Origin of the sequence: Rhodococcus sp. 11-3, from assembly GCF_023704055.1 — a bacterium.
GTDB classification, from domain to species: domain Bacteria; phylum Actinomycetota; class Actinomycetes; order Mycobacteriales; family Mycobacteriaceae; genus Rhodococcus; species Rhodococcus aetherivorans.
On sequence record NZ_CP080406.1, the window covers coordinates 5,523,867 to 5,748,299 of the forward strand.

A 224,433-nucleotide genomic window follows, 5' to 3' on the forward strand; every position below is an offset into this window, starting at 1 on the left:
GGAACTCACGCCGGGGCAGTACGTCAATCTCGGCATCGGGCTGCCGACGCTGATTCCGAACTTCCTGCCCGAGGGCGTGCGGGTCACGCTGCATTCGGAGAACGGGATCCTGGGGACGGGCCCCTACCCGACCGAGGACGCCGTCGATCCGGACCTGATCAACGCCGGCAAGGAAACGATCACCGTCCACCCCGGTGCGGCGTTCTTCGACTCGGCCATCTCGTTCGGGATGATCCGCGGCGGGCACATCGACACCGCGGTGCTCGGTGGGATGCAGGTCTCCGCCACCGGGGATCTGGCGAACTGGATGGTGCCGGGCAAGATGGTCAAGGGCATGGGCGGGGCGATGGACCTCGTCCACGGCGCCCGCACGGTCATCGTGCTGATGGAGCACACCGACAAGACCGGCGCATCGAAGATTGTCGAGCGGTGCACCCTGCCGCTCACCGGGGAGGCCGTGGTGCAGCGGATCATCACCGACCTCGCCGTCCTCGACGTCACCGACACCGGACTGGTGCTGGTCGAGTGCGCACCCGGCGTCACCGCCGAGCAGGTCCGCGCCGCCACCGACGCACCCCTGGGCTGACTCCACCGTCTCCCTCGTCACAACGACAGGACACACTCTCGTGCTCAATCTCTCCGTACTACTGGAAGACTCCGTCCGTCGCTACCCCGATCGCGTCGCACTGGTCTTCGGCACGGAACGCCTCACCTACGCCCACCTCGACGCCCTGGCCAACCAGGTGGCGAACCTGCTCGCCGCCCGGGGCATCGGCCCCGGCGACAAGGTCGCGCTCTCGTGCCCGAACATCCCGCAGTTCCCCGCCGTCTACTACGGGATCCTCAAGGCCGGCGCGATCGTCGTGCCGTTGAACATCCTGCTCAAGCCGCGCGAGATCACCTACCATCTCGACGATTCCGGTGCCGCCCTCTACTTCTGCTTCGAGGGCACCGACGACCTGCCCATGGGCGAATACGGCCGTGCCGGATTCGACAACGCCGCCGGATGCCGCGAGATGATTCTCCTCACCGCGGACCCGGACACGTCGTCGCCGATCCCCGGCGTCGGCACCCTCGCCCGGGCCGTCGAGACCCGTCCGGACACATTCGACACCGTCGTTCGCGAGCCCGGCGATACCGCGGTGATCCTCTACACCAGCGGCACCACCGGCCGGCCGAAGGGCGCGGAACTGACGCACGCGAACATGCTGCTCAATGCCCTGACCGCCAACCGGTTGTTCGACAGCACCCCGCTGCGCCCGGACACCTACCTGCTCACCCTGCCACTGTTCCATTCCTTCGGCCAGACCGTGACGATGAATGCCGGCCTGTCGGTCGGCGCCACCCTCGTGCTCCTGCCGCGGTTCGACGCGAAGGCGGCGCTCGAGCTCATGGTCGGCGAGGACATCACCGTCTTCGCCGGGGTGCCGACCATGTACTGGGCTCTGCTCGGCGCGGTCGACGACACCGTCGACGTCGACCGCATCTCCCGCTCCCTGCGGCGCGCGATCTCCGGTGGCGCCGCGCTGCCCGTGGAGATCCACGCCCAGTTCGAACGCCGCTTCGGCGTGCGGATTCTCGAGGGCTACGGTCTGTCCGAAACCTCGCCGCTGGCGGTCTTCAGCGACCCCGAACGCGACCCCCGCCCCGGCTCGATCGGTGTTCCGGTCTGGGGCATCGAGGCCAAGCTCGTCGACGAGCATTGGAACCCCGTTCTCGGCGACGACCAGGTCGGGGAGCTCGCACTCCGCGGCCACAACGTGATGAAGGGCTACCTCGGCCGGCCCGACGCCACCGCCGAGGTGATGCGCGACGGCTGGTTCCGCACAGGCGATCTCGCACGGCGCGACGAGGACGGCTTCTACTACATCGTCGACCGGGCCAAGGATCTCATCGTCCGCGGCGGATTCAACGTCTACCCCCGAGAGATCGAGGAAGTACTGATGACGCACGCCGCGGTCTCGCTCGCAGCCGTCGTGGGCGTCCCGGACGAACGGCACGGCGAAGAAGTCAAGGCATTCGTCATCCTCGAACCGGGTGCACGGATCACCGAGACGGAGCTGATCGACTGGTGCAAGGACCAGATGGCCGGCTACAAGTACCCCCGGTCCGTCGAATTCACCACGGCCCTGCCCATGACCGCCACCGGAAAGATCCTCAAGCGCGAGCTGGTCTCGGCCGTCGTCGACCAGGTTCGCGGCCGATGACCGCCCACACGCCCCGTGCGGCTCCTTCCATCGTCGACCGCATGAAGGCGGAGGGCACCTGGAACCCGCTGTGGGACGGGATCGAGGAACTCGATCCCGAATGGACCGAGCATTACCTGACGGCGACGATGCAGCCGTACCAGAGCGGCGTGCTCTCACCGCAGGTCGTCCAGTTGCTGTGCATCGCCGTCGATGCCTCCTGCACCCACATGTACGCTCCCGGGCTGCGGCGACACATACGAGCCGCACTCGATCTGGGCGTCACCGCCCGCGAGATCGTCGAAGTCCTGAAGCTCGCGACCACCATCGGCATCCACTCGCTGAACATCGGCGTGCCCCTCCTCCTCGAGGAACTGTCCTCCCAGGGTCGGGTGCCCGAATCGGACCGTGCCGGGCACGCCTGACACAACGCCGCTCCCGCACTCCCCGGGCAGAACGCCCCACATCTCGAGGAACAATCATGACGCTTCGACTTCAGCACAAGCCGGCAGGTCTCGAGGTGGTCTTCGAGATCAACAGCGAGATCGACGGTGGGACACGACCGGTGTGTATCGCCGAGATGGTTGTGCTCTACACGTGACCGCCGGAAACGTGCTCGATCACCACACCCGGTTCGAGGAGCGGATCGTCCGCGTCGGCTGCCACCGGATCCGGGTCAGCGTGCGCCACGGGAGCGGAGTTCCCGTGGTGTTGTGCAACGGTCTCGGCGCCGGATTGGAAATCCTCGGTCCGATCGTGGAGTCCTGGAACGCGGGGGCGACGATCGTGCGCTTCGACGTTCCCGGCGCCGGTGGGTCGCCGTCGTCGCTGGTGCCGTACGGCTTCCCGTATCTGGCATGGGTCGTGGGCCGGGTCCTCGACGCCCTCGGTTTCCGGGTCGTCGACGTCGTCGGATACTCGTGGGGCGGCGCGCTGGCTCAGCAGTTCGCCCTGCAGAATCCGCGCCGCTGCCGGCGTCTCGTGCTCGTTGCCACCAGCACCGGGGCAGTGTCCGTCCCGGGCAGTCCGCGCACCTTGGCGAAGATGCTCACCCGCCGGCGATTCGACGACGCCGCCTGGGCCGCGGCGAACGTCGCGGAACTGTACGGCGGTACCGCCCGCCCGAACGCCGGCGCGGTCGCCGGCCTGCTCGGCAGGCAGCCCCGCACGACGTCGCGAACCGGGTATCTGCAGCAACTGCTCGCCGGGGCCCTGTGGACGAGCCTGCCGCTGCTGCCGCTGATCCGGCAACCGGTCCTCGTGGTCGCCGGCACCGACGACCCGATCGTTCCCGCCGTCAATGCCCGCATCATGCACCGGCTGCTTCCCCATGCCACCCTGCATATGCACTCCGGGGGGCACATCGACGTGCTCACCGGAGCCGGCGAGGTCGTGCCGGTCATCGATGCGTTTCTCGCGACCGGATGACGGCTTCTGCGCCGCGACGGTCCGACGAGGAGGCACGTGCCGCACTTCGCTCGTCGGACCGATCCGCGGTACGTCACGAGGTTTCCGGGCCGTCGCCCTCGGGCTGGTCGTCGCCGTGGCGCCGACGCCGTTGCTCGAAGGCGCTCACCGCAGCTTCGATCGTCGGATAGAACCGCGACGTATCGAATCGGTCACCCACACCGAAGCGCACGAGCCGATCCTTGACGGGGCCTTTCATCTCTGCGAAGACGAGCCTGACGTGCTGGCTCTCCAGATACCGGTCGAGGTCGACCACTTCGTCGACGGCTGTGGTATCCAATCCGATGATCGGTTCGGCGGCGACGACGACCCATTCGACGGGCGACGCCGAGGCGTTCACCAATGAACGGACGTAGCTGTCGAACATCTCCCCGTTGGCGAAGAACAACGGAGCATCGAATCGAACGAGGACCAGACCCGGGATGCGCCGGCCCTCGGGGTGCCGGGTGATGTCGTGGAACCCGTCCCGGTCCGGAAGGGCGACCAGCTCCGTCCGATAGGGCTGCCATACTCGCACAACCACTGCCACGAAGGACAATCCGATCGCCACCAGGATGCCCTGCAGGACCCCCACCAAGGCGACGCCGACGAACGCTGCAGCGGCCAGACCCGCTTCGACGCGGCTCATCCGCCACATCCGCACCACACCGGGTACGTCGACCAGCGCCCACGCCGCGACGATCACCACCGCCCCCAGAGTGGCCTGGGGGAGATACGCGGTCACTCCGGGTGCGAGCAGAACGAACAACAGCACCGCTATGGCTCCGACGACTCCGGCCAGCTGGGTGCGGGCTCCGCTCTCCTCTGCCACCGGGGTACGGGAACCGCTGGCCGAGATCGGGAACCCACCGAACACCCCGCTGGCCACGTTCGCGACTCCGATCGCCTTCATCTCCGTACTGCCGTCGACGTTCTCGCCCCGCCGGGCTGCGAAGGTGCGCGACAGCACGCCGGAGTCGGCGAAGGCGATCAACGCGATACCCGCCGCCGGCCCCACGAGCGCGGCCACCTCATCCCAGCTCACCCCGCCGAACGACGGGAGGGGCATACCGCGTGGCAGGGCGCCGACCATGTCGATGTCGTCGGTGAGGTCGATCGCGAAGGCGACGACCATGGCTCCCCCGACCGCGACCAGAACACCCGGAACCTTGGAATGCAGCACCTTGAGCCCGATGATCACCGCCAGCGACACACCGCCCACGAGCGCCGTCGTCGGGTCGACGTCCCCGTCCAGCACCGCCCCGACGATCCCGGCGAGCTCGTCGAGAAGGCCCGAGGCGTCGACCGAGAAGCCCAGCAGCTTCGGCAGCTGCCCGACGATCACGATGAGCGCGATCGCGTTGAGATAGCCCAGGCGCAACGGCTTGGACAACAACTCGGTGACGAACCCGAGCCGCAGCAACCCTCCGAGGATCATGATCACGCCGACCAGCACCGCCAGGACGCCCGCCAGGACCAGTGCGCTTTCCGGGTCCGCGGCCACGGTCAGCGGCAACACCGCCGCAGCGATCAGCGGCGCCAGCGACGAGTCCGGTCCCAGAACGAGAATCTTGGACGGTCCCACGACGGCGTACGCGAGCAACGGCACGATGGTCGCGTACAGGCCCGCGTACGCGGGCAGCCCGGCGGCTTCGGCGTAGCCCATGCCGGCAGGAATGAGCAGTGCAGTCAGAACGAGACCGGCCGTCACATCCGAGCGCAACCATTCGCGGCGGTAACGGCGTACCGTCACGACACCGGGCAGCCCAGCCAGGGCTCGGCTGAAGGACATTCAGAGAGTATGGCACCGCAGGCCCAGTCGGAAACGCCGATTGTGGGCAACACACGCAGCGGTTGCTGCATCGGCCAGAACACCCGCGCCCATCGGTGTTCTCTCGCGCGTGTTCTTACCCGCGCGGACCGCACTTTCGGGCGCGACGCGAGCAACCCACCTACGATCGATTCGAGCCGGGACGCCCGAGGGGGGAGCCATGTCCGAGATCGAGAGGCCCGAGCTGCGGGCCGCCGTCGACGAGATCCTCAACCGCCGGCCCGCCGTCGGCCTGGCGGTCGGCGTGGTCCGCGACGGAACGCTGGAGTTCTTCCACGGGCACGGCGTCGCGGACATCCCGTCGAACAGACCCGTCACCGAGGACACGATCTTCCGGATCGCATCGATCACCAAGACGTTCACGGCGATCGCGGTCATGCAGCTGTGGGAACGGGGACTCGTCGACCTCGATGCGCCCGCCGCCGACTATCTGCGCGCCTTCCGGCTGGTCCCCGCGCGGTCCGGCTGGCGGCCCGCGACGGTGCGCCACCTGCTGACCCACACCGCGGGACTCGGCGAGGTGGCGCCGGCGTCCGGCGCGCTCCGACCGAATTTCGGGGAGAACATCGAGCCCGGACGGCCACGATCCCTGGCCGAGCACTACCGAGGAAGACTGCGCATCGACGCGGAGCCCGGCACCAGGTTCCGGTACGGGAACCACTCGCACGCGACGCTCGGCCAGATGGTCGAGGACATGACCGGGCAGCCGCTGCACCGCTACCTGCGCGAGCACGTCTTCGAACCCCTCGGCATGACGAGCACCAGCCTCGTCCGGGCCGACCTGGACGCCGCACGGATCGCGACCGGCTACACCCTGCGCTCGAGCGGCCCCAGGGCGGTCCCCGAACGGGAACCGGTGACGGCGGGAGCCGGCGCGGCGTACTCGACACCCACGGACATGGCCCGCTACGTCGCGGCGCTGCTGGGCGGCGGCGCCAATGAGCACGGATCGGTGCTCGAACCCGCGACGCTCGCCACCATGTTCGCGCCCCAGTACCAGGCCGATCCGCGGCTGCCCGGCGTCGGCCTGACCTTCTTCCGCGGCGACGTGGGCGGCCACCACGTGGCCGAGCACCAGGGCATTCTGCCCGGCTTCAACTCGCAGATCACCGTCGCCCCGGGCGACGGCGTCGGGATCCTCGCCTTCACCAACGGAGCGCACCGGGCCGTGATGTGGCTGCCGGTGGAAACCGGGACGCTGCTCGGGTCCGTGCTCGGCGTTCCGGGCGAGAAGATCCGCACCGACGTTCCGCAGCGCCCCGAGGTCTGGTCCGAGATCTGCGGGTGGTACCACCTGCCCGGCCGGGTCACCGACGTCCGGGTCAGGGCCATGATCGGTGCCGGCGTCGAGGTCTTCGTCCGTCGCGGCGAACTCCTGCTCCGGTTCCTGACCCCGCTGCCTCCGCTGTACCGGGGCCTGCCGCTGCACCCCGACGACCCGGCCGATCCGTACGCGTTCCGGTTCGACCTCGGCGACGGGCTGGGCTCCAGCCGGGTCGTGTTCGGGCGCGAGCCCGGAACGGACGACATGTCCGTGCACTTCGAGCTGATGCCGCTGTCCGCCCGGAAGCGGACGCCGGCGACGAACCCGAGGTTGTGGACCGAGGGAGCGGGCGCCGTCGCCGCCGCGACGCTGCTCGTCCGCCGGGTTGCCCGGGGGCGGGGCCACTCCCCCGCACCCTGACCGGCACGGCGTCCGCCCGCACCGACCGGAGTGCCCGGCGGCGGGCAGGGGGGACGAACCGAAGCCCTGGGGTGGGTTACCGTCCGGAAGCCCCGGCGGGATGGTGGTAATGCCCCAGCCCCTTCCTCAGGAGTACACATGACCGTCCGACTTCGGGTGCGCGACATCGATGCTGTCCAACACCTCCGAGTGCCCTACATGATCGATGCCGGCACGAATGGTCTGCTGATGATCCATTCCGGATGGCTCATGTTCGATCTGTCGGCCGAGGACAGCGGCCAGCATGTCGACATCCTCTCGTTCGTCCCCTACGCCGACGACACCATCCAGACGTTCGCCCGCCAGGATGTGGCCGTGCCGATGGTGAGCGCCTCGATGACGAGCCTGCACGTTCGAGATACGGGCGCGATCCTCGCGGTCGACTCCGCCGTCGTCGGCCTGGAACAACGCCAGTTCACGGGCATCCAGGGCAGCCCGTTCGTACTGGTGATGCGCGCGAAAGCCTATGTGCGCGAAGGTGGTGTGGGACGGATGGCCTACCAGGTGACATGGCAGCTGCAACGCGACCGAACCGGGCGTGCCACCGGTCTCGGGCAGCCCATCGATCCGGGGAACACACGACCCTGACGGGTCGACGCGGTGATCCGACGGCCTCGCCCCGAGCGGCCACTTCGCCACTGCGGTATTGGCAGGGACGTGGGGGTTCGTGCCCGCATCTGCCTCACGCGAGACGCGTGCACACTCACGCAGCCATCGTCGGCGCGATCGCCTCCATCTGTTCGAGCACCAGCTTGATCGCGCCTGCCTGCCGGTCCGGCGGGTACTTGTACCGCGTGAGCAACCGCTTGATCTGCGAGCGCAACTTGGCCTTGACGTCCGCCCGCACGCGCCAGTCGGTCCTGACGTCGCGACGCATGACAGCGACGAGTTCCCGGGCGATCTGGGCGAGCACGTCGTCGCCCTGCTCGGTGACGGCGGATTCGTTCTGGGCCACGGCGTCGTAGAAGGCGAGTTCGTGCCAGTCCAGCGGCGGATCGAAGCGGCGGCCGCGGTCGCCCTCGGCCTGCACCTCCTGCGCGACCTCGACCAGCGCGGCGATCACCTCCGCGGAGGTGAGCTGCGAGTTGGTGTACTTGTTCATCAGTTCCTGCAGACGTTGTGAGAACGCTCGCTGACGTACCAGATTGTGCCGTGCAACCTTTCGCGCTTCCTCGTTGATGAGCTTGCGGAGCGCCTCGATCGCGAGGTTCGGGTTCTTCGCATGTTCGGCCCGTGCCAGGAATTCCGCATTGAGTTCGGTGAGCGACGGTCGCGGAATGCCGGCGGCGTCGTAGATGTCGAGTACCTCGCCGGATTCGACCGAGGCGGCCATGAGCTGACGCAAGGCACGCCGCACGTCCTCCGGAACAGCGAGCCCCCGCGCCTGCCGATCCTCGGCGTCGAACTTCGCCATGTAGACGCGGACTTCCTCGAAGAACTTCGCGTCGGCGGCCAGCCCTCCCAGATCGGGATGAGTGCCGCAGATCGCCCAGGCGCGGGACAGTTGGGAGGAGAATTTCCGGAAGCGGGCCGCCAGGGTCTCGTCCCCTTCCGGCACCCGGTTCTCCGGAAGCTTCGGGTCGCGCAGGTAGTTCACGGTGGCGAGCACGGCTTCGATATAGCCACGCGGTCCGGTGGCGGACCGGAGGCGCGACCGCCAGTCGAAACCGTGCAGCATGTTCACGAGCACCGTGAGCAGGTTCTTGACGGCGTCGACGGACTCCTCGATCGGCCGGCCCAGCGGTTTGGTCTCCTGATCCGTCGCCGTGTACTCGGCCAGCGCCTCAGCGAGGTTGTCGGCGACGGGCGCGTAGGCCACGAGCAGCCCGTCGCGTTTGCCGCGGAAGGTGCGGTTGACCCGGGCGAGGGCCTGCATGAGCAGCGCACCCTTCAACGGCCGGTCGAGATAGAGAGTGTGCAGCGGCGGCGCATCGAAGCCGGTGAGGAGCATGTCCTTGACGATGACGATTTCGAGCTCGTCGTCGATGTCCTTGAGCCGCTTCTTGATCGCGGCGTTCGCCGAGTCGCGGCGCACATGCCTGTCGATCGGCGGCTGATCGGCCGCGGTTCCCGAGTAGACGACTTTGATTCGCCCGCTGGAGATCTCGCCCGAGTGCCAATCCGGGCGCAGTGCGACGATCTCGTCGTAGAGATTGGCGCAGATCTCGCGGGTCGCGCACACGATCAGGGCCTTGCCGGGCGCGGTGGGGTTGTCGTCGGACCCGACGAATTTGGCCATCTGCTCGCGGCGACTCTCCCAGTGTTCGACGAGGTCGGCGGCGAGCTTGTGCAGCCGGGCCGGCGCGCCGTAGACGGCGTTGACGACCGCGACGGACTTCTCGATGCGGTCGCGGTCGGTGTCGTCGAGTCCGACGGTGAGTTCGTCGGCGGACGCGTCGATCTGCTCCTCGGTCACGTCGCCGGCGAACGCAACCTTGACCAGCCGGCTTTCGAAGTGGACCGGGACGGTGGCGCCGTCCTCGACCGCACGGGTGAGGTCGTAGACGTCGATGTAGTCGCCGAACACCGCCCGGGTGTCCCGGTCCTCGAACGAGACGGGCGTGCCGGTGAAGGCGATGAGGGTCGCGTGCGGCAGCGCGTCGCGCAGGTGACGCGCGTAGCCGTCGAGGTTGTCGTAGTGGCTGCGGTGCGCCTCGTCGACGATGACGATGATGTTGCGCCGGGCCGAGAGGAGGGGGTGGCTGTGGCCGGATTCGCGTTCGTCACGGCTGCGCCCGAATTTCTGCAGGGTCGTGAAGTAGATCCCGCCGGTTGTCCGGCCGGACAGTTCCTGTCGGAGTTCGTCACGGCGCCGGATCTGCCGCGGCTTCTCGGGCAGCAGCTGGGAGCGCAGAAACGTCTCGTAGAGCTGGCCGTCGAGTTCGTTGCGGTCGGTGATGACGACGACGGTCGGGTTGGCGAGCCGGGGGTGGCGGATCACCTGGTTCGCGTACAGCTCCATTTCCATCGACTTGCCGGAGCCCTGGGTATGCCAGACGACGCCCGCTTTGCCCTCGGAGTCGACGGCGTGCACGGTCGACGCGACGGCTTTGGTGACGGCGAAGTACTGGTGCGGTTTGGCGATGCGCTTGATCAGCCCGCCCTCGCTCTGATCGAACGCCGTGAAGTCGCGTACGAGCTGCAGGAACCGTTCGAGGTTGAACAGCCCGTACAGGGCGACGTCGAGGGCGGTGTGGTCGCCGGTGGGTTCGATCGGGCGGCCGTCGTCGTCGACGTTCCAGGGGGAGAAGTGTTCGTACGGGGTGAAGGGCGTCCCGTACTTGGCGGTGATGCCGTCGGAGACGAGCGCGACGACGGCGAAGCGGAACGGGAGCGGGAACTCCCGTAGGTAGGTGTGCAGCTGGGCGTGGGCACCGTTGAGCCCGGCATGCTCGCTGCCGGCGTTCTTCAGTTCGATCACCGCGACAGGCATCCCGTTGAGGTACAGAACCACGTCGAAGCGGCGCTCGTGGTCGCCGCGGATAACGGTCACCTGACGCGCGGCGAGCCAGTCGTTGTCGTCCGGGTCCACGGAAATCAGGCGGATCGTGGGTGTGACCTCCACGCCGCTGTCGTCGACATAGTTGATCTTGCGCAAGCCTTCGGTGAGGTATGCGTGCACGGCGCGATTCTCGGAGATCGCGTCGGTGGATCCGGCGGTGGTGACCACGTCCACGGCCTGCTCGACGTCGCGTTCTGGGACGAGATCAACCCCGGCAACACCGTCACGATGCCGGTCGTGTTCGACATGCCGGTCGATGCGGTTCCCGCCTCGATCGAACTGCACGACTCCATGTTCTCCGGCGGAGTCACCGTCTCCCTGCGGTGACGTCCCCGGGGCCGGTGCGCCCGCGAGGGGTCGGGCGCACCGGAATTTCCCACCTTCGGAGCGAGCGAATGTATCGCTCACCTCCTCAGATCGACGGAACGACACATTCGCTCGTTCCGGCGCTCCCAACTTCCAAGAAGGGCATGACGATGTCGGACGACAAGACGCCCGCACCCGCCGGCTGGTACCCCGATCCGAACGGGGGCCAGCGTTACTGGGACGGCACCCGGTGGCTGGACTTCCCTGGTTCCGGCGCCGTCGACGGCAAGAAGCGCCGAATCAGGAAGAAGCCGCTCCTGATCGTGCTGGCAGTCCTGCTGCTCGCCGTGGGGGGTGGGGCGCTCACCTGGAAGCTCAATCACGACGCCCAGGTTGCGGCACAGGTCGCGGCGGCAGAGGAAGCTGCACAGCGCGAAGCGGAACGCCTGGCCGCCGAGAAGGCGGCGCAGCAGCAGCGCGACGACGCCGAGCGCGCCTCCCGCGCGCGATCCGTCTCGGAGATCGAGTCGAGTGTGGAGCAGATGGCGAACAAGCACATCGACAACGGAATGTTCGACGGGCCGGTGATCGAGGTGACCTGCTCACCCGTCAACGGCGGGTCCACCGACAACCTCACCGAGACGACGACGGTGTTCGAGTGCTTCGTCGCGACCGAGGACAACGGCGACGGCACGATGAGCGGGTACAAGTACCACGCGACGATGAACTGGACGACGGGCAGTTTCACCTACGGGTTCGGGGCGCCGTAGCGACGACGACAGCCGCACGCTTCGGCGTCCTGTCGCGCCTCAGGGCGTTACGCCCGTCCCTCCACACCTGCTCCGGACATCGACAACGAAAGCGACGGTTGTCGATGTCCGGCGTTGTCCAGCCTGCGAGGTGAGCGGAGGAGAACCGAGCTCAGTGCCCCAGCCCCAGCGTGGCGCTCAGTTCGGGGATCCGGGTCGCCAAGGCGGAGTAGACGAGACGGTCGTTCACCTTGTCGTAGTGGTGCGCGATCAGGTTTCGCATCCGTCCGATCGCCACCCAGTCGACGCCGGGGAACTCGGACTTGAACGTCTCCGGCAGCTTCTCGACGACCGTGGCCACCTGGATCAGGATGTGCCGACCGTTGTTCCGCAGCACGCGCCCGTAGGGACTGTCCTCCAGGTAGGCATCCAGACCGAGTCCCACCGTGTAGGCGGCATCCGCCGCGAAGTCGGCAAGGTCCTGTAAACGACGGCGAACACGCTCGTCCGCATTCTCCTCCGACGTCACAGCTTCTCCGATGTCACAGCGCCACGGCTTCCTCCCGGGCCCGGTCCCCCACGCGCCCCCCGGCTCGCCCGTCGACGATCTCGACCCGCACGGTGAGCAGGTCTTCCAATGCTTGCTGCAACCCGAGGAGGTCGACGATGTCGTGGCGATCGCTGAAATCCACGATGAGGTCGATATCCGAGGCGAAGTCGTCGTCGCCGCGCGCCACAGATCCGAACACCCTCGGGTTCGGCAGTCCCGCCTCGGCGAAGAGTTCGCGCACTTCTTCACGTCGGGCTGCCAGAGCCTCGGAGGGGCGAACGGGCAGGGCTGCCGTCAGCGCCGAACGGGCCGGCTCGGACGGCTGCCGTCGTCCGGTCTCGATTGCGGCGATCAGAGGCTGCTTGATGCCGGAGCGCTCGGCGAGCTCCCGCTGCGAGAGACCCAGAATCCCCCGCCGGATGCGAACGAAGTCACCGAAGCCGACGGCCACGACATCACGATAACAGATATTGTTATCGCTTGAAGCGATGTGGGCCGGACGCGGCCCATGCCCCGCGGGGAGTCACGGGTTCGCTCGGATGTGCAGTTCTCGTGACGACACGCCGGGTAGTTTCAGGAAGCCAACGCAACACCCCTAGTCGAAGGGTGTGTTGGTGACGAGGAAGATTCCCTGGGAGACACGAGCAGCGGCATATCGGGGGTTGGCCCGTGGTCGATCCGCGTTGGAGCTCGGCGATACTCTGGGCGTGTCGAGAACGACGGTGAACCGGTGGGCTGAGCGTGCGGGCATGGAGATCTGCCTGGGGCATGTCGGCGGTGTGAAGCCGGTGCCGATGGACGCCGAGCCACCACGGACACCGGGTAGGTCCTACCGTCGGCTCACTGGCGGACAGGTCGTTCATCCAGGCCGCGCTGTCGCTGCCCCAACCGCTGTCGATACGCGCGATCGCTGCGGAACTGGGAAGGGCTCCGTCGACGATCGCGCGGGAGCTCGAGGCACACAGCGTCACGGACTGGGGAGAGAGCCACTACGACGCGGAACTCGCCCACTACCGGGCGTTGACGCAGCGCCCCCGTCCACGACCGGCCAAGCTCGCCGGCCCAGCCCTGCGAGGCCGGGTCGTGGCACTGTTGAATCACCGGTTCTCTCCGCAGCAGGTCGCGGCGGAACTGCAGATCCTGTTCCCCGAGCAGCCGGAGATGCACGTGTCCCACGAGACGATCTACCAAGCCCTCTACGTGCAGGGCAAAGGAACGTTGCGGCACGAGTTGACCGTGGTCAAGGCACTGCGATCCGGGCGCACCACCCGGGTGCCCCGGTCGAAGCTGCCGGCCCGCAGCAAACGGCCGTGGCTCGAGGGGGCGCTGTTGAGCGACCGCCCGGCCGAGGTGGCCGACCGGGCGGTGCCGGGGCATTGGGAAGGCGATCTGGTGGTAGGACCGGACAATTCCGGGATCGTCACCCTGGTCGAACGGTCGACCCGGTACACGCTGCTCGGGCGGCTTCCCGGCACTCGCGACAGCACCACGGTCATCGACGTGCTCACTCGTATGATCGAGGGCCTGCCCGCCGAGCTGACCCGCACGATCACCTGGGACCAAGGCAACGAGATGGCCTCGCACGCGCAGTTCACCGTCGCCACGGGCTGTCGGGTGTTCTTCTGCGATCCGCATTCGCCGTGGCAGCGCGGCACCAACGAGAACACCAACGGTCTGATCCGGGACTTCTATCCCAAGGGCACGAATTTCAACGAGGTCAGCGACGCCGATCTCGCCGAAACTCAACGCCTGCTCAACCTCCGGCCCCGGCAAACCCTCGGGTGGCGAAAGCCGTGTGACAGACTGGCCGAACTGATCGCAGGTGTTGCACTGGCTTCCTGAAACTGCCCCGGGCAACGTCCACGAGAACTGCGCGCTCGGCACAGTGCCGCTCAACCGAAGTTCACCTGACGACGAGCGTTCGCCAGGCACGTGACGGCGCCCGTCCCGAACGGACCGAACCGGTCGAACAGCACCGACGTGCCCACCGCGACGCCGGCGGCGCTGAGGTGGTGATCGGCTTCGACGCCGACCTCGGTGCCGACGGGCAGCCGCGAGAGGGTCAGCGTGAGGTCGCCGTTGATGAAGCCGACGCCCTCGTCGCTCCAGTTGGCCATGAAACTGGTGCCCTCGCCGACGACCGCGGTCCGCACGAACGGCGACATCTCCTCCCCCACGATCACCGGAATCTGCCGGGACCACATGCGTTTCCGGCTCGCGTTCTGATGCTCGGACCGCACCTGCGACCAGCCCTCAGGGTGCGCGTCGCTGCCGAACCAGGTGGGTGCGAATCCCGCCTCCGGGCCGTCGAGTGCTTCGGCGGGCGGCGTCGGGTGCTCGTCACGGGTCCAGACGGTGCCCGGCGGCTGCTCGGATGGACGCAGGTAGACGACGGTCCCGCGGGCGGTGACGTCGTCGCCCTGGATCAGGTAGGCGTCGGCGACGCGGATGCGGTTGCCGTCTCGCACGCGGGTCGTCTCGAACCGGACGGGCGCGTTCTGCACCGGCCTGAACAGGTCGACGGTGAGCCGGGCGGGGACGAACCCGTCGGGACCGTGGTCCTTGTCGAGTTCCCGGGCGAGCAGGCCGGTCACGCACGGTCCGGCCAGCATCGTCGACGACCAGGGGCTGACGGCGTACTTCGTGGGAAGGTACGTGCCGTCCGATTCGGTGAAGTATCCGCGCATGGAGTCAGGCATGCTCGGATTCTCGCAGCACTCGTTTCCTCAGCGAACGTCCCGGTCAGGTTCCGATGTCCTCACTCGTCCCGCGATGCCGTAGCCACACCATCGCCGCACCGCAGGCCAGGATGGCGGCGGTCGACGCGCCCACCGACGTCCACGTCCACGCACCCGGACTCCACCCGGCTGCGTCGTCTGTGAGCGGAGTGTAGGCCGTCCACCCGAACTGGGCGACCAGCGGCAGCGCCAGCACCGCCGGCAGAGCCAGCGAGGTGGCGGTCACGGGCGCCGTCGACGGCAGGGACGCGACGATCGTGTATGCGGCGGCGAACGGCACCACGAGGATCGTCGCCGCGAAGTTCACGTTGTCCCACGGCGGACGATCGACGATCCCGGAAGCCGCGACGAGCGCGAGCAGCCCCACGCCCACCAGGGGCATCGGCCTGCGGCGACCCAGCCATACACCAACGGCCACGAGAACCGGCCCGATCAGCAGTGCCGGCCACGCGGCCGGCGACCACAAGACGGTGCCGCCCACGGCGACGACCACCGCCGTCGCCGCCAGGAGCACCGCCCCCGTTCGTCCCCGCAGCCACAGCGCCGCGGCGACGAGCACAGGCACCGCCACCAGACCCCACAGCCACCGACCCTCCCCGAGGTCGTCCAGGGAGAACAGCGCGTGGTGGAACGACCAGTACAGTCCCGCCCCGAGGATCGGCACACCGATCCCGACGGCCACCTCCCGCCCACGCGCCCGGGCGACCGGCGCCGTGTCGTTTCGGGCGGTCAGCGCCACCACCCCTGCCGCAACGGCGGTGACGATCGCCAGCGACAGCCACACGGCATTGACCGGCTGAACGCTCGCTGCAAGGTAGGACGCGTACCGCTGAGGCGCCGAGTCCAGCTCCCGGAACTGCGCAAGCGGCTCGGCCGTCAGCAGCCCGGCGACCACCACTCCGGGCAGGGCGGCGTGCAGCTTCTCGGCGCCCAGCACGACGAGCGCGCCGAGCAGCAGGCCCGCCCCGATCGTCGCGACGTACATGTCGAACCGCCACCCTCCCGGCAGCGCGACGACGGCCACGACCATCGCGCCGACCAGGGCGGTCGCGAGCACGCGCCGGCGAATCGCTGTCGCCACGGCCAGTGCCGCGAGCCCTCCGGCTCCGGCGGCAGCGACATCGGAGGTGAACACCGGGCCGGGCAGCAACCCGTCGGCCAAGGGATAGGTGTCGACGCTCGGGGCAGCCAGCACCAGCCCCGCAGTGAACCCGCCGACGACAAGAAGGACATATCGGAAAATTGACGCCACGCCCTACCATCGCCGGGCGTCCCACCTCGGGCGTGCTCGACGCGCCGGCCTCTCTTCGGATTTCGCCACGCGCGCCCCAGAATCCGAACGCGCGTTCGAGTTGACGGCACGCGTCGGCCGTGCCACCATCCCTCCATTGGCCTGAAAACAGGTCGACCCCGGCAGGTGTTGCAGCACCGCACCGGGGTCTGGGCACACGACAGAAAGAGCTGTCATGCACCGTAGGGTGGAGTCTATCCACACGCCCGGCAGGGGCGTGTATCCGCAACCGCGCGCACGTTCCGTCGCGCCGATCTCACACCGCCGCGCCCGGTCGACGTCCTGACGCACGAGCCCCTCGGCTTCGAGGGGCTCGTCGTGCATCGCTGTTCCCGGTGTGCGCAACGGTAACCGAGACACACCGGTCCACGTCGCTACTCTCCCGTGGTCCGACGTCAGCGCACGGACGCTGCGAGCGCGACTTCGTCGTGCTCGAAACCGACTGGGCACCAGTACCTTTGTCCCCGTAGCTGGTGGCGGGGCACCTGATCGCGCGGGTCGACACGTTCGTTCGGGTCCAGCACAGCCGCACGTCGCCCGCGACGTGGGGCCGAAAGTGCTGGCCGAGAAGGTCTATCGGGGTATGGCGACCGGGCAGCGTTGGGGAAGGGGCCGAAAGGCTCAGGGACCCGTAGGGTCTCCGCTCGGTCGAGGACAGTCGCCCGCAGGGCGTCCGTCTCCTCGAAGCGTCCTGCGCCGCGGCACGTTCACCTACGCCACAACCGAGGCGCGCGATCTATCCGGCGGAAATGTCGGCACCCAGGAAGTCTTCGAGTGCCCGCACGACCTCGGCCGTCTGCTCGTCGTGCGGGTTGTGCCCGGCCCGGTCGATGATCCGAAGGCGCGCACCGGGAATGCCGGCGGCCAGCTCCCGCTGGCACTCCGGCGGGAACACGAAGTCCTCGCGCCCGGCCACGACGAGCGTGGGCGCGGTGATCCCACCGAGACGATCGGTGACCGTCCAGTCCTTCAGCAGATGCCGGCCGGCGAAGATGAGCGGCGCCGGCCGCAGCCTCGAACGCCACGCTCCGCTGCTCAGCTCGCGAGCCAGTATGTCGAGGCCGGAACGGTAGAAGTATGCGTCCCCGATCTGCGCGAAGATCGGGAAGTACTCGCGGGGAGTGAACTCGCCGGTGAACCACCGCCGCGCCAGCTCCGCCTTCTCCCGGCTGTAGCCGCGTTCGAGGAGCACCTTCGGAACGTTCTGGCGCTCCCAGTGACTGTCGGCGCCGGTGTCGAGCAGCACGAGATGCGAGACCCGCTCGGGGTAGCGCAGAGCGTACTCGAGCGCGACCTGCCCGCCGAACGAATGCCCGAGCACCGCCCACCGCTCGAAACCGAGACTCTCGCGCAGGGCGTCGGCATCCGCGGTGAGGTTCTCCCACGTCATCGTTTCGACGGGTGCACCGATCGAGCGCCCGTTGCAGCGGTGGTCGTAGAACACCAACGTGAACCGGTCCGCGCACTGCCGGAAGGCTTGCATCGTCCACATGTCCGCCGACGGTCCGCCGTGCATGACCACCAACGGAGGTCCCTGCCCGACCACGTCGACGTAGAGGGAGGTGTCCCGGATCGGGACCCGGCCGGGCCGGACGCGGTGCAGGCTGCCGCGCCATTTCACCACCGCCGACGAAGGACCACGCGAGTCGCGTCCTCGCGCCTCTCCTGTCGCCGTGTTCGAATCTGTTGCCCGCGAGTTATTTTCGATTCTTCTTTTGAGGACCACCAGCATGCGCGCCTGCATGATCCACACGACCGGGGGGAAGATTCCGGAGTAGACGAGGCGCGTAATCCATCGCGGTCGGCCCGCCTGATATCCGCTGATGACGAGGCGGGTGCGCCCGCGGGGCAGCTCCTTCAGCTGGAAGCCCCACAGTCCTTCCAGATAGCCGGACGGTCGCGGCTGCCCGGGGTCGAGGGTGCGGCCCCGCAGATCGATCAGCCCGTACAGCCCGAGGAAACGGTTCGGCTCGATCCGCGCGACCTTGTACGCGTCCATCGGTCCCGCGCCGGGCGCCCAGTACTTCAGCTGGTCGCCGGGCCGGATGTCCTGCCATTCCGGATGCACTTCCCGGGCGCTCGGGCGACCGGCATTGTCCAGGTGATCCCAGGAGTACCACCCACCGCGGTCCCAGCCCATCTGCACCAGCCACGGCCAGACCTGCTCGGGCGGCGCGTCGATGGTGACGGCCATCGCCCCCGATCGCTCCCCGTCGGGAACCAGGTCGGCGCCGGGGAACGGCCCGCTGATCTCCTCGTCGGTGGCGCCCCACCGCACGAGCCGGGGGCGCACGAGGCTCCCGTAGACCACGGCCGTCGCCGCGCCCGCCACCGCAATCTTCGGTGCGACTGCCATACGTCCAGCGTGCGCCGGGTTCCGGTGCTTCACAAGAGGCCGGCGACCCTCACATCTACCGCGACACGGTCAGTCGTCACCATCGAGCAGCTCGTGCGGCTGCCTCTCGCCTGAATCCCGCCGTTCCATCGCATCGAGCGTACGCCGGGCGTTCGCTGGTGAGCGCATCAGGTAAACGGTCTCGCGGAGCGACTCGAACACCCCGGGAGACGATCGCCACCGGCTCATCGCCCAAGCGGTGATCACGATTTCCTCTCGGTAGGCGGTGATGCGGCGTCCCGTCGCCGAACCACACGCGATCGGATCGCGGCCTCTCCCGGCGTAGTGTCAATTTCCCTCGGGAATCAGCCTTCTCAGCGCCTCGCGAGTCGGCTCGTCGGTGGAATAGATGACGGTGCCGATCATGCCCCGCGTCAGGAGAACCTTGTACACGTTTCGCACCAGACGATCGAATCGAATATCGCTGATCTTCTTCGCATTTCTGAAGTCGGGATCCTTGTTGGCCGTACGGACCGAAACGAATCCTCCGTCCCGCCACACCAGGTCCGGTCCGAGGATGACGCCGTTCCAGTCGTATTCGAAACCCTGCGCGGTGTAGACACAGCCGACCTGCCCGAAACCCCCGTCCTCGGTGGCCCACAGTGCGGCCGGCGGCGCGTCGCCGGTGCGGCGTTCGCTCTTGCTGTTCCACGGCCGTGCCCACGCGCCGATCTGCACATCCGGGACGAGACGGCCGTCCTTGTCGGGGTTGCTCCACGGCCAGCAGTACCCCGCCGTCATGCGTGCCGAGTATCCGCGGTCGCGCTGCTGCTCGAGCAGGAACTCGAGCTCCTCCGGGGAATCGGCCACGCGCACCGCGAACTGCGGATCCCCCGACCACCGCACCGGGCCACCCTCGACGAGACCGAGCAGACGCTTGACCCACAGCACGTACTCCTCGCTGCCTCCGCAGCGGAACTGCTCCCCGAGGTGCACGTGATGGGTTTCGAGTCCGAGCGTCGCGGCGTAGCGCTCGATCTGTTCGAGCGAGCCGAGTTCACCCGGCCGCACCACCTGGTGCTCGTCGAGCAGGAACACCGGGACGCGCGCCGCCGAGATGAGTTCGTCGATCTGCGGTCGATCGGTGCGCAGCTCGGCGCGGGTGTACCGATCGACGGAGGTCTCACGGATTCGGTGCGCCTCGTCGAGGATCAGCACGTCGAGGCCGTTGCGTTCGGCCGACATGAACTGGTTGAAGTACTTGAACATCTTCTGCACCCGCGGGGCGCGCGCCCCGGCGACCTTGCGCAGGGTCTGGGTGAACGAACGCGACCCGGTGGCATGCAGGACGGTGCGGCCACGGCGGGCCAGCTCGCCGAGCAGGGACAGCGCGATCACGCTCTTGCCACTGCCGGGTCCCCCGGTGACGATGACGACGCGCTTGCGGTCCGCGGCGCGGGACATCTCGACCTCGTGCAGCACCAGGTCCACGGCCAACTGCTGATTGCCGAGCAGATGGAACTGCGGCCGGTCGCGCACCTCGGCGGCGGCGACCTTCAGCAGCTGCTGGGACGGTGCGACCGCGGACTTCAAGAGTGTGTCGCCTGCGGTGTGCCCGGACACCGGGGCGAGCCGGGTGCGGAGAAAGTCGATCATGTCGCCGCGGTCGGCGGCGGTGAACAACCGGCCGGTGATCCCGCCCGGATAGGCGCGCAGCTCCGCCACCGCGGACGGATCGGTGGCGTTGTGCAGATACGCGAGTCCCGCGAGGGCATCGGGCTGATCCGCGACAGCGTGCGCGAAATCGCTCAGGTAGTCGCAGTACCCCTTGACCTGCGCGACGGGATGCAGCCTCGGCCCGCCCGGCATTCCCGCCACCTCGACGAGTTCGGGATTGTCTTCGAAGCGCCGCGCGGCCGACCACTGCTTCAGCTCCACCACGACATACGACACGGCCCCGGTGGCCGGATGAGTGCCGGCGAGCACCACGTCGGCACGCTGCGAGGTGAGCGGCAGATGGTACTCGAGCAGCATCTCGACATCGCCGAGGCCGGCATCGACGAGATCCTGCGCAAGCACCGGCAGGCTTCGGCTCCACGACTTCTGTTCGGCCTGACTGGGACGATGACCGGTGCGAAACAGCATCTGCTCCAACAACTGCTCCGCCAGCGAATCGGGCCGATCCAACTCGGCGATCCGGCGGGCAGATGTACGAAGCAGCGTCACGGTCAGGTCCCCTGGGCAGCACGAATTCAGTCGTGCGGGTGGGGACATGTCCGGGACCGCTCATCGCAGCGGAAGTCCGTCGGGCCGCAGTGGAGAGGCTAGCGGAGGGCTGCTCCCCGATGACACCGGCAGGGTCACCCGTCCGGCAGGATGAGCACATGATGTCGCTTCTCGCCGCGCCCCTCGGAGCCGCCCGCATCGCCCTGGACCGGACCGTGGAGGTCGCCGAGTTCGCGGTGTCAGTTCCCGGGCGGGTCACGAGCCTGTTCGAGGCCACCGAGGCGCTCGTCGCCCGCGTCGACGACGTGGTCACCGACGCCCGCGCGATCGTCGCGCGCATCGATGAGGTCGTCACCGACGCCCGCGCCGCCGTCGGCCGGGTCGACGAGGTCATCGACAGCAGCTCGACGGTGGTCGGCGACGCCGCGGCCGTGGCCCACCGGGCGCAGGATGTGGTGTCGTCCGCCGGCCGCACGTCCGACGCGGCCGGCGAACTGCTCGACACCTACGCGCCGATGGCGACGCGGGCCGCGCCGCTCGCGGGCCAGTTCATCGAGGAACTCAGCGCCGAGGAGGTCCACGCGGCCGTCGTCCTGCTCGATCAGCTGCCGGAGCTCGCGGACCGGATGACGGCCCTGATGCCGATCCTGGGCACGCTCGAGAGCGTCGCCCCGGAGATCCACGAGCTGCTGGGCGTCGCGAAGGACGTGCGGCAAGCGATCGTCGGCGTCCCGGGATTCAACTTCCTGCGCCGTCGCGGCGAGGACAAGGAGAACGGCGACGACGACTGACGATCACGGCTGGACGAGGATCTTGACGTTCTCCTCCTTGTTGGTGATCAGTTCCTCGAAGCCGTCCTTGACGATGTCGTCGAGCCCGATCCGGCCGGTGATGAACTGGTAGGGGTCGACCTTGCCGGAGGCGATCATCTCGATCGTGGCGGGATGATCGTTCGCGTAGGCGAGGCTGCCGAGCAGGTTGACCTCGCGGAAGACGAGGTCGTTCATGGCAACGCTCGCCTCGTGGCCCCAGATCGCGACGTTCACGCACGTGCCGCCCGCCCGGGTGGACTGGATAGCGGTCTTCAGGACCGCGTCGATGCCGGCGCATTCGAAGGAGACGTCGGCGCCACGGCCGCCGGTCAGCTCCAGCACCTGCTCGGTGACGTCGCCGTCGCGCGGGTCGATGATGTGGTCCGCCCCGGCCGGCTCGGCCTTCTTCTTCCGCACCTCGGCCGGTTCGACGACGATGATCTGCTCGACGCCCGCCGCGCGCAGCGCCGAGGTGGTGACGAGCCCGATCGGCCCGGCCCCGAACACGAGCGCCGAGTGGCTCGGCCGCGCACCCGAGAGCCGCACGGCGTGGTACGCGACGGCGAGCGGTTCGACGAGGGCGCCGACGTCGGTGCCGAGTTCGCCGAGCGGATGAATCCAGCGCCGCTCGGCGACGACGTACTGCGAGAAGCCGCCGCCGTATCCGGACAGGCCCACGAATCCCAGTGTGCTGCACACGTTGTAGCGGCCGTTGCGGCAGGCGTCGCAGCGGCCGCAGATGATGTACGGCTCGACGACCACCCGGTCGCCCACCCGCACGTCGTCCACGCCGTCGCCCACTTCCGCGACGACACCGGCGAACTCGTGACCGAGGGTGATCGGCACGGTCTCGCCGGTGATGGGGTGCGGTGCGTCGGCGGGCGGGGCGAAGATCGGGCCCTCGAGGTACTCGTGCAGGTCGGTGCCGCAGATACCGCACCACTCGACCTCGACCTTGACGGTTCCGGGCCGGGTCGCCGGTTCGGGGACATCCTCGACCCGGATGTCCCCGGGGCCGTGGAAGCGGGCTGCCTTCATGGGTCGATCTCCTCGCTGTACGGGCGTCGGACCTGTTCGGCCATGTCCGACGCGGGACCATCCGGGTGCGCCGCTACCGAGGCCGGCGCGTGATCCAGAACACAGCGCCGGCGTCGCCGCAACAAGTGTTGCAGTGCGTTGCGCCGCGGCGCCGCCGCGCGACGGGTGTGGTGCCGGCCACACAATTCGGCATATGCTCACCGCAACCCGACCGACGAGAGACGGAGACAGTGGGCAACTTCAGCGCCATCGAACCCGGCACCGACCTGCATCGATACGCGCGTGAGCTGGCGCGCATGCACGATGCGGTCATCGGCGGCGGCCGGTCGCCGCTGCGGCCGCGGTCGGTGGTGGCCCGGTCCTGGTCCCGGGTGCTCGTCGCGGGGCTGGCTCCGGACGGCAGCAACGCCCGCGCCCTGCTGCCGCTCGCCGAGGTCGAACGGCGCCGGCGGAACTCCCCGCTGTCGGGGGTGATCGGCGACCTCGAGCAGGTGGTGTGCTCCGTGGCCGAGGCGTCGCACATGTTGATGGTCGTGACCGACGCGGACGGGATCGTGCTGTGGCGGGCCGGGTCGGCCAAGGTGCGCAGCCGCGCCGACAGCCTCGGATTCAGCGAGGGCGCCCGGTGGACGGAGGCGACCGTGGGGACCAATGCGATCGGGACGGCCCTCGCCGAGGCCGCCCCTGTACAGCTGTTCTCCGCCGAGCACTTCGAGCAGTCCCAGCACCCCTGGTACTGCACCGCGGCACCGATCCACGATCCGCGCACCGGGGAACTGCTCGGCGTGGTCGACGTGAGCGGCCCCGCCCTGACCATCCATCCCACCATCAGCGCGCTCGTCGAGACGGCGGTGCGGCTCGCCGAGGCGCAGCTGTGGCGGTTGCACGAGAACCGGCTCGAACGGCTGCGCACGGCCGCGGCGCCGGTGCTCGCCTCGATGAGCGGGCCGCTGCTGCTCGTCGACGAGCACGGGTGGGTGGCGCACGCGTCGGGCGTTGCGGCCACCAAGCGCGTGGCGGCGCCGACGTCCGAGCGGACCTTGAGCGTGCCCGGCCTGGGCCTGTGCGTGCCGGAGCAGCTCGCGCACGGCTGGCTGATCCGGCCAGCGGGTGGCCCGGCGCGGATGGCGATCGAACTGGACCTGTCCGGCACGCCGACGGTCGTCGTCAGCGGCGCCGACTCGGCGTGGCGCAGCCCGCTGTCCGCCCGGCACGCCGAGATCCTGCTCCTGCTGCACCTGCGGGGGCCGCAGGGAATGACGGTGACCGAGGTGAGCAACGGCATCTACGGCGACCCGGACCACGCCGTCGCGGTGCGGGCGGAGGTGTCCCGGCTGCGCCGCGTCCTCGGCTCCGTCGTCGAGAGCCGGCCCTACCGGCTCGCCGACTCGGTCGACATGACGCTCACCCTCGGAACGGCCGAACGCCTCGCGGACTGCGCGTTCGTCCGGCACGCGACCAGCCCGGCCGTCCGCGCGCTCGCGGACGGCCGGTGAGAGCTCAGGCCCGGTAGGCGTCCGTCCCGGCCCGGCTGAGCACCAGACGCGGCAGCACCGCACGGGAGGACAGCCGCAGCACCGCATCGACGAGTTCGACGACGTCGTTCACCTCGAGCATCTCCTCGGCGGGGATGCGGTCCTTGATCCAGTCGGACATGTCGGTGTCGACGTAGGCGGGTGCGATCGCGGACGCGCTGACACCGTTGCCGGACTCCTCGGCGTTGAGCGTCTCGACCAGAGAGATCAGCGCCGCCTTCGTCGCACCGTACACGGCCAGGCCGGCCTCGGCGTAGACCCCGGTGATCGACGACAGCGCAACCACTTTCGCACCGCGGCCTGGGGCGGCGGTCGCGGCCTTGCGCAGCAGCGGCAACGATGCCTGGATCAGGGCGAAGGGGGTCTCGAAGTTGACGGACACCGTCTTGCCGAAGCGCCGCATCGGGAACTCGGCGATGGTGCCGGCGGTGCCGACGCCGGCGTTGAGCACGAGCGCCCGCATGCTGCCGAACGTCTCCTCGTGCGCCGCGACGACGCGTGCCGCGGTGTCCGGGTCGCCGAGGTCGGCGGCGACGACCCGGACCTCGGGCGCACCGGCGTCGCGCAGGCCGGCGGCCACCGCGTCGAGCCGCGCCTCGTCGCGCGCGGTGAGGGTCAGACCGTAGCCCTGCTCCGCGAGGCGGGTGGCGACACCGAGCCCGATGCCGCGGGATGCGCCGGTGACCAGGGCGCTGGGGTTCACGAGATCGGTTGTCACGCTGCGCCTCCCCGCAGTGCCTCCAGGCCGGCGGCCGCGAAGACCGGTACGGCCTCCCCTGCCCGGTCGAAGCCGTCGCCGACGGTCGCCCCCACGCGCCAGCGGTGGTTGATGCCCTCGGCGATGACGGCGAGCTTGAAGTTCGCCAGGCCCATGTAGAAGTTCCAGTGGGCGAGTTCGCGGCCCGTCGCCACCGCGTAGCGCTGTGCGAGGTCGTCGGCCGACGGCAGGCGCGGGCTCGTCCACGCGGCGGATTCGCCGAGCACCTGATCGAGCGCGGGGTTGCGGTACACGCACATCAGGGCGACGTCGGTGAGCGGGTCACCGAGCGTGGACAGTTCCCAATCCACCACCGCCGCAATCTTTCCGGCATCGGCAGGATCGAGAATGGTGTTGTCGATCCGGTAGTCGCCGTGCACGATCGACGCCGCCGACGACGCGGGGATCGCGTCGGCGAGGGCGGCGTGGAGCCGATCGAGGTCGTCGAGGTCGCGAGTCTTGACCCGGTCCCACTGGCCGGCCCACAACTTCACCTGCCGGGTGACGTACCCGTCGGGGCGGCCGAGGTTTCCGAGGCCGACGGCCTCGTAGTCCACCGAGTGCAGGGCGGCGAGCACGCGGACGAGCTCGCCGGTGCACGATTCGATCTCGTCGTCGCTCAGGGTGGCGAGGTCCTCGGTCGTGCGGATCACCCGCCCGGTGACGTGCTCGACGACGGTGAACGGAGCGCCCATCACGGAGTCGTCCTCGCACAGGACGACGGTCTGCGCGACGGGCACGCCGCAACCCTGCAGCGCCGACGTGATGCGGAACTCGCGGGCGACGTCGTGTGCGGACGGGGTGAGCCCTGCCGTCGGCGGCCGGCGCAGCACCCACCGCGACGTGTCGTCGAAGATCGCGTACGTCAGATTCGACTTGCCGCCGGAGATGAGTTCGGCGCGCAGTTCGCCGTCGAGGGCGATGCCCGAGTCCTCCAGGTAGCGGTGCAGGGCACTCAGGTCGAGTCCCTCGTGCTGTGCGGTCTTCATGCCCGGCTCTCCTTCGCGGCGGCGGCCTTCTTCGCGGCGCCGACGGCGCGCTTGGCGATGGCCCAGCGGTGCACCTCGGAAGGCCCGTCGTAGATGCGGAACGGGCGGACCTCGCGGGCGAGCCGCGCGACGGGCAGGTCGGCGGAGACGCCGAGGCCGCCGCACATCTGCATCGACCGGTCGACGATGCGGAACACCGCCTCGGCCGCGAAGGTCTTGGCGATGGACGTGGAGTTGGACGCGTGCGAGCCCTGGTCGAGTTCCCAGCACGCCTGCGTCAGCAGGGCACGGGTGGCGGCGATGTCGATCTCGTTGTCGGCGACCATCTTCTGGATCATGCCGAGGTCGCCGAGCTTGCCGCCGAAGCCTTCCCGCTCGGCGACGCGGGCGACGGCGATGTCGTGGCCGCGGCGCGCCGCGCCGAGCCAGCGCATCACGTGCGTCATGCGGGCGGGCCCGAGCCGTACCTGCGCGTAGGCGAAGCCCTGGTCGACCTCACCGAGGACGGCGGAATCCGGCACGAACAGGTCCTCGAAGAACACCTCGCAGTGACCGCCGATCATGGCGCGGTCGATGGTGTCGATGTGCCGGCCGACGGTCAGGCCCGGGGTGTCGGCGGGGGCGAGGAACATCGTGGCGCCGCCGCGCTGTCCGGGTTCGCCGGAGGTGCGGGCCATGATGATGAAGAATCCGGCACCGTCGGCCCCGGTGATGAAGTACTTGCGGCCGTTGATCTTCCAGCCACCGGGGACCTTCTCGGCGCGGGTGGTGAGCGCGTTGGGATCGGACCCGGCGCCGGGTGCCGGTTCGGTCATCGCGAATCCGGACCGCACGTCGCCGTGGGCGAGCGGCGCGAGGAACTGCTCCTTCTGTTCCGGGCTGGCGATGTGCGCGAGCATGTGCACGTTGCCCTCGTCGGGGGCGGCGATGTTGAGTGCGATGGGCCCGAACAGCGAGTAGCCCGCCGCCTCGAACACCGGGGCGCGGTCGACCATGCCGAGTCCGTGGCCGCCGTACTCGACGGGCGCGTGCGGCGCGAAGACGCCGGCGTCCTTGGCCGCCTGCTGCAGCTTCACCCGCAGGTCGTCGCCCCCGGCGGCGGTGATGTCACCGTTGTGGGCGTCCTCGACGGGCAGCACGTGCTCCCGGACGAACTCCTCGGTCCTCGCCACCAGTGCCTGGACGTGTTCCGGGTACGACAGATCGACAGCCATCGCGATTCCTCCTCCTCACCCCGACCGATCGATCGCTCGGTTACGACAACCGTGACACACCCCACCCCGCGCGGTCAACCCGGACGATCTACCGGGCGCCCACGGCGCAGTCCCTACCGGGCGCCCACGGCGCAGTCCCTACCGGGCGCCCACGGCGCAGTCCCTACCGGGCGCCCACGGCGCAGTCCCTACCGGGCGCCCACGGCGCAGTCCCTACCGGGCGCCCACGGCGCAGTCCCTACCGTGCGCCCACGGCGCAGTCCCTACCGTGCGCCCACGGCGCAGTCCCTACCGTGCGCCCACGGCGCAGTCCCTACCGTGCGCCCACGGCGCAGCGCGCGATGGCGAGGTAGCGGTGGACGACCTCGTCGGGAGCAAGCGGCCCGTCCGGTCGGTACCACCCGGCGACGGCGACGCACATGGTGGTCACCGCCCGGCTCGCGTCCTCCGGGAACTCGGTACCGAACTCCCCGCTCGTCACCCCGTCCCGGACGATCTCGTCGAGCATCCGCTGCTGCTCGTCGCGCAACGCGATGTAGGCCTTCCGGCTGTCCGGTTCCATGCTGCGCATCTCGGTGGAGGCGACGAAAGCCTGATTGCGCCGGAACATGTGGAACCGCAAAAGGGACTCGACGACCGCGTCGAACCGCTCGGAGGCCGTGGGGCCGGCCTCCGCCAGAGCCCGCCGGCTGCGGTCGAGCAGATCGCCCATCACCGCCGTCGTCAGCGAGACCAGCAGCGCCTGCTTCGACGGGTAGTGGTGGTACAGGCCCGGCACCGACAGCCCGGCCCGGGCGGCGATCTCCCGGATCGAGGTGCCGTCGTAACCGCGCTCGGCAAACGCCTCGAGTGCGGCCTCGAGCGGCTTGGGCAGGGTCGACGGCCCGTACTGCCGCCACGATCCCGATTCGACGGCTTCCTCACGCGTTTCCATGGCTTCACCGTAGGCGACCCCGAGGGGCCGGCCGAACGTCACCGCCGGCGGGCCGGCCGAACGTCACCGCCGGCCGGCCCGTCACCGGATCGCGGTGCCGGTGCCGGCTCCCGTCAGTAGTCGTCGTCGCCGTAGAGCACCATGCCGCGCAGGTTTCGGCCCTCGTGCATGTCGGCATAGCCGTCGTTGATGTCCTCGAGCCGGTATGTCTTGGTGACCAGCTTGTCGAGCTCGAGCTGTCCACTGCGGTAGAGGTCGAGCAGCTTCGGGATCTGCGAGCGCGGGCCGACACCACCGAAGATCGCGCCCTGCAGGCGCTTCTGCAGCAGGGTCAGCTCGAACAGGCTCAGCGTCACCTGGGTGTCGGCGGCGCTGCCCATGCCCACCACGACCACCTGGCCGCCCTTGCCGGTCAGCGCCATCGACGGGGCGATGATGTCCCCGTGGATCTCACCGACGGTGATGATCGTGACGTCGGCCATCGCACCCCAGGTGATCTCGCCGATCACCGGCAGCGCCTCCTCGATCGAGGCGAACGTGTGGGTCGCCCCGAATTTCTTGGCCTGATCCCGCTTGAACTCCACCGGGTCGATGGCGACGACGTGCCGGGCACCCGCGTGCGCGGCCCCCTGCACCGCGTTGATGCCCACGCCGCCGATGCCGATCACGACGACGGAGTCGCCCACCTTGGTGCCGCCGATCGCCGTCGCGGAGCCCCAGCCCGTGGCAACGCCACAGCCGAGCAGGGCGGCCTTGTCGAGCGGGATGTCGTCCTCGATCTTGATGACCGAGGCCTCGTGCACGGTGACGTAGGGCGCGAACGTGCCGAGCAGGCACATCTGGATGACCGGATCACCATTGAGGGTCACCCGGTGCGTCTTGTCGGCGATGGCCTGCCCGGTGAGGAGGTTCGCCCCCTCGTCGCAGATGTTCTGCAGGCCCTTCGCGCACGAACGGCATCGCCCGCACGCGGGGATGAAGGCGAGCACGACGTGGTCGCCCTCCCGGATGTTGGCCACTCCCGGCCCGACCTTGGTGACCACGCCGGCGCCCTCGTGCCCGCCGAGGACGGGGAAGGACGCCATCGGCGTCGCGCCGGAGCGTAGATGTTCGTCGGAGTGGCACAGTCCGGACGCGGCCAGACGCACCTGCACTTCACCGGCGACCGGGTCTCCGAGGTCGATCTCCTCGATCTCCCATGGCTGATTGAGCCCTTTGATCACCGCAGCCTTGGTCTTCACGAACCCTCCCACCGGATCCACTGTGAACTGTGTCACCATGAGTAGAGCAGGACGAGCGTCCGCATGGACGACTTTGAGGATCTCCCCGGGACGCGAGTTACCTGATACCGTGGGTAACGGAAATGTCCTCATGGAGGTACACGATGATCCACATCCGCCACACCGCCGTTGCGGAGGTTCCCCTCGAGGTGGCGTTCGCCTACCTCGACGATCACCGCACGGTCCCCGAATGGATGTACGGCGTCAACCGCTTCGTGCCGGTGGGACCGCAGGTCAACGGCCTCGGCGCGGTCTTCGACGCGACCATGCAGATCGGACCGAGGGGCCTCGACTCCCGCCTCGCGATCGTCGACTGGGAACTCGACCGCAGGATCGTTCTCGACTCCATCGCGGGGTTCCGCACCGCCTCGTCGTGGGAACTCGCCGACCTCGGCGACGGGCGGATCCGCCTCGACGTCGACTTCGGATACCAACTTCCCGGCGGCCTGGCCGGACGGGCGCTCGGCAAGCTCATCGAACCGGTGGTGGGCACCGCGATCCGCCAGACCGAGCAGGCGCTGCGCTCGAACCTCGGCCGCGTCGCCTGAGCGACGCGCCACCTGCGCAAGGATCCGATCAGCGGGAGGATGCGTACCCTCGCACGGCGATCGGCACGGACACGGCAAGGATCACCGCCGTCCAGGCGAAGGCCGCGACGACCGGATGCTGCATGGGCCAGGCCGCGTCGGCGGCGACCGTCGTCCCGGATCCGAACAACTGCCGCAGGGCCGCGACCACGGCGCTGACGGGGTTCCATTCGGCGATCGTCGCGACCACGGCCGGCATCGTCTCGGTGGGGACGAAGACGTTGGAGAACATGACCGCCCCGAAGATCAGCGGCGCCACCTGCTGCAGCATCTGCTCGTCGCGGATCGAGGCGCCGAGCACAATCCCGAGCCACGCGAGCGCGAACCGGAACGCGAGCAGCAGCAGCACGGCAAGCGCCACGTCGGCGGGGGTGGCCTCGACCCGCCATCCCGCGAGAAATCCCACGGCGGCCATCGTCGCCAACGCCGAGGCGCCGGTCACCGTCTCCGCGAGTGCGAGGCCCGCCGGCACCGCAACCGGCGGGACGGGCAGAGCCCGCAGTCGGTCCGTCAGGCCGCTGCGGAGGTCGGCGTTCACGGTCGACGCGGTGACGACGATCCCCATGGCCGCGACGAGGACGAGGACTCCGGGCGTCAGGTACGACCGGTAGGCGGCAGCGTCGGATCCGCCGGCGAGCGCGCCGCCGAATACGAAGCCGAACAGCAGCATCATTCCCAGCGGTGCCGCGAGGGTCACCGCGAGCAGGCCGGGCGCGTTCCGGTACGTCGCGGCCACCCGCAGGAACAGAATCCAGGCACCCGCCGCCGGCGAGACGGTGCGGGTGGCGGTGGGGGCAGTCATGCGGGAATCCCTTCGGTCGGGCGACCGGTAAGTGCGAGGAAAGCGTCGTCCAAGGTGGCGCGCCGGCGGCCGATGTCCTGCACCGCGATGCCCTCCGCGTCGAGGGCGCGCAGGATCGGCAGCAGGGCGGCCGGCTCACCGTCGAATCCGAACGTCAGCCGCAGCGGCGCATTCTCGTCCCGGGCCGGCGCGTCGACGGGTCTTCCGCCGAATCGCTCGACGATCGCGGCGACGTCGCCCCGCCGGTGCGGATCGAGCACGACGACGTCGAGGCCGCTGCCCACGGTGCGGGCTATCGCGTCCGGCGTCCCGGTGGCGACGACCCGACCGGCGTCGAGGATGGTGACCGTGTCCGCCAGCCGCTCGGCCTCGTCGAGGTACTGGGTCGTGAGCACGACGGTGGTGCCTTCCTCCACGAAAGACCGTACATACCGGTAGATCTCGTTGCGGCTGTGGGGATCGAGGCCGGTGGTGGGCTCGTCGAGGAAGAGCACCGCGGGACGGACGACCATGCCCGCGACGATGTCGAGCCGCCTTCGCATGCCGCCGGAGTACGTGTGCACCTGCCGGGCCGCGGCGTCGGTCAGGTCGAAGCGCTCGAGCAGGTCGTCTGCGTGCCGGCGGGCGCCCCGGGCGCTATACCCGTTCAGGCGGGCAACCATCGTCAGGTTCTGGGTGCCGGTGAGGCGGGGGTCGACCGCGTGGTACTGGCCGACGAAGCCGATGTTGCGCTTGACGTGAGCAGCCTCGCGGACGGTGTCGTGACCGAGGATCCGGGCGCTGCCGGAGGTCGGTCGCAGCAGGGTCGCCAGCATCCGCACGGTCGTGGTCTTGCCGGACCCGTTGGGGCCGAGCAGCGCGTGCACCCGACCAGCGGGCACCTCCAGGTTCAGCCCGTCGAGCACGAGATGGCTGCCGTACCGCCTGGTGAGCGCCTCGGTTTCCAGAACCGTCATTCCGACCTCCACGATTGGGAACATCGTTCGCAATTACACCGTACGCGTCTGCGAACGTCGTTCGCAACTGTCCGGGTAGTGCATGCTGGCACCCATGCCGCATGCCGAACCCCCGACCTCGCTGTGGTTGCGTGCCGACGACCCCAGGCCCGGGCCGCGCCCTGCCCATACGCTCGAGCAGCTCGCCGAGGCGTGCGTCGGCCTCGCCGACGCAGACGGGCTGCGTGCCGTTTCAATGCGGCGCGTCGCGCAGGAACTCGGGACGGCGGCCGCCTCGCTCTACCGCTACGTCGCAGGCAAGGACGATCTCGTCGCTCTCATGGTCGACCGCGTCGCCGCGGAGTACCGGTACCCGCCCCTGACCGGGGACGTGCGGACCGACGTCCTCGCCCTCGCGGAACAGGCCCGGCAGCTGCACCGTCGGCATCCGTGGTTGAGCGTCGCGGGCACGACGACACTGGGTCCGCACTCGATGCGATACCTCGACCACATGGTCGGCGCCCTCGCACCGACCGGCCTCGACGCCACCGCGACCATGATGGGAATCGCCCTGCTCTCAGGCTGGGTCACCACCTTCGCCGCGCAGGAGGCGGCGGGGTTGTCCGCCCCCACCGCCGGTGGCGGCGCCGAGCACATCACCGCCATGCTGGCCCACGGCGACTACCCCCACCTGGCCGGCCTGCTCGCTTCCGCGGGCGGGAACGCCGGCGCCACACCCGTCGACAACGATGCCGCGTTCCGGGCCGGGATCGAGGCACTGCTGTTCGGCATCGCGCCGCACCCGTGAGCGAGCCCGCTCGCTTCGGGCGACAAATTCTTGGAGAACAAGGGAATTCACGCGCCCTTCCGGAATCCGCCCACACAGGTGCGCGGGCGGATCCCGGAGACGCGAGCAAGTCCGCTAGGTTCACCGGCGGAGGTGCCGCCGGATGACTGACGATCGCCGCATGATCCACGTGTGCCACGACGGCGTGGCGCACGTGGACCGCCAGGCCGCCTTCGCCTACGTCGCCGATCACCGCACGGTCCCGGAGTGGATGTTCGGAGTCACCCGCTTCGAGCCCGTGGGTGATCGGGTCCGCGGCGTGGGCGCGCGCTTCGACGCGAGCATGCGGATCGGGCCGGCCACCTTCGACTCCCGGCTCGAGATCGTCGAGTGGGAAGACAACCACCGGATCGTGCTGAGCTCGATCTCCGGCTTCCGCACCCTGTCGTCGTGGCAGTTCGACGATCTGGGCGACGGTCGCATGCGCCTCGCCGTCGACTTCGGCTACCGGCTGCCCGGCGGCGCGGCCGGTCGCGCGGCGGGGCTGCTCATCGAGCCGCTGGTGGGCACGATCGTCCGCCGGACCGAGCACGCGCTGCGGGAGCAGGTCAGCCGGATCTCCTGACCCGCCGCGCGTCCGGTCAGAAGTTGCCGCGCGCCGCCTGCTCGCGCTCGATCGCCTCGAACAGGGCCTTGAAGTTGCCCTTGCCGAAGCCGAGCGAACCGTGCCGCTCGATCAGCTCGAAGAACACCGTCGGGCGATCGGTGATCGGCTTGGTGAAGATCTGCAGGAGGTAACCGTCCTCGTCCCGGTCCACGAGGATGCCACGCTTCTGCAGTTCCTCGATCGGCACCCGCACGTTCCCGATCCGCGCGCGCAGCTCGGGGTCCTCGTAGTAGGCGTCGGGCGTGGCGAGGAACTCCACGCCCTCCTCGCGGAGCCGGTCGACGGCGGTGAGGATGTCGTTGGTGGCCAGCGCCAGGTGCTGCGCGCCGGGACCACGGTAGAAATCGAGGTACTCGTCGATCTGCGAGCGCTTCTTCGCGACGGCCGGCTCGTTGAGCGGGAACTTGACGCGGTGGTTGCCGTTGCAGACCACCTTGCTCATCAGGGCCGAATAGTCGGTGGCGATGTCGTCACCGATGAACTCGGCCATGTTGGTGAAGCCCATGACGCGGTTGTAGAAGCCGACCCACTCGTCCATGTGGCCGAGCTCGACGTTGCCGACCACGTGGTCGAGGGCCTGGAAGATCCGCTTGGGCGCGCCGTCGCGCTTGCGGTAGGTCGACGACTTCTCCACGTAGCCGGGCAGATACGGGCCCGTGTAGCGGGACCGGTCGACGAGCGTGTGGCGCGTCTCGCCGTAGGTGGCGATCGCGGCGAGCCGCACCGTGCCGTACTCGTCGCTGATCTCGTACGGCTCCTCGAGGACCGTCGCGCCCTGGGCCCGGGCGTGCGCGATGCACTTGTCGACGTCGGGCACCTGCAGCGCGATGTCCACGACGCCGTCGCCGTGCCGGCGATGATGCTCGACGAGAGGGCTGTCCGGATCGACCGCACCCTTGACCACGAACCGCACCGCCCCGCTGCGCAGGACGTAGGCGTGGTGGTCGCGGTTGCCGGTGGTGGGACCGGAGTAGGCGATCAGTTCCATCCCGAACGCGGACTGGTAGTAGTGCGCGGCCTGGGTGGCGTTGCCCACCACCCACACCACCGCATCCCAGCCGCTGACGGGGAACGGGTCCCGCTCGGCGTCGTACTCGACGAGGCCGACGAGCTGCCGCAGTTCCTCGGGGTTCAGCTGGGCGAGCTTCTCGCTGTCGGTGAGGGTGAACTCGAGAGTCATGTCAATTCCTCCTGCCGCCGGACGCGGCGCCATCGGTGTGTCGTGTGTCACCAGGAAAAACCCCGTCGCGGCGACGGTGCAATCTCGCCTCTCCCAGCTGATCGACCTGACTGGAAAAGGCGGGATGCCGGGCGAGCCGCTATACAATCGGCACAGTTTCCGCCGCCTCTTCGGAAGGAACGGCCATGCGTGACGCCGTGCAGCTGGACGAGTTGGATTTCGCGCTCCTGGACACGCTGCACACGGATCCGAAGATCGGCGCCCTGGAGCTGTCCCGGAGGTTGCGGGTGGCGCGCGCGACGGTCTCGGCACGGCTGCGCCGGCTCGAGGAGTCCGGGATCATCGCCGGCTACGAACCGCGGCTGGACCTGGCGGCCGCCGGATTCGAGGTCCAGGCCTTCGTGACGATGGAGATCGTCCAGGGCGCGCTCGAAGCGATCACCGATGTCCTCGAAGCGATTCCGGGGGTGCTCGAGGCGTTCGCGACGACCGGCGCCGGCGACATCCTGTGCCGGATCGCCGCGGACTCCCACCTCGGTCTGCAGCAGACGCTGATCGAACTGAACCGGTCGTCGATCGTCGCCCGGTCGACCAGCGTCATGGTGCTGTCGGAGGTGGTGCGGTACCGGGCCATGCCGCTGCTCCGCACGCTGCAGCCGGGCAAAACCGCCAAAGCGCCCGCCTACCGTCGGTAGAGCTGAAGGTCGGCGCGCTCGCCCCCGCCCGCCGAAAACGTCGAAACAGCTCTGCACACTGCACAGAAAAACGACGGGCGGCTGCGCTACAGCTCTTCAGCCTGACCAGTAGTGCAGGCCGCACTTGCGCCCCCTCTGTAACCACGGTCACAGTCTTCTTCATTCGCCCGCTCCCCGGGCATCGCACCGTCCCGACTCCCGAGAGAAGACATGAAGAACCTGCTGACCCGTTTCGAGGACAAGGCCCCCGAGATCGTCTTCGAGTGGCACGACACCGAGACCACCGCCCGCGGCTGGGTCGTCATCAACTCCCTGCGCGGCGGCGCGGCCGGTGGCGGCACGCGGATGCGCCGCGGCCTCGACCGCCGCGAGGTCGAGTCGCTGGCGAAGACGATGGAGGTCAAGTTCACCGTCTCCGGTCCGGCCATCGGCGGCGCCAAGTCCGGCATCGACTTCGACCCCTCCGATCCCCGCAAGGACGGCGTGCTGCGGCGCTGGTTCCGGGCGGTCGCGCCGCTGCTGCGCGCCTACTACGGCACCGGCGGCGACCTGAACGTCGACGAGATGACCGAGGTCGTGCCGCTCACCGAGAGCAACGGGCTGTGGCATCCGCAGGAGGGCGTCGTCAACGGGCACTTCGCGGCGGACGACCGCGAACGCGTCCAGCGGGTCGGGCAGCTGCGGCTCGGTGTCGCGAAGGTCGTCGAGGACACCCGGTTCACCCCGGCACCGGATGCGAAGTACACGGTGGCCGATCTGATCACGGGCTGGGGCGTCGCCGAGTCGGTGCGCCACCACTACCGCATCTACGGCGACCCCGCCGGCAATCACGGACTCGGGGGCAAGCGGGTGATCGTCCAGGGCTGGGGCAACGTCGGCGCGGCCGCGGCCTACTACCTGGCCCAGGCCGGGGCTCGCGTGGTCGGCATCATCGACCGCGACGGCGGCATCCTCGACACGGCCGGTCTCGACTTCGACGAGGTGCGCACGCTGCTGCTGAACAAGGACGGCAACGCGCTCCGCAGCGACCGGATGCGTCCCTTCACCGAGGTGCACGACGCGATCTGGGACCTCGGCGCCGAGATCTTCCTCCCCTGCGCGGCCTCCCGCCTGGTCACCCGCGAACAGGTCGACCGTATGGTCGCGGCCGGCCTCGAGGTGATCGCCAGCGGAGCGAACGTGCCCTTCGCCGACGACGAGATCTTCTACGGCCCCACCTACGAGCACGCGGACAAGTCCGTCTCCGTGATCCCCGACTTCATCGCCAACAGCGGCATGGCCCGCGCCTTCGCCCAGCTCATGGAGGGTGACGTGGAGGTCTCGGACGCGGCGATCTTCGGCGACGTCTCGGACACCGTCGCGGGTGCGCTGCAGCGCTGCCACGACCGCTGCGCCGACCATACGGGCGTCGCGGCCACCGCGTTCGAGATCGCCCTCGACCAGCTGGTGCCGGCCGGGGAGCGCATCGATGACTGACACCTTGGCCACCACGCCGGCCACCACCACCGAGCCGGCGCCGCGGGCGATGCTGCACCAGGCGATGCGGCCGCGACAGCTGGTGATGATGAGTCTCGGCGGCGCGATCGGCGCGGGACTGTTCGTCGGCTCCGGCGCCGGCATCGCCGTCGCGGGCCCGGCCATCCTCGTCTCGTTCCTCGCCGCCGCGGCTCTCGTCGTCCTCATCATGCGGATGATGGGCGAGATGGCGGCCGCGAACCCCGCCAGCGGCGCCTTCTCCGTGCACGCGGAGAACGCCCTCGGCTCCGTCGCCGGCCGCACCATCGGCTGGCTGTACTGGATCCAGGTGGTCATCGTGATCGCGGCGGAGGCGACCGGCGCCGCCGCCATCACCGCCGCCTCGATTCCCGGGATCCCGCAGTGGGCCGCGGCACTGTTCTTCATGGTGGTGCTCACCGGCGTGAACCTCGTCGGCGTACGCCGGTTCGGCGAGGTCGAATTCTGGTTCGCGGCACTGAAGATCGTCGCCATCGTCGCCTTCCTCGCGATCGGCGTCGCGATGATCGCGGGATGGGTGCCCGCCTTCGACAGCACCGGGTTCGCGAACCTCACCGCGCACGGCGGCTTCGCGCCGACCGGTATCGCCGGTATCGCCGCGGGCCTGCTCATCGTGGTGTTCGCGTTCGGCGGCACCGAGATCATCGCCATCGCGGCCGCCGAGACCTCCGATCCGCGCCGCAACGTCGGCCGCGCGGTGCGCACGCTGATCTGGCGCATCCTGGTCTTCTACATCGGCTCGGTGCTGATCATGGTGACGGTGCTGCCGTGGACGTCCGAGGATCTCGTCACGGGCCCGTTCGTCGCGGTGCTGAACGCCGGCGCCGTGCCGGGGGCGGCCGCCGTGATGACCGTGATCGTGGTGGTGGCGCTGCTGTCCTCGCTCAACGCGATGCTCTTCAGCGCCTCACGGATGATCTACTCCCTCTCGCAACGCAGTTCGGCCTACCCCGCGTTCGGCCGGGTGGCCGCCAACGGGGTGCCCCGCAACGCGGTCCTCGCCTCGGTCGCGTTCGGATTCGTCACCGTCGCACTCAACTACGTACGTCCCGACAAGGTGTTGCCGCTGCTGCTCAACGCCGTGGGCTCGACCATCCTCGTACTGTGGACGTTCGTGGCGGTCTCGCACCTCGTGCTGCGCCGGCGGGCCCGGCGCGACGGCACCGAAGACGCCCTGCCGCTGAAGATGTGGGGCTTCCCGTACCTGTCGTACGCGACCCTCGGCCTGCTCGCCGGCATCGCCGTGCTCGCGCTGTTCGACACGGCCGCCCGCACCCAGCTCATCGCGACGGGCGCACTCACCGCCACGATCGCGGGAGCGTGCTGGCTTCTGCACCGCCGGCAGACGTAGCCGACCGCACAGACGACGACGCCGTGCGTCCTCCCGCAGGGGGGAGGGACGCACGGCGTCGTCGTGGATCGGTCCCCGCCGTCAGTCCTTCGGACCACCGGCGACGTAGATGACCTGACCCGACACGAATCCCGCACCCTCGCTCGCGAGGAACGAGGCGGTGTGCGCGATGTCGTCGGGCTTTCCGGTGCGGGCGACGGGGATCTGCGAGGCCGCGGCGGCCTTGAAGTCCTCGAACGACATGCCCACCCGCTCGGCCGTCGCAGCGGTCATCTCGGTCTCGATGAAGCCGGGGGCGATCGCGTTGGCGGTGACGCCGTACTTGCCGAGCTCGATCGCGAGGGTCTTGGTGAAGCCCTGCATGCCGGCCTTGGCGGCGGAGTAGTTGACCTGACCGCGGTTGCCCAGCGCGGAGGTGCTCGACAGGTTGACGATGCGGCCGAACTTGGCCTCCACCATGTACTTCTGCGTCGCCCGGGACATGAGGAACGCGCCCCGCAGGTGCACGTTCATCACGGCGTCCCAGTCGTCGACGGTCATCTTGAACAGCAGGTTGTCGCGGGTGATGCCGGCGTTGTTGATCAGCACCGTGGGATCGCCCAGCTCGTTCGCGACCCTCTCCACAGCCGCGGCGACGGACTGCTCGTCGGCGACGTTCGCGCCCACCGCGAGGGCCTTGCCGCCGGCCGCCTCGATGGCCGAGACGGTGTCGCCGCATGCGGACTCGTCGAGGTCCAGGACCGCGACCTGGAATCCGTCCTGCGCCAGCCGCTTGGCGACTGCGGCGCCGATGCCGCGCGCGGCTCCGGTGACGATGGCGGTGCGGGTGACTGTTTCGCTCACTGCTTACCTCCGTGCTGTTGTGGTTGGAAACTTCAGTTGATGGTCAGGCCGCCGTCGACCGCAATCGTCTGGCCGGTGACGTAGCCGGCGGCCTCCGAGGTGAGCCACACGGCGGTGGCGGCGATCTCCGCGGGATCACCGTTGCGGCCCAGGATGATTCGCGGCTTCATGCTGTCGAGGTAGCCGGGCTGGTACTCGTCGGTCATCTCGGTCTCGAAGAATCCCGGCGCGATGGCATTGACGCGGATGCCCTTGCGTGCCCCCCACTGCTGGGCCAGGTCCCGGGTCAGGCCGATCACGCCGGCCTTGCTGGCGGCGTAGGCGGCCTGCGGCAGTCCCGCGGTGGTGAGGCCGAGGACGGAGGAGATGTTGACGATGGAGCTGCCGGGCTGCATGACGCGCCCGGCGGCCTGCGCGGCCCAATAGGAGCCGTTCAGGTTGATGTCGATGACGCGCCGGAACTGTTCCGGGGTCTCCTTGGTGGCCGGGACGGCAGTGCCGATGCCGGCATTGTTGATGAGGATGTCGACCTTGCCGAAGTGTTCGATCGCGGCATCGACCATCCGTTGCGCCTGCTCAGGCTCGGCGATGTCGGTCTCGACGCTCAGCGCGCGGCGGCCGGCGGCACGGACGAGTTCGGCGGTCCGCTCGAGCCGGTCGGCGCGACGGGCCGCGAGCACGACGTCGGCCCCGGCCTCCGCGAGAGCCTGGGCGAAGGCGACGCCGAGGCCCGAGGAGGCGCCGGTGACGATCGCGACGCGGTCGTCGAGGCGGAACTTGTCGAGCACGGACATGTGTGTAGTCTCCTCCGATAGTCGATACCTATGCGAATTGTATAGTTGAATTTGCGCTCGAGTTCAAGACTTGATATTCGAAAAAGGCGCGGCCACAAGCCCTTTCGGGCCCGCGACCGCGCCTCATCCGACTTCCCGGTCCGAGGGGGACGATCAGCTCAGGCGCTCGAGCACCATCGCCATGCCCTGACCGCCGCCGACGCACATGGTCTCCACGCCGAACTGCTTGTCGTGGGTCTGCAGGTTGTTGAGCAGGGTGGCGGTGATCCGCGCGCCGGTCATGCCGAACGGGTGACCGAGGGCGATCGCACCACCGGAGACGTTCAGCTTGTCCTCGTCGATGCCGAGCTCGCGGGCGGAGCCGAGCACCTGCACGGCGAACGCCTCGTTGATCTCGAACAGGTCGATGTCGGAGATGGTCTTGCCGGCGTGGGCGAGAGCCTTCTTCACGGCCTCGATCGGGCCCAGACCCATGATCTCCGGCGACAGGCCGGACACGCCGGTCGAGACGATCCGCGCCAGCGGGGTCAGCCCGAGCTCCTTGGCCTTGGTGTCGGACATGATCACCAGGGCCGCGGCGCCGTCGTTGAGCGGGCAGGCGTTGCCGGCGGTGATGGTGCCGTCGGGGCGGAACACCGGCCCCAGCTGGCTCACGGCCTCGTAGGTGGTGCCGGGCCGCGGCCCGTCGTCGGTGGTCACGACGGTGCCGTCGGGCAGGGTGACGGGGCTGATCTCACGCTCGAAGAAGCCGGACTTGATGGCTTCCTCGGCCCGGTTCTGCGACCGCACACCCCACCGGTCCTGGTCCTCGCGGGAGATGCCGGTGAGCGAGGCGACGTTCTCCGCGGTCTGGCCCATCGCGATGTAGACGTCGGGCAGCAGGGCCTCGCTGCGCGGGTCGGTCCACGCGGTGCCGCCCTCGGCGAGCGTGGCGGTGCGGGCCTCGGCGTCGGCGAAGAGCGGGTTCTTGGTGTTCGGCAGGCCGTCGGCGTTGCCGGTGACGAAGCTGGAGACGGACTCGACACCGGCGGAGACGAACACGTCCCCCTCGCCGGCCTTGATCGCGTGCAGCGCCATGCGGGTGGTCTGCAGCGACGACGAGCAGTAGCGGTTGACGGTCACGCCGGGCAGGAAGTCGTAACCCAGCTGCACGGCGACGACGCGGGCGATGTTGAACCCGGACTGGCCGGCGGGCTGGCCGCAGCCGAGCATCAGGTCGTCGATCTGGGCCGGGTCCAGCTCCGGCACCTTCGCCAGGGCGGCCGCGACCATCTGGGTGGCCAGGTCGTCCGGACGCACCGTCCTGAGCGACCCCTTCATCGCCCGCCCGATGGGAGAACGGGCGGCGGACACAATCACAGCTTCGGGCATCACGTGCTCCTTGTTTTGTGTTGACGCTTCGAGTCTCTACAGGCCCAGATCGCGGCCGATGAGTTCCTTCATGATCTCGTTGGTGCCGGCCCAGATCTTGGTGACGCGGGCGTCCTTCCATGCACGAGCCACACGGTACTCGTTCATGAAGCCGTAGCCACCGTGGATCTGCACGCACGCGTCCAGGACCTCGGACTGCGTCTGCGCGGTCCACCACTTGGCCTTGGCCGCGTCCACGGCGGTGAGCTTGCCGTCGGCGTGGGCCTCGACGGCCTGGTCGACGTAGGCCTCGGCCACCTCGATCTTGGTGATCAGCTCGGCGAGCAGGAACTTGTTGTACTGCATGGCGCCGATGGCCTGGCCGAACGCCTTGCGCTCCTTCGCGTACTCGATGGTCTCGAGCAGGATGTGCTTGGCGTGGTGCACGTTGTTGACCGCGGACCCGAGCCGCTCCTGCGGCAGCATCTTCATCATCGAGATGAAGCCCATGCCCTCCTCGCCGATGAGGTTGGCGTGCGGGACGCGGACGTCCTTGAAGAACAGCTCCGCGGTGTCGGCCTCGGGCTGGCCGACCTTGTCGAGCTTGCGACCGTTCTCGAAGCCCTCCATGCCGCGCTCGACGGCGAACAGGGAGATGCCCTTCGCGCCCTTCGACGGGTCGGTGCGGGCCGCGACGACGACGAGGTCGCAGTTGTAACCGTTGGTGATGAAGGTCTTGGCGCCGTTGAGGATCCAGTCGTCACCGTCGCGCACGGCGGTGGTCTTCAGGTTGGCGAGGTCGGAACCGCCGGAAGGCTCGGTCATACCGATGGCGCAGATGAGCTCACCGGTGGCGCAGCGCGGCAGCCAGCGCTCACGCTGCTCCTCGTTGCCCAGGTGGACGATGTAGGGAACGGTGATGTCCGAGTGGATGCCCATCGACGACGACAGCGCCATGTTCGCGCGGGCGAACTCCTCGCCGAGGATGGCGTTGAAGCGGTAGTCGTTCGCCTCCATGCCACCGAAGCGCTCCGGGATCTCGAGTCCCAGGAAGCCGGCCTTACCGGCCTCGATCCAGATGTCACGGGGAATCTCGTGACGTTCGATGAGCTCCTCCGCACGGGGCATGACGAACCGGTTCACGAACTCGCGCGCCGACTCGCGGAACGCCTCGTGATCGGGGCCGTACAGGGTGCGTTGCATCAACCGCTCCTCAAATCTGTAAGCATCTGCTTATTTTCTAAGCGTGCGCTTATAGTGAACCGCGGCCGCTATCTTGTCAACCAGGGCCGTAGCAGGAACGGGAGCAGGACGTGAGCACATCGAGGGACGCGGTGATCAGCGGATCGAAGGCCGCGGCCCGCCTACGCGAGGCGGCCGTCGAGGTGTTCGCCGAGAACGGCTACGGCGGCACCACCACCAGGCTGATCGCCGCCCGCCTCGACATGAGCCCGGCCGCGATGTATCCCCACTACAAGTCCAAGGAAGAGCTGCTCTACGCGATCAGCTACGAGGGCCACGACCTGGCCCTCGAGGTCGTGCGCGACGCCGACCTCCCCGGCGAGGACGCCACCACTCGGCTGGCCAACGTCATCGGCCGGTTCGCCGAGTGGCAGGCCGAGCACCATCGCCGCGCCCGCGTCGTCCAGTACGAGCTCACCGCCCTGACGCCCGAGCACTACCGCGTCATCACCGGCTTGCGCCGGCGCACCACCCAGGTCGTCCGCACCATCGTCGACGCCGGCGTCGCCTCGGGTGAGTTCACCGTCCCCGACACCGAGGGCGTCACCCTTGCCCTGATGTCGCTGTGCGTCGACATCTGCCGCTGGTACCCCTCCGGCCGCTACCACGAGCCCCACGCCCTCGCGCACCTCTACTCCGATCTCGCCCTCCGGCTCGTGGGCGCCGTCCGCTAGCATCTGTCCCCACACGACGGATCGGGGGGTCCATGGGTGGGGGGCAATGTTCGCGCGGCTGCCGGTCGTCCGCGCCCGCAATCGACGTCGCGTGCGACCGGGAAGCGAGCGAACGAGAGCGACGACGACACCTGCGCACTCGCGGATGGATCGTCGCCCTCGTCGCGGCGGCGGTCAGCGCGTGCACCGCCGTCACGCCCGCGGCACCCACGGAACCACCCGCCACCACCACGACGACACGCACACCCCGCATCGTCGACGAATCCGACCGCCCCCCAGTCACGTTCGACCCCTGCCTCGACATCCCCGACCGAGTGCTCGTCGAGGCGGGCTACGACCCGAGGTCGGAGGAGATCAGCGACTTCGCCGCGACGCACTACACCTTCCTCACCTGCCGCTACGAGGGCACCCTGCATATCCCCGGCGTTCTGCGCCGGTACGGACTCAACGTCATGTCCGGCAACATCACTTTCGCCGAGGTGCAGGTGAAGGTCGCCGAGTACTCCACTCCCATCGAGATCAACGGTCGGCGTGCATTGCTCGAACGAGACCCGGGCCGGTCATGGTCGTGCGCCGTCAACGTCGAGACCTCCTTCGGTGTCCTCATCGTTTCCCGTGTCTATCACCCCGACCAGTCCGCCGAAGTGCCGCAAGACGAGCTATGCGCCGGAATTGAAGACACGACGTCACGCATCGCCGCTCAACTCGCCAACTGAAGGACCGACGTGAGCAAACCGCTACGACTCGACCCACAAACGATCGAAGAGATCGTCGCCATCTGCGAGACCATGCTCGCCAATCTCCGCCATGCGATAGACCGAACCGACGAGTTGACCACGGTCGGAAGCTTCGGTGGATTCGAGTCCGCGGAACAGCTTCGGCAAGGTTTCCTCACCAAGGCCAGAGGCACCCCCACGTCCGCCTACGAGCGGCTCACCCAATTCCACGAGGCCCTCTCCCGCATGCGCGACACGTTCGCCGCCGGTGGACAGGGCTTCCTCGACGCCGACTACGACTGGGCCCGGCAACTCGGCACCACCGACTCCGCGTGAACCGCCGCCACTGCGCGTCACTCCGAAACCCGGAGAATTCCACGAGTCGTGCTGTATCCGCGCGGGCGCCAGTCGTCCGCGACCACCATTGGGGGAGCGCATGACTGGAAAAGTCGCGGATGGCTGATGCCGTTCGTTCCTCGGCACGACTCGCCACGAGACCGCACGGTCCGCTACGATGCTGCGCACTACCACGGAATCGGGGGGACTCCATGGACACGTCACTTGATGTTTCGCACGGCACCGGAAGACGCACGGCGCAGCACGTCGCGACCGTGAGCGAAAGCACCGAATAGGGTGCCGGAGAACGAGAATCCCGTCGCAGCGATGCTCGAACCGCTGCTCGAGCATCGGGTACCGGAGCGGGTCGGCGCGCTGGCGGACTGGCACACCAGACTGGTGGCACGGCTCGAAGGCAGCTTCGATCCCGACTACGCCACCGCATTCGAGAACTTCCACAGTATGGAGCACGACGCCATCTATCGAGACGTCCAGAGAATGGACCCGGGCGCGATGCGAAGCCTGGCGGAGAGCTGGCGCAAGATCGCGACCGACATGAGCGTCGGTTTCATCTTCGGAACCCAGATGATCTGCAACAAGATTGCCGAGGGGTGGGATGGTGACGCGGCGCGCCGCGCCGTGGCGGCGACCCGCTCCTTCGCGAGGTCGACCGAACAACTCGTGACCGCGCTGCTTGCGGTGTCGACCAAACTCGCTGCGGCATCGGAGGTCGCTTCGGCTGTGCGGAACAACGTGCCACCACCGCCGGCGCAGATTCCGATGCCGTTGGGCGTGGTGGTGCCCCAGGACACGGCCGAGTTCGCGCGGGCGGCGGAGGCGGCGCACGCCGAGGCGGTACGCGTCATGGAATCGCTCTACGTCCCGCACTACCGTGAATCCGGCACGGCGGTTCCGGTCCTGCCGTCGCCGCACGAGGCGACGGCAGGATCCGGTCCGGTCGGGGCAGACCTGTCGCGCCACCCCTCGGGCAGCGCGGAGGGCCGGGGCGGCGGCATCGGCCCCTCGGCCTCGGCGGCCGGCACCGGGCCCTCGGCCTCGGTGGCCGGCGCCGACGACGGGCAGGTCACGGACGCTCCGTCCCGCGGCACCTCCGCGACAGACGGGGAAGCAGACCCGGGCGGCCCGGCGCCGGGCGCCGGCGAGCCTGCAGCCACCACCCCGGCCGCGACGACGACGGCCGGCGCGACGTCGGGCCCGGAGCGGTACCCGGGTTCGGGTGGACCTCCGGGCGGACCCGGTGGTCCAACGTCCGGAGGCGCCGGCGGTGGAAGCGGCGGCTCCGGCGCTGCCGGTCCCGGCGGGCTCGGACCCGTGGGTGGCCTACCGGTCGCGAACGGTACGACGAACCCGGCGACGTCGGGCGCCGGCGCCCGCGCCGGGTCGGCCCGTCCGGGCGGCATGTACCCGGGCATGCTGGGCGCCCCGGCGCGTCCTGCGCGCGACGACGAGGCCGCCCGCACGGTGCCCAGTTATCTGGTGGGCGCCGACAACGGGAACGAGCTCGTCGGTCCGATCCCGCTCACCGCGCCGCCGGTGCTGGGGGTCGATCCGGCGTGAGGTGGCGGCTCACCCCCGACCGGTTCCTGGCCCTGTGGACCGCGACGGGACTCGACGAGATTCCGTTTCCTCTGCGCTACCGCTCCACCGCGCTGTGGGAGGACGAGCACGCCGCGAACCTCGAGGCGGCCCACCGGTGGCGGCGCGCGAATCCCGACGAGCGGCTCACCGCGGCGATAGCGACGATGCGATACGCGGAGGTCGCCGTCGAGGTGTACGGGCAGTTCTCGGAGGGCTCCGAGTTGCGGCTGCGGGGATGCATCAGGCACGACTCCGCCGTTCTGGCGCGGCAGGATCCGGGACGTGCCGGCGATCTCGTCGTGACGGCGACCGCGGCGCACACACTGGCGGAGGCGGTCGTGCAGTGCCTACCCGGCGCGCCCCCGGGTACGGCGCCGGCGCTGTCGGCACCCACCGCGGAAGTGGCGGAGTTCGCGCGCCCGACGCAGGTGCTCCGGACCGCGCAGGCGCCCCCGGCCGTCCGGTTGCGGCGGCTGCTGACCGATCCGCGGTCCGGGACGGGCAGCGTACGGGTGCTGTGCTCACCGGACGGTCTGAACTTCACGCCGGTCACCGATCTCGGCTGGTTCGACGTCGCAGGCGACGGGCGGTACCTGTTCCGGACCGGCCACCACACCCACGTCTGCCCGGCCACCCCGGAGCTGCTGCGCGACGAGCTGGCCTACGCGGTCGACGAGGCGCGCGAGAAGCGGGGTCGCGTCGGCGCTGCCGGTTTACGCTGGGTGCATGGCTGAACGGGATCGAACGGTCGACGGCAAACCGCAGAACGCCCGCCCGCGCGACGCCCTGGGGCGCCCGTTGCCCTACGGCGAGGAGGGAGTCGAACGGGTCCCGGAGGACCTGCAGCTCGAGCCCGACGAGGCGATCACCGAGGCGCAGCGGCTGCTCGACCACGGGTATCCGTTCCATGCGCACGAGGTGCTGGAAGGCACGTGGAAGTCGGCGCCGGCCGACGAGCGGACGCTGTGGCAGGGCTTGGCGCAGCTCACCGTGGGGCTGACGCATCTGCTGCGGGACAATCCGGCCGGGGCCGCGTCGCTGCTACGGCAGGGGGAGGCTCGGATCCGCCATTACGAGGACGAGCCGCCGCACGGGCTGGACATAGACGGCCTCGCGGCATGGGCGGAACACCTGTTGACGGAGATCGCGCGCGGCGAGCCGATCCCGGCGCCGCCGATACCGCGGCTGCGGCTGCCCTGATGCCCGTGCTCCCGATGTTCCCGCTGGGAACCGCGCTGCTTCCGGGCGACGCCCTTCCACTCCACGTGTTCGAACCGAGGTATCGAGAGCTGGTCCGGGACTGCCTCGCAGATCCGGACGGGCCGCGGTTCGGCGTGGTGCTCATCGAGCGAGGCCACGAGGTGGGTGGGGGCGAGACCCGCCACGACGTCGGCACGGTCGCGCGGATCGTGATGGACTCCGAACTCGACGACGGTCGCTACTTCCTGGAATGCATCGGCGAGGAACGCATCCGGGTGATCGACTGGCTACCGGACGACCCGTATCCGCGGGCGGAGGTCGAGCCGTGGCCGGACATGGAGTCCGGTCCGGTGGACTTCTCCGGCCTGAGCGTGGGGCTCGGCCGGCTGTACGGTCTGCTCGACCGCCTGTCGGGCGGCCGGATCGAACCCCCGAGCATCACCGAACTGCCCGACGAGCCGGGTGCCCGGCTGTTCGCGCTGGCACGCTTCGTCCCTATGGGTGAGGCCGACCGGCTGCAGGTACTCACGGCGCACGGACCCACCGAACGATTGGCCGTGCTGACCGAATGCATCTCGAACGCTGTCCAACTCGCGCAGTGGCGCCTCGACAGTACGTAAGGGCGAGGGCGAACCGCCTCGCGGACAGCGCATGACCTCCCTCGACCGCACCCGCGCGTCTGCCGGTCAACCGCTGCCGCACCCCGTCGGTCGCCAGGACGACCGCGCACGTCGCCGACGGTTGCATCCCGACAGCCGGGAACGAACACACGACGATCCGGGTATCTGCGCGGCCCAGAAAAGCTCAATCCCCATGCGGAACACATCAATTGGTATGGTTCTGCCGTCGATGGGGGGGATCGAACAATGTCGAAATGGGGCGTCGTTGTCCTTCAGCTGGCCAAGGTGGCGTTGTGGTATGTGGGGGGCTTGCTGGCCATCGGTGGAATATCCGCAGCAGCGAGCCTGCTGAGGCCGGACCTTCCGGATTCCGGCTGGGCGCCACCACCACCGATCACGACGACACGCACCGAGTCGCCCACTGCCGCAACACCACCGCGCGAACTCCCCCCGGGTTTCCCGTCGATGGAGCGCGCTCCGCTCCCGCCGGAGGTTCCCGAAGGGCAACCGCAACCGGTACCGACACGGTTCGGGCTCACGTACACCACTCCAGCCGGCTGGTTCGGGCAGGGCCAATCGGTCATGGGCTGGAGAAGCCGGGACGGTGCAGCGATGGTGATCGGTTCGGCATCCGCTTTCGGGAAGGAGTACTGCGAGGCGGACGACACGTCGATGCTGGCCGCAGTGGGGATCACGGGGCGCCCAGCGGGCGACCTCCTGACCGTCGCTGCTCACGAAGTCCGGGCGGTCGAATGGATGTACTCCGACGACGGACGACTGCCGACGATCAACTATTCGGACCCCGTCCATTTCGAGATTGCCGGAAACCCGGCAGTCCGGCTCACGGCTCTGGTGTCCGACATCCCGCCCACCGACGAATGTGACCCGCCGGCAGCGCGGTTGGACGTCGTGGCCACCACCGGCCTTGCAACAGCGGAGGTCGCGGTCTTCGTCGTCCGGGCGGATCGCGGTGTGGCCGGACAGCTCGACGACAGCTCTATCGATGATCTCGTCGCGTCGCTGAGGAGATCGTGATGCCCGGGACGCACGAGGAATTCTCCGCCACCACACGCCGGATAGCCGGCGCTGCCGTCGCCGTGCAGGAGATCGGACACGATGTTGTGCGGGCGAACCGGTATCTCGCCGTCCACGGTGAGCCGAACGGCAATTTCGACGGTGTGCTGTTGCAGACGATCCGGGCCGGGTTCCAGGCGGTTCTCCCGTCGGCACAGGCTCGATACTTCCAGGTTGCCGATCTCTGCCTGAAGACCAGCATCGAACTGAACCGGTGCGCGTGGATGTACGACGACACCGAGGCACGGAATTACGAACGGCTCAATGCCAACATGCTCTTCCCGGAGTCGGTCGACGCATTCGATCCCGACACACCGGCGCCCGGTCCGGCGCGGCCGTATCCCGGCACCTTCCCGTATGGCGGTCCGGACCGGATCGAACTCGGTCACCCCGAAACCCTCCCCGAGGACGTCCGTCAGGTCGTCGCGGATGCAGCCGGTTGGCTCGGCGATGTCGACGAGGCGATCGACCTGCTGACCGGGTGGAGCCCGATCGCGCAGGTCGTCGAACCGCTGGGCGGAAACTGGAACGAACTCGAGCGCCTCGGCGACGCCTATCGCATCGCCGGGGAGGCGGTAGAGACCAGCGGCGGGAACCTCGCCGCCGTCGTCCGGACCCTGGATCCCCACTGGGGCGGGCAGGCCGCCCGGGCGTTCACGGACTACGCCGACCGCATCGTCGATGCCCTCCGATGGGAGGGACCGGTCGGACGCGTCATCAAGGAGACGTGCTACCTGGTTGCGGAGAAGATCCGGGAGGGGATCGTCACGGCGGTTCGGTCACTGAAGGAGATGCTCGAAGAAGAAGTGGCATTCGACGACGCGTTGCAGAAGTTGAAGTTCCTGCTGAAGAAGACTCCGTTCGTCGGTACGGCCGCACAGATCGTCACGATCACCAAAATCGTTCAGAACACGATGGAATTCGTCGACGATGTAGTGGACCGGATCCGCGAGCTCGCCGACGCATTGAAGGAATTCCTCGACGCACTGTCGTCGCCGGCGGACGTCCTGAAGGATCGGGTCGAGCAGAAGCTGGCGCCGCTGACCGAGGCGCACGAGCGCACCGAGCACAGGGCGGAGGTGGCCATCGACCTCGCCGGCGTCGCAGACGTGAGCGGCCCCGTGAACAAGCCCTCCAGCGCGTATTCGGTCGGTGAGGACCCGTGGGCGGATGCGATATGAGGGAAGTACCGCCGCACCTCGACAGTCCACTGCGGCGAATCCACCAGGCCGTGACCGACTTCGAAGCCGCCGTGATCCGCGCACGAGGGTTCGCCGGCGCCGACCGGGACCGACGCATCGAGGTCGACGATGCGTTGATGGAACAACTCGCAGCGACCGCGGAAGCGTCCCCCGAGTTGCGGCTGTATGCGTCGAGAGTCGCTGCCGGACAGTGCCGGTGGTCCGAGATCGAGGTGACGGCGCGTCCGGTTCCGCCGGAGGTGGCCGAACTCAAGACGAATCCGCGGCTCCGGTGGTTCCCGGAACCGACGCGTACCTCGACTGCGGAAGGGCAGGAATGGGAGTCCTACCGGATCCCCTGGCAGTAGCTCCCCTACCGTGGTGGCCGCGGCGGTGTGTCCTTCGGGCTGTCCTGGCAGCCCGAAGGACACACCGGCCGTGTCAGCGGCCGATGAGTGCGAGGCGTTCGATCTCGGCGAAGTCGGTGCCGGCGGCCTCCGGCCGGGAGCGGCCGACCAGCGAGCCCACATAGGCCAGCAGGAATCCCGCCGGCACGGACACCAGGGCCGGGATCGTGAGCGGGAAGATCGGGTCGATCCCGTGGATCAGCCCGGTGGGTCCCAGGATGTTGGGACTGATCGCCACCAACCCGAGGCTCACTGCGAGGCCGCCGACCAGGGCCCAGGTCGCGCCGACGCGGTTGAATCCGCGCCAGTAGATGCTCAGCAGCAGCACAGGCAGGCTGGTGCTCGCGGCGACGGCGAACGCGACGTTGGCGAGGAAGCCGAGGTTGAAGCCCTTGGCCCCGAGCGCGAGGAACATGGCGACGATGGCGATGCCGAGCAGTGACAGCCGGGCCACCTTCAATTGCTGTTCACCGGTGGCCTTTCCGCCCTTGACGACGTGAGTGTAGAGGTCGTGCGCGAACGCTCCGGAGGTGGCGATGGCGACGCCGGCGAGGACCGCGAGGATCGTGGCGAGGGTGATGCCGATGATCACGGCCTCGAGGGCAGGACCACCGAGGGCGCCGGCGAGCTGAACCACGGCGAGGTTACCCTGTGGATGCGCGGCGGCGATGGCGTCGGATCCGAGGGCGCGGATCGCGCCGTATCCGACGAACGGCAGCACCACGTAGAAGGCGCTGAAGATCCACAGTGCGACCACACCGGATTTGCGGGCGGCGCGGGCGTCCTTGACGGTGAGGAACCGGACCATCACGTGCGGCAGACCCATCACGCCGAGGGCAAGGGCGAGCTGCTGGGAGATGATGTCGAAGGTCTTGGTGGTGTTCTGCGGGTGCGACGACGCGACCGAGTCCGGCAGCGGCTCGACGACGTGCAGCGGGCTCGGCCCGTACTTCGCGAGCACCAGGAACAGGATGAGAGCGGTGCCGGTCAGCAGCAGCCCGGTCTTGAGCACCTGCACCCAGGTGGTGGCGAGCATGCCGCCGAACATGGTGTAGACGACCATGAGCAGCCCGAGGACGATGACGGCGACCCAGAACTTGATGCCCAGCAGGGCCTGCACGAGCAGTCCCGCGCCGACGAACTGGATCACCATGTACATCGCGGAGATGACGATCGTGGTGACGGCGAGAGCGGCGCGCAGTCCGCGGCCGTCGAACCGGGCGGCGACGGCGTCGGCGAGCGTGAAGCGGCCGAGGTTGCGCAGCGGTTCGGCGATGATGAGCAGCACCAGCAGGTACGCCAGAGGCACCGCGGTAGCGTAGTAGAAGCCACTGAACCCGGCGATCCCGATCATGCCGGTGATACCGAGAAACGAAGCGGCCGAGACGTAGTCGCCGGAGATGGCCAGTCCGTTGCCGACGGGCCCGACCTGCCCCTCGGCGACGTAGTGCGAGTCCGTGGAGGTGTTGCGCTTGGCGGCCAGGTAGGTGATGCCGAGGGTGACACCGATGATGGCGACGACGATCGCGACGCTGAGTCCCATGCCGGTCACCGCCCTTCCAGCGCGGCAAGGTGCGCATCGACGACTGCGTCCATGCGGCGCGCCCAGCGGGTGTAGATCTGCGCGACGACGAGGATCGCGGCGAAGACGGCGAACCCGACCCAGTACGCGATGCCGAGTCCGCCGAGGCGGCCGGACAAGACCGTGGTGGAGGTTGTCAGGACGATGTAGCCCATGAACACCGCGAGCAGGACGGCTGCGGAGCCGAGCGACAGGCGTCGGCGTTGCCGAGCAAGGGCGAGGACGGCGTCGAGACCGGCGTCGTCCGGCCGGGTCGTGCCGCCGCCGGCGGCCGTGGAGATGTCGAGCGACATGATCACCTCAATGGGGTGTGAAGGGATCAATCAATCAATACTTTGATTGATTGGACGCCCTACCGTAAGTGAGGGCCATCACAAAGCGCAAGTACTCCGGCGCCGCGACTCAGTCGCGGGTGTGGATATCGAGGTCGTCGGCCGCGGTGGCGAGCTTCTCCAGCAGGCCGATCAGGATGGTCTGCTCGGGCTTGGTCAGCACGCTCGTCCAGGTCCGTTCGCGCTTGTTGTGCGCCGCGTAGGTGCTGGTGATCGCGTCGACACCGGCCTGGGTCAGACTCAGCTCGACCGAGCGCCGGTCGCGCTCAGAGCGCCGCCGGGTCACGAGGCCGTCCCGTTCCAGCGTGTTGACCAGCGCGGACACGGCGGCGCGGCTCATACCGGAGAGCTGGGCGACCCGCTTGGCATCGCTCGGCCCGGACAACCACAGCATGAACAGCACCCGGAAGCCGGGCCAGCTCCAGCCCTGCGGGCGGTGCACGGTGGACTCGAGGTCGTAGACGAGTGCACTCGCGACCCGGGTCAGTTCGAGCACGAGCCGCATCGACTGGGGATCGACCTCGGGCATGACGCGCGTCGTCTTGCGCACGGCGAAGTCGACAAAGCTCAGAAAGTCCAGGTTGTCCACGTCGTCCGCAGGCTCGCTCACCCCGCCAGCGTAGAGGTGGCGCCGCATGCACCGTGCCGAAGTGGTCAAAGGCTTGCGCATCCGGTATGACGCCACTTACATTGGTCACAGATTCGTTCAAACCTTTTACTAACTGGGGTGGTTCCATATGACCGCACTGTCCTTCGCTTCCTCCGCCGATCTGGGCGAGAAGGAGCAGACCCTCGAGATTCTCGCCGACGGGGTGTACGCGCTGACCGCCGAGGGCGATCCCAACCTCGGGGCTGTCGAGGGCGAGGACTTCCTCGTGTGCTTCGAGGCGCTCGCCACCCCGGTCGCGGCGCGCGACTGGCTGGCCAAGCTGCGTGAGCACACCGACAAGCCCGTGCGCTACCTCGTGCTCTCGCACTACCACGCGGTGCGGGTGCTGGGAGCGTCCGCCTTCGACGCCGACACCATCGTCGCGCACGAGAACACCTACAACCTCATCGCCGAGCGCGGCCGGGAGGACTGGGAGTCCGAGTTCGGCCGCATGCCGCGCCTGGCCAAGGGTGCCGACTCCGTGCCCGGCCTGACCTGGCCGACACTGACGTTCAGCGACCGGCTCACCATCGACCTCGGTGGCGACCGCGGCAACCTGGTACTCCAGCACCTCGGCCGCGGCCACACCGAGGGCGACATCGTCGCGTGGCTGCCGCAGCAGAAGATCCTGTTCGCCGGCGATCTCGTCGAGGCGCAGGCCGCGCTGTACACGGGCGACGCGTTCCACCGCGACTGGTCCACCGGCACACTCGACCGGATCAAGGCGCTCGGCGCCGAGGCGCTCGTCGGCGGGCGCGGCGCGGTCAGCCGCGGCCGCGAGGAGGTCGACGCCGCCATCGAGCAGACCCGGCACTTCCTGAACGTGATGCTCACCGAGGTAGGGGCCGTGCAGCGGCGTGGCGGCACATTGAAGGAGGCGTTCGAGGCGACGCACGCGGCACTGTTCGACCGCTATGGGCACTGGCCGATCTTCGAGCACTGCCTGCCGTTCGACGTCTCCCGGGTGTGGGACGAACTGTCCGGCATCGAACGGCCCGTGATCTGGACCGCCGAGCGCGACCACGAGGTCTGGGCCCAGCTCCAGAGCTGACCCCACCACGGTACGAGAAGGAAATGTGATGACAGTGCGGAACATTCACAACGGCACCGTCGCGGTGCTCGGGAACGGACCCGTCGGGCAGACCACCGCCCTGCTGCTCGCCCGGTGGGGCATTCGCGTGATCGTCCTGGACGCTCGCCCCGAACGCGACCCGATCGGCTCGAAGGCGATCTGCCAGCAACGCGACGTGCTCGAAGTGTGGGCCGCCGTCGGTGTCGGCGAGCAGGTCGCCGCGGAGGGCGTCACGTGGGACACCGCGAGCACCTTCTACCGCGACGAGAAGCTGTTCACCCAACCGTTCGTCGACAACGGCCGCTCCGCGTTCCCGCCGTTCGTCAACATCTCCCAGGCCCGCACGGAGCAGCTGCTCGACGAGCGCATCGCCGAGGAACCGCTCATCGAGGTCCGGTGGGGTCACCATGTCGACGGTATCGACCAGGACGACGCCGGCGTACGCGTGCTGTGCACGACCCCGGACGGTCCCGCCGTCGTGCCCGTCGCCTACGCGGTCGCGACGATGGGGGCGCGGGCCGACGGGTTCCGCACGCACCTCGGGCTGGACTTCGCGGGTCGCACGTTCGACGACAAGTTCCTCATCTGCGACATCAAGGCCGACATCCCCGGCTGGGCACACGAGCGCAGGTTCTACTTCGATCCCGAGTGGAATCCCGGACGCCAGGTGCTCATCCACCCGTGCCCGGATTCGACGTTCCGCATCGACTGGCAGGTCCCCGGCGACTACGACCTCGAGGCCGAAACGGAGAGCGGCGCCCTCGACCGCCGGATCCGCCGGATCATCGGCGCCGAGCTGCCCTACGAGATCGTGTGGAAGTCCGTGTACCGCTTCCATGCTCGTCTCGTCGACCGGATGCGCGTGGGCCGCGTCCTCGTCGCCGGCGACTGCGCTCATCTCGTGTCGCCGTTCGGTGCACGCGGCCTGAACTCCGGGGTCGGCGACGCCGAGAACGCCGCGTGGAAGCTCGCGTTCGTGCTGCGCGGCTGGGCCGACGAGTCGCTCCTGGACACCTACGACCTGGAGCGGCGGGCCGCGGCGCGCGAGAACATCGAGGTCACCTCCGCGACAATGGATTTCCTGGTGCCGCAGACCGACGAGCAGCGCGCACACCGCCTGCGTATCCTCGAGGCGGCGGCCGACGACGCCGACGCCCGCGCCCAGGTCGACTCGGGCCGCCTCGCGGAACCGTTCTGGTATGCCGACTCGCCACTGACCACCGCGGACCCGGCCCGTCCCTTCGCTGGTCGGCCCGCCAGGGGTGTTGCTCCACAGCCCGTTCCGGGCGTTCTGCTGCCGGACATGCCGGTCGCGGTGTGCGGTCGGGCCACGCGCCTGCGTGCGCTGGCCCGGGCGGGAATCCTGCTCCTGCACGGCCGCGACGTCGACGCGACCACGCTGCGCACGCTCGCGCTGGACGCCACGAGCGCGCCGGTTCGGATCCACGCCATCGACGACATCGACGCGACCGGCGCGCTCGCCGAAAGCCTTTCCGCGGCAGCGCACGAGGTGTGGGTTGTCCGGCCCGACGCGCACATCGCCGCGGTCGTCGACACCGCGGACCCGGCCGTGCTGACCGATGCGATCCGCACCGCCACCGGACGGCGGGTCGTGGCCCCGCTGGTGGCCGCGGTGTGACACAGAGGTGGTACGCGCTCCCCGGTCACGGAACCGGGGAGCGCGTCCGCGGTCAGCGCCGGGTGCGGCGTTCCCGCTCCGACAGACCGCCCCACACACCGTGCCGCTCCCTGCTGAGCATCGCGTGGGTTCGGCACTCCGTCAGCACCGGACAGCTCGCGCAGATCCGCTTCGCAGCGGCCTCGCGCCGGCGCCGGACGTGCGATGGTTCGTCGTCCGGGGCGAAGAAGTAGAATTCACCGGCGGATCGGCAGCTACCGCGGAACCGCCAGCCGAGGGCCGGCCGGGTGTGCTCGCTCAGCAGGCTCACCCAACGATCACCACGTCCAGGGTCCGCGGACCGTGCACACCCTCGACTCGTTCGAGTTCGATGTCGGAGGTTGCAGACGGGCCGCTGATCATGGTGGTGGGCCGCTCCGGCACCAGCCGGGCCAGTGCCTCCGGGACCCCGACCTCGACGTCGGCGAGCGGCACCACGCACACGTGCAGGTCCGGCACCAGGGTCAGCGCACGCCGCCCCTGGCCCGGGCTTCCGTCGAGGAAGATCGTGCCGGTCTCGGCGCACGTGACGGCGGAGGCGGTGACGACGCCGTCGAGTGCGCCGAGGTCCGGCGCGGGGATCTCGGCCGAGTCCACCACCACGTCACCGTCGAACCGCGCCAGCCACGAGGGATCCAGTCCGGCGGGAATTCCCACGCGCCGCACACCCCGCTCCGCGAGGACCCGTGCGAGCACGTCGGGCAGGTCGCCGGGCGTGCACTCGTGGACGTGTGCCTTGTAGTCGACGAGCCGGTCCACGAGCAGTTCCCGGCGCTGCGCGTCGGGCAGGGTGCGTCCGGTGCGATAGTCGCGCGGAACCTGCACGGGCTCCGGCGGAGCCAGGGTCAGGGCGTCACGGATCCGGCCGAGGATGACATCCCGGGTGCTCACTGCTGTCGTCCCTTCTCGCGAGCCTGCGCCAGCGCGGCCCGCCCCTCGTCCGAGTTCCACCATTGCCGGAACGTCTGTTTCGGTGGTGCCGGAATGTCACGCGCCTCGGTCCAGCCTCCCAGCGGCCCGGGCAGCGTCGTGATCTTCCCCTTCCTCCCGGCGAGGAGCCGGCCGAGTCCGGCGGCCTTCTGCGCGGCCGTCCACCGGCGCGACGACGACATCGCCAGCGAGGCCGCCTTCATCGCCGCGGCCTCGACCCCGAACGGCGCGTGCTCGACCTTCTGGTGCCGCAGTTCGACCAGCAGCGACGGGATGTCGATCTTGACCGGGCACGCGTCGAAACATGCTCCGCACAGGCTCGACGCGAACGGCAGGGTCGCGTTGGGGTCACCCGGTGTGTCCATGCCGGCGAGTTGCGGGCTGAGCACGGCGCCGATCGGCCCGGGATACGTCGAGCCGTAGGCGTGCCCGCCGGTGCGCTCGTACACCGGGCACACGTTCAGGCAGGCCGAGCACCGGATGCAGTGCAGCGCTTCGCGTCCCACCCCGTCGGCGAGCGCGGCGGTGCGGCCGTTGTCGAGCAGCACGAGGTGGAACTCCTGCGGTCCGTCGCCGGGGGTGACGCCGGTCCACATCGACGTGTACGGGTTCATCCGCTCCCCCGTCGACGACCGCGGCAGCAGTTGCAGGAACACCTCGAGGTCCCGGAAGGTGGGCAGCAGCTTCTCGATGCCCATCACCGTGATGAGGGTCTGCGGCAGGGTCAGGCACATGCGACCGTTGCCCTCGGATTCGACGACGGCGAGCGTGCCGGTCTCGGCGATCCCGAAGTTCGCGCCCGACACCGCGACCGGCACGGTCATGAACTTCCGGCGCAGGAACTTGCGGGCCGCGGCCGCGAGATGTGCCGGGTTGTCGTCGAGACCGGGGTCGACATCGGGCATCTCGCGCAGGAAGATCTCGCGGATCTCGGCGCGGTTGCGGTGGATGGCGGGGACGAGGATGTGCGACGGCTTGTCGTGACCCAGCTGGACGATGAGTTCGGCGAGATCGGTCTCGTAGGCCGTGATCCCCTGGTCCTCGAGATGCTCGTTGAGCCCGATTTCCTGCGTGGCCATCGACTTGACCTTGATGACCTCGTCCGAGCCGGTCTTGCGGACCAGGTCGGTGACGATGGCGTTGGCCTCGGTGGCGTCGGCCGCCCAGTGCACGACGCCACCGCGGGCGACGACCGCCGCCTCGAGTTCGATGAGCAGTTCCGGCAGCCGGCCGAGCACGTCGCGCTTGACGGCGGCGCCGGCGTCGCGGAGCTGCTGCCAGTCGGGCAGTTCGTCGGTCACGTTCAGCCGCTTGGCCCGGATGGTGTGGGTGGCCTTGCCGATGTTGCGGCGCAGCTGGGTGTTCGCGAGTTCGTGATGCGCTGCGGCGGGGAATTTCTCGGTGCCGCGCAGATTGCCGGAGCCGCGCGGGGGGACGGCGGGCATGCCGAGGACGGTCATGCGGGCACTCCCTTCGGCGCGACGGCCGGTTCGACGGAGGCGAGGATCTCCGCGAGGTGGATGGTGCGGGCCCCGGTGCGCAGGCGCGAGAGCCCACCGCCGATGTGCATCAGGCACGACGAGTCGCCGGCGCTGCAGTATTCGGCGCCGGTCGCGGCTATGTTGCACAGCTTGTCCGCGAGCATCGCGGTGGAGGTCTCGGCGTTCTTGATCGCGAACGTGCCGCCGAATCCGCAGCAGGAGTCGGCCTCGGGCAGTTCGACGAGGTCGATCTCGCGGACCGCCCGCAGCAGTTGCAGCGGTCTGTCGCCGACGCGCAGCATGCGCAGCGAATGGCAGGTGGGGTGGTAGGTGACCCGGTGCGGGAAGTAGGCGCCGACGTCGGTGACGCCGAGGACGTCGACGAGGAACTCGGACAGCTCGTACGTCTTCGCCTTCACCGTGTCGACGCGGCCGCACAGCGCCGGCGAGCCGTAGCGGGCGGCGACGATCTCGTGCTGGTGCCGCACGGAACCGACGCAGGACCCGGACGGCGCGACGATCGCGTCGATGTGGGTGTCGCCGAAGGTGTCGGCGTAGTTCTCGACGAGGGGCAGCGCGTCGGGTTGGTAGCCGGTGTTGACGTGCATCTGGCCGCAGCAGGTCTGGCCTTCGGGGAAGACGACGTCGTGGCCGAGCCGGGTGAGGAGCAGGGCGGTGGCCGAGACGGCACCGGGGAACATCGTGTCCCCGAGGCACGTCGCGAACAGGGCGATTCGCATGTGGATCTCCGCATCGGGTCTGTGTGGTCAGACCACAGTAACGCATGGTCGGTGCGGTGCGTCACCCCCTCGGCCGAAATTCTCCCGGATCCCTCCGGCACTCGATTGTGACCGGGGTCATGGTGTACGGTCCTGTGGTCTGACCACAGAACCCGCCGCGGTCCGCGGCGCAAACCGGGAGTTTCATGTGGAAACCGAACTGCTGGCGGTGACGTACACGCCGTCGACCACCGCCGTCGCCGGCAACCTCACCGCGACGGCCCTGCTGGGCCTGGTCCCCCTGCTGACGTTCTTCGTGCTGCTCGCCGGCCTCAAGCTCAAGGCCTGGTACTCCGGGCTCGGCGCGCTCGCCGTCGCACTCGTCGTCGCCGTCGTCGGCTTCGGCATGCCGGCGCCGCTGGCCGGACTGTCCGCGCTGCAGGGCATCACGTTCGGCCTGTTCCCGGTCATGTGGATCGTGGTGACCGCAATCTGGTTCTACGAACTCACCGTTGTCAGTGGACGTTTCGAGGACTTGCGGCACGTGTTCAACTCGGTCGGTCACGGCGACATGCGCATCCAGGCGATGCTCATCGCATTCTGCTTCGGCGGCATGCTCGAGGCCCTCGCCGGATTCGGCGCACCGGTCGCCATCACCGGCGCGATGCTCATCGCGATCGGAATGCCCCCGATCCGCGCCGCCGTCACCGTGCTCGTCGCGAACACCGCACCGGTTGCGTTCGGCGCCATGGCAATTCCGATCACCACCGCCGGCAACCTCACCGGCATCCCGTCGACCGAGATCGCGGCCGTCGTCGGCCGGCAGACGCCGGTCCTGGCGTGGTTCGTGCCGTTGCTGTTACTGCTGCTGGTCGACGGCCGGCGCGGCGTCCGGCAGGTGTGGCCGATCGCGCTGGTCACCGGTTTCGCCTTCGCGGTCGCCCAGTACTGGTGCTCGAGCAACTTCTCGTACGAACTCACCGACGTCGTCGCGTCCCTCGTCGGGCTCGCCGCCGCCGTCCTCATGCTGCGGTTCTGGCGGCCCACCACGCCCGAGGACCAGCATTCGCACGTCACGGCCGAACCGATCGGCGCCGTGCGCACGGCAATGGCCCTGTTCCCGTACCTGCTCGTCATCGTGGTGTTCGGCATCGCCAAGCTGTGGACCCTCGGCCTCGACGTGCCGAAGTGGCTGTCGGGCACCGACATCAAGATCGAGTGGCCCGGGCTGTACGGGAATCTGCTCACCGCGAACGGGGATCCGTCGACCGGGGCGATCTACACGCTGCCGTGGCTGTCGAATCCCGGCACACTCCTGCTGCTCTCGGGGATCATCGTCGGCGTCGTGTACACGGTGCGCAGCGGCGACGGGCGGTTCCCGATGACCGTCCGGCTCACCTTCCGCACCTTCGGCGAAACACTGTGGAAGATGCGGCTTTCCATCGCCACAGTGGCGACGGTGCTCGGACTGGCGTACGTGATGAACCACTCCGGGCAGACCGTCGCGATCGGTACGTGGCTCGCCGGCACCGGCGCGATCTTCGCGTTGCTGTCGCCGATCCTCGGCTGGCTGGGTACCGCCGTCACCGGCTCGGACACCTCGGCGAACGCGCTGTTCGCGCGGCTGCAGCAGACAGCGGGCCAGGCCGCGGGTATCGATCCGACACTGCTGGTCGCGGCGAACACCTCCGGCGGTGTCGTCGGCAAGCTGATCAGCCCGCAGAACCTCACCATCGCGGCGACCGCAGTCGCCCGGCCGGGCAGCGAGCCGCTGCTGCTGCGCAAGGTCGTCGGCTACAGCGTCGGGATGCTCGCGCTGTTGTGTGTGCTGGTGTATCTCCAGTCGACTCCGGTGCTGTCGTGGATGCTGCCGTGAGCCGGCACTACCGGGGCGGGTGCAGCCCGGTCAGCTCGTAGTGCAGTGTGGGCGTGCGCATGACCTTGTGGGCGGCACGCACCAGGTAGCGCTGCAGCACCGGATACTTGCGGTCGATCGCGCGTGCCGCGGCCACCGACTCGGCGCCCGACAGCAGCCGGGCGGTGGCCTCGACCGCGGATCCGGTGACCCGCCCCCGCCACGTGCACGGGCTGATGCGTACCTCGGGAAAGTTCTTCAACCGCTTGTTCTTCGATGCCCGCCCGGGCGTACGGAAATAGGCGCGATCGCCCCGCACCGCGATGTTGACGGGGGTGTCGACCCAGCTGCCGTCCCGTTTCCGGGTCTGCAGCAGCACCACCTTCTCGGCGACGAACGGTTCGAGCTCGGGAGGAATCGGTTCGGTCATGACTGCTCCTCACGAGGATCACTGTCTCCCAGGATCCGCGCGTTCGGTGCGACCGGCAAACGGCATAGGCTCGCACCATGTCGCAGTCCGAGCCCCGCGCATGGGAGACCGTGTTGAACCACCTCGAGCAGCAACTGGTCTCGGGACACCTCGCCCCCGGCCAGCGGTTGCCCGGGGAACGCGTCCTGGCCGCCGAGCTCGGGGTGGGCCGTTCGTCGGTGCGGGAGGCACTGCGCGTGATGGAAGCGCTCGGGTTGCTCACCGCGCAGACCGGCTCCGGGCCCACCGCGGGCGCGATGATCGTCTCGCGGCCCACCGGCGGTATGTCCATGCTCATGCGCCTGCAGGTGGCAGCGCAGAATTTCCCGGTGTCGGACGTGGTGCAGACCCGTCTCGTCCTCGAGACCGAGGTGATGCGCGCGCTGGCCGCGAGCGACCCCACCCCGGACCTGTCGCACGCCGAGCAGCTGCTCGACGCGATGGACGACGCGACGCTCGCCGCACACGAATTCCTGGTGCTCGACGCCCGGTTCCACATCGCGATGGCGGACGCGGCCGGAAACCAGGTGATCGCGGCCATGATGACGGGCCTGCGCGACTCGATCGAAAGCTACGTGCTCGCCGGCGCCCCTCTGACCACCTGGCCCACGACGTGCACCCGGCTGCGCTGCGAGCACCGCGGGCTGCTCGAAGCCGTTCGGGCGGGCGATCCCGAGCTGGCCCGCGCCCGTATCGTCGAGCACATTCGCGGCTACTACGCGGAGAGCCTGGGGCGCCCGGACGCCCCTGAACGCGAGCACCCCCGACCTCGTGTATAGTTGGCGATGCAACGCGGGGTGGAGCAGCTCGGTAGCTCGCTGGGCTCATAACCCAGAGGTCGCAGGTTCAAATCCTGTCCCCGCTACCACCACCGGCCCGGACTCTCACGAGTCCGGGCCGGTTTCGTTGTCCCGTGCGAACCCTGTGGGCCGAGCGAATGTATCGCTCATCTCGACAGCGGTAGCGACCGATACATTCGCTCCGAGCCACGGCGGGCAGGCGAGTACATTCCCGCTGTGTACGGAACAGTCGGGCGACCGCGGAGTGTGCGATGAGCGAGGACGACCCGGGCGGGCGACCGGCGCAGCGTGAGAACGCCGGCCGGCGTGCTCCCCGCTGGCTGCGGCCGGCGATCTTGTACGTGCTGTTCGCCGTCGCCGCCTACCAGCTCTCGGGTTGGCTGTTCCACAACCTGCGCGGGTTCCTGGGCCTGCTGTTCCTGGCGTGGTTGCTGAGCATCACCCTCGAGCCGGTCGTCGACTGGCTCGAACGCGTCGGCATGCGGCGCGGCGCCGCCACCGGCCTGGTGCTCTTCTCTCTGCTGGCCTTCGCGATCGGGTTCGTCGCGCTGTTCGGCACCCTGCTCGTCGAGCAGCTGGGCCAGCTGTTGAAGGCCCTGCCGGACGCCCTCACCGCGGTCACCGAATGGGCCAACCGCGTCTTCGACACGAATTTCGCCACCGGTCCGGAGCTCCTCCGCCTGACCCCGGAGACCGTCCGGGAACTGGTCCAGCGGTTCACCCCCGGGGTCGTGGGGGTGGTGTCGTCTGTGGTGGGAGTGGTCTTCCAGGCCATGACGATGCTGCTGTTCGTGTTCTACATGTCGGCCGAGGGACCGGCGATGCGCCGCACGATCTCGAGCTGGTTCCCGGCCCGGCAGCAGCAGGTGATCTCGACGGTGTGGGAGACCTCCGTCGAGAAGGCCGGCGGATACGTCGTCTCGCGGCTCATCCTGGGTGCGGTCAGCGCCGTGGGCACCGGCATCTTCCTGATGGCGATCGGTGTGCCGTACTGGCTGCCGCTCGCGCTGTGGACCGGGGTCGTGTCGCAGTTCGTGCCCACCCTCGGGACGTATCTCGCGATCGCGCTGCCGGCGATCATCGCCGCGGCCAACCAGCCGATCGACGGGCTGTGGGTGGTGTTGTTCGGCACTGCCTATCAGCAGGTCGAGAACTACGTGCTGCACCCGCGGATCACGTCGAAGACCGTGTCGATCCACCCGGCCGTCGCATTCGGTTCGGTGATCGTCGGCGCGTCGCTGTTCGGTGCGATCGGGGCGCTGGTGTCGGTCCCCGTCGTCGCCGTGCTGCAGGCGTTGGTCGAAACATACGGACGCCGCTACGAACTCGTCGTCGACCCCACCGGCAGGACGAAGCCCGAGCCGGAACCCCGCGACGACGAGGACGGCTGAACGTTACTGCCGCGGCACCCGGCCCATGAGATAGAACTCGGGATTGGGCATCATCCCGGTCACGCTGGCCATCTTGTTGCTCAGGCCGAAGAACGCGGTGATCGCGGCGATGTCCCAGGCGTCCTCGTCGGTGAAGCCGTGGGCGTGCAGGGCCGCGAAGTCGGCGTCGTCGACGTCGTAGGCACGCTCGTTGACCTTGGTGGCGAAGTCGAGCATCGCGCGCTGCCGCGGTTCGATGTCGGCGGTGCGGTAGTTGACCGCCACCTGGTCGGCCACCGTCGGCTTCTTCTCGTAGATCCGCAGGATCGCGCCGTGCGCCACGACGCAGTACAGGCAGTTGTTGGCGGCGGAGATCGTGGTGACGATCATCTCCCGGTCGCCCTTGGTCAGGCCGGAGTCCTCCCGCAACATGATCGCGTCGTGGTACGCGAAGAAGGCCCGCCACTCGGCGGGACGTCGCGCGAAGGTGAGGAACACGTTGGGCACGAACCCCGACTTCTCCTGCACTTCGAGGACGCGCTCTGCGATGTCCCCGGGCAGATCCTTCAGTTCCATGGCGGGAAAGCGCGTGCTCACAAGGTCTCCTGGGCCGGTCGGGACAACGGACCCTGAAGTTAACCGGAATTAACCGAGTTGTCCAGATCGCCGCGCCACGGCGGTCACCGGTCGAACCACGCCTGCGCATCGAGACGGAAGCCCTCGGCGCCGGCGACCGTGCGCAGATCGGCTTCGAGCTGCCGCAGGCGCTCGGAGCCCAACGTCCGGCCCCACCGGCCACGGAGTTCGTCGAAGATCGCCGCGGAGCGCCGGAGGCAGTCGAGGCCTCGGTCGGTGAGGACGACGGTCTTCGCGCGCGCATCGGACGGATCCGCCTCCCGCCGCACGTACCCGAGTTGCCCGAGCCGATCCACCGTCTTGCCCGCCGCCTGTTTGGACACGCCGAGACGGCGGCCGATCTCGCTGGCCGAGGCGCCGGCGGTTCCGATGGCCTGCATCGCGAAGCCGTGCGCGGGGCGCACGTCCGGATGCCCCTCCTCGGCGAGCTGCCGATGCAGAGCGTCGACCAGGGCACGGAATCCCGCGAACAGCAGGAGTGGCAGCTCGTAGCCGGGGCCTTGCGCGGATTCGACAACTTGGTTTACCGTTTCGTCAACCATGTTGTCTAGCTTAACGGAGGACGGTTCGATGCCCACCACCTTCACCCGCCACAGCCCCGAGACCGCGCCGCCCGCAGCCCGGCCGATCATGTCGGCGATCGGACGAGAGTTCGGATTCGTGCCCGACCCCGTCGCGCTCATGGCCGAATCCCCCGAACTGCTGTCGGCCTTCACCCGCGCCAACGCACTGTTCGAGCGCAGCAGCCTCGGCGAGATCGAACGGGAGGTGCTGGTGCTGACGATCGCCACCCGCAACGAATGCCACGTGTGTGTCGCCCTGCACAGCGCGAAGCTCACCAGGATGGGCGCACCCGGGGACCTCGTCGACGCACTGCGCACCGGCCGGGCCCTCGCCGACGAACGACTCGAGGTCCTGCGGAGGTTCACCCTGGCGGTACTCGATTCGGCCGGTGCGGTGCCCGACGACCGGTGGGCCGAGTTCACCGCGGCGGGGTTCACGGCGCGCAACGCCCTCGAGGTGGTCCTCGGCGTCGGCACCTTCACCCTCTCGACGCTCGCCAACCGCCTCACCGCCGCCGAGCTGGACCCGCCGCTCGCGCCGTTCGCGTGGCGACGCGAGGAGGTCGCCCCGTAAACGCAGACGGCCGAATGTCACACGGGTTCAGTCAGATCGAACCCGTGTGACATTCGGCCCGTCAGGGGAGGAAGGGTCAGACGATGAGCTTCGCGGCGGTCGCGGCCAGAACGTCGTCGACACTCACGCCGGGCGCGGTCTCGACGAGCTTCAGGCCCTCGTCGGTGACGTCGATGACCGCCATGTCGGTGATGATCCGCTGGACGCAGTGCTTGCCGGTGAGCGGCAGGGTGCACTCCTCGAAGATCTTGGGCTCGCCCTTCTTGGTGACGTGCTCCATCATCACGATGACGCGCTTGGCGCCGTGGACGAGGTCCATCGCGCCGCCCATGCCCTTGACCATCGCGCCGGGGATCATCCAGTTGGCGATGTCGCCCTTGGCGGAGACCTGCATCGCGCCGAGGACGGCGACGTCGATCTGTCCGCCGCGGATCATGCCGAAGGACTCCGCCGAGTCGAAGAACGAGGCCCCGGGGATGACCGTGATGGTCTCCTTGCCGGCGTTGATGAGCTCGGGGTCGAGCTCGTCCTCGGTCGGATACGGCCCGACACCGAGCACGCCGTTCTCCGAGTGCAGGATCACCTCGACGTCCGGGTCGAGGTAGTTGGGCACCAGGGTCGGCATGCCGATGCCGAGGTTGACGTACTGGCCGTCCGAGAGTTCCGCGGCCACGCGCGCGGCCATCTGCTCACGGGTGAGCTTCTGGATGGTGGTGGCTGCCTGGGTCATGAACGGACCGTCCGATTCTCGATGCCGACAGTGACGGGGCCGACGTGCACGACGCGCTGGACGTGGATGCCGGCGGTATGGATCTCGTTGGGGTCGAGCTCGCCGGGTTCGACGAGGTGCTCGACCTGCGCGATGGTGATGCGGCCCGACGTGGCGGCGGGCGGGTTGAAGTTGCGGGCGCTCGTGCGGTAGACGAGGTTGCCGTGCCGGTCGCCCTTCCAGGCGTGGACCAGGGCGTAGTCGGCGACGATTCCGCGTTCCATGACGTAGGTCTCGCCGTCGAACTCGCGGGTCTCCTTCGGCGGGGACGCGACGGCGATACCGCCCTTGCCGTCGTAGCGCAGCGGCAGGCCACCCTCCTCGACCTGGGTGCCGACACCCGCGGGGGTGAAGAAGGCGGGGATGCCGGCGCCGCCGGCGCGCAGCCGCTCCGCGAGGGTGCCCTGCGGGGTCAGCTCCACCTCGAGCTCACCGGAGAGGTACTGCCGCGCGAACTCCTTGTTGGAGCCGACGTAGGAGGAGATGGTGCGGCGGATGCGGCCCTTCTCCAGCAGCACCCCGAGGCCGAAGCCGTCGGTGCCGCAGTTGTTGCTGACCGTCTCGAGGTCGGTGGCGCCCTGCTCGAGCAGCGCGTTGATCAGGATTTCCGGGACGCCGACCAGACCGAATCCGCCCACGGCGATGGTGACGCCGTTCGGGATGTCGGCTACGGCCTCGGCGGCGGTGGCAACGACTTTGTCCATGCCTCTACGATAGCGGCAGTTGTGCGTAATGTGAACCCCCGTCCGTGATACGAACCATTTCGAGACTGTTTCATTTTGGAATATTGATTCGGCCAGGACGACCCACTAGCCTCGTACGCATAGCGTCCTTCCGTCCATATCGCGAACACGCATCGAACACCGAGGTCCCATGCTTCACCTGCCGCCCCGCTTCGCCCGCCCCGACGGCGTGCACCCGCCGCTCGACTTCCCCGACTACCGGACCACAGCGCTGCGCCGCCCGGCGCAGCCGCTCACGCTCGTCCCACAGCGGCTCGGCGAGCTCACCGGGCCGGTCTTCGGCGAGGACCGCGTGCAGGAGGGGGACGCCGACCTGAGCATCGCCAACGGCGGCGAGGCCGCCGGCCAGCGCATCATCGTGCACGGCCGCGTCCTCGACGGCGACGGCAAGCCCGTGCCCCACGCGCTGCTCGAGGTGTGGCAGGCCAACGCCGCCGGCCGCTACCGGCACGTCGACGACAACTGGCCCGCCCCGCTGGACCCGTTCTTCAACGGCGTCGGCCGCTGCGTCACCGACGCGGCGGGCCGATACCGGTTCACCACCGTCAAGCCCGGGGCCTACCCGTGGCGCAACCACCACAACGCCTGGCGTCCCGCCCACATCCACTTCTCGTTGTTCGGCACGGCGTTCACGCAGCGGCTCGTCACCCAGATGTACTTCCCCGACGACCCGATGTTCTTCCAGGACCCCATCTACAACGCGGTGCCCGCCGAGGCGCGGCACCGGATGGTCAGCGTCTTCGACTACGACGCCACCGTCGACAACTGGGCCCTCGGCTTCCGCTTCGACATCGTCCTGCGCGGACGCGAGGCCACCCCCTTCGAGAACGAGGAGGACGACGATGAGTGAGTTCGCTCCTCGTTACCCCGTCACCCCGGGCGACCAGAGCACCGCCGCCTTCGGTCCCACACCGTCGCAGACCGTCGGTCCGTACTGGAAGATCGGCCTCGAGTGGGACGACGGCGCGGACGTCGTCCCTGCCGACACCCCCGGCCGGATCACCGTGCGCATCAACGTGATCGACGGGAACCGCGAGCCGATCGCCGACGCCATGGTCGAGACCTGGCAGGCCGACGCCGAGGGCCGGTTCGGCGCCGAGGGCTTCCGTGGCTTCGCCCGCAGCGCCGCCGACGGCACCGGCACCGCCGCGATCCACACGGTCAAGCCCGGCGCCCACGAGTCCGACACCGAGGCCGACGAGGCGCCGCACCTGAACGTCGGGATCTTCGCGCGCGGCATGCTCGACCGCCTCTGCACCCGCATGTACTTCCCGGAGGACCTCGCCGCGCACGCCTCCGACCCGGTGCTCACCGCACTGCCGGAGTCGCAGCGGCACAAGCTGATCGCCGACAAGTCCGACGACGGCTACGCCTGGACCGTGTACGTTCAGGACCTCGATCCGAACGGTGTGGAGACGCCGTTCTTCGCGATCTAGACGGGAGCGTGCCTTGACCGTGCCGGCGCAGTCCGACAATACCCGCGGTGCCCTCTTCGACCCTGTGTTCGGGGCCGGCGACCTCGCACCGCTGCTGTCCGACCGGGCGTGGATCGCCGCCCTGCTCGACGTCGAGGTGGCGATCACGCGCGCCGCCGAGAAGCACGGTCGCGCCACCGCCGCCGACGTCACGGCCGTCGCCGCGGCGGCCGGGGAACTCACCCGCGAACTGGACCCGGCCGAACTGGGCCGGCTCTCCGCGGCCGGGGGCAATCCGGTGATCCCCCTGGTGAAGATCCTGCGGGAGCGCTCGCAGGCCCCTGCCGCCGCGGTGCACGTCGGGGCCACGAGCCAGGACGTACTCGACACCGCGCTGATGTTGCTGGCGCACAAGGCCGGCCGGCTCGTCGTCGCCGAGCTGCGCGGCACCGCCGAGGCGACGGCACGCCTGGCCCGCCGGCACCGTGATACCCCGATGGTCGCGCGCACCCTCGGGCAGCAGGCGCTGCCCACCACGTTCGGGGCCCTCGCCGCGACGTGGCTCGTCGCGCTCGACGACGCCACCGCCTCGCTCGACCGCGCCCTCGTCTCGCTGCCCGCCCAATACGGCGGCGCAGCAGGCACTCTCGCCGCAGTGCACCCGGACGGCCTCGCGTTCGCGGACACCCTGGCGGACCTGCTCGGGCTGGCCAGGCCCCTCGTGCCGTGGCACACCGCGCGTACCCCCGTGACCGGGCTCGCGGCCGCCCTGGGGATCGCCGCGGGCGCGGTCGCCAAGCCCGCCACCGACGTCGTCCTCATGGCCGCAACCGAACTCGGCGAGGTCAGCGAGGACGCGCCGGGCGGATCGTCGGCGATGCCGCACAAGCGCAATCCGGTCGCGGCGATCACCGCCCGGGCGGCCGCGCGGCGCGTGCCCGGCCTCGTCGCGACCGCCCTCGCGTCGACGGACCACGAGTTCGCCCGCGCCGCGGGCGCCTGGCATGCCGAGTGGGAGACGCTCACCGACCTGCTCCGGCTGACCGGCGGTGCGGCCCATCAGCTTTCGGTCAGCCTGACCGGGCTGCACGTCCACGCCGACGCGTTGACCCGCAACCTCGAACTCACCGGCGGGGCGATCCTTGCGGAGAAGGTCGCCGCGGCGCTGTCCGAGCACACCGGCTCGGCGCGCGAGATCGTCACCGCGGCGGCCCGCGCCGGCACTCCGCTCGACCGCGATCCCGGCATCGTCGAGCACCTCGGCGCCGACCGGGTCCGCGCCCTGCTCGACCCCACCCGCTACCTCGGCCACGCCGGCGACCTCGTCGACCGCGCCCTGGCCCACCACGACACCACCGCCGACCGGCCCCTTGGAGGACAGGCATGACCGTCACGCTCAACTACGAACAGCACGGCGACCCCACCGCTCCCCCGGTGGTGCTGCTCGGGTCGCTCGGCTCCGACCTGTCGATGTGGGCGCCGCAGATCACCGCGCTGTCCCCGATCGCCAACGTCGTCGCCGTCGACCACCGCGGACACGGCAAGTCCCCCGTCGTCGCCGGCCCCTACACGATGGCCGATCTCGGCGGTGACGTCGTCGCGCTGCTCGACTCGCTCGGCCTCGGCTCGGTGCACTTCGTGGGCCTGTCGCTCGGCGGCGCCGTCGGCCAGTGGCTCGCCGCGCACCACCCCGAACGCGTCCGCACCCTGACCCTGCTGTGCACGTCCGCCGCCTTCGCCCCGGCCCAGCCGTGGCTCGACCGCGCCGCCACGGTCCGCGCCGACGGGCTGGCGTCCATCGCCGAGTCCATCGTCGGCCGCTGGTTCACCCCGGGCCTCGCCGAACGCGACCCCGACCTGGTCGCGCGGCACGTCGAGATGGTGGCGGGCACCAGCGACGAGGGCTACGCCGCGTGCTGTGAGGCGCTGGCCACGTGGGACGGGCGCCCCGACCTCGCCCGCATCGTCGCGCCGACCCTCGTCGTCGCCGGCGAGCAGGATCCGGCCACCCCGCCGGCCGTCATGGAGCAGATCGCCGACGGCATCGCCGGCGCCGCCTTCCACGTCGTCGACCCGGGCGCGCACCTGGCCAACGTCGAACAGGCGGGCCGGATCACCGCCCTGATCCGCGAGCACATCGCCCGCGCCACCCCGGCCGGCGCGCAGCGCACCGCCGCCTTCGAACAGGGCATGCGGGTCCGGCGCTCGGTGCTCGGCGACGCGCACGTCGACCGGGCGATGTCGGCGGCCACCGCGTTCACCGAGCCGTTCCAGGACTTCATCACCCGCACCGCGTGGGGCGACGTCTGGTCCCGGCCCGGACTGGACCATCACACCCGCCGGCTGCTGACGCTGGCGATCCTCACCGCCGTCGGCAACGAGCACGAACTCGACATGCACATCCGGGCGGCCCTGCGCGCCGGTCTCGACCCCGACGAGCTCGTGGAAGTATTCCTGCACACCGCGATCTACGCGGGAGTGCCGAACAGCAACCGGGCGTTCGCGCTCGGCAGGCAGGCGCTCGCAGACGGCGAGGGGAGCACCACACCATGACGATCACCGACGGCGACCCGATCGCGGCGACCGCAGCGTCGCCGGACTACGTGCAGTCGCTCGCGCGCGGACTGTCCGTCATCAAGGCGTTCGACGCCGAACACCCCCGGCGCACCCTCAGCGAGGTGGCCAGGGCCACCGACCTGACCCGGGCCACCGCGCGACGGTTCCTGCTCACGCTGGTCGAGCTCGGATACGTACGTACGGACGGCTCCCAGTTCTGGCTGACCCCGCGCGTGCTCGAGCTCGGCTACAGCTACCTGTCGAGCCTGACGCTGCCGGAGGTGGCACGCCCGCACCTCGAGGCGCTGGCGAAGAACGTCCACGAGTCGACGTCGGTGTCGGTGCTCGACGGTGGCGACGTCGTCTACGTCGCGCGGGTTCCGGTCAGCCGCATCATGACCGTCTCCATCACCATCGGCACGCGCTTTCCCGCGCACGCCACCTCGATGGGGCGCGTCCTGCTCGCCGGGCTCTCCCCCGCCGAACTCGACGCCTACCTCGCCACCGCGACGCTCGAGCCGCTCACCTCCCGCACCCTGATCACGGCCGACGGGTTGCGCGCCGAGCTCGACCGGATCCGGCGCGACGGCTACTGCATCGTCGACCAGGAACTCGAGGAGGGGCTCCGCTCGCTGGCCGCGCCCATCCGCGACGCCTCCGGCGGCGTCGTCGCCGCCGTGAACATCTCCACCCAGGCCGCCCGCTACAGCCTCGACGCCGTGCGGAGCGAACTCGTGCCCGCCGTGATCGAGACGGCAGCGGCGATCTCGGCCGATCTCGCCCGGACCCAGAAGCACTGACCCCGAATATCGACAAGGAAACTGCCATGCGCGACGTAGTGATCTGCGAACCCCTCCGTACCCCCGTCGGCCGCTTCGGTGGCGTCCTGAAGGACGTCGCACCGGAAGACCTCGCCGCCACCGTGATCCGCGAGCTCGTCGCCCGCACCGGTATCTCCGGCTCCGACGTCGACGACGTGATCCTCGGCCAGGCCTCGCCCAACGGGGAAGCTCCCGCCCTCGGCCGCGTCGCCGCCCTCAACGCCGGTCTCGGCGTGGAGGTTCCGGGCCAGCAGGTCGACCGGCGCTGCGGCTCGGGGCTGCAGGCCGTCCTGCAGGCCGTCATGCAGGTCCAGTCCGGCGGCAGCGACCTGATCCTCGCGGGTGGTGCCGAGTCCATGAGCCAGGCCGAGTTCTACGCCACCGGCATGCGCTGGGGTGTCAAGGGTGAGTCCGTGGCCCTGTCCGACCGTCTGGCCCGCGCCCGGGTCACCGCCGGCGGCCGGGACTTCCCCGTGCCGGGCGGCATGATCGAAACGGCCGAGAACCTGCGCGCCGAGTTCGCCATCAGCCGCGCCGACCAGGACGCCCTGGCGGTCCAGTCGCACCAGCGCGCCGTGGCCGCGCAGAAGGACGGCGTGTTCGCGCAGGAGATCGTCCCGGTGGCCGTGCCCCAGCGCAAGGGTGATCCGCTCGTCGTCGACACCGACGAGCATCCGCGCGCCGACACCAGCGTCGAATCCCTCGCCACGCTGCGCCCGATCCGCGGCAGGATCGACCCGGAGTCGACCGTCACCGCCGGCAACGCCAGCGGTCAGAACGACGGTGCCGCGCTGGCGATCGTCACCACCGCCGAGAAGGCCGCGCAGCTGGGCCTGCGCCCGCTGGCCCGGCTGGCGAGCTGGGCGGTGGCCGGGGTGCCGCCGCGCACCATGGGCATCGGCCCGGTCCCGGCCACGGAGAAGGCCCTCGGCCGCCTCGGCCTGAGCCTGGCGGACATGGACGTGATCGAGCTCAACGAGGCGTTCGCCGCGCAGACCCTCGCCGTGACCCGCAGCTGGGGCCTCGAGCCCGACGATGCGCGCCTGAACCCCCACGGGTCGGGCATCTCGCTCGGCCACCCCGTCGGCGCGACCGGCGGCCGCATCCTCGCCACCCTGCTGCGCGAGCTCGACCGCCGCGAGGGCCGCTACGGCCTCGAGACGATGTGCATCGGCGGCGGCCAGGGCCTGGCCGCGGTGTTCGAGAGGGCGTAAACGCCCGTGTGTCCTTCGGGCTGTTCCAGCAGCCCGAAGGACACACCGGCCGCGTCAGCGGCCTGCGGGCACGGCCGCCGGTGCCGACTTCGAGAGCGTCTTCGGAGCGGTGATCCAGCCGAGCACCGCGATGAGGACCAGGGCGGCCAGGACCGGAACGCACGCCACCAGCACGATGGTGCCGGTCGGGACGCCGAGGCCGATGAGCGCGCCGCCCACCACCGGGCCGACGACCGAGCCGAGCCGTCCCATGGACGCGGACCAGCCGACCGCGGTCGTCGCAGTCCCCTGCGGGTACATCGACACCGACAGCGCGGTCTGACCGATCATGCCGGCCTGGATGCCGAGACCCACGCCGCCGAACACGATCAGCAAGAGCACCTTGTCGGGACCGAGGAACGCGGACACGACGAGGAAGACGATCGCCAGCGACGTGGTGACCAGGAGCACCGACGACATCCGGAACCGCAGTGCACCGATCATGAGGACCGCCGCACCGACGATGCTGCCGACCCCGAGCGCGGCCGAGCCCAACGGTGCCAGCCCCGCCGAGAACCCGTAGCTCGTCAGCAGCGTCGGCAACCACGACGAGAAGACGTAGTACACGGTGAACATCAGGAACGAGAAGCCCCACAGCAGCAGCGTGCGGCTCCGCAGCCCCGGGTCGAACAGGCGCGCGACGGACGCCTCGCGCACCGCCGACGCGGTCGCGGCGGCGGCCGGCGCGGGCTCGCCGGCGGCGCGTCCGTCGGGGAGGCCGATCCACAGCAGCGGCAACAGGACGGCCGAGGCCGCGGCGCCGACGAGGAACACCGATTCCCAGCCGAACGCGCCGATCAGGCGCGTGCCCAGCACCCCGGCGATCAGCGCACCGAGGGAGATGCCCATGGTGACGAACACGGCGATCGACTGCCGCAGCCGGGCGGGATTGAGGGCCGTCGCGTGGGAGACGGCCGCCGGCAGGACCGCACCGAGGCCGAGGCCGGTCAGCACGCGCAGGGCGGTGAGTTCGGTGATCGTCGACGCGAACGCGGTCAGCAGCGAGCCGACGGTGAACACCACCACCGCGGCCAGCACGACGCGCCGGGCGCCGAACCGTGCGACGATCCGGCCGCAGGCGAGGTAACCGAGTGCCACGCCGACGCTGGTCAGGGACAGTGCGGGGGTGAAGTGGGACGGGGCGACGTCCCAGTCCTTCGCGAGCGCCGGGACCGACAGGCCCAGGGCGATCGTGTCGTAACCGTCGAGGACGACGGCGACGAAGGTCAGGACGAGGACGGGCCAGTTCGGCGCTGCCTCGTCGGTTCGGGAAGTGGACGATGTGGTGTTGGGTCCGCGCATGGTGGCGTCCTCGGGTCGGTCGATGCCCTGCCAGGGGCGTCGAATCAGAAGGTTACGCGTCCGCCGTCGCGGCCGCCGAGATGATTCCCTGTGCTTCGACCTCGACGCTGAGGCCGTCCTCGACCAGGGCCGACACCGCGACCAGGGTCGAGCACGGGAAGTCGCCGCGGAACACCTCGGCGCGGGCCCGCCCGACGGCGGCCTTGGCTCCGATGTCCGTGACGTAGATGCGCAGCGCGAGGATGTCGTCGACCTGCGCGCCGCAGGCTTCCACCAGCGCGCGGGTGCGTCGGAACGCCTCCCGCGCCTGGCGGTAGACGTCGGCACCGCCGACGGGACCGTCGGGGGTGCCGGCGTGCATGCCGGAGACGAAGAAGTGCCGGCCGACGACGCGGGCGTTGCTGAACATGTCCGGCCGCGGCGGCTCCGGGACGGCCGGGTGTCCCACCCGGGTCATCGGAGCACCGCGCCGCGACGTTCGTCGGATTCGCGGGTCAGCCGCTCCCGCACCGGCACGAAGTCGTAAGTCGGGTAGCACTCGGTGCGGAACACGCCCCACGCGCGGCGCTCGAGTTCGACGTTGACGGCGGCCAGCCGATCGGCGGGCAGCCGCAAGGTCACGATCTGCCCGATCCCCATCGCGACCACCCACGAGACGACCTCGCACCCCTCGGGCGGGAACCCGTGCCACCAGTCCGCGTCGTCGAGCCGGCCCTGCAACTGTTCGAGGTTCCGGCTCTGATCGTGCCGCAGGACCACGGTGAGCATCATGGTCCCGCCGCTCACGCCGGCACTCCCGCGAGCACCGCCGCCTGCTGCTTCGCGTCGGCCCGGTAGATCCGGCGGATCCGGGAGACACCGAGGTCGTGCTGGTAGAGGTGTTCCTCGACGTCGGCATCCGCGGCCAGCGCCTCCAGGACGGCACGGTCCTGTTCGAGCACCTCCCAGTGCCGTTCCTCGAGCCGGGTCCGGTACAGGAAGCGCCACGCCTCCCGTTCCCAGCCCGACACCCGCCGGGTGCGCCAGTGGAAGATGGCGGAGTGGTCCCGGTCGATCGGGGTGCACATGCCCACGATGCCGAACACGCCGCCGGGACCGGCATTGGGGGCGTAGGGGATCTCGAGGTCCACGTAGTCCATGGATCCGCGCACGAACTCGACCCAGTCGAAGTTCACGCCGCGCTGGTCGGTCTTCTCGAAGAAGAACCCGCGGTCGGTCTCGCGGATCCGGAACCGCGCCGAGGTGTCGCCGCCGAACATCGAGTGCGAGTTGCGGTGCAGGAAGGCCCCGTGCATCGGGTCGAGCACGTTGTCCATGTAGAAGCGCCACGGCCCGGCCCACTCCGCGTAGTTGGGGAACCACGACACCTCCTCGTCCGCGAGCCGGTCCGGCAGGACGAACGGCGTCGGCACGGAGTCGTGGGTCAGGGGCACGAACGCGAAGATCGTGTCGGCGGCCTCGACCACCGACAGCGAGGCGGTCGCGCGTTTGCCCTCGAGCGCGCACCCGGGCATGCCGGGCACGGAGACGACGGTGCCGGTTCCGTCGACCTGCACGCCGTGGTACAGGCAGGCGACGCGGTCACCGAGATGCTGCCCCACCGACAGCGGGGCGCTGCGGTGCGGGCACCGGTCCTCGAGCATGTGGACCGCGCCCCGGGCGTCGCGGAACAGCAGCCAGTCCACGCCGAGGCGGGTGACCTTGACCATCGCGCCCGGTTCGACCATGCGCGACGGAAGGATCGGGTACCAGCGGTCGCGCAGGCCGGTCGCCGCGATCTCGTCGGCGTCCATCGGCCGGCGGGTGCCGACGGCGAACCGCGGTCCGGCCGGGCGCGGGGCGCCGCTGGTGGTGGTCTGTGCAGTCTCGAAGGTGGTCATGTCATCTCCCCAGTCGTCGCATTTCGGCGCGGAAGGTGTCCTCGGTCCAGGGCCGGCCGTCGGGGCCGTGCAGGCCCAGGCCGTTGAGTCCCTCGACGACACCGGGCAGGTCGTGGGTGCCGGTCCCGAAGATCTCCATGAGTGACCCGGCGAGCTTGTCCTCGTAGGGGGTCAGCGGATCGGGATGGGTCTGTCGTGGTTCCAGGTACGGTTCTGTGAATCGTGCCGTCGCAGTGCGGTTCACGCGAGAACTCCTTCGATGTGGGGGGTGGGGGCGGCGAGCCCGGACCGGTAGCGGGCGGCGAGTCCCTCGGCGATGGCGGCGAAGGCGCTCGCCCATTCCGTGAAGGACTCGGGCCGGGTGAGGTGGACGGGCGCCGGACATCCGTCGACGACGACGAAGACTCCGTTGTCGATCTCGCCCGCGAGCCGCTGCGGTACGGACAGATCGGTGTCGTCGCCGAGAGCGGAGGCCACCACCAGCGTGGGGACGGTGATCCGGCCGAGGAGGCCGGCGACGGCGTCGACGTCGCACGCGGGATCGGCCAGGATCAGGCTGCGCAGCAGGTCGCCGTGACGATCGGCCGCGCGCAGGGCGGGTTCGGCGTCGGCGCCCGCGGCGTACAGGTGCACCGCGCGGCCGTCGCGCAGCGCGGCGGCGGCCTGCCCGTCGGTCCACCAGGCCGCCTCGGCGCGAATCCGCGGGGTCATCGGGCACCTCCCGTCGGCACGTGCACCGGTGGCACGAACGGTCCGGGCTGCGGGTCGAGGGCGGTCACGTCGACCTCGACCAGCGCGGGCCGGCGCGTCGCGATCGCCTCCCCGAACGCGGACTCGAAGACGCCGGGCCGCTGCACGAGGGTGTACGGCATGCCCATCGAGGCGGCGAGCAGATCGAACCGCGGCGTGTGCAGGTCCACCCCGGACCGACTAAAACCGTTGGCCTCCTGCATGTTCCGGAGAACGCCGTAGCCGCCGTCGTTGAACACCAGCACGACGCACCAGGCGTCGGACCCGGCGAGCGAGGCGAGCTCGCCGAGGTGCACGGCCAGACCCCCGTCCCCGGCCATCACGACCGTCGGAACGTCCCGGCGGGCATGGGCCGCGCCGAGCCCCATGGCGAGGCCCTGCCCGATGCCGCCGCCGAGCGGGAAGATGTTGGTCTCGCGCTCGTAGAACGGCAGCAGGCGGTTGCCCCACTGGCTGGACGGGATCGTCACGTCGCGGGCGACCACCGACCGGCGGGGCAGCACGCGGCGCATGCCCTCGCAGATCTCGGCGTAGCCGCCGATGTATGCGGTGAGCGCGGCCCGGCTGCGCTTCCGCGCCGCCTGAACCCGGGCCGCCCACTCGTCGCGCCGGACGGTGCCGTCGAGCGCGTCGAGGATGCCACGCAGTGCCGTGCGGGCGTCGGCGACGATTCCGACCGTGGCCGGATACACCCGGCCGATCGCGGCGGGATCGATGTCGATCTGCACCTGCGTCGCAGGCAGCGTGAGGTGGTAGCTCTTGGTCTCGTTGGACCGGAAGTGGGTTCCGACGGCGAGCAGGACGTCGGCGTCGGCGAGGAGCCCGGCGACCTCGGGGGACGCCGCGAAGTTCCCGACGACGAGGTCGTCGTCCTCGGACACGATGCCCCGTCCGGAGTTGCTGGTGAGAATCCCCGCCCCGAGCCGGTGGGCGAGGGCGCGCAGTTCGTCGCCGGCGCCGGCGGCGCCCCCACCGAGCCACAGCAGGGGCCGCTCGGCGGAGGCGAGCACCGCGGCGGCGCGCTCCAGCGCAGCAGCATTGGGGGCCGGTGGCTGTGCGATCCGGGCCTCCGCCGCTCGCTGTTCGTCCGGCGACGCCAGATACTGCAGGTCGGTGGGCCATTCGACGCTGGCGGGTCCCTGCGGTGCCGACAGGATGCGGGCGATCGCGGCCTCGAGTTCCGCCTCGGCGTCCTTGGCGTCGGTGATCGTCGCCGCGTACCGGGAGACGGCGTCGAGCATCTGCCGTTGCCGGGGAAATTCGTGGATCACGCCGCGGCTCGACGCGGCCGGTTCGGGCGTGAGGTATTCGCTTTCGATCTGGCCGGTCACGTGCAGGACGCGGCTGCCGGCAGTGAGGGCCTCGATCATTGATCCGGCGGCGTTGCCGGCGCCGGTGCCGGTGCTCGTCAGCGCCACGCCGATGCGGCCCGAGGCGCGGGCGTACCCGTCCGCGGCGTTGACCGCGGCGGCCTCGTGCCGCACCTCGACGAAGTTCAGGTCGCGGGCGACGGCCTCGACGAGGGGAAGGTTGTGGATGCTGACGACGCCGAACGCGGTGTCGATGCCGTGCCGGCGCATGACCGACACGAGGACGTCGCCGCCGGTGGCGCGCCGACCCGGCGCGGATGAGGGGGTGTCCATGTTTCCTCCGATGCAGATGACCACTGGCGGGTCAGACGTAGCGCCCGACACCGCCGCCGACGTCGACGGTCGCGCCGGTCACGTAGCTGTTGCGGGGTGAGAGCAGGGTGGTGACGGGGAAGGCGACCTCGTCCGCGATTCCGAAGCGGCCCAGTCCGATCCCGCGGTCGGCGGCGATCTCGGCGCTCCACTCGTCGAAGGCGCGGCCGTCGCCGGATTCGGCGTGGCGGCGCTGCCACTGACCGGTGTCGACGAGGCCGAGCAGCACGGAGTTGACGCGGATGCCGTCGGGTGCGAGTTCCCCGGACAGGGACTGCGCCAGGTTGAGCAGTCCGGCACGGGCCGCCGAGGTGACGGCGAGCCGCAACTCGGGTTGCCGCGCGAGGATCGCGTTGACGATCACCACGGAGGCCGCATCGGACTTCGCGAGCGCCGTCCGTGCCGCGCGGATCAGATGCAGCGCGCCGAAGATCTTGAGTTCGAACTCGTCCCGGATCTGCTCGTCGGTGGTGTCGGTGAGCGTCGACATCAGCGAGCGCCCGGCGTTGCACACCACCCCGTCGATCCCCCCGAACCGGTCGACGACCGCATCGGCGAAGGCCTGCACGGAGTTCCGGTCGGTGACGTCGCACGCGACGGTGAGGACATCGGCCGGGTCGGCCGCCAACGTGCCGGCGGCGGCGCGCAGGCGGTCGAGGTCCCGCGCGCACAGTGCCACTCGGGCGCCTTCGGCGGCGAGCATCCGGGCGGTGGCGAGGCCGACACCGGAACTCGCGCCGGTGACGATCACCGTGCGTCCGGTGAGGTGCAGGTCCATGGGATCTCCGTGGGGTTCGGGTGCTCGCCGGGCGAGCAGGTCAGTTCAGGACGAATCCGCCGTCGACGACGACGGTCTGGCCGGTGACGAAGGCGGCGTCCTCCGACAGGAGGAACCGGACGACCCCGGCGACGTCCTCGGGGGTCTGGTCACGCGGGAGGGCGCGGCCCTGCGCGTAGGTGGCATAGCGGGCGGCGGGAACGGATTCGGTGGCCTCGACCCGGACGAGCCCGGGGGCCACGGCGTTGACCCGCACCCCGTGCGGGCCGGCGTCCCGGGCCATCGAACGGGTCATCGCGACGACGGCGCCCTTGGAGGCGACGTAGTGGATCAGCCGGGGCGATCCGTAGAAGGCCACGTCGGACGCCATGTTCACGATCGCGCCCCGGTTGGCGGCGAGCAGCGGCCACAGGTGCTTGGTCACCATCCAGGTGCCGCGCACGTTGACCGAGGTGATGCGGTCGAATTCGCTCTCGGACAGTTCCCAGAACGCGTCCCCGCCGACGCCGTCGGCGATGGCCGCGTTGTTGACCAGGCCCGTCAGCGGCCCCTCGTCCGCCAGTCGCGACGCGAGAGCGCGCACGGAGCCGGCATCCGCGATGTCCGTGACCACCGCGATCGCGTCGCCGCCGCGTTCGCGCAGGGCACGGGCGGCGCCCTCGGCGGTGTCCGCGTTGCGCTCGGCGATCACCACCCGGCGTCCGTCGGCACACAACCGCTCGGCGATGCAGTAGCCGAGGCCGCGGCCGGCCCCGGTCACCACGACGGTTCCGCTCATCACGCGGCTCCTTCCCAGAATCGGACGAGTTCGCAGGCGACCGTGCGGGGCTGCTCCTGGATCGCCGCGTGACCCGCATCGGCGACGACGACGAGCCGTGCCCCGGGGATCGCGTCCGCCAGGAGCTGCGATTCGGCGACGCCGGTGACGACGTCGTGGTCGCCGACGAGGACCAGGGTGGGGACGGTCAGGGTGGGCAGGATGGGCCCGTGGTCGGTGGTCGCCATGGCTTCCGCGGCCGCCGCGTATCCGGCGAGGCGCACGGCGGCCATGTCGGCGGCGACGCGTGAGCGGACGGCGCCGGGCGCTCCGGGCGCCGTGAGTTTCGGTGCCCGCTCCGCCGCGAACCGGTCGGCGCCGGCCTCGCGCAGGGCGCGGACACGGTCGCGCATGGCGGCGGCGCGTTCGGGCGACGTGCCCGAGCCCCGGGTGCTGTCGGCGAGGACGAGCGTGCGCACCCGGTCGGGCCGGCGCCGCGCGACCTCGAGTGCGACGACTCCGCCCCACGACGTGCCCACCACGTGCACGGGCCGGACCGGGTCGATGTCGTCGAGGACGTCCAGGACGTCCGTCGCGTGGTCGTGCCGGACGTCGACCGGGTCGGCGGAGCGGCCGTACCCCGCGGCGTCGAGCCGGTACGTCGCGTGTCCGCGGGCGGCGAGTTCCGCCGCGAGCGGTGCACACGAGTTCGCGTTGCCGCCGATGCCGTGCAGCAGGAGCACCGGCTCCCCCGCCCCGAGCCGCTCGACGTGCAGGTGCCCGGTCACCGCGGCGTCCGCGGTCACGACGGCGCTCCGGCCGCGAGGCCGGCCCCGTAGAAGTAGTCGGCGTCGCGGGCCTCGACGCGGTCGCGGTGACCCGGGTCGGGGCTGCCGGCCATGGCGGCGCGCACGGTCGTGGTGGGTGGCCCGGCCGTCCCCCACTGGTCGGACAGTTCCGGTGTGCGCTTCCACGTGCGGCACAGCCAGGCGTCCTCGTCGATCTGGGCGACCTCGGAGGTGTACTCGCACACCAGGCCCGCGGGGTCGGTGAAGTAGGAGAAGGTGTTGTCGCCGGGGCCGTGCCGGCCCGGGCCCCACTGCGGCGCGATGCCGTGCGCCCGGAGCCCGCCGATGCCGCGCATGAAGTGATCGAGGCTCTGCATCTCGTACGCCACATGGTTGAGCGAGGGCCACGACGCCCGGTTGAGCGCAATGACGTGGTGGTCGGAGTTGCAGCGGAGGAAGGACATCTGCCGTTCCGACCAGTCGGAGACCCGCATGCCGAGCACCTGCGTGTAGAAGGCGGTGGTGCGTTCGATGTCGGTCGTGTTGAGCACGACGTGGGCGATCTTGCGGGGGATGGCCCGGCGGCCGGCCGGTTCCTGCTCGGTCACCGCGTGGGTGTCGGCCGACAACTCGAGACACCGCCCCTCCGGATCGACCAGTTGCAGGCCGTAGCCGCCCCCGGCGTGGTCGAGCGGGCCCGGCGTGCGCAGCAGCGGGATGCCGAGCCGGTCGAGGGCCAGTGCGGCGTCGTCGACCTCGCGGGGGGTGGCGAGGGCGAAGCTGATCCGTCCCAGCGCGTTGACGTCGGCCCGTTCGACCGCGAGCACGTGATGCTCGGGTCCGGTGGCGCGCAGCCAGAATCGGTCGCCGTCGGCCTCGACGGTCGTCAGTCCCCAGGCCTCGTGGTAGAAGTCCCGCGACGCGGCGGGGTCCGGCACCGAGAGGGTCACCGAGCGCAGGGCGCGCAGCCGGCAGACGGGCGAGTCGCTGTAGCGCGGAAGTTGGTGGTGGTACATGCGTTCCGGTTCCCTTCTCACAGATCCAGTACGAGTTCGGCGGAGCGGCAACGGGACACGCACGGGAACATTGTCGATCCGGCGGCGTGTTCGGACTCGGTGAGCAGGAAGTCGCGGTGGTCCACGTCGCCCTTGATCACCCCGACCTCGCACGTCCCGCAGATGCCTTCGGTGCACGAGCTGGGTACGGGCACACCGGCGGCGGCGAGGGCGTCGAGCACCGACACGGTCGGCGGCACCGGGATGCGGCGGCCGGTGCTCTCGACGATCACGTCGAAGGCGGTGTCCTCCCCCGAGCGCGGCGCCGGTTCCGGGGCCGCGAACCGTTCGGTGCGCACCTGACCGGGGTCCGGGACGGTCGCGGCCACCGCGTCCATGAGGGGGGCGGGACCACAGCAGTAGACGACGGCGGTCGGCGGCAGGCCGGACAGCAGCCCGGGGAGGTCCGGCAGGCCCCCGGCCTCGTCGTCGGCGTGGACGGTCACCTGCTCGGCGGGATGGGCGGCGATCTCGTCGACGAACGCCATGGCCCGCCGGGAGCGTCCGGCGTAGAGCAGGCGCCACGGCCGTCCCGTCGCCCGCAGCTCCCGCATCATCGCGACGATCGGGGTGATGCCGATGCCGCCGGCCACGAGGACGTGGTCGGTCGCGGCGGCGTCGAGGGCGAAGGCGCTGCGCGGTCCGTCGACGTCGATCTCCGCGCCGATCTGCAGCGACTCGTGCACGTAGGCGCTGCCCCCGCGGGAGCGCTCGGCGCGCAGCACGGCGACCGTCCAGCGCGTGGTGTCCCGCGGATCCGAGCACAGCGAGTACTCGCGCACCACACCGTTCGGCAGGTGCAGGGCGAGATGCGCGCCCGGCTGCCACTGCGGCAACGGCGCACCGGTCGGATCGACGAACGTCACGCTGGTGACTCCGTCTGCCTCCCAGGTCTTCTGGTGGACGCGGAGGCGACGTCGGACGGACTGCTCCATCGGTGATCTCCCTGTCGGTGGAGGGTCTTCTCGGCGGCGTCAGCGGGTGACGCCGTACATCTCCGAGCTCGGCGGGTAGGTGGGCAGCTGCGGCTTCGCGGCGCCGATGATCACGCAGAACAGGGCGTCGGTGTCGCCCACGTTCGCGAGGCTGCGCGGCACGCCGGCGGGAACGCGGATCATGTCGCGGTAGCCGAGCCGGCGGACGGCCTTCCGGATGCCGTCCTCGACGTCGTGGACCGCGACCTCGAGCTCACCCTCGAGCACGAAGAACACCTCTTCGACGTCGTGGTGGGTGTGCTCGGGGCCGACCGCACCGGCGGGCAGCCGCATGTTGGACAGGGTGAAGTGCTCGGCGGGCAGCGTGCGGGCGTCGCCCTCGTGGTTGCCGGTGGCACCGGAGCCGATGTAGCGGATCTGGGCACGCTTGAAGCGATCTCCGCCCTTGGCGGCCTGGAAGCCGAGGGTGTCCCAGTCCTCGTAGCGGCTGTCGCGGCTGGCGATGCAGGAGTCGATGAGGGCTTCGAGGTCGACGGTGGTCTTCTCGGGTGCGGCCATGACGGTGGGTCCTTTCGTGCGGTGGGGGTTCAGGCGCGATGCGCGACGGCTTCGATCTCGACGGTGGCGCCGTAGGGCAGGGCGGCGACCTCGACGAACGAGCGGGCGGGCCGGGGCTCGGCGAAGACCTTCTCGTAGTGGCGGTTCGCCTCGTCGCGGAGCGTCACGTCGGTCACGAAGTACGTGGTCTTGACGACGTCGGCCAGGGTCATGCCGATGGTCGCGAGGCGCTCGCCGAGGCGGGCGATCGCGGCGTCGAGGGCGGGGGTCGTACCGTCGACGGCGATTCCGTGCTCGTCGACCGACAGGGCACCGGAGACGAACCCGAAGCCGGCGACGGCGTAGGCGGGGCTGTACGGGTGGGCGGTGCGGTCGTGGGTCGCGGTAATCGAATCGGTCACCGGGAAAAGTCCTTTCGGGTTTCTGTCGGGTCGGGGGTGGCCCAGGCGATCGGTTCGCCGGACAGGTCGAGGTAGATGCTCTTCTGATCGCAGTACTGGCGGATGCCCTCGCGTCCCTTCTCGGTGCCGAGACCGCTGTCGCCGAGACCGGTGAAGGGCGTCGAGATGCTGAACTGCTTGTAGGTGTTGATCCAGACGGTGCCCGCCTTCACCGCGCCGGCCACGCGCCACGCCCGCCGGTAGTCGGAGGTCCAGATGCCGCAGGCCAACCCGTATACCGAGTCGTTCGCCTGCGCGATCAGGTCCTCCTCGTCGTCGAAGGGCAGCACGACGGCCACCGGACCGAAGACCTCCTCGCGGCAGATCGTCGCGGCGTTGTCGGCTCCGGTGAGCACCGTGGGCGGGTAGTACGCGCCGGACGAGAGCCGTTCGTCGGCCGGGATCGCGCCCCCGCACAACGCCCGGGCCCCGGCGGCGACGGCGTCGTCGACCATCGCGGCCACCCGGTCCCGGTGCTCGAAGGTGACCATCGGAGCCACCCGGGTGCGCGGGTCCGTGCCGGGGCCGAGACGCAGGGCCGCTGCGCGCCGGACGAGTTCGCCGGTGAAGGTCTCGGCGATGCTGCGGTGGACGAAGATCCGGGATCCGGCGATGCAGCTCTGCCCGGACGAGGAGAAGACGCCGTAGAGGACGCCGGCAAGGGCCTGTTCGAGATCGGCGTCCTCGAACACGATCGTCGGGGACTTACCGCCGAGTTCGAGCGTGATCGGCATGAGCTTGTCGGCGGCGAGATGCGCGAGGTGACGGCCGGTTTCGGTGCCGCCGGTGAAGGTGACCTTGGCGACGTCCAGGTGCCGGACCAGCGCCTCGCCGACGGTGCGCCCGGATCCCGGCAGGACCGAGAGCACCCCCGCGGGCAGCCCGGCCGCCTCGCAGATGCGGGCGAGACGCAGCGTCACCCACGGCGCCCACACCGGCGGCTTGCTCACGACGGCGTTGCCGGCGGCGAGGGCCGGGGCGATCTTCTGGGCGTCGGACGCGATCGGTGAGTTCCACGGCGTGATCGCGGCGACGACGCCCATCGGCTGGTACGTCGACATGGTCAACCACGGCCCCCGCGGCGTGGTCAGTGCGGAGTCCATCGTCTCGAGTGCGGCCGCGGTGTAACGAAACGTGTTGGCGGCGCTGGCAACCAGGGCCCGGGTCTCGGTCAGCGCCTTGCCGGTGTCGAGGGTCTGGAGCCGTGCCACCCGTTCGGCCTCGTCGTCGAGGGCGTTGCCGACGCGGTGCAGGACCCGTGCACGCTCGTGCGGGAGCAGTGCCGACCACCCGCCGCGGGCGGCGCGCAGACCTTCGGTGACGGCCCGGTCGACGTCGTCGACGGTCGCGGTGTGCAGGCTCGCGAAGACCCGGCCGGTGGCGGGGTCGACGGACTCGATGCACTCACCGAGTCCACGCTGCCATCGGCCGGCGACGAGGATCTCGTCGACCGTGTCGACGGACTCGGGCTCGTGCTCGGCGGGTCCCACCTGGAGAGGGGACGCGTACGCAATGGGCATGAGGGAGGTCCGTTCGGTCGGGACGGACGCGGACCACGCTGCTCGCGGAGCCGGAGGGTGGTGCGCGCCGAGTCGATATCTTTGCACTAAGAGATTTGTATCGTCTTAGCGCAAAGAGGTCAATAGCCGAATGCCCAGATCAGCCGGTCGTTACGCCGGATTTACGGGGCCGAAACGGAGGAGACGCAGGTCATAGCGGTGTGGCGGGCGCCATAGAGGTCCCGAAATTTTTCTCGGCGGACGTCCGACTGCGGCGTCAGACCGGCCGATCGGCGTCCGAGTCCACGCCCACACCGGTGCCCGAGTCCTCGAACTCGGCCGCTCGGGCGGAGTGCTCCAGACGGGCGAGCAGGCGCGCCAGCGTCTCGCGCTCGTCGGTGTCGAGGTCGCCGAGCATCGCGCGCAACTTGGTGAAGTGCGCGTCGGCGACCGAGTCGACGAGCGCGGCACCGGCGGGTGTGAGCTCGACATACACCACCCGGGCGTCCTGACTGTCCTTCGATCGGGTCACCAGGCCCGCCTGCTCGAGCCGATTGACGCGCAGCGACAGCCCGCCGGTGGTGACCAGCGTCTGGTCGGCCAGCTCCCCCGCGGTGAGCCGATGATGCGGCACGGCGCGACGCAGGCAGGCGAGAACGTCGAACCCCGAATCGTTGATCCCGTGCTCCTCGAACGTGGGCGCGATGCGGGACTTGTAGACGAGGAAGCTCCGGTGGAGGCGACCGAACACCTTCAGCCCCGACACGTCGAGTTCGGGACGGGCCACGGCCCAATGCGCGACGATGGCGTCCACGGCGTCGCGATCCCCAGGCTCTCCCACAATGCCGGGAGTCTACCCCCGGCACGACCGGGATCCCGTCCGGCCACGCACGGCGGGCCGCGCCGTGCGGGCGCGACGGAGGGGACGCCGTACGAATCGCCGCCGTTCGCCGGCCACGTCACTTCTTCTCGCACAAGCCGATTCGACCCGCCGATCGTCCATATCACCGAATACCCGCACGGCACGCCGGATCCTCGCCACCACGGGAGACCTGCACCTCTTCCGCGAGCCGGATCTACCGGCAATCCCGTTCCGGTGTCGCACCGATGCTTTCCGGATCGCGGTAGCGGCCGGTGAGCTCCGCGCCGATCCGCGCGAGTTCCGCCCGGACGGAAGGCGGTTCGGTCACCTCGATCATCGCGCCCCAGCCGGCGAGAGTGCGAGCGATGTCCAGCGGCGTCGGTGCGGCGACGCGGACCCGGACGCGCCCGTCGCCGAGTTCGCCGGCGGCGTGGCAGTGCCGGCCGAAGTGGTCGCGCAGGATCGGCACGAACCGGGCCGCGAGCAGGACGGTCGCCCACGTACGTGACCGCCGCTGCTCGACCTCGCCGACGACCTGCCGCCACGCGGCGTCGAGCGCGAAGCCGTCCGGGCGCGCGGCCGGTTCGTCGGCCGGTTCGGCCCGGACGATCCGATCGACGCGAAAGGTGCGCTGGCCGCGATCGGTCCCCGCGATCAGGTACCAGATGTCGTCCTTGTCGACGAGACCCCACGGGTCCACCAGCCGCTCACTACGCTCGCGCGCGCTGTCGGTGTAGACGAGGCGCACTCTCCGTCGCCGCACGACGGCGGCCTGCAGAACATCGACCGTCTCGGGCCGGTGCCGGTCTCGCGCGCCCCACCGGGTGGGATCGATCATCGTGGCGTCCGCAGCGGCCTCGGCGTCGGCCCGGAACGTCGACGGCAGCGCCCGCACCAGCTTGCGCAGGGCGGTCTTGACCTCACCGGAGACGGCCGCCGCGGGGCCGACGAGCAGGAACAGTGCCTGCGCCTCGGCGGCCGAGAGCCCGCTGAGGTCGGTGCGGGCGCCGCCGACGAGCGACCACCCACCGCCGCGTCCGGGCTGCGGATACACCGGGATCCCCGCCGCGGACAGCGCCTCGAGGTCGCGGCGAGCAGTGGCCACGGACACCTCGAGTTCGGCGGCGAGCTCGGCGGCGGTCACCCGCCCACGGCTCTGCAGGAGCAGCAGGACGGCGACGAGACGGTCGGCGCGCATCCCCGAAATGTCTCACGAAAAGTGCTCGGAAGATGAGCGCTTTCGCCCGCAGGATGGATGTCGACACCCCCCGAGGAAAGGAACGAGCCATGTTGCGAGGACTCTCCACCGTCAGCTTCTTCGCCGACGACCTGACGGCCGCCGGTGCCTGGTACACCGAACTGCTCGGCGTCGAGCCGTACTTCCGACGCTCCGTCGAGGGCAGGCTTGCATACCTCGAGTTCCGCACCGGCGACTACGGGCACGAACTCGGGATCGTCGACGGCCGGTTCGTCGCCCACGAGCGCCCCGGGCAGCCCGGCCCCGCGACGACCTACTGGCACGTCGACGATCCCGCGGCCGCCCTCGAGCGGCTCGAATCGATGGGTGCGACGGTGCACGACAAGCCGGTCGAGCACGGCCCCGGATTCGTCACCGCCTCGGTGGTCGACCCGTTCGGCAACGTGCTCGGCGTGATGTACAACCAGCACTACCTGGACGTGCTGGCGGCGCGGACGGAGCCGTGACGGACGATCGTCGGCGGTGCGGAGTGGGACGTCGGCGGAGTCACCCGGCCGGCGAACGCGCGCTGCGCGATCGTTCAGCGCCACCGCCCCAGCAGCTCACCCGCCCGCTCGGCCAGGGTGGCCTGCAGCAGCGGCCCGAAGCTGATCCGGGCGACGCCGAGGGCAGCGAGCGACGCGAGATCGTTCTTCGCCGGGTGGGCGATCGCATTGACCGGCAACGGCAGCTCCGACGTCAGGCGCCGCTGGACCTCGTCGCTGTGGAAGCCCACCGGATAGAGCACATCGGCGCCGGCATCTGCGGCCAGCTTCAGGCGGTCGATCGCCCGGTCCACCCGGTCGGACTCGGCACCGATCTTCTTGACGAACAGGTCGGTGCGGGCGTTGACCACCAGGTGCACACCGGCGGCGTCTGCGGCGGCACGCAACCCGGCCACGTACTCGGCGTGCTCGGCCGGCTCGCGCAGCCGGCCGCCCTCACTGTGCACGGTGTCCTCGACGTTCAATCCGACAGCGCCCGCCCCGAGCAGCCCCTCGACGATCCGAGCGGGGGCCTCGCCGTAACCGGCCTCCACATCCACCGAGATCGGGACGTCGACCGCTGCGGTGACCTGCCGGACCCGGGTCAGCAGCTCCTCGAACGTCATACCCTCGTTGTCCGGCTTGCCGACCGAGTCGGCCACCGGATGGCTGCCCATCGTCAACGCGGCGAAACCGGCCTGCACCGCCAGGTTCGCCGACCAGGCATCCCACACGGTCGGCAGCACCACCGGGTCACCCGGAACGTGCAGAGACTTCAGCGCTACGGCCTTCTCGGCAAGAGTCGTCATGCCGCATCCAACCACACACGTCCCCCGGCATTCCCGGCGAACACACTGCACCCGGGTGCGGATGCGCGACGGGTGCCGCGGCAGAGGCCGGGGGCAGGGGCAGCGAGAAGACCGGGCCCCGTGCCGTTCGCAGTGAACGGCACGGGGCCCGGTTCTCGTCGAGTCGTCCTATCGGACGCTGACCTTCTCGGGTTCCGGCTTCTTCTCGGGAGCGCGGTCGACCCGGGCAGGTACAGCGGTGACGGTCACGTCGTCGGGGACATCGGCGTCGAGCCGGTGCTGCTCCTGCGCGTAGTGGAAGTGCGGGCGCCGGTGACCGAGGAAGGATCCGAACCACGACATCACCGCGACGTAGCGGTTGCGGAAGCCCACCATGTAGACCAGGTGCACGGCCAGCCACAGCACCCAGGCGATGAAGCCGCTCAGCTCGATCTTTCCGACGCGGGTGATCGCGCGGAAGCGGTTGATGATGGCCATGCTGCCCTTGTCCCGGTACTTGAACCGGGTACCCACCGGCTGCTTGCCGAGGATGGTCCGCGCGACGTGGCGGCCGCCCTGCATCGCGACGGGCGACTGCCCGGGCAGGTTGTTCAGCGACGTCATGTCGCCGATGGCGTACACGTCGGCGTAGCCGCCCACGGTGAGGTCCGGGTTGACCAGCAGCCGGCCCGCACGGTCGGTGGCGCAACCGGTGCGCTCGGCGAGGACTCCGGCGAAGTCGTTGGCGCGCACGCCGGCCGACCAGATGATCGTCTCGGCGGTGATCCGGCGCTCTTCGTCGCCCGCCTTGAGCGTGGCACCGTGCTCGTCGATGTCGGTGACGAAGGTGCCGAGCACGACGTCGACACCCGACTTCTCCAGCGACTGCTTGGTGTATTCGCTGAGCTTGCCACCGAAGGCCGGGAGGGCCTCGCCCGCGCCCTCGACGAGGGTGACGGAGACGTCGTCGGCGCTGATGTCGTGGAACGACTGCTCGAAGTAGCGGCCCGCGAGTTCCTTGATCTGGCCGGCGAGCTCGACGCCCGTCGCGCCGGCACCGATGACCACGAAGCTCAGCAGGTTGCGGCGGCGCTCCGGGTCGGTGGTGGTGTGCGCCTCCTCGAAGCACCGCAGGATCTGCCGGCGCAGCCGCTCGGCGTCCTCGACGGTCTTGAGGGCGTAGGTGACCTTCTCGAACTCGTCGCGGCCGAAGTAGGCCTGGCGCGCACCCGTCGCCGCGACGAGCGAGCGGTACCCGACGGTGTGGACGACGCCGCCGGCAACGTAGTCGACCTCGTGCACGTCCGGCCGCACGTCGACGACCCGGCCGAGGCGGACGTCCGCGCTGGGGTACTTGGCGAGGATGGAGCGGATCGACGGGGCGATCTCGCCGGCCGAGAGCACGCCGGTGGCGACCTGGTACAGCAGGGGCTGGAAGAGATGTTCGGTGGTCTCCGAAATCAGGACGAACGGCGTCCCGGCCTTGGCGAGCTTCTTCGCCGTTGCCAGCGCGCCGAAGCCCGAACCGACGACGACGACCTCGGTCCGATCGGTCACTGCTGTGCTGCCCACGATTACCTCTACCTCCACCTTGAAGTCGATGTATGACAACCACCGTATGGAGACGGCAGACCGATGGCCACCAACCTGCCGTATTCGCGGAAGTCTTATCTCGATCGCTCATAAGTAGGATTGGGGGCATGGACTTCCGGCAGCTGCGTTACTTCCTCGCCGTGAGCGAGGAGCTGAGCTTCAGCAAGGCCGCGCAGAAGTGCTTCATCTCCCAGTCCGCCATCAGTCACCAGATCACCCGGCTCGAGAAGGAACTCGATACGTCGCTGTTCGAGCGGTCCACCCGGGTGGTGCGGTTGACCCCCGCCGGTTCGCGGCTGGTCCCCATCGCGCAGCAGGTGCTCAGCCTCGAAGCGCAGGCGTATGCGGTGGCGCGCGAACCGCGCAACCGCATCCGCATCGCCGCGAACATGACCTTCGCGTCCCAGAGCCTCGATGCCATCGCCCACGTCCGCGAGCAGTACCCGGCGATCGACATCGAGTTCGTCATCAAGAGCTTCGCCGACCGGATCGACGCCGTCGCCGGCGGCGACGCCGACGTCGCCCTGATCCGCGGCGGCGTCGACCGCCCGGGTCTCGAGACCATGGAACTGGGGATCGAGGACCTGGTCATCGTCACGTCGAGCCGGCACCCGCTTTCCGCGTTCTCCACCGTCGACCTCGGCGACCTGGCGCCCTACCCGCTGCTACTGCCGCCCCGGCCCAGCCAGGTGCTCATCCACACGGTGATCGAGGACGCCTTCCGCGCGGTGGGACGCCGGGTGCAGCTCGGGCCGTCGATCGCGAGCGACCACACCGCCACCCTCGACGTCATCACCAATCCGCGGGCGTGGACGGTCCTGTACCCGAGCACCGCCGCGGAGACCCCACGGACGGGCCTGGCCTACATGCGCGAGGCGCGCAATCGCCTCAGCGTCCCGGTGTGCGGCGTGGTCCGCAGCGACGCGCCCCGCTCGTCGGCGATGTCGAGCCTGATCCTCGCGCTGCGACGGTCGATGACCAGCGAGGCACCGCCGGGACCCGAGGACTGAACACACAGCCGCGCGGTCGCCGCAATGCGCACCGATCCGGTGGCGTTTCGTGGAAGGATGACCCGATCCGGCGGCGGATCCACGCGGTGAGGAGCGATCATGCAGCGAACCGAGACTTCGTTCACCAGTGCCGACGGCACCCGCATCGTCTACGACGTGTGGTCGCCCGGCGGGGACCCGACCGGCGTGCTCGTGCTGTGTCACGGGTTCGGCGAACACGCACGTAGATACGACCACGTGATCGAGCGCCTCGGTGATCTCGGCCTCACGGTGTACGCGCTCGACCACCGCGGGCACGGCCGCTCCGGCGGCAGGCGCGTATATCTGCGGGAGATGGCCGAGTACACCGGCGACGTGAACCGGCTGTTCGGCATCGCCTCCTTCGACAATCCCGGCCTGCCGCGGTTCCTGCTCGGCCACTCCATGGGCGGGGCCGTCGCCCTGGCCTACGCGCTCGAACACCCCGACGAGCTCACCGCCCTCGTCCTCTCCGGCCCCGCGGTCGACGTCACCTCCGGCACGCCGCGCGTCGTCGTCGAACTCGGCAAGCTCATCGGGCGCGTGCTGCCGCAGCTACCGGTGCAGAAGCTCGACTCCGCGGGCGTCTCCCGCGACCCCGACGTCGTCGCCGCGTACGAAGCCGATCCGCTGGTGCACCACGGGCTCGTGCCCGCCGGCATCGCGCGGGCCCTCGTCGTCACCGGGGAGAGCCTCCCCGACCGGCTGCCTGCGCTGAACCTGCCGGTCCTGCTGCAGCACGGCGCCGAGGACCGGTTGACCGCCCCGGCCGGCAGCCGGCTCGTCGCCGAGCGGGTCGGGTCGCCGGACGTGACCCTGAAGTTGTACGACGGCCTCTACCACGAGGTGTTCAACGAACCGGAGAAGAAGCAGGTCCTCGACGACCTCGTGGAATGGCTCCGGCCGAGGCTCGTCTGACGTGGCCGCCGAACCGTCCGCGCGCATGCCGGCCGCGTTCCTCGGGCACGGCAGCCCCCGCAACGCGCTCGACGCGAACCGCTACACCCGGGCGTGGCGGGAGTTCGGGCGCGCGGTCCCCACGCCGCGTGCGATCCTCGCGATCTCGGCGCACTGGTTCATCAACGCCACCGCCGTCACCGCCATGCCCAGCCCGCGCACCATCCACGACTTCTTCGGCTTCGAGCAGCAACTGTTCGACGTGCAGTACCCGGCGCCGGGGCTGCCCGAACTGGCCGAGGAGATCGCCGACGTCGTGCATCCGACCTGGGTCGGCGCGGACGTCGACTCGTGGGGCATCGACCACGGCACCTGGTCGGTGCTCACCCACGCCTTCCCGGCCGCGGACGTGCCGGTCGTGCAGCTGAGCCTGAACGCCTACCAGGATTTCGACTACCACCTCGAACTCGGCGCGAAGCTCGCGCCGCTACGCGAACGGGGCGTTCTCGTCGTGGCCAGCGGCAACATCGTGCACAACCTCGCCGGCATGGATCGGCGCCTCCCGGACGAGGGGTTCGACTGGGCGCACCGGTTCGACGCGGCGGCGCGGGTCATGATCATGGACCGCCCCGACGGTGTCGCGAGTCTCGACGGGCACGCCGACTTCGAGCACGCGGTCCCCACCACGGATCACTTCCTCCCGCTGCTGTACCTCGCGGGCCTGGCTGGTGTGGGCGACGATCTCGTCGAACCCCTGGTCGACGGCTTCGCGTACGGATCGCTGTCGATGAGCGCCTACACCCTCGGGGTCACGTGCACGGCCGGCGAGGACGGCCCCCCGTCCGCCGGGTTCCCCGACACCCCGAACCCGTCCGACACCAATACCTGACCGCTCGGGCACGCGGCCGAATGTCACACCGCGTCACTCAGATCGAATGGATGTGACATCGGGCCGCCACGGCGGGGTCATGCCGTGTGGCGACGCTCCTGCGCGACGACGGTGCGCCGCACGAAGTCGATGCTGTAGTGCAGCAGCGTGCGGGCCTCGGGCAGCACCTGCCCTATCACCGGGAAGGCGTGCACCTGACCGGCCCACAGGTGGGTCTCGACCGTCGCGCCCACCTCGTCGAAGGCGCCGGTCATGATCTCGACGTCGGGTCGGGTGATCTCGTACTCGGCGACGGAGAAGAACACGGGCGGGAACAGCGCCGGATCGGCACGGACGGGCGACTCCTCGCCCTCGATGTAGTCGGGACCGGCGAGCCAGCGGTCGCGTAGCTTCTCGACCTGCCGCATCGGCAGGTACGCGTCGCGCTTCATGAAGTCGGGGTCGTGCTCCTCGAGTTCGAGGTTGAGCAGCGGCGAGTAGCCGATCACCGCGGCCGGCCGGATCATGCCGCGCAGCGCGGCGATCTCGGCGACCTTCATCGCCAGGTAGCCGCCGGCCGAGTCACCGGCGACGACGATGCGGGTGGGGTCCTCGACCGTCTCGAGCAGCGCGGTGTACGCAGCCATCGCGTCGATGACGGAGGTACCGATCGAGCCCACGGGAAGCTGCCGGTAGGCGACGGAGTACACCGGAACCCCCGACTCGGCGGCGAGCAGTGAGCAGACGGTGCGGTGGGTGGCGAGGCCGCAGAACACGAAGGCGCCGCCGTGGAAGTACAGGATGGTGACCCCGGCGAGCGAGTCCCGGGCGGGTCGCGGCGGTTCGATGCGCTCGCTGGGCACCCCGCCGAGGGTCAGGGGGTCGATGTCGACGCCACGCGGTCGGGGCAGCAGCTTGTCGACGCGACGGTCGAGCCGGCTGAGGGTCTCGATGCCCCGGTCGGTGGCAGGCCACCAGGTGAAGAGCGGCTTCACGAAGATCCGCACGAACCAGAAGACGAGGATCGCCCGCAGGCTCACCGTCCAGTGCCAGATCGTCGATCCGTGGGTGCGCATGTACGCCACGATAGGACGAGGCCGGTACCCGGTCGAGGTACTCTCCGTCACACGTATCTTCCGGACCCTCAGCCCTCAGACCTGCAGCAACGGCACCAGCAGCTCCTCCTCGGTCAGCGCACCGTGCTGGCCGGGCAGCTGCGACATGACCAATTCGCCGTCGGAGCGGATCACCGTGGACTCGCCGAGGCCGATCGCGACGACGTCACCGATGCGTCGGCACGCGGCGGGCGACGGGTCCGGGCCGAACAGGCCGCCGGCGATCACGTCGTCGCGGGTGCCGATCCACATGTCGTCGCCGAGTTCGTTGCGCCACCGCTCCAGCACTGCGTCGGGCCGCCGGGTGTGCACGTGCCGGCAACGGGGTTCGCCCGCGATCGCGTCGACGTCCTCCGAGAGGCCGGAGATGTGGTCGAAGTCGGCGCGACGGCCCCGGGAGGCGTCGACCATGCCGTGGTCGGCGGTGATCAGCAGCCGCGCCCCGGTGGGCAGGGCCGCGACGAGTTGCTCGACGAACCGGTCGACGACGGTGAGCTGCGCGGTCCAGGACGGGGACTCGGGTCCGTAGAGGTGGCCGATCGTGTCGACCTCGCCGAGGTAGCAGTAGACGAGGGTGCGGTCGCCGGCGGCGACGGCAGCGACGACGTGGGCGAGCAGGTCGCCGTAGGCGGAGACACCGACGAAGTTGCCGCCGCGCAGCACGGCCCGGGTGAGCCCGCTGCCGTCGAAGCTGCGGGGCACGACGGTGGTCACGGTGAGCCCGGCGGCGTCGGCGCGTTCGAACGCCGTCGGGTGGGGCTGCACCCATTCGGGGACGAGCCGCTCACGCTGGTCGACCGCGGTCCCGGCGAGGGTCCAGCGCAGCCAGTTGAACGGGGCGTCGATCTCCTCGACGTAGGACTGGTAACCGGTGATGGCGTGGGCGCCGGAGGCCAGGCCGGTGCCCAGCGACGCGATGCTCACCGCGGTGGTGGTGGGGAATCCGGCGCGGATCGGCCGGCCGTCGAGTCCGGTGAGAAACGGGGCGGCTGCGGCATTGCGCCGCAGCAGGTTCCACCCCATGCCGTCGACGAGCAACACGACGGTGCGGGACTGCTCGTCGAGCGCGAGACGGTTGGCCTCGCCGGGCACCCCCGCGGACGCGAGCACGGACGGCATCAGGTCCGCGAGGGTCGGTTCGGCGTAGACGTCGTGCAGCGGCAGGTCCATTACCCGAGTATGGCCTGCCGGCGGCCACTAGTCCTTGATGTCGGATCCGTGCTTGGTCAGCGGCATGATCTCGATGTTCATGTACGGGAACAGCGGCAGGTTCCACAGGATCTCGTGGAGTTCGTCGGCGGAGTCGACGTCGAAGATGCTGATGTTGCTGTACTTGCCGACGATGCGCCAGATCTCCCGCCACTTGCCCTCGCGCTGCAGTTCCTGGCTGTAGGCCTTCTCCCGCGCGACGGTCTCGGCCCGCACCTCGGGATCGAGGTCGCGGGGGATGTCGACGTCCATGCGAACGTGGAACAGTGCCATGGTGCGTACTCCTTTCGGGCCGTGCGCGGTTTCGGTAGCTGTTTCTACCGAAACCGCGCACGGGTGTGGTCAGTCGCGGGCGAGGTGCTTGACGACGTCCATGTCGAGTTCGACGCCGAGGCCGGGCCCCTGCGGGAGGTGCACCTGCCCGTCGGAGTAGTCGAGCGGGGTCTGCAGCAGCTCGACGGCGAACAGCTGCGGCCCGAACAGCTCGGTGCCGTAGTTGATCCCGGGCTCGGCGCAGGCGAAGTGGATGGACGCCGCAGTGCCGATGGGCCCCTCGATCGAGGTGGCGCCGTGGCAGCGGATTCCGGCCGCCTTGGCGACGGCCACGACCTCCTTGCTGCGTTGCAACCCACCGCACTTGGTGGTCTTGAGGGCGATGACGTCGGCGGCGCCGAGCTTGGCGATCTCGAGCGCGTCGTGCGGCGTCTGCACGGACTCGTCGGCCATGACCGGGGCGGACACCAGATGGTTGATCTCGGCGAGGACCTCGCGCTGCTCGCCGGGAGTCGGCTGTTCGATGAGTTCGACGCCGCCGTCGACGAGTTGCGGGACGTACCGCAGCGCGGTGAACCGGTCCCAGCGGGCGTTGACGTCGATGCTGACGCCGGCCTTGCCCTCGAGGGCCTGCGCGATCGTGACGACACGTTCGGTGTCGACCTTCGGGTCGAGCGCGCCCATCTTGAGCTTGAACGCGAAGTTCAGGCGGGCCGCCATCTTCTCCTCGACCTCCTCGAGGATCTCCTCGACCGGCGCGGCGCCGAGCGCCCAGCGCACGTCGACCCCGGTGCGGAAGGCGCCGCCGAGCAGGGCGTGCACGCCGACGCCGAGGGCGCGGGCCCAGGCGTCGTGCAGGGCGACGTCGACGGCGGCCTTGGCGAACCGGGCGCCGGAGACGACGCGTTCGATGTCGACCATGATGCCGCTGATCTCGTCGACGCCGCGGCCGGCGATGTAGGGGGCGATGTAGCCGTCGACGATCGCCTTCATCGTCTCGACGGATTCACCACCCCACCACGGACCGCCGGGCACGACGCCCTCGCCGTAACCGGTGACGCCGCCCGCGGTGGTGATCGCCACGAGCAGGATGGGCTGCTTCTCGGCGGTGGTGGTGGCGAACTTGTGCGGACGTACCAGCGGCACGTCGATGATCGTCGTGTCGATCGAGACGATCTTCAGGTCGGGGTCGGACATCGAACAGCTCACAATCGGATATCGGCGGTGATGCGGGCAACAGTGGACCCTCGGGGACGACGAATGCCGGTGTCCTCTTGGTGGACACCGGCATTCGTCAACTCACGTGGACCCGGTCCATGGAGACGATCAGGCCTCGGGGTCGAGCACGAAGTTGTAGGTCACCTCGTCGACGCCCTCGGCGTTCGGCTGCGGGTCGAGGATGAGCTCGGGCTTGGTCGCGGTCGCGACGTCGTCCTCGACCCACTCGCCACCCTGGAAGTACAGCTGGGTGGTGATCGAGCGCTTGCCGGGGGCCTTCACCATCAGGTGCAGGTGGGCGGGGCGCCACGGGTGTCCACCGTAGGACTCGATGAACCAGCCGGTCGGGCCGTCGGCGGGGATCTTGTAGGGGGCGGGCTTGAGGGTGGTGATCTCGAAGTTGCCCTCGTCGTCGCACTCGACGGTGCCGCGCAGGTTCCACTCGGGGATGCCGGGGGCGAACTGCGAGTAGAGGCCCTCCGCGTCGGCGTGCCACAACTCGATGGTGGCGCCCTGCAGTCCGTTGCCCTCGAGGTCGGTGACCCGGCCCTTGAAGATCAGGGACTCGGCCGCCTTGTCCTGCTCACGCATCGGCATGGTGCACTTGGCCGGCAGCTTCGGGGAGTCGGCCACGTAGTACGGACCCTCGATGCTGCCCTTGGTGCCGGTGAAGTGCTTGCGGTTGTAGTGCACCTCTTCGATCTCGTGCTCGACGAAGACGTCCAGCCACAGCGGCCACTCGCCGTACTCGCCCACGTCGATCATCCACTGCTTGAGCACGCGGTACTCGTCGTAGGTGACCTCGTGCTTGTGGATGATCTCGGCGAACGCCCCGAGCACATCCTTGTAGATGGCGGCGGCACGCTCGACCGACGTGTCCGACGAGACGCGCTCGTTCTTGAACTTGTCGGTGGCCGCATTGCCGGACGCGTGGGCGGTGGGATTCTCGGTGGTGGTCATGTGTCCTCCTCGGCGAGGCTCGAACGATGGTCACGAAAGCTGTCGTGGTGATCGCGGGGCTGGCGCTCTCGCCACTCGGGTTGTACGCTGTGCGTACTTCTGTATCGCAGTGCGTACACACACTGTGCGTCCAGTCACAGGTGATTGTCAACACCCGGGTGGCCCCGGGCGCCGAAACCGCAGGTAGGAGCCAGCAATGCCTAGCCAGGACCGGGATTTCGTCCAAAGCATCGAGCGCGGCTTTGCCGTGCTGCTCGCGTTCGACGAACAGCACCCCAACCCGTCCCTCGCCGAACTGGCAGCGAAGACCGACCTGTCCCGGCCCGCGGTCCGCCGCATCCTGCTGACCCTGCAGAAGCTCGGCTACGTGAGCAACACGGGCAGCCGATGGTCGCTGACCCCGCGCGTGCTCAGCATCGGTCAGCACTACTCCGCCTCGCACGCCCTGGTCGAGGCCGCCATGCCGCGGCTGGTCGAGATCTCCGAGTACACCGGCGAATCCGCCTCCCTCGGCGTTCTCGACGGCGCCGAGGTGGTGTACGCCGCCCGGGTCCCGGTGCGGCGCATCATGAGCATCAACGTCTCGGTGGGCACCCGGGTCCCCGCATACGCGACGTCGATGGGCCGGGCGCTGCTGGCGTGGGCCCCCACCGACACCGTCGAGCAGGTCGTCGCCGACACGAGTTTCGAGAAGCTCGCCACCGCGACCGTCGGCAACGCGGACGAACTGCGGGCCGAGCTGGCCCGGGTGCGCGCCCAGGGCTACGCGCTCACCTCCGCCGAGCTCGAGGAGGGCCTCATCTCGGCGGCGGCGCCGGTGCGCGACGCCGCCGGCACCGTGGTCGGTGTGCTCGCCTGCTCGACGTCGGCGGCCCGGCACACGCCCGAGGAATTCCGCGCGCTCGCCGTGGACTGCCTGGTGAAGTCCGCGAACGACCTCAGCGCCGACCTCGGGTACCGCGGGTAGGTCTCGTCAGCCGCGCAGGGTCGCGGACGGGGTCACGCCGTACTTGCGGCGGTAGGCGGCGGCGAAGCGGCCGGTGTGCGTCATCCCCCAGCGCATGGCCACCTCCGTGACCGACGTCGCCGCCGGGTCGCCGGCCGCGAGCTCCTCGTGGATCCGCTCGAGGCGCAGGTCGAGCAGGTAGTCGCGGGGACAGACCCCCAGGTACTCGCGGAATCCCTCCTGGAGGCGGCGCACGCTCACGCCCGCCAGCTCGGCCATGTCCGCCGACGTCCACGGCTGGGCCGGATCCTCGTGGATGCGGTCGAGGACCCGCTTGACGATCCGCGGTCGCGCCGCGGTGCCGGTTCCGCCGTCGGGCATCACCGCGAGCACGAACGCCGAGGTCAGGGCGCCGGAGAGCTGCTCGGCGACCAATGGGTTGCGCCACAGCTCCTCGTCCGCGCGCAGCTGATCGACCACCGAACGCAGCAGGGTCATCCAGCTCTGACCGGCCTCCCCGGTCAGGTCCACCTGCTCCGGCAACTGCAGGTCGGGACGTCCCAGGATCCGCGCCAGCTCACGGTCCAGGTAGTCGCGGTCGAGCTTGACGCCGACGATCTCGCAGTCGTCGGTCCAGCGGGTGATGGTGGCGGCGGTGTCCGGCCGGAACACCGACGCCTGTCCCTGCACCGAGACCACCTCGCGGCCCGCGGTCACCGATTCGATGCGCCCGGACAGGGGGATGTTGACCGCGTAGGCACCCGGATGGTCCGACTGCACCGTGACCTCGGCGCCCCATCCGATTCGCGCCAGCCGCAGCGGACCGAGCTGCAGCGCGCGGACATCGACGTGCGGTTCCGTACCGGCGGCCAGCGGGGCCAGGGTGTGCGGGAAGTATGCGTCGGACACCACATGCTCGGCTTCGTCCCAATCGGCCGGATCAGGCGTCGACCTCACCCTGTACCTCCGTTTCCGTCCCCGGGACCTTCGGCGCCGTTCGCCATTCGGGACCTTCGTCCCGGTATACCCGGGACCCACTGCCCAGTGTGATGGGCAACACGTCTCCGGGCAAACGAGGCCATCGGTCACGCCGACCGCGCTAACCGGATAGCGACCGCGTTCAGCGGATCGCAGCCGGCACCCACCCGCTCCTATGGTCTACATCACACCAGCACGGATCGACCCGGGAGGAGCGCCGAAATGGAACAGCGTCGGCTCCGGAACATCTTCGGACAGTTCGCAAGTGGCGTCACCGTGATCACCTGCGCCAACCACGAGGGCACACCCCACGGCGCGACGGTCACCGCGTTCACCGCCGTCTCCCTCGAGCCCCGGCTGTGCCAGGTCACCCTGACCCGCACGTCGAAGGCGTGCGGCTTCCTCTCCGGCGCACCGTTCGCGGTGAACATCCTCGCCGCGGACCAGGTCGACACCGCCCTGCACTTCGCCGGCCGGCCGCAGACCCCCGGCCCGGTGTTCGAGGACGGACCCACGGCGCCGGTGCTCGCCGGGGCCGCGGCGACCCTGTCCTGCGTCCCGTGGCGCGAGTACGACGGCGGCGACCACGTGATCTACATCGGCGAGATCGTCGACGCCCAGTGCCGCGACACCGCCCCGCTGCTGTTCTACCGGAGCACCTTCCACGAACTCGGCGCACCGAGCGCCTCCGCCGCATGGAACGGCTCGATGGACGATCCGCACAGCGGCTGGTTCGACGCCCGGACCCGGTTCACCCCGCTCCACCTCGATGCCGCGGTGAACTGACCACCGCCCGGAACCACTTACCAGTTCCCTTCACCCGCAAGGAGATATCCATGACCACTCTCGAGTCCCGTCCCGGCGAGAACACGATCGACCGCTCCACGGTGAACGTCGCCGCCGATTCCCCGGCGAACCGGCAGCAGAATTTCGCCACGCGGCCGATGACCGGCGACGAGTACATCGAATCGATCAAGGACGGCCGCGAGATCTGGCTGCACGGCGAGCGGGTCGAGGACTTCACCAACCATCCGGCGTTCCGCAACTCCATCCGCATGACCGCCCGCCTCTACGACTCGCTGCACACCGGCGAGCACGTCGGCACCCTCACCTGTCCCACCGACACCGGCAACGGCGGGGTGACCATGCCGTTCTTCCGCACCCCCACCTCCGCCGACGACCTGCTCGCCGAACGCGACGCCATCGCCACCTGGGCGCGGATGACCTACGGCTGGATGGGCCGGTCCCCCGACTACAAGGCCTCCTTCCTCGGCACCCTCAACGCCAACAGCGAGCTCTACGCCCCGTTCCAGGACAACGCCAAGCGCTGGTACCGCGAGTCGCAGGAGAAGGTCCTGTACTGGAACCACGCCATCATCAACCCCCCGGTGGACCGGCAACTGCCCCCGGACCAGGTCGGCGACGTGTTCATGAAGGTCGAGAAGGAGACCGACGCGGGCCTGATCGTCTCCGGCGCCAAGGTCGTCGCCACCGGCTCGGCGATCACCAACTACAACTTCATCGCCCACTACGGCCTGCCGATCAAGAAGAAGGAATTCGCCCTGATCTGCACGGTGCCGATGGACGCGCCCGGCATCAAGCTGATCTCGCGGGCCTCCTACAGCCAGAACGCCGCCGTGGTCGGCTCGCCGTTCGACTACCCGCTGTCCTCGCGCATGGACGAGAACGACGCGATCTTCATCTTCGACAAGGTGCTCGTGCCGTGGGAGAACGTGTTCATGTACGGCGATGTGGAGAAGATCAACGCGTTCTTCCCGCAGTCCGGATTCCTGCCGCGGTTCACCTTCCAGGGCTGCACCCGCCTCGCCGTCAAGCTCGACTTCATCGCGGGCCTGCTGCTCAAGGCCCTCGACGCCACCGGCGCCGGCGGCTTCCGCGGCGTGCAGACCCGCGTCGGGGAGGTCATCGGCTGGCGCAACCTGTTCTGGTCGCTCACCGAGTCGATGGCCCGCGACCCCGAGCCGTGGATCGGCGACACCGTCATCCCGAAGCTCGAGTACGGCCTGACCTACCGGATGTTCATGATCTCCGGCTACCCGCGCATCAAGGAGATCATCGAGCAGGACGTCGCGTCCGGCCTGATCTACCTGCCCTCGTCGGCGGCGGACTTCAAGAGCCCTGAGGTGCGCCCCTACCTGGACAAGTACGTCCGCGGCTCCGACGGCATCACCGCCGTGGACCGGGTCAAGGTCATGAAGGCCCTGTGGGACTCGATCGGCTCCGAGTTCGGTGGCCGCCACGAACTGTACGAGCGCAACTACTCCGGCAACCACGAGAACGTCAAGGCCGAACTGCTGTTCGCCGCCGAGAACCGCGGCATCGTCTCCGGCATGAAGGGCCTGGCCGAGCAGTTCATGAGCGAGTACGACCTCGACGGCTGGACCGTGCCCGACCTCATCGGCAACGACGACGTCAGCGCCTACTACCGCAAGTAACCCCCAGCTGCCGCGCGCGGGCGATCCCCTGCCGCCCGCGCGCGGCGTTCCACCCGCGAAGGAGCGCCCGAGATGACCACCGCCTCGAAGTCCGTCGCCCGTGCCCCCGTCCCGGAGTTCGACGCCGTGGTCCTCGGGCGCTCCTTCGCCGCCCTGCGGGCGGCCGGCCGCCTGCGCGACGAACTGCGATTGGCCGTCCACGACACGGCCGGCGCGACCTCCGCCCGCTACGACGACGTCGACCACCGCTGGGACATCCTCGACGGCTCGACCGTCGTCGCGCGGGCCAAGTTCCTCGTCGACGGGGACGGCACCCTCCCGCTGTGCGGCCGCGACGGTGCGCGGTGCACGGCGAACACGTTGACGGCGAAGGGTTTTCCCAACCTCTTCCGGCCGGCCACCGCCGTCCACCCCGATCCCGTCGGATACACCGTCGCGTGCATCGAGCACATGCGCGCCTACGGCCACGACTACGTCGAGCGCCGAGCCCGGGTCCCGATCTGCGACGACGACTTCCCGGAGCTGTCGTTCGACCGGCCCACCCCGCAGTTCTGGGTCGGGTAGGCCCACGCAACGACACAGGTCCCGGACATCGACAAGCGTCTCGACGGTTGTCGACGTCCGGGACTTCTGTGTGCGTCAGCGGCCGCGCAGGACCTCCGCGGGCGTCGTCCCGTAGCGCCGCTTGAACGCCGCGGCGAACCGGCCGGGGTGGCTGAAACCCCACCGGTAGGCCACGTCGGCGACGGTGACCGTGCCCGCTCCGGCGACGAGGTCGGCGTGGGCGCGGTCGAGCCGGATGTCGAGCAGGCACGCCGACGGGCTGCGGCCGACGAAGTGGGCGAACGCCTCCTGCAGGCGGCGGACGCTGGTGCCGGCCAGTTCGGCCATGTCGGCCGAGGTCCACGCCCGGCCGGGATCGTCGTGCAGGGCGTCGAGGACGCGACGGATCATGCCCGGCCGCGGGGGTCCGGCCGGTCCGTCCTGCGGGGCGACGGCCAGGACGAACGCCGCGGTCACGGCACCGGCGAGCTGCGCCCCGACCACCGGATTGCGCACCACCTCGAGGGCGCCGTCGAGCTGTTCGGACAGGGCCCGGACGAGCCCGTGCCACTCGCTCGCCGGACCGGTCAGGTCGAGCTGGTCGGGCAGCTCGAGCTTCGATCGCACCGGCGAACCGAGGATCCTGTCGGCCTCCCGCTCGAGATGCTCCCGGTCGAACTTCACCCCGAGCACGGAACACGTTGCGCCCCAATGGGTGATCACACTCGGCGTGTCGGCCCGGAAGACGGTGGCCTGACCGGGCACCGAAACGGTCTCGCCGTGGCTGCCACGGGACTCGAGCCGGCCGGTGACCGGGATGTTCACCTCGTAGGCGCCCGGATAGTCGCACGCGATGGCGATGTCGGCACCCCAGTGCAGGCGGCCGAGGGTCACCCCGCCGAGATCGACCGTCGTCAGCGACAGCTTCGGCCGGTCGGTGCCCGACAAATCGGTCAGCTCATGGGGAAAGTACGCGTCCGCCACCGCCCGGGATGCGGCATCCCAGTCTCCGATCTCGGTCGCACTCACACCACGAGCGTACGTAGCGGAGACGCCGGTCACAGAAAGTCGCGCGATGTGTCCAGGGGCCGCGCGGATCGTCTCGGCGATCGTGTGACTGCCGTCATATGTTCTGCCTCACCCGACGAACGGCCCCGCTCGAGGGGCCTAACCGCCGAAGACACATCGAGGAGCACTACCGATGACGAGCACCCTTTCATGGATCGACGAGATCACCATGACCGAACTCGAGCGCAACCCGTACCCGGTCTACGAGCGGCTGCGGGCCGAGGCACCGGTCGCCTTCGTCCCCGTCCTCGGCGCGTTCGTCGCCTCGACCGCCGAGGCGTGCCACGCCATCGCGACGAGCGACGACTTCGAGGCCATCATCACCCCGGCCGGCGGCCGCACGTTCGGACATCCCGCGATCATCGGTGTCAACGGCGACATCCACCAGGATCTGCGCTCGATGGTCGAACCCGCGCTGCAGCCGAGCGAGGTCGACCGCTGGATCGAGGACCTGGTCCGGCCCATCGCCCGCCGCTACCTCGAGGGTTTCGAGAACGACGGCCGCGCCGATCTCGTCGCCCGGTACTGCGAACCGGTCAGCGTCCGCGCGCTCGGCGACCTGCTCGGGCTGAAGGACGTCGGCTCCGACACGCTGCGCGAGTGGTTCCACAAGCTGTCCGACTCCTTCACCAACGCCGAGGTCGACGACCACGGTGAATTCACCGACCAGGAGCGGTTCGCGGCCGGCGACGCCGCGAAGGCGGAGATCCGCTCGATCGTCGATCCCCTGATCGACCACTGGATCGAACACCCGGACGACAGTGCGATGTCGCACTGGCTGCACGACGGCATGCCCGAGGGGCAGACCCGCGACCGCGAGTACATCTATCCCACGCTGTACGTGTTCCTGCTCGGGGCCATGCAGGAGCCGGGGCACGCCATGTCCTCGACGCTGGCGGGGCTGTTCAGCCGGCCCGAACAGTTCGAAGCCGTCGTCGACGAGCCGGGTCTGATTCCGCGCGCGATCGCCGAGGGCATGCGGTGGACGTCGCCGATCTGGTCGGCGACGGCCCGCATCGCGAGGCGGGACACCACGGTGTCCGGGGTCGACATCGCGGCAGGCACCGTGGTGATCCTGTCGTACGGCTCGGCCAATCACGACACCGGCAAGTACGACGCCCCCACCGAATACGACATGACCCGCCCGCCGCTGCCGCACCTGGCGTTCGGCGCCGGCAACCACGCGTGCGCCGGCATCTACTTCGCGAACCACGTGTGCCGCATCGGCCTCGAGGAACTGCTCGACACCATCCCCAACCTCGAGCGGGACACGAACGCCGACGTCGAGTTCTGGGGCTGGGGCTTCCGCGGACCCACCGCCCTGCACGTCACCTGGGAGGTCTAGGACATGAGCGCCACCGTCACCGTCGGCGACACCACCGTCGCGTGCGCACCCGAGCAGACCGTGCTCGACGCACTGCTGCGCAGCGGGGTGTGGATGCCCAATTCGTGCAACCAGGGCACGTGCGGCACCTGCAAGATCCGGGTCCGCTCGGGCGCCGTCGACCACCGCACGTCCCCCGAGGCGACGCTGCCCGCGACGGAACGCGACGCGGGCTTCGCCCTCGCGTGCCAGGCCACGCCGTGCGGCGACACCGTCGTCGAGCGGCCACGCACCGACGACGGCCGGGACCGGGACGCCACCCACGCGCTGCGCGACCTCGTCGGCACCGTCACCGAGGTCCGCGACATCGCCCACGACACGCGGCGGATGCTGCTCACCCTGGACACGCCGCTCGAATTCTCCGCCGGGCAGTACGTCGAACTGACTGTCCCGGGCACCGGCGTCCGGCGGCAGTACTCGCTGGCGAACACCCCGGGTGAGGCGAAGCTGCTCGAGCTGCATGTCCGTCGCCGGCCGGGTGGGGTCGCGAGCGACCGGTGGGCGTTCGGCACCGTCGCGGTCGGCGACCGTGTCGACGTCACCGGACCGCTCGGGGACTTCACGTTCGACGCGGAGTCCACCGGCCCCATGGTGCTGCTCGCGGGCGGGACCGGACTGGCCCCGATGAAGAGCATCGTCCGGCAGGCGCTGTCGCTGGATCCGCGGCGCGAGATCGTCCTCTACCACGGGGTGCGCACCGCCGAGGACCTCTACGACTCCGGCTTCTTCCGCGAGCTGGAGGCGCAGCATCCCGGCTTCCGGTTCGTCGCGTGCCTGAGCCGTGAGTCCGGCGGCGACCGCGAGGGCTACGCCCCCGACGCCTTCGTCGAGGACGTGGCGTCGGCGAAGGAGTACACGGGCTACATCTGCGGCTCCGAGGCCTTCGTCGACAGCGCCGTCAAGGCGTGCAAGCGGCGCCGGATGTCGCCGCGCCGGATCCGGCGGGAGAAGTTCACCTCGGCGACGTGACCCACCCCCGGTGCGTCCTTTGGGCTGTTCCAGCAGCCCAAAGGACGCACCGGGCGTTTGGGGACTTCCTACCCTCCTGCCGAGGGTCCTAGGTAGGCCTAGGCATTTGCCTGGTGTGACTGTGGCCACATGGTGGCATGGTGGAGATAACGCGGAAACAGCCCCATTCTCCGCCGGGGCCGACCCGACACCCTTTCTGGAGGATCCCCATGACCGAGACCCTGGACCATGTGCGCGCCGCCCTCGACGGCGCTCTCGTCGAAGATGCGGCCAGCGGCCGATACCAAGTGCGCCGCAACATCTTCACCGACGAGGAAGTCTTCGAGCTGGAGATGAAGCACATCTTCGAAGGCAACTGGGTCTACCTCGCGCACGAGAGCCAGGTTCCGAACAACGGGGACTACTTCACCACCTACATCGGTCGCCAGCCCGTCGTGATCAGCCGCGACAAGGAGGGCGAGCTGCACTGCCTGATCAACGCGTGCAGCCACCGGGGCGCGATGCTGTGCCGGCGCAAGACCGACAACCGCACCACGTTCACCTGCCCGTTCCACGGCTGGACGTTCCGCAACAACGGCAAGCTGCTCAAGGTCAAGGACCCGCGCGACGCCGGCTACCCGGAGGGGTTCAACAAGGACGGCAGCCACGACCTGACCAAGGTCGCCCGGTTCGAGAGCTACCGCGGCTTCCTGTTCGGCAGCCTGAACGAGGACGTCAAGCCCCTCGAAGAGCACCTCGGCGACGCCACCAAGATCATCGACATGATCGTGGACCAGTCCCCCGAGGGTCTCGAGGTGCTGCGCGGTTCGTCCACCTACACCTACGACGGCAACTGGAAGCTGCAGGCGGAGAACGGCGCCGACGGCTACCACGTGTCGGCGACGCACTGGAACTACGCGGCCACCACCGCGCGCCGCACCGCCGGCGAGTCGACCAACGAGACCAAGGCGATGGACGCCGGCACCTGGGGCAAGCAGGGCGGCGGCTACCACTCGTTCGAGAACGGCCACCTGCTGCTGTGGATGTGGTGGGGCAACCCGCAGGACCGCCCGCTCTTCCCCCGCAAGGACGAGCTCGCCGCAGAATTCGGCGAGAAGAAGGCCGAGTTCATGGTCGGCGCGTCCCGCAACCTCTGCCTCTACCCGAACGTGTACCTGATGGACCAGTTCTCCTCGCAGATCCGGCATTTCCGGCCGATCTCCGTGGACAAGACCGAAGTCACCATCTACTGCATCGCCCCCAAGGGTGAGAGCGCCGAATCCCGCGCCAACCGCATCCGCCAGTACGAGGACTTCTTCAACGCCACCGGAATGGCCACCCCGGACGACCTCGAGGAGTTCCGGTCCTGCCAGAAGACCTATCTCGCGTCGGCCGCCCCGTGGAACGACCTCAGCCGCGGCGCCACCCACCAGCTCAACGGACCGGACCAGGTCGCGCTGGACCTCGGCATGAAGAACGTGCTGTCGAGCGGCGTGAAGACCGAGGACGAGGGCCTGTACCCGATCCAGCACGGTTTCTGGCTCGAGAGCATGCGCAAGGCCGTCGCGGCGGAAACCGCCGAGAACGCCGCTGCCGAGCCCACCACCACGAACGAGCGCTGAGGAAGACCAGGACATGACCGCCGCAACGGAATTGACGCAGACCGACATCGAGCAGTTCCTCTACCGTGAGGCCCGTCTCCTCGACGACCGCGAGTTCGAGAAGTGGCTCGAGTGCTACCACCCGCAGGCCGAGTACTGGATGCCGGCATGGGACGACAACGGTGCGCTCACCGAGGACCCGCAGCGCGAGATCTCGCTCATCTACTACCCCAACCGCGGTGGCCTCGAGGACCGGGTGTTCCGCATCCGCACCGACCGCTCCTCCGCGACGTCGCTGCCCGAACCGCGCACCGGCCACAACATCACCAACGTCGAGATCCTCGAGCGCCGCGGCACCGAGATCGACCTGCGCCACAACTGGTTCTCGCTGTACTACCGGTACAACACCACCGACACCTACTTCGGCACGAACTTCGTGACCCTCGACGTCTCGGGCCCGCACCCGGTGATCAAGAAGAAGAAGATCGTGCTCAAGAACGACTACATCCACCACATCGTGGACGTCTACGTCGTCTGATCCACCCCCGATTCACGAAAGGAGGCACATGCCGTGAGCTTTCAGGTGGCATTGAGCTTCGAGGACGGGGTGACCCGCTTCATCAAGTGCGGACCGAACGAGACGGTCGCCGACGCGTCGTACAAGGCGCGGATCAACATTCCTCTCGACTGCCGCGACGGCGCGTGCGGTACCTGCAAGGCGCTGTGCGAGTCCGGCAACTACGACGGCGGCGACTACATCGAGGAGGCGCTGACCGACGACGAGGCCGAGCAGGGATTCTGCCTGCCGTGCCAGATGGTCCCGGAATCCGATCTCGTGCTGCAGATCGCGACGACCTCGGACGTCGCGAAGACCGCGGCCGCGACGTACACGGCGACGATCACGGACCTGCAGCGGTTCTCTCCCAGCACCGTGGGCTTCACCGTCGAGATCCCCAATCGGGACGACCTGGTGTTCCTGCCGGGCCAGTACGTGAACATCACCGTGCCCGGAACGGAACAGACCCGGTCGTACTCGTTCAGCACGGGACCGAACGACCCGCAGTTGTCCTTCCTGGTGAAGATCACCGAGGGCGGCCTGATGTCCGAGTACCTGAGTGATCGCGCCCAGGTGGGAGACACCCTGCAGTTCACCGGCCCGTTCGGCAGCTTCTTCCTGCGTGAGCGTAAGCGCCCCGCCCTCCTGCTCGCCGGCGGTACCGGCCTCGCGCCACTGCTCGCCATCCTGTCGAAGATGCAGGAGGAGGGCAGCGACCTGCCGGTGCACCTGGTCTACGGCGTCAGCTTCGACCAGGACCTGGTCGAGCTGGACAAGCTCGAGGCCTACACGCGGTCGCTGCCGAACTTCACGTTCGACTACTGCGTTTCCGATCCGGAGTCGACCGCCCCCAACAAGGGGTACGTCACCGGGCTGTTCGAGCCGAAGCACCTCAACGACGGCGACGTCGACGTCTACCTGTGCGGGCCGCCGCCGATGGTCGAGGCGGTGCGCACGCACCTGTCGGACGAGGGCATCTCGGTGACGAACTTCTACTTCGAGAAGTTCAACAACTCCGCGACCCTCGGAGCCGCCGAACCGGCGCCCCGGCCCACCGAGCGGGAACTCGAAGCCGCCACCAGGGCAGCCGAGGAGACCGGCCTGCCGGTGTCCCTCGGCGCCGCCGAGCAGGTGCCGGTGGGCAACTACGAGATCGGCGAGGAGCACCCGCCCGTCACCGAATCCGACGCCCAGTTCGACGCGCGCATGGCGCTCGAACTCGGTGCGCTGGAGCTGACCATCGGCCGGCTCACCGACGCGCAGCTCGTGGAATTCCGGATTCTCGCCGAGGCGTCGACCGCGTCGATCGACCACGACCGCTTCACCGACGCGGGCGCGTTCACCGACACCAACGCCGCCTTCCACGAGTTCCTGTTCCGCTGCTGCGGCAATCCCGTGCTGCTCGAGGCGTACAACCGGCTCGAGGTGACCCAGCTGATGCGCAAGGTGCTGCGCACCGCGCAGTGGGTGGACGAGCAGATTCCGCACGACCACCTGCAGATCGTGCGGGCGTTCGAACGCAAGGACCGCGCGGCGGCCCGCGACCTCATCGTCAGCCATGCCGAGCACGCCAAGGCGACGATGCGCCGCGCCATCGAGGAGTCCGCGAAGGTGGAACTCGCGTGAGTGCCCTTCTTCCGGTCGGCACCGTGTACCCGGGCCGCTTCGACGGCAGGGTTGTCACCGTCACCGGCGCCGCGCAGGGTATCGGCCTCGTGGTCGCGTCCCGCATCGCAGCCGAGGGCGGATCCGTGATCCTCGTCGACCGCTCCGAGCTCGTGCACGAGGTGGCGAAGGAGTTGCGCGAGAAGGGTTTCCAGGCGCACTCCGTCACCGCCGACCTCGAGACTTTCGCGGGAGCGCAGTCCGCGATCGACGAGGCCCGGCAGCAGCACGGCCGCATCGACGTGCTCGTCAACAACGTCGGCGGGACGATCTGGGCGAAGCCGTACGAGCACTACACCCCCGAGCAGATCCAGGCGGAGGTGCAGCGGTCGCTGTTCCCGACGCTGTGGACATGCCGCGCGGTGCTGCCGTACCTGATCGAGCAACGCTCGGGCACGATCGTCAACGTGTCCTCCGTGGCGACGCGCGGTGTCAACCGCGTCCCCTACGCCGCCGCCAAGGGCGGGGTCAACGCGATCACCGCCGCGCTCGCCCTCGAGGCCGCCCCGTACGGGATCCGGGTCGTCGCCACCGCCCCCGGCGGCACCGACGCCCCCGCCCGCCGGGTAGCGCGCGGCCCCGCCGCGCAGAGCGAGCAGGAGAAGGGCTGGTACCAGCAGATCGTGGACCAGACCGTCGACTCCTCGCTGCTCAAGCGGTACGGCACGCTCGACGAGCAGGCCGCCGCGATCACTTTCCTGGCCTCGGAGGAGGCCTCCTACATCACCGGCACGGTTCTTCCCGTCGCCGGCGGCGACCTGGGGTAACACCCCAGCACCGCCACAGGCCTCACCGACAGGCCAGGGATCCCCTGCCGGTGAGGCCCTCTTTCTGCCCCGTTTCATTTGTGACCGCACTCACAGACCGGAGCCGACATGGCCGACAACACAACCGCCTGGGCAAGTCCCCGGCACCGCCGCACCGTCATCTGGGTCGTCGCCCTCGCCACGCTCGCGATCATCTTCGACGGCTACGACCTCGTCGTCTACGGGACGATCCTGCCCACACTGATGGCCGACCCCAGCCAGATCGGAGCGATCTCCGCGCAGCAGGGCGGCGCGCTGGGCTCGTACGCCCTCATCGGCGTCATGGTCGGCGCCCTGTTCACCGGCGCGTTCGGCGACCGGCTCGGGCGCCGGAAGATGATGCTGATCAACATCGTCTGGTTCTCCGTCGGCATGGGCGCCGCGGCGATGGCCACCAGCATCACCTCCTTCGGCATCCTGCGCTTCTTCACCGGCATCGGCGTCGGTGGTCTCGTCGCCACCGCGGGTGCCGTGGTGGCCGAGTTCGCTCCGCCCGGGAAACGGAACCTGTTCAACGCGATCGTCTACAGCGGCGTCCCCGCCGGCGGCGTCCTCGCCTCTCTGCTGGCCATCGTGCTGCGCGACACCATCGGCTGGCGCGGACTGTTCTGGATCGGCGCGCTGCCGCTGGTGATCCTGCTGCCCCTGGCCCTGGTGAAGCTCCCCGAATCCCCGATGTGGCTGCAGGCGCGCGGGCGGACGGACGAGGCGGCCGCGGTCTGTGACAAGTTCGGTCTCCCCCTGCCCACGATCGCCCCGGCCCCGGCCGAGAAGGTCGGATTCGCCGCACTGGCCACCCGCCGCTACGCGTGGGGCACCACCCTGCTCGGCCTGATGAGCTTCGCCGGGCTCCTGCTGACCTACGGCCTGAACACGTGGCTGCCGAAGATCATGGCCGACGCCGGCTACAACGCGAAGGGCTCGCTCGCATTCCTGTTGGTGCTCAACGGCGGTGCGATCATCGGCGGCCTCCTGGCCTCCCGGATCGCCGACGGCCGCGGCCCCCAGCCGGTCATCGCCACCACGTTCGGCCTCGCCGGCCTGGCACTGATCCTCCTCACCTTCGGGTTCCCGCTGCCCGTCCTGCTGACCGCGGTGGCGATCGCCGGGGTCGGCACGATCGGCACCCAGGTGCTCATCTACGGGTTCGTCTCCAACTACTACGAGACGGCAGCGCGCGGTGCCGGTGTCGCCTGGTGCGCCGGATTCGGCCGGCTCGGCGGCATCTTCGGCCCCATCATCGGCGGCCTGCTCATCGGTGCCGGGCTGAGCAACGACGTGAGCTTCTACATCTTCGCGGGCATCGCCGTGGCCGGCGCCCTGGTCACGGTGTTCGTTCCCATCCGACGGGGTGCGCAGTACGTTGCCCGAACCCCCGAAGCTGCGGCCGCGAGCCCCACTACCGTGGAAGTGTGACTCACCCCGCCATGCTGGTCGGACGTACCCGAGAGCTCTCCGAGCTCGACCGTCACCTCGGCGAGGCGCGAGCCGGTTCACCCGTGCTCGCCCTCGTCGAGGGTCCGCCGGGTATCGGCAAATCCGCCCTGGTGCAACGATTCACCGAGGTCTTGAACGGCTGGCAGGTCCGCGTGTCCGCGGGCGTCCCGTGGGAGGCGGCGCGCGCGTGGAGCACGGCCGAGCAACTGCTGCAGGCCCCCGTCACCGGACGTGATCCGGTGGAAGTGGCGCACGAACTGTTGTCCCTCGTGGACGATCCCACCGTTCTCGTCGTCGACGACGCGCACTGGTCCGATTCCGAGTCGTTGCAGGCCCTGTCGTCCGCCGTCCGCCGCGCCCACGGCAAGCAGTTGCTCGTCCTGCTGGTGACCGTGGACCCGCTGCCGGAGGCGGTCCCGGACAGCACCCGGCAGGTGCTCGACCATCACCGCGCCCTCTCCGTGCACGTGCGGCCCCTCGGGCCGCAGGACATCGCCCAGCTGGCCCTCGCCCGCATCGGCGTGGACCTGTCGCCGTGGACCGCGCGACGGCTGTTCGAGCACACTCTCGGCACACCCCGCCCGATCCTGCAGTTGCTCGACGAGATCCCCCGCAACCAGTGGCAGCACTGGCAGGCCCGGTTCCCGGCGCCCCAGGAACGGTCGGGCGCCGTGCGCCGCACGCTGGACCACTGCCCCGCCGAGACCCGGGCACTCGTGGAAGCGGCGGCCGTGCTCGGTGGCGAAAGCACCCTGACCCAGGCCGCGGCGCTGGCCGGGCTGGCGGACCCGACCGCGGCGCTCGACGCCGCGCACACCGCCGGATTGCTCCGGCGGCGCGAACAGCGCGGCGCGGTCACCCTGATCTTCCCGGACCCGATGACGCGGGCCGCCGTCGCGGACGACATCGGTCCCGCCCGCTGGCGCGACCTGCACGCCCGCGCCGCCGAACTGGTCGACGACGAGGGTGCCGCCCTCACCCACCTGGTCTCCGCCACCCCCACCGCCGATGCGGACCTCGCGGACCGCCTCGATCGGTACGGCCGGCGCCGCGCCGCCGTCGGTGCGTGGTCGGATGCTGCCGAGGCACTGATCATCGCGAGTGGCATCAGTCCCGACCGCGACCAGCGCGCGCAGCGGCTGATCCGCGGCGTCGACGCCCTCACGGGCGCGGCGGACCTGCCCCAGGCGCTGACGTTCGTGCCGGCGATGGAGGCCGCGCCCGAGGGCTCCATGCGCGACGTGGTGCTCGGCTACCTGGCGATCCAGCGCGGCCGGTCGGCCGAGGCCTCCCAGCTGCTCACGCGCGCATGGCAACTGCTCCCGGACCCGGCCCGGGACCCCGATCTGGGTGCGATGATCTGCCAGCGCATGGTGCTGCATTCGCTGGCCCAGCTCGACGGCGCGGGCCTCGTCGAGTGGGCCGACCGCGCGTCGTCCCTCGTAGCTCCCGACATGCCCGCTGCCGTCGAGTCGGCCGCGATCCGCGGCCTCGGCCTGGCCATGACCGGCCGCGTCGACGAGGCACGCGCCTCGTACGCAGAGCTGTCGGAGACCTTCCGGCTCGGCGCCCAGAGCCAGCGGATCCGCATGGCGGAGGGCTGGCTCGCCCTGGCGCTGGACGAGCCGGATCGCGCCCGCGCGGAGCTCGAGAGTGCCGAGCCGACCGTCTTCCGCGGCGGCTCGATCCGGATCTCGTTGTGGGCGCAGGCGTGGCTGGCGCGCACGGAGTTCGCGCTCGGCGCATGGGACGACGCCGTGCGCACCGTCGACCGCGCGGCCGCACAGCTCGACACGGCCGGCCTGGATCTGCTTCGGCCGCTGGTGCATTGGACAGGAGCACAGGTGCACGCCCTGCGCGGGGACTGGTCGCTGGCCCGCGAGCACCTGCGTCGCGGACGCGCGGGCGCCACCGACTATGCCGTCATGGTGGTGCCGTCCTGCATCGCGGCCGCCCAGTGCGCAGAGGTCGCCGCCGACTACGACGGGGTGCTGCGGCACCTCGCACCGCTCACCACCCGTCGGCGGCAGGCCTTGGTGGAACCGGGTTTCTGGCCGTGGCCGGACCTGTACGCGAATGCTCTCGTGATGACCGGACGCGTCGACGAGGCCGACGAGTTCCTCCGTCCGTTCGAGGAACTGGCCGTCTCCCGTGGGCACCTGTCCGCCCGGGCGCGGCTCGGATACGTGCGCGGACGGATCCACGGGGCACGGGGTGACATCGACGCCGCCCGCAGAACATTCGAGGACGCGCTGGCGAACCTGGCGACGCTGTCGCTGCCGTACGACCGTGCCCGCGTGAACTTCGCGTACGGGCAGACGCTGCGCCGCGCCGGACGCCGGCGGGAGGCGGACGCGGTGATGCGCACGGCCCGCGAGCTGTACGTGACGCTCGGCGCGACGTCGTACGTGCAGCGCTGCGACCGCGAACTCAAGGCCGGGGGGATGAAGGCGAACGGCGACGATACCCGCCGGACACACATGGATCTGGCGGCGTTGACCCCGCAGGAGAAGGCGGTCGCCGCGCTGGTGGCCGCGGGCAATACCAACAAGGACGTGGCGGGCGAGCTGTTCCTGTCGGTGAAGACGGTGCAGTACCACCTGACACGGGTCTACGCGAAGCTCGGCATCCGTTCGCGCAGCGAGCTGGCCGCCCAGTTCCGGCAAGAGGAGTGAGGAAGAGATGACAGCAGTCGACGAGAAGACCTCTCCCCCGAACGACACCGACCTGCTCGAGCGGCCCGCTCGGCCCGTGACCCGGCCGCGCCGGGTGCTGCGGGACCTCGGCGTCGAGTACGCGGCGAACGGCGTGATCGGGCTGGTGTTCTCGTCGACGGGGCCGGTCGCGGTCGTCCTCGCGGCCGGCGCGGCCGGCGGGCTCGGCGCCGCCGAACTGGCGTCGTGGATCTTCGGGATCTTCGTCCTCAACGGCGTGCTGACGATCGCGATGAGCATCGCCTACCGGCAGCCCCTCGGCTTCGCCTGGACGATTCCGGGCACGATCCTCGTCGGCGGGTCGCTGGGGCACCTGTCCTGGCCGGAGGTGATCGGGGCGTTCCTGGTCACCGGCCTGCTGGTGCTGGTGCTGGGGGCGTCCGGGCTGGTGCGGCGGGTGATGGAGGCGCTGCCGATGCCGATCGTCATGGCGATGGTGGCCGGCGTCTTCCTGAAGTTCGGTGTGGACCTGGTGCTCGCGCTCGGTGCGGACGTCGCGATCGCCGCGCCCATGGTGCTGATGTTCCTGGCGTTGAGCGCGTTCGGCCGGATCGGCCGGTGGCTGCCGCCGATCCTCGGGGCGCTGATCGCCGGTGCGGTCGCGGTGGCGGCGTCGGGGCGTTTCTCCCCGGCCCCGGGCGGAGCGGGCATCCTCGCGTCGCCGGTCTTCACCGCCCCGGTGTTCACGTGGACGGCGTTGCTGGAGTTGGTGATCCCGCTGGCGATCACCGTGCTGGTGGTGCAGAACGGGCAGGGCGTCGCAGTGCTCACGGCGGCCGGGCACCGGCCCCCGATCAACGTCACCACGATCGCGTGCGGGGTGTGGTCGCTCGGTGCCGCCTGCGTCGGCGCGGTGTCGACGTGCCTGACCGGCCCGACGAACGCCCTGCTCACCGCGTCCGGTGAGCGGAGCCGCCAGTACACGGCGGCCGTGTGTTTCGGGCTGTATTCGATCGTGTTCGGACTGTTCGCGCCGCTGTTCGTGCGGTGGATGACCGCCGCGCCGGCGGCGTTCGTCGCGACCCTCGGGGGCCTGGCGATGCTGCGGGCGCTGCAGGGCGCGTTCGTGACGGCGTTCGCCTCGAAGTACACGATGGGGGCGCTGGTGGCATTCGTCGTCACCGCCGCGAACGTGACGTTCTGGAACATCGGGGCGGCGTTCTGGGGTCTGGTGGCCGGGGTGATCGTGTCGCGGTTGCTCGAGCGGGGGGACTGGACGACCGGCCGGTGACGGCGGGTGCGCGCGTGTGGGTGCGCGCACCCGCCGTGTCCCGAGCCGGTGGGTGTCAGCGGCCGAACAGCGAGCCGAAGATGCCGGAGCTCGTCTTGGGAGCGGAGTCCTGGTCGCAGGCGCATCGCTCGGCGGCGGGCACGGACTTCATCACGCTGTCGACGTGCTGGCCGCAGCCGCCCCAGCCGGTCTTTCCGCACTTGGGGCAGGTGACGGGGTAACACATGGGCGTCCTCCTCGGGGAAGCGGTCGGGGTCTATCGTCAATATACCCCCTGGGGTATCAGATATGCCAGTGTGCGCATCCGCACATACGGTACGACGCAGATCGGGGACCGGGCATCCGCGAAAATCCGGCGCCGGGACGGGCGAACTGACACCCTGAGGGCCGTACCGTCCCGCCGCGCAGACAGGATCAACAACCCATGGCACGTCCGGTTCGCGTCGTCGTCCTCGGTTCCGGCTCGTGGGGCACCACCGTCGCAGGGCTGTCGGCCCGGAACACCCCGACCCTGCTCTGGTCCCGCAATCCGGACACCGCCCGCGAGATCGACGAGGAGCACCGCAACACCCGGTACCTCGGCGAGCGGACCCTGCCGGCCAACCTGCGCGCCACCTCGGACCTCCTCGAGGCCGCGCACGAGGCCGACGTGCTGGTGGTCGGAGTGCCGTCCCACGCGGTCCGCGCCACCCTCGCCGAGATCTCGAACGAGGTGCGGGCCTGGGTGCCGATCCTCTCGCTCGCGAAGGGACTCGAACCGGGCACGCGCCTGCGGCCCACCGAGGTGATCGGCGAATGCCTGCCGGGGCACCCCGTGGGGCTGCTGGCCGGGCCGAACATCGCCGGCGAGGTCGCCGACGGCATGGCGGCCGCCGCGGTGGTGGCCACGGCGGACGAACGCGTCGCGGCGGCCCTGCAGCCACTGTTCGCCTCGAAGGTCTTCCGCGTGTACCGCAACACCGACGTCCTCGGCTGTGAACTCGGCGGGGTCCTGAAGAACATCGTCGCGATCGCGGCGGGCATGGCCGAGGGGCTGCGGGTCGGCGACAACACCCGGGCGATGGTGCTCACCCGGGGCCTCGCCGAGATGACCCGGCTCGGTGAGGTGATGGGGGCCAACCCGCGGACGTTCGCCGGCCTGACCGGCATGGGCGACCTGATCGCGACGTGCACGAGCCCGGCGTCCCGCAACCGCCGGATCGGCGAGGCGCTGGCGAGCGGGCTCACCCTCGAGGAGGCGGTGGCCCGGCTGGGCCAGGTGGCCGAGGGGGTGAAGACGGCCCCGACGGTGATGGAACTGGCGCGCGAGTACGAGGTGGAGATGCCCATCGCCGCCGAGGTCGAGGCCGTCGTGGCCGGCCGCCGCTCCCCCGCCGACGCGTACCGGGGGCTGCGCCGGGTCACGCCGGGCAACGAAGAGGACGTGGTCTGATCGGGAAGTATTCAGGATTCTCGACCGCGTACTAGATGGCGATATAGACCCTAATTTGCCTGGTGAAGCCGGTACTTGCACACTGTTCAAGTGATCGGAACCGAAGTACTCGTCGTCGGCGCCGGCTTCGCCGGGCTCGGTGCCGCCGCACACCTGCGGCAACGCGGCCGCGACGTGCGCGTTCTCGAACGGAGCGCCGCTCTCGGCGGCACGTGGCGCGACAACACCTACCCGGGGTGCGAGTGCGACATCCATCCGGCCCTGTACTCGTACTCGTCCGCTCCCCAGGCCGTCTGGGCCCGCGGCCGCGCTACCCAGCCGGAGATCCTCGCGCACCTGCACACGTTCGCCGCAGGGAACGGGCTCGACGACCGGATCGCCTACGGCACGACCGCAACCGGGTGCCGGTGGGACGAGACGACGGGCCGCTGGCACGTGCGCACCGACCACGGTCCGGACTACGCGGCCCGCTTCCTCGTCCTGGCCACCGGCGCCCTGAACGTCCCGCAGATTCCCCGCCTCGAAGGCTCCTTCGCGGGCCCCGCCTTCCACACCGCGCGCTGGGACCACGCCGTCGACGTCACCGGGCGGCACGTCGCCGTGATCGGCACCGGTGCGAGCGCTGCCCAGGTGATCCCGTACCTCGCCGACACCGCCGGCCGTGTCACGATGTTCCAGCGCAGCCCCGCCTGGGTGCTGCCGCGCCGCAGGCAGCACCTACCGCTGCCGCACCGCGCGCGACGGACGGTCGAGTACTGGCGCGGCGAGGCGCTCGTCCCCGCCCTCACCGGGGCCGACCGCCGGCTCGCCCGCCTCGAGGCCCGGGCGCTGCGGCACCTGCACCGGCAGGTGCCCGACCCGGACCTGCGCCGCGCCCTGACCCCGCGACACCGGATCGGGTGCAAACGGATCCTGTTCTCCGACAGTTACTATCCCGCGCTCGCCCGAGACTCCAGCACGGTGGTCACCACCCCGGTCGCGGGACTGGGCCCGCACGGTGTGCGCACCGTCGACGGTCGGGCACACGCGGCCGACGTCCTGGTGTACGCGACCGGATTCCGGGTGTCCGCCGCGCTCGCCGGCCTGCCGGTCGTCGGCCGCGACGGCCGCACCCTGCTCGAGCGGTGGGGGCGCGACGGCGCGTCGGCGCACCTGGGCACGACCGTCGCCGGGTTCCCCAACGCCTTCCTGCTCGGCGGGCCCAACACCGGCATCGGCCACACCTCGCTGCTGTTCATGATCGAGAGCCAGCTCCGCTACGTCGCCGCCGCGATGGACGCCACCGACCGGGAGGGCGTCACCGCACTCGAGGTGCGGGCGGCCGCCCAGCGGGAGTTCGCCGACGAGATGCGCCGGCGCTCGACAGGCACCGTGTGGACCACGGGGTGCCGGAGCTGGTACCTGGACCGCGACGCGGTGAACCGGTCGCTGTGGCCGGGCTCGTCCTGGCGATACCGGCTGCGCACCCGGCGGTTCGACCGGGAGAACTACACGGCCGCCGGTCCCGCACGACGGCCCTGAACGAGCGCTACACAGGTGCCTGTGCGACCCTGGTCACATGACGATCGACCACCGTGCCTCGCTCTCGACCCTGCTCGACACCCGCTACTCCTGCCGGGCGTTCCTGTCCAAGCCGGTGCCGCGCGAAGACATCGAAACCATGCTGCGGATGGCGCAGCGCACCCCGTCGTGGTGCAACTCCCAGCCGTGGGAGGTCGTCGTGGCCGGCGGGGACGCCATCGAGCGGCTGCGGACCGCGGTGTACGACCAGGCGGCGTCCGGCCATCTCGACCCGGACATCCCCGGCCCCGCCGAGTACCGCGGGGTGTACGCCGACCGGCGCCGAGGCGCCGGTTACGCCCTCTACAACAGCCTCGGCATCGCCCGCGACGACTACGCGCGCCGCACCGAGCAGATGCTCGAGAACTACCGCTTCTTCGGGGCGCCGCACGTCGCGATCGTCACGACCGACAAGGCACTCGGCACGTACGGAGCGGTCGACTGCGGCGGGTACGTCGCCACCCTGCTCCTCGCCGCGCAGGCGCTCGGCATCGCCGCCGTCCCGCAGGCCGCCGTCGCGATGGCCGCCGGTGCCGTCCGCCGCGAACTCGGTATCTCCGACGAGCGCGACATCGTGTGCGCGATCTCCTTCGGCTACGCCGACGAGAGCCACCCCGCCAACACCTGCCGCACCGACCGGGCGAGCCTGGACGACGCCGTGCGGTGGGTGGAGGAGTAACCACCCCCAGGGGTCCTGGCCCGGGGCGCCCGGGCGACGGAAGGTGGAACTCACCACCTTCCCCGCCCGAGAGGACACCCCGTGCACCGCATCGAAACCGAGGAGCTGCTCCGCCGTTGGGTACCGCGCGCCGTCGCCGGTGAACCGCACGCCGTGGGCGTGGTGGTGAGTTCCGTTCGCCCCCATGTGCTGAGCTTCTGCGCCGCGCGTATGGACGAGGGCACCCGCGCGCACACTCCGGCCGAGGACGTCACCCAGGAGGTGTGCCTCGCACTGACGCGGGCACTGCCGCGCTACCAGGATCGCGGTGCGTCGCTGCTGCGCTTCGCGTTCGGGATCGCCACGCACAAGGTCGCGGACGTCCGGCGCAAGGCTGCGCGTACCGTGACGCCGCTGCACGACGTCGCCGGCCCCGGGCCCGAGGAGGGCGTGCTCGACGAGGAGCTGCGTTCCGCGGTCCGCCGGCAACTCGCGCTGCTGCCGGAGCAGCAGCGCCGCGTGGTGCAGCTGCGGATCCTGCAGGGCTACAGCGCCGAACGCACCGCCGCGATGCTCGGCACCTCGGTCGGCGCCGTCCGCATCGCCCAGCACCGCGCCCTGCAGCGAATCCGGTTGCAGCTCAGTCGTGCTGAGCGCGCAGATACCGTCCGAAGTGCGGCACGGTGAATCCGATGAAGCCCCGTTCGGCGGAGTAGATGAGCCCCTTCTTGATGAGCCCGTCCCGCGCGGGCGACAGCGACGCAGGCTTGCGGCCGAGTTCGGCCGCGATCTTCGACGTCGCGACGGGACCGTCGTCGCCGGAGAGGTCGGCCATGGCGCGCATGTACTCCCGCTCCGCGGGGGTGGCGCGCTCGTACCGGGAGCCGAAGAACCCGACGGCGAGTTCTTCCTCGGCGGCGGGCGCGCCAACGCGCACGTCGTCGGCGGTGATCGGGCTCGTCGCCGCGACGTCCCAGGTCGCCTTGCCGTAGGCCTGGACGAAGTAGGGGTATCCGTCGGCCGTCTCGTACAGCGCGTCGAGCGCCTCCTCGGTGAAGGTCACTCCCTCCCGCTCGGCCGGCGCGATGAGCGCGATGTCGGCGGAGCCGCGGTCGAGCCGGTCGATCCGGTGGTAGCTGAACAGCCGCTCCGAGTAGCTCTTCGACGCGGAGAGCACCGCGGGCAGGTGCGGCAGCCCGGCGCCGACCACGATGAGGGGTGCGGCGTCCTGGCTGAGCTCGTGGCACGCCCCGCAGATCGCGGAGATGTCCGGTGCGCCGAGGTCCTGCATCTCGTCGACGAACAGCGCGATGCCCACGCCCACGTCGCGGGCGAGCCCGGAGGCGTCGATCAGGAGTTCGACGAGGTCGATCTCGAGGTCGCCGGTGTCGGCGCGGCCCTTGACCGCGGGGGCGTCGATGCCGGGCTGCCACCGCTCGCGCATGCCCTTGTCCGCGGTGGCCCGCAGCGCGAACGACTTGAGCACGCCGAGGAAGTACTCGACCGATTCGGGGTGCGGATGGGCCGGGGCGATCTCGCGCACCGCCATGTGCAGCGCCGACGACAGCGGCCGGCGCAGGTCCTGGTCGGGCCGGGCCTCGATCTTGCCGGTGCCCCAGCTCCGCGAGATCGCCGCGGAGCGAAGCTGATTGAGCAGGACGGTCTTGCCGACGCCGCGCAACCCGGTGAGCACGACGCTGCGTTCGGGGCGGCCGCGGGCGATCCGTTCGAGCACCACGTCGAAGGCGTCGAGCTGCTTCGCCCGGCCGGCGAGCTCGGGCGGGCGCTGCCCCGCGCCGGGAGCGTACGGGTTGCGGACCGGGTCCATCGGTCGATGGTAACGGCGCCGCGCGTGGACACCGCCTCCTTGCACCGCGTGTCGCGGGACATCCCGGATGCGGACATTCGCATAATAGACTTTGACATTCGTTTGCAATAACGCGTAGATGTTCCGGCATGAAGTCCTCCCGAAGTCTCGCGCTCACCGCCGGGCTGGCCGCCGTGCTCGTGGCCGGCTGCTCCACCTCCACCGCCGAGGACGCCCCCGCGGCCCCCGCCCCGACCGCTCCCGCCGAGGTCGCCGCCGCCGAGCCCCGGCTCGCCGTCACCTACGACGGCGGCATTCTCGTCCTCGACGCGAACGACCTCGACGTCGTCGCCGACCTGCCGCTCGACGGATTCAACCGCCTCAATGCCGCCGGCGACGGCCGGCACGTGTTCGTCTCCACCGCCGGCCGCTTCCGCGTCCTCGACACCGGCAGCTGGTCCGAACCCCACGGCGACCACGCGCACCACTACGCGGGCAGCGCGGCACTCACCGACGTCGAGTTCGCCGCCGCCAAGCCCGGGCACGTCGTCCGGCACGCGGGCAGGACCGTGCTCTTCGACGACGGCACCGGCCGCGTCGACATCCTCGACCCCGAGGACCTCGCCGACGGCACGCCGCAGACCGACACCTACACCACTCCGGAAGCGCACCACGGCGTCGCGGTCGCGCTCGCCGACGGCAGCCTGCTCGTCACCCTCGGCAACAGCGAGTCCCGCAACGGCATCGCCGTCCTCGACGCCGAGCGCCGGGAGATCACCCGCAACGAGCAGTGCCCCGGCGTGCACGGCGAGGCCGTCGCCGCCGACGAGGCCGTCGTGCTGGGCTGCGAGGACGGCCTGCTCGTCTACCGCGACGGCACGATCACGAAGGTGAGCGCCCCCGACCCGTACGGCCGGATCGGAAACCAGGCCGGATCCGAGGAGTCCGACATCGTGCTCGGCGACTACAAGAGCGATCCGGACGCGGAACTCGAACGACCACAGCGTGTCTCGCTCACCGATACCCGCACCGGCGAGCTGCGGCTCGTCGACCTCGGCACCAGCTACACGTTCCGCTCGCTCGGACGCGGACCCCACGGCGAGGCACTCGTCCTGGGCACCGACGGAGCGCTGCACGTGATCGACCAGAACAGCGGCGCGGTGGTCCGGCGCATCGACGTCCTCGCCCCGTGGACCGAGCCCGACGAGTGGCAGTCACCGCGCCCGGCGCTGTACGTGCAGGGCCACACCGCCTACGTCACCGACCCGGCGAACAGCGCGCTGCACGCGGTCGATCTCGACTCGGCCGCCGTGACGACCGCGTCGCTGCCGCAGACCCCCAACGAGATCACCGGCACCTAGGTGACCGAATGTCACATGGGTTCGATCCAACCGAACCCATGTGACATTCGGCCGGGCGACCGGCGCACGGGCGGCCGCGACAGCGCAGGCCGACGCACGGAGTCCCCGACCCCTACGGGACACACTTTCGTTGCGAGTCGCCGGAGTCCCTCCGTTCAGAGATCGGCGAGGAAGGCGAGCAACATTCCGGTGACGAGTTCCGGCTGTTCCTCCGCTGCGCTGTGACCGACTCCCTCGAGCAGGGCTTTCCTGCGCAAGTTGGGAAGATGGCTCTCCAGACGGTCGTAGAGGGGAGCGAATCGGTCCAACGCGGGATCCGCCGCTCCACCGATGAACAGACTGGGCTGCTGCAGCTTCAGGCCGTCGAGGAACGAGCTCTGCTCCCAGATGCGGTCGCGGTTCCGGTAGAAGTTCAACGCAGGCCCGAACCCGGTGCGCGAGTATTCGCTGACGTAGTAGTCCAGGGCGATCTCGGGTAGCCAACCCGGGAGGAACTCGGGGTCGAAAACCGTATCGAGAAAGTTCTCGCCCTCCGCGACGAACTGGCGCCAGCGTTCCTCACCGACCGCGCTGCCGGGGACCGAGTAGTAGATGCTGCGCAGCGTCGTGCGGACATCGGCATCCATGTGTCGCTCGGCTTCACCCGGCGTCTGGAAATAGTGCTGATAGAAGCGCGTACCGGTCTCCGCTTCCAGCTTCTTCCAATTCTCACTCGGCCGGCAGGGCTCGCGGGGAGGGACAGGGGTGTTCAGCATGGCCAGGGCATGGAACAGATCGGGGCGCAGCTGGGCCGCCGCATGGGCCACGAACGATCCGAGATCGTGGCCCACGACCACGGCCGAGGTTTCCCCGAGGCCGCCCATCAACCCGACGAGGTCGCCGACCGCATCGAACACATTGCAGTCCTGCACCTGCTCGGGACACCCGCTCCGCCCGAACCCACGAATGTCCGGTGCCACCACTCGATATCCGGCCGCGGCCAGTGCACGGATCTGCCGGCGCCACATGTACCAGAGGTATGGGATGCCGTGTACCAGCACCACCAGCGGACCTTCCCCCTCCTCGACATAGTGGATACGCATTCCGTTGACTTCCGCGAATCGATGCAGGAAACCGTGAGGGTCGTCCACGGTAGGCGCTGCCGTTTCCTCGGCAGAATCCGATCTTTGCATAGTCATTCAATGTTCTCCCAGTTGAAGCGCGACGGACACGTTCCGCGGATCAGATTCAGGGTTTCCCGGAACGGAGTGGCGCCGCCGCAGAAGGCAAACCGATTCAGGATGGGTCACTCATTGCAAGGATGGGTGCGCCGGGCACGCCCTCCGGTATGCGCACTCGCCCGAGATCGCGGACCAGTTCGTGCGCCTGATCCCAATTGCCGTATCCAGCAGTAGGATCCAAATGCCCGGCATCTCCCGCATCGATCAGACGGCTACCCCAGTGTTCGGCCATGCCGGCCACGCGGCGGAAGCAGGCCAGGGCGTCGTTTCTGCTGGCGGCAACGATGCTGCGGAACGGCAGTCGCCTTCGGGGCAATGGATTCCAGCCGTGGCGGTCGAGATCCTCGGTGGAGGGGTATCCATCGGGCAGCGGTAGTTCGAAGTCCGGTGGAGCCACCAGCAGCGCTCCGTCGACGGGGCGGTTGGGTTGCCGAGCCCAGTGGACAGTGGTGAGCACGCCGGCACCATGGGCGACGAGGACAACCGGGCCCGCGATGCCGGCGAGGACCGCCTCGAGCGCCTCAACCCACGCGGTTCGGCTGAGCGGGGCACAGCCGGGCGGCGCGACAATGCGCGCCTTCTCCCATTTCTCGGCGAGCAGGCACTGCCAGTGGTCGGCGGTGAGGGGGACGAAACCGGGGACGAGTACCACGGTAGGCGGGGTGATGGTGGTGGTGCTGGTGGTGTTCACGGTCGGCTCCGGTAGATCGCGTCGGGGATGTGCAGGAGATCTCTTGTGATCCGTCGATACCGCTCCGAATCCCACTCGCGGAGTGCGTCTTACATGGAATTCCGCGCGCGCTTCCTCCGCGCCGGATCCCGGCGGTGTGACCGCCGACGGCCGGGCGTGAGTTCGGTTGCTGTGCGGGGTGTCATGACGTCGACTGCGTGGACATCGCGTGAAACGTCATGGATACGCGTTGACGGGAAATCGTTCCGACGACTCCTCCGCCCGACTGCGGCGCTCTTCCCGCCGGAAAGGACCCGCCGTGCAACTTCGATGACCATCGCCGGAACCAGGGAGTCGGGTAGTCGAATCCGGTTGCGGCCGTTTCTCGGCCCGATGGCCGCAACCGGATTCGAGTGGTGTCGATCTGCGGTGGTCAGTCCTGCCAGCTGCTCAGGTCGCGCGCCGCGATGCCGTGCTCAGCGCAGTAGGTGTTGTAGCGTTCGATGTGGGTCATGGCAGTCTCCTGCCACAGGATCTTGTTGTCCTGGTCGAGGAACAGCAGTTCACCGACGAGATAGAAGAAGACCTCGGTGTCTTCGAGGCTTTCGGGGGTGTGAGAGGAGCCGGCGACCTCGTAGACGGTGTCGCCGCTCCGGGAGATCCAGTTGTTCTCCTTGTAGCGCCAGGCGCCCTTGACGGTGTGCCCGACCACGATACCGGTGTGGTAATGGGGCGGCAGCTCGAGCCCGGCCGGGGTCTTCATCGAGACGACGATCTCGGCCCGTACGGGGTCGACCTTCCAGTACTTGAGGAACACCTGGTCGGTGAGTGGAGTGAACGGGATCCACGGATTGTCGTCGCCCTTGATGTAGTTGACGTCGAGTTGTTGAGCGGTCTGCATGAGAATCTCCTTCAGGGGGTGCTGTGGGTGGTCCGGGCCGTCGCCGTCAGAAGGGCTGGTCTCCGATGATGGTGGCGCGTTCCATCTTCCGGACGGCCGGCCAGTAGTCCTGCACTGCGTAGTGCTGGGTGCTGCGGTTGTCCCAGATCGCGACGCTGTTCTTGGTCCATCGCCAGCGAACCTGGTACTCCGGGATCGCGGCGCGGCTGATCAGGTAGTTGAGCAGGTTGCCGGAGCCGGGCGCGAAATCCGTCCCGAAGCGCACGTTCTGCGGGGTATGGAAGTTCACGAAGTGAGTGGTCACGCCGTTGACGTAGAGAATCTTCTCGCCGGTCTCGGGATGCGTACGCACCACCGGGTGCTCGGGATCGGGGAAACGCTCTTTCAGTTGGTGGCGCAGTTCCATGGGCTTGGCTGCGCCGAAAAGGGTTTCGAAGCTACTGCGAGCGCGAAGTCCGTCGATCTGTTGCTTGACGTGCTCCGGGAGATCCCGGTACGCCTGCACCATGTTCACCCAGATCGTGTCCCCGCCCACCTCCGGTGTCTCCACGCACCGCAGGACAGCGCCCATGGCTGGACGCTCCCGCCAGATGGTGTCGGAGTGGAAGACGTTCTCGTAATGCTCGGGCGTGCTGTCCGCGTCCTTGTACAGCAGCACCAGTCCGGAATCGTTGGGCGCGTTGGGGTGGGGCTCCTCGAGGGGACCGAATCGCTCGGCGAAGGCGACGTGCTCGGCGCGCGTGATGTCCTGATCCCGCAGGAACAGTACCTTGCGCTCGAGCAGAAGAGCCTTCGTTTCGGCGAACAGCGCATCGTCGCGGGCGATCTCACCGAGAGTCACATCGAACAGTTCGGTACCGATATACCTCGAGAGCGGCTTCGCCTTGATCAGTGGCGGCGCGTGATCCGCGTCGACGGGGGCCTGTTCTTCGGCGTGGAGCATGTTCTTCATCTGAATCCTCCCTGGTTGGGATCTGGCCTGGTTGATCAGGACATGAGGGTGGGGCGGGCATCGGGTGCAGCCGCACATGCCGGACCTGCGAACGTCGGGTCGGGGCCGATGGCCGTCGCCCCGAGGTGCTCCCGGCCGGAGCTTCTCCGTCCGGACGACGGCGCCACCTCTGTCCGTGACGCGCGCTTCCCGATCCGACACCGTGTGATTTCGGTAACCAGAGCGTAGACCCGCACACGCAATATTTCTTGACTCTGCGTGGCAGAATCATTGACATTACGGGGCACGTAAGGAGTCGCATGAACCCCCTGGTCCGCAACACCACCTTGAGCGCCTACCTGGACTTCATGCGCTCCGTCGGCGTGGACCCGCTCCCACTGCTGAGGTCGGTCGGCCTGAGCACAGCCGACCTGGCCGTACCCGGTCAATGGATCGCCGTGCACGCGGTCGCCGAACTGCTCGAAGTGTCCGCAGACGCGACCGGCTCGGCAGCCTTCGGCCTTCAGCTCGCGCAGACCCGGCGCTTGTCCGTCCTCGGCGCGATCGGACTCGGAGCCCGGGAGGAGCCGGATGTGCGTAGCGCGCTGCAGTTGATCAGCCGTTACGAGCATCTGCACAGCGAGGCGTTCCATATTCGGATCTCCGAAACCGATGGTCTGGCCACCGTCAAGATCGAGCTGGACCTGGCGGCGACCGTCAAGTCACGCCAGCTCGTCGAGCAGGTCGTCGGCACCACCGTTCGCGTCGTCCGCGCCTTGGTCGGGGGTGCGTGGAAGCCTGTCACCGTGTGTTTCCGGCACGACCCCCCGGCCGACCTCACCGTTCACCATCGCGTCCTCGAATCCGAGATCCGCTTCGGCGCAGAATTCGACGGACTCGTGATGTTCGCCGATGACCTCGAGGCCCCCAACAGCCTGGCCGACCCGCTGCTGCGTCCCCTGGCCAGACAGTACGTGGAAGGAATCGCCGCCGGCCGACCCGGAGACGACCTCGACCGGATCCGCGAACTGGTCGAGGCCCTGCTCCCTACCGGCCGGTGCTCGCTGCAGCAGGTCGCCCGAACACTGGGCGTGGACCGCAAGACGGTGCACCGCCGCCTGGTGCGTGCCGACACGACCTTCTCCGCCCTCCTCAACTCCACCCGCCTGGATCTGGCGCGCCAGTACGTCGGACACCAGCGCCGACCGCTCGGCCAAGTCGCGGAACTGCTCGGGTTCTCCGAACCCTCCGCGTTTTCACGGTGGTTTCGCGGCGAATTCGGCGCCAGCCCCACGTCGTGGCGCGCCACCCACAGAACCGGGGACGTCTCCCGCCCCGACCCGTCGACCGGCGCGGAACAGTCCACGCACTGACGTCGGACGCGACCCCGTCGACGACACTGCGACCCGGACCCGAGGAGACATCGACCACGGGTCGGCAGGCGCACGGACTCGGCGGCGATGGAGCATCTTTGCGCACTCCACTCGGGACAGAATGTCAACTCGGGTGCCACGTCAGGTCAAGCACTCGGGCACCGACCCGGGCTACTGTGATGTCCGCCACCTCGAAGTGGTCGCCCGCACGCACCTCGATCCCGGATCGCCCCGCCGCCACAACGCCCGAGTGCGAGAGTGCCGCGGAGGACCGCGGAGGACCGCGGAGGACCGCGCCGGCATACGGCTCGGACGCGCCACATCGGATCGCACCGATCGCGGGCGCCGAGAGGTGAGCTGAACCGACCGTCTGAGGAGCGTCCATGGAAACAAAGGCCACGCCGGAGATCGACTGCGCGTCTGCCACATCGCCCCCACCGACGCCTCGATCCAGGATCTACCCCTGGGTCGTGCTGGCGCTCATCCTCGGACTGATGCTGTCGGACTACATGTCCCGGCAGGTACTCAGTTCGATCTATCCCTTCCTGAAGCAGGAATGGGATCTGTCCGACGCCGAACTGGCCTCCTTCCACAGCGTCGTCGCGCTCATGGTCGGTCTGCTGGCATTACCCTTGTCGATCCTGGCCGACCGGTGGGGTCGCGTGAAGAGCATCGTCCTGATGGCGACCATCTGGAGTGTGGCCACGCTGCTGTGCGCGGTCGCCGCCGGCTACGAACAGATGCTGGCGGCCCGATTCCTGGTCGGTGTGGGAGAGGCGGCATTCGGTAGCGCAGGGATCGCAGTGATCTTCAGTGTCTTCGCTGCACGCCTGCGTGCCTCCCTCAGCGGCGCCTTCTATGCAGCAGGAGCAATGGGCTCGGTGATCGGTGTCGCCCTCGGCGGCACCGTCGCCACCTCTCTGGGCTGGCGGTGGTCGTTCGGCGTCATGGCCGTCATCGGGTTCGTCCTGGCCGGATTGTTCAGCCTCGTGGTCACCGACCGCCGAATAGTGCAGCAGCAGAGTCCGGAGGCAGAAGCCCCGCCCGCAGAGTCCGGCACGGACGGATACCGTGCGCCGCTGTCGAGCCTGTTCTCGAGCGTCTCGGTGTTGTGCGCATACGCCACCGCGGGTCTGCAGATGTTCACCGTCGGCGCGCTGACGGCATGGTTGCCGAGCTTCTTCAACCGCTACTACTCTCTCGCGCCCGACCGGGCCGGAGCGGTTGCCGCAGTGTATTTCCTGGCGATCGGCCTCGGAATGCTGGTCGGCGGGATCGCCACCGATCGGATCTGCCGCAACACCCCGGACCGGCGGTGGAGCGTGGCACTCGCCTTGTGTGCAGTTGCAGCACTGCTGTTGATCGTCGGCTTCGGCCTCGAGCCGGGACCGCCGCAACTGGCGCTGCTCGCCGGCGGTGCACTGTGTGCCGCGTCCATCTCCGGAGGCATCACTTCGGTGGTCGCCAGCCTTACCCACCCCAGTCTGCGGGCGTCCGCCTTCGGCACCGTCACCATGTCCAACAGTGTCTTCGGACTTGCCCTCGGACCGTTCGTGGTAGGCCTCGCCGCCGACCGGATCGGCCTCGACGTCTCCCTCCAATGGGCACCACTGGCATACGTGGCCGCCGGAGCGCTCCTGATCATCGGACGGCGGACGTATTCGGCGGGAGTGCAGCGGGTGGAGGCCCTTCGACCGGACACCTCCGTCCGGCCGACGTCCCTCGCAGACCGCACCCGAACACACGGCTCGCCCGAATCGTCGTCGAATCGCGTTGACAACGAATCGAATCGGCTCGACAACTGACCAACTGCCCCCTATGCTCCACGTCGGGCCATCGCGCGCCGACCGCACAGGGCGCGCAGCCGTTCCGCCCCTCGGATGTGCACGCACTCCGCCGACCGCAGCGCACTCCGCCGATACGGGCCGCAGACGGCACGCCGGGCCGGCGCCTCCGCCGTGAGGAGAATCGTCGCCCATCGACCCGGAGCGTCCGGCCCCGCCCTTCTCGACTCATCGAACCAGGAGAACCACATGCTCAACGGACTCATGATGGATGACTATCAACTGACGATCGCGGCGGTGGCCGAGCGCGCCGAGTACTTCCACCGCAACAAGGAAGTGGTATCTCGACGTCCGGACGGCAGCATCGTACGGTCCACCCTGGGAGCATGTGGCGCACGTGCCCGTCGGCTGGCATCAGCGCTCGCACAACTCGGCGTTGCCGACGGCGACAGGGTAGCCACACTGATGTGGAACCAGATCGAACACATGGAAATGTACCTCGCGGTACCCGCGATGGGCGCGGTGGTCCATACCCTCAATCCGCGCCTGCACCCCGACGAACTGAGCTTCATCGTCGGTGACGCGCAGGACCGGGTGCTCGTGGTGGACGAATCCCTGCTGGACGTATTCGACAACATCCGAGAAGGACACACCTTCGACCATGTCATCGTCGTCGCCCACGACGGACCGGCGCCCGAGGGAACGCTGAACTACCACGACCTCGTCGACTCGGCGGCCCCGATGCCGTGGCCCTCTGTCGACGAGCATCGAGCTGCCGCAATGTGTTACACGTCTGGGACCACCGGGCGGCCGAAGGGAGTGGTCTACTCCCATCGGGCGTTGGTCCTGCACTCCCTGACCGCAGCGCTTCCCGACACGTTGGGGGTCTCCGCACGCGACACGCTGCTTCCGGTCGTCCCGATGTTCCACGCCAACGCCTGGGGCCTGCCGTATGCCGCGGCACTGATCGGCGCACGACTTGTACTGCCCGGCCGGCAATTGGACCCGTCCAGCGTGCTCGACCTGCTCGCGGACGAGCGGGTCACGATAACGGCAGGTGTACCGACGGTGTGGATGGGAATGCTCGCGGAGCTGGATGCGGATCCGCATCGGTGGGACCTCACCCGGCTCGATCGGCTGATCGTCGGCGGTGCCGCCGTCCCGCGCAGCCTGCTCGAAGGCTTCGACCGCCATGGTCTCACTGTCGTCCAGGCATGGGGAATGACGGAAACCACCCCGCTCGGCAGCATCTGCCGACTGCCCGACGATCTCGACGACGGCAGCCGCGACGAGCAGTACGAGTTCCGATCCCGGCAGGGCATCGCCGTGCCGTTCGTGGAGATCCGCGCCCGCCGGGAAGAGGGCGACCTGATCGACTGGGACGACAAGTCCATGGGAGAACTCGAAGTCCGCGGTCCCTGGGTGGCCGCCGCCTATCACAACGGGTCGGGTGCAGACAGCTTCACCCCTGACGGGTGGTTCCGCACCGGAGACATCGTGCGTATCGATCATCGCGGGTGCATCCGCATCTGCGACCGGGCCAAAGACCTGGTCAAGTCCGGGGGAGAGTGGATCTCCTCGGTCGATCTCGAAAACCACCTGATGGCTCACCCCGCCGTCGCAGAGGCAGCCGTGGTGGCAGTCCCCGACGCGCAGTGGGGCGAGCGACCGCTGGCGGTCCTGGCCCTGCGCGAGGGCAAGTCCGTCGATCCTGACGCCCTCAGAGAGCACCTGTCCACCGAGTTCGCCAAATGGCAGATGCCGGACCGTTTCGAGATCCTTCCGGCCATCCCCCGAACGGCGACCGGAAAGTTCCGGAAAACGGCATTGCGTGAGCAGTTCTCGTGACCGAATGTCACATGGGTTCGATCGAACCGTACCCATGTGACATTCGGCCGGTCAGCGGGCGGCCGGGCAGCCGACCGGCGGGCAGCGGCCGGTCGGCGGGCGGCCGCGGCTCAGCGCTCGATCCTCGCCCGCAGCAGGAAGGTGTTGTAGTCCGACCACGTCGAGAGCATGAAGTACAGGTCCTCGTCCGTCGACCACGGATGGACGAACCCGCCGTACAGCTCCGGGTGTTGCTCCACGCCGACCAGTCGCGTGCTCTCCGACCACACTCCCTGGGGCGACTCGGCCTCCCGCACGACGATCGCGGCCTTGGCGGTGTCCAGGTACGTCATCTGCCAGCGGTCCGCGGCGGCGTCGTAGCGCACGGACAACTCCCCAGCGGGGCCGTGCACGACCGGCGTCGCCGCAGTGTATCCGCCGGCAGGGGTCCAGTTCCCGTCGCGCCAGTACTGGTAGGCGCCCGGCTCGAGCACCCGGTCCTCGGGCACCCGGGCCAGCGCCACCGAGCCGAGCCGGGTATTGGGGGTGCCGAACAGGTAGACGTATCCGTGTGCCGGCACCGCCGCGGCCACCTGGAAGTTGGTGACGCCGAAGATGTTGTCCCACTTGGCGTACGGATCCTTGGTCCAGGTGGAACCACCGTCGTCCGAGTACGCGATGCCACCGTGGTTGGTCCACCACGTGCCGGGAATGCTGTTCCAGGTCCGGATGGACATGTACGTCAGGTACTGGCGGTCGCCGACCGCGAATCCCGACGTCGGGATCGTGGTGATCTCGACGTTGTCGAGCTTGCGGCTGCCGAGGATCTCGGCGGCATGGCACCGCGAGTCCTGCACCATCGAGTCGAAGCTCATCCCGTCGGCGAGATCACGGTCGGTGGAGAAGGCCAGCACGTTGCTGCGCCAGTCGTCACCCTGCCCGCCCGGCGGATGGAAGCCCTTGCCGACGGTGTCACCGAACGCGACGGCGATCCGGCCGGGCTCCGACTCCCACATGATGCCCAGATCGGTGCCGTACACCTGCCAGCGCTTGTCGGTCCGGGTGACCGATCCGGCGCCCGTCTGCTTGGCGACGGTGGAGACCTCGACGACCCGCGGAGCCGGGAGCGCGGGCGCCTGCGGGGCGGGCTCGATCGGCGGGGTCTCGGGCGCCGGAAGCGGCGGCAGCGGCTCGGCCCCCTCGCCGGGCACCGGGATGCCGAGGTGGAAGGGACTGGGCTTCAGGGCGATCCGGGGAAAGACCGGATCCGGGGTGACCGGCTCGTCGGTCAGGTCCGGGCACGGATCGGCGCACGGGTCGACCGGCAGCGGAGGCGGATCGATCCGCACGGTCTCCGGTTCCGGCGCCGGGTACGGCACGGTGGTGATCACCGGGTACGGCACCGGGATGTCGAGGTCCTTCGGGATCAGCGACTCGTGCTGCCACGTGTCGCTCGCACACGGGCCGCTGCCGGGCACCCCGTCCGTCGCGGGCTCGGCGGGTGCGGCATGCGCCGGCGTCGCCGCCAGCACCGCAGCGAGCAGCGCGATCACCGGCGCCTGCCGTGTCATGGGTTCCCTCCCGTGCGTCACCGTGCCGGACGGCCCGGCGCCGCACAGGAGGGTACCGCCGGCGCGTCCGGGCGGCTTCCCGACGTGGATCTGCGCCTTTATATCCCTCTCTCGGAAAAGTCCGAGAAAGTCGTAGAGTTCCGAATCAACGGAACTCGTCGGGCGTGTACTCGCGGGGCTCCACCAACACGAGCCAGTTTCCCGAGTTGTCCCGGAACACGGCCTCGACACCGTAGGGACGCTCGGACGGCGGCTGGGTGAACTCGACCCCCTTGGCCGTGAGTTCCTCGTACGTCTTGCGGCAGTCCGTGGTGCGGAGCCCGAAACCGCCCATGGTGCCGTCGGCCAGCGCGCGGCGCACCGCCGCGGCCATGTCCGGGCCCAGGGGTGGGCCGGGCACCATCAGCGTCACCTCGAGTTCCGGGTGGTCCGGGTGCGCGACGGTCACCCAGCGGAAGCCCTCACCCATCGCCACGTCCGCGGTCTCCACGAACCCCAGCGTGTCGACATAGAACTTCTTCGCCTCGTCCTGATCGGTGACATAGAGGGTGAACAGGGAGATGTTGGTGATCACAGCGTGCCCTCCGGGTCGATGGTGCGGCACGCCTCGACCGTAGATCGACGGGAACGGTGCGGGCTTCTCCCAAATTGCGCAGTTCGACGGCGGTCGCTCAGACCGTGCATGAACACCCAGCAGCCCGGGATGCGGGGCGCACCGGACTCGGCGAACGTGGCCTGATACTCGGTGGGAGTGACGCCGACCAGCTGACGGAACCGGGTGCCGAACGACCCGAGGCTGCTGTACCCGACGAGATGACAGATCTCCGTCACGGTCAGGTTCGTCGCGCGCAGCAGGTCCTGCGCCCGCTCGATGCGTCGTTCGGTGAGGTGAACCCCGGGCGTCCTGCCGTACACGGCGGTGAAGCAGCGCAGGAAGTAATACTTCGAGACCCCCGCGGCGGCGGCGAGCCCGGCGAGGTCGAGAGGTTGCGCGTATTCCCGGTCCGCGAGATCGCGGGCGCGGCGCAGGTGCGGCAGAAGCTCCTCGGGCACGCGGCGCGGCATGCGCCCAGTATCGCAAGGCCCCGCTCGACAGGAATTTCTGTCCATATCTAGGAGACGTCGTAGAGATCGCGATTTCGTCTCGACTGTGCGAGGCAGGCCGTCGCACGGAATCGCCCGAACCGGACAAACCGGCCGGAAACGCGGTGGGGGACCGGGCAACCCGCGCATCCGGCCCCGAAGGCAACGATTGTGTAACGTATCCGGGAGGTTCCTGTCCCGACAAGCGGAGGTGATCGTCCGTGCTGCTGTCCGAAGTCCGTGCCCGGCCCGGGTACTCCCTGCTCGTGGGGGTGGGGCTGATGGCCTCGGCGATCGTGGTCGGTGTCCACCTCGAGAACGCCGTCACCGGATACCTCATGGACCTGTCCGTCTTCCGCGACGCGGGGTGGGCATTCCTGCACCACACCCCCCTCTACACCGAGGGCTTCCACACCAACTCGGGATTCCGGTTCATCTATCCGCCGTTCGCGGCGTTCCTCTTCGCCCCGCTCCCCCTGCTCAACGCGACGTTGATGCAGGTGCTGTGGACCGCGGGATTGATCGGCCTGGTGTGGTGGGTCCTGAAGGTCTCGCTCGACCGCATGGACGTCCGTCGCGCGAACGTGGTCGCGACCGCCGCGCTGGGCGTGGCACTCTGGCTCGAACCCATCCGGTCCAACTTCCTGTTCGGGCAGATCAACATCATCCTCATGGCCCTGGTCGTCGCCGACGTCCTCGGTGTGATCCCGCAGCGGTTCCGCGGCGTCGGGATCGCGCTCGCCGCCGCGATCAAGGTGACCCCCGCCGCGTTCGGTGTGCTGTTCCTGCTCCGTCGGGACATGCCGTCCGCGGTGCGCGCCTTCGGTGCGTTCCTCGCCGTCGCAGGCTTCGCGTACTGGCTGCGCCCGGAATCCTCCGTGTACTTCTGGACCACCGAAGCCTGGGCCACCGACCGGGCCGGCGACCAGGACTTCTTCCGCAATCAGGCGCTCAGCGGCCTGCTCGCCCGGCTCGGCCTCGAGGGCCACGCGTACACCGCGGCGTGGCTCGCGGGCGTCGCGCTCGTCGTCGGAGCGGCGCTCTGGGCCGCCCACCGCTTCACCCGGGCCGGCGAGCACGTCGTCGCCCTCGGGGTGATCGCGCTGGCGACCCTGCTCGCGGCGCCCATCGCAGTCACGCACCACTGGGCATACAGCGTGCTGCTCGTCGCGGTCGCGCTGGCTCCCCGGTACCGCTCGTGGTGGCCCGTGCTGCTGCCGGCCACGCTGGTCTTCCTCGTCGGACCCAACTACCTGCTCGAGGACACCTCCACGCACGGCTGGGTCGAGTCGGCCATCCAGCAGACCCTCGGCAACGCGCAGTGCGTCACCGGTCTCGCGGTGCTCGTCGCCGCGGTCGTCGCGGCACGTTCCCGCCGCCCCGACGTGGTCCCGGCGCCGGTCGGCGCTCGCACCGCTCAGCTCCAGAACGCCCCGGCCAGGACGTAGATCGCGGTTCCGGCCACGGTGCTCAGCGCCGCGCTGCGCCGCCACAGGTGCACCGCGACGGTTCCCGCCAGGCCCAGCACCGCCGGTAGCCACGTCGCCGGCCCGACGTCGCGCAGGGTGTACATCACCAGGATGACCATCACGCCGGCCGGCATCGCGGCGCCGAGGTACCCCACCACGTCCGACTCCCGCAGCCGGGCGAGCGCGGCGAACGGCGCCGCCCGCAGGCCCACGGTGACGAGGAACATCACGATCAGGGCAGCGACGACGTAGCCGGCGCCCGGTACCGGCTCAGGCACGGGCCACCTTGTTGCGGTAGACGAACCGCACCAGCAGGCACGCGACGAACAGTCCCAGCGAGATCACCAGCATGCCGTCCTTCGACACGGCCGCCCCGACGAGGCCGCACACCACCGCGAGAGCCGAGGCCGGCAGGTCCCGCCCGAGGCGGAAGGCGTCGAGCGCGAGCACGGCGAACAACGCGGTGAGGGCGAATTCCAGGCCCGACAGCCCCGTCGGCAGCGCCGCGCCGATCAGGGCGCCGACGGTCCCGGAGGCGACCCACAGCAGCTGGCAGGTCGCCGCGACCGTCAGCATCCGCGGGCCGGTCAGCTCGTCGCGGTGCTTGGTGGCGACGATGGCATAGGTCTCGTCCGTGAGGGCGTAGACACCGTACGCCCGGCCGAGCCGGCTGCGGATCTTCTCCAGGGGGAACGACAGCCCGTAGAACACGTGCCGGAAGTTCACGAGCAGGGTCGCCGCGGCGATCGACGCCACCGGCGTCACCGCACCGATCAGGCCGACGGCGAGGAACTCCATCGAGCCCGCGTAGATCACCGTCGAGAAGACGGGCGCCCACCACCAGTCGAAGCCCGCCTGCGTGAGCACGACCCCGAACGCGAGGCCGAGCGGGATCAGGCCGAGACCGACCGCCCAGGAGTCGCGGACACCCGTGCGGATCTCGGGGAGACGGCTACCGGACACGGCTCCAGGCTATGGGGTGCCCTGTTCGACGGCCGCACCAGGACTCTGCGTTCTTCCTCCGAGAACCCGCCCCAGATTCCGTGCCGTTCCCCGGCCTCGAGCGCGTGCCGGAGACACTGCGTCCGCACAGGACAGGATTGGCAGATCCGCTTCGCGGCACGAACTCTGTCGGTGCGCGCCTCACCCCGTTCGTTGTCCGGATGGAAGAACGTCGCGGCATCGGCGTCCCGGCAGGCGGCGTGCAGCTGCCAGTCCCAGGACTCCGTGATCGCCGGGGGCAAGGTCAACAGCTTGGGCGCGGGCATGATTCTCCCTTCTCTGGGCGGCTTCGCCGGTGCGTCCTCGAGGCGGTGGGGGCCGCCCGAGGGACTCACGTGCGGCGGAGGCGCCGGATGGTGCGGACGAGGGTGTCGGTGGAGGTGTCGCCGGTGTCGGGGTCCGCCGCGCCGGTCAGGGCCGGTGCCAGGGCCAGGGCCTGGGTCTTGCCGAGTTCGACGCCCCACTGGTCGAACGAGTCGATGCCCCAGATCACGCCCTGGACGAAGGTCTGATGCTCGTACAACGCGATCAACTGGCCCAGCGTCGCCGGGGTCAACGCCGGGGCGAGCAGGGTGGTCGAGGGCCGGTTGCCGGGCATCACCTTGTGCGCCACCAACCCCGGGTCGGTGCCGTCGGCGGCGACCTCGGCCGCGGTGCGCCCGAACGCGAGCACCTTGGCCTGGGCGAGCATGTTCGCCAGCAGGATCTGGTGCATGCTGCCGGTCCCGTCCCGGGTGGGCAGGTCCTCGCACGCGGCGGCGAACCCGACGAAATCGGCCGGGATAAGCCGGGTGCCCTGGTGCAGCAACTGGTAGAACGCGTGCTGCCCGTTGGTGCCCGGCTCGCCCCAGAAGATCTCCCCGGTGTCGTGGTCCACCGCCGTCCCGTCCCGCCGCACGCTCTTGCCGTTCGACTCCATGGTCAGCTGCTGCAGATACGCCGGCAGCCGGGCCAGGTCCTGACTGTAGGGCAGCACCGCCCGCGACTGCGCCCCCAGCACCGACGCGTACCACACCCCCAGCAGCCCGAGCAGCACCGGCGCGTTCGCCTCCAGCGGGGCGGTGGCGAAGTGCTCGTCCACGGTGTGCATCCCGGCGAGGAACTCGGCGAAGCGCACCGGCCCGATCGCGCACATCACCGCCAGCCCGATCGCCGAGCCCACCGAGTACCGCCCGCCCACCCAGTCCCAGAACCCGAACATGTTCGCCGGGTCGATGCCGAACTCGGCGACCTTGCTCGCGTTGGTGGACACCGCCACGAAATGCGCCGCGACGGCGTCCTCGCCGAGCGCGGCGACCAGCCAGCGCCGCGCGGCGGTGGCGTTGGTGAGGGTTTCGACGGTGGTGAACGTCTTCGACGCCACCACGAACAGCGTGGTGGCCGGGTCCAGGCCGGTCAGCTGCGCGGTCAGATCCGCCGGGTCGATGTTGGCGACGAACCGCACCGCCGGGCCGTCGGCGCAGTGCCGCAACGCCCGCGCCACCATCGCCGGGCCCAGATCCGAGCCGCCGATCCCGATGTTCACCACCGTGGCGATCGGCTCGCCGGTGGCGCCGCGCCAGGTGCCCGAGCGGACCTTCTCGGCGAAGCCGGCCATCGCGTCGAGCACCGTGTGCACCTCGGCGACCACGTCGGTGCCGTCCACGGTCAGCGTCGCCGACCGCGGCAGCCGCAGCGCGGTGTGCAGCACCGCCCGGTCCTCGGTGGTGTTGATCCGGTCCCCGGCGAACATCGCATCGCGGCGGGCCTCGAGCCCACACGCCCGGGCCAGCTCGAGCAGCAACCCCACCGTGGTGTCGGTGATCCGATGCTTGCTGTAGTCGATGTACCACTCCCCGACGGTCAGCGAGAACCGCTGCGCCCGCCCCGGATCCGCCGCGAACAACCCCCGCAGATCCACCGCCTCGAGCTCGCCACGATGGGCGGCCAGCGCCCGCCACGGCGCCGTGCCGGTGAGTGTAGTTGTGGCCGTGTTCATTCGGACTTTCCTTCCTCAGGCCAGCGCCCGCAGGCGGGGAGCGAGATCCTTCTCGAACAGGTCGAGGAAGCGCCGCTGATCGTGCCCCGGCGCGTGGAACACCAGATGGTTCAGCCCGGCGTCGACATACGCCGCGACCTTCTCCACCGCCTCGTCCGGATCCGACGCCACGATCCACCGCCTGGCCACCTGTTCGATCAGCAGCGCATCGGCCGCCGCCTCCATCTGCACCGGATCGTCGATGCTGTGCTTCTGCTCCGCCGTCAGCGACAACGGCGCCCAGAACCGGGTGTTCTCCAGCGCCCGCTCCGGATCGGTGTCGTAGGAGATCTTGATCTCGATCATCTTGTCGATCGCCCCGGCGTCCCGCCCGGCCTTGCCCGCACCCTCGGCCACCGCCGGCAACAACTTCCCGGTGTAGAGCTCCATCCCCTTACCCGAGGTGCAGATGAACCCGTCCCCCGCCCGGCCCGCATACCGCGCCACCACCGGACCCCCCGCCGCGATGTACACCGGGATCCCGCCGGCGGGCACGTCGTAGATCGACGCCCCCTTCGTGGTGTAGTACTCCCCGTCGAAGTCGACCCGCTCCCCGGTCCACAGCTCGCGCATCAGGGCCACCGATTCCCGCAACCGCGCGAACCGCTCCTTGAACTCCGGCCACACCCCCGCATACCCGGTGGCGATCTCGTTGAGCGCCTCCCCGGTGCCGACCCCGAGCATCACCCGCCCCGGATACAGGCACCCCATCGTCGCGAACGCCTGCGCGATCACCGCCGGGTTGTACCGGAACGTCGGGGTCAGCACCGAGGTCCCCAACTGCAGCCGCGAGGTGCGCTCACCGACCGCGGTCATCCACGCCAACGAGAACGGCGCATGCCCCCCGTTGTGCCGCCACGGCTGGAAATGATCCGACACCGTCGCCGAATCCATCCCGTGTTCCTCCGCCAGCACCGCCAGCTCCACCAGCTCCCGCGGCCCGAACTGCTCCGCCGACGCCTTGTACCCCAACTTCAGACCCTGCGACACCACCAACTCCTCGTCGTCGGAAACCTCGGAAACGACGGCAGGACGCGCCGCGGCACGCAGCCGCGAGTGCGCGTCCTGCCGTTGCCGTTTCCCGTTACTTGATGGCGAAACCGCGATAGCCTTCGGCCGCGACGTCGTCGCAGATCTCGCGGTAGGTGTTGAGCCCACCGACGTAGGACATGATCACCCGCGGCTTGCCCGGCACATTGGCGCCCGTGTACCACGAGTTGCCCTCGGGATAGAGCGTGCCCTTCGCCAGTTCGTTGTTGAGCTCGGTCCAATCGTGCGTATACGGCTCGAGCGCCTCGAACCGGCGGGCGCCGCGCTGCTCGAGACGTTCGATGCAGTCGGCGGTCCACTCCACGTGCTGCTCGATCGCGCACACCACGTTGGTGAGCACGTTCGGGCTTCCGGGACCGGTGAGCATGAACATGTTCGGGAACCCGTCGACCGCGATCCCGAGGTACGTGACGGGTCCGTCCTGCCACTTCTCCCGCAGCGTCTCGCCGCCGACACCGGAGATGTCCATCTTCAGCAGCGGACCGGTGATCGCGTCGAACCCCGTGGCGAGGATCACCGCGTCGAGTTCGTGCTCCGTTCCCCCGGCCCGGATGCCCTTGTCCGTGAACTCCTCGAGCGGCGCTTCGCGGAGGGAGACGAGCTCGACGTTCTCCCGATTGAAGGTCTGGAAGTAGTTGGTGTCGAGCGTGATCCGCTTGGCACCGAGCGGATAGGTCCGCGGTGACAGGTGTTCGGCGAGCTCGGGGTCCTGCACCACCGCGCGGATCTTGCTGCGGAAGAACTCGGCGATGGTCTCGTTGGCCTCCCGGTTGGTGAACAGGTCGGGGTAGGCGGCGATGAGGTCGATCGCCCGGTGCCGGTTCCACCGCTCCTCGTAGACCGCCCACCGCTCCTCGGGGGAGTGGTCGAGCGCGCCGACCTCGAGGGTGTCGGTGTACTGGCCCGACGGTGTGGTCTTCGAGGTCGCCTTGAAAGTCTCGATGTTCTCCTTGAACTCCCGCTTCTCGTCCTCGGTGAGGGGGCGGTTGCCGCAGTCGAGGCTGAACGCCGGAGTCCGCTGGAACACGGTCAGTTTCTCGGCCTGCTCGGCGACGAGCGGGATCACCTGGACGCCGGACGAACCGGTGCCGATCACCCCGACCCGCTTGCCGGTGAAGTCGACGCCCTCGCGTGGCCAGTCGGCCGTGTGGTACGTCGCACCGCGGAAGTTGTTCAGGCCCGGGAAGTCCGGCGTCTGCGACGTGGACAGACAGCCGACCGCGGTCACGAAGTACTTGGCGACGGCGACGTCACCGGAGTCGGTGGTGATCGTCCATCGGTCGGTGTGGTCGTCGAACCGGGCCGAGTCGACCCGGGTCCGGAACCGGAAGTGCTTCTTCACGTCGAGTCTGTCGGCGGCGAAGTTCAGGTAACGCAGGATCTCCGGCTGGGCGGGATAGCGCTCGGTCCACTCCCACTCGTCGATCAGCTCGGGCGAGAAGGTGTAGGCGTATTCCATGCTGATGCAGTCGCATCGAGCGCCGGGATAGCGGTTCCAGAACCAGGTGCCGCCCACACCGTCGGCGGCCTCGAAGGCGCGGACCGTCAGCCCCATCTCCCGCAGCCGGTGCACCATGTAGATGCCGGAGAAGCCGGCACCGACCACGATCGCGTCGAACTCCTCGGCGGGGTTCTCGGTACCCATGCCGATCTCCGTCCGATCGGTGCCCATGCCGATCTCCGTCCGATCGGGGCTCATCGGGCGATGTCCGCGCCGGCGAGCACGTCCTCGACCGCCTCGACGACGTAGTCCATGCCGTCCTTCGCGCCCGGCAGGATGTTCACGAACTGGAAGAATCCGTGCATCTGCCCGGTGAACACCTTCTCGCGCAGTGGCACTCCGGCCGAGCGGAGCGCCTGCGCGTACTTGCGGCCCTCGTCGTGCAGGACGTCGTGCTCGGCGATCAGCACCGCGGCCGGGGCGACACCATCGAACGATTTCGCGTTGATCGGGGCGACCTCCCAGCGGGTGCGGTCCTTCGCCTCGGGCACGTACAGGTCCCAGAACCACACCATTGCGTCCCGGGTGAGCATGAGCTCGTTCGCGGGGTCGAGGTAACTGGGTGTGTCGAAGTCGCAGTCGATGACGGGGTAGGCGAGGAACTGCAGGGCGAGTTCGGGACCGTTCTCCCGGGCGGCGCGCTGCGCGACCACCGCGGCGAGGTTGCCGCCGGCACTGTCACCGCCCACGATCAGCGGGGCGTCCGCGGCCGCGTAGGTGGCGCGGTTCGCCGCGAGCCACTGCACCGCGGTCCACGCGTCGTCGGCGGCGGACGGGAACACGTGCTCGGGAGCGAGCCGGTAGTCGACGAGGGCGACGACGCAGCCGGTGCGCTCGGCGAGCTGACGGCCGAGCGTGTCGTACCCGTCGAGGCTCCCGACCACCCAGCCCCCACCATGCAGGTAGGCGATGACGCCGCGGGCGTTGTCGGTCGGCACCAGGAGCCGGATCGGCAGCTGGTGACCGTCCGGAGTCGGCACGGTGCGGTTTTCCACCCGGGTCATCTCCGGGCCGTCGCCGTAGAGCGGCGTGAAGCCTTCGCTCATCGCGCGGGCCTCCTGCGGGGCCATTTCGTGCAGGGGCGGACCGCCTGCCTTCGCCATCTCGGCAAGAAACGCGGTGGTGGCCGGGTCGAGGGCCATGGCATCTCCTTCGTGTGCGGCATGGGTTTCGACAGACGTCGACGACTCCCGATCGGATGCGCAGAGTCGGCGCCCAGCGAGTGATGCACATCACCATAACCATACGCATGATTATTTGCAATACCGGCGCGCTAGGGCCTTTATCTATGCGCATGATTGGTCTAGCTTGGAAGCGAGAGTTCCGGGGGCATCTCCCCGCATCTACTACGGAAGGCCACCGACCATGACTGCCGGAAACCAGGACACCGCGCTGCAGAGCCCCATCGACACCGTCGTCTCCGACCGTGCCTTCCTCGAGTGCCCCCGCTGGCACGACGGACGGGTATGGGTCTCGGATCTCTATCGGCACGAGGTGATCTCGATCGGCGCCGACGGTGCGGTGACCGTCGAGGCCACCCTCCCCGGCGACGAGCCGTCCGGCCTCGGCTGGCTGCCCGACGGCCGCCTGCTGATCACCGCGATGGAGTCCGGGCGGATCATGCGCCGCGAGCACGACGGCGAGATCGTCGTCCACGCCGACCTCTCGTCGGTCGCCACCGGCAAACTCAACGACATGGTGGTCGCCGAGGACGGCACCGCGTACGTGGGCAGTTTCGGCTTCGAGTTCAAGCGCGACACCCCGATCGCGCCGGCCAACCTGGTCCGTGTCGCGCCCGACGGGTCCTTCACCGTCGAGGCCTCGGATCTCCGCTTCCCCAACGGCATGGTGATCACCCCCACCGGCACGCTGATCGTCGCGGAAAGCATGGGCAACAAGCTGACTGCGTTCGACATCGGTTCCGACGGCCGGCTCGGCGGGCAGCGCACCTGGGCCGCGTTCGGTCCGGACCTGCCCACCGACTCCGTCAAGGCCGCGATGAGCGCCGCGGCGGTCGCGCCGGACGGCATCTGCCTCGACAGCGACGGTGCGGTGTGGGTCGCCGACGCCCTCAATCGGCGGGTCATCCGCGTCGAGGAGGGTGGCGCGATCACCGGCGAGGTCGTGTTCCCGACCGGGGTGTTCGCGTGCATGCTCGGCGGCCCGGAGGGCAACACCCTCTACGCCTGCGCCGCGCCGAACTCCTCGGAGGCCGCCCGTCGTCACACGCGCGACGCGAGCCTGCTCGCCACCCGCGTCGGCGCCACCCACGGCGGTCGCCCGTAGGACGGCCCCCAGGACATGGGAAAGGGCGGCGATTCGTCGAATCGCCGCCCTTCCCTGTTGTTCGGCTCGATCAGTACGGCGCGTACGCCGCCGCGGAGGCCGGCTGGTCCAGCACGCGGTCCACGGTGATGCGCTTGCGTTCGATGAGCAGTGTCCCTTCACGCTCGGCGAACGTGTCGGCGTAGCGCCCGTACAGCCGCTGCGTGCCCTCGGGGCCGGCCACCGTGGCCTCGAAGTACGCGTCGACCCGCACCCGGCCGTCGCCCTCGTCGGACACGCGGACGTTGGTGATCGCGTGGCGGGAGAACTCCGCGCCGGACTCGGCGAAGGCACGGTAGACGCCGAGGAACTCCTCCGGGCCCGCATCCTCCTTGCCGTTCTGGGTGATCGAGACGTCGTCGGTGATCAGCGCGCGCAGGGCGTCGAGGTCGCCCTCGTCCACGGCGGTCGCGTACGCGTACATCACGTCCTCCGCGCGGCGCGCGAGATCGGGAGAAACCGCAGTCATATCGGGTCCTTCGCTTTCGTCGTGGGTCAGGGAAGCTGGATCAGCTTGGTTTCGAAGAACGCGTCGAAGCCCTCGATGCCGCCCTCGCGGCCGAGACCGGACTGCTTGTAGCCGCCGAAGGGCTGCACGACGCACATCGCGTAGCCGTTGACGGAGATCTGGCCGGTGCGCACCCGTCGCGCGATGCTCTGGGCCAGCTCTTCGTCCTTCGCGTAGACGGAGCCGGAGAGGCCGTAGTCCGAGTCGTTGGCGATGGCGACGGCCTCGTCGATCGAATCGAACGGAATGACCACCAGCACAGGCCCGAAGATCTCCTCCTGCGCGATGCGCATGTCGTTGGAGACGTCCGCGAACAGGGTCGGTTCGACGTACCACCCGCGGTCGAGGTGGGCGGGCTTGCCGCCACCGGTCACCAGACGGGCACCCTCCTTCTTGCCGATCTCGATGTAGTCGAGCACCCGCGTCTGCTGACGCTCGGCGGCCAGGGGGCCGAGGACAGTGTCCTCGTCACGGGGATCACCGACCTTCACGCTCTCCATCACCGCCTTGATCGCCTCGACGACCTCCTCCTGGCGCTCGCGCGGGACGATGATGCGGGTGAGGGCGGCGCAGACCTGCCCCGAGTGACCGATGCCGCCGAACACCATGCCGGGCAGGAAGGTGTCCAGGTCGATGTCGTCGGCGATGATCGCGGCAGACTTGCCGCCCAGCTCGAGGGTGACCCGCTTGATCCGCTCGGCGGCCCGGCTCATGACGACGCGGCCGGCCGCCGTGCTGCCGGTGAAGCTGATCTTGTCGACGTCCGGGTGGCTGACGAGGTAGTCACCCACCTCCCGTCCTGCCGGCACGACGCTGATGACGCCTTCGGGCAGACCGGCGGCGTCGAGCGCCTCGGCCAGCATCATCATCGTGACGGGGCCCTCCGGGGCCGGCTTGAGCACCACCGTGCAGCCCGCGGCGAGTGCGGGCGAGATCTTCAGCGAGCCGGTCGCAACCGGACCGTTCCACGGGACCACGACCGCGACGACACCGATGGGCTCACGCACGATCTTGCCGTGCCCGCCCTTCCAGGTGCGCTCCTCCTCGAACGCGAAGCGCTCGTGGAACGTGGCCGCGTCGTCCCACATGTCGACGGCGTTCTGGTGGAACAGAGTGGAAACCGCTGCGGGGGCGCCCAGTTCGAGGGTGAAGGCCTCGGCCATCTCGGGGATGCGCTTCTTCACCTCGTTCCCGACGCGCACGAGGATCTCCGCCCGCTCGGCGGGCGTCATCCGCGGCCAGGGACCTTCGTCGAACGCCTTGCGCGCCGCCGCGACGGCGCGGTCCATGTCCGCCTCGCGCGCCTCGGGCACGGTCGCGATGACCTCGCCGTTGATCGGGGAGATCACCTCGATCACCGCGTCGCTGGACGGCTCGACCCACGATCCGCCGATGAACAGCTTGTCGTAGCTCTTCAGCTGGATGGGAGTGGCTGTGGTCATGCTGTGTTCCTCCACTCGACCGCGGACTCTCGCCACGGCGACTCGCTGGATGGGATGGGAGTACTACTTCGCTGCCGGGGCCGGCGCCTGCAGGGGCGCCGACAGATCCCGGATCTCGTCCGGATCCACGACGACACGGCGGTCGATCGCCATGCGGGCCTGCACCATGTGCCGGGGGGAATCGACGCTCAGGTGCGCGGTGAGCTGCCCGGCGGCATCGAACCAGGCCGCACCCCACTTGCCGTCCGCACCCTCGCGGAACACCATATCGTCGGATTCGCTTCTGTGTCCGACGAATTGGATTTTGTGTCCGAACTGGTCGCTCCAGAAGTACGGGACCGGGTCGAAGACGGGCGGCGACTGCGGTCGCAGGAGCGCGCCGGCGACCGTCGCCGGCCCGGTGCGCGCCTCGTCCCAGTGTTCACCCCCGAGTCGCGTTCCGAACCGGGGCGACCAGCGCATCGCGACGTCTCCGACGGCGAACACCGCCGGGTCGGCGGTTCGCAGCGACTCGTCGACGACGACCCCGCGATCGATCTCGAGTCCCGATCCGGTCAGCCAGCCCACGTCGGGCCGCACTCCGATACCGGTGACGACGACGTCCGCCGGCAGTGCGGTGCCGTCGTCCAGTGTCAGCCCGTCTGTCGTGACCTCGCCGACGCCGGTGCCGCAGCGCAGATCGACTCCGTCCCACCACGATCGCAGCCGTTCGGCGACCTGCGCGCCCAGCGGACCCGCGAGCGGCCGGGACCCGGCTTCCACGCAGGTGACCGAGCAGCCGAGAGACAGTGCGGTCGTGGCGATCTCGGCGTTGATCCAGCCGGCACCGACGAGAACGACGCGGGCTCCCGGGCGCAGCTCGGCGCGGAGACGCTCGGCGTCCGCGGCGGTGCGGAGCACGAGTTGCCGGCCCGCCCCGGGCAGCGAGACCGGGGCCGCCCCGGTCGCGACGACCAGCGCGTCGTAGGAATGTGCGCCGGCATCGGTGTGCACCGCCCGGGCTGCGGTGTCGAGCGCCCGGGCCCGGACACCGAGGCGCAGTTCGACGCCGAGCGCCGCGTAGTCGACGTCGAACGTGGTGTCCTGCGCCTCGAGGAGTGCGGACTTGCTCAGCGGCGGGCGGTCGTACGGCGGGGTGGGCTCGGAACAGATCAGCTCGAGCTCGCCGTCGAAGCCTTCGGCGCGCAACGCCTCACACGTGCGGAGCCCGGCGAGGCCGCCGCCGACGACGACGATTCTTCGGCCGTTGAACACGGCGTTCCCCTGTCCTGTCGATGAATCGGATGGTGCGGTGGGTGCGCTCGGTACAACTCAGTACAAGGTGTAGTCCGACAGCACGCGCGGGCCCGGCGTGTAGGTGGCCGGGATCCGCTGCCAGCCCATGTTGGTGCCCTGATGCGGGTACCGCTCGAGCGCGGAGAAGTCCACCTCGTAGTCGGGCATCCGCTCGAGAATCTGGGTGATGAGCGTCTTGGACATGTAGCGGCCGAGATGCGATCCGGCGCAACGGTGTACGCCGATTCCGAATGCGGTGTGCCGGTTCGGCCACCGTTCGATGTCGATCTCGTCCGGGTTGTCGAAGAGCTTCTCGTCGCGATTGGCCGACGACCAGGACAGCAGCACCCGATCGCCCTTCTTCATGGGGCAGCCCTGGAACTCGGTGTCCTTGGTGACGGTCCGGGCGAGCGCCTGAGTGGGCGAGAAGTACCGCAGGAACTCCTCGACGGCGTGGTCCATCAGGCTCGGATCGTCGATGAGCCGCTGCCGCACGGCCGGGTGCTCGGCGAGCCACACCAGCGCCTGGCTCACCAGGGACGCGGTGGTACCGACACCGCCGGCGAGCAGCAGATCGACGATCGAGTACATCTCGAAGTCGTTGAGCGGACGACCGTCGACCTCCTGCTGCACGAGGTAGCTGATGATGTCGTCGGTGGGGTTCTCGCGACGGGCCCGGATGGTCTCGCGCATGCGGTCGCCCAGGTACGGGAAGTCGACCTCCATCGCGTGGCGGTAGTCGTCACTTCCCGGAATGCCGGCGAGCGCCTGGTGGTGCGCGTGGGAATAGCGCTTCCAGTCGGCGAGGTCGAGACCGAGCCAGTCCACCGTCACGATGGAGGGAACCGAGATGACCGAGGTGAGGTCACACTGCCCGTCCTCGATCACGCTGTCGATGAACCCGGCGGTGTGGCGGTCGACGAGCGCCTTCATCCGCTCGACGGCCGCGGGCGCGGTGATCGGGTTGACGATCTTGCGGTACTTGCGGAACTCCGGGGGATCGAGCTCGATGGGGATGTGGAAGTGCATCGGCGTCTTCGGGATGACGACCGAAAGGCCCTCTCCCCCATATTCGTTGCGCGCGGACGAGAACGTCTCGTCGTCACGGGCGGCCTCGAAGACCGAGTCGTAGTCGCTGAGCACCCAGTACCCGCCGTGCGCCTCCGTCCAGGCGACTCGCTCGTTCTGGCGGACCTTGCGGTACGAGGCGACCGGATCGGCAGAGTGCTCCTGCGAATTGTGGTCGAAGTTGATGACGGGGCAACGATTGCGGCTGTCCATCGCGTGGACCCTCCTGCGTCGGATCGGGCATCTCCTGCTAATGGTTATAACAGATGATATAGTAGTGTAGATCACACCGCCAGCCCGGCTATCAAATCAAATGTTCAACGAGCTGGCATCCTCGATATCCGGATGACGGAAGGAGCGACCGATGAAGGTTGTTGTCGACGAGAACCACTGCCAGGGCCACGGGCTGTGCTTCATGACCTCCCCGCAGGTCTTCGCGCTGCGCGAGGAGGACGGCCACGCGTACGTCCTGCCCGGGGGCGACGACCCGGCCAACGAGCACGCCGCACGCGAGGCCGCCGCGTCCTGCCCCGAGCGTGCGATCTCCGTCGTCACCGAGTGACGACGCCTTCCGAGCGGCCGGCACACGACGGAGGAAGGGGCCCCGGGTTCGACCCGGGGCCCCTTCCTCCGTGTGCGGCCGTGCGCCTCAGCCCAGGGCGCGGTCCCACTGGATGACCTGTTCGAGCAGGTCGGGGTACTTGCGCTGCGCGTACCTCCGGTAGGCGTTGATGTGGTCGCGCATGCGTTCCTCGGATCCGATCGGGTCCCCCTGCGAGAGCGACTCGTAGATCTGGGTGTGCGCGACGATGATCGCCTCGCGCCGGTGCGGTGGGTAGTCGATCCCGATCGCAGTGCCGTCCATGATTCCGAGCAGCGAATCGACCATGTACCCGAACAGCGGATTACCCGAGGACCAGGCGATCAGATCGTGGAAGTTCTTGTTCGCCTCGAGGAACTCGTGCTGATCGCCGAGCGAACCGTGCATCCGGTCGATGGTCTCCTTGAGCTCGACCAGTGTCTCCCCGCTGATGCGCTGGGCAGCCAGGCGGCTGATCATCGGCTCGAGGGCGGTGCGCGCCTCGATGATGACACTGAACGGCGCGTCCTTGAGCTGCATGAGAAGGATGAGCGAACTCGCGAGGTGGGACGCATCGGGATCCAGTATCACCGGCCCGCCCCGGGGGCCGGGCTTGAGGGCGATCACCCCCTGAAACTCCAACAGCCGCAGGGCTTCCCGCAGCGTGCCGCGGCCGATCTCGTACTTCTCGAGCATGACCCGCTCCGACGGCAGCAGATCGCCCGCCGCCAGGTTCTGCCTGGTCGCGTCCCTGATGATGTGCTGCGCCACCACCATGGCAGCTTTCGGCGCCCGTCCTGTGATCATCGCGCCTTCTCCTCCCGAGAGCACCTGCCGGTTCGGGAACTCTGTCCGGATCGGACACTCCCCACTTCCCGACGGGCCAAAATAATGCTAACGATTATAACGTACAGTTCGTGTCTTGGCTCCTTACCGGCGAAGAGACACTCCCGCCGGCCCCCGCCCCTCCCACACCCCGCCTCTCTCGTACCCCGCCGAGCCGAACCGTGAACCTCGACCGAAGGAGTTCCCATGAGCAGCCCCACCTCCACCACCACGAGCGTCGTTCTCGAATCCGTCGACTCCAGCCTGTGGATCCGGCTCAACCGGCCCGAGCGCCGCAACGCCTTCGACGCCGAGATGTGCGCTGTCATGGTCGACGCGCTCCACGAGGCCACCGAGTACCGCTCGGTGGTCATCACCGGATCGGGGGGAAGCTTCTGCGCCGGCGGCTCGCTCGGCCAGCTCAGCCAGCCCACCGTCAAGGAATTGCGGGGTCTCTACCGTTCATCGCTCGAACTCTTCGACGCGATCCGCACCTGCCCCCGCCCGGTCGTCGCGGCCGTCAACGGTGCCGCGGCAGGTGGCGGCAACGAACTGGTGGTGGCCTGCGATCTCGCCGTCGCCGCCCGCTCGGCGACATTCGGTCAGACGGGTCCCCGCGTCGGCAGCTCTCCGGTCAGCGGCGCCACGAACGTGATGGGGGTCCAGATCGGCGAGAAGCGCGCCAAGGAACTGTCGCTGCTGTGCCGGCGCTACCCGGCGGAACGCGCCTACGAGATGGGACTGGTGAACGAGGTGGTCGACGACGAGCTTCTCGAGGAATCCGTCCGCTCGCTGTGCCGCGAGTTCGAGGCCCTGAGCCCGCGCTACCTCGAGATCACCAAGGTCAGCTCGAACATCTGGTGGAACTCCGCCCGGGACTCGTTCAGCAACGGGCTCGGCATGCTCGTCCAGGCGATCGGCAGCGCCGACATGATCGAGGGTGCGCAGGCCTTCCTGGAAAAGCGTAAGCCGCAGTTCCCGCCCGCCGAATAGGCACACGTTCGATAATGGTGCACATCAATGTGCACAATCGCGTGCACAATGAGTACAGTGCACAATTCGGATCGTCCGGGGAAGTTGCCCGCCCGATCCGCCGACACGGCGAGCACCCGCTGCGCCGTGACAGCCTCCGCTTCCCGGAAGTCAGGAGGCCACGAGGCTAAGGAGGTTCCGTGGCTGCAATGTCGAGAGGCCCGAAGACATCGCTGGTGGTCGCCCAGCAGATCGTCCGGGATACGGCGCGAAAAGGTCTGCAGCCCGGGGACCTGCTGCCCCCGGAGAAGGCGATGCTCGAGGAGTACCAGATCGGCCGCGGCACCCTCCGTGAGGGACTGCGGCTGCTCGAGTTCCAGGGGATGATCGCCCTCAAGCCGGGGCCCAAGGGCGGTCCCGTCCTCCTCGATCCGGACGCGTCCCATCTGGCGAGCACCATCATCCTGCTGATGCAGCTCCAGAACGCCTCGCTCAGCACGATCGTGGAGGCCCGCACCGCCCTCGAGCCCGTCATCTGCCGCCTGGCCGCCGAGCGGATCAGCGACGAGAACCTGCTCGAGCTCAAGCAGTCCGTCGACCGCATGCAGCAGTCGTTCGACACGGCGGACATCGACACGTTCCTCGAGACGAACAAGCAGTTCCACGACGTCATCGCCTGGTCCACCGGCAACGCGCTCTTCGGCTACCTGACGGACGCGCTGCTGCGGATCACCGGCGGCACGGTGATGGGCGTCGACCACCCCGCCCCGCTGCGGGAGACGACCCTCAAGGCGCACCTCCAGATCTACGAGGCGCTGCATTCGCACGACGCGGACCTGTCCGAGGACCGGATGCGCGACCACATCAACGAATACGTCCGGTACGCCGAGCGCAAGTTCCCCGAACTCCTGAGCCAGGTCCTGCCCTGGAACCAGGCGCTCGGCGGCTGAACACCACTGTCGCCGCCGTCCGGCGACACGGACCCCGCGGGCCCGCACCGAGCATCGTCTCGGCGCGGGCCCGCCGTGTTTCCGGGCCGATTCGCGACCGGCGGCCCGGTTCCCGAGGTCCGGCGAACTCCGACGACACCGCTATTGCTTATATCCATGCATATGGTTATGGTGATAGCGATCACATGCATGCATAGCGATCAACACCGTCGAGCCCGTGCCGGCGCCCTACGCCGGCCGCCGCTCGCGCCTTCACCCCCGTTCGTCACGAGGAGAAGCCATGAAGACCATCGGAGCGCTGCTGTGGGAGCCGGGAACCCGGTCCGGTTGGAGCGTCGAGGAAATCGAGATCGATCCCCCGAAGAGCCGGGAGGTGCGGGTCAAGCTCGCCGCCTCCGGCATCTGCCACAGCGACGACCACGTCGACACCGGCGATATCCCTCTCGACTGGGCGCCGATCATCGGCGGGCACGAAGGTGCGGGCGTGATCGAGGAGCTCGGCCCCGACGTCACCGGCTTCGAGGTCGGCGACCACGTCGTCCTGTCCTTCCTGCCGTCCTGTGGCCACTGCAAGATGTGCACCATCGGCCGTTCCAACATGTGCGAGATGGGCGCCGGCGTGCTCGGCGGCTTCGCCCCCGACGGCACCCACCGCGTCCACGCCCGGGGCCAGGGCGTCGGCCCGTTCTCCTACCTCGGCACCTTCTCCCCGTACGTCGTGGTCAACATCGACTCGTGCGTCAAGATCGGCAAGGACATCCCGCTCGACAAGGCCGCACTGATCGGCTGCGGCGTCCCCACCGGCTGGGGCTCGTCCGTCTACGCGGCCGACATCCAGCTCGGGGACACCGTCGTCGTCATCGGCACCGGCGGTGTGGGCATGAACGCGGTCCAGGGCGCCCGGCACAAGGGCGCCAAGAACATCGTCACGATCGACCCCGTCGAGTACAAGCGCGACCAGGCCAAGATCTTCGGTGCCACCCACACCACCGAGAACTTCGAACAGTGCCGAGAGGTCGTCGACCAGCTCACCGAGGGGCAGGGCGCCGACGTCGTCATCATCACCGTCGACATCGCCTACGGGCACCTGCTCAACCCGGCGCAGGAGATGACCCGCCGCGGCGGCACCCTGGTGCTCACCGCCGCCGCTCCCGTCACCCAGCGCGACGTGCCGTTCGACCTGTTCACCTTCGCGATGTCGGGCAAGCGCCTGCAGGGCACCCTGTACGGCACCACGACGGCGCGCCGGGACATCCCGCTCATCGCCGACATGTACCGCCGTGGCGAGTTCAAGCTCGACGAGCTGGTCACCAAGACCTACAAGCTCGAGGACATCAACACCGCGTTCAAGGATCTCCGCGAGGGCAAGAACATTCGCGGCGTCATCATGTACGACGACTAGATCGGCACACGCGATTCCCCGGGAGTGTTCGCGCCCGGCGCACGGGCCGGGACGGGGGTCCACACTCCGTCCCGGCCCGATCCGTGTACCTCCGACAGGAACAGAGCCGATGACTGCCTCGAAACTCGCGGACCTCGATTCCGCCGCCCTGAGCCGCCTCGTCGCCAAGGACGAGATCCGGGACCTGGCCGGACGTTACGCCCTGGCCGTCGACGACCACGACATCGATACCGTGCTGTCGATGTTCACCGAGGACGGTGTCTTCGAGGTCGCCGGCACCGAACTGCGCGGCCGTGAGCAGATCCGCCCCTTCTACGTCTCCAGCATGGACCGTTACCACACCATGCTGCACACACCCGAGATCCACCTCGTCACGATCGAAGACGACTCGCACGCAAGCGGAATCATGACCGGCCACGCCGAACTCGCGGTCCACGACACCCTGATGATGACCGCGTTCCGGTACCGCGACCGATACGTGCGCCGGGACGGCACCTGGCTTTTCGAAAGACGCGCCGTGTCGTTCATGTACGCGGTACCGTTCGAGTCGATGGGCTCGAGTTTCCGTACCACCAAACGGATTCGGTGGCCCCAGACCCGATACACCGAGGCCGACTATCCGGAGTCGGCTCCCACCTGGAACACCTACCGCTGACGGCGGATCGGGCCCGTCGGCGGCCCCCGAAGGAGCAGCTATGACAGGACGGGTAGCAGGTAAGGTCGCTTTCATCACGGGCGCGGCCCGCGGCCAGGGACGCAGCCATGCGATCCGCCTCGCCGAGGAGGGCGCCGACATCGTCGCTCTCGATGTGGCCGAGGACATCGAGAGCGTCACCCGCTTCTACCCCGGCGCCACCGAGGACGACCTGGCCGAGACGGTGCGCGCCGTGGAGGCACTCGATCGCCGGATCATCGCCCGCAAGGCCGACGTCCGTAACTTCGACGCCGTCAAAGCCGTGGTCGACGAGGGCATCGCCGAGCTCGGCCGGATCGACATCGTCGCCGCCAACGCCGGCATCTTCCTCTTCGGCGACGAGACACACCTGGTGAGCGAACGCGACTGGGACGATGTCCTCGACATCAATCTCAAGGGCGTGTGGCACACGTGCAAGGCCGTCACCCCGCACCTGATCGAACAGGGCACCGGGGGGTCGATCGTCATCACCAGCTCCACCGCCGGCCTGAAGGGCACGCCGAACGTCGCGCCCTACACCGCGAGCAAGCATGCCGTGGTCGGCCTGATGCGCACGCTCGCACTGGAACTGGGTCCGCACGGCATCCGCGTCAACACCGTGCATCCCACCGGCGTCGCCACGGACATGATCCTCAACGAGGCCTGCTTCCGGCTGTTCCTCCCGGACGTCGAACATCCCACCAAGGAACAGGCCGCACCGGTCTTCGCCACCACCAACGTCCTGCCCGTGCCGTGGATCGAGCCGATCGACATCTCCAACGCGGTGTTGTACCTGGCCTCCGACGAGGCCCGGTACGTCACCGGCACCGAACTGAAGGTCGACGCCGGCTACACCCTCCGCTGACCCGGCCGGACGAACGGGAGACCACATGACTGCTCGACTCGACACACCGCGCCTCGATCCCGCCCACCCCGACGCGGTCGCCGAACGCTGGCTCGCGGACTTCGCCGGTGCGCTCCGATCGGGAAACGCCGACGACTACCCGGACGCACTCGCCACCGACGCGTGGTGGCGCGACCTGCTCGCCTTCACCGGCGATCTGCGCAGCCTGCACGGCGAATCGGCGATCCGCCCGCTGCTCACCGGCGCGGCGGATCTCGAGGTCCGCGACGAAGCGCTCGACTCCTCCGTGCCACCGGCGCTGCTGCCGACAGGCGAGGGCCCGCCGGTCGTGCAGCTGCTCTTCCGCCTCACCATCCGGTTCGGACACGTCCGTGGCGTCGCGCGACTGACCCCGGACGACGCGGGCCGCTGGCGCGCGACGGCTGTCCTGACGACGCTCGACAGTCTCTCCGGGGCCGAACCGGCTGTGGGAGAACGCCGTCCGAACGGCGCCCCGGAACCCGGTGAACGCGTCACCGTCCACTGGGGTGATCGTCGGCTCCTCGCGAGCGAGTGCACCGAACGGGATCCGGAGGTCCTCGTCATCGGCGCAGGACATTCCGGTCTCGGGCTCGCCGCCTACCTCGGGGCGATGAACGTCCACGCGCTCGTCGTCGAGCGCAACGAGCGCGTGGGTGACAACTGGCGCAACCGCTACGACTCGCTGGTGCTGCACGACCCCGTGTGGTCGAACCATCTGCCGATGATGCCGTTCCCACCCACCTGGCCGGTGTTCACACCGAAGGACAAGATGGGCGACTGGCTCGACATCTACGCCCGAGCCCTGGAACTGAACGTGTGGACCCGCACGGAACTCGTGAGCGCCTCGTACGATCCCGCGACGAAGCGGTGGGAGGTGCTGCTCGACCGCGGAGGCGAACGGCGGGTGCTGCGCCCGCAGCACGTGGTCCTGGCCACCGGCCTGAGCGGCACCGAGCCGCTCGTACCGGACATCCCCGGGACCGGAGAATTCGCGGGCGAGCTGCTGCATTCCGGCCGGTACACGACGGACCCACGACGGAGCGGCCGTGATGTCGTCGTCATCGGCACCGGGAACAGCGGCCACGACATCGCCCAGGACCTGTACAACACCGGCGCTCACGTGACCCTCGTCCAGCGGGGTCCGACCTACGTCGTCGGCGGCACCACCGTGGTCGACGTCATGCTGAAACCCGCCTACGGCGAGAACACCGCGCCCACCGAGATCGCCGACCTCGTCGGTGCGTCGTTCGCGCGGCGGGACCAGGGATTCGTCGACGGCCTGCGCACCGCCGTCGCGGCCATGGCCGACATCGATCGCGACCTGCTCGATGCCCTGAGCGCCCGGGGATTCCGGCATCACCTGGGCGACGGCGGGACCGGAGCGATGGACCTCTTCCTCACCCGGAACGGCGGCTACTACATCGACGTCGGAGCGTCCCGGCTCGTCGCCGACGGGTCGATCGGACTGGTCGCAGGGAAGACCGTGGAACGGTTCGTTCCCGAGGGAGTGGTCATGTCGGACGGCACCGTCGTACCCGCCGACACCGTTGTGTTCGCCACCGGGTTCCGGGGCATCCTCGACACTGCCCGCCGCATCCTGGGCGACGCCGTCGCCGACCAATGCGGACCGGTCTGGGGTCTCGACGACGAGGGCGAGATCCGGTCGGTGTGGCGACGTTCCGGTCACGACGGATTCTGGTTCAGCGGCGGCAATCTCACCCTCGCCCGTATCTACAACAAGTACCTTGCTCTCCAGATCAAGGCCGACCTGGACGGCATCGACCTGCCGTCCGTTCCCTGACCCTGCACCTCGAGTACATCGGAGACCGACACATGCGCGCCGACGACATCAACGAGATCATCCGCATCACCCATCTCTACGCCCGTGGCCTCGATCGATTCGACCCCAAGGAGGCACTGTCCGCCTTCGCACCCGACGGAGCGTGGGACGCCAGCGCCGTCGGCCTGACCCGGTACGAGGGGCACGAGCAGATCCTCGACTTCTTCGAGCGGGACGCACAGGCAGTGGACAAGCAGTTCCACATCATCACCAACCACGTCATCGACTTCGAGGACGACGACCACGCCACCGGTACGAACTACGTCTTCTCCGAAGCGGAGATGAAGAACGGCGCCGCCATCAAGGCAATCGCGCTCAACGAGGACCGCTACGTCCGCACCGCCGACGGCTGGAAGATCGCCGAGCGGATCATCACCGGCCTCACCACGCCGCAGATGGACGGTTTCGACGCCTGACCGGAGCACGGCAGCGGCACATGCGGCAGGGTGGGGACTTCGCGGTCCCCACCCTGTCGCATGTCTCGGCTCAGATGTCCTTGGTGATCTCGTAGAAGTCGAACGAGACGCCGGCCTGCGCAAAGTTCTCGAGGTCGGCGGCGCCCTGCTGCCCTTCCGGAGACGCCATGTCGGCGAGCATGGCTTCCTTGCTGTCCCAGTCGCACACCGCGACCAGGAAGTGCGGCGGGGTGCTGCCGTCGGGGGTGGAGCACACGCCCCATTCGTAGTTCCGGATCCCCTGCTGCTTCAGCGCGAGCTTGGAGTGCACGTTGCGGTAGTGCTCGAGGAACTTCTCGGGATCCTCGGGGTGGTTGTACGCGGCGACGAGTCGGTACATGTCGACCTCTTTCCATGGTGGATTCGGAGATTTCCGTGTGGAACAGCCCCGCACACGGGGGTGTGGAACAGCCCCGCACACGGGGGTGTGGAACGGCCCCGCACACGGGGGTGTGGAACGGCCCCGCACGCGGGGGTGTGGAACGGCCCCGCACACGGGGTGGCGCGACGACGCCCGCCAAATATATCCGCTCTACACCTTTGATTATATCCATTCGCATTGATAGAGTGATACCCGTCACAGACTTTTCCGCGAGCGGACGACCATCCGGCCGCACCGCGCTCCCGCCTGGCACACCGAAACCGCGAGCCTGGCGGTGACATCGGCACATCCGACCGAATCCCCCAGTCAGAGAGGTCATCCGATGACTGCAACCCCCAACTCCTCAACATCCGCAATCGAGGTCGACGCCGTCGTCGTCGGCGCCGGCTTCGCAGGCCTGTACCTGTTGTGGAAGCTGCGCAGGCACGGTTACACCGCCGTCGCGCTCGACAAGGGCGAGGAGGTCGGCGGCACCTGGCATTGGAACCGCTACCCCGGCGCCCGCTGCGACGTGGACAGCCACGACTACTCGTTCGGATTCGACGAGGAACTCGAGCAGGAGTGGGAGTGGAGCGAGCGCTACCCGTCGCAGCCCGAGCTGCAGGCGTATCTCTCGCACGTCGCCGACCGGTTCGACCTGCGCCGCGACATCCGTCTCGAAACCAACGTCACCGAAGCCCGTTTCGACGAGGGCGAGCAGAAGTGGCACGTCCGTACCGACAAGGGCGACGAGTACGTTTCACGGTTCTGCCTCATGGCCGTCGGCTGCCTGTCGGTCCCCAAGGACGTCGACGTCCCGGGCCTCGACAAGTTCCAGGGGCCGATCTACCGCACCAGCGAGTGGCCGGGGGAGGGAGTGGACTTCACCGGTCTCCGGGTCGCCGCCGTCGGCACCGGATCCTCCGGCGTGCAGGCCATCCCGGAGATCGCCAAGCAGGCCGGCAAGCTGACCGTGCTGCAGCGCACCGCCAACTTCGTCATTCCCGCCCGCAACCACAAGCTCGACCCGGAGTTCGTCGCGAACGTCAAGGCGAACTACCGCGAGCGACGCCGTGCCTGCCGGACCGCCGCCGCCGGCTGCATCCGCGACGACAACCCCAAGGCCGCGTTCGACGTCAGCGACGAGGAGCGGTGGGCCGAGTACGAGAAGCGTTGGCAGGGCGGCGGAATCGCCTTCCTCGGCGCGTTCGCGGACCTGATGGTGGACCAGCGGGCGAACGACTCGGTCTGTGACTTCATCCGGGCCAAGATCGACGAGATCGTCGACGATCCGGACGTCGCGGACAGCCTCAAGCCGTTCGGCTACCCGATGGGGGCGAAGCGGCCCGTCGTCGGCACCGACTGGTACGAGACCTTCAATCGCGACAACGTCGAAATGGTCGACCTGCGTAAGAAGCCCCTCGACAGCTTCACCGCACACGGTATGCATCTCGCCGACGGCACCGAGTACGAGTTCGACGCCGTCGTGCTCGCCACCGGATTCGACGCCTTCACCGGCGCGTTCACCCAGATCGACATTCGCGGCCGGGGCGGCCTGCCCTTGCAGAAGGCGTGGCAGGAGGGCCCGAAGACGCACCTCGGCCTGGGCACCGCCGGCTTCCCCAACATGTTCATCATCGCCAACGTCGGCAGCCCGTCGGTGCTGTCGAACATGGTGACCGCCATCGAGCAGCACGTCGAGTGGACGGTCGAGACGATGGATCACATGCGCGAGAACGGACTGACCACGATCGAGGCCACCGAGGAAGCGCAGAACGCGTGGGTCGAGACGGTCGAGGAGATCGCGAACATGACCCTGTGGCCGCAGGGCGAGTCCGGGTCGTGGTACCGCGGCGCGAATGTGCCCGGTAAGCCGCAGATCTTCATGCCGTACGCCGGCGGAATCGTGCTCTACGAGCAGACGTGGAATGAGGTCCGGGACGCCGACTTCAAGGGATTCGTCCTGGCCTGATGCGGCGGATCTCGCGCCGAGCGGGAGGATCTCGCGCCGAGCGGGAGGATCTCGCGCCGAGCGGGAGGATCTCGCGCCGAAACGCGAGAAGCGACGACGACAACCTCCCGCTCGACGCAGCAACATCCCGCTCATCGCCGACGGACACCGAAACGGGGGTGCGGGCCCGAAGCCCGCACCCCCGTCGTGGTGTCCGTCAGATCAGCTTCGCGAGCGCGAATGCCTGACGGGTGGCGAAGACCAGTCGGCGCGGTGCGTAGGCGTCACCGAGGATGTGCACCTCCCGCTCGCCCTCTGCAGCCGGCCCGTCCTTGATGCTCTCGTACAGGTCCGCGTCCCCGATGCCACCGCAGGCGAGCACCACCGAGTCGAAGCCGTCGACCTGGTGCGTGCGCCCGGAGTAGACGTTGCGGGTGACCACCCCGGTCGGGGTGATCTCGACGACGTCCTCCATGAACCGGTACTGCACGCCCTTCTCGTCGAGGCGCCCGAGGATCGCACCGACGATGTAGCGGCCGAGCAGCTGGCCCGCGACCTGCGTCGCGTAGACGATGGTGACGTCGTGACCGCGATCGGTGAGGAAGTCGGCGAGCGACAGCGGCGGCATGTGATCGTCCTGCGCGACGATCAGGACCCGCTTGCCGACCGCGGCGTCGCCGTTCAGGACGTCGCGGATGTCGGCGACGTTGTCGCCGTACACGCCCGGGATGTCCGGGATCCGGCGGGTGGAGCCGGTGGCGACCGCCACCACGTCGAATCCGGCGGCCTCGATCTCCGCCTTCGTCGCCGCGTGCCGGTAGTCGATCTTCACGCCCGCCCGCTCGAGCCGGCGCTGCTGCCAGTCCAGGTACTTCTCGAACATGTCGTACGTGGGCGCGTTGATCGCGGTGCGCAGCTGGCCGCCGAGCACGTCGGACGCCTCCCACAACTCCACGTCGTGGCCCTTCTCCCGGGCCAGGGCCGCGAACTCCATGCCCGCCGGGCCGCCACCGACGACGAGCACGCGCCGGGGGTCGGTCACGGTGGGCCACGGCCCGTCGACCTCGTTGCTGGTGACGGGGTTGACCGCGCAGCCGAACGGCAGGCCCTCGACGTAGCGGCGGCTGATGCACTCGTTGCCGCCGACGCAGGGCCGGATCTCGTCGACGCGGCCGGTGCGGACCTTCTCGATGATCGACGGCTCGGCGATGTGCGCGCGGGCCATGCCGACGACGTCGGCGTCGCCGGCCGCGAGGATCCGTTCGGCGACGTCGGGGTGGTTGATGCGGCCCGTGTGCACGACGGGCAGCGACACCGCCCGCTTGAGCTGCCCGGCGAGATCGCTCCACTGGCCGGCCTCGTAGAAGTGCGGCTGGATGTAGGACGGGTTGCCCCACGGGCTGCCCACCACGCCGTGGAAGTAGTCGACGAGGCCGGTGCTCTCGAGGTACTGCGCGATCTCGATGGCCCCGGTGATGTCGTAGCCGCCCGGGACCTCCTCGCGCAGGTTCAGCCGGATGCCGATGACCATGGACGATCCGATCACGTCGCGGATGGCCCGCAGCACCTCGACCGGGAACCGGCAACGGTTCTCGATCGAGCCGCCGTACTCGTCGTCGCGCTTGTTGGTCAGCGGCGAGAGGAAGTACTCGAGCAGATCGTCGTGGTTCATGTGGAGTTCGACGCCGTCGAGGCGTGCCTTCTGGGCCTGCTCCGCACAGAACTTGTACTGGCCGACGAAGTAGGCGATCTCGTCCCGGTTCAGCTTGTGCGGAACGTTGTTGATCACCGGAGCGCTCAGGACCGACGATGCACCATGCGGCATGCCGCCCTGGTGGACCATCTGCCCCGTCGCCACCGCGCCCTCGGCGTGCAGGGCATCGGAATACGCCTGTACGCGTTCGACGAAGATCGGCAGGCTGTAGTGGCCCTCGACCGTGGCGCCGACGCCGGTGGGCTCGAACCCCGGGATCACCCCGGTGTTCGGAACCCAGGCGCTGAGGCTGTCGAACCACGCGGCTCCGCCCCTCGCCCGGGACACGTAGTAGGCGAGGTTGCGTTCGGCGTCGGCCTCGGACCCGAAGATGTTGCCGATCGCCGAGGCGTGCGGCGGCAGCACCACGCGGTTGCGCAGTTTCATCGGGCCGATCTGGAACGGCGAGAGCAGGTGGGCGTAGGCGGAGTCCGGATCCGCGGTCATATTGTTCACTCCTTGTTCGGTCGAGGCCCGAGCGAGCCGCCTCGTCCGTCGCCCGGCATCCTGGTCGAGTCGTGACTGACCGCGATGCGAACGGGACGGACTTCCAGGACGACTCGGTTGGGGCTGTCCAGCAGTCGCTGGAAGGCTGCGGGATCGGTCGGAGCATGGCGCTGCGCGAACGCCGCATAGAACCAGCGTTTGGTCTCCGCGTCGGCGTGGACGGTGACGCGGCCGCGGACGGCGAGCATCCGCCTGCCGGGCAGGCCGGTGCCGGCATTCGAGATCACGAGCGTCACGCGGGATTCGCGCATCGCCGCACGTACGTGCGCGCGGTCCTTCGCGGCGGTGAGCCAGAACCGGTCGTCGTGGTGCAGGTAGCTCATCACCACCCCGGCGGGCCACCCGGCCGCCGTACTGAAGGCGAAGGTACATTCGGTCTGCGCCGCAACGAGTTCGGCGATGCCCTCCTCGTCGACCCGCAGCGTACGCAGATCCTCGTTGTCGTCGATTCCGACGGCCATCGTCACATCACTTCACGTACGCGCCGGCGTCCACCGGGAAGGTGACTCCGGTGACGTACCGTGCCTCGTCGCTGCCGAGGAACAGCACCGCGTTGCTGATGTCGATCGATTCGACCCAGGGCACCGGCAGCGTGTTCAGCGACATGAACCCCGGCATCGCCTTCTCCTGCGACGGCTCCGGATCCCCCGGGGAGAACATGCCGTACGTCCCGGGATTCTGGATCATGATGGTGTCGACGTTCGTCGGGTGGATGGTGTTGACCCGGATGCTGTGGGGACCGAGCTCGTTCGCCATGGTCCGCATGAGCCCGACGATGCCGTGCTTGGCGGCGACGTAGTGGGCGACCTGCTGAATGCCCTTGAGGCCACCGATCGAACTGGTGAACATGATGGACCCACCGCGGCCCTGCTCGATCATCGTGGGGATCGCGACGACCGCGGTGTTGAAGACGCCGGTGAGGTTGACGTCGATCATGTCGCGCCACTGCTCGGCGGTGAGTTCCCACGAGCGGCCGTAGGTGGCGATGCCGGCGTTGGCGACCACGATGTCGACGCCGCCGAGCTGCGCCACCCCGTCGTCGAAGGCGCGCTGCAGCGCCGCGCGGTCCCGGACGTCGGCGCGGTGCGCCACGATCCGCCGGTCGAGGGCCTCGACGAGCCGGACGGTCTCCTTGAGCTCGTCCTCGGTGGCCAGCGGGTAGTACGGGGTCACCGAGTCGATGTTCTCGCAGATGTCGACCGCGATGATGTCGGCGCCCTCCTCGGCGAGCCGCAGCGCGTGGCTGCGACCCTGGCCGCGGGCGGCCCCGGTGATGAACGCGACCTTGCCTTCTACTCGTCCTGCCATGATTGTCGCCCCTCTCGTGGGAAATGGTGTCTAGCGATCGGCGGGGAACCGGACGGTCCCGGTGCCTTCGAGAACGCGCGCTCCGCCGAGGACGTCGAGCGTGAGGTCGCAGCGCACCAGGAGGCCGTCGGCTGTCTCCTCCACGTCGGTCACCACGCCCGCGGCCCGCAGCCTGTCACCCTCGAATACGTTGCCGAGGAACCTGAACCGGTATCCGGTGACCCGGTCCACGCCACCGGCCCAGGAGCCGAGCATGGACACGACGTAGGCGATGTTGCTCGGGCCCTGATTGACCGTGCGGTCGCCGAGGCCCAGCGCGCTCGCCGCCTTCCGATCGAAATGGATCGGGTTCGGGTCCCGCATGAGCGCCGAGAGGGTCTTCATCCGGGCCGGATCCACCGCGTCGATGGTGCGCTCGGGAATCTTCTGTCCGACGGTCGGTTTCATGCGTTCTCTCCTCGCCGCGGGAACACGATCGAGTTGGTGGTGGAGGCACAGTGCGCGCCGTCCTCGTCGTGCAGGTCGAGACGATAGCCGACGATGTCGAAGACGCCGGTGCGCCGGCCCACCTTGCGCGTCGCGGAGACGATCTCGCCCGAGACGCGGTAGGTGGCGCCGACGCGCAGCGGCCGGTGCATCACCGTCTCGGTTTCCCCGGCCATCGGGCCGTCGGCCTCGGTGGCCCCGAACACCGCGAACAACTCGTCCCAGCTCCAGCCCATCGCGCCGGTGGCGACGAGGAACACCAGCACCGGGTGCGCACCGCCGTCGGCGGGGTCGGCGAGCATGCTGTCGAGGACGAGGTGCACCCACCACGGCTCGAGCGTGGCCTGGCCGCCGGGGAAGCGGGTGCCGACCAGTTCGGCGAGTTCGGTCTCGGTCGGCACCCGGCGTCCGGTGTCCACGGTCATCGGGCCGCCGTCGCTTCGAGGTACGGCGCCCGCAGGTCCCGCTTCATGATCTTCCCGGTCGGCGCCTTCGGCAGGGCGTCGACGAAGTCGACCGAACGGGGCTTCTGGTAGGAGGCCAGGTTCCGCTTGGCGGTGTCGATGATCTCCTGTTCGGTGGCGGTGTGCCCGGGCTTGAGCACGACGACGGCCTTGACGACCTCGCCCCACTCGTCGTCGGGGATGCCGATGACGGCGCATTCGAGGACTGCGGGATGGGCGCCGATGGCCTCTTCGACCTGGATGCTGTAGATGTTCTCGCCACCGGAGATGATCATGTCCTTGGCCCGGTCGACGATATAGACGTAGTGGTCCTCGTCCCAGACCGCGACGTCGCCGGTCCACATCCAGCCGTCGCGCAGGGTCTGCGCGGTCAGCTCCGGCTTGTTCCAGTAGCCGAGCATGTTGGCCTCGGAGCGGACCACGATCTCGCCGGGGGTCCTGCCGTCCTTGGGGACCTCGTTGCCGTCGAAGTCGACGACCCGGATCGTGGTGCCGAATCCTTCGCGGCCGCAGGACTTCAGCCGGTGCTCGTTGATTCCGTTGACCGCGTCGAGGTGGTCCTCCTGGGACAGGAACGACATGGTCGTGCCCTCGGTCTGGCCGTATCCCTGGATGAGGGTGCACGGGAACGCCTCGAGCGCGCTGCGCACGATCGCGGACGGCATGGGGCCGCCGCCGTACTGGATGTTGCGCAGGCTCGACAGGTCGTAGGAGTCGAAGTTCTCCACGGCCATCATCCAGTTCAGCATCGTGGTGATGCCGAGGAACGCCGAGACCCGTTCCGACTCGATGATCTCGAGCGCCTGCTTGGCCTCGAAATTGACCAGCACGACCGGACATCCGTGCTTCATGTAGTTCATCGAGAGCACCACCGGGATGTGGTACATCTGGCCGGTGAGCATGTAGACGTCGGTCGGAACGACCCGCTCGGCGACGGTCTGGTTGAGCATGCCGGCGGCCGCGCTGGTGTGCGAGTGCAGCGCGCCCTTGGACTCGCCGGTGGTGCCGCCGGTGTAGAGGATGAAGAACGGGTCGTCTCCCCCGACGCTCGGCGTCCAGATCGGTTCGGCCGGGCTGGAGCTCGCGAGCAGCTCCTCGTACGTCCCGCTTCCGCCCGGGCCGAACTCGAGCCAGTGGTCGACCGTGGTGGATCGACTCAGTTCCTCTGCCACGGACCGGAACTCGGAGGCGGTGATGAGCACCTTCGGGGTGGCGTCGGCGACGAGCCCGAGCAGGGACGGAGTTGCCAGCCGCCAGTTCAGCGGCTGCAGGACCAGTCCCGCTCGGCCGACGGCGAAGAACAGTTCCTGGAACTCGATGCTGTTCTTGGTCAGCACGGCGACGCGGTCGCCCTTCTCCAGGCCGAGTCCGCGCAGTCCGTTCGCCAGGCGCCGGACGCGCTCGTCGAGGTCGGCGAACGTGATGCGGCGATCGTTGGGGACGTCGTACAACGCCATGCGGTTCGGGGTGAGGGCGGCCCACTTGGCGGGGATGAGGCCCTGGTTCATCGTCATGGGTGTCTCCGGATGCGGGAGGGTTCAGTACGGGAGGTCGAGGGCGATGTGCCGCTTGGTGAGCACCCAGTCGCCGCCGCTCCGGGTCCACTCGTCCTCGTACTTGCCCGTGGACAACACCTTCAGCGCACCGTTCTCCGCGGAGGTGATGAGCAGGTAGGACACCGTGCGGACGTTCTTCTCGTCGATCTCGTCGATCAGCAGATTGGTGGTGATGTGCCGCCGCTGGTCGGTCTGCGACTCGTGCGCGCCGCGGAACAGGCCCATGATCTCCTCGCGGCCGTTCAGCGGCCCGATGAGGTCGCCGTCGCCGATCTTCATGGTGAACACGGCGGTTTCGCCGAAGACGCGCTCGACGCCGTCCATGTCGCCGTCGTCGTAGGCGAGCGCGTAGCGGGCGAGGGCGTTTTCGATTTCGTTCCTGAGCGACATTACGACTACTCCTGCCGAGGGGAGGGAAGGAAGGGAGGTGTGATGGCAGTCACTTTATACTAATCATGCGCATTGTCTAGGGGTACGAGGACCCCAGTTTCCGCGCCGAGGGACGGCGATCGACGCTATTCGAACATCGGGCTAATCGGACACAGTCCAGGTGTCGTGCCCGGTCAACAAGGACTGCAGGGAGTCTCGGCGGTCGAGACCGCCGGTGCGGGCGCTCTCGTTCTGCTCCCGCACCAGGTCGTCGTACGTCGGACGGGCAACGCTGCGGAACACGCCGAACACGGTGTGTTCGAGGTCCTGGTCGGACAGCCGCGACAGCGCGAAGGCGTACTCCGGATCGTCGGCGTGCGCATCGTGCACCACGATCGCACCCGGGTCGGCCGTCGCCGTGTCCACCACGCGCAGTCCGAATCCGTCACGGACGACGCACTTCTGGCCCTCGGCGCCGAACACGATCGGCTCACCGTGGCGCAGCGGGATCACCCGCTGCTCGGCGTCCTCCTTGCGCAGCACGTCGAAGGAGCCGTCGTTGAAGATCGGGCAGTCCTGATAGATCTCGACGAACGAGGTGCCCCGGTGCTCGGCTGCGCGGCGCAGCACGTCGGTCAGACCCTTGCGGTCGGAGTCGAGCGCTCGGGCCGCGAAGGTGGCCTCGGCACCGAGAGCGAGGGACAGCGTGTTGAACGGGTGGTCCACCGAACCCATCGGCGTGGACTTGGTGATCTTCCCGACCTCGGACGTGGGCGAGTACTGCCCCTTCGTCAGGCCGTAGATCCGGTTGTTGAACAACAGGATCGTGAGGTTCACGTTGCGGCGCAGCGCATGGATCAGATGGTTTCCGCCGATCGAGAGGGCATCGCCGTCGCCGGTGACCACCCACACCGACAGGTCGGGCCGGGTGACGGCCAGACCGGTCGCGATTGCCGGCGCACGGCCGTGGATGGAGTGCAGGCCGTAGGTCTCGAGGTAGTACGGGAACCGGCTCGAACAGCCGATGCCCGAGACGAACATCAGGTTCTCGCGCCGCAGGCCGAGTTCGGGCAGGAAGTTGCGGATCGCGGCCAGAATGACGTAGTCACCGCAGCCCGGGCACCAGCGCACCTCCTGGTCGCTCGTGAAGTCCTTGGCCTTCTGCGGGGTGTCGGTCGTCGGGACGAGCGCGGTGGCACTCAGTCCGAGATCGGTGCCCACGCGGCTGATCAACTCGGTCATGCCGATTCCTCCTCGCGGTCCGGCTCCGGACGGTACTCGGCCGCAGCCAGCGCGGCGGTGGTCTTGGCGTGTTCCAGCTCGCGCAGGGTGCCGGCGAGCGCGGCATCGATCGCGTCGACGATCTCGTCGGCGAGGAAGGCCAGGCCCTGAACCTTGGTCACCGGCTGGACGTCGACAAGGTAGCGCGCCCGCAGCACGCTCGTCAGCTGTCCCAGGTTCATCTCGGGCGCGATCACCGTGCGGTACCGGCCGAGCACCTCACCGAGGTTGCGCGGCAACGGGTTCAGGTGCCGCAGGTGCAGGTGGGCGACCGCGGTGCCGCGACGCCGGGCCCGGCGGCACGCCTCGCCGATCGGCCCGTAGGAACTGCCCCATCCCACGATCAGCAGTTCCGCCTGCCCCGACGGATCGTCGACCTCGGCGTCCGGGACCGAGATCCCGTCGATCTTCGCCTGGCGCAGGCGCACCATCAGATCGTGGTTGGCCGGGTCGTAGGAGATGTTGCCGCTGCCGTTCGCCTTCTCGAGGCCACCGATCCGGTGCTCGAGGCCGGGCGTTCCGGGGATCGCCACGGTGCGGGCCAGGGTTTCGCGGTCCCGGGCGTAGGGGCGCAGGGGCGCACCGCCGGCGTCCGGGCCCGTCTCGTAGCCCGGCTCGATCGGGGCGAGCTCGTCTACCCGCGGGATCTGCCAGGGTTCGGAGCCGTTGGCGATGGCGCCGTCGGACAGCAGCAGCACCGGGGTCCGGTAGGTCAGGGCGATGTGGGCCGCCTCGACCGCGGTGGCGAAGCAGTCGGCCGGCGAGCGCGGCGCGAGCACCGCGACCGGCGACTCACCGTTGCGCCCGTACAGCGCCTGCAGCAGGTCGGATTGCTCGGTCTTGGTCGGCAGGCCCGTCGACGGTCCGCCGCGCTGCACGTCGATCACCACGAGGGGGATTTCGGTCATCACGGCCAGGCCGATGGCCTCGCTCTTGAGGGCCAGGCCCGGACCGGAGGTGCTGGTGACGCCCAGGGCGCCGCCGATGGAGGCCCCGACTGCCGCGCCGATGGCGGCGATCTCGTCCTCCGCCTGGAAGGTGGTCACGCCGAGGCTGCGGTGCTTGGTCAGCTCGTGCAGGATGTCGGAGGCGGGAGTGATCGGATACGTCCCGAGGAACACCTCGAGCCCGGACAGCTCACCGGCGGCCACCAGGCCGTAGGCCAGGGCGGTGTTGCCGGTGATCTGCCGGTACGTACCGGGCGGCAGGTCCGCCTTGGCCACCTCGAACGTCGTCGCGAACGTCTCCGTGGTCTCGCCGTAGTTCCACCCGGCGTGGAATGCGAGCAGGTTGCCCTGGGCGACCTGCGGCTTCTTGGCGAACTTGGTGCGCAGGAACTCCTCGATCCGCCCCACCGGCCGGTTGTACATCCACGACAGCAGCCCGAGCGCGAACATGTTCTTCGCGCGTTCCCCGTCCTTGCGGCTCAGGCCGGCCGGCTCGACCGCCCCGACCGACAGGCTCGACATCGGCACCTGGTGGATCACGAACTCGTCGAGGCTGCCGTCCTCGAGCGGGCTGGCGGCGTAGCCGACCTTGGACAGGTTGCGCTTGGTGAACTCGTCGGTGTTGACGATGACGGTGCCGCCGCGCGGCAGGTCGCCGATGTTCGCCTTCAGCGCCGCCGGGTTCATCGCGACGAGGACGTCCGGGCGATCACCCGCGGTGAGGATGTCGTGGTCCGCGATCTGGATCTGGAACGACGACACGCCGGGCAGCGTGCCCTGCGGTGCCCGGATCTCGGCGGGGAAGTTCGGCTGCGTCGCGAGGTCGTTGCCGAACGCGGCCGCTTCGGAGGTGAACCGGTCGCCGGTCAGCTGCATGCCGTCGCCCGAGTCGCCCGCGAAGCGGATGACGACTCGCTCCAGCTTGGTGGTGTTCGCGTCCGTTGTCATGGGTGCCTGCCTCTGGTCCGCATTCTGCCCCTAATGGGCTTCCTTCACGAGTTGCTTGGCCAGGGAATCGAAGATCACCTCGGTCGAGCCCTCGTAGATCCGCATGGGACGGGCCTCCCGGTAGAGGCGCTCGAGCTTCCCGCCGCGCACGAGCCCGAAGCGGCCCATGATCTGCACCGAGCGGTCGACGACGCGGGCGGCCGCCTCGGTGGCGCCGACCTTTGCCATCGACGACAGGTGCAGATTGGCGCGTGCGTCGCGGGCCGACGCGGCGGCCGCGCGGTAGGTCAGCGAGCGCGCCATCTCGATGTCGGTCCAGCAGGAGGCGAGGTGCTCGGGCACCGATCCGAGACGCGCGAGGCTGACGCCGAAGCCCTCCCGGGTCTTGGCGTGGGCGACCGCCTCGTCCAGCGCGGCCTGGGCCACGCCGACGGCGGCGCCGGCCACGGACACGCGGAACGTGGCGAGGGTGGCGAGGACGAGCCCGAAGCCCTTGCCCGGTTCCCCGATGCGGTTGCCGACCGGTACCTCGACGTTCTCGAGGATGACGTCGCTGAGCACGTGGGGCGCGATGATCTGGTGCGGGCGCTGGATGCGCAGGCCGGGCGCGTCGGCCGGGACCAGCACGAGGGAGTATCCGTCGCCCTCGCGGGCGAGGATGCTGTAGAAGTCCGCGTCGCCGCCGTTGGTGATGAAGGACTTGTGCCCGTCGACGATCAGCTTGCCGTCGCGCTCGACGACGGTGGTGCTGAGTGCCTTGAGATCGGAGCCGACGTGCGGCTCCGTCAGGCCCAGCGCGGCCACGGCCTCGAGCCGGGCCACCTTGGGCAGCCACTCCGCCTTGAGTTCCTCGGAGCCGCCGACGCTGATGCAGTAGCTGCCGATGCCCTGCATGCCGAACATGGAGTCGAGGTGGGCCGACTCGGCGGCGAGGGCCTCGCGCACGATGGTCACCGCGAGCGAGTCGACCTTCTCGAAGCGACCACCGTAGGCAGCCGGCACGACGACCTCGGTGAGCCGGGACGCGGTCAGCCGCTTGCGGACGTCCGGATCGAAGCTGTCCGCCTCGTCGGCGCGCGCGGCGATGTCGGCGCACTCGGCCGCGAGGTCCCGGGCTTCCCGCTGGAGGTCGAGGTACCGCTGCGGCAGGGCGAACAGGTCCTGCTGGTCGTCACTCACCTTGTACTCCGTTCTGGCGATGCGTCCGATCCACCGGGTGCGACACGGCGGTGTGACTCGGCGCGGTCTCGGCCATTGTCGTGAACTGGATCACTATCCGCTAATCTATGATCACAATAGCAAGGAATTGGGTACCGTCAACCAGGACCAGTGGAGGAACTCGATGACCGATTCAACAACCGGCCGGACCCGCCCGGGGTTCGACCCCGTCCGCGCGTTCGATCTGACCGACCGCACGGCGATCGTCACCGGCGGCAGCCGGGGCCTCGGCCGCGCCATGGCGTTCGGGCTGGCTCGCGCCGGCTGCGACGTCGTCATCGCCAGCCGTGACCTGGCCTCCTGCCAGGCCACCGCCGACGAGATCACCGAGGAGACGGGACGCAAGACGCTTGCGCATTCGTTCCACGTCGGACGATGGGAATCGATCGAGGAACTCGTCGAGGCGGCCTACGGTCACTTCGGGAAGATCGACGTGCTGATCAACAACGCGGGCATGTCCCCGCTGTACGACAGTCTCGACACCGTCAGCGAAACGCTGTTCGACAAAGTGATCGGGGTGAACCTCAAGGGCCCGTTCCGGCTCGCGGCACTCGTCGGAACCCGCATGGCGCAGGGCGACGGCGGATCCATTATCAACATTTCCAGCGCCGGGTCCGTGCACCCCAGGCCGGACATCCTGCCCTACGCCGCCGCCAAGGCCGGACTCAACGCCGTTACGATCGGCATGGCGTACGCGTTCGGTCCCACGGTGCGCAGCAACGCAATCATGGCCGGCACCTTCCTCACGGACGTGAGCAACTCGTGGGACATGGAGGCGTTCTCCCAGCGGGCGCAGCGCTTCGCCGCCAAGCGCGGCGGACAGCCCGACGAGATCGTCGGCGCCGCCCTCTACCTCGCGAGCGACGCCTCGAGTTTCACGACCGGCTCCATCGTCACCGTCGACGGCGGCCACCCCTGATCCACCAGGAAGGACACGACATGACCACCGCCACCACCGCCGTCACGCAGCAGCGCTTCCAGCTCGCCTACGGCGACTGCGACGCCGTCGGGATCTCGTACTTCGCCATCAACTACCCGTGGATGGAACGCACGTACAGCGTCTGGCTGCACTCGTTCGGCCTCGACAGCCACACGTTGCTCGACACCGTCGGCGTCTACACCGTGGGCCTGAAGTCGGAGTGCCAGTACATCACCAGCTGCGAGGTGTTCGACGAGCTGACCTGCACGGTCGTCCTCGACCACCTCGGCACCACCTCGTACGCGCTGGGATTCGACTTCGAGCGCGGCGACGAACTCGTCGCCCACGGCAAGATCACGTTCGCCGTGCGCGGCGCCGATGGAAACAAGGCCCCGATCCCGGAGCGGCTGCTCGCCGCCCTCCGGACGCTGGAGCCGCCGAAGACGACGCAACCGTAGTTCCCGCGCGAGTTCCCGCGCGCGAAGGGGGCGTCCACTCCACCGAGTGGACGCCCCCTTCGGCATCTTCGGCGTGCGCGAAATCCATTGACAATTACCAAATTCCGCATACAGTCGTCAGCATCGGTGATCTGGATCACTTCGACTCCGATCCCGAACCGTCCGCGGAGGCGCTCGCCCCTGAGCGACGCAACTCCCGCTCGACCGTCGATTCGACGATCCGCAGAGGCCCGAGCGACCGCAGGAGAGCCCCCGTCCCATCCCAGCCGATGCGCGAGCATCGACGGCGGCTTTCCTCGGGACGGACCTGTCGACCGGCGCGGGAGCAGCCCGCCCCGGAATCACGAAAGCGAATGGACATGGGAACCAACGAAAAGAAGGTCGTACAGAACTGGCTCGCCGCCGTCCGCGGCGATTCGGAGGGGGTGGGAGACGCGTTCACCCGCTACTTCCATCCCGATGCCACCTGGACCCTCATCGGATCCACTCCCATCTCGGGCACCTACAAGGGTCTCGAGTCCATCCAGAACGACTTTCTCGGCGCGAACTTCCGCGGCGAGGAGCGCGAAGGCCCGTCCGTGCAGGGCCTGAGCCAGGAGTACGGCATCAAGCCACTCGAGGTCGAGGACGTCCTCTCGCTGGAGGACGGGCGCGTCGTCGTATTCTGCCGCTCGGATGGCATGGGCCGCAACGGGGTTCCGTACAAGAACCAGTACTGCTGGATCGTCACCGTCCGCGACGACAAGATCGCGGCCATGCTCGAGTTCTGCGACACTGCCCTGATCGAGCAGGCGCAGTTCGACAAGATGATCGTCCCCCGGGGTACCACCACTCCCGTCTACGAACACTGATCCGCCACATTTCCCTCGACGCAAGGAGCAATCATGGCCAAGCAGGGGCGACTCACCCGGGAGAAATTCGGCTACACGATGCCGGTGGACGAGCCGCTCTACCCGAAGCCGCCCGTCTACTATCGCGACATGGAGACCATCACGGTCGCCTACGAGACCGACGAGAACGCCGCGCTCGACCTCCTTCCGGAGGCAGCGGGTTTCGAACTCACTCTCCCCGCAACCGTCCGCATCGTCATCGCCAAGATGCCGTTCACCACGTTCGGTGCGTACGAGGAGGCTTACCAGTTCCTCGACTGCACGTGGGAGGGCGAGCCGTGCATCTATCCCGTCCGCATCCTGCTCAACCAGGAGTCGGCACTCGCCGCCGGCCGTGAGATCTGGGGCAACCCCAAGAAGTTCGGCCACATCGAGTGGCAGCAGGAAAGCGAGGTCATGCAGGGAATCGTGGAACGTCCCAAGGGAAGCCGCATCTGCACCGTACAGATGAAGCCGGAGCGTCCGGTCGACCTCGAGCCCTACGACATGAAGCCGATGGGCCTCCGGGTCATCCCGAATCCCGAGGGTGAGGACCCGTCGCTCGCGGATCTGGTGCTCAACTCCTGCCGTGTGACCCCGAAGCAAGCATGGTCCGGGCGCGGCTCGATCTCGTTCGGTGTGGAATCCGAACTCGATCCATGGCACACTCTGCCGATCAAACGGATCACAGACGCCCTCTACGTCCGCTCGGACATGGACGTCGCGCCGACAGCGAAGGTCGTCAAACGGTTCTTCTAACCCGCTGCGGGTCCAGCATGTGCAGCCGACTCGGATCGGACGACGAGTACGACGCGGCGCTCGCCGACTACCGCCGGCGTGGCAGCACCCTCGAGCTGGACGGCAGATTCGGTGCGGGCGCCCACTCCTCACGAGTGGGCGCCCGTTCCCGTCGAGAACTCGTTTCACCAATATGCGTTGACATCATTCGAATCGTATTTATAGTTATCAGCACCTAGTGATCCGGATCACTGTCCACCTCCGGCCCCAGACCCTCGGCGGAGCGGCACGACCCCGACCGGTGCTCCGGCACCGATCCTGCTCGACCCTCGATTCGACGATCAGGAGATCCCAGAGTGACCGCAGTCGATCCCCGCCCCATCGCCCCCGACATCCTCTCCCCCGAGTTCCTCGACAACCCGTACCCGCTCCACCGCGTGTTGCGCGACCACTACCCGGCCCTGCACCACGAGGGCACGGACAGCTACCTGATCAGCAGGTACGCCGACTGCGCCGAGGCCTTCCGCAGCCCGAAGTTCTCCAGCCGCAACTACGAATGGCAGCTCGAGCCCATCCACGGCCGCACGATCCTGCAGATGGAAGGGCGCGAGCACTCCACGCACCGCGCGCTGCTCAACCCGTTCTTCCGCGGCAACGGACTCGAACGCTTCATGCCGGCCATCACCCACAATGCCGCCCAGCTGATCGGCGACATCGTCGCGCGCAACGCCGGCGAGCTGCTCGGCGCGGTGGCCCGGCAGGGCGAGGCCGAACTCGTCTCCCAGTTCACCAGCCGATTCCCCATCAACGTGATGGTCGACATGCTGGGCCTGCCCAAGAGCGATCACGAGCGGTTCCGCGGCTGGTACTTCTCGATCATGGCCTATCTCAACAACCTGGCCGGAGACCCCGAGATCAACGCCGCCGCCGAACGCACCCATGTCGAGCTGCGCGAGTACATGCTGCCGATCATCCGCGAACGACGCTCGGGCGACGGCGACGATCTGCTCTCGCGCCTGTGCCGCGCGGAGGTCGACGGCGAGCAGATGTCCGACGAGGAGATCAAGGCCTTCGTCAGTCTGCTCCTCGTCGCCGGTGGCGAGACGACGGACAAGGCCATCGCCAGCATGATTCGCAATCTGATCGACCATCCCGAGCAGATGCGGGCCGTGCGCGAGGACCGCACCCTCGCCGACCGCGTCATCGCCGAGACGCTGCGGTATTCCGGACCCGTCCACATGATCATGCGCCAGACCGAGGACGAGGTGCAGATCGAGGACTCGACCATCCCCGCAGGGGCGACGTGCATCATGATGCTCGCGGCCGCCAACCGCGACGAGCGCCACTTCTCGAATCCGGACGAGTTCGACATCTTCCGAACCGACCTCAACGTCGACCGAGCATTCAGTGGTGCGGCCAACCACGTGCAGTTCATCCTCGGCCGCCACTTCTGCGTGGGCTCTATGCTCGCGAAGACGGAGATGACCATCGCGCTGAACCTCGTGCTCGACACGATGGACTCGATCGAGTACCAGGACGGCTTCGTACCGCGCGAGGAGGGCCTCTACACCCGCAGCATCCCCGAACTGCGCGTGAAGTTCGAACCGACCGGGAAGCTCGGCTGACAGCCGCGACAGCCGGCCGTCCGCGCATGCGATCGCGTACGCGGACGGCCGGCACTGCCGCGTCGACGAAAGACGGCACTGCCGCGTCGACGAAAGACGGCACTGCCGCGTCGGCGAAAGACGGCACTGCCGCGTCGGCGAAAGACGGCACTGCCGCGTCGGCGAAAGACGTCACTGCCGCGTCGGCGAAAGCCGTTACTGCAGCGTGTAGTCCGTCAGTACCCGGCGACCGGGCGTGAAGGTGGCCGGGATGCGCTGGTAGCCGGTGTTCACGCCCTGTCGCGGGTACGGCTGCAGCGCCGCGAGGTCGACGTCGTAGTCCGGCATCCGTTCGAGCACCTGGCTGATCAGAGCGTGCGACATGTACCGGCCGAGGTGCGAACCGGCGCAGCGGTGCACACCGATGCCGAAGGCGGTGTGCCGGTTGGGCCACCGTTCGATGTCGATCTCGTCGGGCTTGTCGAACAGTTCCGAATCGCGATTGGCGGAGGCCCACGACAGCAGCACCCGGTCGCCCTTCTGCATGGGGCAGCCGTGGAACTCGACGTCGTGCGTCACGGTGCGGGCGAGCGCCTGGGTCGGCGAGAAGTACCGCAGGAACTCCTCGATGGCGTGATCGAGGAGATCGGGGTGGTCGATGAGACGCTGCCGCACGTCCTTGTGGCGGCTGAGCCAGACCAGCGAGTTGCTCACCAGGGACGCGGTGGTGCCGACGCCGCCGGAGATGAGCAGGTCGACGATCGCGAACACGTCGTGATCGTTCATCGGGCTGCCGTCGACCTCCTGCTGGACGAGGTAGCTGATGATGTCGTCCTTCGGATCCCGTCGCCGTTCGGTGATGGTCTGCTCGATGCGTCCGGCCAGGTACGGGAAGTCGACCTCGACCGCGCGGGTGTGCTCGGGGGTGCCCGGAATTCCCGCGAGCACCTGGAAGTGGGCGTTGGAGTACCGGCGCCACTCCGAGACGTCGAGTCCGAGCCACTCCACCGTGACGATCGAGGGCACTCCGATGACCGACGTCAGGTCGCACTCACCGCTCTCGATCACGCTGTCGATGAAGCCCGCGACGTGCCGGTCGATGGTGGGCTTCATCTTCTCGACGGCGGCCGGCGCACTGACCGGGTTGACGATCCTGCGGTACTTGCGGAACTCCGGGGGATCGAGCTCGATCGGAATATGGTCGTGATGCGGGGTTTTCGGGATCACCACGGACAGCCCGTCGCCGCCGTACTCGCTGCGCGCCGAGGAGAACGTCTCGTCGTCGCGGGCGGCGTCGAAGACCGAACTGTAGTCGGAGAGCACCCAGTATCCGCCGTGAGCGGGAGTCCAGCCGATCTTGACGGTTTCGCGGATCTTCCGGTACGACTCGGCCGGGTCGGCCGAGTGCTCGGGCGAATTGTGGTCGAAGTGGACGACCGGACAGCGAGCGGGGCTTTCCATCGTGCGTTCCTTCCGAGACGGGATTCGTTGGCGGCGAATCGGGTTCTAGGCCTTGGCGAGCAATCCGGCGTCGATGGGCAGGACCACGCCGGTCACGTACCGGGCCTCGTCGGAGGCCAGCCAGACCAGGGCATTGCTGATGTCGACGGCCTCGACCCAGGGGACGTCGAGTTCGTTGCGCCGGCGGCAGTGGTCGACGATGTCGGCCTGCGTGGGCGACTCGAGGTCCGGACGGTAGATGCGGTACATGGCGTCGTTCTCGATCATGTCCGTCCGGACGGTGCCGGGGTTGAGGGTGTTGACCCGGATGCCGTGTTCCCCCAGCTCGTTGGAGAGGGTGCGCATGAGGCTGACGACCCCGCCCTTGCTGGCCGCGTAGTGCCCGAGGTTGCGGCTCGCCCGGATCGCCGCGACCGAGCTGGTGAGCACGATCGCACCGCCGGTACCCTGCTCGATCATCCGGGGCACGACGGCCCGCACGGTGTGGAAGACACCGGTGAGGTTGACGTCGATGACGTTCTGCCATTCCTCGTCGCTGAGATGCCAGGTGGGCGTGAAACTGACGATGCCGGCGTTGGCGCTGACGATGTCGAGGTGCCCGAACTCGTCGACGGCGTCGGAGACGAGGAGGTCGAGGGCCGCCTGGTCACGCACGTCGACCACCCGGGACAGGCAGCGGCGGCCCGTCGCCTCGACGAGCCGGTGGGTCTCGGCGAGGTCGTCGGTGGTGGCGAGCGGATACGCGACCGTGTCGACGTCCTTGCAGGAGTCGAGGATCACGACGTCGGCACCCTCCTCCGCGAGGCGGACGGCGTTCGATCGTCCCTGGCCCCGGGCGGCGCCGGTGACCAGCGCGACCTTTCCGGCTACTCGTCCCATGGGTGCTCCCGTTCTCATTGTATGCGTACTGTGACGAACCGCACTCTAATGCTTATCATGATTATTAGCTAGTGAGCCCGCAAGGTCCGAAGGTCCCCGATCGCCGGACACCTACGTCCCGTGCCGGCACAGGTTCCGGAGCCGCGCGCACGGCAGTCAGCCGCGACAGCAACGAACGGCTGTCGCGGCTGACTGGGGACCGCGCGGATATTCGGCAGGGATCCCTCCCCTGATCCGTCAGGCGAGCGACACCGGCCGCAACGGCGCCGCGGCCGGATCCGCCGACGGATCGGCCGCACGGACCGACGCCCTCACCGCGGCCCGGCCCGCCCGGTAGCCGAATACCAGGGCAGGGCCCAGGGTTCCGCCGGCTCCGCCGTAGACCATGCCGGTGGGGGCCGCCATGACGTTCCCGGCGGCGAACAGGCCGGGGATGACCCGATCGTCGACGTCGAGGACCGCGCCGTCGGCGTCGGTGCGCGGACCGCCCTTCGTGCCGAGCGTGCTGCTGTGGATCTGCACCGCATGGAAGGGGGCCCGCGCAACGGGTCCCAGGGTGGATTCCACGCCGGGGTACCTGTTCTTGTCACCGACGAACCCGTCGTACACGCTCTCGCCGCGGTGGTACTCGCTGTCGTGGCCCCGGCGCACGTCCTCGTTCCAGTGGGCGACCGTCGATTCGAGGGTGTCCGCGGGGACGTCGATCTGCCGTGCCAGATCGGCGAGAGTGTCGGCCCGCACGACCCACTCCGGGGCTTCGGTGCCCGGCGCGGCCCCGAACGCCCCGTACTTCTCGACGTGGTCGGCGTCGAAGATCAGCCAGCACGGCTGGTTCAGGTAGTCGAAGTCGTGCGCGTCGAGCTGGTGGAACGCCCCACCGAGCGCGTTGTAGTTGGTCGCCTCGTTGGTGAACCGCCGGCCGAGCCGGTTGACCATGATCGAGTGCGGCGCAGTGCGCTCCCGGTGCACGAGCTGGACGGCCTGGGCACCGTTCGCCCGTTGCCCGGGCAGCACCGCGACCGGCGCCCACCAGGCCTCGCGCATGTTGCCGAGCTGCGCGCCGACGCGCATCGCCATGCGCAATCCGTCCCCCGTGCACGTGGGCACGGTGGCGGGGTGCGCCATCGGTCCGCGCAGGAAGTCGCGCCGCAGCCGCTCGTCCCATTCGAAGCCGCCGGTGGCGAGCACGACGCCGTGCTCCGCGCGCACGTCGTGCGCCCCGTTCCGCCCCTCGAACCGCACGCCGGTGATGCGGCCGGACTCGTCCTGGATCAGCCGCACGCCCCGCTCCCCGGTGTGCACGGCGACGCCCTCGTCGAGGCAGCCCTGGAGCAGGGCCGCGATCATGCCGCGGCCCAGGCCCTCCACGCGGTCCCGCTCCCGCTGCTCGAGCACGTCGGGGGGAAGGTGGCCGGTGCCGCCGCCGATGGGGGTCTCCGCGACCGTCATACGGCGCGGGACCCCGACGAGCTTGTCCTCCCATCGGCCGAGGTCGATGAAGCTGAACAGGTCGGGTTCGAGGGACCGTCCGCCCTGCGGCATCCCGCCGGGCCGCTCGGGGTGGTAGTCGGGGTAGCCGGCGACGAGGCGCATCTTCAGCGGCGTGGTGTCGAGCCAGTCGAGCAGTTCGGGAACGGTGTCGACGAACGCCTCCGCGAGCTCGGGCAGGATCATCCCGTGCGACAGGGATTCGAGATAGGCGAGGGACTGCTCGCGCGAGTCGACGATCCCCGCCTCCCGCGCGTACCGGTTGTTCGGCAGCCACGCCACGGCGCTCGACAGGCACGTGGTACCGCCGAGCAGTTCGCCCTTCTCGAACACGCCCACTCGGGCACCGCACCGGGCGGCCGACAGGGCGGCGCACAGTCCGGCACCCCCGCTGCCGAGCACGATGACGTCGTAGGCGTCCGATCCGTCGTTGTCTTGCATCGTAATTCCCTCTCTCGGGATGGTTCAGTCGAAGGTGGGTGACGGACTCGGCCGGAGTCGTCCGTCCGGCTCGGCGGGGGACGGCGGGTCGGGTGCGGCCCCGGCCGTGAGGACCGTCCCGTACGTCGCGGTCGGCGTCGCGTACCGGACCTCGAGCCGGCGTTCGCCGAAGTACCAGCGCCCGGCCCGTCTCACGTAACGGTCGTGGTATCGCAACGCGAGAATGCTCTGCACCCCCGCCTGCGCGAACTCGACGTGGCAGGGCACGACCCCCTGCGCCGTGTCCTCATCGGTGAAGTCCACCGTGCCGGGGTGCGGGGTGTGCACGCTGACCCCGTCGTATCCGTCGAGCGCGGCACGAACGTAGGTGATGATCGCGTCCCGCCCCCACAGCGATTCCGACAGACCGTGGAACGCGGCGTCCGGCGTATACAGCGCGGCCAGCGTCTCCATGTCGTGGTCGTCGACGGCCAGGGCGTACCGCGTCGCCAGTTCGCGGATCTCGAGGACATCCTCCGTCCGTCGCGGGTGGCGGTCCCGGCCGTCGAGCATGTCGTGTCCTTCCGTCGCAGAGCGCGTTTCGGGGCCTGTCACTACTTCACCAGGGCGCCGGCGTCGATCGGCATCGTGATGCCGGTGACGTAGCGGGACTCGGCTCCGGCGAGGAACAGAACGGCGTTGCTGACGTCGTCGGGCTGCACGAACGGGACGTCGAGGGCGTGCATGCCGTGCAGCAGCGGTTCGACCTGTTCCCGGGTGGGCTGCGGCTCGTCCGGGAGGAACAACTTGTAGATCGCGTCGTTCAGCAGCATGCGGGTCTCCACGTTGGTCGGCAGGACCGCGTTGACCCGGATACCTTCGGGGCCGAGTTCGTTGGCGAGACTGCGCATCACGCCGAGCACGCCGTGCTTGGCCGCCGCGTAGTGGGCGTTGTTCGGCAGGCCCTTCAGTCCGGCGATGGAGCTGATCAGCACGATGCTGCCGCCGCGGCCGCCGGCACGCAGGTGCGGGACGGAGGCCTTCACCGTGTTCCACACGCCGGTGAGGTTGATGTCGATCATGTCGCGCCAGATCTCGTCGGTGAGATCCTCGACCGGATAGCTGCCGGCGATCCCGGCGTTGGCGACGACGACGTCGAGGCGGCCGAACCGCTCGACCCCCGTCGCCACGGCCTTGGCGACCGCGGCCGAATCCCGCACGTCCGCTTCGGTGGCGACGATCTGCCGCCCCTCGGCCTGCACCAGGCGGACCGTCTCGTCGAGGTCCGCCCGGGTGGCCATGTCGTACGGGGCGCCCTGCACCGGAGCGCACAGGTCGATCGCGATGATGTCGGCGCCCTCGCGGGCGAGGCGCACCGCGTGGTTGCGCCCCTGTCCCCTCGCCGCACCGGTGACGAAGGCAACCATTCCGTCGAATCCCATGACGTGAACCTCTCTCTCGACTCGCTCTTCGGTTCGCGTCACGGACCGGGCGACCGTCCCCGCGAGGAGGCCGGCCGGGCTTGCGTGCAGAGCGGTGGATCGCGAGACGCGAGAAAAACGGAAACGGAAACGGAAGAAATCTCTGCATATGATTATGCTCACATCGGACCCGGGAGGTCAATGGTCGATTCGGCGAGCACCCCCGGGTTCACGGTCCGCCCGTCCCGTTCCACCGGCGCGAAATCTCTTGAAGGTGAACCTTTCAGGCCGAGAAGGGGCGCGCGTTCCCGGCAGTGGGGCCGATACGCGGTCCCGGTGTGAAGCGCGCGGGAATTCGCTTCCAACCGGGATTGACCGCCTGGTGCGCGAACGGGACCACCCGATCGTGCAGGATCTCGTAATCCGGCATGCGGCACAGGATCTGGCCGAGCATCTCGACGGACAGCGCACGGGCGATGTGCGCCCCGGCGCACCGGTGCACACCCATGCCGAACGCCGTGTGCCGGTTCGGCCACCGCTCGATGTCCACGGTGTCCGGGTCGTCGAACGCCTTCGGGTCGCGGTTCGCCGACGCCCAGCCGAGGAGCACGCGATCGCCCGTGCGGAAGTCGTGCCCGTGGAACTCGACATCACGAGTCACCGTGCGGGCCAGGGCCTGCGTGGGTGAGAAGACGCGCAGGAACTCCTCGATCGCCCGCGGCAGCTTCTCCGGGTGCTCGGCGAGGGTGCGACGCAGCTCGTGGTTGCGGTCGAGGTACATCAGCGTCTGGCTGACGAGGGAGGCGGTGGTGCCCACGCCGCCGGAGATCAGCAGCTCCGCCATGGCGAATACCTCGTCGTCCGTCACCGGCCGGCCGTCCACCTCCGAGCCGACGAGGTGACTCAGCACGTCGTCCCGCGGCCGTACGCGCCGCTCGGCGATCGCGGCCCGCAATTGCTCCTCCATCCACGGGAACTCGACGGAGATGGCGTGCTCGAACTCCGGCGTGCCCGGCACGTCGGAGAGCGCGGCGTGATGGGCGTGCGCGTACCGCTCCCAGTCCGCCGGCGGCAGGCCGAGCCAGTCGATCGTCACCACGGCCGGCACGCCGATGACCGTCGCGAAGTCGCACGTGCCGGCCTCGATGACCTGGTCGATGAACCACGTCGTGTACTTCTCGATCGCCGGCCGCAGGTGCTCGACGGCCGCCGGGGAGGTCAGCGGGTTGATCAGCTTGCGGTACTTGCGATGTTCCGGGGGATCGAGTTCGACGGGGATGTGGTGGTTCACCGGCGTCTTGGGGATGACGGTGGCCAGGCCGTCGCCGCCGTAGGGGCACCGCGCGGACGAGAAGGTCTGGTCGTCGCGGGCGGCCTCGAACACGCCGTCGTAGTCGGTGAGCACCCAGAAGCCGCCGTGACGGGTCGACCGGACCACCGGCCCTGCCGCCCGCATCCGACGGTAGGAGCCGACCGGGTCCTCGGCGTGCGCGGCGGAGTTGTGGTCGAAGTCGACCACGGGACAACGCGGTTCGGTGCTCCGGTCGTCGAGCGTCATCGGACTTCTCCTGTCGGGCTCGTGGACGCCATCGCCGAGGGGGCCGCCATGGTGCGGGCGTCGATCGACACGATCTCGCGCATTCCGGGGACGATGTCGCGGCCGAGGTCGTCGAGGTACGCGACGACGTCGTCGGCCGTCATGTCGGGCCACTGCGCGCGCACGATCACCGGATCGACCGGCACCTGCGCCGCGAGAGCGCGCAACTGGCCGAGACAGTCGTCGGGGGTTCCGACGATCGCCTCCGCGGCGGCGACCTGCCGGAATCGTTCGGTGAGGGCGGTGGCATCGCGGGTGTCCAGTTCCCGCTGCGCGTAGGCCAGGAGGCGGTCCCGCGCCATGGATTCGAAGCGCCGGAACGCACCCTCGGTGGTGGCGCCGGGAACGATCTCGCGGCGCAGCGGATGCCGCGCCACCGGCGGCCGCCCGTGCTTGTGCCGCGCCGCGGCATAGACGCCGAACATGCGGTGCATGTCGTCGGTCCGGGTTTCGGGCGTCACCGGCCACGCGTCGCCCAGTCGTGCGGAGCGCCGGACGCCGGAATCCTTCAGTGCGCCGATCCAGATCGGCGGGTGGGGATCCTGCCAGGGACGGATGTGGGTCTTGACCCCGTCGAGCCGCCAGAACCTGCCGTGGAAGTCGACCTCGTCCTGCGTCCACATGAGCCGGATGATCTGCAGCGCCTCGTCCATCATGGCGAACCGCCGGTCGAAGTCGACGCCGAACGCGGCGAACTCCTCGCGCCGGTATCCCGCGCCGGCGCCGACGATGAGGTTGCCCCGGGTCAGGATGTCGAGGGTGGCGAGTTCCTCGGCGAGCGCGACCGGATGGAACAGCGGCACCTGCACCACCATCGTGCCGATCTTCACGCCGGGGTCCAATTCGGCCGCGATCCGCGCCAGGGTCGGGATCGGCTGCAGCCAGCGCAGGTTGCCGTAGATGTAGTGGTGGCCCATCACGATGTAGCGCACGCCGTTGCGCTGCGCGGCCTCGACCTGGCGCAGCAGTCCGTCGAGGTGCTCGCGCGGCGACAACGTGGAGTGCACGTCGCCGAGGATCACACCCAGGTCCATGTCTTCCTCGCTTCCGTCGACGGCTCGAGCAGCCAGTGCCGCAGCTTCGCCTTGGCAACCTTGTTCAAGGTGGCGCGCGGGAACTCCGGTACCAGGTGGACCTCGCGCGGTCGTTTGAAGTCGGACAGCAGTTCTGCGCAGGCCCGTTCGATGTCGGCCGGCAGGCCGTCGGGCGCGGCGCCGTCCGGGATCACGAAGGCGACCGGGACGTCGCCGAGCATCGGGTCCGGTTTCGCCACGACGGCGGCCTCCCGGACGCCGGGCACCGCCGCGACCACGCGTTCGATCTCGGCGGCGGCGACGTTCTCACCGCCGACCTTGAGCATGTCCTTGGACCGCTCGACGAACCACAACTGCCCGGAGCGGTCCTGGCGCACCCGGTCTCCGGTGCGGAACCAGCCGTCGGCGGTGAAGGCCTCCCGCGTCGCGTCGTCGTTGTGCAGGTACCCGGCGAACAGGGACACACCCGGTGTTCCGCGCACCCACAGGTCACCCACCGTGCCGGGCTCGACGGGACGGCCGTCGTCGCCGACGACGGCGACGGCGTACTCGGGGGCCGGACGTCCCATGGTCCCGTCAGGGTCGGGATGGGCCAGTTCGCTGACGACGGGGTGCGACACGGTCTCCGTCATGCCGAACCATCCGGTCATGCGGATCCCGTCGGCCACCGAGTGCTGCGTCGCGCTGCCCGACCAGTGCCGGTAGGTGTGGCCGGCCGGAACGGGAGCACCGTCGAGGGCCCGGAGCATGAACGACACCACCGATGCCCACGTGCACCGGTGCCGGAGCGAGACGTCCCAGAAGCGGGACGCGGAGAACTTCGGGGTCAGCACCACGGTGGCCCCCACCCACAGCAGTCCCAGAAACGAGTAGCCCAGGGCGTTGGTGTGGAACAGCGGCAGAGTGATCAGTCCGACGTCGGTGCCCCGCAGCCCGGCGTGGGCGGCGTTGACCCGGGCGGCCCAGAGGCAGTTGGCGTGCGTCCAGACCACGGCCTTGGGCCGCGCCGTCGTCCCGGAGGTGTACTGGATGCTCGCGGGCGCGAGCGGATCGATGGACACCGGCGCGGGTGCCCCGGCGGCCCGTCCGAGCGCGCCGAGGCTGCCGGACGCCCTTTCGGGCACGGTACCCCCCGGTGCCGCGGCCTCGAGGGTCTCGGTGCCGCCGGTCGTCGCGATCCACTCCAGGCCGGGCATGGCGGCCCGCGCGGCCTCGGCCGACCGGGTTCCGATCAGCGCGGCCCGGGGGGCGCAGTGCCGGTCGTAGTAGGCGAGTTCGTCGGCGCTGCTGCGGGTGTTGAGGCACACCGCGACCGCGCCGGTCGACACGATCGCCGCCCATCCGACGAGGAAGTCGGGGCAGTTGTCCATCAGCAGCACCACACGGTCACCGGGTGCGATGCCGCGCGCCTGCAGTCCGGCCGCGAGCCGATCCACCGCGGCGGCGAATTCCGCATAGCTCCAGCGCTGCGCCTCGGCGCCGGTGTGCGGCTCCCAGATGAGGAAGGTCGTCTCCGGCCGGTCGGTGCGCCACCGGTCGAGCAGCCACGGCACGGTACGGCTTCCGGTAGACGCGCGGACGGCGAGGTCGGGTGCCGGTCCGTCGAGGATCGGGTACGCGGGAGCGTGTGCGGGCATTCGGGTTTCGGTGGTCACGACGGCACCTGCCAGTTCAGGTGCCTGATCCGGAAGAACTCGGCGAACCCGTCCTCGCCCATCTCGACGCCGGTGCCGCTGCGCTTCGATCCGCCCCACGGCACGTCCGCCCGCATGGGGCCGCCACCGTTGATCGCGACGGTGCCGGTGTCGAGGCGCCGAGCCACGGCCACCGCCTCGGCGTGGTCGCCGAAGACGCTCGCGTTGAGTCCGTACGGGGAGTCGTTCGCGACGGCGACCGCCTCGTCGACGTCCCGGTACGGAAGGACCACCGCGACGGGAGCGAACAGTTCCTCCCGGCAGATCTCGGCGGAGTTGTCCACACCCGTCACCAGGGTCGGCGGCAGGAACCAGCCCTTGCCCACCGGCCGCTCGCCGGCGACCGAGATGCGGCCGCCGGCGGCGACGGCGCGGTCGAGGTAGCCGCGCACGCGCGCGAGGTGCTCGGCGGAGATCAGCGGCCCCACTTCGGTGCGCTCGTCGAACGGGTCGCCGGTCGGCACGTTCTCCTCGATGAAGCCCGCTGCCAGATCGAGGAATTCGTCGATGCGATCGTGTGGAACGAGGATCCGGGTGGTGGCGCCGCAGCCCTGTCCGGCGTTGCGGCAGAACCGCAGGATCGACGGTCCCACGGCGGTGGACAGGTCCGCCGACGGGAGAAGGATGTTGGGGGACTTCCCGCCGAGTTCGAGCACGACCTTCTTGTGGGTGGCCGCGGCCTGTGCCATCACGGCCGCGCCGACGGCGGAGGATCCGGTGAAGCTCACCATGTCCACCCCGGGGTGGGAGCTGAGCAGTTCGCCCACGGCCGGTCCACCCGGCACGAGATTCAGCACGCCGGGCGGCAATCCGGCCTCGTCTGCGAGGTGCATGAAGGCCAGCGCGGACAACGTGCCCCGCGGCGAGGGCAGCAGGACCACGCTGCAGCCGGCGGCGAGCGCGGGCGCCACCTTCCACGAGATCATGTTCAGCGGGTAGTTGTACGGCACGATCGCCGAGACCACGCCGATCGGCTCGCGCAGCAGGAGGCTCTCGGACGACACCGCGCCGCGGATGCCGGGCAACCGCTCCTGGTAACCCCCACGGGGACCACGCAGCGCCGCGTCGGCGAACCACCGGAAGTTGATCGCCGGCTGCGCGACCTGCAGGGTGCGGGCCAGACCGATGGGTGATCCGACCTCCCGCACGACCAGTTCGGTGAGTTGCCCGGCGTGCTCGTCGATCAGGTCCGCCAGCCGCCGCAGGACCTTGGCGCGCTGGTCCGGGGAGGCGGCGCGCCATTCCCCGGCGTCGAAGCTGCGGCGGGCGGCCGTGATCGCGCGTTCGGTCTGCTCCCGGTCAGCGGCGGTCCACCGTGCCAGCGCCTCCTCGGTGGCGGGATCGATCGAGTCGAACGTCTCGCCGCGCCCGGTCTCCCCTCTGCCGCCGACGTGCACGGACGGGCCGTGCGCCGCCCGGGCGAACAGGTCGTGGATCATCGCCTCTCCTCGCGTCCCGGAACGTCGATGTCGAGAATCAGGGACTGGTAGGACTTTCCGTGCGGGTCCACCCGCAGGGACTTGGAGACCCCGCCCGCGAGGGCACGGGTGAGGACGAAGTTCAGGCAGCAGTTCACCGGGATCTCGTAGCGGGTCACCTCGCCCTCGACGAGGTTCCCGAACGCCTCGGCGACGATGTCCTCGGTGAGCACCGACCGGAGCCAGTCGTAGTCGGCGTCGTCGTGCGGGAACACGCAGATGTTGCTGGTGTCGCCCTTGTCGCCGGAGCGGCTGTACGCGACGTCACGAAGTTTCATGCGGTGGTCACCTCCACGGACAGGGGTACCTCGCTGCGGGGCAGCAGGGCGGGGGTCACGACGACGGCGGGGACGACCGAGGTGACCACGCCACCGCCACCTGCGGGACCGAAGTACAGGTATTCGACCTCGTAGGCGGCGGCCTTGGCGACGTCGGGATCGAGGGCCCGGGCCGCGAGCCGCAGCCGCACCTCCGCCGGCTCGCCGCCGGCGATCCGGTCGCCGAAGAGGGTGTCGACGCCGTGCAGTTCGATCCGCAGTTCGTCGATCTGCGCCCGGATCGGTTCGAGGCGCCGGCGCACGATCTCCTCGGCGCGACGGGCGCGGTCGACGCAGCCCGGTCCGCCGTAGGAGATCTCGGCGACGGCCTTGTATCCGAGGTCGACGCCGACGAGCACCTTGAGGGTGTCGGGCCGGGCGGATCCGCGGGCGCCGGACAGGCGTACCCGGTCGGGCCCGGCCTGTTCGATCCGCACGTCACTGAAGTCCGCGGTCACGTCGGGGGTGAGATAGCGGGCGGGATCGTGGATCTCGTAGTAGAGCTGGGTGCGGGTGGTGCGCAGGTCGACGGCCCCGCCGGTGCCGTCGAGCTTGGTGACGATCAGCTCGTCGTCGTCGATCTCGGCCAGGGGGAAGCTCAGGTTGTGCGGGTCGGGGACGACCCGGTACGGCGGGTCCTCGAAGTTGCCGCCGGTGCTGTGGACGCCGCACTCGAGCAGGTGCCCGGCGAGGGTCGCGGTGCCGACGCGGTCCCAGTCGTCGAGCGACCATCCCAGCTCGTGGCAGATCGGCCCGACGAACAGGGACGGGTCGGCGATCCGGCCGCCGAGCACGATCTGGGCGTCCTGCCGCAGGCAGTCGACGATCGGATCGGCTCCGATGTAGGCGTTGGCGGAGACGATCCGGTCGGCGAGCGCACGCGTGGTGGTGCCGAGTTCGGGGAGCGCGACGTCGGCGGCCGTGACGGCGTCCCGCACGTCGTCGCCGCGGATGATGCCGATCCGGGTCCCCCCGAGCCCCAGAGCGCGCAGATTGACGGCGAATTCGGCCGCCGCGGCGTCGGGATTGGCGGCACCGAAGTTGCCGACGACGCGACCTCCCGACGCGAGGAAGCGGCGCAGGATCGGCACCAGGGCGGAGATGCGTTCGTCCTGGCCGGCCGACGGATCGCGCAGGCGGCGGATCTGGGCCAGCGCCATCGTGCGTTCGGCCAGGCAGTCGAAGCCCATGTACCGGACCCGGCCGCTGTCGGCCATGGCGGCCGCTGTCTCGAGCCGGTCGTTGGCGTAGGCCGAGCCCGAGCCGATACTCAGCTGCATTGGTACCTCGTCTCGTTGCGTGCGTCGGCGAACCTGCTGAATTCGCGCGTGACACCGGAATCCGCGCACGCCGTTTCGTGGGCGGATTCCGGTTCACCGCATCGATTTTCGGACTGCGGTCCGTGCGACTCTCAGGACTTGCCGATCACGCCCGCCTCGGCGAGCGCCGCGAGCCGGTCCGCGCTCAGCCCCAGCCGGTCCGAGAGCACCTCGGCGGTGTGCTCGCCGATGGTGGGCACACCGTCGTAGCTGGGACCGTCGTAGCTGCCGAGGTGCAGCACCGGCCCCGGCATCAGCACACCCTTCATGATCTCGTTGCCCGTGATCTCGACGAGGGTGCGCTCCTGGAAGTGCGGGTCGGCGACGACGTCCGCGGCATCGTTCACCGGTGCGCTGACGACCTCGAACTTCTCCAGGGTCTCGAGCACGCTCGCCCGCGGCATCGAGCCGACCCATTCCTTCACCATCGCCTGCACCTCGTCGTTGTGCTCGAGGCGTGCGGCGTTGGTGGCGTAGCGGGGATCCTCGATGATCTCGGGCCGCCCCATCGCGGCGAACAGCCGCTTGGCGATGCCCTGGTTGGACGCCGCGATGGACAGGAAGCGCCCGTCCTGGGCCTCGTAGATGCCCCGCGGCGACGCCGCGCCGGTGGCGTTGCCGATGCGCTGCTGGATCTCGCCGAGCGCGGTGTAGCGCAGGAACATGTCACCGATGATGAACATCAGCGGCTCGTACAGTGCGACGTCGACGACGTCGCCCTGCCCCGTCCGCTCCCGCTTGTACAACGACATCGCGACGCCCATCGCGGCGGACAGCCCGGCGATGGAATCGGCGAACCCGAACGGCGGGGAGGTCGGCGGCGAGTCCGGCCAGCCGTTGACGTGCGCGAAACCGCTGGCCGTCTCGGCGACGGTGCCGAATCCCGGCAGGCTGCGATTGGGTCCGGTCTGCCCGAACCCGGACACCCGGGCCAGCACGAGCCCCGGGTTGTCCGCGCTCAGCACGTCGTAGCCCAGGCCCCACTCCTCGAGCCGGCCGGGACGGAACGACTCGACGACGACGTCGACCTCGGCCGCGAGCCGGCGCACCAGGTCGCGGCCTTCCGGCGAACGCAGGTCGATGCCGAGGGACTTCTTCCCGGCGTTGAGACGGGAGAAGCCCAGCGACAACCCCTCCTTCTGCGGAACCCACTGGCGTGCGAAGTCTCCGGTCGTCGGGTCCTCGACCTTGACCACCTCGGCGCCGAAGTCGCGGAGCATGCGCCCCGCGGTGGGGGCGGCATACATGGTGCCGAGCTCGAGCACCTTGACTCCCGCGAGCGGACCCGCAGCGGATGCGTTCATCGTCGTCTCTCCTAGCCTTGTCGTCCGGTTCGGCCCTGCCGAATGCGATGTTGCCGAATACCTTGCCGGCGAATCAGATCCGCCACTGGATGTGCTTGACCTCGAGGTACTCGCGCATCCCCCACTCACCGAGCTCGCGGCCGACTCCCGAGCGCCCGTAGCCGCCGAACGGCGCGTCCGGCCGCATGGCACCGCCGCCGTTGATCCATACCGTTCCGGCGCGGATCTTCTCCGCGACGCGGCGCGCCTCGACCGGGTCGTCGCACCACACGTTCGCGGCGAGACCGAAGGGGGTGTCGTTGGCGAGGCGGATGGCCTCCTCGGTGTCCTTGAACGGCAGGATCACCGCGACGGGACCGAAGATCTCTTCCTGCACCGCGCGCGCGTTGGGCGGAAGATTGCCGAGCAGAACCGGATTGACGAACCAGCCCTTCTCGGGCAGCGGCTTGGTCACCTCGAGCAGCTTCTTGCCGCCCTCGGCCGCCGCGCCGTCGATGAAGCCCTGCACGCGGTTCTGGTGGTCGGGCCGGATCATCGGGCCGATGTTCGTCGCACGGTCCCACGGGTCGCCGACGACCATCTGGTCGAACGCCGACGCGCCGGCCTCGAGGAACTCGTCGTAGACCGAGTCGTGCACCAGCAGCCGGGCGAGGGCGGCGCAGCCCTGACCGCCGTTGCGGGACCAGCGCAGGTGCATCTCGACGGCGATCTTCTGCACGTCCACGCCGGGCAGCACGATGTTCGGCGACTTGCCGCCGAGCTCGAGGGTCACGCCGGCCAGGTTCGCCGCGGCCTGCTCCATGATCTTCGCGCCCACCCCGTCGGAACCGGTGAAGGACACCCGGTCCACGCCGGGATGCGAGGACAGCCGCTGCCCGACGTCCGCGCCGCCGATGACGACGTTCATCACGCCCGGCGGCAGACCCGCCTCGCGGATGAGATCGCCCAGGAACAGGGTGGTCAGCGGGGTGCGCGGGGACGGGAGCAGCACCACGGTGCAGCCGGCCGCGAGCGCGGCGCCGAACTTGAAGATCGCCAGGTTCAGCGGGTAGTTGTACCCGGTGATCGCCGCGACGACGCCCACCGGCTCGTACACGACGTCGCTCATCGTCGGCACCGGCTTGTCGTACTCGCCGAGATGGACGGTGCGGTCGGTCTTCGCGGCCTCGGCGGCCCACCGCAGGTGCTCGTCGACGGCCATCTTGACCTGCAGGTACTCGGCGAGCGAGACCGGCGTGCCGACCTCGTTGACGATCGAGGGCAGCAGCCGGTCGGCGGCCTTCTCGAGCACGTCGGCGAAGCGGTGGATGTGGCGGGAGCGCTCCTCGCCGCTCAGGGCGGACCACGCCGGGAAGGCGGCGCGGGCGGCGGCGACGGCGGCGTCGACCTGGTCGGTGGAGGCGCCGCCGACGGTGGCGATGACCTCCTCGGTGGCCGGGTTGTAGACGTCCCACGTCTCACCGGCGGGCTCGACCTCCCGGTCGCCGATCAGCAGGGTCCGGGTTTCGGGAACCCAGTCCTTCAACGGGAATTCGGTTTCGGGCGCTGCAGTCATCTCAGGCACCTTCCTCGGTGGTGGGGCGCTTGGCCATCAGGCCGACGCGCTCGAGCAGGCAGACGAGTTCGTCGCGCTGGTTGAAGCCGCGGTGTTCGAACCACACGATGCCGCTGTCGGTGCGGCTCTCGGATTCACGCTTCTTCAGGATGGTGGTCTCCGCGCGCAGGGTGTCGCCGTGGAAGACCGGATTCGGGAACTTGACCTTGTCGTAGCCGAGGTTCCCGAGCGTGGTCCCCATGGTCAGCTCGGGTACGTGGAACGCACCGATGAGCGCGACGGTGAACAGGCTGTTGACCACCCGCTGCTTGTGGATCGTCGTCTTGCAGAACTCCTCGTCGAGGTGCAGCGGCTGGATGTTCATCGTCAGCGAGGTGAACAGCACGTTGTCCATCTCGGTGACGGTGCGGGTCATCGAGTGCTTGTAGTGCTTCCCGACCTCGAACTCCTCGAAGTACAGACCGCGCATCACCGTTCACCTCTCCGTAGGATCGCCTCGGCTCGTTCGAGCCATTGAATTGCCTTGTCGTAGTGGGCCTTGTCGATGTGCAGGCCGCGATACCGCAGCGCGCCGACGCCCTCCGCCTCCGCCTTCTCGTAGGCCTCGGCGAGTCCGCGGTAGAACTCCAGGTCCTGCTCCGACGGGCTGAACACGTCGTTGACGGTGGCCACGTGGGAGGGGTGGATCGCAATCATCCCGCGGAACCCGAGCTGCCGGCCTCGCACCGCGAAGTCGCGAAGCCCGTCCAGGTTCTCGAGATCCTCCCACAGGCCGGTCAGGGCGTGGATGCCGGCCTCCCGGCAGGCCAGCAGCACCCGGCTGCGCAGGTAGAGGGTTTCGTGTCCCTCGGGGGTCCACTCGTAGCCGACCTCGCGGGCGATGTCGGCGTGCTCGGCCGACGGGCCGATCATGGCGCCGACGCGCGGCGACGCCGTGGCCACCTCGAGACAGTTGTGGATGGCCTTCACCGTCTCGACGGGCACGATGTACTCGAGCCCCGCCACCCCGTTGCGCAGCTCGAAGTGGTCGAGCAGCGCGTCGTAGCGCAGGACGTCGGTGGCCTGCTCGATCTTCGGGGCGAAGATGCCGGTCAGGCCCGGCACCACGACCGCCTCGAGATCGGCCCCGGTCAGCCGGGTGGCGAGGGGGTTGACGCGCACGAACAGCCCGACGTCCCGGTTGGACTCGCGCACCCGCGCGATGGACTCGGCGACGGTCGCGCGGGCGGCCGCCTTCTCCGCGGCCGGCACGGAGTCCTCGAGGTCGAGCACGACGCAGTCGGCGCCGGCCGCGACGGCCTTGTCCACCCACTTCGGGCGGTGCCCCGGGACGAACAGGATCGAACGATACGGCTGCACGTCGTCCTCCTAGTAGCTTCGCGGCAGGCCCAGCACGTGCTCGGCCGTGTAGTTGAGGACCATCTCCTGGCTGATCGGCGCGATCCGCATGAGCCGCGCCTCCCGGAAGTACCGCTCGACGTGGAACTCCTTGCCGTAACCGAAGCCGCCGTGGGTCTGCAGGGCGACGTCGGCGGCGTAGAAGCCGGCCTCGGCGCACAGGAACTTCGCCGCGTTCGCCTCCCGTCCGCACGGCAGGCCCTGGTCGACCATCCACGTCGCCTTGTCCAGGACCGCCTCGGCGGCGTCGAGGCGGATGCGGGCCTCGGCGAGCTGGAACGCGATGCCCTGGTTCTTCCCGATGGGACGGCCGAAGACCTCGCGCTGCTTGGCGTAGTCGACGCCGCGGCGCAACGCCGCCTCACCGATGCCGAGGGCGGCGTTCGCCGAGATGACGCGTTCGGCGTTGAGGCCGCCGAGGATGGTGCGGAAGCCGTGCCCGACCTCACCGACGACGTCCTCGTCCGCGACGAACAGCTCGTCGATGAACAGCTCGTTGGTGTCGACGGCGTTGCGGCCCATCTTGGGGATCGGCCGGATCTGCACCTTGCTGCGGTCCATCTCCGCGAACATCAGCGTCATGCCGGCGGTGCGCTTGGCGTTCTCGTCGCGGGGGCTGGTGCGGCACAGCAGGAGCATGCGCTCGGCCTCCTGCGCCTTGGTGATCCACACCTTCTTGCCGGACACCAGCCAGCCGCCGTCGACCTTCTTGGCGAAGGTGCGGATGTTGGTGGTGTCCGTGCCCGCGTCCGGCTCGGTGACGGCGAACGAGGTGTGCAGCTCGCCGGTGACGACGCGCGGCAGGTACTTGCGCTTCATCTCCTCGGAACCGTGGTGGATGATCGGCTCGAATCCGAAGATGCCGATGTGTACCGCGCTGCACCCGCCCATGCCGGCGCCGGACGCGGCGATCTCCCGCTCGACGATCGCGGCCTCGGTGACGCCGAGGCCGCCGCCGCCGTACTCCTCGGGGACGGTGAGACCCATCCAGCCGCCCTCGGCCATGGCGTTGTAGAACTCCCACGGGAACTCGTGGGACTCGTCGTGCTCGGCCCAGTACTCGTCGGGGAACCGCTTGCACAGATCGTGGATCCCCCGCCGGATTTCCTCGTGGGTCTCGTTCTTGCTGTAGTCCATCTCGGTTGCCTTTCCCGGCCGTCAGACCGCGGGGACCGCGGTGCGGTCTGCGTCGGAGACCGCGGTGCGGTCGTAGGTGTCGGGGGTGATGCCCTCCTCGCGCAGGACCGCCTTGCGGACCTTCTCCGACGGGGTCTTGGGCAGCGCGCCGACGAATCGAAGGTAGCGCGGGATCGCGAAGGCCGGAATCCGGCCGTCGCACCAGGCCAGGATCTCCTCCGGACCGACGTCGCCGGTGCCGACCACGGTCGCGAGCACCTCGTCCTCGCCGCCCTCCACGTCGGCGGGAACACCGATCACCGCGCACTCGACGACGGCCGGGTGCCCGAGCACCGCCTGCTCGATCTCGTAGGAGCTGATGTTCTCGCCGCGACGGCGCAGCGCGTCCTTGTACCGGTCCACGAAGTAGAACCAGCCGTCCTCGTCCTTCTTGAGGGCGTCGCCGGTGTGGAACCACAGGTTGCGCCACGCCTCGAGCGTCTTCTCCGGCATGTTGTAGTACCCCATGCTGCACGTCCACGGTTGCACCGGACGCACGACCAGCTCGCCGACCTCGCCGACCTCGACCTCGCGGTCCGTCTCCGGGTCGACCAGGCGGATGTCGAACCACTCGGAGGCCGCGAGCCCCGCGGCCCCGGCCGGCCGGGGCACCCCGTAGGGCGCGACGATCGGCGCGCAGGTCTCCGTCAGCCCGAACGCATCGACGAAGGCCTCGATGCCGTAGCGCTTCTTGAAGTCCTCGACGATGGAGCTGGCCGTCGGCGCCGCGTACACGCAGCGCAGGCGGTTGTCGAGGTCGTTCTCGCGCGGCGGCTGCTTCCACGCGAAGTCCATCATGACCCCGACGAAGTTGGTGACGGTGACGTCGTCGTCGCGCACGTGGTCGATCCAGCGGCTCGCGCTGAACTTCGAGCGCACCACGGCCCGCGCCCCGGCCACCAGGGCGGGGTAGACCGCCATGAACTGGGCGTTGCCGTGGAACAGCGGCGTGGTGGTGAGGTAGGTGTCCTCGCGGGTGAGCCGGGTGAAGCACACCACCTCCTGCGCGAAGAAGTACAGCTGCGAGTTCGGCATCGCCACGCCCTTGGACGGGCCGGTGGTCCCGGAGGTGAAGAAGATCGCACCGAGGTCCTGGGGCCGTGCCTGCGGCAGCTCCTGCACCTCGCCCGCCTCCAGCGCCTCCCACGCCTCGGCGTCCCAGCCGTTGGCGCGCAGCAGTTCGAGTGCCAGGTCGCGGTTTCCGGCGCCCGAGTCGACCACCCAGAACTTCTCGATGCCACGCGCATGCTCGGCAATCGCCACGAACCGCTCGGCGTAGGTGTCGTCGATCACGGCCCACCGCGGCTCGACGGTCACCACCTGGTGGCGGAGGAACTCGCCCTCGTAGTTGGTGTTGATCGGCACCTCGACGAGTGCGCCGACCGCCGTGCCGAACCAGGAGCGCACGAGCTGGGACGAGTTCTGCGCCATGATGATCACCCGATCACCCTGCTGCGCGCCGGCCCGGTACCAGGAGCTCGCGATCCGTTCGGCGGAGGAGAGCATCTCGGCGTAGGTGAAGCGCCGACCCTCCTCCGGCGTGACGAGGAACTCCGAATCCGGCTGGGACGCAGCGTACGTGCGCAGCACGTGGCCCAGCGTCCAGTCCTGCGGGTCGGTGAAGGTCGGTTTCAGATCGGTGTAGGTCTGCATCAGGACAACTCCCGGTTTGCGGGGATCGCGGTGATCGACGGAACGATTTCCTTGCCGAGCCGGGAGATGGCGGCGATGGTCTCGTCCGCGTCCATCGTCGGCCACTGCGGACGCATCAGCAGCGGGTCGACCGGCATGGTGGTCACCAGGTCGGTCAGCTGGGCGACGACCTGCTCGGGATCGCCGACGACGGCGTGGCTCGACACCGCCTTGGCGAACTCGTTCTCGAGGTCGGTGCCCTTCATGACGTCCAGGCCCTTGTTCGCGTAGGTGAGGTAGCGGCCCTGCGCCACGCGGGCGTACTCCTGCATCGCCTGCTCGCGGGTGTCGGCGACCAGCACGTTGCGGCGCAGCGGCTGCGGGCCGAATTCCTTGCCCCGCTCGGCGAAGAGATCCCGCACGACCCGGAAGCGTTCGAGCACTTCCTCTTTCGGGGTCTCCGGCGGCGTCGCGTACGCGTCACCGTACTTGCCGGCGCGGCGGACACCGCCCATCGCGTGCGCGCCGATCCAGATCGGCGGGTGCGGATCCTGCACCGGGAACAGGTGCGGCTTGACGCCCTCGAGCTGGAAGTACTTGCCGTGGAAGGTGACCTCTTCCTCCGTCCACAGCTTCTTCATGATCTGCAGAGACTCGTCGAACCGTCCGGCCCGCTGCTTGAACGGAATACCGAGGTAGTCGAACTCCTCGGGTCGATAGCCCAGGCCGGCACCGAAGATCAGCCGCCCCTCGGTGACCACGTCGAGCGTGGCGATCTCCTCGGCCAGCATCACGGGGTGATACAGCGGCGCGATCATGATCTGGGTGACGAGCTTGATGTGCGGCTCGACGTGCGCGGCGAGGCGCGCGAGCAGCGGCACGGGCTGCAGCCACCGCAGTTCCCCGTAGAGGAAGTGCTGGCCGATCGCGATGTAGGTGAAGCCGTTCTCCTGCGCCGCGTCGACGATGCGCAGTACGTCCTTGAACTGCTGTGCGGGGCTCACCGACTTCGGAACGTCGCTGAGCAGCAATCCGACCTGAACCATGGTCCTGTCCCTCCGGTCGAAGTGGTCGTTACTGAGCGGTGAGTCCGCCGTCGACCGGAATGGTCACGCCGGTGATGTAGCTGGCATCGTCGCTGTTGAGGAAGGCGATCACCGACGCGATCTCCTCGGGCTGAGCACCCCGGCCGAGCGGGATGGTGGCGACGAAGTCCTTGGTCAGGGCCGAGACGTCGGCGCCGGGCTCGCGCCCGAAGAACTGCGAGAGCATCGGCGTGACGACCTGGCCGGGGCAGATGACGTTGACCCGGATACCGTCCTTGGCGCCGACGAGCGCGAGGGAGCGGGCGAACGGGACGAGCGAGCCCTTGGTCATCGAGTAGATCGGGCTGAACGGCGAACCGATCAGCGCGGACGTCGACGACGTGAGGGTGACCGAGCCCTTGCCCTCCGCCTTCTTCAGCAGGTCGAAGCCGAGGGTGGTGGAGTAGTAGGCGCTCTTGACGTTGACCGCGATGTTCTTCTCCCAGTCGGCGTCGCCGACCTCGAGGCCGCCCGGGCCGGGCATGCCGACCTGCGCGTGCAGCGCATGGAGGACGCCGTGGTCGGCGTCGATCTTGCCGAAGAGCGAGCGAAGATCGTCGTTGTTCGTCGCGTCCACCCGCATCGGAGTGGCCTGACCGCCCTCGGCCCGGATCTCCTCGGCGACGGTGACCGCACCGTCCTCGGACAGGTCGGCGACGTACACGTGGCCGCCCTCCTGGGCGATGCGATGGCTGATCGCGCGGCCCATTCCCGAACCACCGCCGATGATCGCGGCAATACGTCCCTCGTAACGACCCAGCATTTCGTTCACCTCGTTCTCGAGAAGTTCTTCGTTGATGTGCAATGTCAGGCGCGCTGATCGAACGTGCGGCCCAGGAGCTCGGAGACGATCCGGGTGCGCTGCATGGTCGGCGTGCCGCCCGCCAGCGCCCATCCGTGCGAATCGCGGTGCAGCCGTTCGATTCCGAACTCCTCGGTGTACCCGTTGCCGCCGTGCAGCTGGATCGCCATGTCGGTGACGCGCTTGGCCATCTCGTTGGCGGTGCACTTGGCGAGGGAGACCTCGAGCGGATCGGGCAGGCCGTCGGTGATGTTCGCGACGGCGCGATCGCGGAGCAGCCGAGCGGCCTCGACCTGCAGGACCATGTCGGCCAGGGTCATCTGGACGGACTGGAACTCGACGAGCGGCTTGCCGAACTGGTGGCGTTCCTGCACGTAGGTGACGGTGCGGTCGAGCGCCTCCTGCCCGATGGCCAGGCTCATGGTCGTGTTGCCCAGGCGCTCGATGGTGAACGCGCCGAACAGCTTCCTGAAGCCGCCGGCCTCGGCGACGATGTTCTCCTCCGGAACGACCACGTCGTCGTAGAAGATGTCGGCCGACGGAATGCCCCGGAAGCCCATGAGCTTCTCGCGTGCGCCGTAGCTGATGCCGGGCCGGTCGGCCTCGACGAGGACGGCTCCGATGCCCTTGGCGCCGGGGGCATCGCCCATGCGGCAGTAGGTGAGGTAGACGTCGGCCTCGCTGCCGTTGGAAATCCACCGCTTCATGCCGTTGACGACGACACCCTTGTCGGTGCGCACGGCCTTGGTGGTCATGTCGGTGGCGGCGGAGCCGGCGTCGGGCTCGGAGATCGCGACGGCCATGGTCTTCTCGCCGGCGACGATCTGCGGCAGGAACGTCTTCTTCTGGTGTTCCGTGCCCAGGCGGGCGATGGCCTGGGCCGGGCCGGTGTTGGATTCGAAGATCTGGAAGGCCGCCGGCCGGCACACCTTCGCGAACTCCTCGATCACCGCCAGGGCGTGGGACAGCGGGGCGCCGGACCCTCCGTACTCCTCCGGCAGCGAGATGCCGAGATAGCCCAGCTCGCCGAGGAAGCGACGCTCGTCGTGCGGGAACGCGGTGCGTTCGAGATCCCACTGCGCAGCCTTCGGTGCGTAGCGCTCCCGGGCTACGGTCGCCGCGGCCGCACGGATGTCCCGGAGCTCGTCGTCGACGTGCGATGTCGCCATGTCCCCACCTTTCTGTGTTCATCATTAACCTAAAGTGCCCACCGGATGTGGTCAAGGTCACTCAGTTCGATGACTCACATACTAACCATGATAATGATTAAGAGGCAATCGCTTCTTTGGTCGATGGTCGCCACCCAGGCCCGGAAGGGTCGTCACCTGCGGAATTCGCGGCCTCGCCGGCGCCGCCCTGTCCTTCCCGCGCCTCCACCGCCTATTGTGCAATACATCACAATCGTTATCAGTTTCTATGGAGGTCACATGACGACACTCGACTCGTCCCCGAGGGCGCTGGAGGATCTGGTCCGGCGCCTCACCCGGCTCGAGGACCGTGCGCGCATCCAGGACCTCGTCGCGGCCTACGCCATCGCCGTCGACGACCACGACCTCGAGACCCTGCTCTCGCTGTTCACCGAGGACGGCGAGTTCGAGCGCGCCGGCTCCATCGCCCGCGGGCGCGAGGAGATCCGCGAGTTCTACGTCGCCGCCATGGACCGCTACAGCCTGACCCTGCACTCGCCGCAGAGCGACCAGATCTCCGTCGACGGGGACCGCGCACGCGGATTGCTCACGGGCCGAGCAGAACTGGCGCTCGACGGGACGTTGATGATGGCGGCGTACCGATACTCCGACGAGTACGCCCGCGTGGACGGCCGCTGGCTGTTCCGGCGACGGGACCTGCGGTTCATGTACGCCGTGCCGTTCGAGCGGATGAATGCGGGCCTGTGCACGACGGAGCGCATCCAGTGGCCGGGCACCCCGCACCGGCGCGCCGACTTCCCCGAATCCCTGCCGACCTGGTCGACCTACCGATGAGGGCCCTACCGATGTGACGCGGGCCATACGATCGGTCGGAGAATGGTTTATAGTAACCATCATCATGAATTGATTTCCCGACTGGAGGAACGCCCATGACCCGCGCTGTCATCGTCGACGCCGTCCGATCCCCCACCGGACGGGGCAGAGCGCAGGGAGCGCTGGCCGGGGTGCACCCCAGCGATCTGCTCGCCCAGGTCCTGGCCGGGCTCGTCGCCCGCAACGACCTCGATCCCGGCCTGATCGACGACGTCCTCATCGGCTGCGTCAACCAGTCCGGCGAACAGTCCGCCACCCCCGGGCGGCAGGCCCTGCTCGCGGCCGGATTTCCCACGCACGTGCCCTCCGTGACCATCGAACGCAAGTGCGGCTCCGGCCAGCAGGCCGTCGACTTCGCGGTCCAGGGCATCACCGCCGGCGCGTACGACATCGTCGTCGCCGGCGGCGTCGAGTCGATGAGCCGGGTCCCGATGGGATCGGCGGCCATGGGCAAGGACCCGCACGGGCCCGCCGTGCGCGAGCGCTTCCCCGATCTCGTCCCGCAGGGCATCGCCGCGGAGCTCGTCGCGCAGAAGTGGGCACTGAGCCGGGCCGAGCTGGACGAGTACTCGGCCCGCTCGCACGAACGCGCGGCACACGCGCGCGCCGCGGGCTGGTTCGACGGCGAGATCGTTCCCGTCACCACCCCCGACGGCGTGGTGACCTCCGACGAGACCATCCGCGAGGGCACCACCGCCGGCAGGCTCGCCGGTCTGCCCGCGGCCTTCGACACCGACACGTGGCGCGAGCGTTTCCCCGAGCTGGACTGGAAGGTCACCGCGGGCAACTCCTCGCAGATCTCCGACGGCGCGGCCGCCCTGCTGATCATGTCCGAGGAGAAGGCGGCCGCGCTCGGCCTGCGCCCGCGCGCCGCGATCGTGGCCTCGGCCGTCGTGGGCGACGATCCCACCCTCATGCTCACCGGCCCCATCCCCGCCACCGAAAAGGTCCTCGCCCGGGCCGGCCTGTCCGTCCGGGACATCGCCGCCTTCGAGGTCAACGAGGCATTCGCCGCCGTTCCCCTCGCCTGGCAGCGCGAGATCGGCGCGTCCGACGACGTCCTGAACCCGCTCGGCGGCGCCGTCGCCCTCGGACACCCGCTGGGCGCGTCCGGTGCCCGGCTGATGACCACACTGCTCCACCACCTCGAACGCACCGGCGGGCGCTACGGCCTGCAGACCATGTGCGAAGCCGGCGGAATGGCCAACGCGACCGTCGTGGAACGACTGTAGAAACCCACTTCCGACTCAGGAGAAATCATGGACATCACCCAGGGATCGGCGGTAGTGACCGGCGGGGCCTCCGGCCTCGGCCTGGCCACCGTCAAGCGCTTCGTCGGCCTCGGCGTGCCGACGGTGATCCTCGACCTGCCCACCTCCGACGGGGAGGTCGTCGCCAAGGAACTCGGCGAGCTCGCCGTGTTCGCCCCGGCCGACGTCACCGATCCCGAGGCGGTGAACCGCGCGCTCGACGCGGCCGAGGAACGCGCTCCGCTCCGGGCCGTCGTGCACTGCGCCGGCCGCGGTGGCACCGTCCGCGTCGTCGAGAAGGACGGCACCCCCGGTTCGCTGGACATGTACGAGAACCTGATCCGGATCAACCTGATCGGATCGTTCAACGTGCTGCGCCTGTCGGCCGCGCGCATGGTGAACAACGAGCCCGTCGACGGCGAACGCGGCGTCATCGTCCTCACCGCGTCGGTCGCGGCGTGGGAGGGCCAGATCGGCCAGATCCCCTACGCCTCCGCCAAGGCCGGTGTCGTCGGCATGACCCTCGTCGCCGCCCGTGATCTGGCCCGGAAGCTCGTGCGCGTCAACAGCATCGCGCCGGGCACCTTCGACACACCGATCCTGTCCCGGTTCTCGCAGGAGATCCGCGACGGACTCGCCGCCCAGACCCCGCACCCCGCCCGCCTCGGGCAGCCCGACGAGTACGCGAAGCTCGCCCTGTCGATCGTGGACAACGCGATGATCAACGGCGAGACGATCCGTATCGACGGCGCGATCCGCATGCAGCCCCGCTAGGAGACAGCCATGGACACCCCCGTACACGTCGAACAGTCCGACGGCGTGCAGATCATCACGATCAACCGGCCCGAGGTGCGTAACGCGATCAACACCGAGACCGCCGTCGCCGTCGCCGCCGCCCTCGACGAACTCGACGCCCGCGACGATCTCGTCGCCGGCGTGATCACCGGCGCCGGCAAGACTTTCTGCACCGGGATGGATCTGAAGGCCTTCCTCGCCGGCGAACGCCCCTCCGTCGAGGGTCGCGGCTTCGCGGGCATCACCGAGAAGTCCCCCGCCAAGCCGCTCGTCGCGGCGGTCGAGGGACACGCCGTGGCCGGCGGGTTCGAGATCGTGCTCGCCTGCGACCTCATCGTCGCCTCCGAGACAGCCGTCTTCGGCCTGCCCGAGGTCAAGCGCGGCCTGCTGGCCGGTGGCGGCGGACTCCTGCGGCTGCCACGCCGCGTCCCGCACCAGCTCGCCGTCGAATGGTGCCTCACCGGTGAGTACTTCTCGGCGCAGACCGCGTACGAGGCGAAGCTGCTCAACCGCCTCGTGCCCGAGGGGCAGGCGCTGACCGAGGCGATCGCCCTGGCGAAGACCATCGCGAAGAACGGCCCGCTCGCACTGCGCGCCACCAAGCAGATCATCGCGCAGGCCCGGGACTGGTCCAACGAGGAGGAGTTCGAGCGCATGCGCGAGATCTACGAGCCGGTGCGTTCCTCCGCCGACGCGAAGGAAGGCGCGCTGGCGTTCAAGGAGAAGCGCGAACCCGTCTGGCAGGGACGCTGACCCAGCGGTACGACGAGCGGGGCCCGGGAGGAATTCCCGGGCCCCGCTCGCATTCGTGTGCCGAAGGACCGAATGTCACACCGCTTCGATCAGGGCGGTTTCAGGCGGCCGATGCGACAAGCTCGGTGAACGCTTCGGTTGGCGTGCGCCAGCGTAGCGTCTGCCGGGGGCGGCCGTTGATCTCGTCCTGGACCTGCTGCAGGTCCTCGGGCGTGTACACCGACAGGTCGGTGCCCTTGGGGAAGTACTGCCGGAGCAGACCGTTGGTGTTCTCGTTGGTGCCGCGCTGCCACGGCGAGTGCGGATCGCAGAAGTAGACAGCGACGTCGGTGGCCATGGTGATCTGGGCATGAGCACGCATCTCGTGGCCCTGATCCCAGGTCACCGACCGCTGCATCACCTCCGGCAACGACCGCATCGCGGCGATCATCGCATCGCGGACGCCGGACACGTCGCGGACCTTCGGCAGGTGCAGCAACACCACGTACCGGGTGGTGCGCTCGACCAGGGTGCCGATCGCCGAGCGGTTGCGCGCCCCCATGATCAGATCTCCCTCCCAGTGCCCGGGCACCGCCCGGTCCTCGACCTCGGCGGGCCGCTGGGAGATGAGGATCTTGTCGGGAATATGGCGGGCACTGCTCGGCACTCGCCCCTGCGGCACCCGACGGGTGTGCCGGCGCCGCAGATACTCCGAAAGCTCTTTTCGCAGTTCGCCTTTCAGTTGCACATACACGGCCTGGTAGATGGTTTCGTGGGACACCCGCATCTCCGCTCGGTCGGGGAAGTCGACCACCAGCCTGGCCGAGATCTGCTGCGGGGACCAGCGCAGCTTCAGCCTGGCGACGACATACGCGCGCAACTCGGGTGCGGCCATCAGCTTGGCGACTTTCGGTCGCAGTGCTCGGGTCCAGGCCCGCGCGTGGGCCGACACGGCGCGGTAGCTACCGTCGCGGTTGCTGTTGCGTTCGATCTCCCGGTAGATCACCGACCGGTGCCGGCCCAGGTGCGCGGCGATCGTCTGGACCGACTCGTTGCGGGCGAGTCCGAGGGCGACAAGCTCCCGCTCGCCCAGGGACAACGACCGTCCGCCGTGCTCCCAGTGCGGGGCACGGCGGACGGTGCCGTTGGCCTCGTCCTCCCACCGGTAGCCGGTTTGTCGGCTGACACCGACCGCGGCTGCGGCCTTGGCGATCGACACCTTCGTCATGCGCATGGCGAAGAACCTAGCCTTCTTCGCCTCTCGTGCTGCTCGACCCACTGACATCTCCCCTGGTCAGGGAGCGTGTCGCATGGACCACCTGAGTCAGCCCAGATCGAAGCGATGTGACATTCGGCCACAGGATGAATCAGGCCGACGGCTTGGCGACGACCACCTCACGGCTGCCGTCCCATTCGACGAGCACGCCCGGGGTACGCATGTCGTGACCCTCGAACGTGATCTCGCCCTGTGCACCGTCGAATCCTTCGGCGGTGACCTGCTCGAGACCACGCTGGATGTCCTCGCGGGACGCACCGCCGGAGGCCTTGATCGCGCGCGCCAGCAGCCACGCGGCGTCGTATCCCTCGGCCGCGTAGTTCAGCGGGTCCTCGTTGTACTTCGCCCGATACGCCGCGACGAACTCCTGGGACGACGCCGCCGGCTGGTCGAGTGTGAAGTTGGCGGTCCAGAACATGCCGGCGCCGTCAGCCCCCGCCGGGACGAGGTTCTTCGCGCCTGCACCGGTCTGGCCGAGCACCGGTCCCGTGTATCCGGCCTGGCGCAACTGCCGCATGGCCGTGGCGTTCTGGGCGCCGGTGAGGAGCATCGCCACGGCGTCGGGCCGATCCCCGGCGATCTTCGTCGCCGAGGACGCGAAGTCCTGGGTGGTGTTCTGCACGGACGTGGTCGAGACGATCTGGTAGCCGTGCTCGGCCTGCCCCTCGGGAAGGTTCTTCTCCGCCATCTCCGCGAGGGCCGGGTTGGCCGCGTTGAACAACACGCTGACCCGCTCGACGCCGAGGTCCTCGAGATGAGCCAGGGAGGTGCCGATGTGCGTGGTCTGCGGCGGGGTCGCCCGGAAGGTGTAGTCGCCGCCGAGCACACCGTCGCTGGCGGACTGCGTGTAGACGGTCGGCAGCTTCGCCCGGTCGACGAGCGGCGAGATCGCGATCGCCTGGGCACTGGAGATGCCGCCGAGCAGGGCGCTGACCGACCGGTCCGCGGTCGCTTCGGTCGCCTGACTCACAGCGGTCTGCGTGTCGCTGGCCGCATCGCGGCTCTCGAGCACGAGCTTCGACTCACCGAGGAACCCACTGCTGTTGACCTGTTCGACGGCGAGCTCGATACCCCGGAACTGGGGCAGGCCACCGAAGGCGGTCAGACCGGTCTTGTCGGTCACGGACACGATCTTGATCTCGCCGGGCATCTCGCCGGACCCCACGGTTCCGCCGCCGCCCGAGCCGCACGCGGTGGTCAGGGCGAGCCCGGCGACACAGGCCAACGCGGCGACGGCAATGCGCTTGTTCTTCATTCTCTTCCGTTCTCGGTTCAGTTGTCGGTTCCGGTGAGCGCGGCTTCACCGAGGAAGGCCAGCACCACGGACGAGTGGTTTCGCGCCTCGTCGACCGGTCCGGAGTACACGGATTCGCCGCGGTTGACGACGACGACGTCGTCCGCGATCTTCATGCCGGCCTCGGCGTTCTGTTCGACCATGAGGACGCCGATGCCACGGTCGGCGATGCTGCGCACGCTGGCCATGACCCGGTCGACCACGGCGGGGGCCAGACCCATCGACGGCTCGTCCATGAGGATGTACCCGGGCTGCGACATGAGGCTGCGGCCGAAGGCGAGCATCTGCTGCTCGCCGCCGCTGAGCAGGCCGGCGGGGCCGGACTGCCGCTCCTCGAGGATGGGGAACATCTCGAACACGGTCCGCATCGATTCCTCGCGGGCCTTCTTCGACGCCACCAGGCCCCCGATCTTGAGGTTCTCGTGGACGGTGAGCGAGCCGAACACCTTGCGGCCCTCGGGAACCAGCGAGATGCCACGCTTGAGGATCTTGTGGGCGGGCCATCCCTTGATCGACTCGCCGTCCAGAAGCACGTCCCCGGAACTGGGCGTGGTCAGCCCCGCGACGGTGCGGAGGGTGGTGGTCTTGCCGGCGCCGTTGGCGCCGAGGACGAGCGTCACCCGGCCCGGCCGCGCGGTGACGGACACCCCGCGCACGGCACTGACCTTGCCGTAATCGACGTGCAGATCACGAATCTCGATCATCGTTGTCCTGCTTTCCGAGATAGGCCTCGCGCACCGCCGGATCACGCACCACGTCGGCGGGGGAACCGGAGGCGATGAGCTGTCCGGAGTTCATGGCGAAGAGGTGATCGCAGACGTCCACCATCATCTGCACGTCGTGTTCGACGATCAGCTGGGTGAGTCCTTCCAAGCGCAGGTCGGACATCAGCCCGCCGATCTCCTCGCGTTCGAAGCGGTTCATGCCGGCGGTGGGTTCGTCGAGCAGCAGCAGCTTCGGGGACATCACGATGGCGCGGGCGATCTCCACCCGGCGCTGCAGGCCGTACGAGAGCTGGCCGGGGCGCAGCTTCTCCTTGCCGTCGAGCCCGGTGCGCTCGAGGGCGGTGCGCACGGCCGCCTCGGCGGCGTCGCGTTCGGTGCTGTCGACCCGTCGCCACCACCGTCGCGGTCCCGCGATCAGGTCGTGCCCGAGTTCGACGTTCTCGTGCACGGTGAGATCGTCGAGGAGACGGACGGTCTGGAAGGTGCGCCCGATGCCGAGCCGCGCCACCTGCTCGGGTTGGACGCCGGAGAAGTCCCGCCCCTCGAAGTGCATCGATCCGCGGGTCAGGGGCGTGAGCCGGGTGACGGCGCCGAGCAGGGTGCTCTTGCCCGACCCGTTGGGTCCGAGGATGCCGGAGATCAGGCCGCGCTCGAGGCCCAGGGTGATGCCGTCGACGGCCTTGATGCCGCCGAAGTGGACCGCGAGATCCTCGATGCGTAGCACCTGATCCGGAACCCGGCCGGGAACGCCCTCCTGGGGAGCGACTTCGGTGGTCATCGCGTTTCTCCTGTCGAGGCGGAGTGGGCACCGGTGCCCGCGAGTTCGGCGCCGAGTTCTGCGGCGGCCTCGTCGTCGGCCGCGTCGGCGAGACGTTCCGCGGCAGCCGCGTCCTCGAGGGCCGCGCTGTCGCGACGGGCGAGGCGGCGACGGTACAGGTCGGTGACGACGCCGGTGATGCCGCCGGGCATGAAGATCGCGGCGATGGCGACGATGATGCCGTAGACGATGCTCTGGTAGGTGCCCACCTGCTCCAGCATCACCGGAAGCCACGTGAAGATGAGGGCGCCGATGAGCACACCGAGCCAGGACCGGGAGCCACCGACGATGATGATCGTCAGCGCGAGCACGATCAACGGGAAGCCGATGTTCTCCGGGGCGATGGCCGTCATCATCAGGATGTTCAGGGCGCCTCCGAGCGCGCCGAGCACACCGCTGATCACGAAGGACATCCGGCGGTAGCGGGCGACGTTGATGCCCATGGCCGAGGCGAGTTCCGGGTCTTCGCGGACCGCCTCGATGCGCCGGCCCATGCGGCCGCGCTCGCTGAGGATCATCGCCGCGACGACGGCGGCACAGACGACGGCCAGGTGCGGGACGGAGATCTCCGGGGTGGTGAGAACGCCGAACAGGCCGACCGAGCCGCCGGTGAGCTCGCCGCCGTTGTGGGCGACGACGGTGACGATCATGACGAACGCGACGGTGGCCATGGCCAGGTACAGGCCGGCGAGGCGCTGCAGGATCAGCGAGAGCAGGTATCCGATGACCGCGCAGATCACGACGATGGCGGCGGTCGCGGAGATTGCGTCGAATCCGTAGTGCAGCACGAAGATTGCGGCGCCGTAGCTGCCCATGCCGTAGAAGGCGGCGCCGGCGAAGGAGAACACTCCCATCCGGAACTGGATCTGGATGCTCAGGGCGAGCAGCAGCACCGTGAACGTGCTCTGGATGAGGACGATGTTGGAGAAGTAGAAGTCGCTCATACCCGTCGCACCTCCTTCCTTCCGAAGATGCCCTGCGGCCGCAGCAGCAAAACCACGAGGATGAGGCCGAAGCCGACGGCGTCGACCCAGCCGCCGCCGGTGTAGCGGAGCACCAGGACCTCGGAGAACGCGAGCACCATCGCACCGAGCGCGGCGCCGCCGGTGCTGCCCACGCCGCCGAGGATGATGATGGCGAACGCCTTGATGAGGAGGGTCTCACCGCTCTCGGCGGTGATGGCGCCGAGGTTGTAGGTGAGCAGGGCACCGGCGAGGCCGGCGAGGCCGCCCGACACCGCCATCGTCAGCAGCGACAGCTGGCGCCGCTTGACGCCCATCAGTTCGGCGGTCTCCGAGTCCACGCCGATGGCCCGCAGGGCGAGCCCGTGGCTGGTGTTCTTGAGCCAGAAGGAGATCGCCAGCGTGAGGATCAGCGCGCAGCCGAGCACGATCAGGCCCGTGCTCGTCAGTCGCAGGTCGCCGACGGTGTAGACCGACGTCTCGTACGAGCTGCCCACGAAACCGAACGGCTCGCTCAGCGTGCGGAACTGCACGACGGCGACCGGGATGGTGCCGATTCCGATGCCGCCGATGAGGATCTGCAGTTCGGCGGTCCGCTGGTTCTTGGCCCGTCGCAGGATCGGCTGGAACGCGAAGACGTCGATGGCCGCCGAGAGCGCCGCCCCGACCACGACGGAGATCAGGCAGACCGTGACGAGCCCGAGACCGACGTTGGACACGATCTGGGAGGCCACGAACGCGGAGAACATGAAGATCCCGCCGTGGGCGAAGTTGAGGATGTCGATCGTTCCCCAGGAGATGCTCATTCCCAGGCAGAAGAGCAGGTAGATGGAGCCGAGCACGAGCGCGTCGATCACCAGCTGTGACATGACGCCTGCCTTCCTCCGGCCGGGATTCCCCGGCGGCGGTGCGATGTTCTTCCGGTCATTCGTCGAACTCCTTGGTGCACAGGTGCGGAGCGATCCGCACTACTTCGCCGATTCCTGGTCGTCGATCAGCACTTCTTCCGTGCCGTTCCATTCCACGAGCACGCCGTTGACGCGCATGTCGTTGCCTTCGAAGCGCACCGGGCCGAGCGCGCCGTCGAAGCCCTCGGCCACGACCTGCTCGAGGCCGCGCTGCAGGTCGTCGCGGGACGCACCGCCGGCGTTCTTGGCAGCGTGGGCGAGCATCCAGGTCGCGTCGTAGCCCTCGGCCGCGTAGTTGAGCGGATTCTCCCCGTTGTACTCGGCGCGGTACGCCTCGACGAACTGCTGCGAGGACTCGTCCTTCTGGTGGAAGCTGAAGTCGGTGGCCCAGTACATGCCCGCGCCCGCGGCACCGGCGGGTGCGAGGTTGCCCGCGCCGGCGGCGGGGTTGCCCACCACGGTGCCGGTGTAGCCGGCCTGGCGCAGCTGCGACATGGCCGTGGAGTTGCCGGCGCCGACGAGCAGGACGATGACCGCGTCGGGCTTCTCACCGGCGATCTTCGTTGCGGTGGTGCCGAAGTCCTGCGTGGTGGCCTGGACGGAGGTGCTCGACAGGATCCGGTAGCCGTACTTCTCCTGGCCCTCGGGGATGGTCTTCTCACCGAGTCCGGCGAGGGTGACGTTGCCCGCGTTGTAGAGCACGCTCACGGTCTTCACACCCTGCTGCTGCAGCCGCTCGAGCGCCTTGACGAAGTAGGTCTCCATCGGAGCCGTCGCGCGGTAGGTGTAGTCGCCGATGACGACGCCCTCGCTGCCGGACTGGGTGAAGATCGTCGGCAGCCCGGCCCGTTCCACGAGCGGGGCGATCGCGACGGCATGGGCGCTGAGCACCGGTCCGAGCAGGGCGCTGACACTCTTGTCGGTCAGCGTCTCGGTGGCCTGGCTGACCGCGGTCTGCGTATCGCTCGCCGAATCACGCTTCTGCAGAACGATCTTCGAGTCACCCAGGTAATTCTGCTCGTTGATCTCCTGGATCGCGAGTTCGATGCCCTTGAGCTGGCTGTTGCCGACGTACGCCGTGGTGCCGGTCTGGTCGGTCACGGAGACGACCTTGATCTCGGCCGGCAGGTCACCGTCGGCGACGGTGCCGTTTCCGCCGGAGCCGCAGGCGGCCGTGAACAGGACGCCGAACGCGCTCGCGGCTCCGAGCAGACGACGCCGGACTTTCCGGTCGACTCGAGACATGTGTGCACCTTCCGGTCGAATGATATGCATCATTAGTCGTGATGCCCGTCACAGTAGAGCCACGCCGACGAAATGTCCAGAGGCCGATCCGGATATGCGCAGGAATTATTTGCGGGCGGGGACGCGTACGGGGTCCACGGCGACGGCCGGCGTCCACCGACCCCGGCCCGCCCCCGCGACGGCCACACAGAAGAGGACAAAAATCGTTACCGCACCGGCGGATCCGTAGGAGTATCCCCACGCCGACGAGAAGGCGCCGGCCACCAGGATCATCACCGCCGCGAAGCCGTACGACGAACACGCGTACAGCGACGTGCTCCTCCCCTGCTCCACCGGCGTCATGCCGGCGGTGAGCAGGATGAGGCCCTGCGCGTATGCGAAGCCCTGCCCGATGCCCCACAGGAAGCTGCCGGCCAGTACCGGCCACAGCGTGCGGGCGACGAGGCCGGCGGCGACGAACACGCCACCACCGGCGAGCAGGAGCAGACACAGCTGGGGCCCCGGGGAACGGCCTGCGGCCCGGGCGAGGTAGGGGCCCAACCAGGCCGTGACGAGCAGGATGATGGCGGCGAGGACGCCGACCACCAGCAGCTCGGACCCGATCCCGTCGCGCAACGCCGACGGCAGCACGCCGACGGCGATGCCGCCGACCGTCCACCCGGCCGCACCCAATCCGTAGGCGGGCAACCTGTTCCGGTCGAACGCGGCGCCCGCGCCGGCCGGAACGGGCCCCGCCGGGCGTGGGGGCTCGGCGTGCCGGAGCGCGGAGAGCCGGCGCCTGTTCCCCCACAGCGCGGCGGCGAGCAGCAGTCCCGAGAGCACGAGGGAGACGGCGTGCAGCCGATAGATGAGAACGGTGGGCTCCGGCAGCAATTGGGCGACGGTGGCCGCGGCGATCAGGCCGAGGAACGAGCCCGCGATCGCGCCGGTCGCCGCCAGGGTGCGGCCCGCGTCGCCGCGCGCCGCCACGGCGAGCGTGGCGGCGGATCCGGTGGCGAGCCCGACACACGTTCCGGTCAGGGCACGGCCGACGAAGAGCAGCCAGACGGTGTCGGCGCCGGACCACAGGGCGACGTCGCCGAGGACCCCGACGACGAGCGCACCCGGCAGGACGGCCCACGCGAACCGTCCGAGCGCGCTCCTGCTCACGACCAGGAACATCGACACCAGGGCGACGAAGTACGTCACGAACAGGGCGGCCAGCACGAACGGGGACAGGCCCAGATGGTCCTCGTACAACGGCAGGATCGGGCCCGGAATGTTGGACCCGACGACGGCGAACGTGAATGCGGCCGCCACCGCGGCGCCCAGGAGCACCGGTCCCCGGCCGGGTCGCGGAGCCCGGACCGCGATCATGCCCGTACGGGCAGACTCTTCACGAGCGGTGGGTCGTAGTCGGTCTTTCCGATCTTGGAAGCGCCGCCCGGTGAGCCGATCTCGGCGAAGAAGTCGGCGTTGATCTGCGTGTACCCGGCGCGATCCTCGGGGACGTCGTCCTCGAAGAAGATCGCCTCCACGGGGCAGACGGGTTCGCAGGCGCCGCAGTCGACGCATTCCTCCGGGTTGATGTACATCATCCGGCCGCCCTCGTAGATGCAGTCCACCGGACACTCCTCGATGCACGCCTTGTCGAGGACGTCGACACAGGGCTCGGTGATGGTGTAGGTCACTGCGCACTCCTCCGATTCGATGACCGCGTGATTTAGGTCATAATCATATTCATTGATTGTCGGGTGTCAATGGGTGTCCGCTCCGAGTGCCTCGACGACCGGCCGGCGACGCACCACCGCGACTCCGGCACCGCAGACGCAGGCCAGGAAGAACCCGCAGAAGGCGTAAGTCGCCGGGCGCAAGCCGATTCCGTCCGCCAGGAATCCCAGCCCGAGGATCCCCGACCCGACGGTGGCGTATCCGGCGAGCCACACCATGGACACCACTTCGGCGGTCCGCCCCTCCGGCGCATACCCGCGCGCGAGGGTGAGCCCGGCGAGCTGTGCCAGGCTCTGACCCAGGCCTGCCGCGATCGCGGCCACGACGATGACGGGCACCGAGGCGGCGCCGACGGCGACGGCGATGAGCACCGCGGCCAGCGCGGAAACCGAGAGCCCGACCACCGCGACCCGGTAGATGCTCATCCGGCGGACGAGGAACTGCGCCCCGGCCCCGGCCCCGAAGACCACGAACGACACCGCGCCGGCCAGGGTTCGCGTGTCGTTGCCGAGCAGGTCGGCGATCAACGCCGGGCCGAGGGAGATGAACAGCCCCGCCAGCGCGAAGGGGCTGCCGGCCACAGCCATGGACAGCAGCACGGTTCCCGCGATCTCGCGCGGGATGCTCGGCAGCTGCACCCAGCGACCGCCCACCCCGGCCGGTCGACCGCCGACGGCGGTCAGCGGTATCGCGGCCGCCGCCAGCGGAACGATCAGCACCAGGAAGACCAGCCGTGTGGGCGCCGGCGCGACGTCGGCCAGCACCCCGGAAAGCAGCGGCCCCACGGCCGACCCGGCGACGGGTGCCGCGCTCGCGTACAGCGCGGCACGCGCTCCGCGGCCGGGGCCGAACGCGTCGGCGATCGCCGCCGACCCCGCCGCGCCGAACGCCCCGGATGCGAGGCCGATGAAGAACCGCCCCGCCTCCAGCCACAGGGGCGTGCGGGCCGTCGCGAACACGAGGCAGGCCACGATCGCGAGACCCAGGGCGGGCAGCAGGACGGCCCGACGTCCGAATCGGTCCGAAGCGCGGCCACCGAACACCAGCGCCACGACCGACCCGACTATGTAACTGACGAAGATCAGGCTGACCGTGCTGGGTGGAAAACCCATCTCGCGCTGCCAGACCACATACAGCGGAGCCGGGGCATTGCTCGCCGCGAACACGAGGAACACCGACAGTGCGATCCACGACGGCCGAGCCACCCGGCGCCTTTCCAGAACCTCGACCGACACCCGGCCTCCCTATTGATATGAATGATTAGCCCCTATAGAGAGTGGCACATTCCCGGCGCCCGTGGAGCGAATTGCCGGACCGTACGATGGCGGACTCCCGAGAGAAAGGTGCCGACCGTGGACCCTGAGGCCGATCCGTCCACGCCACTCGAGTCCTTCGGGTCGGCGGTCCGCGCCGGATGGCACGCCGTCTCCGCGGTGAGCGAGCCCGCGCCGCCCCTGCTCGTCGCCCTCACCGCCACCGTCGCGCTGGTGCTGGTGACGGTGCGCCCGCTGTGGCTGGTGACGCGGCATGTGATCACCCAGGCACACGAGGGCTCGCACGCGCTCGTCGCACGGCTCGTGGGCCGGCAGCTGGCGGGCATCCGCCTGCACAGCGACACCTCGGGCGTGACCGTGTCCTCCGGCAACCCACGCGGGCCGGGCATGATCGCCACCGCGTTCGCCGGGTACACCGGCCCGGCCGTGCTCGGGTTCGTGGCCGCGACCCTGCTCACCGTCGACCGGCCCGCAGCGGTGCTGTGGTCCGTGCTGGCCGCGCTCGCCCTGCTGATCCTGTTGATCCGCAACTTCTTCGGATTCGTCTCGGTGCTGGCGGCCGGCGCGGTGATCGGGACCGCCGCCTACTACGGCGACGAGCTGGTGCGCTACACCGTCGCGTACCTGACCACCTGGGTGCTGCTGTTCGGCGCCACCCGGCCGGTGCTCGAACTGGCGCGCACCCACCGGCGCGGCCGCGGGCACGGCTCCGACGCGGATCAGCTGCGGTGGCTCACCCGGGTGCCGACGGCGGTATGGATCGTGGCGTTCGCGGTCGTCACGCTCGGTACCGCGGCGTACGGCACCGCACGCATCGTCGCGACGCAGGTGCCCTGATCACGGCTCGAGCGCGATCGCCACGGCCCGCACCGGGGCGCCGTCCGCGTCCCGCAGCCGCAGCGGAAGAAGACTGATCAGCGGATCGGGAAAGTCGACGAGTTCGAGGTTGCACAGGTTCTCGCACACGATGCCGCCGGCCTCGGCGACGAGGCGATGCGCGGGATAGTCACTGCCGAGGGCGGAATCGATGCTCGGGGCGTCGAGGCCGATGGTGCGCACGCCCCGCCCGAGCAGCCACCGGCACGCGTCCTCCGACAGATAGGGGTGCTCGAAGTAGGCATCGGTGCCGTAGTGCTCGGCCCACCCGGTATGCAGGAGGACGATGTCGCCGGGGCCCGGGTCCGGCCCGCCGGCCACCCCGTCGACGACGTGCCGCCGCGTCACCGCGGTGCGCGGCGGCAGGCCCCGCACGTCCAGGACGATCCCGCGACCCACGAAATGTTCGAGCGGCACCCGGTCGATCGGCGCGGCCCCGGCGCGCATGTGCAGCGGGGCGTCGACGTGCGTTCCGGTCTGCGAGCCGATCTCCACCCGCAGCAGGTTGTACCCGTCGCGCTCGAGCGTCGCGTGCGGCGTGAGCACCGGCACGGGATCGCCCGGGTAGACCTGGGTGTCGCCGGAGACGGTGCGGCTCAGGTCGACGATCCGGCGCACGCGCATGCGCCGATGCTAACGGGTGACCCGCGATCCGCGGCGTCACGCAGCCCCGCCGCGCGGGGCTCACTCAGCGCGCCGGCGCTGCCGTGAGGTGATGCCGGTCGGCGCGGTCGATCGTCGCGGCCGCGACGAGCACGCCGACCACCACACCGACGAGGGTGTCGGCGATCCGGCTCAGCGCGATCTCCGGCCCGACGGACGCCCCGAGACCGGTGAGGAGCAGCGCCATCGCGGTCACCGCGACGGAGGTCGCTGCGTAGTTCTTCATCACGTACAGTTCCGCCACCGTCTGCAGGACGACGATGGCCAGCGCGTACGGCCAGTAGTCGAGGGACAGCGCGAGCAGCGCGGCGGCGAGCACCGCGCCTGCGACGTTGCCGAGCAACCGCTGGATCGCGCGCTGCACGGTGTTCCGGTAGTTGGCCCCCTGCAACGCGGCCATCGCGCCCATCGTCGCCCACAGCGGGTGCTGCAGACCGGCGGCCTCGGCGAACCAGCCCGCGATCAGCGCGGCGAGCAGCACCCGGCCCGCGCCGACGAGAAGCGCGCGATCGCGCAACCGGGCGAATCCCTCTCGCGCGAACCCGGCGGGCCGCTCGAGGACCGGCGCCCCCGCCGCATCGACGCGAGGAATCGCAATGTCGCGCCGCACCTTTCTCAGCTCGGCCTCGAACAGGGCGAATTCGGCGACGCGATCGGCCGCGACGCCGGATGCGGCCCCGTCGACGACCGTCTCGGCCGCGTCGAGCAGCGCAAGCAGTTCGTGGGTGTGCCGGTCGGTCCGGCTGAATCCGAGCGCGAGAACCTCGTGGGCGCGGGCGATCGCCGCCCGGGCGCCCGGCACGGCCCGTTCGCCGTCGCGTTCGATCGCCGCGACCGCCGCCAGGGCCCGGGCCACGGCGAGCCGGGCGGGACCGTGCGGGTGATGCAGCGCGGGCAGCATCGCGACGGCCCAGCCGACGAGCGCGCCGAGGGCCGTCGCGACGACCACGTCGCGCACGTCTACGGCGGTGCGGGCGAATCCGGCGGCACCGGCCGCGGCGAAGATGAGGATCACCGGGCCGGGGCCGGACAGCCGGAAGGCGCCGAGGATCCAGAAGGCGATCGCGGCCGCGACGGAGAGCACCGCGATCTGCGTCCACATGGCTGCACCGGTGGTCCCCACGGCGGCACCGAGTGCGGCGTACCCGACCACCCCGAGGCCGACCACCGCGATCTTGCCGGCCTGCTGCGAGTAGGGCTCGTGCCGGCCGAACGCCGAGGCGAGTGCACCGAGTGCGGCGAAGCCGGCCGGATGCGGCAGATCCAGCAGCCCTCCCGCGACGAGGACTACGAGAACTGCCGCCCCGACGCGCAGCGCCGGAGCGCGCGTGGCGTCCGCACTGCGGAACTCGAGCGACTCGCGCCACGCCGTCGGCGAGAGGGAGTGCGCGAGGGCGATCCGCGAGTGACGGAGGCGGCTGCGGTCCGGGACAGAGGTAGCGAGGGGCACTCCCCCAGTGTAGATACTTCACGTATAAATTAAATATTAATCGATTGTGAGACTCATCGCTAGAATGGGCCCATGACGGACGCCACCCAGCCCGAGGACTTCGTCGACCGCGTGCGGGTCGGCTGGGCCGAGACGTACCCCGACATCGACACGCGACCCATCGACGTCGTCGGCCGCATCACGCGGATCAGCTCCCTGGTGCTCGCCCAACTGGACCGCGAACTCGTCCCCAGCGGCGTCACGCGCCCCGAATTCGAGGTGCTGTGCGCCCTCGCCCGCAGCGAATCACCGCTGCGCGCCAGCGAAGTCACCTCCGTCACCGGACTGAGTGGCGCTTCCACCACCAAGCACGCGGACCGCCTCGTCGGGCTCGGCCTCGTCGAACGTCAGCGCTTCGAGCGGGACGGTCGCGTGGTCCTGCTCGCACTCACCGATGCGGGGCGAGCCGTGGTCGACACCGAGTTCCCGCGCCGCCTCACCCGGGAACGCCACCTGCTCGACGGATTCACCGACGGCGAACTCGACACCCTCACCGCTCTGCTGCGGCGCCTCACCCGCGAGGTCGAGGCGCAGACCCGGCCCTGATCCGGGACGTCAGGGCATCTCGATCGTCTCTGCGCGTTCGATCTCGCCCAGCGCGCGGCGCAGGTAGAGCTCGGGACCCGCCCGGCGTGCCGCGAGCAGATCCGCGAGCACGACCAGCCCCGCCCGCAGGTACTCGTCGGGGCTAGCCTTCGGCGCGTCGGGATCGGACACCCCGAGCGTGCCGGTGAGCACCGCGACCAGCGTGTCCGGCTGCAGTGACGGCAGCCACGTCGACGCCGTGCGCGCGCTGCGCTCCAGCACCGCCTGCACGTCCTCACCGGTCAGCCCGTCCGGATGCAACTCCTCGAGCAGTTCCCGCATCATCGTCGCGTGTACCCCGGCGACCTGCTCGTACGGCAACGCGGCGAGCTCGGCCACCGCGTCCTCCCACGCCGGCACCGACTGCGCCCGGGCCGCGGCGAGCGCGGTCGCGGTGTGATCCGCAACGTCGCGTGCGATCTCCGGCCACTGCGTTGGCCACACGATGTCCTCCTGGGGTTGCCGACGTGTCGGCGCCAGCCTGCCAGCCGGCACCGACATCCGTGTCACACCCGGCGTTGCAGCTCGAGCGCGTCCCACGGCGCATAGCCCTTGATGTCGTTGTCGAAGTACACGTATACGTCGCGCCCCTCGGAGCGCCAACCGCGGATCCGGGCCGCCCACTCGTCCAGCGCCTCGGGGGTGTAGCCGCTGGCGTACAGCTCGGTGTCGCCGTGCAACCGCACGTAGACGAAATCGGTGGTGGCCTCGGTGAGGAACGGGAAGCGGCCCGCGGTGTCCGCGACGACGAGGGCGACGTCGAGCCGGCGGAGCAGGGCGACCGCCTCTTCGTCGGCGAAGCTGGGGTGGCGCACCTCGAGCGCGTACCGGATCGGCCGGTCCGCGTCGATCTCGGTCCACACCCGGTCCTCGCGCACCTTGTCCGTGTGCCGCGCCGCGAGCGCCGCGGCCTCGCGCGTCGACGCGGGCAGGCTCGTGAGAAATGCGCCGAGGCGCTCCGGCTCGAATGCCAGAGTGGGGGGCAGTTGCCACAGCACCGGTCCGAGCTTGGGACCGAGGGCGAGCACACCGGAGGCGAAGAAGTTGGCGAGGGCGTCGTCCACGTCGACGAGACGCTTCATGTGGGTGACGAACCGTCCGCCCTTGACGGCGAAGACGAACCCGTCCGGCGTCTCGTCGCGCCACCGCAGGAAGCTCGACGGCCGCTGCAGCGCGTAGAAGGTGCCGTTGATCTCGATGGAGCCGAACCGCTCCGCGGCGTACTCGAGTTCGCGGCGCTGCGGCAGGCCGGACGGATAGAAGTCGCCACGCCACGGGGCGTACCGCCAGCCGGAGATCCCGATCCGCACCTGAGCCACCGCTACACGGTAACGCTCGTCACGACTGGGAATCGGATCGTCATTCGGCGGGCGCCGGGCGCGGCACGGGCCTACGCTGTGCCCGAACTACGAGACCGCATCCTAGGAGTGGCCGTGTCCGAGAGAGCTTTCACCGCAAACGATCAGTTCAGTCCCCTGTTCAAACAGATGTGGTGGTTGGTGCTGATCCGCGGCATCCTCGCCGTGTTGTTCGGCGTGGTCGCCCTGGTGTGGCCCGGGATCACCGTCTGGGCCCTGGTGGTGGTGTTCGGCATCTATGCCATCGTCGACGGCGTGGTGCTCGTCTACCACTCGATTCGCGACCGGGCTCGCCTCGACGGCTGGGGCTGGTGGCTCGCGATGGGCCTGGTCTCCATCGCCGCCGGCATCGTGGCCCTCGTCTGGCCCGCGGCCACCGCACTCGTGGTGCTCTACATCATCGCGTTCTACGCGATCCTGTTCGGCGTCACCGGCATCATCGGTGCGCTGAGCTTCCGGAAGGTACCGAACTCCGGGTGGGGATGGTCGCTGTTCGCCGGGATCCTCGCCGTCCTGCTCGGCGTCGTGCTGCTGATCTTCCCGGGCAGCGGCATCATCAGCCTGATCTGGTTGCTCGGCATCTACGCGATCCTCTTCGGCGTGCTGCTGATCGTCCTTTCCTTCCAGATCCGCAAGGTGGCCAAGGCGGCCGGGCTCGTGTGAGCCCGGCCGCCCGGGGCCGGCTCAGGCGACGTCCTTGAGCCGGCCCCACGCGTGCCAGCGGTCGATGTCGATCCAGGCACTCACCCGCGGCCGGTTGCGCACCCCGTACGGCTTGCCGGTGTAGTGCCGCGCGATCCGGTCGATGTCGGTCAGTTCCGGGTCGTCGGCGAACTCGGTGACCCGGCCCTGGATGCTCACGTGCGTCACCCAGTCCGTCGGGTCCATGGCGCTGAGACTGACCCGGGGATCGCGCCGCAGGTGCCCGAGGCGGGTGCGACCGGCGTCCATGTTGACCAGGATGCGGCCGTTCTCGAACAGATACCAGGTGGGCACCGACACCGGATGTCCGTCGGCGCGCAACGTGCTGATCGTGGCGTAATTCGGCTGGGCCAGCATCTCGGCGACGGCCTGCGGCAGCGGGGCTTCGGGCACGGCGTGGTCCTTTCCTCGGCGGACGGTGGCGGATGTTCGATCACGAACCTACGCCGGTTCCGGCGGAAACCATCCCGCGACAGGGCCTCCGGGCCGACGATGGGAGGGTCCACGAGCCCGACCATGGAATGGTCCGACAGCCGAGGAGCTGAGAACATGCCGAAGTACCTGTGGCAGGTCACCTACACCCCGGAGGGCGCGCAGGGACTGCTCTCCGAGGGTGGTTCCGTCCGTAGTTCCGCCATCACCGAGATGGTCGAGAGCGTGGGCGGCAGCGTCGAGTCCGTGCACTTCGCACTCGGCGGGCACGACCTCTACGTCATCGGGGAGGTGCCCGACGACCTCGCCGTGGCCACGCTCGAGTTCCGCACCCGGGCGTCCGGCATCGCGCGTTCCGTGCCGATCCGGCTGCTCACCCCGCAGGAGATGGACGACGCGGTGCATCGCAACGCCGCGTACCGGACGCCCGGGCACTGAGCGGGCCGCTCCCCCCGAGCACCGAGCGGGCCGCTCCCCCCGAGCACCGAGCGGGCCGCTCCCCCCGAGCACCGAGCGGGCCGCTCCCCCCGAGCACCGAGCGGGCCGCTCCCCGGGCACCGGCGACGAACTCGAGGCGCAGGTCTCCGGGTACTTCGCCGATCGCCCCGCCCGGCTCGGGGTGCCGTCGTTCCGGTCAGGCGACCGGGGTTGTGGCCACCGATCGGGCCGGAAGCAGTCCCGCCCGGCCGTGCGCGACGAACTCGGCCTCGTAGCGGTCCCGCGCGTCCTCGCCGAACGGAACGTACTCGCTGGTTCGTCCCACCCGGACCAGGACCGGATCGTCGGTGCGCCACGCCGCGGACCGCAACGGCGCCTTGTTCACCTTGTTGCTGCCTGTCAACGGGATTCGCTCGACGATCCGCACGAACCGCGGCCACCACTTGTCGCCCATGTCCGGTTGCGCGGCGAGAAACGAACCGAACTGTCGCCCGTCCAGGTGCGCGCCGGGCGACAGTTCGAGTACACACATGACCTGGTCGCCGGTGACCGGATCGGGCACCGCGAAGACCGGGGCGGACAGGACCGCCGGATGACGCTGCAGAATCCGTTCGATCGGTGCCGCGGAGAAGTTCTCGCTGTCGACCCGTAGCCAGTCGGAGGAGCGGCCGGCGAAGTAGAAGTACCCGTCGGCATCCCGGTATCCGAGATCCCCGGACCAGAAGTCGTCGCCCCGGACGCGGTCCGCCATCGCCCCCGGGTTCTTGTAGTAGCCCTCGAACATGCCGGCAGCCCCCACCGCGACGATCTGCCCCACCGCCTCGGGGTTCGTCAGCCGGCCGGTGGCGTCGAACCGGGCGCGTGGGCATTCGTGTCCGGTCGCCTCGTCCAGGATCCGGACGTCGGCGTCGCCGGCGGGCAGGCCCAGCGAGCCCGGCGGAGTCCCGGGCGTGCGGTTGATCCGGAACACTCCCTCACTGAGGCCGTAACCCTCGATCACCGTGCAGCCGAATCGCTCGGCGAAACGCGTGACGTCGGCCTCGGAGGCCTCGGTGCCGAACGCCAGTTCCAGTGTGCCCGTCCGGTCCCGGGGATCCTCGGGCCGGCTCAGCACGTAGGACAGGGCCCGGCCGACGTAGTTGACGAACGTCGCGCCGTACCGGTGGATGTCGTCCCCGAAACGCGAGGCGGAGAACTTGCGGACCATCGCCACCGTGGCCCCCACGCGCATCGCCGTGCCCAGGTTGAGCATGAGCGCATTGCCGTGGAACAAGGGCATGCACAGGTAGGCGACCGAGTCCCGGCGCATCTGTGTCCGGTCGACGAGAACGTCGATCAGCCGGCCGAGTCGCCCCTGGCCGACGACGACCGCCTTGGGCGCCCCGGTCGATCCCGAACTGAACAGCAGAAGGGCAAGTTGCTCAGGCGACGGTGTCGCGGCGGGCGGCTCCACGCCGCGGAACGGTGCGAGCAGTTCGGCGTAGGAGTCCGAGTCGACGTTCAGGATCCGCTCTACCGCAAGGCCGTGCTCCTCACCGTGGACCAGGTGCGCGAGCCGGTTCTCGGTGACGAGGAGGTCGACGTCCGCGTGGGCGATGTCGTGAGCGATCTCGGGCCCGCCGCGGCTGGCGTTGATTCCGACTACGACGGCGCCGGCGAGCGCCCCGGCTCCTATCCAGAACACGAAATCGGGCACGTTGTCCAGCAGGACCCCGACGTGGCGTTGCCGACCGGCCGGGGCGGTCACGATCGCCTCGAGAGCGGCTGCTCTACAGGCGCTTTCGGACACCACCTCGTCCCAGGTCCAGTCCCTCCCCTCGAAACGCAGTCCGACTTTCGGGTCGCCTCGCCGCGCGAGCAGCACGTCCGTGAATGTCTCCACCGTCCACCTCCGCTGTGTGCAGCATGCGACGCCTGCCGTCCGGTTCGACGCACCGCCGGGAACCGTCCGGTGCGGAATTGTCGCCGCGGCTGCAACGCCTCGATTCTGTACGAGCGCATCACATCAGAGCAGTCACAGTAGACACGGCCCGTTCCCGCCTGACGGGAGCGCACCGCATTCCGCATAGCGCACCAAGCAAATGCTAGGTAAAGTGCACCGAAGGAGGCCAGACATTGACAGTGACGCGTAGTGACTCGATTCCGACGTCGGACATGCCGCGCGAGCAACGCCCCAGCGTGGCGGAACGGTTCACCCAGATCCTCGACGTGTTCGCATCCGGTCCCGACCGGATGTTCCTCGAGGAGATCACGGCCGCCACCGGATTGCCCCGCTCGACCGCCTTCCGCCTGCTCACCCAGCTCGTCGACCTTCACTGGGTCGAACACGACTCCCGCGGATACGGCCCCGGTCTGCGGATGCAGACGATGGCCCGACCCCGGGACTACTCGCAGCTGCGCGCCGCAGCGGCGGGGATGCTCAACGACCTGCAGATCGGCACCGGCGGAGTCGCGCACCTGACGGTGCTCGAAGGCTCGTCCGTCTATTTCCTCGACCGGATCGGGGGCACGGCGAGCGCGGGCATCCCCTCCCAGGTCGCGGCCCGGCTGCCGGCCGAGAGCACCGTCAGCGGACGGGCGCTGCTCGCCGGTCTCGAGCCGGAGAAGGTCGACGCCCTCATGACGGCCGGACCGCACGTACGGTCCCGGGCCGACCTGTCGACACTGCACGACCGTCTGAACCGGGTGCGCCAGCGGCAGGGTCTCGCGTTCGTGCCCGGCCACGCGTGCCCCATGTCCATCAGCGCGGTCGCCGCACCGGTTGTCGGTCCCGACGGCGTCGTGGGTGCGATCTCGGTGGCGTGCCGCGGAACGATCGAACTCGCCCACATCGCACCGATGGTCTGGGCCACCGCGCGCCGCACCTCGCGGTTGCTCACACCCGGCCGGCCCGGTTCCACCGCGCGGACCCGTCTGTCGCACCGAACGCACGTGGGTGTCGTGAACTAGAACGTGGCGGCGCGCCGGAGGTCGTCCGGCGCGCCGCGAATTCGAGCTGCCTGCACACCGTTCCGTCGACGGAACCGGTCATTCCTCGACGCGGACGAACACTCCCCGCGCCTCGACCGTGCACTCACCGCGGCATTCGATCCAACCCCCGGCGACGGTCTTCCGGCCCTCGATCTCGACGATCCGCGAATACAGATCCAGCGGCTCGTCGAGCGACGTGCGCCGCAGGTAGCGCAGGTCGAGCGACGCCGTCAGCGAACGACTGCCCCGTGCCTGCATGAGGATGCCGAGCATGCAGTCCAGCAGGTGAGCGCTGAACCCGCCGTGCACGCTGTCGGGCGGGCCCTCGTGCAGGGCGTTCGCGATCAGCCGGGCGCGCCTCGTCCGCGCCGAAGTGGATCTCGAGCGATCGCCCGGCCGGTGCCGCGGCTCGCGCCGGTGACGAGCTGCCCGGCGTTCGTCATGCGGGCGCCCCGATTCCTGGTGCGGATCCGAGGACGTCTCCCAGCTCGGCCGCGGTGGCGTCCGCACCGCCGAGGGTGAAGCACAATTGCCGTCCCCACAGGAAGTAGCGGTGGATCGGGTAGTCCACGTCCGCACCGATACCGCCGTGCAGGTGCTGCGTCGCGTGCACCACCCGCAGACCGCCGCGCGACGCCCACCATGTGGCGACGAGAACCGCGGATTCGGCCTCCTGCTCCCGTCCGGCGTCGAGCAGCCACGCCGCCCTCCGGGTGGTGAGCCGGATCGCCTCGGTGTCGAGGTAGGCGTCTGCGGCCCGCACCGCCACCGCCTGGTTGGTCGACAGCGGACGGTCGAATTGGATTCGCTGCGAGGTGTATTCGGCCGTCGTCTTCAACGCCTGCCCGCACACGCCCAGCTGCACCGCGGCGAGCGCGAGCTGGATCCGGCGGCGCACCCAGGTGACCGTCTCCGCGCCGTCGCCCGGCAGGCGATCGGACGCGGGCACCACGACGTCGTCGAACCGGACGTGGGCGAGGCTGCCGCGGTCGGTTGCGGCGACCGGTTCCACCGTGACCCCGTCCGCCCCGGTCGGTATCACCGCGACGGCGAGCGACCCGTCGTCGCACCGGACCGGAACGATCGTCGCGGCGGCCACGGCTGCGGCGGGCACACCGGCGACGGTTCCACTGACGACCAGGTCGTCGCCCTTGCTCACCGCCGACAGCGAGGTGAGTTCACCGTAGGGCGCATCGAACGCCGCGACGACCGGTCGGGATCCGTCCACGATGCCGGGGACCAGACGTTCGACCTGTTCGGCCGTGCCGAAACGGACGATCGCCGATGCGGCCGCCGTCACCGACCACAGCGGGACCGGCGCCACGTGCCGGCCCTGCTGTTCGAGCACCGTGATCAGGCCGAGCAGGCCCATCCCGGCGCCACCGGACTCCTCCGGCACCGCGATGCCGAGCAGACCGGCGTCGGCCAGGGCACTCCACAGCTTCGCGTCGAAGCCGCCCTCGTTCTTCTCCACCTCGACAACCCGATCGACCGGCGCGAGCTGCCGGAAGAGCTGGGACGCCAGGTCCTGCACACTCGTCAGGTCGTCGTCGAGTTCGAAATCCATGTCAGCTCCTCGTGCTGGTGGGGGCATCGGTGCGGCGACGGGCGGCGAGCGTCATGCCGAGGCACTTGGCGGCGACGATCTCGCGCATCACCTCATTGGTGCCGCCGCCGAAGGTGTTGTTCTGGGCTCTGCGCGCCAGGGTTTCGACGCGCCCCTCGAGGACGGCACCGGGGCTGCCGGGCCGGAGCAGACCCCGCACGCCGAGGATCTCCTGCATCTTGCCGTAGGCGGTGACGACCGCCTCGGTGCCGAAGATCTTCGCCGCCGCGGAATCACCGCCGCCGAGGGTGTTCGCGGCGACGTCCGCGACGAGCCGGAGGTTGACGAGATCGGCGGCGCTGAGCAGCGCGTACGTCTCCGCCAGATTGGCGCGCACCCAGGGCAGGTCGTAGACCGTCCCGGCGCCCAGGGGCTCGGACTGCGCCCAGGCCAGGACGGCGTCGTACAACTCGTTCGCGATGCCACCGCGGGCGGCGAGCGCCACCCGCTCGTGGTTGAGCTGGTTGGTGATCAGGCCCCAGCCCTGGTTCAGCTCGCCGACGACGTTGGTCAGCGGCACGCGGACGTCGTCGTAGTAGGTGGCGGAGGTGCTGATGCCACCGACGGTGTGGATCTCGGTCACCGAGAACCCGGCCGCCGACGTCGGTACCAGCACCACCGAGATGCCCTCGTGCCGCGGCGCGTCCGGATCGGTCCGGACGGCCAGCCAGATCCAGTCCGCGTAGACTCCGGCGCTGGTGAAGATCTTGTTGCCGTTGATGACCAGTTCGTCGCCCTCGATGCGGGCGCGGGTCTGCAACGAGGCGAGGTCGGTGCCCGCGTTCGGTTCGGTGTAGCCGATGGCGAAGATGAGTTCGCCCGCCAGGATCGGCGGCAGAAAGAAGTCCTTCTGCGCCTGGGTACCGTGCTTCATCAGCGCCGGCGCGACGGTGTTGAGGGTGACGAGCGACAGCGGTGCGCCGGCGCGGATCACCTCGTCGTAGAACACGTACAGGGCCTCGGGATCCTCTCCCCGGCCGCCGTATTCGGTGGGCCAGCCGAGACCGAGCCACCCGTCGCGGCCCATCCGCCGCAGGATGCGGTCGAACACGGGACCGCCCTCGGTCTGATCGACGAGTGCGCGCCGGTCGTCGTCGTCGATGATCTCGGCGAAGTAGTTGCGCAGTTCGGTGCGGAGCCGACGTGAGTTGTCGGACAGTTCCGGGTGCATGGCCCCTCCAGGTTCGTGTGATGGATTCGGTGTCAGCGCGGCAGTCCCAGCACGCGACGGGCGATCACGTTGAGCTGGATCTCGATGGTGCCGCCGCCGAACAGCACCGCGGGCAGGCCGATGTGGTCGAGCATGTGGCCGTCGTCGTCGACGGCGCCGACCGGGCCGAGCAGCGAGACCAGCCCGCGCGAGCCGTCGCGTTGGGCGAGGGCGCTGAAGACCTTCTGGACGCTGATCTCCGCGCCGGCGTCGAGACCGGACAACCGTCGCAGCACGCTGCGCAGGTTCATCGCCGACAGGGCCATCTCGCGGCCGGTGTTGCGGCCGAGGACGCGCAACGCGTCGTCGCGGCCGGCGGCGTAGCGGCCCGACTCGACGAGGTCGCGCACCCGCGCGGCCGCGCCGTGCGCGAGCTGTGTGCCCATGCTGAGCCGTTCGTTGGCGAGCGTGGTCACCGCGAGGCGCCAGCCCTGCCCCGGTTCGGAGACCAGACAGTCGTCGGGGACGAAGACGTCGTCGAAGAACACCTCGTTGAACTCCGCGCGCCCGGTCGCCTGCCGCAGCGGCCGCACGTCGAGCCCGTCGCTGCGCATGTCGACGAGGAAGTACGAGATGCCCTCGTGCCTGGGCACATCGGGATCGGTGCGGGCCAGGCAGATACCCCAATCCGCCTCGTGCGCCATCGAATTCCACACCTTCTGTCCGGTGAGGATCCAGCCGCCGTCCACCTTGCGGGCCCGGGTGGACAACCCGGCCAGGTCCGAGCCGGCGCCCGGTTCGCTGAACAACTGGCACCAGACGATCTCGCCGCGCAGGGTGGGCGCGACGAAGCGGCGCTGCTGGTCCTCGCTGCCGTGCAGCAGCAGGGTGGGCAGGGCCCACTCGCCGATGACGGTGGTCGGCTGTTCGAGGCCGCGGCGCGCGAATTCGTCCGCGATCACGGCCTGCTCCTGCGGTCCGGCGGCCAGCCCGTACGGCCGGGGATAGTGCGGCGCGACGAGACCGGCCTCGGCGAGGCGGGCGCGACGTGCCCCGCCTCGCGCCGGCGCCCATCCGTCGCTGTGCACCGCGTCGTCCGGCAGTGCACGTACCTCGTCGAGGACGGCGCCGACCTGCGCGCGCAGCTCCGGTAGCGCATCGGCCTCGACGAAGGAGAAGTCGCGCTCGTCCGACAGTGCGAGCTCACCGAGCCGGCGTGCCCAGACGTCCTCCGGGCCGGCGACGGAGGCGATCGACAGTGCCCGTCGCCAGTACAGGTGCGCGTCGTGTTCCCAGGTGAAGCCGAGACCGCCGAGCAGGGTGACGCATTCGAGCGCCACGTCGACGGCCGCCGGCACTGCCGTCAGTCCTGCCTGCGCCGCCGCG

The 224,433-nt window shown here is 69.4% G+C and carries 219 protein-coding genes, 1 tRNA gene and 1 pseudogene (2 of these 221 running past the window's edge); 90 read left to right on the forward strand and 131 right to left on the reverse strand.

Annotation, left to right across the window (positions count from 1 at the left end; genetic code table 11):
- From KZJ41_RS25470 to KZJ41_RS25490, 4 genes are all read left to right on the forward strand, one after another.
- Positions 1–586: the 3' portion of a CoA transferase subunit B gene (locus tag KZJ41_RS25470; RefSeq protein WP_065921980.1), read on the forward strand. It extends 62 nt beyond the left edge of the window; 586 of the gene's 648 nt are visible here — the last part of the coding sequence; its start codon lies off the left edge, out of view; its stop codon occupies positions 584–586.
- Between the two features lie 40 nt (positions 587–626).
- On the forward strand, positions 627–2,207 hold the full coding sequence (locus tag KZJ41_RS25475; protein ID WP_065921979.1) for a long-chain fatty acid--CoA ligase: 1,581 nt from the start codon (positions 627–629) through the stop codon (positions 2,205–2,207).
- A 41-nt stretch (positions 2,208–2,248) separates the two neighbouring features.
- Positions 2,249–2,611 carry a carboxymuconolactone decarboxylase family protein gene (locus KZJ41_RS25480; protein WP_180987039.1) on the forward strand — a complete coding sequence of 121 codons (363 nt, stop codon included), beginning with the start codon at positions 2,249–2,251 and terminating at the stop codon, positions 2,609–2,611.
- Positions 2,612–2,783: 172 nt separating this feature from the next.
- Positions 2,784–3,614, forward strand: coding sequence for an alpha/beta fold hydrolase (locus KZJ41_RS25490; protein ID WP_065921977.1), 831 nt, complete (start codon positions 2,784–2,786; stop codon positions 3,612–3,614).
- Between the two features lie 73 nt (positions 3,615–3,687).
- Here KZJ41_RS25490 and KZJ41_RS25495 read toward each other — a convergent pair whose 3' ends face one another.
- Complete coding sequence (locus KZJ41_RS25495) at positions 3,688–5,424, reverse strand: SulP family inorganic anion transporter (RefSeq protein ID WP_065921976.1); 1,737 nt, start codon at positions 5,422–5,424, stop codon at positions 3,688–3,690.
- A gap of 199 nt (positions 5,425–5,623) precedes the next feature.
- On the opposite strand from KZJ41_RS25495, the gene KZJ41_RS25500 reads away from it, so the two are divergent.
- Both KZJ41_RS25500 and KZJ41_RS25505 read left to right on the forward strand, forming a co-directional pair.
- Positions 5,624–7,147 carry a serine hydrolase gene (locus KZJ41_RS25500; RefSeq protein ID WP_065921975.1) on the forward strand — a complete coding sequence of 508 codons (1,524 nt, stop codon included), beginning with the start codon at positions 5,624–5,626 and terminating at the stop codon, positions 7,145–7,147.
- Positions 7,148–7,285: 138 nt separating this feature from the next.
- Complete coding sequence (locus KZJ41_RS25505; RefSeq protein ID WP_006939926.1) at positions 7,286–7,774, forward strand: hypothetical protein; 489 nt, start codon at positions 7,286–7,288, stop codon at positions 7,772–7,774.
- A 115-nt stretch (positions 7,775–7,889) separates the two neighbouring features.
- On the opposite strand, the pseudogene KZJ41_RS25510 reads toward KZJ41_RS25505, so the two are convergent.
- Positions 7,890–10,889: pseudogene (locus KZJ41_RS25510) on the reverse strand (type I restriction endonuclease subunit R); the annotation flags it as partial.
- Positions 10,890–10,916: 27 nt separating this feature from the next.
- Here KZJ41_RS25510 and KZJ41_RS28635 point away from each other — a divergent pair.
- Complete coding sequence (locus KZJ41_RS28635; protein WP_341353356.1) at positions 10,917–11,015, forward strand: hypothetical protein; 99 nt, start codon at positions 10,917–10,919, stop codon at positions 11,013–11,015.
- Between the two features lie 143 nt (positions 11,016–11,158).
- Positions 11,159–11,764 carry a DUF2510 domain-containing protein gene (locus KZJ41_RS25515; RefSeq protein ID WP_231772376.1) on the forward strand — a complete coding sequence of 202 codons (606 nt, stop codon included), beginning with the start codon at positions 11,159–11,161 and terminating at the stop codon, positions 11,762–11,764.
- 151 nt (positions 11,765–11,915) lie between these two features.
- On the opposite strand, the gene KZJ41_RS25520 is transcribed toward KZJ41_RS25515, so the two are convergent.
- Positions 11,916–12,272, reverse strand: coding sequence for a DUF86 domain-containing protein (locus KZJ41_RS25520; RefSeq protein ID WP_050036019.1), 357 nt, complete (start codon positions 12,270–12,272; stop codon positions 11,916–11,918).
- A gap of 13 nt (positions 12,273–12,285) precedes the next feature.
- The gene (locus tag KZJ41_RS25525) at positions 12,286–12,744 is read right to left on the reverse strand and encodes an XRE family transcriptional regulator (RefSeq protein ID WP_006939934.1); all 459 of its coding nucleotides are present in this window, start codon (positions 12,742–12,744) and stop codon (positions 12,286–12,288) included.
- Positions 12,745–13,184: 440 nt separating this feature from the next.
- On the opposite strand from KZJ41_RS25525, the gene KZJ41_RS25530 reads away from it, so the two are divergent.
- Positions 13,185–14,135: an IS30 family transposase gene (locus KZJ41_RS25530; RefSeq protein WP_373566490.1), complete on the forward strand. Its 951-nt coding sequence runs from the start codon at positions 13,185–13,187 to the stop codon at positions 14,133–14,135.
- Between the two features lie 50 nt (positions 14,136–14,185).
- Here KZJ41_RS25530 and KZJ41_RS25535 read toward each other — a convergent pair whose 3' ends face one another.
- From KZJ41_RS25535 to KZJ41_RS25550, 4 genes are all read right to left on the reverse strand, one after another.
- Positions 14,186–14,992 (reverse strand): acyl-CoA thioesterase domain-containing protein, encoded by an 807-nt coding sequence (locus tag KZJ41_RS25535; protein WP_029546446.1) that lies wholly within the window; start codon positions 14,990–14,992, stop codon positions 14,186–14,188.
- 43 nt (positions 14,993–15,035) lie between these two features.
- On the reverse strand, positions 15,036–16,283 hold the full coding sequence (locus KZJ41_RS25540) for a hypothetical protein (RefSeq protein ID WP_065921973.1): 1,248 nt from the start codon (positions 16,281–16,283) through the stop codon (positions 15,036–15,038).
- 775 nt (positions 16,284–17,058) lie between these two features.
- Positions 17,059–18,678: an alpha/beta fold hydrolase gene (locus KZJ41_RS25545; RefSeq protein WP_065921972.1), complete on the reverse strand. Its 1,620-nt coding sequence runs from the start codon at positions 18,676–18,678 to the stop codon at positions 17,059–17,061.
- A gap of 327 nt (positions 18,679–19,005) precedes the next feature.
- A complete protein-coding gene (locus KZJ41_RS25550) occupies positions 19,006–20,883 on the reverse strand; it encodes a DUF2075 domain-containing protein (RefSeq protein WP_065921970.1) in 1,878 nt (625 codons plus the stop codon).
- Between the two features lie 158 nt (positions 20,884–21,041).
- Here KZJ41_RS25550 and KZJ41_RS25555 point away from each other — a divergent pair, with 158 nt between their 5' ends.
- Positions 21,042–21,674 (forward strand): hypothetical protein, encoded by a 633-nt coding sequence (locus KZJ41_RS25555; RefSeq protein ID WP_006939950.1) that lies wholly within the window; start codon positions 21,042–21,044, stop codon positions 21,672–21,674.
- A 3-nt stretch (positions 21,675–21,677) separates the two neighbouring features.
- On the opposite strand, the gene KZJ41_RS25560 is transcribed toward KZJ41_RS25555, so the two are convergent.
- Positions 21,678–22,733: a 2,3-butanediol dehydrogenase gene (locus KZJ41_RS25560; RefSeq protein ID WP_029546450.1), complete on the reverse strand. Its 1,056-nt coding sequence runs from the start codon at positions 22,731–22,733 to the stop codon at positions 21,678–21,680.
- Positions 22,734–22,963: 230 nt separating this feature from the next.
- Here KZJ41_RS25560 and KZJ41_RS25565 point away from each other — a divergent pair, with 230 nt between their 5' ends.
- Complete coding sequence (locus KZJ41_RS25565; protein ID WP_006939953.1) at positions 22,964–24,229, forward strand: GAF domain-containing protein; 1,266 nt, start codon at positions 22,964–22,966, stop codon at positions 24,227–24,229.
- A gap of 4 nt (positions 24,230–24,233) precedes the next feature.
- Here the strand turns inward: KZJ41_RS25565 and KZJ41_RS25570 are convergent, their stop codons facing one another.
- The 5 genes from KZJ41_RS25570 to KZJ41_RS25590 form a co-directional block, all read right to left on the reverse strand.
- Positions 24,234–24,986, reverse strand: a complete 753-nt coding sequence (locus KZJ41_RS25570) for an SDR family oxidoreductase (protein WP_006939955.1) — start codon at positions 24,984–24,986, stop codon at positions 24,234–24,236.
- Positions 24,983–26,014, reverse strand: a complete 1,032-nt coding sequence (locus tag KZJ41_RS25575) for a phosphotransferase family protein (protein WP_029546452.1) — start codon at positions 26,012–26,014, stop codon at positions 24,983–24,985. Before KZJ41_RS25575 ends, KZJ41_RS25570 begins: the two co-directional genes overlap by 4 nt.
- Positions 26,011–27,228 carry an acyl-CoA dehydrogenase family protein gene (locus tag KZJ41_RS25580; RefSeq protein ID WP_043798040.1) on the reverse strand — a complete coding sequence of 406 codons (1,218 nt, stop codon included), beginning with the start codon at positions 27,226–27,228 and terminating at the stop codon, positions 26,011–26,013. Before KZJ41_RS25580 ends, KZJ41_RS25575 begins: the two co-directional genes overlap by 4 nt.
- A 313-nt stretch (positions 27,229–27,541) precedes the next feature.
- On the reverse strand, positions 27,542–28,162 hold the full coding sequence (locus tag KZJ41_RS25585; protein WP_006939960.1) for a TetR/AcrR family transcriptional regulator: 621 nt from the start codon (positions 28,160–28,162) through the stop codon (positions 27,542–27,544).
- 113 nt (positions 28,163–28,275) lie between these two features.
- A complete protein-coding gene (locus tag KZJ41_RS25590) occupies positions 28,276–29,403 on the reverse strand; it encodes an NDMA-dependent alcohol dehydrogenase (protein ID WP_161994812.1) in 1,128 nt (375 codons plus the stop codon).
- A gap of 143 nt (positions 29,404–29,546) precedes the next feature.
- Here KZJ41_RS25590 and KZJ41_RS25595 point away from each other — a divergent pair, with 143 nt between their 5' ends.
- Positions 29,547–29,990, forward strand: a complete 444-nt coding sequence (locus KZJ41_RS25595; protein WP_006940694.1) for an SRPBCC family protein — start codon at positions 29,547–29,549, stop codon at positions 29,988–29,990.
- Positions 29,991–30,018: 28 nt separating this feature from the next.
- On the opposite strand, the gene KZJ41_RS25600 is transcribed toward KZJ41_RS25595, so the two are convergent.
- Together KZJ41_RS25600 and KZJ41_RS25605 are read right to left on the reverse strand one after the other, a co-directional pair.
- A complete protein-coding gene (locus tag KZJ41_RS25600; protein WP_050036026.1) occupies positions 30,019–30,831 on the reverse strand; it encodes an ABC transporter permease in 813 nt (270 codons plus the stop codon).
- The gene (locus KZJ41_RS25605) at positions 30,828–31,787 is read right to left on the reverse strand and encodes an ATP-binding cassette domain-containing protein (protein ID WP_251549804.1); all 960 of its coding nucleotides are present in this window, start codon (positions 31,785–31,787) and stop codon (positions 30,828–30,830) included. Before KZJ41_RS25605 ends, KZJ41_RS25600 begins: the two co-directional genes overlap by 4 nt.
- A 94-nt stretch (positions 31,788–31,881) precedes the next feature.
- Here KZJ41_RS25605 and KZJ41_RS25610 point away from each other — a divergent pair, with 94 nt between their 5' ends.
- A complete protein-coding gene (locus KZJ41_RS25610; protein WP_231385959.1) occupies positions 31,882–32,574 on the forward strand; it encodes a TetR/AcrR family transcriptional regulator in 693 nt (230 codons plus the stop codon).
- A 160-nt stretch (positions 32,575–32,734) separates the two neighbouring features.
- Positions 32,735–33,178, forward strand: a complete 444-nt coding sequence (locus KZJ41_RS25615; protein WP_006940686.1) for an SRPBCC family protein — start codon at positions 32,735–32,737, stop codon at positions 33,176–33,178.
- Positions 33,179–33,194: 16 nt separating this feature from the next.
- Here KZJ41_RS25615 and hppD read toward each other — a convergent pair whose 3' ends face one another.
- A complete protein-coding gene (hppD, locus tag KZJ41_RS25620) occupies positions 33,195–34,400 on the reverse strand; it encodes a 4-hydroxyphenylpyruvate dioxygenase (RefSeq protein WP_006940681.1) in 1,206 nt (401 codons plus the stop codon).
- Positions 34,401–34,585: 185 nt separating this feature from the next.
- Here hppD and KZJ41_RS25625 point away from each other — a divergent pair, with 185 nt between their 5' ends.
- The 3 genes from KZJ41_RS25625 to KZJ41_RS25635 all read left to right on the forward strand — a co-directional run bounded on the left by KZJ41_RS25625 (position 34,586) and on the right by KZJ41_RS25635 (position 37,961).
- On the forward strand, positions 34,586–35,095 hold the full coding sequence (locus KZJ41_RS25625) for an Lrp/AsnC family transcriptional regulator (RefSeq protein ID WP_006940680.1): 510 nt from the start codon (positions 34,586–34,588) through the stop codon (positions 35,093–35,095).
- Positions 35,096–35,305: 210 nt separating this feature from the next.
- Positions 35,306–36,571, forward strand: a complete 1,266-nt coding sequence (locus KZJ41_RS25630) for a Glu/Leu/Phe/Val dehydrogenase dimerization domain-containing protein (RefSeq protein ID WP_006940679.1) — start codon at positions 35,306–35,308, stop codon at positions 36,569–36,571.
- Positions 36,564–37,961 (forward strand): amino acid permease, encoded by a 1,398-nt coding sequence (locus tag KZJ41_RS25635; RefSeq protein WP_251549807.1) that lies wholly within the window; start codon positions 36,564–36,566, stop codon positions 37,959–37,961. The genes KZJ41_RS25630 and KZJ41_RS25635 overlap by 8 nt, the downstream gene beginning before the upstream one ends.
- 81 nt (positions 37,962–38,042) lie before the next feature.
- On the opposite strand, the gene fabG is transcribed toward KZJ41_RS25635, so the two are convergent.
- The 4 genes from fabG to KZJ41_RS25655 all read right to left on the reverse strand — a co-directional run bounded on the left by fabG (position 38,043) and on the right by KZJ41_RS25655 (position 42,151).
- On the reverse strand, positions 38,043–38,804 hold the full coding sequence (fabG, locus tag KZJ41_RS25640) for a 3-oxoacyl-ACP reductase FabG (RefSeq protein WP_251549810.1): 762 nt from the start codon (positions 38,802–38,804) through the stop codon (positions 38,043–38,045).
- Between the two features lie 32 nt (positions 38,805–38,836).
- A complete protein-coding gene (locus KZJ41_RS25645; RefSeq protein WP_251549812.1) occupies positions 38,837–39,598 on the reverse strand; it encodes an SDR family NAD(P)-dependent oxidoreductase in 762 nt (253 codons plus the stop codon).
- 153 nt (positions 39,599–39,751) lie between these two features.
- Positions 39,752–40,969, reverse strand: coding sequence for an acetyl-CoA C-acetyltransferase (locus KZJ41_RS25650; RefSeq protein ID WP_251549814.1), 1,218 nt, complete (start codon positions 40,967–40,969; stop codon positions 39,752–39,754).
- Positions 40,970–41,005: 36 nt separating this feature from the next.
- The gene (locus tag KZJ41_RS25655; protein ID WP_006940667.1) at positions 41,006–42,151 is read right to left on the reverse strand and encodes an acyl-CoA dehydrogenase family protein; all 1,146 of its coding nucleotides are present in this window, start codon (positions 42,149–42,151) and stop codon (positions 41,006–41,008) included.
- 110 nt (positions 42,152–42,261) lie between these two features.
- Between KZJ41_RS25655 and KZJ41_RS25660 the strand changes: the two genes are divergently transcribed.
- From KZJ41_RS25660 to KZJ41_RS25705, 10 genes are all read left to right on the forward strand, one after another.
- Positions 42,262–42,864: a TetR/AcrR family transcriptional regulator gene (locus tag KZJ41_RS25660; protein WP_029546461.1), complete on the forward strand. Its 603-nt coding sequence runs from the start codon at positions 42,262–42,264 to the stop codon at positions 42,862–42,864.
- A gap of 32 nt (positions 42,865–42,896) precedes the next feature.
- Positions 42,897–43,580, forward strand: a complete 684-nt coding sequence (locus KZJ41_RS25665; RefSeq protein WP_082120288.1) for a DUF3558 domain-containing protein — start codon at positions 42,897–42,899, stop codon at positions 43,578–43,580.
- 9 nt (positions 43,581–43,589) lie between these two features.
- Positions 43,590–43,916 carry a hypothetical protein gene (locus KZJ41_RS25670; RefSeq protein ID WP_050036030.1) on the forward strand — a complete coding sequence of 109 codons (327 nt, stop codon included), beginning with the start codon at positions 43,590–43,592 and terminating at the stop codon, positions 43,914–43,916.
- A gap of 327 nt (positions 43,917–44,243) precedes the next feature.
- Positions 44,244–45,494: a WXG100 family type VII secretion target gene (locus KZJ41_RS25675; protein ID WP_251549817.1), complete on the forward strand. Its 1,251-nt coding sequence runs from the start codon at positions 44,244–44,246 to the stop codon at positions 45,492–45,494.
- Positions 45,491–46,249: an ESX secretion-associated protein EspG gene (locus KZJ41_RS25680; RefSeq protein ID WP_251549820.1), complete on the forward strand. Its 759-nt coding sequence runs from the start codon at positions 45,491–45,493 to the stop codon at positions 46,247–46,249. Before KZJ41_RS25675 ends, KZJ41_RS25680 begins: the two co-directional genes overlap by 4 nt.
- Positions 46,242–46,715, forward strand: a complete 474-nt coding sequence (locus tag KZJ41_RS25685; RefSeq protein ID WP_006940659.1) for a DUF309 domain-containing protein — start codon at positions 46,242–46,244, stop codon at positions 46,713–46,715. Before KZJ41_RS25680 ends, KZJ41_RS25685 begins: the two co-directional genes overlap by 8 nt.
- Positions 46,715–47,335, forward strand: a complete 621-nt coding sequence (locus KZJ41_RS25690) for an LON peptidase substrate-binding domain-containing protein (RefSeq protein ID WP_251549822.1) — start codon at positions 46,715–46,717, stop codon at positions 47,333–47,335. The genes KZJ41_RS25685 and KZJ41_RS25690 overlap by 1 nt, the downstream gene beginning before the upstream one ends.
- Positions 47,336–47,947: 612 nt before the next feature.
- Positions 47,948–48,370 carry a hypothetical protein gene (locus tag KZJ41_RS25695; RefSeq protein WP_043802415.1) on the forward strand — a complete coding sequence of 141 codons (423 nt, stop codon included), beginning with the start codon at positions 47,948–47,950 and terminating at the stop codon, positions 48,368–48,370.
- Positions 48,370–49,590, forward strand: a complete 1,221-nt coding sequence (locus KZJ41_RS25700; RefSeq protein ID WP_251549825.1) for a WXG100 family type VII secretion target — start codon at positions 48,370–48,372, stop codon at positions 49,588–49,590. The genes KZJ41_RS25695 and KZJ41_RS25700 overlap by 1 nt, the downstream gene beginning before the upstream one ends.
- A 50-nt stretch (positions 49,591–49,640) precedes the next feature.
- On the forward strand, positions 49,641–49,958 hold the full coding sequence (locus tag KZJ41_RS25705) for a hypothetical protein (protein ID WP_231385961.1): 318 nt from the start codon (positions 49,641–49,643) through the stop codon (positions 49,956–49,958).
- A gap of 73 nt (positions 49,959–50,031) precedes the next feature.
- Here the strand turns inward: KZJ41_RS25705 and KZJ41_RS25710 are convergent, their stop codons facing one another.
- The 3 genes from KZJ41_RS25710 to KZJ41_RS25720 form a co-directional block, all read right to left on the reverse strand.
- Complete coding sequence (locus KZJ41_RS25710; RefSeq protein ID WP_251549827.1) at positions 50,032–51,540, reverse strand: cation acetate symporter; 1,509 nt, start codon at positions 51,538–51,540, stop codon at positions 50,032–50,034.
- A 5-nt stretch (positions 51,541–51,545) separates the two neighbouring features.
- Positions 51,546–51,872 (reverse strand): DUF485 domain-containing protein, encoded by a 327-nt coding sequence (locus tag KZJ41_RS25715; RefSeq protein ID WP_006940653.1) that lies wholly within the window; start codon positions 51,870–51,872, stop codon positions 51,546–51,548.
- 109 nt (positions 51,873–51,981) lie between these two features.
- The gene (locus KZJ41_RS25720; RefSeq protein ID WP_029546471.1) at positions 51,982–52,521 is read right to left on the reverse strand and encodes a MarR family winged helix-turn-helix transcriptional regulator; all 540 of its coding nucleotides are present in this window, start codon (positions 52,519–52,521) and stop codon (positions 51,982–51,984) included.
- A 127-nt stretch (positions 52,522–52,648) separates the two neighbouring features.
- Here KZJ41_RS25720 and KZJ41_RS25725 point away from each other — a divergent pair, with 127 nt between their 5' ends.
- Positions 52,649–53,611, forward strand: a complete 963-nt coding sequence (locus KZJ41_RS25725; RefSeq protein WP_161995374.1) for an MBL fold metallo-hydrolase — start codon at positions 52,649–52,651, stop codon at positions 53,609–53,611.
- Positions 53,612–53,639: 28 nt separating this feature from the next.
- On the forward strand, positions 53,640–55,271 hold the full coding sequence (locus tag KZJ41_RS25730; RefSeq protein WP_251549830.1) for an FAD-dependent monooxygenase: 1,632 nt from the start codon (positions 53,640–53,642) through the stop codon (positions 55,269–55,271).
- 52 nt (positions 55,272–55,323) lie between these two features.
- On the opposite strand, the gene KZJ41_RS25735 is transcribed toward KZJ41_RS25730, so the two are convergent.
- Genes KZJ41_RS25735 through KZJ41_RS25750 form a run of 4 tightly spaced genes read right to left on the reverse strand, consistent with a single transcriptional unit; the run spans position 55,324 to position 58,461 of the window.
- Entirely contained in the window at positions 55,324–55,581 is a 258-nt protein-coding gene (locus tag KZJ41_RS25735; protein WP_152103802.1) for a WhiB family transcriptional regulator, read from the reverse strand.
- The gene (locus tag KZJ41_RS25740) at positions 55,578–56,201 is read right to left on the reverse strand and encodes an LUD domain-containing protein (RefSeq protein ID WP_006940643.1); all 624 of its coding nucleotides are present in this window, start codon (positions 56,199–56,201) and stop codon (positions 55,578–55,580) included. Before KZJ41_RS25740 ends, KZJ41_RS25735 begins: the two co-directional genes overlap by 4 nt.
- Positions 56,198–57,700 (reverse strand): LutB/LldF family L-lactate oxidation iron-sulfur protein, encoded by a 1,503-nt coding sequence (locus tag KZJ41_RS25745; protein ID WP_251549832.1) that lies wholly within the window; start codon positions 57,698–57,700, stop codon positions 56,198–56,200. Before KZJ41_RS25745 ends, KZJ41_RS25740 begins: the two co-directional genes overlap by 4 nt.
- Positions 57,697–58,461, reverse strand: coding sequence for a (Fe-S)-binding protein (locus tag KZJ41_RS25750; RefSeq protein ID WP_006940640.1), 765 nt, complete (start codon positions 58,459–58,461; stop codon positions 57,697–57,699). Before KZJ41_RS25750 ends, KZJ41_RS25745 begins: the two co-directional genes overlap by 4 nt.
- Before the next feature lie 187 nt (positions 58,462–58,648).
- Here KZJ41_RS25750 and KZJ41_RS25755 point away from each other — a divergent pair, with 187 nt between their 5' ends.
- On the forward strand, positions 58,649–60,316 hold the full coding sequence (locus KZJ41_RS25755; protein ID WP_185713224.1) for an L-lactate permease: 1,668 nt from the start codon (positions 58,649–58,651) through the stop codon (positions 60,314–60,316).
- A gap of 7 nt (positions 60,317–60,323) precedes the next feature.
- Here the strand turns inward: KZJ41_RS25755 and KZJ41_RS25760 are convergent, their stop codons facing one another.
- Positions 60,324–60,725: a PPOX class F420-dependent oxidoreductase gene (locus KZJ41_RS25760; RefSeq protein WP_006940636.1), complete on the reverse strand. Its 402-nt coding sequence runs from the start codon at positions 60,723–60,725 to the stop codon at positions 60,324–60,326.
- Positions 60,726–60,802: 77 nt separating this feature from the next.
- Between KZJ41_RS25760 and KZJ41_RS25765 the strand changes: the two genes are divergently transcribed.
- The 3 genes from KZJ41_RS25765 (at position 60,803) to KZJ41_RS25775 (ending at position 62,955) form a co-directional block, all read left to right on the forward strand.
- Entirely contained in the window at positions 60,803–61,543 is a 741-nt protein-coding gene (locus KZJ41_RS25765; protein ID WP_029546476.1) for a FadR/GntR family transcriptional regulator, read from the forward strand.
- A 12-nt stretch (positions 61,544–61,555) separates the two neighbouring features.
- A tRNA-Met gene (locus KZJ41_RS25770) sits at positions 61,556–61,632 on the forward strand.
- Between the two features lie 183 nt (positions 61,633–61,815).
- Entirely contained in the window at positions 61,816–62,955 is a 1,140-nt protein-coding gene (locus KZJ41_RS25775) for an AI-2E family transporter (protein ID WP_029546477.1), read from the forward strand.
- Positions 62,956–62,958: 3 nt separating this feature from the next.
- Here the strand turns inward: KZJ41_RS25775 and KZJ41_RS25780 are convergent, their stop codons facing one another.
- Both KZJ41_RS25780 and KZJ41_RS25785 read right to left on the reverse strand, forming a co-directional pair.
- On the reverse strand, positions 62,959–63,510 hold the full coding sequence (locus KZJ41_RS25780) for a peroxidase-related enzyme (protein ID WP_037201207.1): 552 nt from the start codon (positions 63,508–63,510) through the stop codon (positions 62,959–62,961).
- Positions 63,511–63,614: 104 nt separating this feature from the next.
- Positions 63,615–64,112, reverse strand: coding sequence for a MarR family winged helix-turn-helix transcriptional regulator (locus KZJ41_RS25785; protein ID WP_251549834.1), 498 nt, complete (start codon positions 64,110–64,112; stop codon positions 63,615–63,617).
- A 28-nt stretch (positions 64,113–64,140) separates the two neighbouring features.
- On the opposite strand from KZJ41_RS25785, the gene KZJ41_RS25790 reads away from it, so the two are divergent.
- The gene (locus tag KZJ41_RS25790; RefSeq protein ID WP_231772350.1) at positions 64,141–64,707 is read left to right on the forward strand and encodes a carboxymuconolactone decarboxylase family protein; all 567 of its coding nucleotides are present in this window, start codon (positions 64,141–64,143) and stop codon (positions 64,705–64,707) included.
- 76 nt (positions 64,708–64,783) lie between these two features.
- Here the strand turns inward: KZJ41_RS25790 and KZJ41_RS25795 are convergent, their stop codons facing one another.
- Both KZJ41_RS25795 and KZJ41_RS25800 read right to left on the reverse strand, forming a co-directional pair.
- Complete coding sequence (locus KZJ41_RS25795) at positions 64,784–65,437, reverse strand: CoA transferase subunit B (RefSeq protein WP_043802432.1); 654 nt, start codon at positions 65,435–65,437, stop codon at positions 64,784–64,786.
- A complete protein-coding gene (locus KZJ41_RS25800; RefSeq protein WP_029546482.1) occupies positions 65,434–66,180 on the reverse strand; it encodes a CoA transferase subunit A in 747 nt (248 codons plus the stop codon). Before KZJ41_RS25800 ends, KZJ41_RS25795 begins: the two co-directional genes overlap by 4 nt.
- Before the next feature lie 169 nt (positions 66,181–66,349).
- Here KZJ41_RS25800 and pcaH point away from each other — a divergent pair, with 169 nt between their 5' ends.
- Genes pcaH through KZJ41_RS25830 form a run of 6 tightly spaced genes read left to right on the forward strand, consistent with a single transcriptional unit; the run spans position 66,350 to position 72,225 of the window.
- On the forward strand, positions 66,350–67,069 hold the full coding sequence (gene pcaH / locus KZJ41_RS25805) for a protocatechuate 3,4-dioxygenase subunit beta (RefSeq protein WP_029546483.1): 720 nt from the start codon (positions 66,350–66,352) through the stop codon (positions 67,067–67,069).
- On the forward strand, positions 67,062–67,655 hold the full coding sequence (pcaG, locus tag KZJ41_RS25810) for a protocatechuate 3,4-dioxygenase subunit alpha (protein WP_251549836.1): 594 nt from the start codon (positions 67,062–67,064) through the stop codon (positions 67,653–67,655). Before pcaH ends, pcaG begins: the two co-directional genes overlap by 8 nt.
- A 13-nt stretch (positions 67,656–67,668) precedes the next feature.
- Positions 67,669–69,021 carry a lyase family protein gene (locus KZJ41_RS25815; protein ID WP_251549838.1) on the forward strand — a complete coding sequence of 451 codons (1,353 nt, stop codon included), beginning with the start codon at positions 67,669–67,671 and terminating at the stop codon, positions 69,019–69,021.
- Positions 69,018–70,187 (forward strand): 3-oxoadipate enol-lactonase, encoded by a 1,170-nt coding sequence (gene pcaD, locus KZJ41_RS25820; protein ID WP_043802446.1) that lies wholly within the window; start codon positions 69,018–69,020, stop codon positions 70,185–70,187. Before KZJ41_RS25815 ends, pcaD begins: the two co-directional genes overlap by 4 nt.
- Entirely contained in the window at positions 70,184–70,990 is an 807-nt protein-coding gene (locus tag KZJ41_RS25825; RefSeq protein WP_050036044.1) for an IclR family transcriptional regulator, read from the forward strand. Before pcaD ends, KZJ41_RS25825 begins: the two co-directional genes overlap by 4 nt.
- Before the next feature lie 26 nt (positions 70,991–71,016).
- A complete protein-coding gene (locus KZJ41_RS25830; RefSeq protein WP_029546488.1) occupies positions 71,017–72,225 on the forward strand; it encodes an acetyl-CoA C-acetyltransferase in 1,209 nt (402 codons plus the stop codon).
- A 54-nt stretch (positions 72,226–72,279) separates the two neighbouring features.
- On the opposite strand, the gene KZJ41_RS25835 is transcribed toward KZJ41_RS25830, so the two are convergent.
- The 17 genes from KZJ41_RS25835 to KZJ41_RS25915 all read right to left on the reverse strand — a co-directional run bounded on the left by KZJ41_RS25835 (position 72,280) and on the right by KZJ41_RS25915 (position 86,748).
- On the reverse strand, positions 72,280–73,566 hold the full coding sequence (locus KZJ41_RS25835; RefSeq protein ID WP_029546489.1) for an MFS transporter: 1,287 nt from the start codon (positions 73,564–73,566) through the stop codon (positions 72,280–72,282).
- A gap of 52 nt (positions 73,567–73,618) precedes the next feature.
- On the reverse strand, positions 73,619–74,023 hold the full coding sequence (locus KZJ41_RS25840; protein WP_202917175.1) for a RidA family protein: 405 nt from the start codon (positions 74,021–74,023) through the stop codon (positions 73,619–73,621).
- Positions 74,020–74,337, reverse strand: coding sequence for a hypothetical protein (locus tag KZJ41_RS25845; protein ID WP_043802519.1), 318 nt, complete (start codon positions 74,335–74,337; stop codon positions 74,020–74,022). Before KZJ41_RS25845 ends, KZJ41_RS25840 begins: the two co-directional genes overlap by 4 nt.
- A gap of 11 nt (positions 74,338–74,348) precedes the next feature.
- Positions 74,349–75,446, reverse strand: coding sequence for a Rieske 2Fe-2S domain-containing protein (locus KZJ41_RS25850; protein WP_029546492.1), 1,098 nt, complete (start codon positions 75,444–75,446; stop codon positions 74,349–74,351).
- A gap of 1 nt (position 75,447) precedes the next feature.
- On the reverse strand, positions 75,448–75,690 hold the full coding sequence (locus tag KZJ41_RS25855) for a recombinase-like helix-turn-helix domain-containing protein (protein ID WP_029546493.1): 243 nt from the start codon (positions 75,688–75,690) through the stop codon (positions 75,448–75,450).
- Positions 75,687–76,157, reverse strand: a complete 471-nt coding sequence (locus tag KZJ41_RS25860; RefSeq protein ID WP_050036047.1) for an alpha/beta fold hydrolase — start codon at positions 76,155–76,157, stop codon at positions 75,687–75,689. The genes KZJ41_RS25855 and KZJ41_RS25860 overlap by 4 nt, the downstream gene beginning before the upstream one ends.
- Positions 76,154–77,839, reverse strand: coding sequence for a thiamine pyrophosphate-binding protein (locus KZJ41_RS25865; RefSeq protein ID WP_251549841.1), 1,686 nt, complete (start codon positions 77,837–77,839; stop codon positions 76,154–76,156). Before KZJ41_RS25865 ends, KZJ41_RS25860 begins: the two co-directional genes overlap by 4 nt.
- Positions 77,840–77,870: 31 nt before the next feature.
- Positions 77,871–78,656, reverse strand: coding sequence for an SDR family oxidoreductase (locus KZJ41_RS25870; RefSeq protein WP_043802461.1), 786 nt, complete (start codon positions 78,654–78,656; stop codon positions 77,871–77,873).
- A 40-nt stretch (positions 78,657–78,696) separates the two neighbouring features.
- On the reverse strand, positions 78,697–79,434 hold the full coding sequence (locus KZJ41_RS25875; RefSeq protein WP_029546497.1) for an SDR family oxidoreductase: 738 nt from the start codon (positions 79,432–79,434) through the stop codon (positions 78,697–78,699).
- On the reverse strand, positions 79,434–80,219 hold the full coding sequence (locus KZJ41_RS25880; protein ID WP_232334138.1) for an alpha/beta fold hydrolase: 786 nt from the start codon (positions 80,217–80,219) through the stop codon (positions 79,434–79,436). The genes KZJ41_RS25875 and KZJ41_RS25880 overlap by 1 nt, the downstream gene beginning before the upstream one ends.
- Positions 80,216–81,217 carry a VOC family protein gene (locus KZJ41_RS25885; protein WP_251549844.1) on the reverse strand — a complete coding sequence of 334 codons (1,002 nt, stop codon included), beginning with the start codon at positions 81,215–81,217 and terminating at the stop codon, positions 80,216–80,218. Before KZJ41_RS25885 ends, KZJ41_RS25880 begins: the two co-directional genes overlap by 4 nt.
- Before the next feature lie 17 nt (positions 81,218–81,234).
- Positions 81,235–82,122: a PDR/VanB family oxidoreductase gene (locus KZJ41_RS25890; protein ID WP_251551042.1), complete on the reverse strand. Its 888-nt coding sequence runs from the start codon at positions 82,120–82,122 to the stop codon at positions 81,235–81,237.
- 108 nt (positions 82,123–82,230) lie between these two features.
- Complete coding sequence (locus tag KZJ41_RS25895; RefSeq protein WP_251549846.1) at positions 82,231–82,749, reverse strand: cupin domain-containing protein; 519 nt, start codon at positions 82,747–82,749, stop codon at positions 82,231–82,233.
- Between the two features lie 29 nt (positions 82,750–82,778).
- A complete protein-coding gene (locus KZJ41_RS25900; protein WP_006938326.1) occupies positions 82,779–83,150 on the reverse strand; it encodes a RidA family protein in 372 nt (123 codons plus the stop codon).
- Positions 83,147–84,709, reverse strand: a complete 1,563-nt coding sequence (locus KZJ41_RS25905; protein ID WP_251549849.1) for an aldehyde dehydrogenase — start codon at positions 84,707–84,709, stop codon at positions 83,147–83,149. Before KZJ41_RS25905 ends, KZJ41_RS25900 begins: the two co-directional genes overlap by 4 nt.
- Positions 84,710–84,965: 256 nt before the next feature.
- Positions 84,966–85,502 carry a MarR family winged helix-turn-helix transcriptional regulator gene (locus KZJ41_RS25910; protein WP_251549851.1) on the reverse strand — a complete coding sequence of 179 codons (537 nt, stop codon included), beginning with the start codon at positions 85,500–85,502 and terminating at the stop codon, positions 84,966–84,968.
- A 262-nt stretch (positions 85,503–85,764) separates the two neighbouring features.
- Entirely contained in the window at positions 85,765–86,748 is a 984-nt protein-coding gene (locus KZJ41_RS25915; RefSeq protein WP_251549853.1) for a YafY family protein, read from the reverse strand.
- Between the two features lie 89 nt (positions 86,749–86,837).
- Here KZJ41_RS25915 and KZJ41_RS25920 point away from each other — a divergent pair, with 89 nt between their 5' ends.
- The gene (locus KZJ41_RS25920; protein WP_006938318.1) at positions 86,838–87,254 is read left to right on the forward strand and encodes a VOC family protein; all 417 of its coding nucleotides are present in this window, start codon (positions 86,838–86,840) and stop codon (positions 87,252–87,254) included.
- 74 nt (positions 87,255–87,328) lie between these two features.
- Here the strand turns inward: KZJ41_RS25920 and KZJ41_RS25925 are convergent, their stop codons facing one another.
- The gene (locus KZJ41_RS25925) at positions 87,329–88,081 is read right to left on the reverse strand and encodes an isocitrate lyase/phosphoenolpyruvate mutase family protein (RefSeq protein WP_006938316.1); all 753 of its coding nucleotides are present in this window, start codon (positions 88,079–88,081) and stop codon (positions 87,329–87,331) included.
- Between the two features lie 168 nt (positions 88,082–88,249).
- Entirely contained in the window at positions 88,250–89,617 is a 1,368-nt protein-coding gene (locus tag KZJ41_RS25930) for an NAD(P)/FAD-dependent oxidoreductase (protein ID WP_029546503.1), read from the reverse strand.
- Positions 89,618–89,760: 143 nt separating this feature from the next.
- Between KZJ41_RS25930 and KZJ41_RS25935 the strand changes: the two genes are divergently transcribed.
- From KZJ41_RS25935 to ygiD, 3 genes are all read left to right on the forward strand, one after another.
- Entirely contained in the window at positions 89,761–90,663 is a 903-nt protein-coding gene (locus KZJ41_RS25935; RefSeq protein ID WP_251549854.1) for a LysR family transcriptional regulator, read from the forward strand.
- Positions 90,664–90,762: 99 nt separating this feature from the next.
- On the forward strand, positions 90,763–91,599 hold the full coding sequence (locus KZJ41_RS25940) for an alpha/beta hydrolase (protein ID WP_029546505.1): 837 nt from the start codon (positions 90,763–90,765) through the stop codon (positions 91,597–91,599).
- A gap of 25 nt (positions 91,600–91,624) precedes the next feature.
- A complete protein-coding gene (gene ygiD, locus KZJ41_RS25945) occupies positions 91,625–92,467 on the forward strand; it encodes a 4,5-DOPA dioxygenase extradiol (protein WP_029546506.1) in 843 nt (280 codons plus the stop codon).
- Positions 92,468–92,544: 77 nt separating this feature from the next.
- Here ygiD and KZJ41_RS25950 read toward each other — a convergent pair whose 3' ends face one another.
- The 5 genes from KZJ41_RS25950 to catA all read right to left on the reverse strand — a co-directional run bounded on the left by KZJ41_RS25950 (position 92,545) and on the right by catA (position 97,221).
- The gene (locus KZJ41_RS25950) at positions 92,545–93,522 is read right to left on the reverse strand and encodes an alpha/beta hydrolase (RefSeq protein WP_029546507.1); all 978 of its coding nucleotides are present in this window, start codon (positions 93,520–93,522) and stop codon (positions 92,545–92,547) included.
- A 75-nt stretch (positions 93,523–93,597) separates the two neighbouring features.
- Positions 93,598–94,731, reverse strand: coding sequence for an alkaline phosphatase family protein (locus tag KZJ41_RS25955; RefSeq protein WP_251549856.1), 1,134 nt, complete (start codon positions 94,729–94,731; stop codon positions 93,598–93,600).
- Positions 94,732–94,758: 27 nt separating this feature from the next.
- Positions 94,759–95,043, reverse strand: coding sequence for a muconolactone Delta-isomerase (gene catC, locus KZJ41_RS25960; protein WP_029546509.1), 285 nt, complete (start codon positions 95,041–95,043; stop codon positions 94,759–94,761).
- Positions 95,044–95,112: 69 nt separating this feature from the next.
- Complete coding sequence (locus KZJ41_RS25965) at positions 95,113–96,240, reverse strand: muconate/chloromuconate family cycloisomerase (RefSeq protein WP_029546510.1); 1,128 nt, start codon at positions 96,238–96,240, stop codon at positions 95,113–95,115.
- A gap of 129 nt (positions 96,241–96,369) precedes the next feature.
- Positions 96,370–97,221 (reverse strand): catechol 1,2-dioxygenase, encoded by an 852-nt coding sequence (catA, locus tag KZJ41_RS25970; RefSeq protein WP_029546511.1) that lies wholly within the window; start codon positions 97,219–97,221, stop codon positions 96,370–96,372.
- Positions 97,222–97,417: 196 nt separating this feature from the next.
- Between catA and KZJ41_RS25975 the strand changes: the two genes are divergently transcribed.
- Complete coding sequence (locus tag KZJ41_RS25975; RefSeq protein WP_043802481.1) at positions 97,418–98,188, forward strand: IclR family transcriptional regulator C-terminal domain-containing protein; 771 nt, start codon at positions 97,418–97,420, stop codon at positions 98,186–98,188.
- Positions 98,189–98,194: 6 nt separating this feature from the next.
- Here the strand turns inward: KZJ41_RS25975 and KZJ41_RS25980 are convergent, their stop codons facing one another.
- Positions 98,195–99,124, reverse strand: coding sequence for an AraC family transcriptional regulator (locus tag KZJ41_RS25980; RefSeq protein ID WP_043802485.1), 930 nt, complete (start codon positions 99,122–99,124; stop codon positions 98,195–98,197).
- 243 nt (positions 99,125–99,367) lie between these two features.
- Between KZJ41_RS25980 and KZJ41_RS25985 the strand changes: the two genes are divergently transcribed.
- The 3 genes from KZJ41_RS25985 to KZJ41_RS25995 all read left to right on the forward strand — a co-directional run bounded on the left by KZJ41_RS25985 (position 99,368) and on the right by KZJ41_RS25995 (position 102,165).
- Positions 99,368–99,931, forward strand: a complete 564-nt coding sequence (locus KZJ41_RS25985; protein ID WP_043802490.1) for a flavin reductase family protein — start codon at positions 99,368–99,370, stop codon at positions 99,929–99,931.
- Between the two features lie 50 nt (positions 99,932–99,981).
- Positions 99,982–101,601: a 4-hydroxyphenylacetate 3-hydroxylase family protein gene (locus KZJ41_RS25990; protein WP_050036051.1), complete on the forward strand. Its 1,620-nt coding sequence runs from the start codon at positions 99,982–99,984 to the stop codon at positions 101,599–101,601.
- A 72-nt stretch (positions 101,602–101,673) separates the two neighbouring features.
- Positions 101,674–102,165 carry a hypothetical protein gene (locus KZJ41_RS25995; RefSeq protein WP_006946204.1) on the forward strand — a complete coding sequence of 164 codons (492 nt, stop codon included), beginning with the start codon at positions 101,674–101,676 and terminating at the stop codon, positions 102,163–102,165.
- A gap of 75 nt (positions 102,166–102,240) precedes the next feature.
- On the opposite strand, the gene KZJ41_RS26000 is transcribed toward KZJ41_RS25995, so the two are convergent.
- Positions 102,241–103,206: an AraC family transcriptional regulator gene (locus KZJ41_RS26000; RefSeq protein ID WP_065921950.1), complete on the reverse strand. Its 966-nt coding sequence runs from the start codon at positions 103,204–103,206 to the stop codon at positions 102,241–102,243.
- Positions 103,207–103,345: 139 nt separating this feature from the next.
- On the opposite strand from KZJ41_RS26000, the gene KZJ41_RS26005 reads away from it, so the two are divergent.
- The 9 genes from KZJ41_RS26005 to KZJ41_RS26045 all read left to right on the forward strand — a co-directional run bounded on the left by KZJ41_RS26005 (position 103,346) and on the right by KZJ41_RS26045 (position 115,554).
- A complete protein-coding gene (locus tag KZJ41_RS26005) occupies positions 103,346–104,557 on the forward strand; it encodes a cytochrome P450 (protein WP_065921949.1) in 1,212 nt (403 codons plus the stop codon).
- Positions 104,558–104,560: 3 nt separating this feature from the next.
- Positions 104,561–105,565, forward strand: a complete 1,005-nt coding sequence (locus KZJ41_RS26010) for a 2Fe-2S iron-sulfur cluster-binding protein (RefSeq protein ID WP_006946208.1) — start codon at positions 104,561–104,563, stop codon at positions 105,563–105,565.
- 209 nt (positions 105,566–105,774) lie between these two features.
- Entirely contained in the window at positions 105,775–107,166 is a 1,392-nt protein-coding gene (gene benA, locus KZJ41_RS26015) for a benzoate 1,2-dioxygenase large subunit (protein ID WP_006946209.1), read from the forward strand.
- A 13-nt stretch (positions 107,167–107,179) separates the two neighbouring features.
- Complete coding sequence (gene benB / locus KZJ41_RS26020) at positions 107,180–107,683, forward strand: benzoate 1,2-dioxygenase small subunit (protein WP_043801243.1); 504 nt, start codon at positions 107,180–107,182, stop codon at positions 107,681–107,683.
- 33 nt (positions 107,684–107,716) lie between these two features.
- Complete coding sequence (benC, locus tag KZJ41_RS26025; RefSeq protein ID WP_043801240.1) at positions 107,717–109,327, forward strand: benzoate 1,2-dioxygenase electron transfer component BenC; 1,611 nt, start codon at positions 107,717–107,719, stop codon at positions 109,325–109,327.
- Positions 109,324–110,133 (forward strand): 1,6-dihydroxycyclohexa-2,4-diene-1-carboxylate dehydrogenase, encoded by an 810-nt coding sequence (locus tag KZJ41_RS26030; protein WP_006946217.1) that lies wholly within the window; start codon positions 109,324–109,326, stop codon positions 110,131–110,133. Before benC ends, KZJ41_RS26030 begins: the two co-directional genes overlap by 4 nt.
- A 108-nt stretch (positions 110,134–110,241) precedes the next feature.
- Positions 110,242–111,588 (forward strand): aromatic acid/H+ symport family MFS transporter, encoded by a 1,347-nt coding sequence (locus tag KZJ41_RS26035; protein WP_006946218.1) that lies wholly within the window; start codon positions 110,242–110,244, stop codon positions 111,586–111,588.
- 11 nt (positions 111,589–111,599) lie between these two features.
- On the forward strand, positions 111,600–114,284 hold the full coding sequence (locus KZJ41_RS26040; RefSeq protein WP_029546519.1) for a helix-turn-helix transcriptional regulator: 2,685 nt from the start codon (positions 111,600–111,602) through the stop codon (positions 114,282–114,284).
- Positions 114,285–114,291: 7 nt separating this feature from the next.
- Complete coding sequence (locus KZJ41_RS26045) at positions 114,292–115,554, forward strand: benzoate/H(+) symporter BenE family transporter (protein WP_006946220.1); 1,263 nt, start codon at positions 114,292–114,294, stop codon at positions 115,552–115,554.
- A 55-nt stretch (positions 115,555–115,609) separates the two neighbouring features.
- Here KZJ41_RS26045 and KZJ41_RS26050 read toward each other — a convergent pair whose 3' ends face one another.
- Positions 115,610–115,780, reverse strand: a complete 171-nt coding sequence (locus tag KZJ41_RS26050; RefSeq protein WP_167666173.1) for a hypothetical protein — start codon at positions 115,778–115,780, stop codon at positions 115,610–115,612.
- 198 nt (positions 115,781–115,978) lie between these two features.
- Between KZJ41_RS26050 and KZJ41_RS26055 the strand changes: the two genes are divergently transcribed.
- The 4 genes from KZJ41_RS26055 to KZJ41_RS26070 all read left to right on the forward strand — a co-directional run bounded on the left by KZJ41_RS26055 (position 115,979) and on the right by KZJ41_RS26070 (position 119,891).
- Complete coding sequence (locus tag KZJ41_RS26055; protein WP_006940963.1) at positions 115,979–116,986, forward strand: NAD(P)H-dependent glycerol-3-phosphate dehydrogenase; 1,008 nt, start codon at positions 115,979–115,981, stop codon at positions 116,984–116,986.
- 90 nt (positions 116,987–117,076) lie between these two features.
- Positions 117,077–118,507 (forward strand): NAD(P)/FAD-dependent oxidoreductase, encoded by a 1,431-nt coding sequence (locus KZJ41_RS26060; protein ID WP_050036053.1) that lies wholly within the window; start codon positions 117,077–117,079, stop codon positions 118,505–118,507.
- A 37-nt stretch (positions 118,508–118,544) separates the two neighbouring features.
- Positions 118,545–119,225, forward strand: coding sequence for a nitroreductase (locus tag KZJ41_RS26065; RefSeq protein WP_029546521.1), 681 nt, complete (start codon positions 118,545–118,547; stop codon positions 119,223–119,225).
- Between the two features lie 81 nt (positions 119,226–119,306).
- Positions 119,307–119,891 carry a sigma-70 family RNA polymerase sigma factor gene (locus KZJ41_RS26070; protein ID WP_029546522.1) on the forward strand — a complete coding sequence of 195 codons (585 nt, stop codon included), beginning with the start codon at positions 119,307–119,309 and terminating at the stop codon, positions 119,889–119,891.
- Here the strand turns inward: KZJ41_RS26070 and KZJ41_RS26075 are convergent.
- Complete coding sequence (locus KZJ41_RS26075) at positions 119,845–121,032, reverse strand: AAA family ATPase (RefSeq protein ID WP_029546523.1); 1,188 nt, start codon at positions 121,030–121,032, stop codon at positions 119,845–119,847. The two genes, KZJ41_RS26070 and KZJ41_RS26075, sit on opposite strands and share 47 nt — an antisense overlap.
- Before the next feature lie 128 nt (positions 121,033–121,160).
- Here KZJ41_RS26075 and aztD point away from each other — a divergent pair, with 128 nt between their 5' ends.
- Complete coding sequence (aztD, locus tag KZJ41_RS26080) at positions 121,161–122,372, forward strand: zinc metallochaperone AztD (protein ID WP_050036054.1); 1,212 nt, start codon at positions 121,161–121,163, stop codon at positions 122,370–122,372.
- Between the two features lie 155 nt (positions 122,373–122,527).
- Here aztD and KZJ41_RS26085 read toward each other — a convergent pair whose 3' ends face one another.
- The 4 genes from KZJ41_RS26085 to KZJ41_RS26100 form a co-directional block, all read right to left on the reverse strand.
- Complete coding sequence (locus tag KZJ41_RS26085; RefSeq protein ID WP_232334137.1) at positions 122,528–123,502, reverse strand: alpha/beta fold hydrolase; 975 nt, start codon at positions 123,500–123,502, stop codon at positions 122,528–122,530.
- Positions 123,503–123,647: 145 nt separating this feature from the next.
- Complete coding sequence (locus KZJ41_RS26090; RefSeq protein WP_006940947.1) at positions 123,648–124,283, reverse strand: alpha/beta hydrolase; 636 nt, start codon at positions 124,281–124,283, stop codon at positions 123,648–123,650.
- 412 nt (positions 124,284–124,695) lie between these two features.
- Positions 124,696–125,163 (reverse strand): 2,4'-dihydroxyacetophenone dioxygenase family protein, encoded by a 468-nt coding sequence (locus KZJ41_RS26095; protein ID WP_251549858.1) that lies wholly within the window; start codon positions 125,161–125,163, stop codon positions 124,696–124,698.
- 46 nt (positions 125,164–125,209) lie between these two features.
- Positions 125,210–126,115: a TauD/TfdA family dioxygenase gene (locus tag KZJ41_RS26100; protein ID WP_006940943.1), complete on the reverse strand. Its 906-nt coding sequence runs from the start codon at positions 126,113–126,115 to the stop codon at positions 125,210–125,212.
- Positions 126,116–126,414: 299 nt separating this feature from the next.
- Between KZJ41_RS26100 and KZJ41_RS26105 the strand changes: the two genes are divergently transcribed.
- From KZJ41_RS26105 to KZJ41_RS26115, 3 genes are all read left to right on the forward strand, one after another.
- Positions 126,415–127,467 (forward strand): AraC family transcriptional regulator, encoded by a 1,053-nt coding sequence (locus KZJ41_RS26105; RefSeq protein ID WP_029546525.1) that lies wholly within the window; start codon positions 126,415–126,417, stop codon positions 127,465–127,467.
- 383 nt (positions 127,468–127,850) lie between these two features.
- Positions 127,851–129,272 (forward strand): MFS transporter, encoded by a 1,422-nt coding sequence (locus KZJ41_RS26110; RefSeq protein WP_251549860.1) that lies wholly within the window; start codon positions 127,851–127,853, stop codon positions 129,270–129,272.
- Between the two features lie 228 nt (positions 129,273–129,500).
- Complete coding sequence (locus KZJ41_RS26115) at positions 129,501–131,099, forward strand: long-chain fatty acid--CoA ligase (RefSeq protein WP_050036057.1); 1,599 nt, start codon at positions 129,501–129,503, stop codon at positions 131,097–131,099.
- 110 nt (positions 131,100–131,209) lie between these two features.
- Here the strand turns inward: KZJ41_RS26115 and KZJ41_RS26120 are convergent, their stop codons facing one another.
- From KZJ41_RS26120 to KZJ41_RS26130, 3 genes are all read right to left on the reverse strand, one after another.
- Positions 131,210–132,649, reverse strand: coding sequence for a DUF4185 domain-containing protein (locus tag KZJ41_RS26120; protein ID WP_050036058.1), 1,440 nt, complete (start codon positions 132,647–132,649; stop codon positions 131,210–131,212).
- Positions 132,650–132,794: 145 nt separating this feature from the next.
- Positions 132,795–133,223, reverse strand: coding sequence for a VOC family protein (locus KZJ41_RS26125; protein ID WP_006940919.1), 429 nt, complete (start codon positions 133,221–133,223; stop codon positions 132,795–132,797).
- Positions 133,220–133,714, reverse strand: coding sequence for a helix-turn-helix transcriptional regulator (locus tag KZJ41_RS26130; protein WP_050036059.1), 495 nt, complete (start codon positions 133,712–133,714; stop codon positions 133,220–133,222). The genes KZJ41_RS26125 and KZJ41_RS26130 overlap by 4 nt, the downstream gene beginning before the upstream one ends.
- Before the next feature lie 239 nt (positions 133,715–133,953).
- Between KZJ41_RS26130 and KZJ41_RS26135 the strand changes: the two genes are divergently transcribed.
- Positions 133,954–135,180, forward strand: a complete 1,227-nt coding sequence (locus tag KZJ41_RS26135; RefSeq protein WP_050036060.1) for a glycosyltransferase 87 family protein — start codon at positions 133,954–133,956, stop codon at positions 135,178–135,180.
- Here the strand turns inward: KZJ41_RS26135 and KZJ41_RS26140 are convergent.
- The 7 genes from KZJ41_RS26140 to KZJ41_RS26170 all read right to left on the reverse strand — a co-directional run bounded on the left by KZJ41_RS26140 (position 135,150) and on the right by KZJ41_RS26170 (position 141,913).
- Positions 135,150–135,479: a branched-chain amino acid transporter permease gene (locus tag KZJ41_RS26140; protein ID WP_102800027.1), complete on the reverse strand. Its 330-nt coding sequence runs from the start codon at positions 135,477–135,479 to the stop codon at positions 135,150–135,152. The genes KZJ41_RS26135 and KZJ41_RS26140 overlap by 31 nt on opposite strands.
- Positions 135,472–136,164 carry an AzlC family ABC transporter permease gene (locus KZJ41_RS26145; RefSeq protein ID WP_185713237.1) on the reverse strand — a complete coding sequence of 231 codons (693 nt, stop codon included), beginning with the start codon at positions 136,162–136,164 and terminating at the stop codon, positions 135,472–135,474. The genes KZJ41_RS26140 and KZJ41_RS26145 overlap by 8 nt, the downstream gene beginning before the upstream one ends.
- Positions 136,095–136,469 carry a WhiB family transcriptional regulator gene (locus tag KZJ41_RS26150; RefSeq protein ID WP_037201217.1) on the reverse strand — a complete coding sequence of 125 codons (375 nt, stop codon included), beginning with the start codon at positions 136,467–136,469 and terminating at the stop codon, positions 136,095–136,097. The genes KZJ41_RS26145 and KZJ41_RS26150 overlap by 70 nt, the downstream gene beginning before the upstream one ends.
- A 65-nt stretch (positions 136,470–136,534) precedes the next feature.
- Positions 136,535–138,181, reverse strand: coding sequence for a glucose-6-phosphate isomerase (gene pgi / locus KZJ41_RS26155; RefSeq protein ID WP_251549863.1), 1,647 nt, complete (start codon positions 138,179–138,181; stop codon positions 136,535–136,537).
- A 15-nt stretch (positions 138,182–138,196) separates the two neighbouring features.
- Positions 138,197–139,210, reverse strand: coding sequence for a glucose-6-phosphate dehydrogenase (coenzyme-F420) (gene fgd / locus KZJ41_RS26160; protein WP_251549865.1), 1,014 nt, complete (start codon positions 139,208–139,210; stop codon positions 138,197–138,199).
- Positions 139,211–139,304: 94 nt separating this feature from the next.
- Positions 139,305–140,915 carry an NAD(P)/FAD-dependent oxidoreductase gene (locus KZJ41_RS26165; RefSeq protein WP_251551044.1) on the reverse strand — a complete coding sequence of 537 codons (1,611 nt, stop codon included), beginning with the start codon at positions 140,913–140,915 and terminating at the stop codon, positions 139,305–139,307.
- 50 nt (positions 140,916–140,965) lie between these two features.
- Positions 140,966–141,913, reverse strand: a complete 948-nt coding sequence (locus KZJ41_RS26170) for an alpha/beta hydrolase (protein ID WP_029546533.1) — start codon at positions 141,911–141,913, stop codon at positions 140,966–140,968.
- Positions 141,914–142,136: 223 nt separating this feature from the next.
- On the opposite strand from KZJ41_RS26170, the gene KZJ41_RS26175 reads away from it, so the two are divergent.
- Positions 142,137–143,057, forward strand: coding sequence for an SMP-30/gluconolactonase/LRE family protein (locus KZJ41_RS26175; RefSeq protein WP_251549868.1), 921 nt, complete (start codon positions 142,137–142,139; stop codon positions 143,055–143,057).
- Positions 143,058–143,127: 70 nt separating this feature from the next.
- Here KZJ41_RS26175 and KZJ41_RS26180 read toward each other — a convergent pair whose 3' ends face one another.
- The 4 genes from KZJ41_RS26180 to KZJ41_RS26195 form a co-directional block, all read right to left on the reverse strand.
- Positions 143,128–143,565, reverse strand: a complete 438-nt coding sequence (locus KZJ41_RS26180; protein ID WP_029546535.1) for a nuclear transport factor 2 family protein — start codon at positions 143,563–143,565, stop codon at positions 143,128–143,130.
- 26 nt (positions 143,566–143,591) lie between these two features.
- Positions 143,592–145,046: an aldehyde dehydrogenase gene (locus KZJ41_RS26185; RefSeq protein ID WP_203329803.1), complete on the reverse strand. Its 1,455-nt coding sequence runs from the start codon at positions 145,044–145,046 to the stop codon at positions 143,592–143,594.
- A 63-nt stretch (positions 145,047–145,109) separates the two neighbouring features.
- Positions 145,110–146,300: an NAD(P)/FAD-dependent oxidoreductase gene (locus KZJ41_RS26190; RefSeq protein ID WP_006934069.1), complete on the reverse strand. Its 1,191-nt coding sequence runs from the start codon at positions 146,298–146,300 to the stop codon at positions 145,110–145,112.
- Between the two features lie 57 nt (positions 146,301–146,357).
- Positions 146,358–147,602, reverse strand: coding sequence for a cytochrome P450 (locus tag KZJ41_RS26195; RefSeq protein WP_006934071.1), 1,245 nt, complete (start codon positions 147,600–147,602; stop codon positions 146,358–146,360).
- A 151-nt stretch (positions 147,603–147,753) separates the two neighbouring features.
- Here KZJ41_RS26195 and KZJ41_RS26200 point away from each other — a divergent pair, with 151 nt between their 5' ends.
- Entirely contained in the window at positions 147,754–147,951 is a 198-nt protein-coding gene (locus KZJ41_RS26200) for a ferredoxin (protein ID WP_003938422.1), read from the forward strand.
- Between the two features lie 87 nt (positions 147,952–148,038).
- Here KZJ41_RS26200 and KZJ41_RS26205 read toward each other — a convergent pair whose 3' ends face one another.
- Positions 148,039–148,776 carry a FadR/GntR family transcriptional regulator gene (locus tag KZJ41_RS26205; protein ID WP_029546537.1) on the reverse strand — a complete coding sequence of 246 codons (738 nt, stop codon included), beginning with the start codon at positions 148,774–148,776 and terminating at the stop codon, positions 148,039–148,041.
- A gap of 225 nt (positions 148,777–149,001) precedes the next feature.
- Here KZJ41_RS26205 and KZJ41_RS26210 point away from each other — a divergent pair, with 225 nt between their 5' ends.
- From KZJ41_RS26210 to KZJ41_RS26240, 7 genes are all read left to right on the forward strand, one after another.
- Positions 149,002–149,787 (forward strand): enoyl-CoA hydratase/isomerase family protein, encoded by a 786-nt coding sequence (locus KZJ41_RS26210; RefSeq protein WP_006934075.1) that lies wholly within the window; start codon positions 149,002–149,004, stop codon positions 149,785–149,787.
- A 188-nt stretch (positions 149,788–149,975) separates the two neighbouring features.
- Positions 149,976–150,716, forward strand: coding sequence for a FadR/GntR family transcriptional regulator (locus tag KZJ41_RS26215; protein WP_251551053.1), 741 nt, complete (start codon positions 149,976–149,978; stop codon positions 150,714–150,716).
- A 280-nt stretch (positions 150,717–150,996) separates the two neighbouring features.
- Entirely contained in the window at positions 150,997–152,118 is a 1,122-nt protein-coding gene (locus tag KZJ41_RS26220; RefSeq protein WP_006934078.1) for an NDMA-dependent alcohol dehydrogenase, read from the forward strand.
- 109 nt (positions 152,119–152,227) lie between these two features.
- Complete coding sequence (locus KZJ41_RS26225) at positions 152,228–152,773, forward strand: SgcJ/EcaC family oxidoreductase (protein WP_006934081.1); 546 nt, start codon at positions 152,228–152,230, stop codon at positions 152,771–152,773.
- Between the two features lie 40 nt (positions 152,774–152,813).
- Positions 152,814–153,656 (forward strand): mycofactocin-coupled SDR family oxidoreductase, encoded by an 843-nt coding sequence (locus tag KZJ41_RS26230; protein ID WP_050036064.1) that lies wholly within the window; start codon positions 152,814–152,816, stop codon positions 153,654–153,656.
- Positions 153,657–153,681: 25 nt separating this feature from the next.
- Positions 153,682–155,478, forward strand: a complete 1,797-nt coding sequence (locus KZJ41_RS26235; RefSeq protein ID WP_050036065.1) for an NAD(P)/FAD-dependent oxidoreductase — start codon at positions 153,682–153,684, stop codon at positions 155,476–155,478.
- A 32-nt stretch (positions 155,479–155,510) separates the two neighbouring features.
- On the forward strand, positions 155,511–155,933 hold the full coding sequence (locus KZJ41_RS26240; RefSeq protein ID WP_006934087.1) for a nuclear transport factor 2 family protein: 423 nt from the start codon (positions 155,511–155,513) through the stop codon (positions 155,931–155,933).
- 70 nt (positions 155,934–156,003) lie between these two features.
- Here KZJ41_RS26240 and KZJ41_RS26245 read toward each other — a convergent pair whose 3' ends face one another.
- On the reverse strand, positions 156,004–156,312 hold the full coding sequence (locus KZJ41_RS26245; RefSeq protein WP_006934089.1) for an EthD family reductase: 309 nt from the start codon (positions 156,310–156,312) through the stop codon (positions 156,004–156,006).
- Positions 156,313–156,676: 364 nt separating this feature from the next.
- On the opposite strand from KZJ41_RS26245, the gene KZJ41_RS26250 reads away from it, so the two are divergent.
- Positions 156,677–158,305 carry an NAD(P)/FAD-dependent oxidoreductase gene (locus tag KZJ41_RS26250; RefSeq protein ID WP_251549870.1) on the forward strand — a complete coding sequence of 543 codons (1,629 nt, stop codon included), beginning with the start codon at positions 156,677–156,679 and terminating at the stop codon, positions 158,303–158,305.
- A gap of 196 nt (positions 158,306–158,501) precedes the next feature.
- Here KZJ41_RS26250 and KZJ41_RS26255 read toward each other — a convergent pair whose 3' ends face one another.
- From KZJ41_RS26255 to KZJ41_RS26300, 10 genes are all read right to left on the reverse strand, one after another.
- The gene (locus tag KZJ41_RS26255) at positions 158,502–160,484 is read right to left on the reverse strand and encodes an FAD-dependent oxidoreductase (protein ID WP_251549872.1); all 1,983 of its coding nucleotides are present in this window, start codon (positions 160,482–160,484) and stop codon (positions 158,502–158,504) included.
- 5 nt (positions 160,485–160,489) lie between these two features.
- Entirely contained in the window at positions 160,490–161,005 is a 516-nt protein-coding gene (locus KZJ41_RS26260) for a pyridoxamine 5'-phosphate oxidase family protein (protein ID WP_006934096.1), read from the reverse strand.
- Positions 161,006–161,012: 7 nt separating this feature from the next.
- Positions 161,013–161,852: a mycofactocin-coupled SDR family oxidoreductase gene (locus KZJ41_RS26265; RefSeq protein ID WP_006934097.1), complete on the reverse strand. Its 840-nt coding sequence runs from the start codon at positions 161,850–161,852 to the stop codon at positions 161,013–161,015.
- Between the two features lie 30 nt (positions 161,853–161,882).
- Complete coding sequence (locus KZJ41_RS26270; protein ID WP_006934099.1) at positions 161,883–162,299, reverse strand: MaoC family dehydratase; 417 nt, start codon at positions 162,297–162,299, stop codon at positions 161,883–161,885.
- Positions 162,296–162,763: a hypothetical protein gene (locus tag KZJ41_RS26275; RefSeq protein WP_251549874.1), complete on the reverse strand. Its 468-nt coding sequence runs from the start codon at positions 162,761–162,763 to the stop codon at positions 162,296–162,298. The genes KZJ41_RS26270 and KZJ41_RS26275 overlap by 4 nt, the downstream gene beginning before the upstream one ends.
- Complete coding sequence (locus KZJ41_RS26280) at positions 162,760–164,316, reverse strand: AMP-binding protein (protein ID WP_251549876.1); 1,557 nt, start codon at positions 164,314–164,316, stop codon at positions 162,760–162,762. The genes KZJ41_RS26275 and KZJ41_RS26280 overlap by 4 nt, the downstream gene beginning before the upstream one ends.
- Before the next feature lie 24 nt (positions 164,317–164,340).
- Positions 164,341–164,748: a nuclear transport factor 2 family protein gene (locus tag KZJ41_RS26285; protein WP_006934104.1), complete on the reverse strand. Its 408-nt coding sequence runs from the start codon at positions 164,746–164,748 to the stop codon at positions 164,341–164,343.
- A gap of 141 nt (positions 164,749–164,889) precedes the next feature.
- The gene (locus KZJ41_RS26290) at positions 164,890–165,969 is read right to left on the reverse strand and encodes a 2-oxoacid:ferredoxin oxidoreductase subunit beta (RefSeq protein ID WP_043802038.1); all 1,080 of its coding nucleotides are present in this window, start codon (positions 165,967–165,969) and stop codon (positions 164,890–164,892) included.
- Positions 165,966–167,903 carry a 2-oxoacid:acceptor oxidoreductase subunit alpha gene (locus tag KZJ41_RS26295; RefSeq protein ID WP_029546545.1) on the reverse strand — a complete coding sequence of 646 codons (1,938 nt, stop codon included), beginning with the start codon at positions 167,901–167,903 and terminating at the stop codon, positions 165,966–165,968. The genes KZJ41_RS26290 and KZJ41_RS26295 overlap by 4 nt, the downstream gene beginning before the upstream one ends.
- Before the next feature lie 30 nt (positions 167,904–167,933).
- Positions 167,934–169,082 (reverse strand): acyl-CoA dehydrogenase family protein, encoded by a 1,149-nt coding sequence (locus KZJ41_RS26300; RefSeq protein WP_251549878.1) that lies wholly within the window; start codon positions 169,080–169,082, stop codon positions 167,934–167,936.
- A 163-nt stretch (positions 169,083–169,245) separates the two neighbouring features.
- On the opposite strand from KZJ41_RS26300, the gene KZJ41_RS26305 reads away from it, so the two are divergent.
- From KZJ41_RS26305 to KZJ41_RS26325, 5 genes are all read left to right on the forward strand, one after another.
- A complete protein-coding gene (locus KZJ41_RS26305) occupies positions 169,246–170,040 on the forward strand; it encodes an SDR family NAD(P)-dependent oxidoreductase (protein WP_251549880.1) in 795 nt (264 codons plus the stop codon).
- 20 nt (positions 170,041–170,060) lie between these two features.
- Complete coding sequence (locus tag KZJ41_RS26310) at positions 170,061–170,498, forward strand: thioesterase family protein (RefSeq protein ID WP_006934119.1); 438 nt, start codon at positions 170,061–170,063, stop codon at positions 170,496–170,498.
- Between the two features lie 359 nt (positions 170,499–170,857).
- Complete coding sequence (locus KZJ41_RS26315) at positions 170,858–171,349, forward strand: nuclear transport factor 2 family protein (protein WP_144415056.1); 492 nt, start codon at positions 170,858–170,860, stop codon at positions 171,347–171,349.
- A 33-nt stretch (positions 171,350–171,382) separates the two neighbouring features.
- Entirely contained in the window at positions 171,383–172,126 is a 744-nt protein-coding gene (locus KZJ41_RS26320; protein WP_251549883.1) for an acetoacetate decarboxylase family protein, read from the forward strand.
- 335 nt (positions 172,127–172,461) lie between these two features.
- Positions 172,462–173,730 (forward strand): cytochrome P450, encoded by a 1,269-nt coding sequence (locus tag KZJ41_RS26325; protein WP_029546548.1) that lies wholly within the window; start codon positions 172,462–172,464, stop codon positions 173,728–173,730.
- A 195-nt stretch (positions 173,731–173,925) separates the two neighbouring features.
- On the opposite strand, the gene KZJ41_RS26330 is transcribed toward KZJ41_RS26325, so the two are convergent.
- The 20 genes from KZJ41_RS26330 to KZJ41_RS26425 all read right to left on the reverse strand — a co-directional run bounded on the left by KZJ41_RS26330 (position 173,926) and on the right by KZJ41_RS26425 (position 196,938).
- Positions 173,926–175,170: a cytochrome P450 gene (locus KZJ41_RS26330; RefSeq protein ID WP_006941607.1), complete on the reverse strand. Its 1,245-nt coding sequence runs from the start codon at positions 175,168–175,170 to the stop codon at positions 173,926–173,928.
- Positions 175,171–175,215: 45 nt separating this feature from the next.
- The gene (locus KZJ41_RS26335; protein WP_006941613.1) at positions 175,216–176,049 is read right to left on the reverse strand and encodes a mycofactocin-coupled SDR family oxidoreductase; all 834 of its coding nucleotides are present in this window, start codon (positions 176,047–176,049) and stop codon (positions 175,216–175,218) included.
- Between the two features lie 237 nt (positions 176,050–176,286).
- Positions 176,287–177,978 carry an FAD-dependent oxidoreductase gene (locus KZJ41_RS26340; RefSeq protein WP_251549884.1) on the reverse strand — a complete coding sequence of 564 codons (1,692 nt, stop codon included), beginning with the start codon at positions 177,976–177,978 and terminating at the stop codon, positions 176,287–176,289.
- A 24-nt stretch (positions 177,979–178,002) separates the two neighbouring features.
- On the reverse strand, positions 178,003–178,530 hold the full coding sequence (locus tag KZJ41_RS26345; RefSeq protein ID WP_029546550.1) for a nuclear transport factor 2 family protein: 528 nt from the start codon (positions 178,528–178,530) through the stop codon (positions 178,003–178,005).
- 41 nt (positions 178,531–178,571) lie between these two features.
- On the reverse strand, positions 178,572–179,399 hold the full coding sequence (locus KZJ41_RS26350; RefSeq protein ID WP_006941616.1) for a mycofactocin-coupled SDR family oxidoreductase: 828 nt from the start codon (positions 179,397–179,399) through the stop codon (positions 178,572–178,574).
- Between the two features lie 262 nt (positions 179,400–179,661).
- Positions 179,662–180,936, reverse strand: coding sequence for a cytochrome P450 (locus KZJ41_RS26355; RefSeq protein ID WP_251549887.1), 1,275 nt, complete (start codon positions 180,934–180,936; stop codon positions 179,662–179,664).
- Entirely contained in the window at positions 180,933–182,009 is a 1,077-nt protein-coding gene (locus tag KZJ41_RS26360; protein ID WP_072636527.1) for an LLM class flavin-dependent oxidoreductase, read from the reverse strand. The genes KZJ41_RS26355 and KZJ41_RS26360 overlap by 4 nt, the downstream gene beginning before the upstream one ends.
- Positions 181,994–183,646, reverse strand: a complete 1,653-nt coding sequence (locus KZJ41_RS26365; RefSeq protein WP_206531103.1) for an AMP-binding protein — start codon at positions 183,644–183,646, stop codon at positions 181,994–181,996. Before KZJ41_RS26365 ends, KZJ41_RS26360 begins: the two co-directional genes overlap by 16 nt.
- A gap of 14 nt (positions 183,647–183,660) precedes the next feature.
- A complete protein-coding gene (locus tag KZJ41_RS26370; protein ID WP_051446159.1) occupies positions 183,661–185,142 on the reverse strand; it encodes an aldehyde dehydrogenase family protein in 1,482 nt (493 codons plus the stop codon).
- Positions 185,139–185,459 (reverse strand): hypothetical protein, encoded by a 321-nt coding sequence (locus KZJ41_RS26375; RefSeq protein WP_006941630.1) that lies wholly within the window; start codon positions 185,457–185,459, stop codon positions 185,139–185,141. The genes KZJ41_RS26370 and KZJ41_RS26375 overlap by 4 nt, the downstream gene beginning before the upstream one ends.
- Positions 185,456–186,778: an acyclic terpene utilization AtuA family protein gene (locus tag KZJ41_RS26380; protein WP_006941631.1), complete on the reverse strand. Its 1,323-nt coding sequence runs from the start codon at positions 186,776–186,778 to the stop codon at positions 185,456–185,458. The genes KZJ41_RS26375 and KZJ41_RS26380 overlap by 4 nt, the downstream gene beginning before the upstream one ends.
- Positions 186,779–186,909: 131 nt before the next feature.
- Complete coding sequence (locus KZJ41_RS26385) at positions 186,910–188,121, reverse strand: CaiB/BaiF CoA-transferase family protein (protein WP_043802022.1); 1,212 nt, start codon at positions 188,119–188,121, stop codon at positions 186,910–186,912.
- 73 nt (positions 188,122–188,194) lie between these two features.
- Positions 188,195–189,676, reverse strand: a complete 1,482-nt coding sequence (locus KZJ41_RS26390) for an aldehyde dehydrogenase family protein (RefSeq protein WP_006941634.1) — start codon at positions 189,674–189,676, stop codon at positions 188,195–188,197.
- A gap of 1 nt (position 189,677) precedes the next feature.
- On the reverse strand, positions 189,678–190,145 hold the full coding sequence (locus KZJ41_RS26395; RefSeq protein WP_029546556.1) for a MaoC family dehydratase: 468 nt from the start codon (positions 190,143–190,145) through the stop codon (positions 189,678–189,680).
- On the reverse strand, positions 190,145–191,035 hold the full coding sequence (locus KZJ41_RS26400) for a CoA ester lyase (protein WP_006941636.1): 891 nt from the start codon (positions 191,033–191,035) through the stop codon (positions 190,145–190,147). The genes KZJ41_RS26395 and KZJ41_RS26400 overlap by 1 nt, the downstream gene beginning before the upstream one ends.
- 9 nt (positions 191,036–191,044) lie before the next feature.
- Entirely contained in the window at positions 191,045–192,211 is a 1,167-nt protein-coding gene (locus KZJ41_RS26405) for an acyl-CoA dehydrogenase family protein (RefSeq protein WP_006941637.1), read from the reverse strand.
- 21 nt (positions 192,212–192,232) lie between these two features.
- On the reverse strand, positions 192,233–193,903 hold the full coding sequence (locus KZJ41_RS26410; protein ID WP_251549889.1) for an AMP-binding protein: 1,671 nt from the start codon (positions 193,901–193,903) through the stop codon (positions 192,233–192,235).
- The gene (locus tag KZJ41_RS26415) at positions 193,903–194,928 is read right to left on the reverse strand and encodes an LLM class flavin-dependent oxidoreductase (protein WP_006941639.1); all 1,026 of its coding nucleotides are present in this window, start codon (positions 194,926–194,928) and stop codon (positions 193,903–193,905) included. Before KZJ41_RS26415 ends, KZJ41_RS26410 begins: the two co-directional genes overlap by 1 nt.
- A 28-nt stretch (positions 194,929–194,956) precedes the next feature.
- The gene (locus KZJ41_RS26420) at positions 194,957–195,730 is read right to left on the reverse strand and encodes an SDR family NAD(P)-dependent oxidoreductase (protein ID WP_196813340.1); all 774 of its coding nucleotides are present in this window, start codon (positions 195,728–195,730) and stop codon (positions 194,957–194,959) included.
- Between the two features lie 44 nt (positions 195,731–195,774).
- Positions 195,775–196,938 (reverse strand): acyl-CoA dehydrogenase family protein, encoded by a 1,164-nt coding sequence (locus KZJ41_RS26425; protein WP_029546558.1) that lies wholly within the window; start codon positions 196,936–196,938, stop codon positions 195,775–195,777.
- Positions 196,939–197,196: 258 nt separating this feature from the next.
- Here KZJ41_RS26425 and KZJ41_RS26430 point away from each other — a divergent pair, with 258 nt between their 5' ends.
- The 4 genes from KZJ41_RS26430 to KZJ41_RS26445 all read left to right on the forward strand — a co-directional run bounded on the left by KZJ41_RS26430 (position 197,197) and on the right by KZJ41_RS26445 (position 200,588).
- Positions 197,197–197,751, forward strand: coding sequence for a nuclear transport factor 2 family protein (locus tag KZJ41_RS26430; protein ID WP_168580274.1), 555 nt, complete (start codon positions 197,197–197,199; stop codon positions 197,749–197,751).
- Positions 197,752–197,846: 95 nt separating this feature from the next.
- A complete protein-coding gene (locus KZJ41_RS26435; protein ID WP_050036072.1) occupies positions 197,847–199,022 on the forward strand; it encodes a thiolase family protein in 1,176 nt (391 codons plus the stop codon).
- Between the two features lie 27 nt (positions 199,023–199,049).
- Entirely contained in the window at positions 199,050–199,814 is a 765-nt protein-coding gene (locus KZJ41_RS26440) for an SDR family NAD(P)-dependent oxidoreductase (RefSeq protein ID WP_251549892.1), read from the forward strand.
- Positions 199,815–199,823: 9 nt separating this feature from the next.
- Positions 199,824–200,588, forward strand: a complete 765-nt coding sequence (locus KZJ41_RS26445; protein ID WP_006941653.1) for a crotonase/enoyl-CoA hydratase family protein — start codon at positions 199,824–199,826, stop codon at positions 200,586–200,588.
- 100 nt (positions 200,589–200,688) lie between these two features.
- Here the strand turns inward: KZJ41_RS26445 and KZJ41_RS26450 are convergent, their stop codons facing one another.
- From KZJ41_RS26450 to KZJ41_RS26495, 10 genes are all read right to left on the reverse strand, one after another.
- Positions 200,689–201,852, reverse strand: coding sequence for an IS30 family transposase (locus KZJ41_RS26450; protein WP_338020941.1), 1,164 nt, complete (start codon positions 201,850–201,852; stop codon positions 200,689–200,691).
- Positions 201,853–201,934: 82 nt separating this feature from the next.
- Entirely contained in the window at positions 201,935–203,098 is a 1,164-nt protein-coding gene (locus KZJ41_RS26455) for an ABC transporter substrate-binding protein (protein WP_006941654.1), read from the reverse strand.
- A 17-nt stretch (positions 203,099–203,115) separates the two neighbouring features.
- Positions 203,116–203,841 (reverse strand): ABC transporter ATP-binding protein, encoded by a 726-nt coding sequence (locus KZJ41_RS26460; RefSeq protein WP_006941656.1) that lies wholly within the window; start codon positions 203,839–203,841, stop codon positions 203,116–203,118.
- The gene (locus tag KZJ41_RS26465; RefSeq protein ID WP_006941657.1) at positions 203,825–204,640 is read right to left on the reverse strand and encodes an ABC transporter ATP-binding protein; all 816 of its coding nucleotides are present in this window, start codon (positions 204,638–204,640) and stop codon (positions 203,825–203,827) included. Before KZJ41_RS26465 ends, KZJ41_RS26460 begins: the two co-directional genes overlap by 17 nt.
- Positions 204,637–205,623 (reverse strand): branched-chain amino acid ABC transporter permease, encoded by a 987-nt coding sequence (locus tag KZJ41_RS26470; RefSeq protein ID WP_006941659.1) that lies wholly within the window; start codon positions 205,621–205,623, stop codon positions 204,637–204,639. Before KZJ41_RS26470 ends, KZJ41_RS26465 begins: the two co-directional genes overlap by 4 nt.
- A complete protein-coding gene (locus KZJ41_RS26475; RefSeq protein WP_006941660.1) occupies positions 205,620–206,510 on the reverse strand; it encodes a branched-chain amino acid ABC transporter permease in 891 nt (296 codons plus the stop codon). The genes KZJ41_RS26470 and KZJ41_RS26475 overlap by 4 nt, the downstream gene beginning before the upstream one ends.
- Positions 206,511–206,609: 99 nt before the next feature.
- Positions 206,610–207,794: an ABC transporter substrate-binding protein gene (locus KZJ41_RS26480; RefSeq protein WP_029546566.1), complete on the reverse strand. Its 1,185-nt coding sequence runs from the start codon at positions 207,792–207,794 to the stop codon at positions 206,610–206,612.
- Between the two features lie 105 nt (positions 207,795–207,899).
- Positions 207,900–209,150, reverse strand: coding sequence for an MFS transporter (locus KZJ41_RS26485; protein ID WP_044476231.1), 1,251 nt, complete (start codon positions 209,148–209,150; stop codon positions 207,900–207,902).
- Positions 209,147–209,464 (reverse strand): ferredoxin, encoded by a 318-nt coding sequence (gene fdxA, locus KZJ41_RS26490; RefSeq protein ID WP_029546568.1) that lies wholly within the window; start codon positions 209,462–209,464, stop codon positions 209,147–209,149. The genes KZJ41_RS26485 and fdxA overlap by 4 nt, the downstream gene beginning before the upstream one ends.
- A 66-nt stretch (positions 209,465–209,530) precedes the next feature.
- Positions 209,531–210,739 (reverse strand): MFS transporter, encoded by a 1,209-nt coding sequence (locus KZJ41_RS26495; RefSeq protein WP_230304360.1) that lies wholly within the window; start codon positions 210,737–210,739, stop codon positions 209,531–209,533.
- Between the two features lie 117 nt (positions 210,740–210,856).
- Here KZJ41_RS26495 and KZJ41_RS26500 point away from each other — a divergent pair, with 117 nt between their 5' ends.
- The gene (locus KZJ41_RS26500; protein ID WP_006941671.1) at positions 210,857–211,615 is read left to right on the forward strand and encodes a M50 family metallopeptidase; all 759 of its coding nucleotides are present in this window, start codon (positions 210,857–210,859) and stop codon (positions 211,613–211,615) included.
- On the opposite strand, the gene KZJ41_RS26505 is transcribed toward KZJ41_RS26500, so the two are convergent.
- Both KZJ41_RS26505 and KZJ41_RS26510 read right to left on the reverse strand, forming a co-directional pair.
- Entirely contained in the window at positions 211,616–212,278 is a 663-nt protein-coding gene (locus KZJ41_RS26505; RefSeq protein ID WP_006941672.1) for a cyclase family protein, read from the reverse strand.
- A 64-nt stretch (positions 212,279–212,342) separates the two neighbouring features.
- Entirely contained in the window at positions 212,343–213,767 is a 1,425-nt protein-coding gene (locus KZJ41_RS26510; RefSeq protein WP_006941673.1) for an FUSC family protein, read from the reverse strand.
- Between the two features lie 72 nt (positions 213,768–213,839).
- Here KZJ41_RS26510 and KZJ41_RS26515 point away from each other — a divergent pair, with 72 nt between their 5' ends.
- Complete coding sequence (locus KZJ41_RS26515) at positions 213,840–214,352, forward strand: MarR family winged helix-turn-helix transcriptional regulator (protein WP_006941674.1); 513 nt, start codon at positions 213,840–213,842, stop codon at positions 214,350–214,352.
- A gap of 9 nt (positions 214,353–214,361) precedes the next feature.
- On the opposite strand, the gene KZJ41_RS26520 is transcribed toward KZJ41_RS26515, so the two are convergent.
- A complete protein-coding gene (locus KZJ41_RS26520; protein WP_006941675.1) occupies positions 214,362–214,835 on the reverse strand; it encodes a hypothetical protein in 474 nt (157 codons plus the stop codon).
- Positions 214,836–214,897: 62 nt separating this feature from the next.
- Entirely contained in the window at positions 214,898–215,710 is an 813-nt protein-coding gene (locus tag KZJ41_RS26525) for a DUF72 domain-containing protein (protein ID WP_006941676.1), read from the reverse strand.
- Positions 215,711–215,818: 108 nt separating this feature from the next.
- On the opposite strand from KZJ41_RS26525, the gene KZJ41_RS26530 reads away from it, so the two are divergent.
- Positions 215,819–216,412, forward strand: a complete 594-nt coding sequence (locus KZJ41_RS26530) for an HdeD family acid-resistance protein (RefSeq protein WP_037201226.1) — start codon at positions 215,819–215,821, stop codon at positions 216,410–216,412.
- A 21-nt stretch (positions 216,413–216,433) separates the two neighbouring features.
- Here the strand turns inward: KZJ41_RS26530 and KZJ41_RS26535 are convergent, their stop codons facing one another.
- Positions 216,434–216,844, reverse strand: a complete 411-nt coding sequence (locus tag KZJ41_RS26535) for a PPOX class F420-dependent oxidoreductase (protein ID WP_006941679.1) — start codon at positions 216,842–216,844, stop codon at positions 216,434–216,436.
- 156 nt (positions 216,845–217,000) lie between these two features.
- Between KZJ41_RS26535 and KZJ41_RS26540 the strand changes: the two genes are divergently transcribed.
- A complete protein-coding gene (locus KZJ41_RS26540) occupies positions 217,001–217,321 on the forward strand; it encodes a GYD domain-containing protein (RefSeq protein ID WP_006941680.1) in 321 nt (106 codons plus the stop codon).
- A gap of 196 nt (positions 217,322–217,517) precedes the next feature.
- Here the strand turns inward: KZJ41_RS26540 and KZJ41_RS26545 are convergent, their stop codons facing one another.
- Positions 217,518–219,203, reverse strand: coding sequence for an AMP-binding protein (locus tag KZJ41_RS26545; RefSeq protein WP_168580279.1), 1,686 nt, complete (start codon positions 219,201–219,203; stop codon positions 217,518–217,520).
- A gap of 239 nt (positions 219,204–219,442) precedes the next feature.
- Between KZJ41_RS26545 and KZJ41_RS26550 the strand changes: the two genes are divergently transcribed.
- Positions 219,443–220,270: an IclR family transcriptional regulator gene (locus KZJ41_RS26550; RefSeq protein ID WP_251549894.1), complete on the forward strand. Its 828-nt coding sequence runs from the start codon at positions 219,443–219,445 to the stop codon at positions 220,268–220,270.
- 78 nt (positions 220,271–220,348) lie between these two features.
- On the opposite strand, the gene KZJ41_RS26555 is transcribed toward KZJ41_RS26550, so the two are convergent.
- From KZJ41_RS26555 to KZJ41_RS26570, 4 genes are all read right to left on the reverse strand, one after another.
- The gene (locus KZJ41_RS26555) at positions 220,349–220,564 is read right to left on the reverse strand and encodes a hypothetical protein (protein ID WP_235194129.1); all 216 of its coding nucleotides are present in this window, start codon (positions 220,562–220,564) and stop codon (positions 220,349–220,351) included.
- Between the two features lie 166 nt (positions 220,565–220,730).
- Positions 220,731–221,858, reverse strand: a complete 1,128-nt coding sequence (locus tag KZJ41_RS26560; protein WP_029546579.1) for an acyl-CoA dehydrogenase family protein — start codon at positions 221,856–221,858, stop codon at positions 220,731–220,733.
- A 1-nt stretch (position 221,859) separates the two neighbouring features.
- Positions 221,860–223,068, reverse strand: coding sequence for an acyl-CoA dehydrogenase family protein (locus KZJ41_RS26565; protein WP_006941685.1), 1,209 nt, complete (start codon positions 223,066–223,068; stop codon positions 221,860–221,862).
- A 32-nt stretch (positions 223,069–223,100) separates the two neighbouring features.
- Positions 223,101–224,433: the 3' portion of an acyl-CoA dehydrogenase gene (locus tag KZJ41_RS26570; RefSeq protein WP_231772320.1), read on the reverse strand. Its footprint extends 869 nt past the window's final position; the window shows 1,333 of its 2,202 coding nt (coding positions 870–2,202); its start codon lies off the right edge, out of view — the gene reads right to left on this strand; the stop codon is at positions 223,101–223,103.

What these genes read in the sequence shown, in the direction of transcription:
- KZJ41_RS26390 (WP_006941634.1), bottom strand. Translation starts at nt 189,676, where the DNA reads ATGACTGCAGCGCCCGAAACCGAATTCCCGTTGAAGGACTGGGTTCCC.
- KZJ41_RS26100 (WP_006940943.1), bottom strand. Translation starts at nt 126,115, where the DNA reads ATGAAGAACATGCTCCACGCCGAAGAACAGGCCCCCGTCGACGCGGAT.
- KZJ41_RS26040 (WP_029546519.1), top strand. Translation starts at nt 111,600, where the DNA reads ATGCTGGTCGGACGTACCCGAGAGCTCTCCGAGCTCGACCGTCACCTC.
- KZJ41_RS25905 (WP_251549849.1), bottom strand. Translation starts at nt 84,709, where the DNA reads ATGCCCATTGCGTACGCGTCCCCTCTCCAGGTGGGACCCGCCGAGCAC.
- KZJ41_RS25875 (WP_029546497.1), bottom strand. Translation starts at nt 79,434, where the DNA reads ATGAGCGGAACCGTCGTGGTGACCGGGGCCGGCCGCGGCCTCGGCTAC.
- pgi (WP_251549863.1), bottom strand. Translation starts at nt 138,181, where the DNA reads ATGAACACGGCCACAACTACACTCACCGGCACGGCGCCGTGGCGGGCG.
- KZJ41_RS26450 (WP_338020941.1), bottom strand. Translation starts at nt 201,852, where the DNA reads ATGTCAGTGGGTCGAGCAGCACGAGAGGCGAAGAAGGCTAGGTTCTTC.
- pcaG (WP_251549836.1), top strand. Translation starts at nt 67,062, where the DNA reads ATGAGTGAGTTCGCTCCTCGTTACCCCGTCACCCCGGGCGACCAGAGC.
- KZJ41_RS26290 (WP_043802038.1), bottom strand. Translation starts at nt 165,969, where the DNA reads ATGACCGAGTTGATCAGCCGCGTGGGCACCGATCTCGGACTGAGTGCC.
- KZJ41_RS26565 (WP_006941685.1), bottom strand. Translation starts at nt 223,068, where the DNA reads ATGCACCCGGAACTGTCCGACAACTCACGTCGGCTCCGCACCGAACTG.
- KZJ41_RS25600 (WP_050036026.1), bottom strand. Translation starts at nt 30,831, where the DNA reads ATGACTGCCCCCACCGCCACCCGCACCGTCTCGCCGGCGGCGGGTGCC.
- KZJ41_RS25925 (WP_006938316.1), bottom strand. Translation starts at nt 88,081, where the DNA reads ATGACGACTCTTGCCGAGAAGGCCGTAGCGCTGAAGTCTCTGCACGTT.
- KZJ41_RS26405 (WP_006941637.1), bottom strand. Translation starts at nt 192,211, where the DNA reads ATGGACTACAGCAAGAACGAGACCCACGAGGAAATCCGGCGGGGGATC.
- KZJ41_RS26215 (WP_251551053.1), top strand. Translation starts at nt 149,976, where the DNA reads ATGTCGAGAGGCCCGAAGACATCGCTGGTGGTCGCCCAGCAGATCGTC.
- KZJ41_RS26120 (WP_050036058.1), bottom strand. Translation starts at nt 132,649, where the DNA reads ATGACACGGCAGGCGCCGGTGATCGCGCTGCTCGCTGCGGTGCTGGCG.
- KZJ41_RS26355 (WP_251549887.1), bottom strand. Translation starts at nt 180,936, where the DNA reads ATGACGCTCGACGACCGGAGCACCGAACCGCGTTGTCCCGTGGTCGAC.
- KZJ41_RS25635 (WP_251549807.1), top strand. Translation starts at nt 36,564, where the DNA reads ATGACTGACACCTTGGCCACCACGCCGGCCACCACCACCGAGCCGGCG.
- KZJ41_RS26475 (WP_006941660.1), bottom strand. Translation starts at nt 206,510, where the DNA reads ATGTCACAGCTGGTGATCGACGCGCTCGTGCTCGGCTCCATCTACCTG.
- KZJ41_RS26165 (WP_251551044.1), bottom strand. Translation starts at nt 140,915, where the DNA reads ATGGGTACCGAGAACCCCGCCGAGGAGTTCGACGCGATCGTGGTCGGT.
- KZJ41_RS25895 (WP_251549846.1), bottom strand. Translation starts at nt 82,749, where the DNA reads ATGGCCGCACCCGAGAAGACCACCGTCGACCTCGAAGCCCTCATCGAC.
- KZJ41_RS26305 (WP_251549880.1), top strand. Translation starts at nt 169,246, where the DNA reads ATGACCGATTCAACAACCGGCCGGACCCGCCCGGGGTTCGACCCCGTC.
- KZJ41_RS25935 (WP_251549854.1), top strand. Translation starts at nt 89,761, where the DNA reads ATGGACTTCCGGCAGCTGCGTTACTTCCTCGCCGTGAGCGAGGAGCTG.
- KZJ41_RS26315 (WP_144415056.1), top strand. Translation starts at nt 170,858, where the DNA reads ATGGGAACCAACGAAAAGAAGGTCGTACAGAACTGGCTCGCCGCCGTC.
- KZJ41_RS26275 (WP_251549874.1), bottom strand. Translation starts at nt 162,763, where the DNA reads ATGACCGTGGACACCGGACGCCGGGTGCCGACCGAGACCGAACTCGCC.
- KZJ41_RS25495 (WP_065921976.1), bottom strand. Translation starts at nt 5,424, where the DNA reads ATGTCCTTCAGCCGAGCCCTGGCTGGGCTGCCCGGTGTCGTGACGGTA.
- KZJ41_RS26130 (WP_050036059.1), bottom strand. Translation starts at nt 133,714, where the DNA reads ATGCCGCGCCGCGTGCCCGAGGAGCTTCTGCCGCACCTGCGCCGCGCC.
- KZJ41_RS26095 (WP_251549858.1), bottom strand. Translation starts at nt 125,163, where the DNA reads ATGCAGACCGCTCAACAACTCGACGTCAACTACATCAAGGGCGACGAC.
- KZJ41_RS25515 (WP_231772376.1), top strand. Translation starts at nt 11,159, where the DNA reads ATGACGATGTCGGACGACAAGACGCCCGCACCCGCCGGCTGGTACCCC.
- KZJ41_RS25830 (WP_029546488.1), top strand. Translation starts at nt 71,017, where the DNA reads ATGCGCGACGTAGTGATCTGCGAACCCCTCCGTACCCCCGTCGGCCGC.
- KZJ41_RS26265 (WP_006934097.1), bottom strand. Translation starts at nt 161,852, where the DNA reads ATGGCAGGACGAGTAGAAGGCAAGGTCGCGTTCATCACCGGGGCCGCC.
- KZJ41_RS25710 (WP_251549827.1), bottom strand. Translation starts at nt 51,540, where the DNA reads ATGGGACTCAGCGTCGCGATCGTCGTCGCCATCATCGGTGTCACCCTC.
- KZJ41_RS25625 (WP_006940680.1), top strand. Translation starts at nt 34,586, where the DNA reads ATGCGTGACGCCGTGCAGCTGGACGAGTTGGATTTCGCGCTCCTGGAC.
- KZJ41_RS26195 (WP_006934071.1), bottom strand. Translation starts at nt 147,602, where the DNA reads ATGGACAGCCGCAATCGTTGCCCCGTCATCAACTTCGACCACAATTCG.
- KZJ41_RS25700 (WP_251549825.1), top strand. Translation starts at nt 48,370, where the DNA reads ATGCCCGGGACGCACGAGGAATTCTCCGCCACCACACGCCGGATAGCC.
- KZJ41_RS26210 (WP_006934075.1), top strand. Translation starts at nt 149,002, where the DNA reads ATGAGCAGCCCCACCTCCACCACCACGAGCGTCGTTCTCGAATCCGTC.
- KZJ41_RS25985 (WP_043802490.1), top strand. Translation starts at nt 99,368, where the DNA reads ATGGAACAGCGTCGGCTCCGGAACATCTTCGGACAGTTCGCAAGTGGC.
- KZJ41_RS25840 (WP_202917175.1), bottom strand. Translation starts at nt 74,023, where the DNA reads ATGACCCGGGTGGGACACCCGGCCGTCCCGGAGCCGCCGCGGCCGGAC.
- KZJ41_RS25730 (WP_251549830.1), top strand. Translation starts at nt 53,640, where the DNA reads ATGACAGTGCGGAACATTCACAACGGCACCGTCGCGGTGCTCGGGAAC.
- KZJ41_RS26205 (WP_029546537.1), bottom strand. Translation starts at nt 148,776, where the DNA reads ATGATCACAGGACGGGCGCCGAAAGCTGCCATGGTGGTGGCGCAGCAC.
- KZJ41_RS25715 (WP_006940653.1), bottom strand. Translation starts at nt 51,872, where the DNA reads ATGTCGCTCGACATCTCCACGGCCGCCGGCGGCGGCACGACCCGGCCG.
- KZJ41_RS26370 (WP_051446159.1), bottom strand. Translation starts at nt 185,142, where the DNA reads ATGATCCACGACCTGTTCGCCCGGGCGGCGCACGGCCCGTCCGTGCAC.
- pcaH (WP_029546483.1), top strand. Translation starts at nt 66,350, where the DNA reads ATGCTTCACCTGCCGCCCCGCTTCGCCCGCCCCGACGGCGTGCACCCG.
- KZJ41_RS26050 (WP_167666173.1), bottom strand. Translation starts at nt 115,780, where the DNA reads ATGTGTTACCCCGTCACCTGCCCCAAGTGCGGAAAGACCGGCTGGGGC.
- KZJ41_RS26345 (WP_029546550.1), bottom strand. Translation starts at nt 178,530, where the DNA reads ATGCTCGACGGCCGGGACCGCCACCCGCGACGGACGGAGGATGTCCTC.
- KZJ41_RS25560 (WP_029546450.1), bottom strand. Translation starts at nt 22,733, where the DNA reads ATGAAGGCAGCCCGCTTCCACGGCCCCGGGGACATCCGGGTCGAGGAT.
- KZJ41_RS25920 (WP_006938318.1), top strand. Translation starts at nt 86,838, where the DNA reads ATGTTGCGAGGACTCTCCACCGTCAGCTTCTTCGCCGACGACCTGACG.
- KZJ41_RS25725 (WP_161995374.1), top strand. Translation starts at nt 52,649, where the DNA reads ATGACCGCACTGTCCTTCGCTTCCTCCGCCGATCTGGGCGAGAAGGAG.
- KZJ41_RS25750 (WP_006940640.1), bottom strand. Translation starts at nt 58,461, where the DNA reads ATGCGAATCGCCCTGTTCGCGACGTGCCTCGGGGACACGATGTTCCCC.
- KZJ41_RS26255 (WP_251549872.1), bottom strand. Translation starts at nt 160,484, where the DNA reads ATGACCGCGGATCCGGACTCCGCCTACGCCCACCTGCTCTCGCCGTTC.
- KZJ41_RS26110 (WP_251549860.1), top strand. Translation starts at nt 127,851, where the DNA reads ATGGAAACAAAGGCCACGCCGGAGATCGACTGCGCGTCTGCCACATCG.
- KZJ41_RS25800 (WP_029546482.1), bottom strand. Translation starts at nt 66,180, where the DNA reads ATGGACAAAGTCGTTGCCACCGCCGCCGAGGCCGTAGCCGACATCCCG.
- KZJ41_RS28635 (WP_341353356.1), top strand. Translation starts at nt 10,917, where the DNA reads ATGCCGGTCGTGTTCGACATGCCGGTCGATGCGGTTCCCGCCTCGATC.
- KZJ41_RS25605 (WP_251549804.1), bottom strand. Translation starts at nt 31,787, where the DNA reads ATGACGGTTCTGGAAACCGAGGCGCTCACCAGGCGGTACGGCAGCCAT.
- KZJ41_RS26150 (WP_037201217.1), bottom strand. Translation starts at nt 136,469, where the DNA reads ATGCCCGCGCCCAAGCTGTTGACCTTGCCCCCGGCGATCACGGAGTCC.
- KZJ41_RS26250 (WP_251549870.1), top strand. Translation starts at nt 156,677, where the DNA reads ATGACTGCAACCCCCAACTCCTCAACATCCGCAATCGAGGTCGACGCC.
- KZJ41_RS25650 (WP_251549814.1), bottom strand. Translation starts at nt 40,969, where the DNA reads ATGCCCGAAGCTGTGATTGTGTCCGCCGCCCGTTCTCCCATCGGGCGG.
- KZJ41_RS26245 (WP_006934089.1), bottom strand. Translation starts at nt 156,312, where the DNA reads ATGTACCGACTCGTCGCCGCGTACAACCACCCCGAGGATCCCGAGAAG.
- hppD (WP_006940681.1), bottom strand. Translation starts at nt 34,400, where the DNA reads ATGACTCTCGAGTTCACCCTCACCGACAGCGAGAAGCTCGCCCAGCTG.
- KZJ41_RS25825 (WP_050036044.1), top strand. Translation starts at nt 70,184, where the DNA reads ATGACGATCACCGACGGCGACCCGATCGCGGCGACCGCAGCGTCGCCG.
- KZJ41_RS26460 (WP_006941656.1), bottom strand. Translation starts at nt 203,841, where the DNA reads ATGATCGAGATTCGTGATCTGCACGTCGATTACGGCAAGGTCAGTGCC.
- KZJ41_RS25885 (WP_251549844.1), bottom strand. Translation starts at nt 81,217, where the DNA reads ATGTACCACCACCAACTTCCGCGCTACAGCGACTCGCCCGTCTGCCGG.
- KZJ41_RS25765 (WP_029546476.1), top strand. Translation starts at nt 60,803, where the DNA reads ATGTCGCAGTCCGAGCCCCGCGCATGGGAGACCGTGTTGAACCACCTC.
- KZJ41_RS25965 (WP_029546510.1), bottom strand. Translation starts at nt 96,240, where the DNA reads ATGTCCGACCCCGACCTGAAGATCGTCTCGATCGACACGACGATCATC.
- KZJ41_RS25990 (WP_050036051.1), top strand. Translation starts at nt 99,982, where the DNA reads ATGACCACTCTCGAGTCCCGTCCCGGCGAGAACACGATCGACCGCTCC.
- KZJ41_RS26235 (WP_050036065.1), top strand. Translation starts at nt 153,682, where the DNA reads ATGACTGCTCGACTCGACACACCGCGCCTCGATCCCGCCCACCCCGAC.
- KZJ41_RS25950 (WP_029546507.1), bottom strand. Translation starts at nt 93,522, where the DNA reads ATGCGCACCCACGGATCGACGATCTGGCACTGGACGGTGAGCCTGCGG.
- KZJ41_RS26055 (WP_006940963.1), top strand. Translation starts at nt 115,979, where the DNA reads ATGGCACGTCCGGTTCGCGTCGTCGTCCTCGGTTCCGGCTCGTGGGGC.
- KZJ41_RS26540 (WP_006941680.1), top strand. Translation starts at nt 217,001, where the DNA reads ATGCCGAAGTACCTGTGGCAGGTCACCTACACCCCGGAGGGCGCGCAG.
- KZJ41_RS25675 (WP_251549817.1), top strand. Translation starts at nt 44,244, where the DNA reads ATGCTCGAACCGCTGCTCGAGCATCGGGTACCGGAGCGGGTCGGCGCG.
- KZJ41_RS26105 (WP_029546525.1), top strand. Translation starts at nt 126,415, where the DNA reads ATGAACCCCCTGGTCCGCAACACCACCTTGAGCGCCTACCTGGACTTC.
- KZJ41_RS25745 (WP_251549832.1), bottom strand. Translation starts at nt 57,700, where the DNA reads ATGACCGTCCTCGGCATGCCCGCCGTCCCCCCGCGCGGCTCCGGCAAT.
- KZJ41_RS26045 (WP_006946220.1), top strand. Translation starts at nt 114,292, where the DNA reads ATGACAGCAGTCGACGAGAAGACCTCTCCCCCGAACGACACCGACCTG.
- KZJ41_RS25865 (WP_251549841.1), bottom strand. Translation starts at nt 77,839, where the DNA reads ATGGACACCCCCTCATCCGCGCCGGGTCGGCGCGCCACCGGCGGCGAC.
- KZJ41_RS26005 (WP_065921949.1), top strand. Translation starts at nt 103,346, where the DNA reads ATGACGAGCACCCTTTCATGGATCGACGAGATCACCATGACCGAACTC.
- KZJ41_RS26360 (WP_072636527.1), bottom strand. Translation starts at nt 182,009, where the DNA reads ATGGACCTGGGTGTGATCCTCGGCGACGTGCACTCCACGTTGTCGCCG.
- KZJ41_RS26335 (WP_006941613.1), bottom strand. Translation starts at nt 176,049, where the DNA reads ATGGGACGAGTAGCCGGAAAGGTCGCGCTGGTCACCGGCGCCGCCCGG.
- KZJ41_RS26240 (WP_006934087.1), top strand. Translation starts at nt 155,511, where the DNA reads ATGCGCGCCGACGACATCAACGAGATCATCCGCATCACCCATCTCTAC.
- KZJ41_RS26170 (WP_029546533.1), bottom strand. Translation starts at nt 141,913, where the DNA reads ATGGCCCTCGACCCGGCCACCACCGCGTTTCTTGCCGAGATGGCGAAG.
- benA (WP_006946209.1), top strand. Translation starts at nt 105,775, where the DNA reads ATGACCGAGACCCTGGACCATGTGCGCGCCGCCCTCGACGGCGCTCTC.
- KZJ41_RS25790 (WP_231772350.1), top strand. Translation starts at nt 64,141, where the DNA reads ATGCCCACCACCTTCACCCGCCACAGCCCCGAGACCGCGCCGCCCGCA.
- KZJ41_RS25665 (WP_082120288.1), top strand. Translation starts at nt 42,897, where the DNA reads ATGGGTGGGGGGCAATGTTCGCGCGGCTGCCGGTCGTCCGCGCCCGCA.
- KZJ41_RS26175 (WP_251549868.1), top strand. Translation starts at nt 142,137, where the DNA reads ATGACTGCCGGAAACCAGGACACCGCGCTGCAGAGCCCCATCGACACC.
- KZJ41_RS26385 (WP_043802022.1), bottom strand. Translation starts at nt 188,121, where the DNA reads ATGAACGCATCCGCTGCGGGTCCGCTCGCGGGAGTCAAGGTGCTCGAG.
- KZJ41_RS26455 (WP_006941654.1), bottom strand. Translation starts at nt 203,098, where the DNA reads ATGAAGAACAAGCGCATTGCCGTCGCCGCGTTGGCCTGTGTCGCCGGG.
- KZJ41_RS25835 (WP_029546489.1), bottom strand. Translation starts at nt 73,566, where the DNA reads ATGCGCGGACCCAACACCACATCGTCCACTTCCCGAACCGACGAGGCA.
- KZJ41_RS26075 (WP_029546523.1), bottom strand. Translation starts at nt 121,032, where the DNA reads ATGGACCCGGTCCGCAACCCGTACGCTCCCGGCGCGGGGCAGCGCCCG.
- KZJ41_RS26260 (WP_006934096.1), bottom strand. Translation starts at nt 161,005, where the DNA reads ATGGCCGTCGGAATCGACGACAACGAGGATCTGCGTACGCTGCGGGTC.
- catA (WP_029546511.1), bottom strand. Translation starts at nt 97,221, where the DNA reads ATGACCACCACCGAGAATCCCACCGCCCACGCGTCCGGCAATGCGGCC.
- KZJ41_RS25685 (WP_006940659.1), top strand. Translation starts at nt 46,242, where the DNA reads ATGGCTGAACGGGATCGAACGGTCGACGGCAAACCGCAGAACGCCCGC.
- KZJ41_RS25775 (WP_029546477.1), top strand. Translation starts at nt 61,816, where the DNA reads ATGAGCGAGGACGACCCGGGCGGGCGACCGGCGCAGCGTGAGAACGCC.
- KZJ41_RS26310 (WP_006934119.1), top strand. Translation starts at nt 170,061, where the DNA reads ATGACCACCGCCACCACCGCCGTCACGCAGCAGCGCTTCCAGCTCGCC.
- KZJ41_RS25505 (WP_006939926.1), top strand. Translation starts at nt 7,286, where the DNA reads ATGACCGTCCGACTTCGGGTGCGCGACATCGATGCTGTCCAACACCTC.
- KZJ41_RS25555 (WP_006939950.1), top strand. Translation starts at nt 21,042, where the DNA reads ATGATGTCGCTTCTCGCCGCGCCCCTCGGAGCCGCCCGCATCGCCCTG.
- KZJ41_RS26395 (WP_029546556.1), bottom strand. Translation starts at nt 190,145, where the DNA reads ATGCGCGGTCTGTACTTCGAGGAGTTCGAGGTCGGGAAGCACTACAAG.
- KZJ41_RS25870 (WP_043802461.1), bottom strand. Translation starts at nt 78,656, where the DNA reads ATGGACCTGCACCTCACCGGACGCACGGTGATCGTCACCGGCGCGAGT.
- KZJ41_RS26425 (WP_029546558.1), bottom strand. Translation starts at nt 196,938, where the DNA reads ATGGCGACATCGCACGTCGACGACGAGCTCCGGGACATCCGTGCGGCC.
- KZJ41_RS26035 (WP_006946218.1), top strand. Translation starts at nt 110,242, where the DNA reads ATGGCCGACAACACAACCGCCTGGGCAAGTCCCCGGCACCGCCGCACC.
- KZJ41_RS26465 (WP_006941657.1), bottom strand. Translation starts at nt 204,640, where the DNA reads ATGACCACCGAAGTCGCTCCCCAGGAGGGCGTTCCCGGCCGGGTTCCG.
- KZJ41_RS26445 (WP_006941653.1), top strand. Translation starts at nt 199,824, where the DNA reads ATGGACACCCCCGTACACGTCGAACAGTCCGACGGCGTGCAGATCATC.
- KZJ41_RS25845 (WP_043802519.1), bottom strand. Translation starts at nt 74,337, where the DNA reads ATGATGCTCACCGTGGTCCTGCGGCACGATCAGAGCCGGAACCTCGAA.
- KZJ41_RS26220 (WP_006934078.1), top strand. Translation starts at nt 150,997, where the DNA reads ATGAAGACCATCGGAGCGCTGCTGTGGGAGCCGGGAACCCGGTCCGGT.
- KZJ41_RS26430 (WP_168580274.1), top strand. Translation starts at nt 197,197, where the DNA reads ATGACGACACTCGACTCGTCCCCGAGGGCGCTGGAGGATCTGGTCCGG.
- KZJ41_RS26330 (WP_006941607.1), bottom strand. Translation starts at nt 175,170, where the DNA reads ATGGAAAGCCCCGCTCGCTGTCCGGTCGTCCACTTCGACCACAATTCG.
- KZJ41_RS25760 (WP_006940636.1), bottom strand. Translation starts at nt 60,725, where the DNA reads ATGACCGAACCGATTCCTCCCGAGCTCGAACCGTTCGTCGCCGAGAAG.
- KZJ41_RS25940 (WP_029546505.1), top strand. Translation starts at nt 90,763, where the DNA reads ATGCAGCGAACCGAGACTTCGTTCACCAGTGCCGACGGCACCCGCATC.
- KZJ41_RS26470 (WP_006941659.1), bottom strand. Translation starts at nt 205,623, where the DNA reads ATGAGCGACTTCTACTTCTCCAACATCGTCCTCATCCAGAGCACGTTC.
- pcaD (WP_043802446.1), top strand. Translation starts at nt 69,018, where the DNA reads ATGACCGTCACGCTCAACTACGAACAGCACGGCGACCCCACCGCTCCC.
- KZJ41_RS25585 (WP_006939960.1), bottom strand. Translation starts at nt 28,162, where the DNA reads ATGGAAACGCGTGAGGAAGCCGTCGAATCGGGATCGTGGCGGCAGTAC.
- KZJ41_RS26285 (WP_006934104.1), bottom strand. Translation starts at nt 164,748, where the DNA reads ATGTCGCTCAGGAACGAAATCGAAAACGCCCTCGCCCGCTACGCGCTC.
- KZJ41_RS26505 (WP_006941672.1), bottom strand. Translation starts at nt 212,278, where the DNA reads ATGCGCGTGCGCCGGATCGTCGACCTGAGCCGCACCGTCTCCGGCGAC.
- KZJ41_RS25860 (WP_050036047.1), bottom strand. Translation starts at nt 76,157, where the DNA reads ATGACCCCGCGGATTCGCGCCGAGGCGGCCTGGTGGACCGACGGGCAG.
- KZJ41_RS25975 (WP_043802481.1), top strand. Translation starts at nt 97,418, where the DNA reads ATGCCTAGCCAGGACCGGGATTTCGTCCAAAGCATCGAGCGCGGCTTT.
- KZJ41_RS26350 (WP_006941616.1), bottom strand. Translation starts at nt 179,399, where the DNA reads ATGGGATTCGACGGAATGGTTGCCTTCGTCACCGGTGCGGCGAGGGGA.
- KZJ41_RS25785 (WP_251549834.1), bottom strand. Translation starts at nt 64,112, where the DNA reads ATGGTTGACGAAACGGTAAACCAAGTTGTCGAATCCGCGCAAGGCCCC.
- KZJ41_RS25995 (WP_006946204.1), top strand. Translation starts at nt 101,674, where the DNA reads ATGACCACCGCCTCGAAGTCCGTCGCCCGTGCCCCCGTCCCGGAGTTC.
- KZJ41_RS25500 (WP_065921975.1), top strand. Translation starts at nt 5,624, where the DNA reads ATGTCCGAGATCGAGAGGCCCGAGCTGCGGGCCGCCGTCGACGAGATC.
- KZJ41_RS26435 (WP_050036072.1), top strand. Translation starts at nt 197,847, where the DNA reads ATGACCCGCGCTGTCATCGTCGACGCCGTCCGATCCCCCACCGGACGG.
- KZJ41_RS25575 (WP_029546452.1), bottom strand. Translation starts at nt 26,014, where the DNA reads ATGAAGACCGCACAGCACGAGGGACTCGACCTGAGTGCCCTGCACCGC.
- KZJ41_RS26415 (WP_006941639.1), bottom strand. Translation starts at nt 194,928, where the DNA reads ATGGTTCAGGTCGGATTGCTGCTCAGCGACGTTCCGAAGTCGGTGAGC.
- KZJ41_RS26230 (WP_050036064.1), top strand. Translation starts at nt 152,814, where the DNA reads ATGACAGGACGGGTAGCAGGTAAGGTCGCTTTCATCACGGGCGCGGCC.
- KZJ41_RS26185 (WP_203329803.1), bottom strand. Translation starts at nt 145,046, where the DNA reads ATGACCACAGCCACTCCCATCCAGCTGAAGAGCTACGACAAGCTGTTC.
- KZJ41_RS26440 (WP_251549892.1), top strand. Translation starts at nt 199,050, where the DNA reads ATGGACATCACCCAGGGATCGGCGGTAGTGACCGGCGGGGCCTCCGGC.
- KZJ41_RS25655 (WP_006940667.1), bottom strand. Translation starts at nt 42,151, where the DNA reads ATGCAACGCACCCTGTACGGCCCCGATCACGAGGCGTTCCGCGAGTCG.
- KZJ41_RS25780 (WP_037201207.1), bottom strand. Translation starts at nt 63,510, where the DNA reads ATGGAACTGAAGGATCTGCCCGGGGACATCGCAGAGCGCGTCCTCGAA.
- KZJ41_RS26555 (WP_235194129.1), bottom strand. Translation starts at nt 220,564, where the DNA reads ATGCTCGGCATCCTCATGCAGGCACGGGGCAGTCGTTCGCTGACGGCG.
- benB (WP_043801243.1), top strand. Translation starts at nt 107,180, where the DNA reads ATGACCGCCGCAACGGAATTGACGCAGACCGACATCGAGCAGTTCCTC.
- KZJ41_RS26515 (WP_006941674.1), top strand. Translation starts at nt 213,840, where the DNA reads ATGACGGACGCCACCCAGCCCGAGGACTTCGTCGACCGCGTGCGGGTC.
- KZJ41_RS25545 (WP_065921972.1), bottom strand. Translation starts at nt 18,678, where the DNA reads ATGGCAGTCGCACCGAAGATTGCGGTGGCGGGCGCGGCGACGGCCGTG.
- KZJ41_RS26420 (WP_196813340.1), bottom strand. Translation starts at nt 195,730, where the DNA reads ATGCTGGGTCGTTACGAGGGACGTATTGCCGCGATCATCGGCGGTGGT.
- KZJ41_RS26380 (WP_006941631.1), bottom strand. Translation starts at nt 186,778, where the DNA reads ATGCAGCTGAGTATCGGCTCGGGCTCGGCCTACGCCAACGACCGGCTC.
- KZJ41_RS26295 (WP_029546545.1), bottom strand. Translation starts at nt 167,903, where the DNA reads ATGACAACGGACGCGAACACCACCAAGCTGGAGCGAGTCGTCATCCGC.
- KZJ41_RS25955 (WP_251549856.1), bottom strand. Translation starts at nt 94,731, where the DNA reads ATGGACCTGCCGCTGCACGACGTCTACGCCGAACCGACCCTCGCGGAC.
- KZJ41_RS26280 (WP_251549876.1), bottom strand. Translation starts at nt 164,316, where the DNA reads ATGACGATGAACCAGGGCCTCATCCCCGCCAAGTGGGCCGCCCTCACC.
- KZJ41_RS26115 (WP_050036057.1), top strand. Translation starts at nt 129,501, where the DNA reads ATGCTCAACGGACTCATGATGGATGACTATCAACTGACGATCGCGGCG.
- KZJ41_RS26485 (WP_044476231.1), bottom strand. Translation starts at nt 209,150, where the DNA reads ATGATCGCGGTCCGGGCTCCGCGACCCGGCCGGGGACCGGTGCTCCTG.
- KZJ41_RS25610 (WP_231385959.1), top strand. Translation starts at nt 31,882, where the DNA reads ATGCCGCATGCCGAACCCCCGACCTCGCTGTGGTTGCGTGCCGACGAC.
- KZJ41_RS26180 (WP_029546535.1), bottom strand. Translation starts at nt 143,565, where the DNA reads ATGACTGCGGTTTCTCCCGATCTCGCGCGCCGCGCGGAGGACGTGATG.
- KZJ41_RS26365 (WP_206531103.1), bottom strand. Translation starts at nt 183,646, where the DNA reads ATGCCCGCACACGCTCCCGCGTACCCGATCCTCGACGGACCGGCACCC.
- KZJ41_RS26560 (WP_029546579.1), bottom strand. Translation starts at nt 221,858, where the DNA reads ATGGATTTCGAACTCGACGACGACCTGACGAGTGTGCAGGACCTGGCG.
- KZJ41_RS26010 (WP_006946208.1), top strand. Translation starts at nt 104,561, where the DNA reads ATGAGCGCCACCGTCACCGTCGGCGACACCACCGTCGCGTGCGCACCC.
- KZJ41_RS26340 (WP_251549884.1), bottom strand. Translation starts at nt 177,978, where the DNA reads ATGCAAGACAACGACGGATCGGACGCCTACGACGTCATCGTGCTCGGC.
- KZJ41_RS26410 (WP_251549889.1), bottom strand. Translation starts at nt 193,903, where the DNA reads ATGCAGACCTACACCGATCTGAAACCGACCTTCACCGACCCGCAGGAC.
- KZJ41_RS26320 (WP_251549883.1), top strand. Translation starts at nt 171,383, where the DNA reads ATGGCCAAGCAGGGGCGACTCACCCGGGAGAAATTCGGCTACACGATG.
- KZJ41_RS26375 (WP_006941630.1), bottom strand. Translation starts at nt 185,459, where the DNA reads ATGAAACTTCGTGACGTCGCGTACAGCCGCTCCGGCGACAAGGGCGAC.
- KZJ41_RS25645 (WP_251549812.1), bottom strand. Translation starts at nt 39,598, where the DNA reads ATGTCCGTGCTCGACAAGTTCCGCCTCGACGACCGCGTCGCGATCGTC.
- aztD (WP_050036054.1), top strand. Translation starts at nt 121,161, where the DNA reads ATGAAGTCCTCCCGAAGTCTCGCGCTCACCGCCGGGCTGGCCGCCGTG.
- KZJ41_RS25580 (WP_043798040.1), bottom strand. Translation starts at nt 27,228, where the DNA reads ATGGCTGTCGATCTGTCGTACCCGGAACACGTCCAGGCACTGGTGGCG.
- KZJ41_RS26065 (WP_029546521.1), top strand. Translation starts at nt 118,545, where the DNA reads ATGACGATCGACCACCGTGCCTCGCTCTCGACCCTGCTCGACACCCGC.
- KZJ41_RS26225 (WP_006934081.1), top strand. Translation starts at nt 152,228, where the DNA reads ATGACTGCCTCGAAACTCGCGGACCTCGATTCCGCCGCCCTGAGCCGC.
- ygiD (WP_029546506.1), top strand. Translation starts at nt 91,625, where the DNA reads ATGCCGGCCGCGTTCCTCGGGCACGGCAGCCCCCGCAACGCGCTCGAC.
- KZJ41_RS25690 (WP_251549822.1), top strand. Translation starts at nt 46,715, where the DNA reads ATGCCCGTGCTCCCGATGTTCCCGCTGGGAACCGCGCTGCTTCCGGGC.
- KZJ41_RS25630 (WP_006940679.1), top strand. Translation starts at nt 35,306, where the DNA reads ATGAAGAACCTGCTGACCCGTTTCGAGGACAAGGCCCCCGAGATCGTC.
- KZJ41_RS25695 (WP_043802415.1), top strand. Translation starts at nt 47,948, where the DNA reads ATGGTGATCGGTTCGGCATCCGCTTTCGGGAAGGAGTACTGCGAGGCG.
- KZJ41_RS25595 (WP_006940694.1), top strand. Translation starts at nt 29,547, where the DNA reads ATGATCCACATCCGCCACACCGCCGTTGCGGAGGTTCCCCTCGAGGTG.
- KZJ41_RS26270 (WP_006934099.1), bottom strand. Translation starts at nt 162,299, where the DNA reads ATGAAACCGACCGTCGGACAGAAGATTCCCGAGCGCACCATCGACGCG.
- KZJ41_RS25480 (WP_180987039.1), top strand. Translation starts at nt 2,249, where the DNA reads ATGAAGGCGGAGGGCACCTGGAACCCGCTGTGGGACGGGATCGAGGAA.
- KZJ41_RS25795 (WP_043802432.1), bottom strand. Translation starts at nt 65,437, where the DNA reads ATGACCCAGGCAGCCACCACCATCCAGAAGCTCACCCGTGAGCAGATG.
- KZJ41_RS26200 (WP_003938422.1), top strand. Translation starts at nt 147,754, where the DNA reads ATGAAGGTTGTTGTCGACGAGAACCACTGCCAGGGCCACGGGCTGTGC.
- KZJ41_RS26480 (WP_029546566.1), bottom strand. Translation starts at nt 207,794, where the DNA reads ATGTCTCGAGTCGACCGGAAAGTCCGGCGTCGTCTGCTCGGAGCCGCG.
- KZJ41_RS25535 (WP_029546446.1), bottom strand. Translation starts at nt 14,992, where the DNA reads ATGCCTGACTCCATGCGCGGATACTTCACCGAATCGGACGGCACGTAC.
- KZJ41_RS25915 (WP_251549853.1), bottom strand. Translation starts at nt 86,748, where the DNA reads ATGCGCGCCGACCGTCTCGTCGCCGTCCTGCTGCTCCTGCAGAGCCGT.
- KZJ41_RS25850 (WP_029546492.1), bottom strand. Translation starts at nt 75,446, where the DNA reads ATGACCACCTTCGAGACTGCACAGACCACCACCAGCGGCGCCCCGCGC.
- KZJ41_RS25615 (WP_006940686.1), top strand. Translation starts at nt 32,735, where the DNA reads ATGATCCACGTGTGCCACGACGGCGTGGCGCACGTGGACCGCCAGGCC.
- catC (WP_029546509.1), bottom strand. Translation starts at nt 95,043, where the DNA reads ATGGCACTGTTCCACGTTCGCATGGACGTCGACATCCCCCGCGACCTC.